We start from the raw sequence: 230,686 nt of genomic DNA on the forward strand, positions 1-230,686 counted from the left end.
GCGCTGGTGCGTGCGTACCGTGCGCGGAGTGGGGGCATGGCCGTGTCCTTTCTTCGCGGTGGGGAGTCAGGGCCGGGCGTCGTGGGGCACCCCGTCGGGGTGCGGTGGAGTGGGGAGCACGGGACTTCCGGGGTGGTGGGTGGCGGGGCGGGCGCGGTCCGCCACGGCCAGCAGCCGCCGTCCCGCGTACTCGGGCCGGACGTCGGGACCCTCGTCGGCGGCGGCGGGCGGGGGCACCGCGGCCGCCGCGACCGTCTTCTCGTCGACCTCGATGCCCAGGCCCGCCGAGTCGCCGAGAACGAAGGCGCCGCCCTCGACCCGCAGGTCGAAGGAGAGGCCGACGGGCTCCCGAAGGTTCTGCAGTTCGCTCGCGAGGTGGTTGGGCACGGCTGTCGCGGCGTGCAGCAGCGCGACCGGAGAGCCGCCGATCGGGCTGACCGGCAGGTCGTGGGCGTGCGCCAGGGCGGCCACCCGCAGGAAGTGGGTCACGCCCCAGACCGCGGCCGCCTGCACGATGTCGACCGCGCCCTGGGCCAGAAGCGAGCGGTACTGTTCGAGCCCGGTGAGGTTCTCCCCGCTCGCCACCGAGGCGCGGATCCCCCGCCCTACGGCGGCCAGGCCCTCCGCGTCCCAGCGCCGGACGGGCTCCTCCACCCAGCTGAGGTCCAGGGTCTGCTCCAGCTCACAGACGTGGCGGACCGCCTGCTTGCGGGTCCAGCACTCGTTCGCGTCGAGCATCAGGGCAGGCCGCATCCCGCGTCCGGCCCGGGTGAGCACCTCCCGCACGAGGGTCAGGCGGTCGCGGTCCCGCTCGATGTCGAGGCCGCCCTTCAGCTTCGCCGCCCGCAGGCCGCGCTCGGCGTAGACCTGGTAGACCGCGGCCAGGTCGTCGTCGCTGAGGGCGATGTCGAGTCCGGAGGCGTAGGCGGGGACTGTCCGGTCCCGTCCGCCCAGCAGGCGCCACAGCGGTTCGCCCGCGGCCTTCGCCTTGATGTCCCACAGTGCGGTGTCGAATGCGCCGATGGTTCCGAAGACGGCGCCGCCGTGCCCGGCCTTGAACGTCTGCCGGATCATGCGGTCGTAGAGCGCGGTCACGCAACGGGGGTCCTCGCCGTCCACGGCGGCGAAGACGGCTTCCGCCGCCGTGTGGGATCCCAGTCCCGCGCCGGTGATTCCGGCGTCGGTGTCCACCAGGACCACCGGAACCGGGGTGATCCCGTCGGTGAATACGCCGTTGGCGTCGCCGACGGGCCGGCCCCAGTCGTGGAAGGTCGTCAGCGTGCGATATCCGGTGACCCGCATGTCAGCCCTTCGTGGCGCCGGCGGTGATCCCGTCGGCGATCTGGCGCTGGAAGAAGAGGTAGATCACGAGGACCGGGAGTGCGGCGATCAGCACTCCCGCGGCGAAGGTGGGAATGTCGTCGGAGTACTGTCCGCGCAGCGAGGTGACGCCCACCATGAGCGTGCGGTGTTCGGCGGACGGCATCATCAGCAGGGAGATGAGTACGTCGTTCCAGCAGAACAGGGCGTTGAGGATGCCGACCGACAGCAGTGCGGGACGGCCGATCGGCAGCATGATCCGCCGGTAGACGCCGTACAGCGTGTTCCCGTCGACGCGGGCGGCGTCCACGATCTCCCGCGGGATCCCCGAGTAGTAGCTCGTCATCAGGAAGATCGAGAAGGGGAGGAACTGCGCGACGTAGGCGAGGACCAGCCCGGGGTAGGTGTCGATGAGGCCGGTGTCGGCCATGACCTGCGCGAGCGGGACCATGACCACCTGGAACGGCACGAACAGCGCCGCGAGGAAGCACAGGAAGAGCGCCCGTGACCCCCGGAACCGCAGGTGGCTCAGCGCGAAGCCGGCCATCGATCCGATCAGCAGGAGGAGCGCGACGGCTGACGCCACCACGATGACGGAGTTGACGAAGTACCGGCCGAGCCCGACGCTCGTCCACGCCGTGGCGATGTTGTCCCAGCGCAGGGAGTCCGCCGGGGAGAACCGGTCGAGGATGTAGTCGCGGCGGGACTTCATGGCGACGTTGGCGGTGAACACGAGGGGGTAGACCGTCGCGAGGGCGAGAGCCGCCATCGGGACGGCGACCGCCCAGCGCCTCCGGCGGGGGACGCGCATCAGTGCTCCCTCCCCGCGCGGCGGAGCAGCCCGATCTGCACCAGCCCCACGACGAGCATGATGAGGAAGAGAACCGTCGAGGCGGCCGAGGCGAGCGCCGGGCGGTTCAGCTGCCCCTGCTGGATCCAGATGTAGTACTCCGGCAGGTAGGTCGATCCCTCCGGTCCGCCGCTGGTCATCACGTAGAGCAGACCGAACATCGAGGTCAGCATCCCGATCATGGTGGTCACGAAGACGAACTGGATGGTGCGGGACAGGCCGGGGACGATCACGTGCCGGATGACCCGGGCGAGCGACGCGCCGTCCACCCGGGCGGCGTCGAGGAGGGTGGTGTCGAGCGTGGAGAAGCCGGCGAGGAAGACCACCAGCGCCATCCCGAACGTCGCCCAGATGTGGACGCCGACGACGGTGAACATGGTGACGTCCGGATCGCCGAGCCAGTCGACCGCGCCGATGCCGGCCTTTTCCAGAAGGGAGTTGAGCGGACCGTCGTAGGCGAGCAGGAGGTTGAAGATCGCGCCGACGATCACCGGCGAGAGCACGGCCGGGAAGAAGTACACGCTCCGGAAGAGCCGGTGCCCCGGCACCCGCAGGAAGAGGAAGGTCGCCAGCATGCCGGGGATCGCCACCGCGACGGGGAGCAGCAGCACCAGCAGGCCGACGTTCCCCAACGCGGTGCGGAAGAGCGGGTCGTCGACGAGTTCGGCGTAGTTGTCCAGGCCGACCGAGGTCCCGTCGCGCGCGCCGTCGCCGGTGAAGGAGTAGTTCACGCCCAGGAGCAGCGGCCACAGCCGCAGCGTCGCGACGACCAGGACGGCCGGGGCCACCAGGACGTAGGGCGCGAGGCGCTCCGCACGCTGTGCGCCGAAAGCACGCGGCGAGCCCGTCCCCGCGCTCGCACCCTGTGCGCGCCACGGGGTCTTCGTCCTCCCGGTCCGCTCGGCACCGGGCCGGCCGGCCGTCGGCTGCGCGCCCCCGACCAGCACGGGGTCAGCCCTTCCGGTCGGAGTCGGCCAGTTGCTCCAGCGCCTCGTCGACGCCGGTCGACCCGCTGAGTATCTGCTGCGAGAGCCTTCCCAGCAGATCCAGCGTCTCGGTGGAGAGCGCGACGTGCAGTGCCGGTTTGCCGGCACCGATCTCCGAGGTGATCGCGGACAGCGCCGCGCCGCCGTCCGACACGTCGACGGTGGTGTCGGAGACGACCGCGCCGGCGTCGGCGTAGAACGCCTGGAGCGCGTCCTTCGAGGTCAGGGAGCGCACCAGGTCCGCGGCCAGGGCCGGCTTCTTCGTCCACTTCGCGACCGCGTAGCCGATTCCGCCGTCGTACGGCAGGACTGGCTCGGCGCCGGCCTCGGCACGCGGGGCCGGCATGACCCCGATGTCGTCCGGGTCCAGAAACTCGCCGAAGTCCTTCCAGTGCCCGACGTCCGACATCAGCCCGACGATGTGGGCTGCCTCGCCGGACTGGAAGAGGGCGAAGGCGTCGTTGAACAGTGCGGTCGAGTTGGCCCCGTCGTTGTTCAGGCCGGCGTCACCCGTCTCCTTCCAGAGTTCGAAGAGCCGCCGCACGCGGGGGGAGTTCCAGTCCCGGTCACCGGCGATCCAGGCGTCGTACTCGCGCGGAGTGAGGACGCCAGGGCCCAGGCCGGAGAGGAAGAACTGGATGCCGAAGCCCTCCTTGTTCCCGAGGGCGAGGCAACTGGCGTCCGTCGCCTCGGTGATGGCTTCGCAGTCGTCGGTGAACTCCCTCCACGTGGTCGCCGGGCTGTCGGGGTCGAGCCCGGCCTCCTCGTAGAGCGCCTTGTTGTAGTAGAGGGGGTGGCCCTGCAGCGTCACCGGTGCGGCGTAGGTCTTGCCCTTTGCGGTGAAGGCTTCCCAGCCGGCGAGCCGCTGCCTGTCCCCGGTGACGTAGTCGTCGAGGGGAAGGAGGGCGTCCGCGCGGTCGCGTATCTGGCCGCCGCCGTTGAAGAGCATGACGTCGGGGCCCTTGCCGGCCTGAATGGCCGTGCCGAGCAGGGTGTAGTACTGGTCGAAGGGCTGGGCCACGAACTCGACCGTCACGTCGGGGTGCTCCGCGGCGAAGTCGGCTTTCGCCTGCTCGATGTAGGAGGCGGCCGTCTCTTCGCCGGACTTCCAGTCCCAGACCACGAGTGTGCCGTCCGCGGTGCCGGACGACGAGCCGGAGCCCGCGCTGCCGCAGCCGGACAGCAGCCCGGCGACCAGGACGACCGACCACAGTGCTGGCCGCTTCATGTCGATCACTCTCCGTTGCTGCCGGAAGACGGCGGGCCATCGCCGATGGCTCGGAAACGTAACTCGTATGACGTATTACGTCAATGCCTCGTCACGTATGATTGGCCGTCTAGTCATGGCGCCGCGTGGTCGCGGGGCCGCCGGAGGAACCATGACGACATCCGAGTCAGCAGCCCGGAGCAGCTCCCCGCCGCCCACCTGGGCACAACGACCGGCGAGCCTCGCCAGGGCGGTCACGGCCGAGCTGGTGGGACGCATCGTCCGCGGGGAGCACCCGCCGGGAACGCCGCTGCCCCCCGAGCCCGCTCTCTGCGAGGCATTCGCCGTGAGCCGGACCGTCGTCCGGGAAGCCGTGAAGGTGCTGCAGGAGAAGGGGCTCGTACAGGTCCGGCAGGGTTCCGGAACCATGGTGACCGCCCCTTCGGCGTGGAACATGCTCGACGAGCAGGTCCTGACCGCGAGCATCGCCCAGGACGAGAGCCTGGAGATCCTCGACGACCTCGTCGTCACGCGGCGCCTGCTGGAGTCCGACATGGCCAACGTCGCCGCCAGGCTGGCCACTCCGGAAGTCGTCGACCAGTTGCGCACGCTGGTGGACCGGATGGACGAGCTGGTCGACGACCACGTCACATATGCCGAACACGACCGCGCCTTCCACGACGTGATCATGCAGTCGTCGGGGAACCGCATCGCGCGTGGAGTGGTGCGCGCGCTGGAGAGTCAGGTCGTCAACACCGCGCGGTACATGGGGCATCCGGAGCGTGCCATGTGCGTCGCGTCCAACCGCGGCCACCGCCGCATCTACGAGCGCATCGCCGCACACGATCCGGGCGGCGCCGCCGAGGCGGTGTTCACCCACATCACCGAAGCCTGGCTCGTCCGCCGCCGCGCGCCGGGCGACCCGGTGCGACTGGAACGCTGAGAGCTGCCCCGTAAGGCACGGGCCGCTGCGGCGGCCCGCGTCCGCGAGCGGGCGAGCGGGCGTTCACGCCACGTCCCCGCGACGCCGCGATCCCAGGGCGTGCGCACGGTACGTGTGTCCGGACCGGGCGGCGAACTCGATCAGGTCCGGCTCGGGCTGCTCGGGCCGGACCGGCTCGCCACCGGTCAGATCGAGGACCTCGTAGCCGCCGAGGAACATCTGGCTGCGGACTCTCACCGCTCCTTCGCGGTCGGGTGTGAGGGAGAGCCGCGTGGCCCGGCCGCCGGTCCACGCGGCGCCGACCGTGTGACCGCCGCGTCCGCGCAGCCCCTCGACCGTCCCGTCGGGCCAGGCCGGCGGAAGTGCGGGCAGCAGGTGCAGTTCGCCGTGGTGGCTGTGCAGCAGCATCTCGGCGATGCCGGACGTCGCGCCGAAGTTGCCGTCGATCTGGAACGGCGGGTGCAGGTCGAACATGTTGGGCGCGAGCCTGTCCGGTGTCACGAGGTCGCGGATCAGGTCGTGGGCCCGGCCGCCCTCTTCCATGCGCGCCCAGAAATTGATCTTCCAGGCCAGTGACCAGCCCGTTCCGTCGTCGCCGCGCAGCTCCAGGGTCCGGCGGGCGGCCTCGAACAATTCGGGCGTGCCGCGCTTGCTGATCTGGTTGCCGGGGTGCAGGCCGTAGAGGTGGGAGACGTGCCGGTGGAACTGCTCGGTCTCCGTCCAGTCGTGGAGCCACTCCTGGATGTTGCCGCGGGCGCCGATCCTCATCGGCGCCAGCCGCTCCCGGGCCGCCAGGACCTGCCCGCGGAAGTCGGCGTCCACGCCCAGGATCTCGCCGGCCCGCGCGCAGCCGTCGAACAGGTCACGCAGGATCTGCATGTCCATGGTGGGCCCCGCGCAGACGGAGGCGTTCGGGTGGTGGGCGAGCTCCGGCGAGTTGGACGGGTTGGTGACCAGCCGTCCCAGGTCCGGTTCGGCCACCAGCGTGTCGAGGAAGAACTGCGCGGCACCCTTCACCGCGGGGTAGTTGGCGCGCAGGAAGTCGACGTCGCCGGTGTACTGATAGTGATCCCAGACCATGGTGGCAAGCCATGCCCCGCCGGTCTGCCACATGCCCCAGAACGCCCCGTCCACGACCGATGTCCCGCGCCACGCGTCGGTGTTGTGGTGCGTGACCCAGCCGCGGGCGCCGTACTGCGCCTGTGCCGTGCGGGCGCCGGTCACCGTGAGGTCGTCGATCATGTCGAACACCGGCTCGCAGCACTCGGAGAGGTTCGTCGGGCCGGCCGGCCAGTAGTTCATCGGCAGGTTGGCGTTGAGGGTGTACTTCGAGTCCCACGGCGGGGCCATCTGCTCGTTCCAGATGCCCTGGAGGTTGGCCGGCTGGGTGCCGGGCCGCGAGGAGGAGATCAGCAGGTACCGGCCGTACTGGAAGAGCAGCGCGGAGAACTGCGGGTCGTCGGCACCGCCGTGTTGCGCGATCCGGACGTCCGTGGGCTGATCGGCCGCCGCGGTGCGGCCGAGGTCGATCGTGGTCCGGCCGAACAGCGCCTGGTAGTCGGCCACATGCCGGCTGCGGAGGTCGTCGTACGAGCTGCCCTGTGCGGCGTCGAGGTGCCGGCGGGCGATGCCGCGGTAGTCGCCGCCCGCGTCCCGGTAGTCGACGTAGCTGGTGCCGACGGAGACCAGCAGCGTGACGCTGTCGGCGCCGGCCACCCGGAGCGTGCCGCCCGAGCCGGATACCGTGCCGCCCTGGGCAACGGCTCTGGCCAGTGCGAGGAACCGCACCGACCCGGCTATGCCCTCCATGCTGCCCGAGATCCCTTCCAGCGCGATCGTCGTTCCGTCGGGGCTGGATACCGAGGCGCTCTGCGGGCTGGCGAACGCGGCCGTGAACGAGATCGAACCGGGCGCATCGGCGGTCAGGCGCATGACAATCACCTGGTCCGGTGCGCTGGCGATCACCTCGCGTTGGAACCGCACGCCGTTGGCCACGTAGGTCACCGCGGTGGTCGCGGTGGTGAGGTCGAGCCACCGCCGGTACCCCGATGTCGTGCCGCTGCCGGGCAGGGCCAGGGTGAGGTCGCCGACAGGCTGGTAGGCCAGCTCTCCGGCCGGCCGCCCGAGCATCGTGCGGTCGATCAGCGACTGCGCCTGTTCCCACTGCCCGTCGAAGACCAGTTGCCGGATCTGCGGCAGCGCGTCGGCACCCCCCGGGTTGGCCGGGTCGTACGGTCCGCCCGCCCAGAGCGTGTCCTCGTTGAGCTGGAGCCGCTCGGTGCCGACGTTCCCGAAGACCATGGCGCCGAGGCGGCCGGCCCCGACCGGCAGCGCACGCAGCCAGTCCGAGCCCGCCGGTTCGTCGTACCACAGCGCCAGGTCGCCGACCGCCCGCACTTCGGGGGGTGCGGCCGAGTCGGCACGGGCGGCAGCCGTCCACGGGACGGGCATCATGACGGCTCCGGTGCCCGCGGTGCCGAGCCTGATCATCTCCCTGCGCGTCAGTCTCCGCATCGTGATCCTCCACTGAGTCCTGGCAGAGTCCCGGCGGTTCTCGTCACCCAGGCGACCGGGCGGGCGACGGCAACGCCGCACCGACGGCCCCTGCCGGCACGGTTCAGTACGCGAAAGGCACGGCCAACGCAGCCTCAGCGGGCATGCGACGCCGCGTACGCGACACGCACCCGCGGCCTCCGGTTCATCCGGGCCCGCATCCGGTCGGCCCGGGCCTGTCCGATGGCGCTCACCACCGGCCACCTCCGGTCCGCCGATGACCTCGTCGGGCGTGACACGCGGGAGACATTAAATGTCCGAGGACACCAACGCAACCCCTCCCACGCAGACTTCGACCACATAAAAGGGCTGTATCGCTCTTTACGCACCAGATAAGCCGGATCTCACCGCGTGGTGCCGCGCTCCATCGACGGCTCGACTGCCTGGACATCAGATGTATCGTGCCTCGCATTATCCGGAAGGCCGAGGCTGGAGGCCGAGCGATGTCACTGACCGACAAGGCGATCACGCGGATTCGGGAGCTGATCGCTTCGGGAGAGCTCCCGCCGGGCGCGAAGCTGCCGCCGGAGCAGCAGCTGGCCGCGGAACTGGGCCTGTCCCGGGGGCTGATGCGCGAGGCGGTCAAGGCACTGGTCGTCGCACGGGTGCTGGAGATCCGCAGGGGCGACGGCACGTACGTCACGACCCTGGAGCCGAGGGTGCTGCTCGAAGGCCTGGGCTCCGCGGTCGAACTCCTCCAGGGCGACACCCTGCTGGAGCTCACCGAGGTGCGCCGGCTCTTCGAGCCGGTCGCCACCGGTCTGGCCGCCACCCGCATCTCGGCCGGCGAACTCGCCGGAGTGGCAGGGCACCTGGCGGCCATGCGCGCGGCCAGGGACGACGTCGAGCTGCTCAACAAGCACGACGCGGCCTTCCACCAGGCCGTCGCCTCCGCCACGGGCAACCAGACGCTGGCGAGCCTGCTGGAGGGGATCTCCGGCCGGACCGTACGGGCCCGGGTCTGGCGCGGGATGGTCGACGGGGACGTCGCCGACCGGACACTCGCCCAGCACCAGGAGATCTACGACGCGCTGGCCGCCGGAGACGCCGCGCTCGCCGAGGCCGCTGCGCTCATCCACGTCAGCACCACCGAGGCGTGGCTCCGCAGACACCTCGCGCCCACCGCGAAGGACGCGTCGCGCCCGGAGCCCGCGCCCCGTTGACGCCCTGCGGCAGCACCCGTCCACAGCCACGGCACCCGAGTGCGACTCGAAAATTTCGACCGGGTAACCGAATCATTTCAGCGAAGGGGTTGACGCACCGCCTTCACCCCCTCACCATCCTTGTCTGAGAGTTCGACCATAGTTCGATATGTCGAACGCTCGGGGCCTCTTCGTCCTGCGTGATCCCGCAGGCCGCCGCGCACGACTGCACGCGCACAGCCAGTTCTTTCGTTCCGGTGAGGCTCTCCCCGCGCACGTCCGGGCTCTCGGACAGTTCGAGGGACACACGACGCCTGCGTGGCGGGCCCCCGGTGAACCGCCCCGGGACGCCCCGGCGTCCGCCTCGCAGTCCTTCCCCCCACAGGAGTGTCCTCGAATGTCCATGAAAAGGCGTACGGCTCTGAGTGCCCTGCTGGGCCTGGGTATGGCCGGAGCGACGGGCGCCGCCTCCCCGGTCGGCGCCGCACCGGCCGTCGGCCGTCCGACCCGCCGGCCCGCCCTCCTCCGGCAGGCACCGACCCAGGATTTCGCCCTCGGAGTCCGGCAGTTCGAGTGGAGCCGCGGCAACCGCCGGCTGTTCACCAAGGTCTTCTACCCGGCCACCGGCTCCCCCGGCGGCAATCCCGTGCCCGACGCCCCGCTCGCCGAGGGTGTGTTCCCCGTCGCCCACTGGAACCACGGCATGTACGGCAACTCCGACTCCTACGCCTCGCAGACGCACGCGATAGCGTCCGCCGGCTTCATCTGCCCCGCCCCCTCGATCAGCGACAACACCAACATCGGCTCCGTGTACGGAGGCGAATGGTCGAAGGACGTCTCCGAGGTCATCACCCGGACCCTGGCGCTGAACGACGCCTCGGACAGCCCCTTCGCCGGACACATCGACACCGCGGCCGGCGTCGGCGTCTCCGGCCACTCGATGGGCGGCATGACCGTCCACGGCCTGCTGACCCAGTGGCCGGACGACCGGATCAAAGCCGCCGTCCCGGTCGCCTGCGTGGACATGGGCGACCCGGCGGGACTGGACGCCAAGGTGCTGTTCATCCACGGCGACCAGGACCCCACCTGCCAGTACGGCCTGGCCCGCCAGGCATACGGGGAGCTGTCCGCCCCCAAGGCGTTCCTCACCCACGTCGGCGCGGACCACGCCGCGTACCTCAACCCGGGCTTCCCGACCTTCGACCAGACCCAGGACACCCTCGTGGACTGGTTCCGCTGGAGCCTGTACGGCGACGAGGCCGCCCGGGACCGCCTCCCGGCCGACGCCTCCGCCAACGGCACCCGCTGGGAATCCGTCCTCGCCTGAAGCACGCGGCCGGTGCGGCCCTCGTCCGCACCGCACGCACCGCCATCACCGCGGGCAGGCGTCCGACGGCGCCTGTCACCCTCCACCGGAGATCAAGGAGCAGTCGTGCCCCACACCTCACGCACCCGGCCTTCGCGTCGCCGCACCTGGTCGGCCGCCGCGGCCGCCACGTCCGCCGGTCTGGCGGCGACCGCCCTCCTGGCGTTCCCCGGCAGCGCCCACGCCGCCGACACACTCGGCGCCTCGGCAGCCGAGAGCGGTCGCTACTACGGCGCCGCCGTGGCGCCCAACCTCCTCGGCGAAGCGGACTACGCCGCCACGCTGAACCGTGAGTTCAACAGCATCGTCGCCGAGAACGTCATGAAGTGGGACGCCACCGAGCCCAGGCAGGGCCAGTTCACCTTCCAGGGCGGGGACCAGCTCGTCGCCCACGCCCAGAGCAACGGCATGTCCGTACGCGGCCACACCCTGGTCTGGCATGCGCAGCAGCCCTCCTGGGTCAGCGGTCTGACCGGCAGCAACCTGCGCCAGGCGATGCTCGACCACATCGACGGAGTCGCCGGTCACTACGCCGGGCAGATCGACTCCTGGGACGTGGTCAACGAGGCGTTCGAATGGGACGGCAGCCGCCGCCAGTCCAACCTCCAGCAGCAGATCGGCAACGGCTGGATCGAAGACGCCTTCCGCGCCGCGGACGCCGCAGACCCCGGTGCCACGCTCTGCTACAACGACTACGGCACCGACGGCGTCAACGCCAAGAGCGACGCCATCTACCGCATGGTCCAGGACTTCCTCGCCCGCGGCGTACCCATCGACTGCGTCGGCTTCCAGTCCCACCTCGACTCGAACTCCGACCTCGGCAGCTACCGGCAGAACCTGCAGCGCTTCGCCGACCTCGGCGTCGACGTGCAGATCACGGAGCTGGACATCGGCGGCTCCGGCACCGCCCAGGCCGACGCCTACCGCACGGTCACCGAGGCGTGCGTGGCGGTGTCCCGCTGCACCGGCATCACCACCTGGGGCATCACCGACAAGTACTCGTGGCGCGGCCAGGACACCCCGCTGCTGTTCGACGGCAACTACCAGAAGAAGCAGGCGTACAACGCCGTACTGGAAGCCCTGAACAGCGCTCCCTGACGTCCGGCGTACGCCGTCCCGCACGGGGGGCTGCCCTGGCGCGCGCAGGTCGCAGGGCAGCCCGCCCCCGGCACGGAGAACGCCGATCCGCCCGCTCCAAGACGAGCTCCACACACCCCGGCCGGGCCCACGACGGCACGGAACGGCGCCGCGGGCCGGCCTACGGAGGTTTCACATGCCCAGAGGCTTCAGAAGGTATCTCGCGGCGGCGGTCTGCCCGCTGCTCGTCAGCGCAGGCGCAGCTACGGCGCTGTCGCCGGCCGCGGCCGAACCTGCCGGGACGGGCGACACCCGGCAGGCGCAGTTCCAGCAGGTGACCCTCGCCAAAGGCGCGGCCGAGACGGGCGAGCCGATGTCGCTGGCCGTGCTGCCCGACCGCTCGGTGCTGCACACCTCGCGCGACGGCACCCTGCGGGTCACCGACCCGCAGGGCACGACCCAGGTCGCGGGCAGGCTGGACGTCTACACCCATGACGAGGACGGCCTGCAGGGCGTCGGCGTCGATCCCGGCTTCGCCGCCAACCGCTTCGTCTACCTGTACTACGCCCCCGCGCTCGACACGCCGCCGGGGGACGCACCGAGCACGGGTTCGGCCGCGGACTTCGAGCCGTTCGACGGCGTGAACCGGCTTTCCCGGTTCGTGCTGAAGGACGACGGCACCCTCGACACCTCCACCGAGGAGACGATCCTCGACGTGCCGGCCGACCGCGGCCAGTGCTGTCACACGGGGGGCGACATCGACTTCGACGCCGCGGGCAACCTCTACCTCTCGACCGGTGACGACACCAACCCCTTCGGCTCCGACGGCTACACCCCGATCGACGAACGCGGCAACCGCAATCCGGCATTCGACGCACAGCGGTCGGCGGGAAACTCCGACGACCTCCGCGGCAAGGTCCTGCGGATCAAGGTCGCCGACGACGGCTCGTACGACATCCCGGACGGCAACCTCTTCGCCCCGGGAACACCCGGGACGCGGCCCGAGATCTACGCCATGGGCTTCCGCAACCCGTACCGGATGAGCGTCGACAAGCAGACGGGTGTCGTCTACGTGGGCGACTACGGTCCGGACGCCGGGTCCGCCTCCCCGGGGCGGGGCCCGGCCGGCATGGTGGAGTTCGCCCGGGTGACCGGCGCGGGCAACTACGGCTGGCCGTACTGCGTCGGCGAGAACCGGCCCTACGTCGACTACGACTTCGCCACGGGCGCCTCCGGCCAGGCGTTCGACTGCTCCGCGCCCGTCAACGACTCGCCGAACAACACCGGGCTGACCACCCTTCCGCCCGCCCAGCCGGCGTGGATCCCCTACGACGGCGGTTCCGTACCGGAGTTCGGCAGCGGCACGGAGTCCCCCATGGCCGGACCCGTATACCGCTACGAGCCGGACCTGGACTCGGGGGTGAAGTTCCCGCAGGAATTCGACGGTGACTTCTTCGCCATGGAGTGGGGGCGCCGCTGGATCAAGGACATCGGTGTGAACGCCGACGGCAGCCGCGGCGGGATCGGCGGCATCCCGTGGTCCGGGACCCAGCCGATGGACGCGGCCTTCGGACCCGACGGCGCGCTGTACGTCCTGGACTACGGCACCGGCTGGTACGCCGGAGACGAGAACAGTGCCCTGTATCGCATCGAGAACGTCCCGGGGGCCGCAGGGTCGCCCCCGCCGGCGGGCTGACCGGGCCCGGCCCGAGACGTCCAGTGACCGCCCGTCGGAACGACCCGGCAGCTCGCGGACGAGCGGTGCACGGGCGGCGGGCGCCGTCGGATCCGGCATGTGGAGCGCGGCGGGCTCCCGGATACCCGGAGAAGGCCCGGACCGGGAGACGCCGGTATCCGGGTGCTCCCGGGACGGTGGGAAGGCTGCGGCGCGGGGGGTGGTGGGTCCCGCGCCGCGGCTGCTTCCGCATCAGCGGTGCGGGGTCATGCGCTGCAGGTGACGGTGGGCCAGTTCCAGTTGCCGTTGGCCTGGATGGTCACGCCCCAGTTGTTGCCGCTGCCGTTGGGGCTGGCGACGAGTGTCTGGCTGTCGGGATAGCTGGCGCTGATGTTCCAGGTCGCGATGATCTTCGCGGGCGACGGGACGTTCATCCTGACGGTCCAGTTGCTGGAGCCGGAGGTCGCGACGTTCAGGTTGTACCGGTCGCTCCACCTCTCCCCCGCGGACAGGGTCGAGGTGCAGGCGCCGGGTTCGCCGGGATCGCCTCCGCCGGTTCCGTCCAGTGTGATGTTCGAACTGCCGCTGCTCTGGTAGCCCTCGGTCGCCATGATCATGTAGTAGTTGAAGCTGCCGAGGTTCATCCCGGCCCGGGACCAGGCGTCGAAGTGGTTGCCCGTGGTGATGGTGCCGCCCGTGCGCCTGCCGCGGTTGACGCTCCAGAACTGCGGGAAGGTCTTGTTGTCGCCCTCGATGGACGGCGCGTTGTAGCGCATCGTGTGGTAGAGGTCGTACGTGACGCCGTCGCTGGTCACCGAGCCCCGGTTGTCCCCGGTGGGCCGGTACGAGCCGTAGTTGTCGACGATGTAGTACTCCACCATCGGGTTCGAGGTCCAGCCGTACAGGCACAGGTAGCCGTTGCCCGACGGGCTGAAGCTGCCGGAGTAGTTCACGCTGCGGCGGCTGCCGTTGCTCCAGCCCTTGCCGCAGACGAAGTTGCCGGTGTTGCGCCACGAGGTGCTGTAGTTGCCGCCGGATCCCATGGTCATGGAGACCGTGTTCTGCGCGTCGGTCCAGAACGAGTAGTAGTACCCGTTGTGGGTGCCGGTCTGGTTGGTCGTGACGGTCTGCGCGTGTGCCGTGCCCGGCAGCAGCAGCGGCGATGCGGCCACGGCGAGTGTGCCGGCCCCGCCGACGACGAATCGTCTTCGGCTGAGCGAACGGGCGGGTTCGTGGTGCGTGTCCATGCTTCCTCCTCGACAAGGGCTGGAGAGGGGCAGGCAGCGTGAAGGAACGCGACGAGCGCGTCGGCGGGATGCGGCTGGTCGTCGTACGGCCCCGGACCGGTGGACCGCGTCCCGCTGGTGAGCGAATCGGCAGTGACGAACGCCTGTCGATGCCATGAGAGTTCCTCAGGCCGCCCACGCTGTCAATAGTTTCAGTCTGAGCTACGCAAATTTCGAAACCAACTCCAACCGGTGCTGTAGCTACTCACTTCACACACACGCCCAGAGAGCCTGCCCAGCCTTGATGGGCTGGGCGGCGACGCCCCGGGGGCACACCTTCCGCATGGGCGAAAGTTTCGCCATGGCCGCCGCGCCAGCCCTTTTCAGCGACGCGAGCACGCGAGAGGACGACGTTGAGGTGGAGTCCCGTCGAAACTCAGACCCCCTACGTTCGGTATCTCGTACCTCGTTCGAAGAAGATGTGCGGCGCCAGCCGCACGCCCACGACGGCGCCGTCGATCCGGCCGGGAGCCATGAGGCCGACATGACCTGCGGTAGTTCACCTATGGCCAGCACGATTGTTTCGGCCCCAACAACGAATCATGCGGGGAGGGTTGACGCCGTTCCTCGGCTCCCTATCATCCACACTGCCCGATACTTCGATCCTCGTTCGATATCACGAACCGATCGATGTCGCCCGGTTGTGCATCCAGACCGCAACGGTGCCCACGGGCCGCTACGAACCGCACCACATGAACAGTCCGGGCAGCCTCTGACCGGGCCGGCCGGAACCGCTTGCTCAAAGATGAGGAGGTTCCCATGCGCAGACGAAGTTCCAGCCGCACACACCCGTTGGTGGTGCTCGCCACCGCGGTTGCGGTCCTGATCGCGTTGGCGCCGACGATCGGCGCCGGCAAGGCTCAGGCGGCAAGCAGCGGCACCTTGCGCAGCGTCGCATCCAGCAAGTGTCTCGACGTCGCGAACGCCAGCCAGACCGATGGCACGAACCTGCAGATCTGGGACTGCTCGGGCGGGACCAACCAGCAGTGGACACACACGGACAGCAACCAGTTGACCGTGTACGGAAACAAGTGCCTGGACGTTCCCGGCCATGCCACCACCCCCGGTACCCGGGTGCAGATCTGGTCCTGCAGCGGCGGTGCCAACCAGCAGTGGCGGGTGAACTCCGACGGCACGATCGTGGGCGTGGAGTCCGGGCTGTGCCTGGACGTCACCGGCGGGGCAACGGCCAACGGCACGGCAGTGGTGCTCTGGACGTGCAACGGCGGCAGCAACCAGAAGTGGACCGGCCTGTCCGGGACACCGGGCGACGCCTGTGCACTGCCTTCGACGTACCGGTGGTCGTCGTCGGGCGTGCTGGCGCAGCCGGCACACGGCTGGGCCTCGCTGAAGGACTTCACCGGCGTGATGCACAACGGCAAGTACCTGGTCTACGGGACGCAGTTCTCGGGATCGTCCTACGGCTCGATGAACTTCACCCCCTTCTCGAACTGGTCGGACATGGCGTCGACCGGCCAGAACGGGATGAACCAGGCCACGGTGGCACCCACGCTGTTCTACTTCGCACCCAAGAACATCTGGGTGCTGGCGTACCAGTGGGGTCAGTGGCCCTTCATCTACCGCACGTCGAGCGACCCCACCAACCCCAACGGCTGGTCCTCGCCGCAGGCGCTGTTCACCGGCAGCATCTCCGGCTCCGGCACCGGCCCGATCGACCAGACCCTGATCGCCGACGGCCAGAACATGTACCTGTTCTTCGCCGGTGACAACGGCAAGATCTACCGCGCGAGCATGCCGATCGGGAACTTCCCCGGCAACTTCGGCTCGTCGTACACGACGATCATGAGCGACTCGACGAACAACCTGTTCGAGGGAGTGCAGGTCTACAAGGTCAAGGACCAGAACCAGTACCTCATGATCGTCGAGGCGATAGGAGCGAACGGGCGCTACTTCCGCTCGTTCACCTCCTCCAGCCTGAACGGTTCATGGACCCCGCAGGCCGCGAGCGAGAGCAACCCCTTCGCGGGCAGGGCCAACAGCGGTGCCACCTGGACCAATGACATCAGCCACGGCGACCTGGTCCGCCACAACCCCGACCAGACCATGACCATCGACCCCTGCAACCTGCAGTTCCTCTACCAGGGCAAGGACCCCGCCGCCGGCGGCGACTACAACCGGCTTCCCTGGCGGCCGGGCGTGCTGACCCTGCAGCCCTGACCCGCCCGCTCCACGCTCCACGCGTGGTGGTGCCCCGGCCGCACGTCGGCCGGGGCACCTGCGGCCTCAGCTCACCCACGCCCACCGCCCCCTGACCGCGGGCCCGGCGGTGCGGTCGACGCTCGTGCCACCAGTTCCGTGGCGAGTTCGATGTGGTGGGACTCCACCTTCTCGCCGTTGGCCAGGCGGAGGGCGGTGCGCAGGGCGACACCGCCCATCTCCCGCAGCGGCTGGCGGACGGTCGTCAGGGGCGGCGACGCCGTCCGGGCGAGGAGCGTGTCGTCGAAGCCGACCACGCTCAGGTCCTCGGGGACGCGCAGGCCGCGGGTGCGGGCGGCCTCGATGACGCCGAGGGCGATCTCGTCGTTTCCCGCGAAGATCGCCGTGGGCGGTTCGTCGAGGCCCAGCAGTTCCGCGGCGCCGGCCAGGCCGGCCCCGTACGTGAATTCTCCGGACCGGACGTAGGCGGAGGGTACGGGTGCTCCCGCCGCCTCCATCGCGGCGCGGTAGCCGTGTGCGCGGGCCTGGTTGCAGGCGGCCGCGGCCGGTCCGCCGAGGTGGGCGACGCGGCGGTGGCCGAGGGAGAGCAGGTGCTGGGTCGCGGCCAGGCCGCCGGCGAAGTTGGTCGCTCCGACGCTGTTGACCCGGTTGTGCGGCAGGTGCAGCGGGTCGAGCACGACCGCGGGGAGGCCGGCTCGGGCCAGCGCCTTCAGATGCGCCTCGGTGTAGACGCTGGTGACCCCGATGAGGGCGCGGCGCCCGGCCGTGACCAGGTCCCGCGCCCAGTGCGGGGCGGGGGACGACGTTCCGATGACCACCGAGGCACCCAGCTCGGCGGCCGCGTCGACGATGCCTTCCACCGCCTCGGCCACGTACGGCCTGAGACCGCCCGCGAACTGCACTTCGATGGTGGGGCTCTGCGGACCCTCCGTGTGGCGGAACACGGGGGCGAAGTAGTCGTGCCTGTGCAGCAGTTCCAGGACCCGGGCGCGCGTCTGCGGCGCCACGTCGCTGCGGTCGTTGACCACCTTGGACACGGTCGCGACCGAGACCCCCGCCGCTCGGGCGATGGTCGCCAAGGTGGTGCGCCTAGCGTCCGTCGGCATCGGCTTCTTCCCCCTGCTGTCTTTCCACCGGCGTCGTGAGCCGCCGGTCGTGGCCGACCACACGGGTGGCGCCGGTCAACCGTACGGCAACCCGGCACGGGAGGTCCGCCGAGGAGGTGCCGACGAACACCTCCACCTCCCCGGGTTCGACGATCCGCCGCAGATCTCGGCCGGTGAACGCGGTCCGGTCGGCGTGCACGTGGAACCGGACCCGCGCGCTCGCACCCGGCTCCAGCGGGACCTGGGCGAAGCCGGCCAGCTGCCGGACCGGGCGCGTCACCTGGGCGACGGGGTCGCGCAGATACAGCTGGACGACTTCGCGACCCGCCCGGGCACCGGTGTTGCGCACCCGCACCGACACGGAGAACTCCCCGTCGGTGGGTATCTCGGTCGCGCTCGCGCGCGGGTCGTCCACCTCGAACGAGGTGTACGACGTGCCGTATCCGAAGGGGAACAGCGGCGTCGGGTCGATGTTGCTGATGCCCTGAGTGCTCCCGCCGAGCGGCGGCTGGAGGTACGTGCCGGGCTGGGCGCCCGGGCGTCGGGGGACCTGGACCGGCAGCTTGCCCGCGGGCTGGACCCGGCCGGACAGCACACCCGCGATCGCCGCCGCGCCTTCCTGGCCGGGCATGAACGCCTGGACCAGGCCCGCGGCACGCGGATGCACCTCGCCCAGGGCGTACGGGCGGCCGGAGACCACCACCACGACCACGGGCGTCCCGGTGGCGAAGAGCTCCGCGAGCAGATCGGCCTGCACGCCCGGCAGCCGCAGGTCCTCGGCGTCGCAGCCCTCACCGGACGTGCCGTTGCCGAACATGCCCGCGCGGTCACCCACCACCGCCACGCACAGATCCGCCTCGCGGGCCGCGGCCACCGCGGCGGCGAAGCCGGAGCGGTCCCCGCCGGACACGTCGCACCCCGGCTCGTGGACGATCTCGGTGTCCGGAAGTTCGCCGCGCAGCGCGTCCAGGACCGTCGGCGCCGCCACGCCGAGGCCCAGACCGGGATGGCGCGGCAGGACGTGGTTGGGGAAGGCGTAACAGCCCATGAGCGTACGCGGGTCGGCGGCGCACGGGCCGATCACGGCGAGCCGGCCCGGCGCGGTACGTCCGGCGCCGAGCAGCGGCAGCGCGCTGCCTTCGTCGAGCAGTACGACGGATCGCTCGGCCAACTCCCCGGCGAGTTCCCGGTTTTCCAGCGAGTCCAGATCGACCTCGGCGGCCGCGGCGACCGAGCCTTCGGGCGTCCAGCCGGGATCGAGCAGCCCGAGCTGGACCTTCTGGGTGAGCAGCCGGCGCACGGCCCGGTCCAGCAGGGACTCGGGCAGCTCGCCCCGGGCGACCCGCTCCACGAAGTGGCGGCCGAAGCCGACGGTGTCGGGCAGCTCCACGTCGATGCCGGCGCTGAGCGCCAGCACGCCTGCCTGCTCGGCGTCCGCGGCCACCCCGTGCATGCCGGCGAGGAACGCGACCGCCCCGTAGTCGGAGACGACCGTGCCGGTGAACCCCCAGTCACCGCGCAGCAGATCTGTCAACAGCCAGGAGTCGATACCCGCGGGCACCCCGTCCACCTCGGAGTACGCGTTCATCACGGAACGGGCCCCGCCCACCGCGATCGCGGTCTCGAACGGCGGCAGCATGACGTCCGTCAGCTCGCGGCGGCCGAGGGGTGCGGGCGCGTGGTTGCGGGCCGCGCGGGAGGCGGAGTACCCGGCGAAGTGCTTCAGGGTGGCGATGACGCCGGCGCCTTCGAGTCCGGCGACGTAGGCGGCGCCGAGCATCGAGACCAGGTACGGGTCCTCGCCCATGGTCTCCTCGACCCGGCCCCACCGGTAGTCGCGGACCACGTCGAGGACCGGAGCGAGGCCCTGGTGCACGCCGACCGCCCGCATGTCCCGCCCGATCGCGGCGCCCAGCCGCCGCACCAGGTCCGGGTCGAACGTCGCCGCCCACGCGAGGGCAGCGGGGTAGACCGTGGCGCCGTAGGTGGTGAACCCGGTGAGGCACTCCTCGTGGACCAGCGCGGGGATGCCGAACCGGGAACCCGCCATGACCGTGTGCTGCGACCTGACGAGCTCCGCGGCCCCCTCGACCGCGGTGACCGGCCGGCTGCCGTACACCCGGGTGAGATGGCCCAGGCCGTCCCGGCACGCGTCGGCCAGGGGAATGTTCCCGGACTCGAACACTTCCTGGATCGGCGCCACGCGCAGCCCGACGGCCCCCTCGTCACCGTCTCCGACCGCGCGCGCCGTGTCGTTGCCGATCCAGCGGCTGCCCAACTGCGCGGCCTTCTCCGCCACCGTCAGCTCGGCGAGGAGGGCTTCGACCCGGTCCGGTACGGGCAGCGCCGGGTCCCGCCAGCGGGGCGCGCCCCGGCCCGTCACCTGTGAGTCAGCCGTGGGCATCGCGCACTCCTCTGCACTCGTTCCGCACGTCTCGAAACCTTTTCGGTCCCTGGCGGGCTACGTCGAGGTCATCTCCACCCGAGGGTACGCGTACAGCCCTTGCCCTACAACGGACTTACGCATGCCTTGACAGCCACATACGCGGTACCTAACTTGCACCCACGAGGCGCAAAGAAGTCGGTTTTTTCGAAATGTTTTCAACCGTGGCCCGCCGGAAGCTGACGGCCCTTCGAGTGCGGAGAACACACATGGCGATCCATCTCTCTCGTCGTACCCTCCTCGGCCTGGCGGCCGGCATACCGGCCTCCGCGGCACTCGCCGCGTGCGGCTCCTCCGGACCCGGCAAGGACGGCGACGGCGGCGGCGCGGCCACGTACTGGCACCTGAGCGGCCAGCCCCAGGAAGGCGTCAGAACCGGCGCGGTGGAGCGGTTCAACGAAGCCGGCTCCAAGGGGCGGATCGAGGTCACCACCTTCGAGAACGACGCGTACAAAACGAAGATCAAGACCGCCATCGGGGCCGGGAAGGCGCCCACCATCATCTGGGGGTGGGGCGGCGGGACGCTGCGCAGCTACGTGCAGGCGGGCCAGGTCGACGACCTCACCCCGTGGTTCGACCGGAACCCCGAGGTCAAGAACCGGCTCTTCCCGTCCTCGTTCGGCGCGGCGACCGTCGACGGCAAGATCTACGCGATGCCGTTCGAGAGCGTGGAACCGATCGTCCTGTTCTACAACAAGAGGGTCTTCGACGACGTCGGGGTGGAGCCGCCCCAGTCCTGGGACGACATCATGGCCCTGGTGCCCCGGTTCAACGCGGAGGGCATAGCGCCGTTCTCCCTCGGCGGCCAGTCCCGGTGGACGAACATGATGTGGCTGGAGTTCCTGTTCGACCGCATCGGCGGCCCCGAGGTCTTCCAGGCCGTCTTCGACGGCGAAAAGGACGCCTGGTCCCACCCGGCCGCCATCGACGCGCTGACCAAGGTGCAGGATCTGATCAAGGCGGACGGATTCATCAAGGGCTTCTCCTCGATCACCGCGGACTCCAACGCCGACCAGGCGCTCCTGTACACCGGCAAGGCCGCGATGATGCTGCACGGCTCCTGGTCGTACGGCATCCAGCAGACCGAGGGCGGAGACTTCGTCTCCGGCGACGGCCTCGGGTTCATGAACTTCCCGCCCGTCGAGGGAGGCAAGGGCGATCCGGGCAACTCCGTCGGCAACCCCGCCCAGTACCTGTCCATCTCCTCGAAGGCCAGCGCCGAGCAGAAGGAGATCGCCAAGGACTTCTTCGCCACCGGCGTCCTCGGGGACCAGGAGGTGAAGGAGTGGATCGACACCGGTGCGGTGCCGATCGCGAAGGGCTCGGAGAAGCTGCTGGCCGAATCCGAGAGCGCCGAGTTCCTCCAGTTCGTCTACGGCATCGCCAGCAACGCGAAGACGTTCGGGCAGTCCTGGGACCAGGCGCTCAGCCCGACGGCCGCCGAGACGCTGCTGGACAACATCGCCAGGCTGTTCCAGTTGTCCGTCTCGCCACAGCAGTTCACCGACAACCTCAACGAGGTCATCGGCAAGTGAGCACCCCCACCGGCTCCACGGGGCGCAGGGACCGGCGCGGCATCCTGCCCTGGCTGGCCGTGCCGGCGCTGCTGTTCTTCGTCGGCTTCGCCGTCGTCCCGCTCGTCGGCGTCCTCCTGCTGAGCTTCACGACGTGGGACGGGATCGGCGGCATCCACCCGTCCGGGCTGACCAGTTGGCGTGCGGTGCTCACCGACCCCGGGCTGCCGCACGCCCTCTGGGTGACGTTCCTGGTGATGGCCGTGTCCTGGGCGGTCCAGACCCCGGCGAGCATTCTGCTCGGCACGTTCCTCGCCGGCCGCCAGCGCTACCGCGCGGTGCTGAGCCTGGTCTACTTCGTCCCGCTCCTGCTCAGCTCCGCGGCGATCGCGGTCGCGTACAAGGCGCTGCTGGACCCCAACTTCGGGCTGGGCGCCGGGCTGGGCACCGAGTGGCTCAGCAAGGACTGGCTGGGGCGCCCCTGGCTCGCGTTCGGCGTCGTCGTCTTCATCGTCTCCTGGCAGTTCATCCCGTTCCACTCGCTGATCTACCAGGGTGGCGTCCAGCAGATCCCCCGGTCGCTGTACGAGGCCGCGGCGCTCGACGGCGCGGGACGGATCCGTCAGTTCTTCAGCATCACGCTGCCCCAGCTGAAGTACACCATCATCACCTCGTCGACGCTGATGGTGATCGGGTCGCTCACCTTCTTCGACCTCATCTTCGTCCTGACCGAGGGCGGCCCGGGAGACGCCACCCGGGTCCTCGCGCTGGACATGTACAAGCGGGGCTTCCAGGCGAACCTGATGGGGCCGGCCAGCGCCATCGCGGTCGTCCTCGTCCTGATGGGCCTCGCCATCGCCCTGCTGCTGCGCCGGCTCGGCGGCCGGGACGCCGGCGAGAGCCAGCTCGAGGGAGCCTGACATGACCGCCACGCAGACCGAGCCGCAGCCTCGGAAGACCACCCCGCGCGAGCGGCGGCAACGCCCCGGTCCTTCCGCCCCCCGGCGCAACTGGCTCGGCGGTCTGGCCGGATGGCTCTGGCTCGCCGTCGTCGTCGTGCCCCTCTACTGGATCCTCATCACCAGCCTCAAGGCCCAGAGCAACTACTACGCGAGCAACCCGCTGGCGCCGCCGGGCGAGCCCACGCTGGACAACTACGAGCTGGTCCTGGAGTCGGACTTCGTCAGCTACTTCGTGAACAGCGTCGTGGTCACCGCCGGCGCCGTGGTGCCGGCGGTGACCGTCTCCTTCATGGCGGCCTACGCCATCGTGCGCGGCTGGCGCCTGCGGTTCCTGCGCGTGGTGAACGGGCTGTTCCTCATGGGCCTCGCCATCCCGCTGCAGGCGACGGCGATCCCGGTCTACCTGATCATCATCAAGCTGAACCTGTACGACAGCCTGCTGGCGCTGATCCTGCCGTCGATCGCCTTCGCCATCCCGCTGTCCGTGCTGATCCTCGCCAACTTCATCCGGGACGTGCCCAAGGAACTGTTCGACTCGATGCGCGTGGACGGGGCCACCGAGTGGGGGACGCTGTGGCGCCTGGCGGCGCCGCTCACCCGGCCGGCCATCCTCACCGTGACCATCTTCAACGCGCTGACCATCTGGAACGGCTTCCTGCTGCCGCTGATCCTCACGCAGAGCCCTTCTCAGCGGACCCTGCCGCTCGCGCTGTGGACCTTCCAGGGCGAGTACGGGGTCAACATCCCCGCGGTCCTGGCAGCCGTGGTCCTCACCACCCTGCCCCTGATCATCCTGTACGCCTTCGGCCGCCGCCAGTTGCTCAGCGGCCTGACCGCAGGATTCAGCCGGTGAGCGGGTCCGGCCGGCTCCGCCCCGCGGCGCCCGGCGGTTCGCGCGGAACACCCCCGGTGCGTACGTACGACAACCCGGTGATCAGCGGGTTCCATCCCGACCCGAGCGTGTGCCGGGTCGGCGGCGACTACTACCTGGTGTGCTCCAGCTTCGAGTACTTCCCCGGGCTGCCGCTCTTCCACAGCAGGGACCTCGTGCACTGGGAGCAGATCGGCAATGTGCTCGACCGGCCGGGGCAACTGCCGCTGCCCCTCCCCGGGGCCAAGGCGTCCGGCGGCCTCTACGCCCCCACCATCCGCCACCACCACGGCCGTTACTGGGTCATCAACACCAATACCGACGGCGGCGGCAACTTCGTCGTATCGGCCGAGCGGCCCGAAGGGCCGTGGAGCGATCCGGTGTGGATCGACCTGCCCGGGATCGACCCCGATCTGGCGTGGGAGGAGGACGGCACCTGCTGGAGCGCCTTCTCCGGGCCTGCAGGCGGCATCAACCTGGCCCGGATCGACCCCGCCCGGGGGGAGGTGCTGGAAGGGCCTCTCGCCACGTGGTCGGGCAGCGGCCTCAAGTTTCCCGAGGCGCCGCACCTCTACCGCATCGGCGAATGGTGGTACCTGCTGATCGCGGAGGGCGGCACCGAACGCGGCCACAGCGTGTCCATCGCCCGTAGCCGCTCGCCGCGCGGGCCCTGGGAAGGCGCACCCGGCAACCCGCTGCTGTCCCACGGCGGTACCGCCCGCTCCATCCAGAACACCGGCCACGCCGACCTCGTCGAGGCTGCCGACGGCAGCTGGTGGATGGTGCTGCTCGGCGTCCGGCCCCGCGGCTTCACCCCCGACGTGCACGTACTCGGCCGCGAGACGTTCCTGACCCCCGTGGAGTGGACCGAGGACGGCTGGCCCGTCGTCGCACCCGTTCCCGAGAGCCACGCGGCACCCGGCGGTGCCTGGCACCCCGTGCCGGCTCTGCCCGCCCGCGACGACTTCGACGCGCCCGCTCTCGCGCCGCACTGGGTCTCCCCGTTCGCCCGTCCGGATGGCTCCTGGTCGCTCACGTCGCGCCCCGGCTGGCTGGCGCTCGACGCCACCGGCGCCACCCTCGACCGCCCCGGCTACACGTTCGTCGGCCGCCGCCAGCAGCACCACGACTGCCGCGTCACCGCCGCGATCGACCCGGGTACGGGACGCGGCGGCCTCAGCGTGCGCCTGGACGAGGCCCACCACTACGAACTGGAGGTCGGGGACGGAGAGGCCGGCGTCGTCGCCCGCATCGGTCCGCTGCGCCGGACCGTGGCCCGCAGACCGGTCCCGCCCGGTCCGCTGACCCTCACCGTCGCGATCCGCACGTCCGGCCTCGTGCCCGCGTCGCCCGAACTCCCCCGTGCCGGGGCCACCGGCCCGGACACCATCGCCTTCTGGCTCGGCGACCCCGGCGCCCCGGGCGCCCGGCTCCTCGCCGAACTGGACGGGCGCTACCTGTCCACCGAGGTCGCCTGCGGCTTCACCGGCCGCGTCATCGGGATGTACGCCACCGAAGGCACGGTCGCCTTCGACTGGTTCGAGTACACCCCGGCTTCGCCCCCTCCAACGCTGAAAGGGACAGGACGTACACACGATCAGAACTGCCCGGAACCGGAGGAACCATGAAGAAGGTGCTTGTGCTCGTGGGCGACGCGGCCGAGGAACTGGACGCGATGTACCCGATCTTCCGCATGCGCGAGGCGGGCTATCAGGCGGACGTCGCGGCGTTGACGCGCCGGGACGTGCAGCTGGTGATCCACGATTTCGACCCGGACTCCGACGCCTACACGGAGAAGAACGGGCGCAGGCTCCCCGTCGACCTGGCCTTCTCGGAAGTCGATCCGACGGGGTACGCGGGCTTGGTCATACCCGGTGGTCGTGCTCCCGAGTACATCCGCCTCGACGCCGACGTCCGTCGCATCACGGAGTACTTCTTCGCCCGGAACCTGCCCGTGGGCACGGTGTGCCACGGCCCGCAGGTGCCGGCGGCCTACGGCCTCCTGAAGGGGCGCAGGACGGCTGCGTTCGGGCCCCTGGCCGCGGACATGGAGAACGCCGGCGCGACGGTCGTCGACGAGCCCGACGTCGTCGACGGGAACATGGTCTCCTGCCGGGGCTGGCCGGATCTGCCGGAGTGGTCACGGGCGTTCGTATCGGTTCTCGAACGCTCCGCCGGCCCTGCCTGACCGCGGGCGCATGAGCTTTCCCGTGGGTGGCACGCGACCGGACGGCACGGGGGCGACGCGCCCCGGCATCGAGGGGCGGACGGTGCGGACCGCCGGGTGGGAGACCTATGTGCGCGAGGCGGGTTCCGGCCCGGCCGTCGTCCTGCTGCACGGCTCCGGCCCGGGCACCACGGGTGCGGCCTGGGAGCCTCTCATGGCTGCCATGGCACCCGGATTCCACGTCATCGCACCCGACTTCGCCGGTTTCGGGCGGAGCAGGCTGCTCCCCGGTGGGGAGGCCCGCGGGGAGCGCTCCTACGGCCGCCGCGTGTGGACGGCACAGGTCCTGGAGCTCCTGGACGAGCTGGCGCTGGACCGCTGCGCCGTCGTCGGCAACTCCATGGGCGGCGCCATCGCCCTGTCCGTGGCCCACGCCCGGCCGCGGACGGTCGCCCGGCTGGTGGGGATCGGCACCCTCGGGACCGACATGCCGTTACCGCCGGGTCTGGACCGGCTCTGGGCGTACCGGCCCGGGCGCGCGGCGGCCCGCGAGCTCCTTGAGCTGCTGCACGCCGACGAGGCGTTCCGCACCGCCGAAGCCGTCGAGGCGCGGCTGGCCGCCACGCTCGAGCCGGGTCCGCGCAAGGAGTTCGCCGTCATGTTCCGGCCGCCGCGCGAGCGATGGGTTCGTGACCTCGCGCTGACCACCGACGAGCTGGCGCGGATCCGGGCGCCCGCGCTCCTCGTGCACGGCACGGAGGATCGTGTCGTGCCGCTGGAAGCCAGCACCCTGCGACTTCTCCGCCTCCTCCCCGATGTGCGAGCGCACCTGTTCGGGGCGTGCGGCCACGCCGCACCGGCCGAACGCCCGACGGAGCTGCACGGGCTCCTGACGACCTTCCTGGAAGAGCCGTGGACGACTCCGCGATCCCGCGCACACCCGCCGGGGTGACCTGACACGCCGGCTCCCAGGGCCGCCCACGCCGCCGGCATCCAGAACGGCACCGTCCACGTCGAGGACCCGGACCACCCCTCCACCCAGGATCTCCCCGCATCCTGGACCAGGCCTGAGGAGTGGTACGACTTCGACCCGAACCCGCGGCCGAACGTCCACGTGCTCGCCACCGTCGACGAGTCGACCTACGACCCGGGCGAGTTCGCGATGGGCGACGACCACCCCATCTCCTGGTGCAGCGTCGACTCCGGCGAGAAGGTCTGGGCCACCGCCATGGGACACGATGCCGCCGCCTACGCGGAGGAGGACTTCCGCACTACGTGATGGGCGGCGTGCAGTGGGCGACGGGCAACCAGCCGGGAGAGTGCGGGGATCGACCACCGAGGCGCCGCAAGCGCCGGATCCTAGGGCGTCGGCCTCACCGGCGCGTCGCTCCGACCGGCAGTCGGGCGGCCCGGCAGCTTTCGCCGGGCCGCCCCGGTGTGCGGTCGAGCCCCGTCCGCGGTCTACGCGGCGCGGCCGATCCCGCTGCGGGCGGCGGCACGCCTGATGTCACGGGCTTCCGGCCCCGTGATCACGCCGGCGTCCAGGAGCGCGTCGGCCACCTCCCTCACGTGGCTGAGGAACTCGCCGCGCCTGCTCCACTCCTGTTCGTCCAGGATGCGGTCGTTGATCGTGCACCCGCCGCCGGCCTCGTGGTTCTTCACCCCGCTGTCGACGTCGCCGACGACCACCGTCGCCCGGTCATCGGGAGTGGCACACTCCCCCGGCTCGGCTCCGCCCGCGCCGAACTCCATCCAGTTGACCCGCACCTGACCGTCCGGGAAGACGAGGTACAGCGGGAACGTACCCTCGGTCGACTTCAGGTCGACCGTCACGTTCTGCCAGGTCGCAGCGCCCTCCGCGAGTACGATGCGCGCGTCGTTGCCCTGCTCGGAGGAGTCCGCGACGTGCGCGCCGCCGTCCTCGTCGAACCGGTACCAGGCGATGTTTCCACCGCCCACGTCGCCGCCGGGGGCGGCGGTCAGCGACTTGATCTCTCCTGGCGCCAGCGCGCGGTCGAAGATGTTGAAGTCGTCGACCGCGCCGTTGAGCAGCGGGTCCGCCGACCACTGGGAGTCGCCGATCCAGTTCTGCGCCGTGGGGCCCAGATCCGACGGGTCCAACGTGATGTTGTCGTTGGTCCCGATCGGTTCTCCGTTGAGGTACAGCGTTCCCGTGGTGCCCGACAGCGTGACCGCGACGTGCTGCCAGCCGTCGGTGGGCAGCGGCTGCGATCCGTCGATCTGCTGCTCGCCGGAGCCGGTCGTGATCGCGAACCTGAGGTTGCCGGTACCGCCGGCGCTCGGCGTCAGGAACATGTTGTTGCCGGTGCCGGTGCCGAAGTCGAAGATCCGGGCCCAGCTCTGGCCGCCGGACCAGTTCACCCATGCCGAGGCGGTGAAGTCCTCGGCGCCCTCGACGATCCCTGTGGGCAGTTCCACCTTCTCCGACTCGCCGGACCCGCCGAGCCGGACGGCGTTGCCGAAGCCCTCCGGGCCGTCGGCCCGCGGCACCTCGACGTTGCCCTCGATCTGTGCGCTGCCGAGCAGTTCGCCGTCGGGCGCGTCGCGCCGTACCTCGACCGTGGCGTCCCCGGCCGCCGCCGCACGGAGCGTCACGTCGCCGATGCCGTCGAGGTTGTAGGGGTCGTACGACGCCCAGGCGCCGTCCCCGGCGGTGATCGCCTCACCACCCCCGGTCTCCTGGTCTTCCGCGTCGCCGACGCCCACCTTCGACGAGTCGCCGAAGTGCTCGACCTCCTTCCGCGTCTGCTGCAGGAAGTGCGTCACGCCGCCGGTGAGCGCCGGCGCGCCGGACTCGCCACCGAGGTCGGTGTAGCTGGCGGTCACGGTGAGCGCGATGTCCGCGGCTTCGCCGTGCTCAGCGTCGCTCTGGGTGGTGAGCACCCCTTCGCAGCCGTTCTCCACCTCACCCGGATGCACGTGGGCGTTGCCGCCCTCGTCGTGGTAGAGCCCTTGCTGGACGGTGACGCGCTCGCAGTCGATCGCGTCACCGGAGCCGTCCTCGGCGTCCGAGACCGAAACCCTGAAGGGGATCTCGTCACCCCACTCGAAGACCTGGCCGTTGTGCGGTAGCTCGACGGTCACTTCGGGACGGGTGTTCCCCGCGGTGATCGTGACGTTGGAACTGCTGGACCGTCCCGACGGGTCGGTGACGGTGAGTTGCGCGGTGTACTCGCCGGGCTCGGTGTAGGTGTGGGTCGGGTTGGGCTCGTCCGACGTCGTGCCGTCACCGAGGTCCCAGGCGTAGGTCAGCTCGTCGCCGTCCGGGTCGTTGCTGCCCTCGCTGGAGAAGGCGACGTCCAGCGGAGCGGGCCCGGAGTCCTTGTCGACGGCGGCCTTCGCGACCGGGGTGCGTGCACCCTTGGTGTAGTTGATCTTGTAGAGGCCGGAGTCCGGGTTGACGTTCGCCCCGCCGTAGTTGAAGTCCATGCCCCACTCGATCAGGTACATCGCCCCGTCCGGCCCGAACTCCATGTCGTGCGGGCTGCGGAAGAGGGTGTTCGGCATGAACCGCTCGAAGCTCTTGTAGTCGCCGTTCTCGTCCAGCCGGAGCGCGCCGATCCACTTGCGCGACCATTCCATGACGAAGACCGCGTCGTCGTAGTACTCCGGGAACTGCCCGTCCCCCAGCAACTCGGGGTCGTAGTGGTACACGTCGCCGGCGTACGCGGAGCGCCCGCCGCCCTGGGGGAGCTCCGGGAACTGCGGCGACTGACCGTACGGGTACCAGACGAACGCGTCCTTGGCCGGCGGGACGGTCTCCAGGCCGGTGTTGAACGGGGACGTGTTGGCCGGGCCGTTCTCGCAGTCGAAGGACTCCCCCGGCGTACTGGTGCCGAAGTCCCATTCACGGTACGCCTGGTTGTCGGCGATGCAGTACGGCCAGCCGTAGTTGCCGGCCTCGCGGATCTGGTTCCACTCGTCGTAGCCGCGCGGTCCGCGGTCGGCGTTGTCGCTGCCCGCGTCCGGGCCGACCTCTCCGGCGTAGACCCAGCCGGTCTCGTCGTCGACGGCGATCCGGAACGGGTTGCGGTGGCCCATCGTGTAGATCTCGGGCCGTGTCTTCTCGGTGTCCGGCGGGAACAGGTTGCCCTCCGGGACCGAATAGGTGCCGTCGTCCTCGGGGGTGATCCGGAGGATCTTGCCGCGCAGGTCGTTGGTGTTGCCCGAGGTGCGTCGCGCGTCGTAGGAGTGCTTGGCGTCCTCGCTGTTGTGGTCGTCGTGAACGCGCCCGTCGATCGGGGCGAAGCCGTCCGAGGCGAAGTGCGCGGTGTCGTCGCCGGTGGAGATGAAGAGGTTGCCGTCCGGGCCGAACCTCATCGAACCGGCGGAGTGGCAGCACACCTCCCGCTGGTGCGGGATCTCCAGCAGGACCTTCTCGGACTCCATGTCCAGGGAGTCGCCGTCGGCGGTGAATCTGGAGACGTGCTGCACCTCGGGCGACGGTGCGCTGTAGAAGAGATAGACCCACTGGTTGGTCTCGAAGTCGGGATCGAGGGCGATGCCCAGCAGCCCGTTCTCGTTGCCGCGGTGGACCGGGATCTGCGCGGCGGTCCGCACGGCCCCGCCCTCGGGGTCGTAGACCTTCACCGTGCCGCCCAGCTCGACGTAGAAGACCCGCCCGTCGGGGGCGACGGCCAGCTCCATCGGGTTGGCGGTGTTGTCGTCCAGCGCGACCTTCTCGAAGGAGGACTCCGTCGGGCTCCCCTGGCGGGGCTCGCCGCATTCGCCCTCGGCGGTGCCCGCCGCCCACTCGATGCCGCCGAGGATGTGCTGGCGCAACTGCGGCTCGTCGTAGTCGTCCGGGCTGTGGCCCAGCGCCGAGTACCAGGTCCGGCCGCCGTCGAAGGCGGAACACCAGGCGATGGGGTGGTCCTCGCCCATGGCGTCCGGGCCCGGGTTGTACGTCGACTCGTCGAGCGTCGCCAGGACGTGGACGTCCTCACGGGGATTGGCGGTGAAGTTGTACCACTCGTCCTCGCGGACCCATTCGGCCGGCAGCCCGGCCGTCGACGGGTGGTCGGGGTCCTCTATCCGTACGGTCGCCTCCTGGAACTGGTCGGCTCCGGAGGGGTGGCTCTTGAAGAACGCGCCGCCCATGAGCTCGGACCACCAGGGCCAGTCCGTCTTGTCCATGTTCGACGACGAGTGCAGCCCGACGAATCCCCCGCCGCGCTGGATGTAGCGCTCGAAGGCGTGCCGCTGCCCGGTGTCGAGGGTGTTCTCACCGTCGGTGTAGAAGGCGATGGCCTCGTACTGCGCGAGCCCCTCGTCGGTGAATACCGAGGCGTCCTGGGTCTCGGTCACCGAGAAACCGTGCTCCTGGCCGAGTTGCTCGACCGCCGCCAGGGCGGACGGGATCGAGTCGTGCCGGAAGCCGGTCGTCTTGTGGAAGAACAGCACGTCGTATTCCTGCTCGGGCTCGTGTGCCGCGCTGGTGGCCATTCCTGGAAGGAACGAGACCAGGAGCGCGATCACCACCGTGAGCAGGACATGTCTATGGCGTTGTCGCATAGTCCTCTCCGTCACTTCGTTGCGGGTGCAGACCGAAGAAATCAAGGGGTACGTGGGCGCCCGGCGAGGAAGGACAGCCCGTCGACGGCGATCGCGTCCTGGTTCGGTGCCAGTGGCCGCCAGATCGAGGCGGCCGTCGCGATCGTCTCGTTGTCGCCGGTGAACGACTCGATCACGAGCGGGCCCCGGTAGCCGGCCGCGTCGAGCGCGGTGAGGATGCCCGGCCAGTCGAGGTGGTCCGCGCCCGGGGCGCCCCGGTCGTTCGCGCACACCTGGACGTGGGCGATCCTCTCGCCCGCCCTGCGGATGGCCGCCGGGATGTCCTGCTCCTCGATGTTCATGTGGTAGATGTCCAGCGCGACGCCGCAGCCCTCGGCCGGCAGCCCGGCCAGTGCGGCCAGCGTCTGGTCGACGGTGTTGACCACGCTCGTCTCGTACCGGTTGAGCGGCTCCACCGCCACGGTGACGCCGGCTTCCCGCGCGTGCTCGACCACCGGGGCGAGGCCGTCCCGCAACTGCTCGTAACAGGCGCGCCGTTCCGCGTCGTCCATCCGCCAGGTGCGCCCCACCGAGGCGTAGAGAGGTCCCGCGACGACCGGCGAGGACACGGTGGCCGCAGCGTCGACCACGCGCCGCAGGAGATCTTGCGTGGCAGCGATGGTCTCCCCGTCGGCCGCGACCAGCTCGCGCCCCGGTCCCATCGCCACGACGAGGGTGGCCGACAGGCCGAGCGAATCGAGCAGCTTCGCCGCCCGGCCGGGATCCCAGTCGCCGATGTTCTCCACCGGCAGCTCGATCACGTCGAAGCCCCACCCCCGCACCCGGGGTGCCAGCTCGGCCAGCCGGCGGTCGGTCAGGGGCGAGGTCCACACCCAGGTGTTGACCCCGAACGTCCTTGCCGTCTTCATCGGTTCTCCCCTCGCGATTCCCTTGTCCACCGCACGGCCGGTCCCGGACGTCTCAGCGGAGCGCCCGGTCGTCGCCGCCGACACCGAGGTACCTGCTCTGCAGGTCCGGCCGGTCGAGCAGTTCGGCACCGGTGAACTCGGCCTCCAGCCGGCCCGAGACCATGACGAACTGGCGCCCGGCCATCCGGACCGCGGCGCGCAGGTTCTGCTCGACGACGAGCACGGCCACCCCTTCGCCGACGAGGCGGTGCACGACGTCGACGAGGACGTCGACGATGGTCGGGGCCAGCCCTTCGGACGGCTCGTCCATCACGATCAGATGCGCATTCAGCAGCAGCGCCCGGCCCACGGCGAGCATCTGCTGCTCGCCGCCGGAGAGAGCGGCGCCGCCGTGCTTCTTGCGTTCGGCCAGCCGCGGGAACAGCTCGTAGACCGCCTCGGGGGTCCACCGCTTGCCGCGTGCCCGCCCGGCCAGCATGGCCAGGTGCTCGTCGACGGTCAGCGACGGGAAGAGCCGCCGGCCCTGCGGGACGTACGCGATGCCGGCGCCCGCGATCTTCTCCGGCGTCCGGCCCTCGACCCGCTCACCCCGCAGCCGGACCTCCCCGCCCGTCGCCAGCAGGAAACCGACCAGGGTGTCGCAGAGCGTGGTCTTCCCCATGCCGTTGCGGCCGATGATCCCGACGGCCTCGACGCCCATGCTGAAGCCGATCTCCTCCAGGACCACCGAGGCGCCGTAGCCGGAACGCAGCCGGCGGACGTCCAGAAGGGGTGCCGTGCTCATGCCGGTGCCTCCGTGCCCAGATAGATCCGGTGAACGTGTGGATCGGCGCGGACCTGGGCGGGGGTGCCGGCCGTGATCTGCTCCCCGTCAGCCATCACCACCACCCGCTGGGCGATACGGAATGCCACGTCCATGTCATGCTCGACGAGCAGCAGGTTGAGCTCCTCGCCGAACGACTCCAGCAGCTCGACGAGGCGTTCGCGCTCGCCCCGCGACAGGCCGGACGCCGGCTCGTCGAGCAGCAGCACGTCCGGCCCCGTGGCGATCGCCATGCCGAGTTCCAGCTGGCGCTGCTGCCCGTGGGCCAGCTCCCCCGCCGTGGTGTCGAGCTGTTCCGCCAGCCACACCCGGCGCGCCACCTCGGCGGCCTCGTCGCTCATCCGCCGGTCGGCGGCCGAGCGCCACAGCGCCCGGTGCCGGCCCCGCAGACCGGCGAGCGCGAGGTAGATGTTCTCGCGGACCGTGAGCCCGGCCAGCGCCCGTGCCTTCTGGTACGTCCGGGCGACACCGAGCCGGGGGCGGTAGCGCGACGGCCGGTGGACGCACTCGACGCCCTTGATGACGACGGAACCGCTGGTCGGCGTGACATCGCCGGCGATCACGTTGAACAGCGTGCTCTTTCCGGCTCCGTTGGGTCCGATGACGGCCAGCCGCTCGCCCCGCGCGATGGCGAGGTCGATACCGCGCAGGGCGAGCAGGCCGCCGAACGCCACCGTGACCGCGCGGACCTGGACGACGGGCGCCCTGCCGCCCGGTTCGGACGGCGCCGTACTGGGGTGCGTCATGACCGGAACCTCCTACCTCTGCGGGACGCCGTCGACGACGGGGACGGCCTTGCCCTCCCAGGGCAGGTCCCGCTTCTCGCACTTCGGGAAGTCCCGCCCCGGCGACGGGGTGTCCGGGCTGAAGGTGCCGCCGAAGGTCTGGTCGACCCCGGGCACGATGGCCACGCTCTCCTGGACGACCTCGTCGGAGTCGTCGACGGCGAGGCGCGAGAGGCCGACGTCGACGACGCCGCTGCGGTTCTCGTCCAGGCTGATGCTGCCGTGCGGCAGGTCGAGGGTGAGCCCGGCGACGGCGGCCTGGAATGCCTTGGGGTCGGAGATGTCGCCGTCGACCGCCTTGAGCCCTTCGACCAGCGCCACGCCGGCCGTGTAGTACCCGTAGAAGAACCCGAAGGCCGCGGCGGTGGAGGGCGGGGCGGGCTCGTTGCCGCTCAGCGATCCTGGAATGGACTCCCACGTCTCGTCGGCGGCCGCCAGGTACTCCTGGATCTCCGGGGTCCGGATGTCGCCCGGCAGCGTGGCGAAGCCGCCGATGTGCGCCCCGGCGATGTCGGTGCCGAGCGCCTGGGCGAGGTCCGGGTTGAAGAAGAAGTTGCCCGCGTGCTCGTCACCGGTCAGATCGCCCTTGGCGTTGACGAACGCCTCCAGCGCGGCCTGGGTACCGGTGCCGCCCACGGCCCAGAAGTAGCCGTCCACCTCGTCCGGGTTCGGGAGCTGGGCGATGTAGGAGGAGTAGTCGGTGGTGCCCAGGGGCGGGAACACCCGGTGGGTGACCTCGCCGCCGACGCCGCAGAAGTCGGCGATGAAGCCGGCCGCCGAGGTGTGGCCGAAGCTGTAGTCGTCGGCGATGACCGCGACCTTGCGCCAGCCCTCCTCGTGGTAGAGCAGGTCGCCGAGGCCGGCGTTCCAGATCGCGCCGTCCCCGTAGAACCGGAAGTAGTTCGGCGCCTGGACCTGCAGCGTCTGCTCCTGCGAGCCGGAGATGCCCGCGAACACCGTCAGGTCGGGCTTGCTCTTCGCGTACTCGGCGACGGCGATGCCCTCGTCGCCGGAGAGCGGGCCGATGATGACGTTGGCCCCCTGCTGCTCCACCAGGCGGCGTACCTCCTGGAGGATGCGGTCGGCGGTGTCGTCGCCGCAGCCGATGCCGACGAGTTCGATCGGGGTGCCCGCCACCTCCGCGCCGCTGAAGCCCTTCAGCGCGCTGGTGGACGATTCCGGGCCGGCGCCGGCGAACCGGGCGAGGGCGAGGGTGGTGCCCGCGGCCACGTCCTCGTGGAACCCGCCGAACGGGCCCTCGCACTGGCCCAGGATCCCCAGCCGGACGCCGTCGCCGTCCTTGGGCGAGAACGCGGACGACTGCTCGTCGGCGGGCAGCCCGGAGGAGCTGTCGTCCCCGCTGCATCCGGCGGCCACCAGAGCCAGGCTCGCCACCATGGAGAGTGTGAGTGCCACGGGGCGTCTGAGTGCGCTCATGATCGTGTAACTCCCAGTTCCTTTTCGGTCGTACGCGTGGCCGGCGCTTGTCCGGCGGCCGGGTCCGGCCCGGTCCGGGTACGCGGCCGGAGGGCGGGGCGCAGTCGCCGGGCGATCCCGGTCAGCCCTTCGGGGGAGAGCATCATGATCAGCAGGACGATCACTCCGATCACGGTGTTGAACCGCGCCTCGGTGATGCCGATCCGGTCGATCAGCGGCAGATCGCGCAGGTAGGTGAAGACCAGTACGTAGACGAAGGCGCCCAGCCAGGCCCCCTCGAAGGACGAGATGCCGCCGATCACCGCGATGATCAGCAGGATCAGGGTGGGGCCGATCGCGATCGACGCGGGGTCGATCTGACCGTTCCACCACACGTTGAGCAGGCCGCCCGCCCCGGCCACGAACCCGGCGAGGGTGAAGGCCAGTGTCCGGTGCAGCGGCACGTTGTACCCCAGCGACGCCATCCGGACCGGATCGTCGCGGACGCCCTGCAGCGTCAGCCCGAACCCGGTCCGCCCCACCGCCCGGAAGCCGAGGTAGGCCAGGACGGAGAGTCCGAGGCCCGCGTAGTACAGCCGGACGGGCGGCCCTAGAAGGTCAGGCCGCTGGATGCTGGTGAGGCCGCCGGGCCCCGAGATCTCGACGATCTGCGCGAACACGTAGTAGCCGATGACGGCGTAGACCATCGTGAGCATCAGGAAGTAGAGCCCTGTGGTGCGGCTGGCGAGTGCGCCGAGGACGAACGCGGCCGCGGCGGTGACCACGAGGGCGAACGCGACCGCCGCCCAGGGGTGCCAGCCGAGGTTCAGGCCGCGGGCGCCGGTCTCCTGGGCCGCGTTGCCGAACATGAAGCCGGCGATGCCGAAGAGCAGGAACTGGGCGAGCGAGGTCATCCCCCCGTACCTGGCGAGGAAGACGACGGTTGCCGCCGCGAGGCCCAGGATGAGCGTCTGCGTCATGACGAAGTTGACGAAGTACGCCGTCGCCAGATTCGGCAGGAGCAGCAGGACGGCGACCAGGGCGGTCCCGAGGACGTTGTTCCGGGTCAGCAGGTCACGCGCGGTCATGCCGGTCTCCCGAAGAGTCCGTAGGGCCGTATCGCCAGGACCAGCGCCAGCAGGACGAAGGTCATGATGATCGCGTAGTAGGAGTACTCACTCGGCAGGTAGGCGGGCGAGAACGCCACGACCGTGCCGTACAGCAGCGAGCCGGCTGCGGCGCCCCGGAGCGAGCCGAGGCCGCCGATGATGACGACGACGAGCGAGTTCAGCAGCCAGTTGCCGTCGGTGCCGGGCGCGGCGCCGGCGAAGGAGGCACCGAGCACACCGCCCACCCCGGCCAGGAACGATCCGACGAAGAACGTGATCGCGAAGACCAGCTTGATGTTGATACCCAGTCCGCGCACCATCTGGCGGTCGTCCACGCCGGCCCGGATCACCATTCCCATGCCCGTCCTGGTGAGCCAGAGCCACAGCAGCGTGCCGATCAGCACGGCCACGCCGAGGATGAACAACCGGGTGACGGGGTAGCGCTCGCCCTGGACGGAGAAGAAGTGCGTGATCGCGCCGGGCCAGACCATCGTCTTGGCCAGCCCGCCGAACTCCCGCAGCATCTGGTCGGCCAGGACGACCGTGAGGGCCAGCGTCATCAGCGCCTGGCGCAGTTCCTGGCCCTCGTTCCACTGCAGGAAGAGCTGCTGGATCGCCAGGCCGGCCACGGCCGCGACGCCGGCGCCGGCCAGCATCGGCACCAGCCAGTCGAGCATGCCGACCTGGGCCGGGTCGATGTTGCGCGACTGGCCGACCATCGCCTCCTGCACGCGGATGGCGAGGTACGCGGCCAGCAGGAACAGCGAGCCGTGCGCCATGTTCACCGTACGCATCAGGCCGAAGATGAGGGTGAAGCCGGACGCCGCGACGAACAGCAGTCCGGCGAACGTGATCGCGTCGAGCACCGTGACGAGGAACTTGCCCGGGTCCTCCGCGGCGGGTCCGGCCGGGGTGCCGTCGGCGAGGAACACCACCCACGCGGCAACGGCGATGACGGCCAGGGCGACGGCCCAGACCGGCAGCCTGGCCAGGGCCCGGCGCAGGCGTGGTGCGGAGAGCCCCGGCGCGGGCCGCGAGCTCGCGTTCCGCGGGTTCGCGCCCGTACGGGTACGGGCGCTCCCGTCCTTGGTGTTGTGGTGTTCTGTCCGTGGTGGATCGATCCGGGCAGGCTTCATCCGTTCCTCCCGTCAGTCGGGCCCGTGAAGCGGCGCGTTTTCTGGTTCACTCGGGCGGGCACACCGCGCGTCGCCTCACGTGCCCGGTCGATGCATCCGCCGCCGGTCAGTTCGCGGCGGGGCCCTGCGCGCGGAGTTCCTCGTAGTCGGGGATCGCCACCCGCGCTCCCCCGTCCATCGCCGACACGTGCGCGCAGATGCCCACGGACGTCCAGTTCGCCGCGGTGACCTCGTCGATCGCGGAAGCCCGGTCCTCGGCGATGCAGCGGATGAACTCGTGTGCCAGGTGCGGATGCGAGCCGCCGTGGCCGCCGCCCTGGACGAAGGAGAGGTGCCCGTTGTCGTCGTCGTAGACGCCGTGCGTCGTGAACGGCGCGATCTGAGGCGGCAGCCGGTCCGCGAAGTCCGGGATGGTGACGCTCTTCGGAACCTCCCCGGTGTGCAGCACGTGTCCGGAGCCCTGCGTCTGCTCCCATTCAAAGGTCGCCCGGCTCCCGAACACCGTGAAACTCTCCACGTACTCACGCGCCGTCTCGAAAAGCGAACGCGCGATCTCGGCCCCGACGGGCGTATTGCGCAGGGTGATCAGGGCGCTTTCGACGGCGAACGGCGAGCCGTACTTCTCCGTGAGTTCCGGGGAGATACGACCGGAACCGATACACACGACACTCTCGGCCAGCGCACCGGCGAGACTCAGTACCGGACTCACCGCGTGCGTCGCGTAATGCATGGGCGGCAGACCCTCCCAGTAACCGGGCCAGCCCGCCATTTCCTGGTAGTGGGCGCCGCGCAGGAACTGGACCCGGCCTATCGTGCCGTTCACCACGAGATCGCGGACGTGCAGAAACTCACGGGAGTAGACGACCGTTTCCATCATCATGTACTTCTTGCCCGATTCCCGGACGGCGGCGACGATTTCCCGGCATTCATCGAGCGTCGTGGCCATCGGCACCGTGCACGCGACGTGCTTGCCGGCGCGGAGCGCCGCGACGGTGTGCTCGGCATGTTGCGGAATCGGGGTGTTGATGTGGACGGCGTCGATGCCGGGGTCCCGCAGCATCGCGTCGAAGTCGGTGAACCGGCCCGGCACCCCGAAGTGATCGGCGACCTGCGTCAGCGCCGTCTCGGTGCGCTGGCAGACCGCCGCCAACTCGGCATCGGGGTGGGCCTGGTAGATGGGGATGAACTCGGCACCGAATCCGAGGCCGGCAATCGCCACCCGTACCTTCTGCGTCATCGTTGACCTCCCATGAGCGTGTAGATTACGAACGCCGGTGGAGACCAAGCCATGCGTTATCCCGCAGTCTGGCTTAGAGTTTTTACATGCCCACCCGCCGGACACGTCACGTCGCGCTGCTGGTCGAAACCTCGAACGCCTACGCCCGCGGTGTGCTGGTGGGCGTGAAGAAGTACGTCGAGGCCCACCCGGGCTGGTCGATGTATCTCGCCGAGCACAGCCGTCACGAGACCGACTTCTCCTGGCTCGAAGACTGGCAAGGACACGGCGTGCTGGCCCGCATCGAAAGCGCCGAGACCGCTGCCTTCATCCGGCGGCTCGGTCTGCCCACCGTCGATCTCAGTGCCGCCCGGCTCGTGCCCGAACTACCCGGCGTCGAGACCGACGACGGGACGATCGCTCGGTGGGCCCTCCGGCACTTCGAGGAACGGGGGCTGCGGCACTTCGCCTTCTGCGGCGACGAGAGATTCGGCTGGTCCCTCAAGCGCGGCACCTGGTTCGCCGAGCACGTCCGCGACCGCGGCTCGGTTCCGCGGGAGTTCCGGATGAAGTCCACGGGCATGCGCGCCGCCGACCGCGAACTCCTCGCGGAATGGCTGCGCGGCCTTCCCAAACCAGTTGGTGTCTTCGCCTGCTATGACATTGCCGGTCAGGAAGTGCTGGAGGCCTGCAAGACCGCCGACCTGACGGTGCCCGACTCGGTCGCCGTCATCGGCGTCGACAACGACGAACTCATCGGCAACCTCACGACCCCGCCGCTGTCGAGCATCGAGCCGGACACGACGCGTACGGGATACCTCGCCGCCGAACTCCTGGATCTCATGATGCAGGGCCGTGCGCTCGAACCAGGCCTGCGCCTGATCGAACCGACCCGGCTCGTCACCCGGCAGTCCTCGGACATCCTGGCCGTGGACGACCCCCTCGTCGCCGACGCTCTGCGGTTCATCCGCGACCGCTCGGACCAGAATCTCGCGGTAACCGCCGTCCTCAGGCATATCGGGCTCTCCCGACGCGCACTCGACCACCGTTTCCTGCGGAGCCTGGGCCGGACCGTCCACGGCGAGATCGTGCGCGTCCGGGTGGCCCACGTCGCCGAACTTCTGTCCTCCACGGACTGGACCCTCCAGCAGATCGCCCAACGGCTCCGCTTCAGCCATTCCGAGTACATGAGCGTCGTGTTCAAAAAGCACACCGGCAAGTCACCGGGCCAGTACCGCCGGTCGGTGAACGGATCCGTCGCGCGTCAGGCTTTCTGGAGCGAGTAGGCGCGTAAGCCAGTGACGAGATATCGAACAGTATCCGGGATTTCGTGCGCGGAGTGCAGGCCCCAGCAGCGCGTTCAGGTGAGGCGGATGACGTTCCAGGACATGGGCTCCAGCACGGCCCGCAGGACCCCGCCCGACAGTGCCGTGCCCTGCGCCCCGTGCGGGGTGACACGGTCGGGTTCGGCCGCGGTGTTGCGGGCCTCGGGGTCGGTGTCGGACAGCACGCTGTGCTCGGCGACGCCGGTCACGCCCATTCCGTGCACGGCGATCTCCACCGGCAGTCCGGCCTGCTGCGCTCGGTTGACCGCGAAGACCGTGACGGCGCCGCTCCCTTCGTCCCGTACGGCCGTCGCGTGCAGCAGCGGGACCTCGCCGTACCGGGCGGTGTCGTACGTCGGCGACTCGGCCCGCACCTCGAGGACCGTGCCGCGACCGTGGCGTGCCGCCTGCGCGAAGGGGTGGAAGGTGGTCTGCCGCCAGGACGCGCCGCCCGGCTCCGTCATGATCGGTGCGATGACGTTGACGAGTTGCGCGAGGCAGGCCAGCTTCACCCGGTCCGCGTGCCGCAGCAGCGCGATCAGCAGCGAGCCCACGACGACGGCGTCGGTGACGGTGTACTGGTCCTCCAGCAGCCGCGGAGCCTCGGCCCAGCCGGGCGGGTTCCGGTCGAACTCGGCGTGGAAACGGCGCTGGTACCACACGTTCCACTCGTCGAAGGAGAGGTTGATCCGCTTCGTCGACTTCAGCCGGGCCCGTACGTGGTCGCAGGTGGCGACGACGCCCTCGATGAAGGACTCCATGTCCACGGCCGAGGCCAGGAAGGAGTCGCGGTCGCCGTCCACCTCCTCGTAGTAGGCGTGCAGGGAGATGTAGTCGACCAGGTCGTAGCACTCCGTGAGGACGGTCCTCTCCCACTCGGCGAAGGCCGGCATCGCCTGGTTCGAGCTGCCGCACGCGACCAGTTCCAGGCCCGGGTCGAGCCGGCGCATCGCCCGCGCGGTCTCGGCGGCCAGCCGCCCGTACTCCGCCGCGGTCTTGTGGCCCGTCTGCCACGGCCCGTCCATCTCGTTTCCCAGGCACCACAGCCGGATGCCGTAGGGCTCCTTGCTCCCGTGCGCGATGCGGAGGTCCGCCAACGCGGTGCCTTCTGGGTGGTTGGCGTACTCCTGGAGTTCGATGGCCTCGGCGACGCCCCTGGTGCCGAGGTTGAGGGCGAGCACCGGCTCGCAGCCCGTCTTGCGGAGGAAGTCGGCGTACTCGCGGAGCCCGAACCGGTTGCTCTCCGTGGTCTGCCAGGCCGGGTCGAGGCGGCGCGGCCGGTCCTGCCGGGGGCCGACGCCGTCCTCCCACTTGTAGCCGGAGACGAAGTTGCCGCCGGGGTAGCGGACGGCGGTCACCCCCAGCTCGCGGATGAGGTCCAGGACGTCGGTGCGCAGTCCGGCCGGGTCGGCGGCGGGGTGGCCGGGTTCGTAGACGCCCGTGTAGACGCACCGGCCGAGGTGTTCGACGAAGGACCCGAACAGCCGCGGGCCGGCCTCACCCACGGTGAAGGCGGGGTCGAGGGTGAAGCGTGCGGTGGCGCTCATGGGTTCCTCTCTGTGGCTGCCCGATTCGGTGCGCTGCACGGCCGGTGTCACTTCCCGGCGAGGCCGGTGTGCGCGACGCCGCGGACGATCTGGCGCTGGAAGACGGCGAAGACCACCAGCAGCGGCAGTCCGGCCATCACCAGGGAGGCCATCACCTGGGAGTAGCGGACGCCGTAACTGGACTGGATGTTGACCAGGCCCACCGGCAGCGTCATGCCGTTCGGGTCGGTGGTGACCAGGAAGGGCCAGAGGAAGTTGTTCCAGGTATGGATGAAGACGAAGATCGAGACCGCGGCGAGGACGGGCCGGGACAGCGGCAGCACGATCGTGAAGAACACCCGCCAGCGCCCGGCGCCGTCGCAGAAGGCCGCCTCCTCCAGCTCGCGCGGCACCCCTTCGAAGAACTTCACCAGGATGAACACCATCGCGGGCACGGCCACCTGGGGCAGGATCACGCCCCAGTAGGTGTCCACCAGGCCGAGTGCCGCCATCTCCGCGAAGAGCGGCGCCATCAGCACCTGCGGCGGCACCATGATGCCGGCGAGTACGACCGCGTAGAGGACCTTCCGGCCGCGGAACTCGGTGCGCGCGAACCCGTACGCCGCCATGGCGCACAGCAGGACGGTCAGCAGGGTGGTCATCACCGAGATGTAGAGGGTGTTGAGCATCCAGCGGGGGAGGTCGCCGGCCGCCCACACTTTGTCGTACGCGTCGAAGGTGACGCTGGAGCCGATCCAGGCGAGCGGGGTCTCGACCTCTTCGCCCATGGGCTTGAGCGAGGTGGCCAGGGCGTAGGCGAGCGGCAGCAGCCAGGTCGCGGCGAGGACGAGTGCGGCCAGCAGCATGGCGACGCGGCCGCGGGTCCAGCGCGGGCGCCGGCCGCCGCCGGTGCCGCCGGCCGAGGCGGGCGCGGCGGCGGAGACCGGGTCCGGGCGGGAGGTGTCGGCCGCTGCGCTCATGAGGTGCTCTCCTGCCGTGTCCTGCGGGCGAGGTGCAGGTGGATGAGGGAGACGATGACGATCAGGGCGAAGAAGATGTACGAGGCGGCGGAGGCGTAGCCGATCCGGTAGCCGGTGAAGCCCTCCTCGAAGACGTACAGCAGGGTGGTCTTCGTGGCGCCGTCCGGCCCGCCCTGGGTCATGATGTAGACCTGGTCGAAGATCTTGAGCGAGGCCAGAAGCTGGAGGATCACCACCACTCCCGTGGTGCGCCGCAGCATCGGCAGGGTGATGTGCCACAGGCGCTGCCAGGCGCTCGCACCGTCCAGCTCGGCCGCCTCGTAGAGGTGCTGCGGGATGGACTGCAGCGCCGCGAGGTAGAGCAGGAAGTTGAAGCCGACGGTCCACCAGATCGTGGCGATGACGATGGAGAGCATCGCGTACTGCGGGTCGGTGAGCCAGCCGATGCCCGGGTGCAGGCCGAACTCGGCGAGCACCTGGTCGGCGAGGCCGAAGTCGGCGGGATAGATGATCCACAGCCACAGGAGCCCGACGACACCGGAGGGCAGCAGATAGGGCGCGAACCAGCTCAGCCGCCACAGCCAGTCCACGAAGCGCAGGCCGTGCGCGAGCAGGGCCATCACCAGGCCGAGCAGCACCAGCGGCACCGTGGACAGGAGGGTGAACCAGACGGTCTGCCACAGCGCCTCCCACATGTCGGGGTCGGAGAGCGCCTCGGCGTAGTTGTCGAACCCGACGTACTCGCCGCCGCTGCCGGTGATGTTGTCGCTGGTCAGGCTCATCTTGATGCCGAGCACCACGGGCCAGACCAGGAAGAGGGCGTAGAGGACGAGGAAGGGCGCGACGAACATCAGCCCGTGCTCGAAGCGGCTGTGCCGGATGGCGGTGCCGCCGGGTACGGGTGCGGAGGCGCCGGGTACGTCGTGCGCGGCGGTGGCGTCCCGCTCGGTCCGCGTGGGCGCGGTCATGCCTGATCACCGCCCGGGGCCGGGACCTCGCCGAGCGGACTGGGCGTGTCGAGCAGCTTCTTCAGGCCCGCCGTCGCCTCGGCCAGGGCGCTTTCGGGCGTACGGGACCCCGTGAACACGCCGGAGAAGATGTGTCCCAGCTCCAGCCACATGAGGGAGGCGGAGCCGGCGAACCAGGCGGGCGGGTCGAGTGCGACGTAGTCGATCACGTGGCGGTACTCGGACTGCGGTTCCAGCTTGAGGTAGGCGGGCTTGCCGAGCGTGGGGGTGTACGCGGGTATGTGCCCGCCGCGGGCCCAGTCGGCCGAGTGCGTGAGCATCCAGGCGACGAACCGGTGGGCGGCGCGGTTGCGCTCGCCGCCGCGGTCCTCCTGGTGCGGCAGGACGAAGGAGTGGGAGTCGGCCTGGGCGGCCGGGCGGCCGAAGAGGTTCGGCACCGGGGCCATGGAGAACGGCAGCTCGGTCTCCAGATAGGTGCTGACCTCCCAGTCGCCGTTGAGGGCCAGGCCCGTCTCGCCCGCGTTGAAGATCCCGACGCTGCCCTGGTAGTCGGCGATGCGGACGGCGAGTCCCTCGTGGGTGAGCATGCGCATGAACTCCAGCACGCGCAGGGCCTTGTCCTCGTCGAGGGTGAGGCGGGTGCCGGTGTCGTCCAGCAGGGTGCCGCCGGTCTGCGCGTAGAAGGTGGCGAAGACGCGGGCCGGGCCTGCCGCGTCCGCGCCGGTGGTCTCCATGACCAGCGGCGGCCGGTCGGTCACCCGGCGGATCGCGCGCAGCGCGTCGACGAACTCGCCGGCGCCCTCGAGGGTCCTGATCCGTCCGTCCGCCCGCAGCAGCCCCGCCTGCTCGCAGATCTCGGTCTGGTAGTAGAGCACGAGGGGGTGGGTGTCGAGCGGCACGGCGTACTGCTTGCCGCCGATCGTGCCGCGGTCCCAGATCTCCGCCGGGAAGTCCCCGGGGCGCACGCCGTACTCGGCGAGGAGGCCGAGGTCGAACGCATCCAGCAGCTTTCCGGGACCGAAGCCCGGCAGTCGCGCCAGGTGCAGCACCGCCACCTCGGGTGCCCGTCCCCCGGCGCCGGCCATGCCGAGCTTGGTGTAGTACGGCGCGCCCCACTCCAGTTGGGCCGCGTCCAGTGCGATGCCGGAGTGCTCGGCTTCGAACGCGTCGAGCATCGCCTGCATGGTGACGCCGTCACCGCCGCCGAAGAGGTGCCAGTAGCGCAAGGGCGTCTTGCCGGACGCCACGGAGGAGGGCGCGGCGCAGCTCGCCGTGCCGGCCGCGCCCGCACCGGCGAGCGCGACGAGCCCCGCGAGACCCGCGGCCGAGCCGAGCACGCGCCGGCGGGTCGGTGGTGGACCGGATGGAGCGGGCGGGACAGGAGGCGGTGGGGACATGAACGGCTCCTCGCCGGAGGTGGGTTGGTTCGTAATATCGAACAACGACCGGCTTTCCGGACGGAAAATAGGCTCGAAGCGTGTCCACGTCAATGCCGGAGCACAGCCGATCCCGCTCGGCCCGCGCGGCAGGTCGACGCGGGCCGTCGTGCCGGACCGGCCCGCTCAGGGGCGGGGTCACCCGCCTCCACACGGCGGGCGCGGCCCGTCCGCCCCGAGCGCCGTCAGGTACCCAGCGCGCTGATGCTCTCGGCCATCTCGTCGAGGAAGTCCTGTAATTCCGGTCCCGAGCCCGTCGACGCCAGCAGGAAGCCGAAGAGCACTGCGACGGTCGCAGGTCCCGCCTTGACCGAGCCGCTGCGCATCAACACGATCAGGATGACCCCCATCATCAGCACCCCGGACAGTGAGATCGCCACGCCCTCATCACCCCTCGGTCGTCTTTTCGCCGTCCACTGTGGATGTGTGCCGTACCGGGGCCGTCGGACGGTGTCCTCGCGACCGGCGCCGCGGTGTATCGCCGGCACCGGTCTCAGGTGCCGCGCCTGTCGGTGAGGACCGGAGTGCGGTCATCGGCCGGGGGCGCGGCGTGGGTTCGTTCGCCGCCGGTCGGCGCACCGGCGGGTCCCTCGACGGAGACGTGCGGCAGGATTCGGTCGATCGCCCTGGGCAGATACCAGTTCCACTTCCCGAACAACTGCATGGCCGCAGGTACGAGGATCGTGCGCACCACCAGGGCGTCGAGCAGGATGGCCACGGCCACGCCGAGCCCGAACTCGGCGATCATGCGCATACCGACGAACAGGAAGGCCGTGAACACGCAGATCATGATGATCGCGACAGCCGTGATGATCTGCCCGGTGGCGGCCTGGCCGCGCCGGACGGCGAGATCGTTGTCGCCGGTGTGGAGCCATTCCTCATGGATGCGACTGACCAGGAACACCTCGTAGTCCATCGACAGCCCGAACAGGACGGCCAGCATCATCGGCGGCAGGAACGACTCCACCGGCCCGGCCGGGCCCGCACCCAGGGCGGACGAGCCCCAGCCCCACTGGAAGACCGCGACCACGATGCCGAACCCGGCGCCGGCGGAGAGCAGGTTCATCACCGCCGCGGTGAGCGGGATGAGCACACTGCGGAACGCGAGCATCAGCAGCAGGCATCCCAGGACGACGACGATGGTGACGAAGAGCGGCATCTTGCCGCTCAGTTCGGACGCGAAGTCCTTGTGCACGGCGGTCTGCCCGCCGACGTGGACGGTGAGCCCGTCCTCCTCGTGGGCGGGGATCACGCGGTCGCGCAACGTGTCGATGAGGTCCGATGTCTGTTCCGACTGCGGGGATTCCGCGGGGATGACCTGCATGGTTCGCACCGTCGCGGCGGGCGTGGCCGGAGGGGTCCGTACGGCCGACACCCCGGGGACGGTCTCGATCTCCTGTCCCAGCCGGGTGAAGTCGGTCGCGGCCTGCGGGGACGGGACCTTCGCGACGAGTTGCAGCGGGCCGTTGTGTCCCGGGCCGAAGCCGTCGGCGAGCAGGTCGTAGGCCTGACGCGTGGTGGTGTCGGGCGGGTTGTTGCCGGCGTCGGAGGACCCCAGCCGCAGCGAGAAGAACGGGATCATCAACACCACCATGACCACGGTCGCCATGATCGTCAGGGGCACCGGCCGCTTCTGCACGAATCCGGCCCATCGCGCCCACCTGCTGGAGATCTGAGCCCCGCTCGGCCCTTCCCGCTTGAGCCGGGCGCGTTGGCGGCGGCTGAGCACCCGGGTGCCGAACGCCCCGAACAGGGCGGGCAGCAGCGTCACGGCGACCGCGATGGCGAACGCCACCATGATCGCGGCCGACAGTCCGATCCCGGACAGGATGCTGAAGCCGAGGACGAGCAAGCCGAGCATCGCGACCGCGACCGTACCGCCGGCGAAGACGACCGCCCGGCCGGAGGTGTTCATGGCCGCCACGGTCGCTTCCTGGGGGCTGAGCCCGGCCCGGATGCCGTTGCGGTAGCGGGCGACGATGAACAGCGCGTAGTCGATGCCGACGCCGAGACCGATGAACGCGGCGATGATGGGGGCGGTGCTGGGGACGCTCATCACCTGGGTGAGGAGGTCGATCGCCAAGATCGCGCCGCCCAGCGCCAGGACTGCGGCGATGAGCGGGATGGCCATCGCCACCAAGGACCCGAACGCGAGCAGCATGACGATCGCCGCGGCCAGGATGCCGATCAGTTCGCTGCTCGATGTCGAGGGCTTGTCCAGCTCCCCGATCGCTTTCCCTCCGAACTCCACCTGCAGCGCGTCGCTGCGCAGCTTCGAGCCCAGGGCCACCACCTGCTCGATGTTTCCGGTGTCCAGGCTTTGGCTCCGCCCGGTGAAGGTGACCGTCGCGTAGGCGGTCCCGCCGTCGCGGCTGATCTGCGCCGAGCCCGTGGGACCGAACGGGCCGGTGACCGCGCCGACCTCGGGAACCTCCGCCACCTCGGCCAGCATCCTGCTGACGTCGGCCTTGACGGCCGGGTCGGTCACCTTGCCGCTGGTCGCGTGCAGCACGATGGTGCTCGTGTCGCCGGAGGTGCGTTCGAACTGTGTGGCCAGCAACTCTGCGGCCTTGGTCGATTCAGTGCCGGGCAGGGTGTACTCCTCCGAGAAGGAGGAGCCGCCCGCGGCGCGCACGCCACCCGCCAGGATCGCGAGGAGCAGCAGCCACCCGCCGATGACGATGAACCGGTGCCGGAAGCACCACCGCGCGACAGCACTCATCGGCTTCCGCCCCGGAGCCGGATCTGAAGGTTGTCGAAATGGAGCACAACTCTGCTTTCGTGACGTAGGTCGGGCTCGGCGCCTCGCCGCGCTGCACGGTCCGTGCACCTTGCCCTCACGGGCCTTCCCGCAGCTCAAAGGCTGCCTCCACGGAGGCCCCGGCGTCGTCAGGCTGCGGTCGGGTACGCGCGTCAGGCCAGCGGGGTACCGGCCGTCGGCATACATTCCTGGATGTAGACGCGGGTACGACCGTGACCCGAGGGCCGCCCGCGGTCGTACGGACGCCGCACGGGCCGGCGCGCACGGCCGGGCTCACGGCCTTGTACGGTGGCTGCCTGCGGTGCCGTTACCGACGTCCGCATTTCGGAGGCCGGCGATGACGATTCGGGTGGTGGTAGCCGACGACCACATCCTCGTACGGGCAGGCTTCAGCGTGCTCGTGAACGCCGCGGAGGGGATGGAGGTCGTCGCCGAGACCAGCACCGGCCGCGACACCGTGGCAGCCGGCCGCCGGCACCTGCCCGACATCATCCTGATGGATGTGCGGATGCCCGACATGGACGGCATCGAGGCCACCCGGCAGCTACTCGGCGACCCGGCTACCGCGGCCATCCGGATCGTCATCCTCACCACCTTCGACCTCGACGAGTACGTATTCGCCGCCCTCAAGGCCGGCGCCAGCGGCTTCCTCCTCAAGGACACCCCGCCCGAGCAGTTGCTCGCGGGAATCCGCACCGCCGCCGCCGGCGACGCCCTCCTCGCGCCGAGCGTGACCCGGCGTCTCATCCGCGACTTCGTCAACCGTCCCGCCCTCGACCCGGGCGTCTCGCCCACCCTGCTCGGTCCGCTCACGGAGCGGGAGAAAGAGGTCCTCGTCCACGTGGCCGCAGGGCACTCGAACGCCGACATCAGCGCGCAGCTCAACATCAGCGTCGCCACGGTCAAGACCCACGTCAGCCGCCTGTTCAGCAAGCTGCAGGCGCACGACCGCGCCCAGCTCGTCGTGATCGCCTACGAGACCGGCCTCGTCGAGCAGGCCCGGCGGCGCTAGACGGGGCCGGAGGCAGCGGTCGGGCCCTCTTGCGCGGCACCGGCCGGACCGCCGTGTTCACGATCCGGTCTCGCCCGTACGCAGCAATGCCCGGACCCGGAAACCGTCGCCGTGGGGACCGGCGCGCAGGTAGCCGTCGAACAGGGCTGCTCGCTCGCGCATGCCGATCAGCCCATGACCGGCCGTGGTGGCGGACTCGGCGGCGGAGCGGAGTACGGCGTCCTCCCGGCGGTGTGGCCCGGCGGGGCCGCTGTCGGTGACCTCGATGACCACCTCCTCGGTGCGGTACTCGATGCGGAGGGCGGCCCGGGTCGGCCCGGCGTGGCGTACGACGTTGGTGAGGGCCTCCTGAGCGATGCGGTACGCCGACAGGTCCACTGCGGCGGGGAGCCGGCGGGCCGTGCCGCGGATATCGAGGCGCAGGTCGACGCCGGCGCTGCGGATCTGGTCGGCGAGCGCGGCCGTGTCGGCGAGCCCGGGGGTGGGAGTGAGCGCGGGGTCGACGGCGTCCTCGTGGCGCAGCACCTCGACGAGCAGCCGCATCTCGTGGAGGGCCTGCCTGGTGGTGGTCTCGACGATTCCGAGGGTCTCCACCACCTGCCCCGGATCGCTGTCCATGACCATGCGCGCGACACCGGCGCGTACCGCGACGAGGCTCATCGAGTGCGCGACGATGTCGTGCAGTTCGCGGGCGATGACCAGACGTTCGTCGATGGCGGCCTGGCGGATGCGGGCGGCGTGCTGCCGTTCCCGTTCGGCCTCTTGCTCGGCAGCGGCGCTGATCCTTTTCCGGCGCTCCCGGGCGGCGAGGCCGGCGAACCAGCCGACGCAGACGATCGCGACATTGGCCACGAGCACGGCCGGCCAGCCCGAGGAGACACTCCCGATGCCGACCCCGGAGGCCATCAGCAGGCCGGCGACACCGGGAGGAACCCACCAGAACGCGTATTCCGCCGTCGACGCGAGGGTGTAGCCGGTGACGGCGACGCAGACCGACACCTGCGGCGCCCCGCCGAGCGCGGCGACCGCGAAGGCACAGAGCGACGCCACGGCGAACGACAGGCGCGGACGGAGCCGACGGGCGGCGACGGCGAGGGCGGCGAAGACGATGCCCGCGGTCCGCAGCGCGTGCGCGCCGTCAGCGGGGTGGTGGGCACCGCTGCGGGCGTCGGCCCAGAGCAGACCGACGCACAGCAGGACGGCGAACGCGAAGTCGAGGAGGACCAGCGGGCGCGGTCGCCTGGTGAGAAAACTCTGCACCTGCCGTGGCGGAGGGTTGCCGGACACGCCATCAGGCTACTCATGGGGAGGGGCCCGGCAGGGGTTTCCGTCGCCGGGCTGTCCGCGTGCTGCGTCGGCGGCGACACGAACGCCCTTCAGCACGCAGGCGGGGTGCGGGGCATGGACCGGTTGAGGGTGTGGGATGCGATGCGGTGGAAGCCGCGGATGTGCCGGTCGACTTCGTCGGCGGCCCGGTCGGCGTCACCTTGCGCGACGGCCTCGCAGAGCGAGCGGTGCTGGCGGCGCAGCGCGTTCAGCACGGCGTCCGCATCGGCCAACTGCTCGAAAGCGTGGAGGAGAGTGTGCCGGATCGCCCCGCGGATCGCGGTGGTGAGGGCGGTCAGGAGCCGGTTGTCCGCCGCCTCGGCCAGCGCCATGTGAAAGTCGGTGTCCAGGTCGTTGAACCGGTCCCGCGGCAGGGTCTCGTCATCCATGCGGTCGAGGAGTTCGCGCATGCGGGCGAGATCGCTCTCCGTTGCCTGCGAGGCGGCCAGGGAGGCGCTCGCCCGCTCCAGCGCGACGCGGGCCTCCGTGATCTCGTCCAGGTCGAAGTTCGACAGCGCGACATGGACGCGGAGCAGCCTGGAGAGGCCGGTCGTCGGAGTGCCGGCGATGACGCTGCCGGAGTCGCGACCGGTGCCGACCCGAGGCCGGTGCAGGACACCGTGTGCCTCCAGCACACGGAGCGCCTCGCGCACGGCCGCCCTGCTCACCCCGAGCATCGAGGCGAAGTCCCGCTCGGGCGGGAGGCGGTCGCCGATGCGCAGATCGCCGGAGAGGATCTTCTCCTCCACGCGGTCGACGACCTGCTCCCACGCGCGTGAACGGATCAGTGGCTGCCAGCCGGTGGCGTCGGGCACTGCCTCCCCCTCCCTCGGAAGGGACCAATGGCGGCCGTCACCCGCCCTATTGACACCTGATGAGGGCAATCCTACGGTCCCACCGATGCTTGGTCTGACCAAGGTCACCCACGAGCCGCGCGACCGAACCGGGACGTGAGCCGGGAACCGGTCGAACGGCTGTCGCCCCCGCAAGGGAGGTAGCCATGGAGAACAGTCCCCCGCCCCACAGTTCTGCCCGGTGGACGACCGGCACCTGGATCGCCACCGGCGGCGCCGGAAGGCGCACCCCGTGCTGACCGGCAACCTCGCCGTTCTGAGCCTCCTTGCCCTGGCCCCGATCCTGCTCGTGGGGGTACTGCTCGTCGGGCTGCGCTGGCCCGCCACCTATGCCATGCCCGCCGGCTACGCCCTCGTCGTCGTGATCGCCATGGTGGCCTGGGAGGTCGGGGCCACCGAGGTGGTCGCCTCCTCGGTCCAGGGGCTGATCATCGCCCTCACCCTGCTGTACATCGTCTTCGGTGCCCTGTTGCTCCTGGCGACGCTCGACGCCAGCGGGGCCCTGCGGACGATCCGTTCCGCGTTCACCCGGATCAGCCCCGACCGCCGGGTGCAGGCGATCATCGTGGGCTGGCTGTTCGGCAGTTTCATCGAGGGCGCTTCCGGGTTCGGCACCCCCGCGGCGGTGGTGGCCCCGTTGCTGCTTGCCCTGGGTTTCCCCGCGATGGCCGCCGTGATGGTGGGGCTCATCATCCAGAGCACGCCGGTGAGCTTCGGGGCCGTGGGCACGCCGATGCTCGTCGGTGTCAACGACGGGCTGAGCGGTTCCCCGGCCGTTGAGGCCCACCTGGAGCGTGAGGGCACTGTCCTGGCCGATTACGTGCCGGAGGTCGCCGTCCAGGTCGCGCTACTGCACGCGATCATCGGTACTCTTGTACCGCTGTTCGTCGTCTGCCTGCTGACCCGCTACTTCGGCACCCGCCGCAGCTTCGGGGAGGGCCTGGCGATCGCGCCTTTCGCGCTGTTCGCCGCGCTCGCCATGACCGTTCCCTATGTGGCGGTCGCGGTGCTGTTCGGTCCGGAGTTTCCCTCGCTCCTCGGCGGGCTCGTCGGCCTGTTCATCGTCATAATCGCGACCCGGCGCGGCTTCCTGCAACCGGCACGGCCCTGGGACTTCCCTCCGCGGGAGCGCTGGCTGCCCGAGTGGACGGGCACCGTGCAGCCCGACATGCGCGAGGCCACCGCAACGGACATGCCCCTGGCCAAGGCATGGCTGCCCTACCTGGTGGTGGCCTCGCTGCTCGTGCTCACCCGGCTTCCCCAATTGCCGCTCAAGGACTGGCTGTCGGGGATGTCGATCGAGTGGAACGGCATCCTCGGCACGGGGGTCTCCCAGGCGGTGGAGCCGCTCTTCCTGCCGGGGTTCATGTTCCTGGCGACCATCGGGTTCACCTACGTGGTGTTCCGCATGAAGCGGCGGGAGATCGCTGAGTCGTGGCGAGTGGCGGGTCGCCAGATCGTCGCCGCGGGAGTGGCGCTCCTGTTCGCCGTCCCTCTCGTCCGGGTGTTCATCAACTCCGGCCCCGACTTCAACACCACGGGGCTGGACAGCATGCCCCTGACCCTCGCCACCGGAGCGGCGGACCTCGCCGGCTCGGCCTGGCCGATGTTCGCGCCCTGGGTCGGCGCGCTCGGCGCATTCGTGGCGGGCAGCAACACGGTGAGCAACCTGATGTTCTCGCTCTTCCAGTTCTCGACGGCAGAGCAGATCGACGTCAGTCCGACGGTTGTTGTGGCCACGCAAGCGGTCGGCGGCGCGGCGGGGAACATGGTCACGGTCCACAATGTCGTCGCCGCGTGTGCCACCGTAGGACTCATCGGCAAAGAGGGCCATCTCATCCGCAAGACGGTCCTGCCGATGATCTACTACTGCGTCGCCGCGGGCATGCTCTCCTATGTCTTCATCCACGGCCTCGGCCTCAACGCGGGAACTCTCGGCCTCGCCCTGCTGCTCGCCGTTCTCACCGTGCTGGCCATGCGCGCCCGGCGACACGCGACTGCCGACGGACCCGCGGACAGCTGATGCCGATCCCGTCTGCCTGCAAATCGGTGATCGTGGGGCAATTATGTGTCCGAGGGGGGACTTGAACCCCCACGCCCTTAACGGGCACTAGCACCTCAAGCTAGCGCGTCTGCCATTCCGCCACCCGGACCGGGTTGCCGTGCCGCGGCAGAGGGCCGCGGGGCACGGCCAACGATACCAAGGATTCGGGGGCGGTTCGCACCGGTATTTGGTTACGGAACGTGGCCGTGGATCGCGGATGGTGACGGCCCCGGCCCGCCGGTGGGGCGGCGGGCCGGGGGGTTCCGGGCGAGCGGCGGCACAGGGAGGCGGTGGGGCGGGGTCAGGCGCGGAGGCGGTGGAGGTGGGCGGCGGAACGGCGGGCGGTGGCGAAGGAGCCGGCCGGGTTCGTGGCGGGGTCCACCGCGTCGTCGCGTTCGACGAGCCAGTTGTGGTACTTGCGGTAGCGGCCGCGGCTGACCGTGCCGATGAAGCGCCGGTAGTCGATGTCGCCGTCGCCCACGTCGGTCATGTGGTAGCCGTCCTGGGACGCCTCGTCGTGCTCGCCGTCCTTGACGTGGAACAGCGGGAAGCGCCGCGGGGCGGCGGTGACGTAGTCCAGGGGGTCGAACGGCGCCGGAGTGCCGTCCGGGCGGACGCTGAAGCGGTGGACGCCGGTGTAGGCCCAGTAGATGTCCATTTCCATGAACACCAGGTCCGGGTCGGTCTCGGCCAGCATCAGGTCGTAGATGCGCACGGTCGGGTCGTCGGTGCAGAAGCCGAACTCGTTGCCGTGGTTGTGCTGGTAGAAGCGCATGCCGCGGCGCCGGGCCGCCGCGCCGTAGGCGTTGAACTCGGCGGACGCGCGCTTGACCCCGTCGACGGTGCTGCCGTAGCGGAACGGGCCGTCCCAGGTGCCGACGTACGGCAGGTCCAGGGCCTGCGCGTCGTCGAGGACCTGCTCCAGGCTGGTCGCGAAGGAGTAGCCCGCCGGGTCGCCGACGTGGTACGCGACGTGGCTGCCGATTCCGCGCAGGCCGTGGTCCCTGGCCAGGCGGCGGAGCCGCGGCAGGGTGATGGGGCCGTTGCCCTGCGTGTAGCCGGCGTACTCGACCTGGTCGTAGCCGTAGCGCTCCAGCGCCTCGAAGACCTCGCCGAAGCCGACCGTGCCGACCTGGTCACGGAGGGTGTAGAGCTGGATGCCCAGGTTCCCCCGCGGGACCGCGGGGCGCCCGTGGCCGCCGCCGTGCGCCTCGGCGCTCGCGGTGCCGGCTATCGCCGCCGCCGTGGTGCCGGCGGCGACTCCCAGGAATCTGCGTCTGTTGACGGCGTGGTCGAGTTCTTCGCTCTTCTTGGTGGACATGGGCAGTGCTCCTTGACGGGGGGTGGATCGGCTAGTCGAGCCCGGCGAGCGAGAGCAGCAGGGACTTCACGTCGGTCGCCGGTACGGGGCCCGAGGTCGCCCCGGGCCGGGTGGTGATCAGCACGGGGCCGTCGCGCTCGTCGTCCGGGAGGCGGCCGTGGGTGCCGCGCACCGGGGCGGGGTCGAGCGGGACGACGGCCAGGCGGTAGCGCATCCCGGCCTTCTTGCGGGCGATGGCGGAGACGGCCCGCAGGCGTACGTACGGGTCGGTGGGGTCCATGAACAGCTCGGCGGGGTCGTAGCCCGGTTTGCGGTGGATGTCGACGAGCTGGGCGAAGTCCGGGGCACGGTCGTCGTCGAGCCAGTAGTAGTACGTGAACCAGGCGTCCTGCTCCGCCACCGCGACCAGTTCGCCGGCGCGCGGGTGGTCGAGGCCGTGGGCCTTCTTGCCGGAGTCGGAGAGGACGTCGGCGACGCCGGGCAGCTTGGTGAGGATCTCCCGGGTGGCCTCGACGTCTGCCGGGTCGCGGACGTAGACGTGCGCGATCTGGTGGTCCGAGACCGCGAAGGCGCGCGACGCCCACGGGTCCAGGTACTCCATCCCGTCCTGCGTGTAGACCTCCAGCAGCCCGGCCTTGCGCAGCGCGCGGTTGACGTCCACCGGCTGGGCCGCGTTGGTGATGCCGTACTCCGAGAGCACCACCGTCTCGGCGTCCGCCGCCCGCGCGTCCGCCAGCAGCGGCGCCAGCGCGTCGTCCAGCTCGCGCGCGGCGGCGTGCGAGCGCGGGTCGTCGGGGCCGTAGCGCTGGAGGTCGTAGTCGAGGTGCGGGAGGTAGACGAGGGTGAGGTCGGGGCTGTACGCATCGAGGATGTGCCGCGAGGCGTCGATGATCCACTGGGAGGAGGCGATGCTCGCCGTCGGGCCCCAGTAGTTGAAGAGGGGGAACGTGCCGAAGGCGGCGGTCAGTTCGTCGTGCAGCTCCGGCGGCCGGGTGTAGCAGTCCGGCTCCTTGCGGCCGTCGGCGTAGTAGACGGGGCGCGGGGTGACGACGTAGTCGGTGTCCATGCCCATCGCGTACCACCAGCAGACGTTGGCCACGGTGTAGCCGGGGTACGCGCGCCGGGCGGCCTCCCACAGCTTGTCGCCGCCGACGAGCGCGTTGTGCTGGCGCCACAGGAAGATCTCGCCCAGCTCGCGGAAGTACCAGCCGTTAGCGACGATCCCGTGCTCCGCCGGCGGTGCGCCGGTCAGGATCGTCGACTGCACGGTGCAGGTGACGGCCGGCAGCGGCGGCGTCAGCGCGCTGTTCGAGCCGGCGTCGGCCAGCGCGCGCAGGTGGGGCATGTGGTCGAGGAGACGCGGCGTGAGGCCGACGACGTCGACGACGACCAGCCGCTTCGGGGGCGTCATGGCAGCTCCTTCAGGCCGAGCGAGGTGAGCAGGTCGCGGGCGACGGACAGTTCGGCGGCGATGCCGTCGGCGAGCTGGGCGCGGCTGCGCGGCCGCAGGTGTGCGGGCAGCGCCTGCCAGGTGTACGTCTCCACCTCCAGGTGCCTGGTCAGCGGCGCGGGCCCTCCGACGAGGCGCGCCAGCGCCTCTTCGAGCACCGGCGTCGTCGCCGTCAGCGGCGGCTCCAGCGGCGCGTGCAGCGGTACGTGGAAATGGGCGCGCCAGGGGCCGTCGTCGGGGAGGCCGCCGGCCAGGGCCTCGTCGAGGTCGTCGGTGGCGCGTACGGAGCCGTCCGCGGCGCGGATCCGGGTCTGGTGCAGGAACCGCGGCTCCGCGAAGGCGGCCAGCGCGGTCCGCACCCCCGGCTCCGCCGGCCGGTCGGCCACCAGGGCCGCGGACAGCTGCGACTTGACGATGGGCAGGCCCGCGCCGGTGATGCCGTCGATGGCGGTGGCCGGGTCCTCGAAGGACGTGGCCAGGTGGCAGGTGTCGACGCAGACGCCGATGCGCTCCGGCGGCGGCGCGCCCTCCGCGGTGAGCGCGGCGACCGCGTCCGCCGTGGTCTCGACCGTGCAGCCGGGCTCCGGCTCCAGGCCGACGCGGATGGAGCGGCCGGTCAGCTCCTCGATGGCGTCGAGGCGCGCGGCCAGGGTGCCCAGTGCCGCCAGCGACGCCTTGCGGGCGGCGTCGTCGAAGCCGGTGCGCCAGGCGAGCGGGAGGGTGGAGATGGTGCCCTCGGTGACGTCGTCGGGCAGCAGCACGGCGAGCAGCCGGGCCAGCTCGACGGTGTGCTCCAGGCGCTCGGGCTCGGTCCAGTCGGGGCGGTAGACGCGGTACTTGACGACCTCGTCGCCGAACCCCTGGTAGGGGAAGCCGTTGAGGGTGACGGCCTCCAGGCCGCGCGCGTCGAGGGCCTTCTTGAGCCGGCGCAGCGCGGCGGGGTCGGAGCCGAGGGTGCGTACGGCGTCGCGCGCCAGCCACAGGCCGATGCCCAGCCGGTCGCGGCCGAGCCGGCGGCGCACCGGCTCGGCGTGGTCGCGCAGCTGCGCCATCACCCCGTCGAGATCCTCGGCGGGGTGCACGTTGGTGCAGTACGCGAGATGGACGAGGGAGCCGTCGGGGTGTCGGAAGCGCATGGCTCAGCTTCCCCCTCGCAGGATGGAGTTCCCTTCGTACGTGGCCCCGCCGGCCTCCGGCTTCTCCGGCTCCAGCTCCAGCCGGCCGCTCTGGCCGTAGAACTCCACCGGGTTCTGCCACAGCACCTTGTCGACGTCGGCGTCGGTGAAGCCGGCGGCGAGCATGGCGTCGGCGGTCCTGCGGGTCTTCAGCGGGTCGCTCCTGCCCCAGTCGGCGGCGGAGTTGACGAGCATCCGCTCGGTGCCGTACTCGCGCAGGATGCGGACCATGCGGTCCTCGTCCATCTTGGTGTCGGGGTAGATGGAGAAGGCCGCCCAGCAGCCGCTCTCCAGGGCCGCGGCCACCGTCGTCTCGTTGAGGTGGTCGAGGATGACGCGCCCGGGCGCCAGCCTGGACTCGCGTACGACGTCGAGCGTGCGGGCGAGGCCCGCGGCCTTGTCCCGGTGCGGCGTGTGCACCATGGCGGGCAGCCCGTGGTCGGCGGCCAGCTCCAGCTGCGCGGCCAGGGCATGGTCCTCCTCGGGGGTCATGGAGTCGTAGCCGATCTCGCCGACGGCCACGACGTGGTCCTTCAGCAGGTAGCGCGGCAGCTCCTGGAGCACCGGCAGGAGGCGCGGGTCGTTGGCCTCCTTGGGGTTGAGGGCGAGCGTGCAGTGGTGCGCGATGCCGTACTGGGCGGCGCGGAAGGGCTCCCAGCCGAGCAGCGAGTCGAAGTAGTCGTAGAAGCTCTCCGGGGAGGTGCGGGGCTGCCCCAGCCAGAAGGAGGGCTCGACGAGGGCACGCACGCCCGCGTCGTACATGGCGGCGTAGTCATCGGTCGTGCGGGACGTCATGTGGATGTGCGGGTCGAAGATGCGCATCACACCTCCTTGCGGGTCAGGGAGAGGATCCGGTCGAGGTCCGCCGGGACGGCGCGGCCGGCGGCCGTCCGCTCGCGGGCGTAGTCGGCGAGCATGCGGGCGAGTTCGCCGTCGCCGGCGGCCCGGTCGGCCAGGCCGGCGATCTCGTCGGCGGGCACGCCGGTGAACAGGCACTTGAGGACGGCCTGCCGCCAGGCGTGGTCGCCGAGGTGGGCGGCGGCGTACGGGCCGAGGGCGGCGGCGACCAGGCGGGTGTCGTTGGTCCGCAGCGCGTCCTCGACCAGGGGTACGGCGCCGGGGCCCAGGGCCAGGTACGGCAGCGCGCGCAGCACGGCCCGGCGCTCCGCGGCGTCGCCGCGGTCGTAGACGCGGGTGGCGACCTGCTCGTCGGCGCGGGCGGCGTGCAGGATCAGCACGCGTACGGCGTCGGCGGCGCCGGCACCGCAGCGGCGGCGCGCGGCGGCGAAGTGGGCCTCCCAGGCGAGGAGTCCGGCGCTCGGGCCGGGGGTGCCGGCGGCGGCGTCGGCGAGGGCGGCGGCGAGCCACTCGCCTGCCTCGGGGGCGAGGCCGGCGTCGACGGACGCGCGCAGGGCGGCTGCCGCCCCGGCGGGGTCGGCAGCGGGGCCGGCGGGTGCGGGGGCGGGGACGGGCGCGGCGGAGTCGGTGGCGGCGGGTGCGGGGGCGGCGGGTGCGGGGGCGGCGGGGTCGGGGGTCACCACTGCGCGGCTCCTCTCACTCTGGACAAGGGTGCGGCGGCGTCGGGGACGGGGACGTATGAGGTGCTCAGCACGGCACGGACCCCCTCGCCCGCGCCTCTTCCTCCGCCGCGCGCAGGAAGCGGATGGAGCTGCCCGCCAGCTCGGGCCCGGCGTGCGAGTGCCGGGGCAGCTCGACGCTGATCAGCCCCTGGTAGCCGGTGGTCTGCAGCGCTTCGAGCACCGAGGGGAACCCGATCTCGCCCTCGCCGAACGGCAGGTGCTCGTGCACGCCGCGGCACATGTCCTCGATCTGGACGTGCGCGAGCCAGGGCGCGGCGGCCCGTACGCAGTCGGCGGGCAGCGCGTCCTCCAGGCACTGGCAGTGCCCGATGTCCAGGGTCAGCGCCAGCGCCGGCACGTCGCCCAGCTCCTCGCGCAGCCGGTGGAACCCGGCGAGGTCGTACAGCAGGTGGCCGGGCTCCGGCTCGATGGCGAGCGGCACGCCGGCGGCGTCCGCTGCCGCCAGCACCGGGGTCAGCTCCGCGCCCAGCCGCTTCCAGGCGTCCGGCTCCGCCACCCCGTACGGGCGCGTGCCGCTGAAGCAGTGCACGGCGTTGGCGCCCAGCTCCGCCGCGACGTTCACGGCGGTGCGCAGCAGCCGGGAGCGCACGGCGCGCGCCTCCGGGTCGGGGTCGAGCAGGGTGGGGTGGTGCTTGCGGCGCGGGTCGAGGACGTAGCGGGCGCCGGTCTCGATGGTCACCGCGAGCCCGTGCCTGGCCAGCAGCCGCCGCACGGTGGCGGTGCGGGCGGGCAGGTCGGGCGCGAGCGGGTCGAGGTGCATGTGGTCGAGGGTGAGCGCGATGCCGTCGTAGCCGAGGTCGGCCAGGAGCGCGACGGCGTCGGTCAGCCGCAGGTCGGTGAGGCCGTTGGTGCCGTAGGCCAGGCGCAGCCGGGTCATGTCGGGCTCACCTTCCGCGCGAGCCGGCGCGCGATCGGCACGAGGGCCAGCAGGGCGGCGGCGCTGCCGGGCGCGCCGGCGCGGGCGGCGAGGGCGGACTGCAGCGGGATCATGGCGCGGATGCCGCCGCCGACGGCGCGCTGGGTGAGCTGCGGGCTGGGGTTGAGGGCGGCGTGCAGGTACGGGCGCACGGCGGTGGCGGCGTACGCGCCGGCGAGCAGGTCGCCGGGGGTGAGCGCCAGCCGGGGACCGCCGGGCGGCGGTGCGGCGGTGCCGGTCCCGGGGCGCGGCTCCGGCCCGGGATAGGGGTCGTTGCCGCGGCGCAGGGTGGCGGCGACGGCGGTGGTGACGGCGAGGCCGGCGAGCGGGACGGCCGTCGACCCGCCCTCCACTTCGCGGCGCGAGATCACGGTGACCGCGTAGGTGTGGACGCCGAGGAGGACGGCGGCGGCGAGCGGGCCGTCGGCGGCGGCCCGTCCGGTGCGGTCGCCGCCGGGCGGCGGGAGCGGGGTGGACGCCGCGGCGGGCGGGGGCGCGTCGCGTACGGCCGGTGCGGGTGCGCCGCGTACGAGCCCTGTGCGCCCGGTGCCCGCGGCCGGGGCGGCCTTGCGCGCCGCGCGGTCCTGCGTGGCCGCCGCGCCGAGGAGCAGGTCCAGGGTGCGGGCTGCGGCCATCGCGGCGGGGCCCGCGGGGGTGTTCTTCAGCTTCAGGTCGTACGCCCACACCGCCCCGGCGAGCGCGGTGGCCAGGGCGAGCGGGCGGCGGCCCGCGGCCGCGGCCAGTCCGAGGCTCGCCGCGGTCAGGGCGGCGGCAGCGGCCAGCGCGGCGCGGGGGGTGATGCGGCCGGAGGGCAGCGGGCGGTGCGGGCGCTCGACGGCGTCGACGTCGCGGTCGGCGTAGTCGTTGAGCGCCATGCCCGCCTCGTAGAGGCAGAGGGAGGAGCCGATGGCCAGCGCGGTGCCGCGGTTGGGGCGCAGCCCGGCGGCGGCGGCGCCGGCGAGGGCGTCGCCGGGGACGGTGAACAGTGCGGAGACGCGGAGGAGTTCGACCCAGGCGCGCGCCCGGGCGGCCGTCGACGCGGGCTGTTTGCGCCCCTGGGCGCTGCGCGCCTGCGGCTCGGTCGGCCCGGCGGTACGCGGCCGGCGCAGCACGGCGCCGGGGACGGCGGCGGCGAGCAGCCCCACTCCCCCGGCCGCGGCGGCGACGGCGACGGGCCCGCGGCGGGCCCCGACCGCGCCGCTGCCCCGCCGCACCTGCGCGACAGCCTCCGCGGCACCCGCGCCGGGCACGGCCGCGGGGACGGCGGCGGCCGGTGTGCCCCGCCTGCGGCGGACGGCGGCCCCGGCGCCCAGCGCGAGCGCCCCGGCCGCCCCGGCCAGCGCGGCGAGGGCCGACGGCCTGCGGGACGCCTGCGGCGTACGCCCGCGCCGGGCGGGCGCACCCGCGCCACTGCCCAACGCGCCCAGGGCGAGCAGCCCGGCGAAGCCGGCTGCCGCGGCGGCGGGCGCCGGCCCGCGGCCCCGCGCGGCGGCGACGGTGCCCAGCACCCCCGCACCGGCCACGCCCGCGCCCAGCGCGAACAGCCCGATGCCGCCGGGCCGCTTCGCGGCTGCCCGGCGGCGGGCTCCGGCGCTCGCCGGACTGCGGCCGCCGCCCGGCCGGGCGGCGTGCGTGCCCTTCTCCGCGCTCATCGCGGCACCCGCAGGCTCTCCGCGACCGCCAGCAACTCGCGCCACTGGTCGGCGAGTCCGGGCGGGCCGCCGTCCGGGTCCTTGAAGAAGAACCCGAGGCCCGGCACCGGACCCGACATCCCGGTCTCGTGGGCGCGGGCGACGATCCGGACGAGGTCGAGGACCAGCGGCGCGGCGAGCGCGGAGTCGCAGCCCTGCCAGATGGTCTGCAGCACCATGCGGGTGCCGAGGAAGCCGTCGAAGACGACGTGGTCCCAGGCGGTCTTCCAGTCGCCGAGGGCCGGGACGTCGTCGATGTGCACCTCGCCGTCGACGCCGGCGCCGAGGGAGTCGGCGAGCACCCGCTCCTTGCCGACGTTCTTGGCCGCCGCGGCGGCCGGGTCGCCGGCCAGGTTGGCGCCGTCGCCGCCGCCGAGGAGGTTGCTGCCCGACCAGGCGCGTACCTCCAGCGCGCGCTGGAGGAACATCGGCGCGAGCACCGAACGCAGCAGCGTCTGGCCGGTCTTGCCGTCGCGGCCCGCGTACGGCAGGCCGGAGGCGGCGGCGGCCTCGCGCAGCCGGGGGTGGTGCAGGCCGGTGGAGGGGGTGAAGTTGACGTAGGAGCAGCCGGCCCTGAGGGCGGCGGCGGCGTAGCAGGAGGAGGCGGGCAGCGCGTCGCCCGTGGCGACCGGCTCGGTGGAGGCGACGTTGACAACGACGGCGCGGGCGAGGTTGCGGCGGCGTACGAAGTCGGTGATGTCGGCCGCGTACGAGTCGATCAGCGCGTCCTCGTCGTACGGCTCGCCGGGCTCCGGGCCGCCGGTCCGTATCTCCTCGTCGGCGGCGGCCAGTTCGGCGCCGACGGCGGCGGGCAGGCCGTGCGGGAGCACGCCGCCGGCGGCGAGTTCGTCGGCGCGCTTGGGCAGCGGGGTGCAGGCCACGTCGTGGCCGCCGAACACCAGCCGGCCGGGGGCCGGCAGTCCGCAGTCGGCGAACGGCGGGGTCTCGGTGACCATGCCGGTCGCGGGGTGGAGTCCGGCGGCCAGGGCGGCGCAGCCGGTGATCACGGTCGTGGCGACGGAGCCGCGGGCGCCGATGAGCCAGACGCCGGTATCGGCCGTCGCCGGGGTCGCCGGTTGCGGAGCTGTGTGTTGTGGATGGACCGTCACGGCTGCTGCCTCCCACGTGTGTTCAGTTCAGATGCACGGTGCGCCCGCGGGCGGGAGGCGTCGTGACCTCCCGCCCGCGGCGTTCACGGGAGATCCTTGACCAGGATGTTGCGGAACGACACCTGGTCGTCGGCACCGTGGTTTTGGATCCCGATATGTCCGTCCGCGAGGCTGCGGGCGGGGTCGGTGTTGGTGAAGTCGTTGATCTTCACGTCGTTGAGCCAGATCTGCAGGTGCTCACCCTCGACGCGCAGCTCGAAGGTGTTCCACTCCCCCGGCGGGTTGAGCGCCTCGTCACGTGCGGCGATGTCGGCGGACTGGAAGCCGTAGACGGCTCCCGTGGTGCGGTCCGGGGAGTCGGTGGCGTCGATCTGGATCTCGTAGCCGTTGTTCACGGCGGACCAGGGGTCGTCGGACGGCGGGAACCCGATGAAGACGCCGGAGTTGTCGTCGCCCTCCATGCGCCAGTCGAGCTTGAGGGAGTACGAGGTGAACTCCCTGGCCTCGTACCACAGCATGCCCATGCCCCCTTCCGAGGTCAGGGTGCCGTCCTCCAGGCGGAACGAGCCGGGACCGGCCTGCTTCCAGCCTTCCGTGGAGGTGCCGTCGAAGATCGGAGTGTAGTCGCTCTCGGCCGAACTGCAGTCCGACTCGACGGCCCCGACGGCGTACTGGATGCCGCCGAGCAGATGGGTGCGGAACTCCGGCTCCGCGTACGACTCCTTGGTGTGGCCGAGGCCCGTGTAGAAGGACCGGCCGCTCTCGTAGGTCTGGCACCAGGAGATGGGGTGGTCGCCGCCCATGTTGCCGCCGCTGTACGAGCCCTCGTCGAGGGTCGCCAGGACGCGGGCCTGCTCGCGCGGGTTGGTGCGGTAGTTGTACCACTCGTCGGTGCGCACCCACTCGTCGCCCAGGTGCGCGGTGGCCGGGTGGTCGTGGTCCTCGACCTTGACCGTGGCCTGCTGGATCTGCGGGTGCGAGTCGAAGTACGCGCCGACGAGGCCGCCGTAGAACGGCCAGTCGTACTCGGTGTCGGCGGCGGCGTGCACGCCGACGTAGCCGCCGCCCGCGCGCACGTAGTCCTCGAAGGCCCGCTGCTGGCTGTCGTCGAGTACGTCGCCGGTGGTGGAGAGGAAGACGACGGCGTCGTACTGCTGGAGGTTGCCGGGGGTGAACGCCCCGGCGTCCTCGGTGGTGTCGACGGTGAAGCCGTTGTCGGCGCCGAGCTGCTGGATGGTGGCGATGCCGTCGGGGATGGAGTCGTGGCGGAAGCCGGCGGTCTTGGAGAAGACGAGCACGTGCTCGCCCTCCACCTTCTCCGTGGGCTTCTCGGCGACGGCGGAGGTGTTCATGGCCACGGTGGTGAGCAAGACGGCCGCCGCCGCGAGGGCGATGCGTCCGGGAGCTTTCATGGGGGCGCTCCTTCGAGGGTCTCGTCGGGTGGACGCCCCGCCGGCCGGAGCCGGCGGGGCGGTGGGGGGAGCTATCCGGTGGTGAGGGTGAAGTCGTCGACGTCGTACAGCGCGTCCGTGCCGCTGCCGGCGAAGACGAGGTAGAGCTTCGTGGTGCCGTCCGGGGCGCCCGACAGGGGTGCCGTGACGTCCTCGAACGTGTCCCATCCGCCGGTGACCGGCACCTCGGTGGAGCCGAGGAGCGTCCCGTCGGGGGCGCCCGCGCGCACTTCGAGGGTGCCGCCGGCGCCGGCGGAGGAGATCCGGGCGGTCAGCTGGGTGGCGTCGGACAGGACCCAGGGCTCGAAGGCGATCCAGTCGCCGGCGTTGATGTCGCCGACGGTCTTGCCGCCGTTGGCCGCGGGCTTGTTCTGCGGCGCGACGCCCTCGGAGCTGTCGTAGTGCTCGGCCTGGCGGTGCTTGGGCTGCAGCTTGGCCTGGTCGGTCCCGGTCAGGGCGCCCTGGCCGCCGCCTCCGCCGTCGGTGTACGTGGCGGTCAGGCCGCCGTAGAGGTTGGCGTTGGGGTCGTGCTCGCCGTCCGCGGCGGTCTTCAGCGTGCCGCTGCAGCCGTTGGCGCTGGTCATCTCGTGGCCGTGGGAGTCGTGGCCGAGGATGTACGCGACCCGGACCCTGGTGCAGTCGACGGTCTCGTCCTCCGGGTCGGTGACGGTGACCTCGAAGGGCACGTCGTCGCCGAAGGAGAAGGACTGGCCGTCCTGCGGCAGGCTCAGGGCCACGGTGGGCGCGGTGTTGCCGACGGTGATCTGCACGTTGGCGCTGCCGGTGAGGCCGTCGGGGTCGGTGGCGGTCAGGGTGACGTTGTACGTGCCGTTCTCGGCGTACGTGTGCGAGGGGTCGGCCTCGTCGGAGGTGGCGCCGTCGCCGAAGTCCCAGGCGTAGGTCAGGTCGGTGCTGTCGGGGTCGGTGGTGCCGGCCGAGGAGAACTTCACGGCCAGGGGCGCCTGTCCCGAGGTCTTGTCGGCGCCGGCCTCGGCGACGGGCGAGGCGCCGCCGGTCATGTTCTCGATGCGGTAGAGGGCGGAGTTCTCGTCGCCGCCGAAGTAGCCGGTGCCGTAGTCGAGGACGTAGAGGGCGCCGTCGGGGCCGAAGTCCATGTCCATGACCTGCGTGCCGGACCAGGGGAAGTCGTTGATGGCGGAGACGGTGCCGTCGTCGCCCTGCTCGATCCGCTTGATCCACTTGCGGCCGAACTCGCCGGCGAAGAAGTTCCCTTCGTATTCGGCGGGGAAGGCGACGGCGGAGCCGTCGTCGACCTCCTCCTGGCGGAAGACGGGGCCGCCCATCGGGGACTCGGAGCCGTTGCCGAACTCGGGGACGGAGTCGCCGTCGTAGGGGATCCACGCGGCCTGGGCCGGCGGCAGTTCGGTCAGGCCGGTGTTGTGCGGCGAGTTGTTGACGGGCGCGCCGCAGTCGAACGCGTCGCCGGAGGCGCCGGAGCCGAAGTCGTAGTCGCGGTAGGCGTCGTTGTCGCCGGTGCAGTACGGCCAGCCGAAGTTGCCGGCCTCGGTGATCCGGGCGAACTCGACCTGGCCCGCGGGGCCGCGGGTGTCGCTCGCGGTCCCGGCGTCGGGGCCGTAGTCGCCGACGTAGACGGTGCCGGTGGGCTTGTCGACGCTGAGCCGGAACGGGTTGCGGAAGCCCATGGCGTAGATCTCGGGACGCGTCTTGTCGGTGCCGGGCGCGAAGAGGTTGCCGGCGGGGATGTCGTACGAGCCGTCCGCGTTGACCTTGATCCGCAGCACCTTGCCGCGCAGGTCGTTGGTGTTCGCCGAGCTGCGCTGGGCGTCGAACGCGGGGTTGCGCGTGTCCCGTTCGTCGATGGGCGTGTAGCCGTCGGAGGCGAACGGGTTGGTGTCGTCGCCGGTGGACAGGTAGAGGTTGCCCTCGGCGTCGAAGTCGATGTCGCCGCCGACGTGGCAGCACAGGCCGCGGGAGGCGGGCACGTCCAGGACCGCCTTCTCGCTGCCGGTGTCGAGGGTGCCGTCGTCGTTGAGTACGAACCGGGAGAGCCGGTTGACGCCGTCGAACGGGGCGAAGTCGGCGGCGCTGCCGTCGGAGGGGGCGTCGCCGCCGGGGGTGTCGAGGGGCGGGGCGTAGTAGAGGTAGACGAACCGGTTCTGCTCGAAGCCCGGGTCGACCCCGACGCCCTGGAGGCCCTCCTCGTCGTGGTTGTAGACGGCCAGCTTGCCGGCGACCTTGGTCGTACCGGCGGCGTCCGTCAGCCGGACCGTGCCGTCGCGCGAGGTGTGCAGCACGGACCGGTCGGGCAGCACGGCCATGGTCATCGGCTCGCCCATCTCCGGCTCGCCCTTGGCCAGCGTCACCTGCTGGAACTCCGCCGCCGCCGGGGCCGGGTGGTCGTGGCCGGGATGCGCGGCACCGGTGGCGGACGTGCTCAGCACGAGGGCGGGCACGGCCAGCAGGGCCGCCGCCGTCCTCGTGATCGTTCTCCGGATCTTTCTGGTGTGCACCTGATCTCTCCTGCCGAGAGTGGGGGGTTTATGTCAGGGACATCACAGGAACGTAACCGCCTTTTGCAGGATAGAGAAGCCCTTTGACAGGACTTCAGTTGTCTTCATCCTTGATGCGGACAAAGTGTTCCCGGAACATGCCGGAGCGGCCCGGCGGCAGGTGCCACCGCCGGGCTGCGCTCCCCGCCGCGACGGCGTCAGTCGCCGCCGAAGGCGGCGTCGAACGACGCCTGCGGCGGCTCGAAGTCGAGCGCCTTGAGCGCCCGCAGCGCCTCGGGCGCTCCCTGCAGCCGGTCCATGCCGGCGTCCTCCCACTCCACCGAGATCGGCCCCTCGTACCCGATCGAGCGGAGCATCCGGAAGACGTCCTCCCAGGGCACGTCGCCGTGGCCGGCCGAGACGAAGTCCCAGCCGCGGCGCGGGTCGCCCCAGGGCAGGTGCGAGCCGAGCCGGCCGTTGCGGCCGTCGAGCCGCTTGCGGGCCTCCTTGCAGTCCACGTGGTAGATGCGGTCCTTGAAGTCCCACAGGAACCCGACCGGGTCGAGGTCCTGCCAGACGAAGTGGCTGGGGTCGAAGTTCAGCCCGAAGGCGGGCCGGTGGCCGACCGCCTCCATCGCCCGGTGCGTCGTCCAGTAGTCGTACGCGATCTCGGACGGGTGCACCTCGTGCGCGAAGCGCACGCCCTCGGCGTCGAACACGTCCAGGATCGGGTTCCAGCGGTCGGCGAAGTCCTGGTAGCCGCGCTCGATCATGTGCGGCGGCACCGGCGGGAACATCGCCACCAGATGCCAGATCGACGAGCCGGTGAAGCCGACGACGGTGTCGACGCCGAAGGCCGCCGCCGCCCGCGCGGTGTCGGCGATCTCGGCGGCGGCCCGCTGCCGGACGCCCTCGGGCTCGCCGTCGCCCCAGATCCGGGCCGGGAGGATGGCCTGGTGGCGCTCGTCGATGGGGTGGTCGCAGACCGCCTGGCCCACCAGGTGGTTGGAGATCGCCCAGCACTTCAGGCCGTACTTCTCCAGCAGCTGGTGGCGGCCGGCGAGGTAGCCGGGCTCGTTCAGGGCCTTGTCCACCTCGAAGTGGTCGCCCCAGCAGGCGAGTTCGAGGCCGTCGTAGCCGAAGTCGCGGGCCAGCCGGCAGACCTCCTCCAGGGGGAGGTCCGCCCACTGGCCGGTGAACAGGGTGAAGGACCGGGGCATCGTGCGCTGCCTCTTTCTCCGGAGGGCCTCCGGGGGTGGTCGGCTGATCCTGGTGGGGTCAGGGGGCTTGGTCGGGTTGCGTCACGGGCGTGTAGACGGCGTTCTTCGCCGCGCTCTCCTCGACGGCCGCCAGCACCCGCTGCACCTGCAGCCCGTCCGCGAAGGACGGCGCGGGCTGGGAGCCGGCGGCGATGGCGTGGACGAGGTCGCGGGCCTGGTGCACGAAGGTGTGCTCGTACCCGAGGCCGTGGCCCGGCGGCCACCACGCCTCCAGGTACGGGTGCTCCGGCTCGGTGACCAGGACCCGCCGGAAGCCGGCGGTCTCGGCCGGCTCCGCCTGGTCGTGCAGCTGGAGCTCGTTGAGCCGCTCCAGGTCGAAGGAGAGCGAGCCCGACTCGCCGTTCAGCTCCACCGACAGGGCGTTCTTGCGGCCCGCGGCCATCCGGCTGACCTCGAAGGACGCCAGCGCGCCCGACGCCATCCGGCCGGTGAACAGGGCGGCGTCGTCCACCGTGACCGGACCGCGCTCGCCGCCGCCGGCGGCCGCGCCGGAGAGCCCCGCCGCCGCGGACGGCAGCGGCCGCTCCTTGACGAACGTCTCGGTCTGCGCCGAGACGCCGACCAGCGGCTCGCCGGTCAGGAACTGCGCCAGGTCGACGATGTGCGCGCCGAGGTCGCCGAGCGCCCCGGAGCCCGCCTTCTCCCGCTGCATCCGCCAGGCGAGCGGAAACTCCGGGTCGACGAGCCAGTCCTGCAGGTACGTCACACGCACGTGCCGCAGCGCACCCAGCCGGCCGCGGGCGATCAGCTCGCGCGCGTACGCCAGTGCCGGCACCCGGCGGTAGTTGAAGCCGACCATGGCCAGCTGCCCGCGCTCCCGTGCCCGCGCCGCGGCACCGGCCATCTCCTCGGCCTCGGCGACGGTGTTGGCGAGCGGCTTCTCGCACAGCACGTGCTTGCCCGCCTCCAGCGCGGCGATGGCGATCTCCGCGTGGCTGTCGCCCGGCGTGCAGACGTCGACGAGCTGCACGTCGTCCCGGGTGATGAGCCGGCGCCAGTCGGTCTCCGCGGCGGCCCAGCCCATTCGCCGGGCCGCGGTGGCCACCTTGTCCTCGTCGCGGCCGCAGATCGCGGCCATGACGGGGGTCAGCGGAAGGTCGAAGACCCGGGCGGCGGTCCGCCAGCCCTGCGAATGGGCCGCCCCCATGAACGCGTAGCCGACCATGCCGACCCCGAGCGCGGGTGCGGTCGTGTCGTGGGACATAGAACTCCTTGTCAGTAGGCTGCTTCCGGCGCGCCGCAGCGGTCGTTCCGGGTTCCGGAAGGACGCTGCGGCTCCTGGCGCTGGATTCCCGTCAGTTGAAGCCGGTCGGCAGGTACTGGTTGATGTTGTCCTTGCTCACGACGGCGGAGTACAGCGTGATCGACGCCGGGATCTCGAACTCTGCCATGCCCGAGACGCCCTTCTGCTGGCCGAGGGCGCGCGCGAGGTCGATCGCGGACGCGGCCATCGACGGCGGGTACAGGACGGTGGCCTTGATCACGGAGTCGTCGGCCTTGATGGAGTCCATCACCGCCTTGGAGCCGGCGCCGCCGACCATGATGAACTCGTCGCGGCCCGACTGGTCGATGGCCCGCTTGACGCCCACGCCCTGGTCGTCGTCGTGGTTCCACATGGCGTCGAACTCCGGCACGGCCTGCAGCAGGTCGGACATCTTGCGCTGGCCCGACTCGACGGTGAACTCGGCGGCCTGCCGGGCCACCTTCTCGATGTTGGGGTAGTTCTTCAGCGCGTCGTCGAAGCCCTTCGTGCGCTGCTGGGTCAGCTCCAGGTTGTCGAGCCCGGCCAGCTCGACGACCTTCGCGTTCTGCTTGCCCTTCAGCTGCTCGCCGATGAACCGGCCGGCGTTCAGGCCCATGCCGTAGTTGTCGCCGCCTATCCAGCAGCGGTACGCCTGCGGGTTGGCGAAGATCCGGTCCAGGTTGACGACGGGGATGCCGGCCTCCATGGCCTTCAGCCCCGCCTGCGTCATCGCCTTGCCGTCGGCCGGCAGGATGACCAGGACGTCGACCTTCTTGTTGATCAGGGAGTCGACCTGGCCGATCTGGGTGGCCGTGTCGTTCGACCCCTCGGTGATGTCGAGGGTGACGTCCTCGTACTTCTCCGCGCGCGAACGCGCGTTGTCGTTGATGGCGTTGAGCCAGCCGTGGTCGGCCTCGGGGCCGGCGAAGCCGATGGTGACCGGCTTGCCGGGCTTGTCCTCCGAGACGTTCGCCTGCTGCTGCTGCGAGTCGCTGTCGTCGTCGCTGTCGTCATTGCTGGTGCAACTGGTGAGGAAGGCTGCCGCCGAGACACCGGCGGCGCCGAAGAGCATGTTTCTGCGGCTGAAAGGCGATTCGGGCATGTGGGTGCGACCCTTCATTGCGTCGAGGACTTGCGCGAGGTCTGGTGTTGGATGAGGACGGCGGCGACGATGATCGCCCCCTTGGCGATGTCCTGAACCGCGCTCTGTACGTTGTTGAGGGCGAACAGGTTCGTGATGGTGGTGAAGACGAGCACGCCCAGCACCGAGCCGGTGATGGTGCCCCGGCCGCCGCTGAGCAGGGTGCCGCCGATGATCGCGGCGGCGATGGCGTCCAGTTCGTACAGGTTGCCGTTGGTGTTCTGGCCGGAGCCGCTGAGCGCGATGAGCATGAACGCCGCGATGCCGCAGCACAGGCCGGACACGACGTACAGCAGCAGCCGCTGCCGCTTGATGTCGATGCCGGCGAGCCGGGCGGCCTCGGGGTTGCCGCCGACCGCCACGGTGCGGCGGCCGAAGGTGGTGCGGTTGAGCACCAGCCAGCCCAGGGCGGCGACGCCCAGGAAGATGAGCACCAGCGGCGGGACGCCGAGGATGCGGGAGTCCGCCGCCATGAGGTCGAGCACCGCGTCGACCTCGACGATCTGCGTCCCGCCGTCGCTCATCTGCTCGGCGAAGCCGCGCGCGGACGCGAGCATGGCGAGCGTGGCGATGAAGGGCACCAGGTTGCCGAACGCGATGAGCACGCCGTTGACGAGCCCGCAGCCGACTCCCACGGCGACAGAACAGAAGAGCATGCCTGCCAGGCCGTAGTCCTGGGTGGCCTGCGTCGTCGCCCAGACCGAGGCGAGGGCGACGATGGCGCCGACCGAGAGGTCGATGCCGCCGCCGATGATCACCAGCGTCATGCCGATGGTGACCACGCCGATCGCCGACGACTGGACGAGGATGAGCCGGACGTTGTCGACGTCCAGGAACTGGTCGGGCTTGGTGACGGCGCCGACGACGGCCAGCACGCCGAGGACGCCGAGCAGCGCCACCAGTCTCAGGTCCACATAACTCTGCCAGCGGGCGGCGGTGCCGTTCCCCTGCGGCTTCTCCGGCGCCGGGGCGGGAAGCGAGTCCGATTTGCTCAACACTTACGGGGTTCCTTCCATGACGAGGTCGAGCACCCGGTGCTCGTCGAGGTCCCGGGCCGGGGCGGTGTGCACGACTTGGCCCTCACGGAGCACGAGAACCCGGTCGGCGAGACCGAGGACCTCGGGGAGTTCGCTGGAGACGAGCAGGACCGCGACGCCTTCGTCGGCGAGCCTGCGGATGAGCGCGTACAACTCGGCGCGGGCGCCGACGTCCACACCCCGGGTCGGCTCGTCCAGCAGCAGCACCCGGCAGTCGCGCAGCAGCCAGCGCGCGAGCACCGCCTTCTGCTGGTTGCCGCCGGAGAGCGTGCGGACGAGGGCGTCGGGGTTGTCCGGGCGCAGCGACAGGTCGCGTACGGCGGCCCGGGCCGCGGACCGCTCCCCCGACCGGTCGAGCCAGCCGCCGGTGGAGAAACGGGGGAGCGAGGAGATCGACACGTTGCGGCTGACGGACTCCGTCATCAGCAGGGCCTGGGCCTTGCGCTCCTCGGGGGCCAGCCCGATGCCCGCCTTGACGGCGGCGGTGACGCTGCCGGGGCGCAGCGGGCGGCCGCCGACGAGCACCCGTCCTGCGGTCGGCTTGCGCGCGCCGAAGACGGTCTCCAGGATCTCCGAGCGGCCGGAGCCGACCAGGCCCGCCAGGCCGACGATCTCGCCGGGGGCGACCTGGAGGTCCACCGGCGCGAACTCGCCCTGCCTGGCCAGTCCTTCGAGGGTGAGTACGGGCTCCTTGCCCGCGCCGGGGGCCTCCGGCCGCTCGGGGAAGACGTGCGCGACGTTCCGGCCCGTCATCAGCGTGACGATCTCGTTGGTCGACGTGCTCTGCGCGGGCAGCCCGCGGGCGACGGCGCGGCCGTCCTTCAGGACGGTGACGCGGTCGCCGATGCGGCGGATCTCCTCCAGCCGGTGGGAGATGTAGACGACGGCGACGCCCTGCGCGGTGAGGTCGGCGACGATGCGGAAGAGGTTGTCGACCTCGTCGGGGTCGAGGGCGGCGGACGGCTCGTCCATGACGATGAGCTTCACGTCGTGGGAGAGCGCCCGGGCCATGGAGACGACCTGCTGGCCGGCGGCGGAGAGGTCACCGACGATGGTGGCGGCGGATATCTCCGGGTGGCCGAGCCGGCCCAGCAGGTCCTGGGCGGCGGTGTGCGCCTCGCGGGCCTTGATGAACCCGCCGGAGGAGCGTTCGTGGCCCAGGAAGACGTTCTCCGCCACCGACACGTGCCGCACCAGGTCGAGTTCCTGGTAGATGGTGGAGATGCCCAGGCGCATGGCGGCCACGGGCGACTTCAGCGCGGTCTCCTGGCCCTGCCAGACGATGGTGCCCTCGTCGGGCTGGTGGGCGCCGGCCAGGACCTTGATGAGGGTGGACTTGCCGGCGCCGTTCTGGCCGAGCAGGCAGTGCACCTCGCCGGCCACGACGTCGAGGTCGACGCCGTCGAGCGCGCGGACGCCGGGGAAGGACTTGGTGATCCCCGTCATGGTGAGCAGGGGTGTGGCGGGGGTGGGCGGCGTATCGGAAGTGGGCGCCATGTACGGATCTCCTCGGCGGTGCTCCGACTGCGCCTGCGCAGGGGCAGGTTGGGCAGGGTGGAGCGCAAACGGGCGGGTTCACCGGGCGGTGCGGGTGAGGCGGGTGCGGTGGTCGGGGCAGCGGGGTGGGTGGTGCGGGGGCGTGCGCGGGCGGTGCCGCGGTCGGCCGGGGTTGCTGCGGTGGTGCTGCGGTGATGCGGGCTGTGCGGGAGTACGCGGTGGTACGGGTGGTGCCGCTGGTGCTGAAGTGGTGCGTGGGTCATACGGGGTGAGGCACGGGTGCTGCGTGGGTCGAACCTGGGTGGTACGGGCCGTACAGGTGCTGCGCGGGTGTCCCCGCCCGGCGTCAGGCGGGCGAGAACAGGTGGTCGCTGGTGAGCCGGGCGGCGCCGATCACGCCCGCGGTGGGGCCCAGCTCGCCGAGCACGATGGGGAGGTTGCCGGTCGCCAGCGGCAGTGACTGGCGGTAGACCTGGGTGCGGATGGCGGCGAGCAGCGTGTGGCCGAGGCCGGTGACGCCGCCGCCGATGACCACGAGCCCCGGGTTGAAGAAGCTGACCAGGCCGGCGATGACCTGGCCGGTACGGGTGCCGCCCTCGCGGATGAGGTCCAGCGCGACCGCGTCGCCGGCGGTCGCCGCCACGGCGACGTCCTTGGCCTCCAGCTCGCCGGTCTCCTCCAGCCGGGCGGCCAACTGCGCGGAACGGCCCTCGCGGGCGGCGTTCTCGGCGTCCCGGGCGAGGGCAGAACCGCCGAAGTACGCCTCCAGGCAGCCGCGGTTGCCGCAGGCGCACGGGCGCCCGTCCACCTCCACCTGGATGTGGCCGATGTCGCCGGCGCTGCCGTTCGTACCCCGGTAGACCTCGCCGCCGACCAGGATGCCGCAGCCGATGCCGGTGCCGATCTTGACGTAGAGGAAGTCCCGTACGGCGCGGGCGACGCCGGCGTGCTGCTCGCCCTGGGCCATGATGTTCACGTCGTTGTCGACCATGACCGGGCAGCCCAGCTCCTGGCTGAGGGCCTCGCGGACCGGGAAGCCGTCCCAGCCGGGCATGATCGGCGGCGCGACCGGCACGCCCTCGGGGAACCGGACGGGACCCGGGACGCCGATGCCGGCGCCGTCGAAGCCCTCCGCCACCCCGGAGGCGCGGAGCTTGGCCGCCATCGCCAGCGCCTGCTCGAAGACCGCGACCGGGCCCTCGCGCACGTCCATGGGCTGGGTCAGATGACCGAGCACCTCCAGCTCCGCGTTGGTGACCGCCACGTCGATGGAGGTGGCGCCGATGTCGACGCCGAGGAAGCGCAGCGAGGGCGCGAGGCGGATGTTGTGCGACCTGCGTCCGCCCCGGGAGGCGGCGAGGCCGTCGGCGACCACGAGTCCGGTCTGCAGCAGCCGGTCGATCTCGACCGCCAGCTTGGACCGGGACAGTTCCACCTGGTCGCCGAGCTGCGCCCGGGAGTTCGGACCGCCGTCACGCAGCAGGCGGAGCAGTCGCGCCTGGTGCGCGTTCGCGGGCCGAGCTGTCATGCGCCTCACGCCACTCCTCCCCGGCCGCGCGTACGCCGATGTCGTACGCCGTCGTCGGCTTGCAACTTTCAACGGGGAACGTAGCAGTGCTTGGCCACTGAGGGAAGAAGTTCTGCAGGAATCGGTATCTACTTTCTCCTCCTCCAGGACAAAGGTGGAGTCCCGGTCGGCGGCGTACGCTGGCCCGCATGGGTCGGGTGACGGTGCGGCGTCCGGTGGTGCGGGTGCGCGGGGGCCGGGTGGACCGGCGGGCGGACACGCTGGTGGCGGAGGAGCCGCTGGAGATCCGGCTGGGCGGCCGGGCGCTGGCGATCACGATGCGGACGCCGGGGGACGACTTCGCGCTCGCAGCGGGGTTCCTGGTCAGCGAGGGCGTGCTGGCACGGGGCGAGGACCTGGCGTCGGTGACCTACTGCGCGGGGGCGGTGGACGGCACCGAGGGCGGCAACACGTACAACGTGGTGGACGTCCGGCCCGCCGCCGGAGTGGAGCTGCCGCAGCTCACGCTGGAGCGGAACTTCTATACGACGTCGTCGTGCGGGCTGTGCGGGAAGGCGAGCCTGGACGCGGTCCGCACCACCACCCGCTGGCCGGTCGACGGTGACGACGGGATGCGGCTCACGCCGGAGGTGCTGGCGGCGCTGCCGGACCGGCTGCGGGCCGGGCAGCGGGTCTTCGACCGCACCGGCGGCCTGCACGCCGCCGCCCTGTTCACGCCCGACGGCGAGCTGATCGACCTGCGCGAGGACGTCGGCCGCCACAACGCCGTCGACAAACTCGTCGGCCGCGCCCTCCAACAGGACAGGCTCCCCCTGCACGACACCGTCCTGATGGTCTCCGGCCGCGCCTCCTTCGAACTCGCCCAGAAGGCCGCGATGGCCGCAATCCCCGTCCTGGCCGCGGTCTCCGCCCCCTCCTCCCTGGCCGTGGACCTCGCCGCCGAAACCGGCATGACACTGATCGGCTTCCTGCGCGGCGACACCATGAACGTGTACGCGGGCGAACACCGCATCGCGCTGTAGCCGCCGGAGGCGGTGGGTGGACAGTGTCCACCTCGGTGGTAGACACTGTCCACCATGACCGCGGACACCCGCGCGCGCCTGCTCCGGGCCGCGCTCGAACTCCTCGACGAGCGAGGCGTCGACGCCCTCACCCTGCGCGCCATCGCGCGGCGCTGCGGCGTCTCGCACGGCGCACCGCTCAAGCACTTCCCGCACCGCGCGGCCCTGCTGTCGGCCGTCGCCACCCAGGGGTTCCACGAGTTGCAGGACTGGGTCGGCGAGGCGCTGGCGCAGCTGCCGGCGGACGCGAGCCCGGCGCGGCGGCTGCGCACGGGCACGCGCGCGTACGTGGAGTACGCCGTGGCCCGCCCCGGGATGTTCGCGCTGATGTTCCGCCGCGACCTCCTCGACCCGCAGGACCGCGAACTGGGCCGCGCCTCGCTCGGCGGCTTCGAGAACCTCGTCCGCCTCGTCGAGGCCCGGCAGGCAGAGGGCTGGCGGGCGGACGCCGACCCGCGGCTGCTCACCGGCGCCCTGTGGTCCGCCATGCACGGCACCGCCGAGCTGTGGTCCTGGGGCTCCCTGCCGCTGGCCACCGGCGCGGCGACCATCGACGACGTACTCGACGGCCTCTGCGAGGCGTTCGAGATCGGCCCACCCACCGCACGACGAAAGCGAACCACGCCATGACCAGCACCCCTCCCCCGGACTTCGACCGCGAGACCGCCGTCCACCCGCGGCCGGCCGAGCCCAGCGCGTACGACGCCGACCTGCCCGGCGCGTGGAAGGTCGGCCAGGGCATCAACGGCGGTGTGCTGCTGTCGATGACGGCCCGCGCCCTGTCCGCCGAACTCGGCGCCCCCCGCGACGGCCGCCCCGGCCACCCGGACCCGCTGTCGGTCTCCGCGTACTACCTGTCCACCGCCACCGCCGGCCCGGCGGTCGTCCGCACCGAGACCATCCGCCGCGGCAACTCCGTCTCCCACGGCGGCGCCGAACTCCTCCAGCAGGACCCGGAGACCGGGCTGCCGGCCCCCCGGCTGCGCGTCCTGGCGGCGTACGGCGCCCTCGCCGACCAGCCCGACGACGTCCGTACGTCCGCGAAGCCGCCCGCGCTGGCCCCGGTCGAGCAGTGCATAGGCAGCGACGCGGCCCCGCCGGAGTTCCGCGCGGAGTCCCCGATGCTGACCCGCGCCGACCTCCGGCTGGACCCGTCGTGCGTGGGCTGGGCGGTCGGCGCCCCGTCCGGCCGCGGCGAGATGAAGGGCTGGTTCCGCCTCCCCGAGACCCGCGACCCGGACCCCCTGCTCCTCCTGATGGTGCTCGATGTCCTCCCCCCGGTCAGCTTCGACCTGGGCGTGATCGGCTGGGCCCCGACACTGGAACTGACGGCCCACGTACGCGCGGACCCCGCGCCGGGCTGGCTCCGGGTGATCCACACGACGCGCAACGTGGCCGGCGGCCTCATGGAGGAGGACGCCGAGATCTGGGACTCGGCCGACCGCCTGGTGGCCCAGTCCCGCCAACTCGCGCGCCTCCCCCGGCAGTCCTGAGGCGGGCCTGCCTGCGGGGACCGGCTCCCGCCCGCGGGCCGGGGCGGGGTTGACACCGTGGGTCATGTCCATGACTGTCGAGGCCGGTCGGTGACGCGCGGTCCGGTTCCGGGCGCGCACCGCCGACGACACGCCGCCGACACGGAGGTACGTGGATGGGGGAGCCGACGTTCGGACTCCTTGGGCCGCTGCGCGTGTGGGCGGCAGGCGTCCCGGTCCGCATCGGCGGGCCGAAGCCGCGGGCGGCGCTCGCGACGCTGCTGCTGCAGCCCGGCCGCTTCGTCTCCGTGGACGTGCTGACGGAGGTGCTGTGGCCGGGCGGGGCACCCCCGTCGGCCGTGGCCAACGTCCGCACGTACGTGCGCAACCTGCGCCGCGCGCTGGCCGCCGCCGGGATCCCCGCCGCGGGGCTGCGGACGGAGCCGTCCGGCTACGCGATCGACGTCGCGCCGGACGACGTCGACATGCTGCTCTTCGAGCGGCACCTGGACCGGGCCCGCGCGGCCCGCGACCGCGGCGACGACGTCGCAGCGCTGCACGGGTACGAGACGGCGCTCGGCCTCTGGCGCGGCGGCGTGCTGCAGGACGTGCCGGCGAGCGTGGTGTGGGATCCCGGCGTCACCAGGCTGGAGGAGCTGCGCGCGACCGCGGTCGACGAGTGCCTCGGGGTCCGGCTGCGGCTGCGGGACTACGCGCTCCTCCTCGCCGAGCTGCGCTCCCGGCTCTCCGAGGATCCGCTGCGCGAGGACCTGTGGCGGATGCTCGTACGCGCGCTGCACGACTCGGGCCGTACGACCGAGGCGCGCTCCGCCTACGCCGAGGCCGAGCGCGTCCTGGCCGCCGAACTCGGCACCGAGCCGAGCAGGCCGCTGCGGGCCGTCGGCGAGGAGGTCAACGGCTACGCCGCGCGGCGTCCCGCGGTGGTCTCCGCGCCCGTCTGCCAGTTACCCATGGACGTACCGGACTTCACCGGCCGGACGGCGGAGATCGCCGCGCTGGAGGAGCTGCTGTCGGCGGCCGACCGGCGGCCGGTGGTGGCGGCGGTGTCGGGACCGCCGGGGTCGGGGAAGTCCGCGCTGGCGGTGCACGTGGCGCACCGGGCCCGGGCTGCGTTCCCCGACGGCCAGCTCTTCGTCGACCTCGGCGGGCTGAGCGACCGGCCGCGCGACCCCGCCGACGTCCTGGCCGAGATGCTGCGCGGCCTCGGAGTCGTGGACAGCACGGTCCCCGCGGAGCGGAGCGAACGGGCCGCGCTGCTCCGCTCACGCCTGGCGCAGCGGCGCTTCCTCATCGTGCTCGACGACGCGGTCGACGGCACGCAGGTACGTCCCCTGCTGCCCGGCACCGGAGGCTCGGCCGTCCTCGTCAGCTCCCGCCGGCGGATGCCCGACCTGCCGGCGCACCACCTCGCGCTGGGCGAGCTGCGGCAGGACGAGGCCCGCGCCCTGCTCGGCAGCGTCGCCGGACCGGACCGGCTGGCCGGCGACGCGGCCGGGGCGGACCGGGTGCTGGCCGGCTGCGGCTCGCTCCCGCTCGCCGTGCGGATCGCGGGGTCGCGGCTGGCGAGCCGGCGGGCCTGGACCGCGGCCACACTGGCCGACCTCCTGCAGGACGAGCGCGGGCGCCTCGACCAGTTGCAGGCGGGCGAGCTGGAGGTGCGGGCGAGCGCGGAGCTGAGCTACCGGCACCTGCCGGAGGCCGCGGCCGCCGCCTTCCGCGCCTTCGGCCGGCTGCCGGCGGAGCCGGTGGGCGGCTGGCTCGTCGCCGTCGCCGTGGGCGGGGCCGCCGGCGACGCCGCCGAGGCGCTGGCCACCCTGGCCGACAGGCACCTCATCGAGGCCGTGGGGACCGACGCGCTCGGCCTGCCGCGCTACCGCATGCACGACCTGCTGCGCTGCTACGCCCGCGAGCTGGCCGACGCGGACACGTTCACGGTGCGCCGGCGGCAGCAACTCCGGATCGTCGACGCCCTGACCGCACTGGCGCGCACCGCGAACGCGGCGATGCCCACCCGGTTCCTCGGCGTGTTCACCGCGGCGGCGCATCCGGCCGGGCCGGCGGGTCCGGGCGCGGAGATCACGCGCGCCGTGCGGGCCCGGCCCGTCGAGTGGTTCGAGGCCGAGCGCCGGATCCTGGTCGCCACGGTGGAGTCCGCGCTCCGGCTCGGCCGCGTCACGCAGGCCGCGGACCTCGCGCTGGAGCTGGCGAGCTTCTTCGACCTGCGCGGCTACTACGGCGACTGGCTGCGCACGCACCAACTGGTGCTCGACGCGATACCGGCCCCGTCTGACGCGCGGGCCGCGGCGCTGCTGCGCAACATCGGGCAACTGCACCTCTACCGCGACCGCTACGCCGACGCACGCGACTCCTTCGTCTGGGCCCGCGCGATCTTCGGGGCGGTCGGCCACCCCGCGGGCGAGGCGGTGGCGGCGGCCGGGGAGGGGTCGGTGCACCGGATCCTGGGCGACCTCGACGCCGCGCTGGCGACGTTCACCGACGCGCTGGGCGGCTTCGGGGCGGTGGGCGACCGGCACGGCGAGGCGGTCGCGCGCAACGCGATCGCCTCCGTCTGGCTGGAGCGCGGGAACCCGCGGGCCGCGGCGTCGTGGCTGGACGGGGCGCTGGCGCTGGCCCGTGACCTCGGCGACCGCCACCGCGAGGCGCAGGTACGCCGCCGCATCGCCGTGCTGCACGACCTGCGCGGCGAACCGGACCTGGCACAGGCAGAGTTGACGCGGGCCCTGGACATCTTCTGCGACCTCGCGGACACGCACTGCGCCGCGTACGTGCAGGAGAGCATCGGCGAGCTGTGCCTGCGCCGGGGCAACGCGGGCGAGGCGTCGGCGCTGCTGGCCGACGCGCTCGCCGTACAGCGGCAGCTGGGCGACCGGCGCGCGGAGGCGAGTCTCGCCTGCCTGCTGGGTGAGCTGCACCGCGCGACGGGCAGGGTGCAGACCGCGCGGGACTACTTCCACCGCTCCCTGTCCACCTGGCGCCGGCTGGAGGCGCACGACCGGGCGGACGTGGTGCACGAGAAGCTGCGGTCGCTGCGGTCCGGCCCGGGGTGACGCGCGTAGAGCGAATGCGGCACGAATCGGCCGCATTCGCTCCGCGCCGCGCGTCAGCAGCCGTTCGTGCTCTTCAGCCGCCGGTCGAGGTAGTCGTACCACGTGACGCCCTGGACGACCGCGACGACGACGGAGCCGTTGTGGATCTGCTCGTAGTGCAGGTGCGGAGATATGTTGTGGGTCGCCGACGTGGCACCGACCTTCCCGATCACCTGACCGCGGTTCACGTGCGCGCCGACCCCGACGTTGCGTTCCTTCAGGTGCGAGTACCGGGTCCGCCAGCCGTCGCCGTGGGCGATGACGATGGTGTTGCCGTAGCCGTTGGTGGTGGAGTAGTACGACGAGACGACATCGCCGCCCGCGCTGGCGAGCACCCGGCGGCCGAGGTCGTCGGGATTGCCGTTCGCGTCGTAGTGGTTCCAGTCGATGGAGTGCGCCGGGCTGTGCCCGCTCCAGTTGTTTCCGCGCCACGTCTGGCCGCAGATGAACGGCATCCTGAACCCGGGCCGGGCCAGGGGCGTCGCCGTCTCGGACGACGTGCCGGCCTGGGGCGCCGCGACGGCGACCGGAGTCGCGACAGCCACGGCGGCGGCCACGCTCAACGCGGCGATCACTCGGTGGATACGTCTGCGCATGGTTCTCCCCTTGTCGTCGGGTGACCCGGCGATTGAAGGGGGCGCGGATACAAATCGGATACACGAGGGGCGGGCGGTTCGCGTACGGTCATCGCCATGGGCATGGCGATGACGCGCACCCGGACGCCGATCGTGCCGACGGCGCTGCTCGCGGTGGTGCTGACCGCGTGCGGCGGCGGCCCGGACGAGCCGGCCGGGCGCGGCGGAGCGCCGGCCCCGCCGTCCCCGAGCGCCGCCTCGCCCGAGGCCGTCTGCGTACGGCTGATCACGTACTGGGCCCACGACCAGCTCAAGGCCGGCGGCGGCAGCCAGTCGGACTACCAGCAGAAGGGCCTGTCCGACGGGCAGAACACCATCCTGCTCGACGTCGTGGCACGGGCCCGGAAGGAGGCGCACGCGAGCGGCGCCGCCGCGGCCCGCAAGCTGGTCGGGAGCGAGGTACGGAAGCGCTGTGCCGAGCGGTACGACGAGGGGAACACCGGCGCCCCGTCCGCGGGCTGGCCGCGCTAGCGGACGCGGCGGCGGGGATGCTGCCGGTGCCGCCGGGTGTCGCCGGGTGCCGCTCCCGCGGATCCGGCGCGGCGGGGTGTGAGGGGCGGCGCACCGGTGGTACGGATGGCGTCGTGGCGTGGTTCTCCTCCGACGGGTACTGGCTGAGCCGGCTCGTGTTCCAGCGCGGGCTGGCGGTTCTGTACGCCGTCGCCTTCGTCGCCGCGGCGCGGCAGTTCCGGCCGCTCATCGGCGCGCGCGGCATGCTGCCCGTGCCGCGGTTCACCGCGCGGGTGCCGTTCCGGCGGGCGCCGAGCCTGTTCCAGGTGCGCTACTCCGACCGCCTGTTCGCCGGCGTCGCCTGGGGCGGTGCCCTCCTGGCCGCCGCGGTCGCCGGCGGGGCGGCGGACGCGGTGCCGCTGTGGGCGGCGATGCTGATGTGGGCGGTGCTGTGGGCGCTCTACCTGTCGATCGTCAACGTCGGCCAGGCGTGGTACTCGTTCGGCTGGGAGTCCCTGCTGCTGGAGGCCGGGTTCCTCGCGGTCTTCCTCGGGAACGACACCGTAGGGCCGCCGGTGCTGGTGCTCTTCCTGCTGCGCTGGCTGCTCTTCCGGGTCGAGTTCGGCGCCGGGCTCATCAAGATGCGCGGCGACCGGTGCTGGCGGAAGCTGACCTGCCTCTACTACCACCACGAGACGCAGCCGATGCCCGGGCCGCTGAGCTGGTTCTTCCACCACCTGCCCCGCCCCCTGCACCGCGTCGAGGCCGCCGCCAACCACGTCGCCCAACTGGGCCTGCCCGTGCTGCTGTTCACGCCGCAGCCGGTCGCCACCTGGGCGGCCGCCGCCATCGTCGTCACCCAGCTCTGGCTGGTCCTCTCCGGCAACTTCGCCTGGCTCAACTGGATCACCGTCCTCATCGCCCTCACCGCCGTCGACGGACGGCTCGTCGCCGACCACACCCCCCTGCCGGACCCGCCCGGGTTCGGCGGCACGCCGGTCTGGTTCACGGTCGCCGTCTTCGCCGCGACCGCCGCCGTACTCGCGCTGAGCTGGTGGCCCGCCCGCAACCTGCTCTCCCGGCGGCAGCGCATGAACGCCTCGTTCAACTCCCTCCACCTCGTCAACACCTACGGCGCCTTCGGCAGCATCACCCGCGTCCGGCACGAGATCGTCGTCGAGGGGACCGAGGACACCCGGCCCACCGGCGCGAGCGAGTGGCGCGAGTACGGGTTCAAGGGCAAGCCCGGCGATCCGCGGCGGCTGCCGCGGCAGTTCGCGCCGTACCATCTGCGGCTCGACTGGCTGATGTGGTTCGCGGCGCTGTCCCCCGCGTACGCGGAGCGGTGGTTCGGCCCCTTCCTGCTCCGGCTCCTCGACGGCGACCGCGACACGCTCCGGCTGCTGCGCCACAACCCCTTCCCCGACGGCCCGCCCGGCAGCGTGCGCGCCCGGCTGTTCCGCTACGAGTACACCGACTGGGCGGAGCTGCGCCGCAGCCGGGCGTGGTGGCGGCGGGAGTTCGTCCGCGAGTACGCGCCGCCCGTGACCGCCGGCGAGCGCGGCGGCGTCAGCCCGTGAGCCGCTGCAGCCCCACCACCCGCAGCAGCTCCAGCCGTTCGTGCGACTCGCTGCCCGGCCGCGCCGTGTAGACCACCAGCCGCTGGTCGTGCTCCGGGTTCAGCAGCACCTCGCAGTCCAGCTCCAGCAGTCCGACCACCGGGTGCACGAACCGCTTGACCTCCCGGCGCCGCACCGCCACGTCGTGCTCCTCCCACAGCGCCGCGAACTCCGCGCTGCGCGCGCGCAGCCGCCGTACCAGCCCGGCCACCCGGGCGTCGTCCGGCCGCCGGGCGAGGGTGGCGCGCAGGTCGGCGACGGAGCGGCGGGCGACGTGCGCGCGGTCCTCGGGCGGGATGAGCGCGCGGCCGTCCGGCTCGGCGAAGAACCGCCAGACGATGTTGCGCCCGTCCCCCGCGCGGGCGGCGGCGTCGCCGGACAGCGCGCGGGACAGGGCGTTCTGCGCCAGCACGTCGCCGCAGTCGGCGAGCACCTGCGCCGGGGTGTCGGTGAGCCGGTCGAGGATCAGCAGCAGCCCCGGCCGCACGTGCGCCCCCGCGCCGCGACCGGCGCGCGGCGGCTCCTCGCCGGCCAGGTGGAACAGGTGGTCGCGCTCGTCGTCGCCGAGGCGCAGCCCGCGGGCGACGGCGGCGAGCATCTGGCGCGACGGGCGGGAGCCGCGGGCCTGTTCGAGCCGGGTGTAGTGGTCGGTGGACATCCCGGCGAGCTGCGCGACCTCCTCGCGGCGCAGGCCCGGCGTGCGGCGCCGCGCACCCGGCGGCAGCCCGACGTCCGCGGGCGTCAGCCGCGCGCGGCTGCGGCGCAGGAAGTCGGCCAGCTGCGCCCTGTCCACGGCCGCCGCCCGCCCCGTACCGTCCACGCCCACCACCGGTCCCGTTCCGTCCACGCCGCCCCCGGTTCCGTCCGTGCCCGTCAAGGGTGCCTGAGCGGCGCGTCCGCAGCCAGGGACCGCCCGTCCCCGGATGAAGCCGTCTCTCCCGCCGCGGGCGGCCCGGCCGCAGGGTGGCGGGGACGGCCCGCGGAGAACGGAGAGATCATGAGCGTGCTGGTGACGGGAGCGACGGGTGCGGTGGGCCGGCGGTTCGTACCGCGGCTGCTGCAGTGGGCGGCGGGCGAGGAGGTACGGCTGCTGGTGCGCGACGCCGGGCGGGCGGCGCCGCTCGCCCGGCTCGGCGCCCGCCTCGTCGTCGGGGACCTGCGCGAGCCCGGCGACCGGCGGCGGGCGCTGGCCGGGGTGACGGAGGTGGTGCACGTCGCGGCGGCCTTCCGCGACGTGCCGGACGAGGAGGCGTACGCGGTGAACCGCGACGCGACGCTCGCCCTCGGGGCCGAGGCAGCCGACGGGGGCGTGCGCCGCTTCGTCTTCGCCAGCACGAACCTCGTCTACGGCGCCGGCCGCGGCCGGCCGGCCGTGGAGACCGACGAACCGCGCGCGGACGGCCCGCTGGCCGGCGCGTACCCGCGCTCGAAGACCGCCGCGGAGCAGGGGCTGCTCGCGCTCCACCGCGAACGCGGCCTCGACGTGCGCGTCGCGCGGCTGGCGTTCGTCTACGGGGAGGGCGACGGGCACCTGGAGGCGTCGCTGCGCTGGACCCCGCACATGGCCGCGCACCAGCGGGTGCAGATGGTGCACCAGGCGGACGTCGCGCAGGCCCTGTGGCGGGTGCTGCGCACCGACGGCCGCGCCGGGCGGGTGTACAACGTCGCCGACGACGCGCCGGTCAGCGCGCTGGAGCTGCTGCACCTGGTCGGCGCGGAGGTCCCGGAGGGGATGGCGGAGCGCGCGGCGGACGACCCGTGGCACGGGGTGGTGTCGAACGCGCGGATCCGCGCGGAGCTGGGCTTCCGGCCGCTGTACCCGTCGCTGTGGACGGCCAGGGACGCGGGGGCGCTGTAGCCGGGGAGCGGCAGCGGCAGGAGCAGCAGGGCCCGGTTCGTACGGCACCGCCACCGGCGGGGCGTACGGACCGGGCCCGCGCACTTTCCGCGTCCGAGCCCCGCGCCCCCGCCCGCCGCGCCATGCTGGACCCGCCACCCTTTCCCACCGGCCCGCCGACGTGCGCCCCTCGCAGAGGTTCCGTGCAGAGGTGATGGAGGACCGCAGATCAGCGGCCTCCTCGGGTACGGTCGCCGCGCCGGGCGCCCCACCGTCCAAGGAGAGAAAAGCGTTGCGCGAGTTCACCGTGCCTCCCCTGGCAGACGCACCGAAGTCGGGGGGGCTGGCGGACGCGGTCTTCCAGCGGGCCGCGCAGGACCCCGGGCAGATCGCCTTCGCCCGCAAGGTCGACGGCCGCTGGCGGGACGTGACGATCGGGACGTTCCGCGACGAGGTGCTCGCCCTCGCCAAGGGGCTGCTGGCCGCGGGGCTGCGGTTCGGCGACCGCGTGGGGATCATGTGCAGGACCCGCTACGAGTGGACCCAACTGGACTTCGCGCTCTGGTCGATCGGCGCCCAGGCCGTGCCCGTCTACCCGACTTCCGCGCCCGACCAGGCGTACTGGATGCTGCACGACGCCGGCGCGGTGGCCTGCGTGGTCGAGCACGCGGACCACGCGATGACCGTCGGCTCGGTCATCGACAAGCTGCCCCTGCTCACGATGCTCTGGCAGATCGACGAGGGCGCCATCGGCGAGCTGACGGCCGCCGGCGCGCACCTCGACGACGACGTGGTCGAGCGGCACCGCCTCGCCGTCACCCCGGACTCCCCGGCCACCGTGATCTACACCTCCGGCACCACAGGACGCCCCCGCGGCTGCGAGCTGACCCACGCCAACTTCATGGCCGAGGCCGACAACATCCTGCTGCGCTACGAGGCCCTCTTCCGCCCGCACCAGGGCGAGCCCGCCGCCACCCTGCTCTTCCTCCCCCTCGCGCACGTCTTCGGCCGGATGATCCAGGTCACCGCGGTGCGCGGCGGGGTCAAGCTCGGCCACCAGCCGGACCCGTCGGCGCCCGTGCTCCTCGCCGACCTCGCGGAGTTCCGGCCCAGCCTCATCCTGGCCGTGCCGCACATCTTCGAGAAGATCTACGCCGCCGCCCGCCGCAAGGCCGAGACCGAGGGCCGGCTCGCCGTCTTCGACAAGGCCGCGGACGTCGCCGTCCGGCACGCCCGGGCGCGCGAGGAGGCGTCCTTCGACGCCGGCCGCGGGCCGGGTCCGGCGCTGCGGCTGGAGCACCAGGTGTTCGACAGGCTGGTCTACGCCAAGATGCGCGCGGCGCTCGGCGGCCGGACGCGCTTCGTGTTCTCCGGCGGGTCGGCGATGCAGCGGCGGCTCGGGCTGTTCTTCGCCGGCGCGGGCATCACGGTCATCGAGGGCTACGGCCTGACGGAGACCACCGCCGCCGCGGTCGCCAACCCGCCCGAGCGCCCCCGCTACGGCACCGTCGGCATCCCCATCCCCGGCATCACCGTCTACATCGCCCCCGACGACGAGGTCTGGCTGCACGGCCCGCAGGTCTTCAGCGGCTACGTCGGCGACCGCGCCGGCGCCGCGCACGCGCTGCGCGACGGCTGGCTGGCCACCGGCGACCTGGGCAGCCTCGACGAGGACGGCTATCTGACGATCACCGGCAGGAAGAAGGAGCTGCTGGTGACGTCGAACGGCAAGAGCGTCTCGCCGGTGCCGCTGGAGGAGCGGGTGCGGGCGCACCCGCTGGTCGCGCAGTGCCTGGCGGTCGGCAACGACCGGCCGTACGTCGCGGCGCTGGTCACCCTGGACCCGGACGGCGTCGCGCACTGGCAGGTGATGCGCGGCCGGCCGTCGATGACGCCGTCCGAGCTGGTCCGGGACCGGGAGCTGGAGGCCGAGATCCGGCGGGCGGTGGTGGCGGCGAACACCCAGGTGTCGCCGCCGGAGTCGATCCGGACGTTCCGGATACTGGCCGTGCAGTTCACCGAGGAGCACGGACTGCTGACGCCGTCGCTGAAGCTGAAGCGGAAGGCGATCGAGAAGGCGTACGCCAACGAGGTCGACGCTCTGTACCAGACATAGGCCCGGTCCGGATGGTGTTCGAGGGAATGCCATGGCGGGCGATCGCGGTTAGCGTCGGGAGGGCGAACCGCCTGTACGAACTTTTCGACGAAGAGGGATGCATCCCACGTGAGCAACGTTCCGACCATCACCCTCAACAACGGCGTCGCGATGCCGCAGCTCGGCTTCGGCGTGTGGCAGGTGCCCGACACGGAGGCCGAGACCGCCGTGCGCACCGCGCTCGACGCCGGCTACCGGAGCATCGACACCGCCGCCGTCTACGGGAACGAGGAGGGCACCGGCAAGGCCCTGACCGGGTCCGGCGTCCCGCGCGAGGAGCTGTTCGTCACCACCAAGCTGTGGAACTCCGACCACGGCTACGACGCCGCGCTGCGCGCGTTCGACGAGTCGCTGCGCCGGCTGGGCCTGGACCACGTCGACCTGTACCTGATCCACTGGCCGGCGCCGGCCAAGGACAAGTACCCGGAGACCTGGCGGGCCCTGGAGAAGATCTACGCGGACGGGCGCGCCCGCGCCATCGGCGTCTCCAACTTCCAGCCGGCCCATCTGCAGCGCGTCCTGGACGAGGGCAGCGTCGCGCCCGTGCTGAACCAGGTCGAGCTGCACCCGGACTTCGCCCAGGCCGACGTGCGCGCCTTCCACGCCGCGCACAACATCGCCACCGAGGCGTGGTCGCCGCTGGGCCAGGGCAAGGGGCTGCTGGACGACCCCGTGCTGCGGCAGCTGGGCGAGAAGCACGGCCGCACCCCGGCACAGGTCGCGCTGCGCTGGCATCTGCAACTTGGCAACGTGGTCATCCCCAAGTCCGTCACGCCGTCGCGGATCCGGGAGAACATCGACGTCTTCGGCTTCGAGCTGGACGACGCCGACATGGCCGCGGTCGCGGGCCTGGATGCGGGCAACCGCATCGGCGACAACCCCGACGACGTGAACTGACGCCACCTCGCCCGCGGGCCGCCGGTCGTCCCGTCAGACACGCCCAGGAACCGTTGCACCCGCAACCGCGTCTGAGGGGGCGACCGGAAGTCGATCATCGAGGGGGGAGCCCGATGGCTGCACGGGCGGCACGTGAGCTCGACTGGGACGGCTGCTTCAACGTACGCGACCTCGGCGGGCTGGCCGCGGCCGGCGGCCGCCGCACCCGGCGCGGCGCGCTGGTGCGCGCCGACAACCTGGACGGGCTGACCGGGGCGGGCTGGGCCGCAGTCGCCGACCACGGCATCCGCACGGTGGTCGACCTGCGCAACGAGACCGACCACCGGCCGCGGCTGCCGCGCCCGGAGACGATCGGCCTGGTCCGGGTGCCCGTGGACGAGCTGGCGGGCAACGTGCGCTGGTGGCGCGAGTGGGGCCACCTGGAGGGGACCCCGCTGACCTGGGCCGCGTATCTGGAGTACGTCCCGAAGGTGGCGGCGGCCGTCGTCCGCGAGATCGCCGCGGCGCCGCCGGGCGGCGTCGTGGTGCACTGCACGGCGGGCCGTGACCGCACCGGCTTCGCCTCGTTCGTCCTGCTGGCGCTCGCCGGGGTGGGCGCGGCGGACATCGCCGCCGACTACCTGCTCAGCGGGCCCAACCACCGGCGGGCCGCGGCCGCCCTCGGCCACCCGGACCAGACGCTGGAGATCGCCGCGATCCAGGCCCGCTCGGGGCGTACGGCGACACAGGTCATCACCGACACGCACGCGACCTTCGACGCGGCGGCGTACCTGGTCGGGGCCGGGCTGCCGGAGACGGCGGTCGCGTCGGTCCGGGAGCGGCTGCTGGCCGCGGACTAGGTCCGCCGGCCGGACCGTCGCCGGGCTCGGGCCGCCCGGCGGTCAGCTCGCGCCGTGCTCCGGGGCGACGGCCTCGACCCGGTGCGCGAGGTCGAAGTCCAGCTCGGTGACCCGGCCGCCCACGCTGTGGGTGTTGACGGCGACATCGAGGGTGTTGTAGCCGAGCGTGAGCGTCGCGTGGTGTCCCAGCTCCTCCTGGATCCGGGAGACGTCCGCGACCATCGCCGCGGCGGGCGGATGCGATGGGAAGCGGTACGTGCGCGACAGCAGCTCGCCCTCGGCCACCGACCAGCCGGGCAGCCCGGCGAGCCGGTCCTCGGTGTCCTCGGGGGAAAGCGGTTCGACGGCCATGCGCGGGGCTCCCTTCGCGGCGGGGCGGTTCCCGGCCGACAGTACCCCGCGGCGCTCGGTTACCGTCGATGACATGACGACCCCCGGCCTCCCCGTCACCCCAGGCACGCCGCCCGCCGGCGGCCCGCCCCGTACGGGCGGCGCCGACGACGGCGCCGCCACCGCCACCGCGGGCGCCCTGCTGCGCGGCTGGCGGGAGCGCCGCGGGCTGAGCCAGCTGGAGCTGGCGCTGCGCGCCGACTCCTCGGCGCGCCACATCAGCTTCGTGGAGACCGGCCGGTCGCAGCCGAGCCGGGCGATGGTGCTCAAGCTCGCCGAGCACCTGGACATGCCCGTACGCGAACGCAACGCGCTGCTGCTCGCCGCCGGCTACGCGCCCCACTACCCCGAGACGCCGCTCGACGACCCGGCGATGGCCGAGCTGCGCCAGGGCGTCGAGCAGCTCGTCGCCGCGCACGAGCCGTTCCCCGCGGTGGTGGTCGACGGGGCGTACAACGTGGTGGCCGCCAACCGCGGCATCCTGCTGGTCCTCGACGGGGTGCCGGAGGAGTTGCTGCGGCCGCCGCTGAACGCGATGCGGCTGACCCTGCACCCGGACGGGCTGGCGAAGAAGATCCGCAACCTGCCGCAGTGGCGCGCTCATCTGCTGCACCAGATGGACCGGCAGCTCTCGCTGGTGCGCTCCCCCGCGCTCAAGGAGCTGTACGACGAGGTGGCGGCCTATCCGCTCGCGCCGGAGGCGGGCGACGAGGAGGTCGGCGAGGTCGGCGGGCGGGCCCCGTTCGCGCTGCCGCTCAGGGTCGAGCACGACGGGCACCTGCTGTCGTTCGTCTCGACCATCTCGACCTTCAACACGCCCATGGACGTGACGGTTTCGGAGCTGGCCCTGGAGACGCTGCTGCCCGCGGACCCGGAGACGACGAAGTACCTGCGCCAGCAGCTCGGTTCCTGACTCGCCCGCGGGGCGCAAAGGAGTTCCCACCCACAAGCTTTCATAAACCTTTAGTAGGTCTTTATTTGACGGAAGGTCGGTCGTGGCGCAAGATCGGCGCAACGACTGCCGGTCCCTTCCAGCGCGCCGGCGCCTGAAGGGAGCACGTCTTGGCCAGCCGTCGCGAAGTCCTTGCCACCTCCGCCGTCGCGGTCGGGGCGACCGCCTTACCGCTGTCGGCCGGCGCCCCCAACGCCCGTGCGGCGGTCGCCGATCCGGACCCGACCCGGCCGCCGGGGCGCGGTCCGAACATCGTCCTGATCGTCCTGGACGACCTGGGCTACGGCGACCTCGGCTGCTACGGCTCGGAGTTGATCGACACCCCGCACCTGGACCGGCTGGCCCGCCAGGGCACCCGGTTCACCCAGGGCTACTCCGGCGCCCCCGTGTGCAGCCCGTCGCGCGCCGCGCTGCTCACCGGCCGCGTACCGCCGCGCACCGGCGTGCGCAACGTGCTCAGCCGGGACGACAGCCAGGGGCTGCGGGCCGCGGAGAAGACGCTCCCCGGCTATCTGCGGGAGGCGGGCTACCACACGGCCGCCATCGGCAAGTGGCACCTCGGCCGGCTGGACGAGAACCACCCGGCGCGGCACGGCTTCGACTCGTACTTCGGCGTCGACGCGATGTTCTCCGAGCACTCGTACCCCACCGAGATCTGGCGCAACGGCGCCCCGGAGGGGACGCTGCGCGACGACGCCGACCTGGCGACGATGACGCGCCGCTTCACCGACGAGGCGATCGACGTCATGGACCGCGCCGGGAACCGGCCGTTCTTCATCTACCTCGCCGAGACCATGCCGCACCTCCCGCTCGCCGTCGAGCCGGAGTTCGCGGGCCGCTCCCGCGGCGGCCTCTACGGCGACGCCATCGAATCCGTCGACCACCACCTCGGCCGCCTCTTCCGCGCGCTGGCGGACCGCGGGCTGGACCGGGACACCCTGGTCATCGTCGCCAGCGACAACGGCCCCTGGTTCGAGGGCTCCACCGGCGGGCTGCGCGGCCGCAAGTCCGGCTTCTACGAGGGCGGGGTGCGGGTGCCGTTCCTCATGCGCTGGACGGGCACCGTCCCGCGTGGCCGGGAGTCGCACGAGGTGGTGTCGTTCCTCGACCTGCTGCCGACGCTCTGCGGCCTCGCCGGGGTGGCGCCGGAGCCCGGGGTGAAGCTCGACGGCACCGACCTGCGCGCGGTGCTGCGCGGCCAGCGGCTGCGCGAGCGCCCGCCGGTGCCGTTCTTCCTCGGCAAGCGCGCGGCGGCGGTACGCGACGGCCGCTGGAAGCTGCACGTCCGGCGGGCCGGCCGGAACCAGCGCTTCCTGCCCGAGCTGTTCGACCTGGAGGCCGACCCGCGCGAGGTGGCGAACGTGGCCGCGCGCCGGCCGGAGGTCACCGAGCGGCTGCGGAAGTTCCTGGCCGAGCTGGAGGAGGACGTCGCCGCGGAGCGGCGCCCGCCGGTGGCGCTCACCGCGGAGCCACCGCTGTTCGCCGGCCGGGCCAACACCCTGCGCGTACAGCTGTCGCGCGCGCTGCGGCCGGAGGGCCGCGCCAGGGCCGAGGTCGCCGTGACCGTCGCGGTGCCGGCGGGCTGGACGGCGACGACCGTGCGCAGGACCGTCGACCTCGCCGCCGCCCCGGTGCTGGAGGTCGACGTCACCCCGCCGCCCTCCGCCGGCGCCCCCGCCGGCCGGCTGCGCGGCCACCGGCTCACGCCCCGGGTCGTCCTCGACGGGCGGACCGTGACCGGCGCCGATGTGCAGGTGCACGCCGTACCGCACGGCCGCGACGCGGCGCTCGCGCTCGACGCCGGCCCCGACGGCCGTCCGGCGCTGCCCTCGTACCGCCATCTGACCCCGGCCACCGCCTGGGGCCGGGCCGCCGGCTTCGGCTGGGTCTCCGCCCCGCCGCAGTCCCGCGCCCACGAGGGCCCCGACCCGCTGCGGCGCGGCATGGTCCGGGACCGGTCCGCGGCGGTGCTGCGGCTGCGGCTGCCCGCCGGCCGGCGGCGGATCTCGCTGCTGCGCGGCGACGACAAGCGGCCCACGCACGGGTTCGCGGTGGCGGCGGACGGCGAGAGGGTGATCGAGCCGGGACCGCGGCTGCCTGCGGGCGCGTACCGGTGGGAGGAGTTCATCCTCGACGGCGGGCCCGAGGGCCGGACGATCGAGCTGGGGCTGAGCGGCACCGGGGGCAACAGGTGGACGCTCGTGGCGCTGGTGGTGCACTGACCCCGGCGAGTGCGCTGCCCCCGGTGCTGCGCTGAGCCCCGGCATCGCCGACGCGGCTCCTGGCGGCCACCCGCCTCCACTGCCGCGACCCGGTCAACGCGGCCTCCCGGCACGCCACTTGCCCGAATGGCGCGATTACGTCCCCTCCCGCACGCCTTCATAAACCTGTAATACGCTCTTATTTGACGCAGGGACCGCCGAAGTCCGAGGATCAGCGGCACCTGCCGGTCTCCCGACGTGCCGGCGACGAAGGGAGTCCGTCTTGGCCAGCCGCCGCCACGTCCTCGCAGGATCGGCACTCACGCTCGGTGCGACCGGGTTATCCGTCTCGGTCGGCGGGCCCCACATGCACAAGGCGAGCGCCCGGCCAGCCAAGCCCCCGCGCGGCGGCCCGAACGTCATCATGGTCCTGCTGGACGACCTGGGCTACGGCGACCTCGGCTGCTACGGCCATCCGCTGATCCGCACCCCGCGGCTGGACCGGCTCGCCCGCCAGGGCACCCGCTTCACCCAGGGCTACTGCGCCGCCCCGGTGTGCAGCCCCTCGCGCGCTGCGCTGCTCACCGGCCGCGTACCGCCCCGCACCGGCATACCGGACGTGCTGAGCCGCGACGACCCGCACGGGCTGGGCACGGCCGAGCGCACCCTCCCCGAGTACCTGCGCACCGCGGGCTACGTCACCGCGGCGATCGGCAAGTGGCACCTCGGCCGCCTCGACGCCCACCACCCGGCGCGGCACGGCTTCGACTCCTTCTTCGGCGTCGACGCGATGTACACGGCGGACACGTACCCCACCGAGGTCTGGCGGGACGAGGAACCCGTGGAGGTCCTGCGCAGCGACGCCGACCTGGCGACGCTCACCCGGCGGTTCACCGACGAGGCGATCGACGTCGTCGACCGCGCCGACGGCCGGCCGTTCTTCATCTACCTCGCCGAGACCATGCCCCACCTCCCGCTCGCCGTCGAGCCGGAGTTCGACGGCGTCTCCCGCGGCGGCCTGTACGGCGACGCCATCGAATCCGTCGACCACCACCTCGGCCGCCTCTTCGACGCGATAGCCGACCGCGGTCTGGACCGCGAGACCCTCATCGTCGTCGCCGGGGACAACGGGCCCTGGTTCGAGGGCTCGTCGGGCGGGCTGCGGTCCCGGAAGTTCGAGGTCTTCGAGGGCGGGGTGCGGGTGCCGTTCATCGCCCGCTGGACGGGCACCGTGCCGCGCGGCCGGGAGTCGGACGACGTGGTCTCCTTCCTCGACCTGCTGCCGACGGTGTGCTCGCTGGCCGGCGTCGAGCCGGAGCCGGGCGTGGCGCTGGACGGCACCGACCTCACGGCGGCGCTGCGCGGCGCCCGGCTGCGCGAGCGCGCGCCGGTGCCGTTCTTCCTCAGCTCGCGGGCGGCGGCCGTACGCGACGGCCGGTGGAAGCTGCACGTCCGGCGGCGCGGCTCGGACCAGAGATATCTGCCCGAGCTGTACGACCTGGAGGCGGACCCGCGGGAGTCGGTGAACCTGACGGCGCGGCAGCCGGAGGTGACCGCGCGGCTGCAGGAGTTCCTGACGGCGCTGGAGGAGGACATCGCGCGCGAGCAGCGCCCGGCGGTGGAACTCACCGCCGACCTGCCGCTGTTCGCGGACCGCCCCAACACGGTACGGGTCCGGCTGACCCGTGCGCTGCGCCCCGGCGGCGAGCCCGTCGCCGAGGTCGCGGTGTCGCTGGCGGCGCCCGAGGGGTGGGCCACGACGACCGTGCGGCAGGTCGTGGACCTCGACACCGACCCCGTACTCGACGTCGAGGTCACCCCGCCCGCCGCGGTCGCCGCCCCCGCGGGGCGGCTGGCCGCGTACGAACTGACGCCCCGCGCCGAGGTCGACGGGCGGACCGTGCCGGGCGAACCCGTGCACGTGTACGCGGTGCCGCACGGCGACGACGTCGCCCTCGCGCTCGACGCCGGCCCGGTCGGCTCCCCGCTCACGCCGTCGTACCTCGCCCTCACCCCGGACTCGTCCTGGTCGGAGGCCGCCGGCTACGGCTGGACGGGCGGGGCCCCGGCGCCGATGTCGCGCGACCGCGGCGCCCCGGACGTACTGCGCCGCGACATGGTCAACAACCAGCCCGCGGCGCTGCTGCGGCTGCACCTGCCCGCCGGCCGGCGGACGGTCTCCGTGCTGCGCGGCGACGACGGGTACGCCACGCCGGGAATCAGCGTCGAGGCCGACGGGACGGAGGTGATCCCGCCCGGGCCGCAGGTGCCGGCGGGCGCGTACCAGTGGGAGGAGTGCGTCCTCGACGGCGGGACTTCGGGCCGGGTCACCGAACTGCGCATCGGCGCGCCGGACGGCGCGAACTGGCGGATCGTGGCGCTGCTGGTGCGCTGACGGGCGCATACGGCCGCCGCCCCCGGCGAGTGCCGGGGGCGGCGGCCCGTAGGGCCCGGCCGGTCAGCGGCCGGCGGCGGCCCGGATGCCGCGCAGCAGCCCGTACTGGACGACGGCGAAGCCCAGCACCACCGCCGCCTGCAGCGGGATCCACACGTACCCCGCGGTCGTCGGGTCGACGACCCCGGTGACGAGGACGACGAGGCTCGCGACCACCCACGCGACGTTGATGTCGACCACCAGCGCCACCAACCGCGCGGGCGGCACGGGCTTGCGGGCGATCCAGGCGACGTCGAGGGCGTAGACGACGAGCACCGCGCCGAGCACGAGCAGCAGCCCGCGGTCGAGTCCCAGCAGGTCGGACAGGGGGCCGGAGAGGGCCAGGTACGCCAGCCCGTTGGCGCCGGTGACGGCGGCGTCCAGGCCCAGCCAGCGGCGGAGCGTGATCTGCGGGGCGGTGGCGGCGGTCGGGGAGACGGCTGCGGACATGACGGATCACCCTCCGGACGGCATCGGTAGTGGTCGGAGCCGGAACCCGGGCCGGAGTGCGCCGGTCCGGGCCCCGATGCCCCCACGGTGCCCGCCCCCGTCCCGCACGTCGATTACCCGCCGGGTAATGTCCGGCACCCACGGTCCGGACCACGGCCGGGCGACCTGCCGGTTTCTGCGCTATTGCGGTGCCGCGTCCGTGGCTCTACGTTTCCGGAAGCGGCCCGTGCCCGGCCTGAGATGAGACGGCGATGGAACTGGAACTGCGGCATCTCAAGCTCGTGCGCGCCATCGCGGAGACGGGGAGTCTCACGCGGGCCGCCGGCCGGCTCGGTCTCGCCCAGTCGGCGATCAGCGCGCAGCTCAAGCGGATCGAACGGGCCCTGGGCGGCCCGCTGTTCGTACGCGACCGGGCGGGTGCCCGGCCCACGGCGCTCGGCGAGCTGGTGCTCGACCGGGCGCAGGTGCTGCTGCCCGCGGTGCGGGAGCTGCAGGAGGAGGCGGTGCGGTTCGCCAACGCCTGGGAGGACGTGCACCGGTTCCGGCTCGGCGGCACCCACGGGCCGCTGCTGGGGGCGCTGGTGGACCGGCTGGCGGCGCTGTACCCGGACGAGCCGGTGAGCACGTACACCTCCTGGTCGGTGCAGGAGATCAGCGAGATGGCGTCCTCGGGGCGGCTGGACTTCGCGCTGATCGGGGTCTGCGGCGAGAGCCCGCCGCCGGCCGAGGAGTTGGAGTGGCGGCTCGTGGGCACGGACCCGGTGTACTTCATGCTGGCCGAGGACCACCCGGCGGCGGACGAACCGGAGCTGGAGCTGAGCCGGTTCCGCGAGGACCGGTGGACGACGGTGCCCGGCGAGGGGTGCTTCGGCGACTGCTTCTCGGCGGCCTGCGCGCGGGACGGGTTCACGCCGGCCCCGATCCTGGAGACCGACACCGTCTCGTGCGCGCACCTGGTGCAGGTCGGCCGCGCGGTGGGGCTGTGCCGGGCGACCATGCCGCCGACGCCGGGGATCACCACCGTGCCGATCACGGGGACGCCGCTGAGCTGGCGGCACCTCATCGGCTGGCACCGGGAGTCGCCGGCGGCGGGCACGGCGCCCGCGGTGCTGATGTACGCGCGGGCGGCGCACGCGGAGGCGGCGCGGCGCAACCCGGTCTACGCGAAGTGGCTGGCCACCCACCCCGAGTACGGCACCGCCGGCTGACGGGCCGCACGGCCGCGGTCAGCCCGCCCGCCGGTCCTCCGCCACGCTCTCCGCCGGCACCCCGGCGGCCGCCGCCCGGCGCACGACCGGCCCGCCGCACTCGCCTATCCACCGGCGCAGCACGTGGTGCACCGACTCGGCGCCGGCCAGCGTCTGCCCCGGCGCCGCCGGCGGCGTCAGCCCCTCGGGCCAGAACAGGAACGCCCGGCTCTGCTCGCCGCCGAGGCCGCCGTGCGAGCCGATCTGGTCCTCGAAGGCGTGCACGGTGCCCGTCCGCGGTTCGTACGAGGAGTTGACCATGAGGTCCGCGGCGTGCGGGAAGCGCGCGGTGCGCAGCACCGCCTCCGCGGCGCCGGGCCCGAACGGCAGCAGCGGGTCGATGCCGACGACCTTGCCGGTCTCCAGGTGGTGCTCCGCGCCGTCGGCGCCGAGGACCATCGGCCCGTGCTCCTCGGAGCGCACCAGCACGAAGCCGATCCCGGGATGCTCCGTCAGCGCCGGCAGCAGCGCCGGGTGGCGGCGCTCGATCGTCTCCCGGCTGGCCACGCCGGGCAGTTCGGGGAAGGACACCAGGCCCAGGTTTCCGGAGCCCAGCACGACGGGCTCCAGGCCGCGCCGCCCCTCGCCGTCGTACACGTCCTCGGGGCGCTCCGGCCGGCGCAGCGCGGCGCGCGCGGCGGTGCGCGCCTCGGCGCCGCTCCTGGACTTCCCGGCCCGGCGCGAGACGGGCAGCCCGCAGCCGGCACGTACCAGGTCCTGCAGCGTGAGGCCGTACGTGGCGGCGAACGTCGGGCCGTGGCTCTGGCCGTGGTCCGACAGCAGCACGATGCGGTACGGGCGCGGGGCGTGCTCGGCGGCCTTGGCGACGAGCGCGATCGAGCGGTCGATGCGGCGCAGCACCTGCTGGCTGTCGCGGTGCTGCGGCCCCGCGTAGTGGGCGACCTCGTCGTATCCGACGAGGTCGGCGTAGACCGCCGTGCGCCCCGCGAGCATGTCCCCTATGACGGCGGCCACGACGACGTCCCGGGAGACGACGGTGGCGAAGGCGCGGACGAACGGGTACAGCCCACCGCGGCCGACGCGGGGCGTCTCCCGGCGCAGCCGGGAGCGCAGCGACTGGAAGACCTCGCGGCCGGCCTCGGCGAAGAAGGAGGCGAAGGTGCGGGAGGCGTTGGCGGGGTCGGAGAAGTAGGCGAAGTACCCGGCGCGCGAGCGGGTCTTCTTCTGCCGCCGGACGGCGACGGACAGCACCAGGGCGAGCTGGGTGGCGCCGCCGGTGAACAGGTTGCCGCGGCTGGCGGTGTCGCCGGGCTCGCCGGTGGCCAGCAGCCCGCCGGGCGCGGGCGGGTCCGCGGCGGCGCGGGCGGCGGCGCGGCGCTCCAGCTCCAGCGCGGTGGAGGGGTGGCTGCAGACCATCACCTCGCCGGTCTCCTTCTCGTACCAGCGGAAGGCGGGCACGTCCTCGTTGGTGCCGTGCAGGATGCCGAGCTGGCTGGCGCCGGTCTGGCTGGACCAGTCGGTGCGCCAGGGGACGAGCCGGTGGCTGGTGCCGTGCCAGGAGGCGACGGTCTCCATCACCGGCGGCAGCCGGTGCGCGAGCAGCCGCTGCCCGCCGAGGCTGCGCCCGCCGGCCCGCTCGCGCTCCTGCAGCGCGGCGTGCAGCACGTCGTGGCCGACGCCGTCGAGCTGGAGGAAGACGATGCCGGGGGCGGCGTCCGGGGACACGGCGGGGGCGCCGCGGCGGTACGCGAGCCGGGCGAGCCGGCGGCGGTAGGCGCCGTCGTCGCGGACGGTGAGCGCGGTGCTGGTGGCGGACGACGCGGCGGACATCACGGCGGCGACGACGACGGCGGTCTCCGGGTTGGCCTCGCCGCGTCCTGTGGGGTTGAGGCTGAGCGCGATCAGCAGCAGGGAGCCGTTGAGGAAGAACACGAGCAGGCCGAGCACGAAGGCGGGCACCAGCAGCAGGGCCCGGACGAGCACCGGCCACACCAGCGCGGAGAGCACGCCGAAGACGCCGGCGCCGACGGCGGCGGTGACGGCGATGTGCGTGGCGCTGTCGCCGTCGGGCGACTGGAGCCGGAAGTCGGGCAGGGCGCCGGCGAGGATGAGCATCGTCACCGTGCCGACGGCCCACACGACGACGATCCGGCCGAGGGCGCGGGCGGCGGCGCGCCTGCCCTTGCGCGTGGTCGCGGCCCGCAGGGCGGCCATGCCGGCGCCGGGGTCCGGATCGGGGCCGCGGTCCGGGCCGGAGTCCGGGTCGGGGTCCGCGGGGGTCTCGGGGTCCGGCCCGGTACGGGACGGGTCTGCCGCGTCCCTGCGGGTCGGCTGACCGGTCTCCGTGCGGGACCGGGCGTCCGTGCCCGTACGGGACCCGGTCCGCGGCCCGGACCCGTCGTCCGGGCCGGGTCTCGCGCCCTCCCCCGCGCCCTCCCCGGACCCGGGCTCCCCGCCCGGCCCGGTGTCCTCGCCGGGCGCCTTCCGCGGCTCTGCCATGCGCTGTCTCACCTCCGCTCCTGTCGTACCAGCCTTCCACAGCCGGGCGGCAACCGATTCCGCCCGGCCCCGCGACGCCGCACCCGGCGGGCGGGACGCCGTACCCTCGGTGGGGCCGGGGCAGGTGGTGGCGGCGGAGGGAGCGGGCGTTGCCGGTCGAGATCACGTGGTGGGGACATGCCACCGCGACCGTGCGGGACTCGGGGGTGCGGGTGCTGACCGACCCGCTGTTCGTGGCGCGGCTGATGCACCTGCGGCGGCGCCGCGGCGCGCTGCCGCCGCCGGCGGCCGCGATAGCCGACGTCGTGGTCGTCTCCCACCTGCACTCCGACCACCTCCACCTGCCGTCGCTGGCCCGGCTCACCCCCGGCACCCGGCTCGTCGTGCCGTACGGGGCCCGCGGCGCCGTGCCCGGTCTGGGGCGGCTCGCCGCCTCGCGGGGCCTGCCGGTGACCGAGGTGCGCCCCGGGGACGAGGTCGCCGCCGGGCCGCTGACGATCCGCGCCGTGCCCGCCGCGCACGACGGCCGCCGCTGGCCGTACGGGACGCGCACCGCGCCCGCGCTGGGCTACGTCATCGAGGGCGAGGCCCGCACCTACTTCGCCGGCGACACCGGCCTCTTCGACGGCATGGCCCGCGCCGTGGGCCCCTGCGACGTGGCGATGCTGCCCGTCGGCGGCTGGGGTCCGTTCCTCGGGCACGGGCACCTCGACCCGGGCCGCGCCGCCGAGGCGCTGGCGGAACTGGCGCCCCGTGCGGCGGTGCCGGTGCACTACGGCACGTACTGGCCGATCGGCATGGACGCCGTCCGCCCGCACGAGTTCCACGCCCCCGGCCACGACTTCGTCCGCCGGGCGGCCGCGCTGGCGCCCGGGGTGTCGGTGCACCGGCTGGGGCACGGCGAGAGCATGCGGCTGGAGGCGGCTCGTTGAGGGTGCCGAACGCGCCGCCCGGACTGCTCGCCGCCGCCCGGGACGTGGCCCCCGCGCAGCAGGCGGTGGGCTACCCCTCGCTCTTCCTGCTCGTGCTCGTGGGCGCGATGGTGCCCGTGGTGCCGACGGGCGCCGTGGTCAGCTCCGCCGCCGTCGTCGCCTTCCACCACGAGGCCGCGTACGCGCTGCTGCTCGTCTTCGCCACCGCCTCCGTCGCCGCTTTCCTCGGCGACGTCGCCCTGTACTGGCTGGGCAGCCGCGGCGTGCGCTCGCGGGGCGGCTCGCGCTGGCTCGACCGGCTGCGCGACCGCGTCGCGCCCGAGCAACTGGCCGGCGCGCAGCAGAAGCTGGAGCGGCACCGGATCTCCGTGCTGGTGCTGTCGCGGCTGATGCCCGCCGGGCGGATCCCGGTGATGCTGGCGTGCCTGCTTGCGCGGATGCCGCTGCGCACGTTCGTCCGCGGCAACTTCCCCGCCTGCCTGGCGTGGGCGGCCACGTACCAGCTGATCGGCATCCTCGGCGGCTCGCTCTTCCCCGAGCCCTGGCAGGGGGTGGCCGCCGCGGTGGCGCTGACGGTGCTGATCAGCGTGGCGCCGCCGGTGTGGCGCCGGCTGCGGGGCGACGGCCGGGGGCAGGACGCGTAGCCGGTACGCGCCCACGCGGCCATGCGCCCCGCGTACGCACCGCACGCCCCCCGCTCTCACAGCACGCGCGACGCCCCCACGGGCAGGTCCCACAGCTCCGCCCGCGGCCGGCCGGTGCGCTCCCACGCCGCGCGCACCCGCCGCAGCGGCTCCAGCGGCGGCTCCGCCGACAGCAGGAACGTGCCGAAGTGCATCGGCGCCATCCGCCGCGCACCGACGTCGGCGCAGGCGCGCACGGCCTGCTCGGGGTCCATGTGCACCGGGCCCAGCATCCAGCGCGGCGAGTACGCGCCGATGGGCAGCAGCGCGAGGGCGATGCCCGGCAGGCGGCGGCCGATCTCCTCGAAGAAGTGGCCGTAGCCGGTGTCGCCGGCGAAGTAGACCCGCCGGCCGGCGCCGTCGGTGAGCACCCAGCCGCCCCACAGCGAGCGGCAGGTGTCGGTCAGCGTGCGCTTGCTCCAGTGGTGCGCCGGTACGAAGTCGAAGCGCACCGGCCCGCCGGGCGCGGGCAGTTCCGCGGCCTCCCACCAGTCCAGTTCGGTGACGCGGGTGAAGCCGCGGCGGCGGCACCAGCGGGCGAGCCCGGCGGGCACGAACAGCGGGGTGGTGCGCGGCAGCCGCTTCAGGGTGGGGCGGTCGAGGTGGTCGTAGTGGTTGTGGGAGACGACGACGGCGTCGATGGGCGGCAGGTCCTCCCAGCGCACGCCGACGGGGGTGACGCGGGCGGGGGTGCCGAGGATCCGGCGGGACCACAGCGGGTCGGTGAGCACGGTCAGGCCGCCGATGCGCAGCACCCAACTGGCGTGCCCGGCCCAGGTGACGGCGACGGTGCCGGGGCCCGCGGCGGGCAGCGGGCCGGGCTCGTAGGGCAGTTCGGGGATCTCGTCGAGGGTGCGCTGCGCCGGGCGGAACTGGCCGGTGCGGGCCAGCCGGGCGAGCATGGCGATGCCGGGGAGGGGGGCGTTGAGGCGGTCGGTGAAGGACCGCGGCCAGCGGCGGATCTCGCCGAGGGGGCGCGGCTTCGTGGCGGCGCGCTCGGCCGGTGCGGCGCGGCCGGCGGCTCCCGTCCGCTGTGACTGGCTGGTCAACGGCCGGCTCCCGTCAGCTCGGTGAGGGCCGATCCGAGGGCTCTCAACGCCTCCGCCACCTGCGGCCATTCCGCGGGATCCGCCGGCTCGGCCCCCGGGACCCGGGAGGCTGCCGGGGCTTCGGAGGCGGGCGCGGCGGCGGGGGTCAGGGTGGTCGCGGCGGCGGCGGGCGGCCGGGCCTGGGCGGAGGCGAGGACGGCGGCGTGCGCGCCGCCCGCGTCGCCGAGCAGCGGCGCCGTGGCCACCCGTAGCCGCAGCGCGGTCAGGTCGTCGCCGAAGCGCTGCGCGCCGGCGACGGCGCGGGCGCGGGCGCCGGGGCCGAGCGCCCGGACGACGGCGGACTCCAGGTCCACGGCGTCCACGACGCCGCCGCGGGCCAGGTCCTCCCGCAGGGCTTCGAGGTCCGCGTACACGTGGTAGCCGGCCTGCGGCGGCCGGACCAGCGCGCCGGCGGCGGTCAGCACGTCCCGTACGGCCGCGGTGAGCCCCGCGTGCAGCCGGATGCCGGCGGCCAGCCGGCCGGTGACGGCGGGCGGCTCGGCGAGCGCCGCCGCGGCGGCGGCCGCGACGGGCGGCGGCAGCGGCGGCACGGCGGTGCCGAGCACGGCCAGCGCGGTGGCGTGCAGCGCGGCGCCCGCGCGGGTGGCGGGGAAGCGGGCCACGGCGGCGGGCCAGCCGGGCGGGGTGAGCGTGCCGCCGAGGTCGGCGAGGACGACGACGTCGTCGGGCAGCATCTCGGCGGGGCTGACGAGCACGGTGGCGTGCGGGTCGTGCAGGGTGTCGCGGTACGTCTCGTCGCTGACGACGACGAGCCCCTCCCGGGCCGCCGCCTCGCAGACCTCGTGCACCAGCTCCGGCGGCGGCACGGTGCCGGTGGGGTCGTCGGCGACGGAGAGGACCAGCAGTCGCGGGTCGCCGCCCTCGGCCCGTACCCGGCGCACGGTCTCCAGCAGCGCGACCGGGTCGGGGGCGCCGCCGGACTCCGCGGTGGTGGGCACGCGGTGCACGGCGCGGCCGAGGATCCCCGGCTGCGCCGCGTACCAGGACGCCGAGGGGCGGGGCAGCAGCACCTCGCCGCCGACCGCGGCGACCAGGGCGAGGAGCAGCGCGGGGCCGCCGGGTGCGGCGGCGGTCTGCGCGGGGTCGGTGGCCAGCCCCCGGCGGTGCCAGTAGCCCGCGGCGGCGGCGCGCAGCCCGGTGCCGCCGCCGGGCGGCCCGGGGGCGGCGGTGGCGGCGCGGGCGAAGCCGTCGACGAGTTCGGCGGGGGGTGGCAGACCGGCGTCGGGGACGGCCTGCTGCATGCGCCACCTCCTGCCGTCACGCGCCCGTCGGGCGCTCACAAGGGTGCGGATCTCTCTCACTGTCCCAGATCGGGCGGCCGCCGGGGCGGTGGGCTGCGCGCCTGGTCAGGTGAGGTGGGGACCGGTCGGTACGGGAGGGGCGCAGGGTGCGGCCGCGGCCGCGGGTCCGGCCCGTGCGTCCCCGGTCGCGCGCGTCCCCTCCGTACGGGTCCTCAGCCGCGCTCGCGCGCGCCCTCTCGGGTGCGGCCGAGGGCGACGGAGCGCTCGGGGTGCCGGCTCAGGTACTCGCCTTCGAGCTGCGCCATGCGGGTGTTGTGCATCGCGAGCGCCGCCGCCGAGCCGTGCAGCAGCGTGTCGTGACGGGTGCGGTGGATGGTCTCCAGCTCCTTGATCAGCTGCTGGTCGGTCAGCCGCGCGGGGGCGATACCGCCCCGGCGCCGGTCGCTCTCGCCCATCTGCGGCTCTCCTTCACGCCGGCTGTCTGCGTCTCCCAGGATCGGGCAATCCGTGCCCCGCTGCTACCCGGGCGGCGTACCCGTCCTCGCCGAGCACACCCCTCATTCCCGCATTGCAAGACGATGCTTCTCGTCATACGAGACGACGGATAGGCTGCCGCACATGACGGTCTACACCCACGGACACCACGACTCGGTGCTGCGCTCGCACCGCTGGCGCACGGCCGCCAACTCGGCGGCGTACCTGATCGGCGAGCTGCGCCCGGAGATGCACGTCCTCGACCTCGGCTGCGGCCCCGGCACGATCACCGCCGACCTCGCCGCCCTCGTGCCGCAGGGCCGGGTCACCGCCGTCGACGCGCAGGAGGCGATCCTCACCACGGCGCGCGCGGCTGCGGCGGAACGGGGCGTGGCGAACGTGGAGTTCGGCGTCGCCGACGCCGAGGCACTGGACTTCCCGGACGACTCCTTCGACGTTGTCCACGCCCACCAGGTGCTCCAGCACCTCGGCGACCCGGTGCGGGCGCTGGCCGAGATGCGCCGGGTGTGCCGCCCCGGCGGCCTCGTCGCCGCGCGGGACGCCGACTACGAGGCGATGACCTGGTACCCCGGTGTGCCCGCCCTGGACGACTGGCTGGCCACCTACCGCCGGGTGGCCCGCGCCTCGGGCGGCGAGCCGGACGCGGGGCGGCGGCTGGCGGCGTGGGCCCGCGAGGCGGGGTTCGAGGACGTGACGGCCTCGGCGAGCGCGTGGTGCTTCGCGGCGCCGGAGGAGCGCGCCTGGTGGAGCGAGTCGTGGGCGGACCGCACGACGGCGTCGTCGTACGCCCGCCTCGCGGTCGACGGCGGGCACGCGGACGCGGCGGCGCTGGCGCGGATCGCGGCCGGCTGGCGGGAGTGGGGCGCGGCGGACGGCGCGTGGTTCGCGGTGCTGCACGGCGAGGTGCTCTGCCGGGTGCCGTGACGGCCCCGCGACCCCGGCCCGTACCCGCTCCAACGGCCCGGCGCCGCAACGGGCTTCGCCGCCCCTAGACTCTCCCCATGGAGATCCTCGGCACCTCACTGCGCATCTGCGTGGACGACCTGGAGTCCGCCGTCGACACGTACGAGAGGCTGACCGGCGAACAGGCGCAGCACTTCTCGCAGGCGGGCGTCTCCGTCGCCGCGGTCGGCTGCTTCCTGCTGATGTCCGGTCCGCCGCAGACCCTCGACGTGCTGCGCAGAATCACCGCGACGCTGGCGGTCAAGGACGTCACCGAGGCCTACGCGACGCTCCGCTCGGTCGGCGCCGAGATCGTCGCGGGCCCGTCGGAGACGCCGATCGGGCGCAACATGGTCGCGCGCCACCCCGACGGCAGCATCTTCGAGTACGTCGACCGCCGCCGCTGACCGCTGCCGCTGCCGCTGCCGGCTAGCGTGCGGCGCCGGGGAGGTCGGTCATCTCGGCGGTCAGCGCCCAGCGTTCGTGGTCGCGCCAGGCGCCGTCGATGAACAGGTAGTCCGGCGAGAAGCCCTCCAGGCGGAAACCCGCTCGCTTGGCCAGCGCGATGGACGCGGCGTTGCCCGGCTGGACGTTGATCTCCAGGCGGTGCAGGCCGAGGTGCGTGAAGGCGTGCCGGACGACCAGGCCGATGCCCTCGGACATGTGGCCGCGGCCGGCGTACGGCACGAAGGCCGCGTACCCGAGGGCGCCGGAGAGGAAGGCGCGGCGCACGATGGCGTTGATGTTGACGAAGCCGGCGATGGCGCCGGACTCCCGCTCGCAGACGAGGAATCCCTCGGTCTGCGGCTCGGTGAGCCGCTCCAGGTAGGCGCGGTAGTCGGCGGGGGTGGCGGGCGGGGACAGCCACGGGCGGTGGAGTCCTGTGCTGGCTCGCGCGCGGGCGAGGAACTCCTCCTCGTCCGCGGGGCGCGGGATGCGGATCGCGGTCCGGCCGCCGGCCGCGAGGACGTCGTTCTCTGGCACCGGGCGAGTGTACGCCCCGCCTGCCGGTCAGGGGTTCGGCTGGACGAACCGCAGCCGGTTGCCGAAGGGGTCGGTCAGCTCCAGGATCGTGCCGATGCCGGCGTCCTCCTCGAGCCCGGGCTTCAGGTACGGATAGTCCTTGGCCTTCAGCTCCGCGTGCAGCTCGCCCGCGCCGTCGACCTCGATATAGGCGGTGGCGCCGGGGCTGGCGTCGCCGTAGTGCTCGCTGAGGTGGAGGGTGAGGTCGCCGCGGGAGACCTGCATGTAGAGCGGGAGCCCGTCGGAGAACCTGTGCTCCCAGTCGACTGTGAACCCCAGGTAGTCGAGGTAGAACTCGCGCGCCTTGGCGATGTCGAAGATGCGGAAGATCGGGACGGTACGCCGGAACAGGACAGTCATGCCTCCACTATGCCTCCGCCGCCAGCCGCTCGGCGAGACGGCGCATTCCGTCTCCCACCAGGTAGTGGCCGGGCAGTCCGGGGATCTCGACCGGGCGGCCCGCGGGGCGCCGGGGCGGGTGGCGTATGAGGTGCCCGAGGACGCGGGCGGCGAGCGCGGGGTCGTCGGGAGGGTCGCCGAGGACGTAGTGGTAGGCGTTCGGGCGCCAGTGGGGGTAGCGCTCGGTGAGGCCGACGATCAGCGCGGGCGGGCGGCGGCGGTACGAGGCGTAGGGCTCGGCATAGTACGACGTGCGGCGGCCCTCGGCGACGTTGCACGACGCGCAGAGCAGGCCGCGGACCAGGCCGGAGACATGGTGGTGGTCGATGACGAGCCGGTCCGGGCGCAGCCCGCAGACCGCGCACCGGCCGTCCTGCCAGCGCCGTATCACCGCGAGCGCCCCGCCCGGGCCGGCCGGTGCGAGGGCCGCGCCGGGCGGCGTCCAGTCGTGGCAGGCGGGGACCTCGCGGCCCGGCGGCGGCGTGCTGCTCATGCCGCCGACGCTACGGCCCTGCACTGACATCGGCCGCCGCCCGCGGCCCCTCCGCCCGCAGCAGCGCGACGAGTTCGTCCACATGCTCCCGGCGGGTGAGGAACCCGTTGACGTTGATCCGCAGCGCCCGCCGCCCGTCGAGTACCGTGGTCGCCACCCACGCCCGCCCGCCGCGCTCGACGCGCTGCTGGAGCGCGCGCTGCACCGCGTCCCGCGTGCCGGCCGGCGCCCCGCGCACCGCCTCGGGGAGATAGCGCACGCAGCACACCGCGGTCTGCACGTCGCCGACCGCCTCGAAGCCGTCCGCCGCGGCCAGCTCCGCGGCGAGGTACCGGGTGAGGTCCAACTGCCGCTCGACGATGCGGCGGTAGCCGTCGCGGCCGAGGCCGGCGAGGGCTGCCCACAGCTTGAGCGCGTTGGCACGCCGGGTGCCGAGCTGGCCCAGCCGGAAGAAGTCGAGCGGGCTGTCGTCAGGGGCGCCGTCCGCGCCGTCGCCGGCGGCGCCGTCCGGGGCGCCCTCCGCCGCCCGCCGCTCCGCGCCGCGCCGGTCGTCGAGGTACGCCGGATCGGTGTCGAACGCGTCGCGCAGCACCCGCGCGCCGCCGCGGGTCAGCAGCGCGCCGCAGGAGAACGGCACGAACATCCACTTGTGCGGATCCAGCGTCGCCGAGTCCGCCCGCGCCACGCCCCCCAGCAGGCCGCGGTGCGCGGGGGAGAACGCAAGCGCCCCGCCGTACGCCGCGTCGACGTGGTACCACAGCCCGTACTCCGCGGCCACGTCCGCGAGTTCGGCCAGCGGGTCGACGGCGCCGGTGGACGTGGTGCCCGCCACGCCGACGACGCAGGCGGGCCGCAGCCCGGCGGCGAGGTCCCGCTCGACGGCGGCGCGCAACTCGCCGACGCGGACGCGAAAGCGCGCGTCGGTGCCGATACGGCGCAGGTTCGCCCGTCCGACCCCGAGCACGTCCACGGCCTTGACGAGCGAGAAGTGGGCCTGTTCCGAGGCGTACACGCGCAGCCGCGCCCCGCCGGGCCCGGCGGTGGCGGCCGAGGCGTCCGCGGCGTCCCTGGCGCACTTCAGCCCGATGAGGTTCGCCTCGGACCCGCCGCTGGTGAGCGTGCCGAACGCACCGTCGCCGTAGCCGAGCAGCTCGCACAGCCAGCCGAGGACGCGCTCCTCCAGCGCGGTCGCGGTGGGCGACTGCCGCCAGGCGGCGGCATTCTGGTTGAGCGCGGAGCACAGCGCGTCGGTCCAGACGGCGACGGGCAGCGGCGCGGGGTTGAACAGGCCGAAGTAGCGCGGGCCGGAGATCTGGGTGGCGTCGGCGACGACGTCGCGGGCGAGCACGCCGAGCAGTTCCAGCGGGTCCGTGCCCTGCTCGGGCAGCGGCCCGGCGAACCGCTCGCGCAGCGCGGCCGGGGTGGCGTCGGAGCAGACGGGGAGGTCGTCGAGCGCGGCGGCGTAGTCGGCGACCAGCCGGGTCGCCGCGGCGCCCAGGCGCCGGTGCTCGGCGGCGAGCGCCGCCGCGGTGAGGTCGTCGTCGTGCATGGGTACGTGCATGGGGCCGATCTTCACAACCGGCCCGGCGACAGGGAAGGGGCGTCTTTCCGATGACAGGACATAGGGTTTTCCTATGGCCTTGTCGTTGGAGGATCTGCGGGTGTTCCGCTCGGTGGCCGCGGCCGGCAGCTTCGGCCGGGGCGCGGCGCGGCTGCGGCTGAGCCAGCCGGCGGTCAGCGAGCGGATGTCCCGGCTCGAACGCGACCTGGGGCGCCCGCTGTTCCTCCGCGGCGGCCGGGGCGTACGGCTCACCGCGGCCGGTGAGCGGCTGCTGCCCTACGCCGAGCGGTGCCTGGCGCTCGCCGAGGAGGCGGTCGCGGCAGTACGGGCAGAACGCGACCGCCCGCGCGTCCGCATCGCCCTGCATGCCACGTTCGCACCGACCGTGGTGCCGCGGGTGCTCGACGCCCTCGCGCCGCTCGACGTCGACGTCACCTGCACCGACGTGCACAGCGAAGAGGTGGTGCGCGGCCTGGACGACCACACCGTCGACATCGGGTTCGTGGTGCCCGGCCCGTATCCGCACACGTTGACCGTAGAGCCGTTCCTGACCGACCCGGTCGTCTGCGTCGCCCGCCCGGCGCATCCACTGGCCGCCGGCGGCCCGCTGCGGATCCGGGACCTGGCGGCGTATCCGGTGGCCTGTACGACGTGGGGCGACGGCGCGGCGCGATTCCTGGACCTGCTGCGCGCCGCCCCCGTACCGGCCGGCAGGATCCACCCGGTCTCCCCCGCCGAGACCGTCGCGGGACTCGCCCGCCGCGGCAGCCACACCGGGGTGCTGACCCGTTCCACCGTCGGCCCCGACCTGGCCGCCGGCGAGCTGGTCGAACTGCCCGTCACCGACCTGCCGCGCTGGGAGCTGACCCTCGCCCTCGCCCACCGCACGCGGGACGCCCGCACCGCGCCCGTACGGGCGGTGCGCGCGGCGCTGCTCGCAACCGGCTGAGTCAGCCCTGCTCCGGCGTCATCTGCGGCGCTGGAGCATCCACCCCACGATCATGCCGATGACCGCCACCGCGAGCAGCGCCAGCCACAGCGGCGTGGTGACCTCCCAGAAGAGCAGCTGGATGCGGGTGCGCCGGGTGTTCTGGAAGATGAAGGCCAGGCCGAGGGCGGCCAGCACGATCGCGACCACCCTGCGTGGGGTGAGCGCCTGCCCGGTGCCGCGCGCGCCGTCCGTCCGTGCCGTGGTACGAGCCATGGGCCCAGCATCATCCCGCGGCCGGCGCGGCGCCCGGCGGGCCGGGCCGTTCGGGCGAACGTCATCCGCCGGTGACGCCGTCGGCCAGCTCCCGCACGATGTCGAGGTGGCCGGCGTGGCGCGCGTACTCCTGCAGCACGTGGAAGAGGATCAGCGCCAGCGACGGCGCCTCGGCCGCGCTCCCGAAGCGCCCGCCGACGGCGGCCGCGCGGTCCAGCGGCACGCCCGCGACGATCTCCCGGGAGCGGGCGCACGCCGCCCGGAAGTCGTCCTTCAGCTCCTCGGTGCCGGTGTCGGCCGGGACCGTCCAGCGGTCGTCGGGGCCGCGGTCGCCCCACGGGTCGGGCAGCGGCCGGGCGGCGAAGCCCCACTCGAACCAGCGGCGCTCCACCCACGTCAGGTGGACCAGCAGTTCCAGCGGCGTCCAGCCGGAGGCCACCCGGCTGGAGCGCAGCTCCTCCTCGGCGAGGCCGTCGAGCTTGCGCAGCACCTCGGCCCGGTAGTGGTCGAGGTAGGTGTCCAGCAGCTCGCGCGGGTCCGTGCGGGAGCCGGGTGCGGGCTCGTCGATCGGCATCCGCGACCGGTCCGGCGGCGGGCCCTTCGCGCGGGCGGGGCGCCTCATGCGAGCCCCGGGGTGTCGAGGGTGAGGGTGCCGGCGTCCGCGTCGAGCACGGCGGGCACGCCGAGGGGGACGGTGAGGGCGGGGACGCCGTGGCCGAAGTCCAGGCCCTCCAGCACCGGCACGCCCAAGTCGCCGAGCCGGTCGGCGAGGACCGCGCGCACGTCCTCGTACGGGCCGCAGTCCGCCCAGGTGCCGCAGGCGACGCCGGCGACGCCGGTCAGCCAGCCGCTGCGGCGGAGCTGGGTGAGGATGCGGTCGAGGCGGTAGTCCTCCTCCTCGACGTCCTCGATGAGCAGGATGCCGCCGGCCGCGCCGGCGTGGGCGCCGGGGGTGCCGACGCCGGCGGCCAGCAGGCTGACGCAGCCGCCGAGGGTGACGCCGCGGGCCCGGCCGGGGACGAGGGCGCGGGCGCCGGGGTTGGTCAGGCGCTGCACCGCGGCGGGCTCGAAGAGGGTGCGGCGCAGGTGGTCGCGGGTGGCGTCGTCCTCGACGAACGGGCTCCAGGCGGGCATCGGCCCGTACAGCGTGGCCACGCCGAGGTGGGTGGCAACGGCCTCGTGCAGGGCGGTGGCGTCACTGAAGCCGGCGTAGAGCTTGGGTCCCGCGGCACGCAGGGCGGCCCAGTCGACGTGGTCGACCATGCGCTGCGCGCCGTAGCCCCCGCTGCCGGAGAAGACGGCCGCGACCTCGGGGTCGCACCAGGCGCGCTCGAAGTCGCGGGCGCGGGCGGCGTCGTCGGCGGCCAGGTAGGACAGCACGCCGTGCTTGCCGTACGCGGTGGGGTGGACGACGACGTCCAGACCCCAGCCGCGCAGCACCTCGACGCCGGCGTCCAGCTTCTTGCGCGGGAACCCGCCGCTGGGCGCGACGACCGCGACGCGGTCGCCGGGGCGCAGGCGGCGGGGGCGGACGAGCGCAGTGGCGGACCCGGTGGCGGACCCGCTGGCGGACCCGGTGCCCGGCGCGGAGGCCGTGCCCGGGGCGGACGACGGGCCCGGGGCGGCGGCGCGCGGGGGCGCGGCGGCCGGGGGCACGGGCGCGCCCAGGTCCACGGCCGGCACGTCCGGCGCCGCGAAGCCGAACGTCTGCGCGTACAGCGACAGCTCGGCCTCCAGCGCCCGGGTCAGGGTGTCGGCGCGCCGGAAGCCGTGGCCCTCGCCCTCGAAGGTGACGTACGCGTGCGGCACGCCCCGGCCCGCGAGCGCCGCCAGGAACCGCTCGCACTGCACCGGCGGGCAGATCACGTCGTCCAGGCCCTGGAGCAGCAGGAACGGCGCGGCGATCCGGTCGGCGTGGTGGACCGGGGAGCGCTCGCGGTACCGCTCGGGCACCTCGGCGAGCGGGCCGACCAGCGACTCCAGATAGCGGGACTCGAAGTCGTGGGTCTCGTCGGTGGCCCAGCCGGCGAGGTCGAGGATGGGATAGATGATCGTGCCGCACGCGTACAGCCCTTCGGCCAGCGGCGAGGTGAGGGACGCGGCGGTCGTCCAGCCGCCCGCGCTGCCGCCGCGGATCGCCAGCCGGGCCGGGTCCGCGGTGCCCTCGGCGGCCAGCGCGCGGGCGACGGCGGCGCAGTCCTCGACGTCCACGACGCCCCACTGCTCGCGCAGCCGCTCCCGGTAGGCGCGGCCGTAGCCGGTGGAGCCGCCGTAGTTGACCTCGGCGACGCCGATGCCGCGCGAGGTGAAGTAGGCGATCTCCAGGTCGAGCACGAGCGGTACGTGCCCGGTGGGGCCGCCGTGCGCCCAGATCACGTACGGCGGCAGTTCGCCCGCGGGGCCGGTGGACTCCGGGTGCCGCGGCGGGTAGACGTGGGCGTGCACCTCGCGGCCGTCCGGGCCCGCGAAGGTGCGGGACTCCGGGCGCGGCAGGTAGGCCGGGTCGACGGCGTCGCGGTGGGCGTTGCCGGCGACGCGGGCGTAGCCGGTGGCGGTGTCCAGCTCGACGACCTCGTACCCGGTGACGGGGCTCGCGGCCAGGCCGAAGACCCGCTCGCCGGTGACGGCGAGGGCCCCCGCCCAGTTCGACCAGGGGCCCGGCACGTCGGCCAGCTCGCCGGTGGCGGGGTCGAGGACGCCGAGGCGGGTGCCGCCGGTGCCGTGCAGGGTGGCGACCAGGCCGTTGCCGAGGACGGCGAACCAGCGCAGCCCGACCTTCCACAGCGCGTCGGCGAACTCCTCCGGCAGCGGGCAGAGTTCGCCGGCCACGGCGGTGGCGGGGTCGACCCGGTGCAGGTTCCACCAGCCGCTGCGGTCGGTGGCGGCCACCAGCGTGCCGTCCGGCAGCCACTCGGCCTGCGCGACGGACTCGGCCTCGGGGCCCGTCTGGGCGCCGAGCACCGTCGTGACCCCGGCCAGCCGGCCGTCGCCGGTGACGTCGGCGACGCGCAGCTCCGTGCCGTCCCAGGGCATCCGCGGGTGGTCCCAGGCGATCCAGGCGGCCTGCCGGCCGTCCGGGGAGAGGCGGGGGCCCGTGACGAAGCGGTGCCGGTCGTCGGTCAGCTCGCGCACGGCGGCGCGGTCGGCCGCCGCCGAGCCGTCCAGCGGCACGGCGGCCAGCACGCGGCGCACGTCGGTGGGCGACGGGCCGGTGAACTCCTCCAGCACGCACCACACCTCGCCCCGCTCCGGCAGCACGACAGCGTCGCACCAGCGCAGCCCGCCGCCGACGGCGGAGACCGGCGTGAGCGGGCGGGGCTCGCCGCCGGCGTCCGGCTCGTATGCGTACAGCCGCTGGTCGGCGAAGTGGGTGAAGACGATCAGCGGGCCGCCGTCGGGCCGCGGCACGCCGGCCCAGGGCCGGCCGCCGTACTCGATGACCCTGTTGCGCACGTTCCACGGCGGGGGCAGCACCGACTCCTCGGTGCCGTCCGGGCGCAGCCGCACCAGCGCCCGGCGTCCGCCCTCGCGCGGGCGGGGAGCGGTCCACCACACCTCGTCGCCGACGGCGTCCAGGTACTCCGGGCGGCCGTCGTGGGTGGCGGCGAGGGCGGCGGTCAGGGGGGAGGGCCAGGTGCCGTACGGGGCGGTGGTCACGGGCGGCGTCGTCTCTTTCCGCTGGTGGTCGAGGCGCCGGCGGACTCGGCGGCGCGCTCGCTGGTCGTTGCGTGCGTCCCACGCGCTGATCGGGGGCGGTGTGGTGCCGTCAGGCCGATCTGAGGAAGTCGTCCAGCACCCGCACGCCGAAGTGCAGCGCCTCGACCGGCACCCGCTCGTCCACGCCGTGGAACAACTCCTGGTAGTCGAAGCCGGCGGGGAGCTTGAGCGGCGAGAAGCCGTAGCCGGTGATGCCGAGGCGGGAGAACTGCTTGGCGTCGGTGCCGCCGGACATGCAGTACGGCACGACGCGCGCGCCGGGGTCGAAGCGCTCCAGGGAGGCGCGCATCGCGGCGTAGACGGGGGCGTCGACGGGGGCGGTGAGCGGCACCTCGCGGTGGCTGAACTCCCAGTCGACGTACGGGCCGGTCAGCTCGTCGAGCGTACGGGCGAACTCCTCCTCGCCGCCGGCCACCATCCGGCCGTCGACCTGGGCGGTGGCGCTGCCGGGGATGACGTTCACCTTGTAGCCCGCTTCGAGGACCGTGGGGTTGGAGCTGTTGCGCACGGTGGGGGCGACGAGGGCGGCGGCCGGGCCGAGCTTGCCGAGCAGCGCGTCCACGTCGAAGCCGGGGTCGTCCAGCTCCTCGGGGGCGACCTCGACGCCGTACGCGGCGGCCGTCCCGACGAGCGCGGCGCGGACGGTGGGCGTGAGCCGCACCGGCCAGCGGTGCTCGCCGATACGGCCGACGGCGGCGGCGAGGCGGGAGACCGCGTTGTCGGAGTTGACCTTCGAGCCGTGTCCGGCGCGGCCGCGGGCGGTCAGCCGCAGCCAGGCCGTGCCGCGCTCGCCGGCGGCGACCGGGTAGAGGCGCAGGCCGTCGCCGGCGTGGAAGGTGAAGGCGCCGGACTCGCTGATGCCCTCGGTGCAGCCGTCGAAGAGCGGGGCGTGCTCCTCGGCGAGGTAGCCGGAGCCGTACTCGGCGCTGGCCTCCTCGTCGGCGGTGAAGGCGAGCACGATGTCGCGGCGGGGGCGGACGCCGGCGCGCGCCCAGGCCCGTACGACCGCGAGGACCATCGCGTCCATGTTCTTCATGTCGATGGCGCCGCGGCCCCAGACGACGCCGTCGCGCACCTCGCCGGAGAACGGGTGGACGCTCCAGTCGGCGGGCTCGGCGGGCACCACGTCGAGGTGGCCGTGGACGAGCAGGGCGGGCGCGGCGGGGTCGGTGCCCTCGATGCGGGCCACGACGTTCGTCCGGTCGGGGGCCTTCTCCAGCAGGGCGGGCTCGATGCCGGCGCCGGCGAGCCGCTCCGCGACGTACTCCGCGGCCTGGCGCTCGACGCCGTCGCCGCCGCCGTGGTTGGTGGTGTCGATGCGGATCAGGTCGGAGGTGAAGCGCACCACCTCGTCCAGCGCGGCGTCGTCCGGGCCCGGGCCCTGCACGGCCGGGCCGGGTGCGGTCGCGTCAGCCATACTGCTCCTCCACGGCGGCCGAGACGAGCGTGGTGACCGCCTTGAAGCAGCGGATGCCCTCGTACATGGTCTCCGTCGTATACGCCACGCGCCGCTCACCGGCCGGCGCCACGCCCGGCACCACCGTGGCCGCGCCGGCCAGGTGCTCTGCGTCGAACTCCAGCTCCACCGTGAACGGCCCGCCGCGCACCGGTTCCGTGCGCACGGCGAGCGCCGCGGCCTCGGTGGCCGCCGCGCGGATGTCCGCCGCCGTACGGGCCGGGGTGCGGCACACCGCCGCGTACCGCGAGACGTAGTCCTTGACGGCGACGCCGGGGGCCGCGGGCGCGTACCCCTTGGCGTCCTCGACGGTCTTGTCGTCGCCCGTGACGAGGACCACCGGGACCCCGAACTCGGCGACCACGTGCGCGTTCAGCAGGCCCTCGCTGGCCCGCACGCCGTTGAGCCAGACGCCCGTGATGGAGTTGGCGAGGTAGGTGTGCGCGAGGACGCCCTCGGCGCCCGCACCCGTGTGGTAGCCCACGAAGGCGATGCCGTCGACGTCGCCGTGCTGGACGCCCTCGACCATGGACAGCGACTTGTGCCGTCCGGTGAGCATCTCGGCGCGGTCGTCGAGCCGCTCCAGCAGCAGATTGCGCATCGTCCAATGCGCCTCGTTGACCAGCACCTCGTCGGCGCCGCCGGCGAAGAAGCCCTCGATGGCCGCGTTGACGTCGGATGTGAACATCGGCCGGCAGCGCTCCCACTGCGGGCCGCCGGGAAGCACGTCGGCGGGCCACGTGACGCCGGTGGCCCCCTCCATGTCTGCGCTGATCAAGACCTTCATGCCGAGCCACGGTACGCGGTCGGACGAAGCGGTGAAACCCCTGTGGATACGTACAGAGGTCTAGACCTCACCAACTCCCCCGGAACGCCCCGCGACCAGCCATTTCAACGGCATCCCCGCCTCTGCGCCAGCCGGAGCAAGCACGACCGCGGCGACCTGCCCGGAACCCCGGCGTCCGCCCCGGTGTCCGCCCGGTGCCTAGTCGCCGTGCCCGAGTTGGAGGTCCCGCTCCGTGCGGCCGCCGCCCTCCACCCGCAGCACCGTGGCCACCGGCGGGTACCCCGCCGCGATGACGGTGTACTCGCCCGCCGACAGGTCGACGAAGCGGAACGCGCCGTCCGGGCCCGTGGTGCCGGTGTCCACGACATTGCCGGCGGCGTCCAGCAGGGTGACCCGGGCGTCCTCCACCGGCCTGCCGCCGTACGCCCGCACCGTGCCGCGCAGCACCGCGCCGCCCGCCAGCTCGACGTCCTGCCGGGTCTCCCGCGCCGCCTGCACCGAGACCGGCAGCGCCGCGGGCCGGAAGCCCGGCGCGGTGGCCGCGAGGGTGTACTCGCCCGCGACCAGCTCCCCGATGGCGTACGAGCCGTCGTGGCTGCTGCGCGCGGAGGCGACGACCTCCCCGCGCGCGTCGGTGAGCGTGACGACGACGTTGCCCAGCGGCGTGCCGTCGGCCGCCGCGACGGTCCCGCAGATGCGTCCCGCGCCGCCGAGCACGAGGTCCAGCTCCACCGGCCGGTCCCCCACGGTGACCGTCACCGCCTGCGGCTGGTGCCCGCCGGCCGCGGCCACCAGGACGTACGAGCCGGCGCCCGGCGTGGGCAGCACGTACCGGCCGTCGTCGCGGCTGGCGTCGCGGCCGACCTGGCGGCCGGCGCCGTCGATGAGCGTGAGCGCAGCGCGCGGCACGGTGGTGCCGTCCTGGTGCTGCACGCTGCCGCAGACCGGCACGCCGGCACCCGCCGGGGCGGCGGCGCGGGCCGTGGGCACGGTGGTGTCGACCGCCGGGTACTCGTCCGTGGCGGGGCCAGGCCCCGGGAGGTTCTGGGACACCAGTGGTCTCTCCTTCAGCAAGAACGCGAACACCACACCGAGAACGAGCACGGGCACCAGGTACAGGAAGATGCCCGGCATGGCCTCGGCGTAGGCGCGGATGTAACCGTCGCGCAGCTCGGCGTCGAGCGCGTGGACGGCCTCGGGGGTGATCGACTCGGCCTCCGGCAGCGTGGCGCCGGGGGGCGGCGGGGGCAGGGTGCCGGCCAGTTCGTCGGCGAGGCGGTCGAAGAAGACGGTGCCGAAGACGGCGGTGCCGACCGAGCCGCCGATCTGCCGGAAGTAGTTGTGCGCGCTGGTCGCGACGCCCAGGTCGGCGGGGCGTACCGCGTTCTGCACGGCGAGGACGAGGACGGGCAGGACGAGGCCGAGGCCGACGCCGAGGACGCCCATCCAGATGCTGTACGAGAGCTGCGAGGTGTTCTCGTCCAGGCGGGAGAGCAGCCACATGCCGACCGCGGCGACGGCGCAGCCGACCACCGGGTAGGGGCGGTAGCGGCCGGTGCGGGTGATGAGCTGGCCGGAGGCGATGGAGGCGACGACGGTGCCGATCATCATCGGCAGCATCAGCAGTCCGGACTCGGTGGCGCTGGCGCCGTCGACCATCTGCAGGAAGGTCGGCAGGTAGCTGGCCGCACCGAACATCGCCACCCCCGTCACCACCCCGACCAGGGAGGTGACGTTGAAGATGCTGTCGCGGAAGAGGCGCAGGGGCATGACGGGTTCGACGGCGAAGTGCTCGATGACGAGCAGCAGGACGACGGCGCCGACGGCGCCCGCGCCGAGGCCCAGGATGACGTCGGAGGTCCAGGCGTACTCCAGGCCGCCCCAACTCGTCAGCAGCACCAGGCAGGTGGAGGCGGCGGCGAGGAACAGCCCGCCGAGGACGTCGAGCCGGGGCCGGGCGGCCGGCTTGGGCAGCTTCAGCACCACGCCGGTCACCAGCAGGGTGAGCAGCCCGAAGGGCACGTTGAAGTAGAAGCACCAGCGCCACGACAGCTCGTCGGTGAAGAACCCGCCGAGCAGCGGTCCCGCGACCGACGCGAGCCCGAAGGCCGCACCGATCAGCCCCATGTACCGGCCGCGTTCGCGGGACGGGACGATGTCCGCGATGATCGCCTGCACGCCGATCATGAGGCCGCCCGCGCCCAGCCCCTGGATGGCGCGGAAGGCGATCAGCTGGTCCATGCTGCCCGCGGCCCCGGCGAGCGCGGAGCCGATGACGAACACCACGATGGAGAACTGGAAGACGCCCTTGCGGCCGAAGAGGTCGCCGAGCTTGCCATAGATCGGCAGGCTGATGGTGGACGTGAGCAGATAGGCGGTGATCGCCCAGGACATCCGGTCCAGGCCGTGCAGTTCACCGACGATCTTCGGCAGCGCGGTGGCGACGATCATCTGCTCCAGCGCGGCTAGGAGCAGCGCGAGCATCAGCGCCGGGAACACCAGCCGGACGCGCCGCGGGCTCAGCTCCCCGCCGTCGCCGGTGCCGCCCGCCGCGCCGCGCCCGGACGGCGGTCCGCCCTTCCCGGTACGTCCCGGCCGTCGCGCCGGCTTCGCCGGTCCCGCCGCCGGGCCGGCCGCGGGCACGGTGACCGGCTCGTCGTTCACCAGGGTCGTCCCCACGTGCCAGCTCCCCATCGTCCGCCTGCGCCGGACCATTCTTCGCACCGCCCAAGATCCCGGGGCAAACGCGATTCACTCCCCCGCGGGGCGGTGCGGGAGGGCGCCAACTCTGTTGCCCGGGGCGTCGATCGGGCGCTCATCAGCGGCTTTCGCGTCGCCCCCGCCGAGCAGGCGGGCGTACGGGCGCGCGGGAGGAATCCACCCGAACCGGCGAGCCGCGCGGCGGCCCGTACGGCGCGGCGTTGACCGGGGTCACCCGATAGGGGACTCGACGGGAAGGGAACGTGTGTTCTATTCTCGGCGGCAGATCAACGGGAGGTGCCGATGCGCTGGGAGAATCTGACCGACGAGGCCGCCGACGGCGGCGCGGGCACGGGGGCCGCACCACCGGCCCTCTTCGGCACGGCCGCCGTCGTCACCCGCACGTTCGACACCCCGGAGTTCCGCGGGATCACGTTCCACGAGGTGCGGGCGCGCTCGATCGTCAACAGGGTGCCGGGAGCGTCCCGGATGGCCTTCGACTGGACCGTGAACCCGTACCGGGGGTGCAGCCACGCCTGCGTCTACTGCTTCGCGCGCAAGACGCACGGCTATCTGGACCTCGACACCGGCCGCGGCTTCGACTCGCAGATCGTGGTGAAGGTCAACGCCCCGGAGCTGCTGCGGCGCGAGCTGGCGAGCCGCCGGTGGCGCGGGGAGCACATCGCCATGGGCACGAACGTCGACTGCTACCAGCGGGCCGAGGGGCGGTACCGCCTGATGCCCGGCATCCTGGCGGCGCTGCGGGACTTCGCCAACCCGTACTCGATCCTCACCAAGGGCACGCTGATCCTCCGCGACCTGCCGCTGCTCAAGCAGTCGGCCGAGGTCACGCAGGTCGGGGTGGCGGTCTCGGTGGGCTTCCTGGACGAGGAGCTGTGGCGCACGGTCGAGCCGGGCACGCCCGCGCCGCAGCGCCGGCTCGACGTGGTGCGCACGCTCGCGGAGCACGGCATCGGCTGCGGGGTGCTGATGGCTCCGGTGATCCCGTTCCTCAGCGACTCACCCGGGCAACTGCGCGCCACGGTGCGGGCGGTGGCGGAGGCGGGCGCCACGTCGGTGACGCCGCTGGTGCTCCATCTGCGGCCGGGCGCGCGGGAGTGGTTCATGGCCTGGCTGGAGCGCCACCACCCGCATCTGGTCCGCCGGTACCGCACGATGTACGCGGGCGGGTCGTACGCGCCGAAGTGGTACCAGCGCCAGATCACCCGCCAGGTGCACGAGTACGCGACGGAGCTGGGCATAGGCCCGTCGGCCCCCGGCATCGCGCGCCGCGTCGAGCCCGAGGAAGGTCCCGCGGCGCCGCCGGAGGGCCCGGGGAACACGCAGTTGACGCTCCTGTGACGCCGTGGCGCCTCATGGCGACGGGGTGCGGGGGCCGATGCGGGTGATCGCCGCCGTGGCCGCCCGCCACAGCTGCGGGAAGCCGAGCGCCTCGGAGAGCGCCGGGATCGCCCGCTGGTCGCCCAGCTCGCCCAGCCCCTCGACGCACGCGGTGGCGATCGGCCAGTGGTGCTGCGGCTCGCGCACCAGCCGCTGCAGCGTGCTGATCAGCGCCGGCGCCGACTCCGGTGCGCGGAGCCGCACCAGCAGCCGGATGGCGTGCAGCGCGTACGCGGTGCGCAGCGGGTTCGTCGCCAGGGCCGCCGCGGCCCGCGCCGTGCGCGGGTCGCCGAGCCGGGCGAGTGCGCACGCGGCGCTCTCCGCCCGTACCGGATCGCGGTAGTTGAGCAGCAGCACCAGCGTCTCGAACGCCCGCCGGTCCCCCGCCGTGCCCAGCGCGAAGGCCGCCAGCTCCCGGGCCCACAGCGGCTCGCCCGGCAGTTCCAGCACGCGCGCCAGCTCCTCGTGGGCGGTGGTCGTGCGCTGCCGCGCGAGCGCGGTCATGTGCTCGAACCGCGCCCGCGCGGGCGGGTCCTCCAGCCTGCCGCGGATCCGTTCGGTGAGCGCCAGATACTCCTGGTCCATGCCTCGGCCCCCTGCCTCGCCGGCACTCAGGGTACGTATCCCGCCACCGGTCGGTGACGGGGTCGTCGATCGGGGTTCACTCCAGGTGTGCCCTGCTGCTGGGTACATTCCCTGTACATTCCCTGATTCGCCCCCTGGCGCCCATGGTTACCGACGAGTTAAGCTCGGAGGACGAGCAGCACCCCTGCTCGGGCGGTCTGGTGACGCAGCCGCCGAGAGCTGAAGTCGGTTCGGCAACTGACAGCACGCGCGACGGGCGCTCCGGTGCCCGTGGCGGAACGCCCGGCCCCGGGACAGGGCCGGCCGCGACTCCCGCCGCCGCGCGCCCCGCCGCCCCGCGCGGTTCCCCGCCGTGGGCCCCCGTGCCCCGGCCCGGCCGCCGCGCGCCGCGGCCCCGGCCCTCATCTCCCGCGTCACGACTGGAGTCCCGCGATGGACCGCAGCCCTGTCCCACTCTCCCCCGGGGTTCCCGCGCCCCCCTCGGTTCCCTTCCCCACCGTCGCCGTCGTCGGCCTCGGCACCATGGGCACCGGCCTGTGCGAGGTGCTGGCCCGCGCCGGCCGCGAGGTCGTCGGCATCGACGTCAGCGACGCCGCCGCCCGCGCCTGCGCCGCCGCGCTGGAGCGCGCCACGGACCGTGCCGTCGCCCGCGGCCGGCTCACCGAGGGCGCCCGCGCCGGGGTGCTGGCCCGGCTGCGTACGTTCCCCGACCTGCGCGCCGCCGCAGACGCGGACCTGGTCATCGAGGTCGTGCCGGAGTCGTACGAGCTGAAGGAGCGGGTCATCGCGGAGCTGGACGGGATCGTGCGCCCGGGCGCGGTGCTCGCGACCGGCACCAACGCCCTGTCCGTCACCCGCCTCGCCGCGTCCTCCGCCCGCCCGGAGCGCGTCCTCGGCCTGCACTTCTTCACCCCGGTCCAGGCGATGCGGCTGGTGGAGGTGGTCTCCTCCGTGCTCACCGAGCCGGCGGCGGTCGCGCAGGTCACCGCGCTGGTGCGGGAGCTGGGCAAGGAGCCCGTCGCGGTGGGCGACCGGCCCGGGTTCATCGCCGACGGGCTGCTCTTCGGCTACCTCAACCAGGCCGCGGCGATGTACGAGTCGCGGTACGCCACCCGCGAGGACATCGACGCGGCGATGAAGCTCGGCTGCGGCCTGCCGATGGGCCCGCTGGAGCTGCTCGACCTGATCGGCATCGACACCGCGCGCACGGTGCTGGAGGCCATGTACGCCGCCTCGCAGGACCGGCTGCACGCGCCGGCGCCCGTCCTCGGCCAGCTGGCGGCCGCGGGCCTGACCGGCCGCAAGGCGGGCCGCGGCTTCTACGCGTACGAGGCCCCCGGCAGCGGCACCGCCGTGCCGGACGCCGCGCCCGCCGCCGCCCCGCGCGGCGTGCCGCCGCGGCCGGTCGGGGAGATCGGCGTGGCCGGTTCCGGCACGATGGCCAGTGGCATCGCGGAGGTCTGCGCCAGGGCGGGGTACGCGGTCACGCTCGCCGCCCGCGGCACGGCGAAGGCGGCGGCGGCCAAGGCCCGTATCGCCGCGTCGCTGGACCGCTCCGTCGCCAGGGGCCGGCTCGGTGCCGCGGACCGCGACGCCGCGCTGGCCAGGATCTCCGCCGCCGGCGCGCTGGACGCGCTCGGCGGCGCCGGCCTGGTCGTGGAGGCCGTCGCCGAGGACCTCGCGGTCAAGCGGCAGTTGTTCGCCGCCCTGGACGCGGTCGCGCGGCCCGGCGCCGTGCTGGCCACCACCACGTCCTCGCTGCCCGTCATCGCCTGCGCCACCGCCACCTCCCGCCCCGAGGACGTGGTCGGCATGCACTTCTTCAACCCGGCGCAGGTGATGAAGCTCGTCGAGGTGGTGCGCACGGTCCGTACGGCGGACGACGCGCACGCCACGGTCCGCGAGGTCTGCGGCCGGCTGGGCAAGCACGCCGTGGACTGCGGCGACCGGGCCGGCTTCATCGTCAACGCGCTGCTGTTCCCCTATCTGAACAACGCGGTGAAGATGGTCCAGGAGCACTACGCCTCGCCGGACGACATCGACGCCGCGATGAAGCTCGGCGGCGGCTACCCCATGGGCCCCTTCGAGCTGCTGGACGTCGTCGGGCTGGACGTCTCGCTGGCCATCGAGCGGGTCCTGCACCGCGAGTTCCGCGACCCCGGCCTCGCGCCCGCGCCGCTGCTGGAGCACCTGGTCGCCGCCGGCTGCCTCGGCCGCAAGACGGGCCGCGGCTTCCGCGAGTACGCGACCGCCGCGCGCTGAGAACCGCCCGCCCGTCCGCGGCTCGACCGACCCTCCAGTAGGCGGCGATCCGGGGGCCACGCATGGAGTACGTTCCTTACATGTCCCAGCCTGCGAAGCCCAGCCGTGCCAACTCCAGCACCCAGCGCCTGAAGATGCGCCGCGACATCGCGGCGGCCGCGATGGAGCTGTTCGCGACCAAGGGCTACGAGGCGACGACGGTGGACGAGATCGCCGCCGCGGCGGGCGTCGCGCGCCGCACCTTCTTCCGGCACTTCCGCTCCAAAGAGGAGGCGATCTTCCCGGACCACGACGACACGCTGGAGCGGGTGAAGGCCGTCCTGGACGCCGCGCCGCCGCACGAGTACCCGCTGGACACCATCTGCCGCGGCATCCGCGAGGTCATGCGGATGTACGCGGCCCAGCCCGCCGTCTCCGTCGAGCGCTACCGGCTGACCCGGGAGGTGCCGACGCTGCGCGAGCGCGAGATCGCCTCGGTCTCCCGCTACGAGCGGCTCTTCACCCGCTATCTGCTGGGCCACTTCGACGAGGGCGCCCACCAGGACGGCGACGACGGCCCGCTGCTCGCCGAGGTCGCCGCCTCGGCCGTGGTCACCGCACACAACCACGTGCTGCGCCGCTGGCTGCGCGCGGGCGCGGAGGGCGACGTGGAGGGGCAGCTCGACCGGGCCTTCGCGGTGGTACGGGCCCGGTTCACCGGCGTCGGCCAGCCGCAGGGCCGGGGCGGCGCGGCGGGCGCGCCGGCGGTCGTCTCGGGCGGTGGCGAGGGCTCGGACGTGCTGGTCGCGGTGGCCCGTACGGACGCGCCGCTGAGCGAGGTCATGCGCACCATCGAGAAGGCGCTGAACAAGGGCTGACCTGCTGTTCCATCCCGCCACGGGCTCCCCGGCCGCCTCCGGCCGGGGAGCCTTCGCATGCTCATCCGTGCGTCCGCCCCGACATTTGAGAGAAGTTTTTGACACCGAGTGCCTTGCGAGCTGGCACAGCGTGCCATACGGTACGGGATACCCGGGTGACCGGCGCACGCCCCCGAGCGCGCTCCGGCTGTCCCCGCAAGCCCCCGGCTCGCGCACCCGGCAGGCGCCCCGTCACAGGCGCCGGGCGCCACCGCGCCCGTAGCGCGCACACCGGCCGCACCGCCGGAGCCGAACCGCCGCACGCACGCCGCACGGCTCTCACCCCCGACGTCCCTCAAGCGTTCCCCGACACGCTTCGCCGGAGGCAGCACCATGAACGAGATACTCGCCGCGATCCAGGCAACCGACAGCACCGCCGCCGACTTCGCCTCCCTGCCCCTGCCCGAGTCCTACCGGGCCGTGACGGTGCACAAGGACGAGGCGGACATGTTCGAAGGGCTCACCACCCGGCAGAAGGACCCGCGCAGGTCGCTGCACCTGGACGAGGTGCCGGTGCCGGAACTCGGCCCCGGCGAGGCCCTGGTGGCCGTCATGGCCAGCTCCGTGAACTACAACTCGGTGTGGACCTCGATCTTCGAGCCGCTGTCCACCTTCGCCTTCCTGGAGCGCTACGGCCGCCTCTCCCCGCTCGCCAAACGCCACGACCTGCCGTACCACGTGATCGGCTCCGACCTCGCCGGCGTCGTGCTGCGCACCGGACCCGGCGTCGTCGCCTGGCGGCCGGGCGACGAGGTGGTGGCGCACTGCCTGTCGGTGGAGCTGGAGAGCGCCGACGGCCACGACGACACGATGCTCGACCCCGAGCAGCGCATCTGGGGCTTCGAGACCAACTTCGGCGGCCTGGCGGAGATCGCCCTGGTGAAGTCCAACCAGCTGATGCCGAAGCCCGGCCACCTGTCCTGGGAGGAGGCCGCCGCACCCGGGCTGGTCAACTCCACCGCGTACCGCCAGCTCGTCTCCCGCAACGGCGCCGCCATGAAGCAGGGCGACAACGTGCTCATCTGGGGCGCGAGCGGCGGACTCGGCTCGTACGCGACGCAGTTCGCGCTCGCCGGCGGCGCCACACCCATCTGCGTGGTCTCCAGCCCCGAGAAGGCCGAGATCTGCCGCCGGATGGGCGCCGAGGCGATCATCGACCGCCGCGGCGAGGACTACCGCTTCTGGCGCGACGAGCACGAGCAGGACCCGCGCGAGTGGAAGCGCTTCGGCGCGCGCATCCGCGAGCTGACCGGCGGCGAGGACGTCGACATCGTCTTCGAGCACCCCGGCCGGGAGACCTTCGGCGCCTCCGTCTACGTCACCCGCCGCGGCGGCACCATCGTCACGTGCGCCTCCACCTCCGGCTTCGTGCACGAGTACGACAACCGCTACCTGTGGATGTCGCTGAAGCGCATCATCGGCTCGCACTTCGCCAACTACCGCGAGGCGTGGGAGGCCAACCGGCTGATCGACAAGGGCCGGATCCACCCCACCCTGTCGAAGACCTACCCGCTGGCCGAGACCGGCCAGGCGGCGTACGACGTCCACCGCAACCTGCACCAGGGCAAGGTCGGTGTGCTGTGCCTGGCCCCCGCCGAGGGCCTGGGCGTCCGCGACGAGGAGAAGCGCGCCGAGCACATCGACGCGATCCAGCTCTTCCGCAGCGACCCCCCGCCCGGCCCGCAGCCGCCCGGCCACCCCGGCCGCCGGCGCGCCCGGCGGCGGGCCGTCGAGCACGCCGGGAACGCGTGATGCCGGCCAAGGACCGGCCCTGGCTGATGCGGACCTACGCGGGCCACTCCACCGCCGAGGCGTCGAACGAGCTGTACCGGCGCAACCTCGCCAAGGGCCAGACCGGCCTGTCGGTCGCCTTCGACCTGCCCACCCAGACCGGCTACGACCCCGACCACGTGCTCGCGCGCGGCGAGGTCGGCCGCGTCGGCGTGCCCGTCTCGCACCTGGGCGACATGCGCCGCCTCTTCGCCGGCATCCCGCTGGACCGGACCAACACGTCCATGACCATCAACGCCACCGCGATGTGGCTGCTGGCGCTCTACCAGGTGGTCGCCGAGGAGCAGGGCCTGGACGAGGCCGGCGTCGCGAAGCTCGCCGGCACCACGCAGAACGACATCGTCAAGGAGTACCTCTCCCGCGGCACGTACGTCTTCCCGCCCGGGCCCTCGCTGCGGCTGACCACCGACACCATCGCGTACACCGTCGGGAAGATGCCGAAGTGGAACCCCATCAACATCTGCAGCTACCACCTGCAGGAGGCGGGCGCGACGCCGGTGCAGGAGATCGCGTACGCGATGGCCACCGCGACCGCCGTCCTGGACGCGGTCCGCGACTCCGGCCAGGTGCCGGCGGAGAAGATGGGCGACGTCGTCGGCCGGGTCTCCTTCTTCGTCAACGCCGGCGTCCGGTTCGTCGAGGAGATGTGCAAGATGCGGGCGTTCACCCGCATCTGGGACACCCTCACCCGCGAGCGCTACGGCATCGAGGACCCCCGGCAGCGCCGCTTCCGCTACGGCGTGCAGGTCAACTCCCTCGGCCTGACCGAGGCGCAGCCGGAGAACAACGTGCAGCGCATCGTGCTGGAGATGCTGGCGGTGACGCTGTCGAAGGACGCCCGCGCCCGCGCCGTGCAGCTGCCCGCCTGGAACGAGGCGCTGGGCCTGCCGCGCCCGTGGGACCAGCAGTGGAGCCTGCGCATCCAGCAGGTGCTGGCGCACGAGAGCGACCTGCTGGAGTACCCCGACCTCTTCGACGGCAGCCGCGTGGTGGAGGCGCGGGTGGCCGGGCTGGTCGAGGGGGCGACCGCCGAGATGGCGCACATCGAGGAGCTCGGCGGCGCCGTCGCGGCGGTGGAGTCCGGCTACCTCAAGGCCCGGCTCGTGGCCTCGCACGCGGAGCGGCGGGCCCGGATCGAGTCGGGCGAGGAGAAGATCGTCGGGGTCAACTGCCATACCGAGACGGAGCCCAGCCCGCTCACCGCGGACCTGGACACCGCGGTCATGACGGTCGACGCGGACGTGGAGGCGCGCGTCGTCGGCGCGATGCACGAGTGGCGGCTGTCCCGGGACGAGCCGCGCGCGCAGCGGGCGCTGACGGCGCTGAAGGCCGCCGCGGCGGGTACGGCCAACCTCATGCCCCCGTCGCTGGAGTGCGCCCGCGCCGGCGTCACCACCGGCGAGTGGGCCTGGGCGCTGCGCGACGTCTTCGGCGAGTTCCGCGCCCCCACGGGCGTCGGCGGCGCGCCGGTCGCCGTCCCGGCGGCGGACACCGGCGGCGAGGCCGCGCTCACCGCCGTACGGGCCAGGGCCGCCCGCACCGCCGCGGAGCTGGACACCGGCCGGCTGCGGCTGCTCGTCGGCAAGCCGGGCCTCGACGGGCACAGCAACGGCGCCGAGCAGATCGCGGTGCGCGCCCGGGACGCCGGCTTCGAGGTCGTCTACCAGGGCATCCGGCTGACGCCGGACCAGATCGCCGCCGCCGCGGTCGCCGAGGACGTGCACTGCGTCGGCCTGTCCATCCTCTCCGGCTCGCACGCCCGGCTGGTCCCCGACGTCCTCGACCTGCTGCGCCGCGCCGGCGCCGGCGACGTCCCGGTGATCGTGGGCGGCATCATCCCGGCAGCGGACGCGGACGCGCTGCGCGCCGCCGGGGTGGCCGCGGTGTTCACCCCGAAGGACTTCGGAATCACCCGGATCATCGGCCGTATCGTCGACGAGATCAGGCTCGCGAACAAGCTCGACCCCCAGGAGGTCCCCGCATGAGCCCCGCCCCCAGCCGACCCGACCGCCTGCGGCCGCGGCGGTCCTGCCTCGCCGTGCCGGGATCCAACCCCCGGTTCCTGGAGAAGGCGCAGGGGCTGCCGGCCGACCAGGTGTTCCTGGACCTGGAGGACGCCTGCGCGCCGCTGGCGAAGCCGGACGCGCGGCACACCATCGTGAAGTTCCTCAACGAGGGCGACTGGAGCGGCAAGACGCGGGTGGTGCGGGTCAACGACTGGACGACGCACTGGACGTACCGCGACGTCGTCACGGTCGTCGAGGGCGCGGGGCCGAACCTGGACTGCCTCATGCTGCCGAAGGTCCAGGACGCCGGGCAGATCACCGCCCTGGACATGCTGCTCACCCAGATCGAGAAGACGATGGGCTTCGAGGTGGGCCGCATCGGCATCGAGGCGCAGATCGAGAACGCGAAGGGCCTGGTGAACGTCGACGACATCGCCGCCGCCTCGCCCCGGCTGGAGACCATCGTCTTCGGGCCCGCCGACTTCATGGCGTCGATCAACATGAAGACGCTGGTCGTCGGCGAGCAGCCGCCCGGCTACCCGGCGGACGCGTACCACTACATCCTCATGCGGATCCTCATGGCCGCCCGCAGCCACGACCTCCAGGCCATCGACGGCCCGTACCTCCAGATCCGCGACGTCGACGGCTTCCGCGAGGTCGCCGGCCGCGCCGCCGCCCTCGGCTTCGACGGCAAGTGGGTGCTGCACCCGGGCCAGGTGGCGGCGGCCAACGAGGTCTTCTCGCCGTCCCAGGAGGACTACGACCACGCCGAGCTGATCCTCGACGCCTACGAGTACTTCACCTCCGAGGAGGGCGGCAGGAAGGGCTCGGCGATGCTCGGCGACGAGATGATCGACGAGGCGAGCCGCAAGATGGCGCTCGTGGTCTCGGGCAAGGGCCGCGCCGCCGGCATGGCCCGCACCACCGCCTTCACCCCGCCGGAGGGCTGACATGCAGTTCGGACGCACCTACGAGGAGTTCGAGCCGGGCGCGGTGTACAAGCACTGGCCGGGCAAGACCGTCACCGAGTACGACGACCACCTCTTCTGCCTGCTGACCATGAACCACCACCCGCTGCACCTCGACGCGCACTACGCGGGCGAGGCCACCGACTTCGGCCGCAACGTCGTCGTCGGCAACTACGTGTACTCCCTGCTGCTCGGCATGTCCGTGCCGGACGTCTCGGGCAAGGCGATCGCCAACCTGGAGGTCGAGTCGCTGAAGCACGTGGCGCCCACCTTCCACGGCGACACGGTCTACGGCGAGACGACGGTCCTGGACAAGTGGCCGTCGAAGTCGAAGGGCGACCGCGGCATCGTGCACGTCGAGACCCGCGGCCACAAGCAGGACGGCACCCTGGTCTGCGTCTTCCGGCGCAAGGTGATGGTGCCCACGCAGGCGTACGTCCGGGAGCGCGGCGGCGAACAGCCGGGCCGTCCGGAGCCGGCCGGGCACGGCGGGGGGCAGTGATGGGGCGGCTGGCGCAGACGGAGGGCCTGACGGAGATCCAGCGCGAGATCGTCGCCACCGTGCGCGGCTTCGTCGACAAGGAGATCCTGCCGGTGGCCACCGAGCTGGAGCACCGGGACGAGTATCCCGCGCAGATCGTCGAGGGCCTGAAGGACCTGGGGATTTTCGGCCTCATGATCCCCGAGGAGTACGGCGGGCTCGGCGAGTCACTGCTCACGTACGCCCTGTGCGTGGAGGAGATCGCCCGCGGCTGGATGAGCGTCTCGGGGATCATCAACACGCACTTCATCGTGGCGTACATGATCAAGCAGCACGGCACGGCGGAGCAGCGGGAGCACTTCCTGCCGCTGATGGCCGCCGGGGAGGTGCGCGGCGCGTTCTCGATGTCCGAGCCGGGGCTCGGCTCGGACGTGGCGGCGATCACGTCCAAGGGCGTACGGGACGGGGACGGCGGCGACTACCTGCTCACCGGCCAGAAGATGTGGCTGACCAACGGCGGCACGTCGTCCCTGGTCGCGGTGCTCTGCCGGACGGACGAGGGCCACGGCCCCGACGCGCCCGCGCACCGGTCGATGACGACGTTCCTGGTGGAGAAGGAGCCCGGGTTCGGCACGGTGAAGCCGGGGCTGACCGTCCCCGGCAAGATCGACAAGATGGGCTACAAGGGCGTCGACACCACCGAGCTGATCATGGAAGGGCTGCGCGTCCCGGCCGACCGGGTGCTCGGCGGCCCCGAGGGCGCCGGCCGGGGCTTCTACCAGATGATGGACGGGGTCGAGGTAGGCCGCGTGAACGTCGCCGCGCGCGGCTGCGGCGTCGCCCAGCGCGCCTTCGAGCTCGGTGTCGGCTACGCACAGCAGCGGCACGCCTTCGGCCGGCAGATCGCCCGGCACCAGGCGATCCAGTTCAAACTGGCCGAGATGGCTACCAAGGTCGAGGCGGCCCATGCGATGATGGTCAGAGCGGCACGCAAAAAGGACACCGGAGAACGTAACGACCTAGAGGCGGGAATGGCCAAATATCTCGCTTCGGAGTACTGCAAGGAAGTCGTGGAAGACGCGTTCCGCATCCACGGCGGCTACGGCTTCTCCAAGGAGTACGAGATCGAGCGCCTCTACCGGGAGGCGCCGATGCTTCTCATTGGCGAAGGCACCGCCGAGATCCAGAAAATGATCATTGGGCGGCGACTGCTGGAGGAGTACGGGTCCCAGGGCTGACGGACTGCTTCAGGGGCAGGCGGCAGGGGTGGCGTGGCAGCCGGTCACGAGGTCCCGGCGGGCGAAAGCTCGCTTCGGCTTGCCGAGTTGCCGGTGCCAACCGATAGCATCCCCGACAAGCCGCCGTCCCCCATCACCGCGGCCCCCTCCCGCTACGAAGGTCAAACATGCCCCACAGCCCAGATAACGTTCCGCGCCGCCGGGTCCGCCTGGCGCGCGGTGCATCGCCGTGGCTCCTGCCGACCTTGGCCACCGCCGCCGTCACCGCTGTCCGCGCCGGCCGCACCGGGCGCTGGCCCGACCGGCTGGCCGCCGTGCCCCCCGCCGCGCTGGCGGCGGGCATGCTGTGGTTCTTCCGCGACCCCGACCGCGAGATCACCGACGGCCGGGTCATCTCCCCCGCCGACGGCGTGGTGCAGAGCATCATGCCGTGGCCCGACGGCCGCACCCGGGTCGCGATCTTCATGAGCCCGCTGAACGTGCACGTGAACCGCGCGCCGCTGGCCGGCACCGTCACCTCCGTGGAGCACGTCCCCGGCGGCTACGTCCCGGCGTTCAACAAGGAGAGCGAGAACAACGAGCGCGTCGTGTGGCACCTGGACACCGAACTCGGCGACGTCGAGATGGTCCAGATCGCCGGCGCGGTCGCGCGCCGCATCGTGCCGTACGTGACGAGCGGCACCAAGGTCGAGCAGGGCGAGCGCGTCGGGCTGATCCGCTTCGGCTCCCGCGTCGACGTGTACCTGCCGCAGGGCATCGAGGCCGGCGTGGACGTCGGCCAGGCCACCACCGCTGGGGTGACGCGCCTTGACCGTGATTGATCCGGAGACGAAGGCCGGCTGGGTCCCCGAGGTCGACGAGGACGACGACGACATGCCGCTGTCGACGCGGCTGTCGATCGCCGACACCCTCACCCTCGCGAACGCGACCTGCGGCTTCCTCGCCGTCTACTTCACCACCACCGGCGTGCTCGTCCCGCACCTGATGGGCGAGGACGCCGGGGGTATCGCGCGGCACAGCGCCGCCACCGCCGTGATCCTCATGCTGCTCGCCTCGGTCTTCGACCTCTTCGACGGCCTGGTGGCGCGCAAGCTGCGCAGCTCGGCGATGGGCGCGGAGCTGGACAACCTCTCCGACCTGATCAGCTTCGGGCTGGCGCCCGCGTACTTCGTGCTGGTCTACGGCATGGTCGCCGACGACGCGCACCAGCGGGTCTCCACGGTGGCCGCGGTCGCCGTGGTGCTGGCGGTGGTGCTGCGGCTTGCCCGGTTCTCCTGCGTGACCGTGCGGGACGGCGTCTTCCAGGGCATGCCGAGCCCCTTCGGGGCGCTGACGGTGATCTCGGTGGTGCTGCTGGAGCTGCCGTTCGTGCCGACGCTGCTGGCGATCGTCGGGGTGGCCTGGCTGATGGTGAGCCGGGTGGAGTACCCCAAGCCGCGCGGCCGGCTCGCGGTGGCCACGCTCGTCTGGATCTTCGTGAGCATGACCTGCCTGGGCGCGTGGGCCTTCGACGCGCCGAACGGGCAGCTTCTGCTCCAGACCGGCTGCGCGCTGCAGATCGTGACGGCCGCGACGATCCCGCTGTTCGCCACCGCCCGCCGGGTGAACACCTTCCGCGTCGGCCGCCGCGAGGCGCGCGCCGCGGCGCAGGGCTGAGCCGGGCGCACGCGGGCCGCGCGGCCCGCGGCGTACGGAAAACCGCCGCGGTGGCCGACGGCGGCACACGGCCGCGGCAGCGGACCGCGGCGAACGACCGCGGCCGGCGAGCCGCGGACACGGACCGCACCGTCGCGTCCGGGGGCCGGATCGATCCCCCGGACGCGACGGCTTTTCCGGCCTGCCCGCCCTGGATCGGGGTCAGACGGGCTGCCAGAGCGCGGGGACGTTCGGCGGCTCCCAGCCCGGCAGGGCCGTGTGGGCCTGCAGGCAGCGGTAGCTCCGGCCGCCGTACGTGACGGTGTCACCGGCCCGGTAGGACGTGCCGGCCGACCAGGTGCCGGGGCCCGGGTCGGAGCCGACGGTCAGGGTGTACGTCACCGTGTGCGTGGCGCTGCCGGTGCCGGTCACCGTGATCGGGTACGTGCCGTCGGCGGTCCCGGCGGCGACGTCGAGCGTCAGGGTCGCCGAGCCGCCGGACGTCACCGTCGCCGGGGAGACGGACGCCGTGACGCCGTCGGGGGCGCCGGAGGCGGTGAGCGCGACGCTCTGCGGGTCGCCGCCGGTCGTCGTGGTGCTCACGGTGGCCGTGGCGGAGCCGCCGGCCTCGACGCCGCCGGAGCCGGGCGACAGCGCGAGGGAGAAGTCCGGCGTCTGGCTGCCGCCGCAGTCGGCCTCGCCGGCCGCCGCGGGCACGCCGATGGCGCTCCAGGCCGCCTTGACCGCGTTGCACTCGGTGGCGCCGTAGGCGGCCTTCGCGGAGGTGACGGTCGCGGCGCGCGCGGCGCGGTGGTTCCAGCCGGAGGTCTTGAGCAGCAGCCCGCCCATGAAGATCTTCGCGGCCTTCTGGACGCCGACGCCGGTGACGGAGGAGGGGCCCCCGGCGCAGATCGGGCTGTCCGGCTTGCCGCCGCCGGGGCTGGAGCCCTCGGCGAGCAGGTAGAACCAGTGGTTCTGCGGGCCCGCGGCGGCGTGCACCTCGGTGCCGGGGCCGAGTTGCGGGTAGCAGTTGGGGTCGCCGTTGACCAGCGACGGGTTGTACATGTTGCGGATGGGGCGGGTGTCGCCGTAGAAGCGGGCCTTCTCGCCGACGGTGTAGTCGGGCGGGTCGGCGGGGCTGTTGACGTACGCCTCGGTGATGGCGCCGAAGATGTCGCCGGTGGACTCGTTCATGCCGCCGTTCTCGCTGCCCGGGCCCGCACTGCCGGGGGTGCGGTCGAAGATCTCGTGCCCGTACTCGTGCGCGACGACGTCGATGGAGGTGAGCTGGTTGGTGCCGGTCTGATTGCGGCCGTAGGTGGTCTTGGAGCCGTCGTAGTAGGCGTTGACGACGGTGAGGCCGGCGCGGGCGGGGACGAGGCCGCCGCGGCCGTTCTGGCCGTTGTAGCCGGTCCACTCCTTGAGCATGTCGAACTCTTGCTGGGCCGCGTACATGATGTCGACGCAGGCGGTCTCCAGGTCGTTCGCGCCGCCGTTGCCCCAGGGCGGGGTGGTGTACGGGGCGCCGTTCTGGCCGCCGCACTGGAAGCCGGTGCGGACCGGGTCGGTCATGGAGTTGGCGGCGGTGTCGATCTCGACGGTGCCGTAGTGGTAGCCCTGCCCGGAGGCGTCGCGGACCTGTTCGCGGGTCTCGGCGACCTTGCCGGTACGGGCGTCGACGTACACCTCGCGCACGCTGGGGGCGCCGGCGGCGGTGGTGCCGGTGACGGTGGACTTCCAGATCAGCACGCCCTTGCCGGCCTCGCCGCCCTTGAGCAGTACGCCGAGTTCGGGCGCGGTGGCCTTCTCCGGGTGGGCGACCCGCGCGGTGGCCGTGCGTTCGGCGGCCGCGGCGGAGATCCGGGCGCGCGGGGAGAGCGACAGCTCGGGCGCGGGCGCGGCGGCCACGTCGAGGACGCGGCCGCGGCTGTCGGCGAGCACGACGGCGTCGCCCCCGGTGACCGGCAGCCCGAGGTAGGTGCGTTCGTACGCGGCGTAGTAGAGCCCGTCGTCCCAGGGCGTCACCCCGGTGCGGACGAGTTCCTCGCCAGGGCTGTGGCGCAGCCCGTCGAGACCGCTGACCGCGGCGCGGTCGGCGGCGGCGAGGGCGAGTGCCTTGCCGCCCGGCCGCTCCGGTGGCGGCGGAGCGGCGCTGGTGGTGCCGGTGAAGGCACCGGTCAGGCCGGCGGTCAGGGCGAGTGCCGCCACGACCGCGCCAAGTCTTGTGGACTTCACGTCTGTTGCTCCCCTCTAGGGAAACCGGTGAGGTGAGTATCGACATGGACATGGCCGTTGGGGGATATCCCACCTGCCCCCAATTCCCGGGTTATACGCTGCCGGAATGGAGCTGGAGCTACGGCACCTGCAGGCTGTCTGCCGGATCGCCGAGGCCGGCAGCCTCGCGGGCGCCGCCCGTGTCCTCGGCGTCTCCCAGCCGGCGCTGTCGGCCCAGCTCCGCCGCATCGAGCGGGTGGCCGGCGGCATGCTGTTCACGCGTACCCCGCGGGGCGTACTGCCCACGCCGCTCGGCGAGTTCGTCCTGTCGAAGGCGCACCGCGTGCTCGGCGAGATGGAGGCGCTCGCGGCCGGCGCCCGGGCCACGACGGCGACGGGGCCGCTGCGGCTGGGGAGCATCGTGCTCGTGATGCTCGGCGCGCTGGTGCAGGAGTTGGACGAGCTGCTGCCGGGCCGGCACGCGACGGTCGACAGCGAGGACTCGGTCACGGCGCTGACGCGGCTGCTGGGCTCAGGCCACTACGACGCGATCCTCTACGGCGAGGTCAACGACCACCGCACCCCGCTCCCGGCCGGCGTCACGGCCCGCACGCTGGTCGCGGGCGAGCCGTTCTGGATCGCGCTGTCGGCCCGGCACCGCCTCGCGGACCAAGAGCGGGTGGAGCTGGGCGAGCTGGCGGACGAGCAGTGGATGGCGATGACAAGCCAGGACGACGGCGGCCCGGAGGCCCTGCACACGGCGTGCGCGGGTGCGGGCTTCGCCCCGTCGCTGCGCTACCGCATCGGCGACACGGCCCTGAACCGCCGCCTGATAGCGGCGGGCCGCGCGGTGGCGGTCTTCCAGCCCACGGCCCCGGCGACGGCGGGGGTGGTCCTGCGCCCCCTGGCGGGAGACCCGATCAGGGGGCGCCTGACCCTGGCGTGGCAACGCCGCGCGGTCCCGGCGGAACAGGCGGGTGCGCTGTACCGGGCGGCGGCACGGGCGTACGTCGCGGGGCTGGAGAACAACCCGCGGTACGGGGTGTGGTGGAAGGAGCACCCGGAGGTACATCCGGAGCGGACGTGAGGGGCGGCCGGGGCGACCCGCTCGGGGCTCCTCAGCCGATTCCGGTGGCGGCGCCGCCGGGCTCCGTCATCGCCTGGGTGCCGATGACCGCGAGCAGGCTCAGCTTGTCCGCGGCGTCGGTTCCCGGGGCGGCGGTGTGGACGACCACGTGCAGGTCGCTGCCGGGCGCGTTGAGGACGTCGCAGTCGAGGACGAGCGGGCCGACGTCGGGGTGGTGGACGGTCTTGGTGTCCATGGTGTGGGCGCCCACCGCCTGGGAGTCCCAGAGCCGGGCGAAGTGGTCGCTGGCGCGGCGGAGGTCGGCGATGAGGGTGCGCAGGGGCCGGTCGGCGGGGTAACGGGCGGTCGCGGAGCGCAGGTCGGCGACGGTGGCGGTCTCGAAGCGGGCTCGTTGTTCGGGGGTGTGGGTCACGCGGTCGCGGCGTCCGGTGAAGTGGCGCCAGAGGACGTTGCGCTCGCGCTCCGTGTGGCCGGAGGGGTCGCCGTGCAGCGCGGCGTACATCCGGTTCCAGGCGGTCAGGGTCCACGCGGCGTCGAACACCCCGACCGGGGTGGCCCGCATCTGGTCGAGCATGCGCTGGACGCCGGGGGTGACGTGGGACGGGATGCGGTCGGTGGTGGGCGCGGGCCGGCCCGCGAGAAGGAACAGGTGGCGGCGTTCCGGTTCCGACAGCCGCAGGGCCCGGGCGAGGGCGGTGAGGATCTGGGGTGACGGGGACCTGGCGCGGCCCTGCTCGAGGCGGATGACGTAGTCGACGGACATCCCGGCGAGCTGGGCCAGTTCCTGGCGCCGCAGCCCCGGCGCGCGCCGCGCGCGTCCGGCCGGCAGTCCGGCCGTCGCCGGGTCCAGCCGGTCGCGCCAGCTCCGCAGCGCGCCGGCGAGGTCGACGCCCGCGCCGTCACCGCCGGGGGATCCGCTGTTCCCGTCCCCGTTCCCCGTATCGCGCATGGGTCCAGTATCCGGCCGTGGCGGCGGGACCCGCGCGCCCAGCCTGGTACCGCTTTTGCCAGGAAGAACCCGGTACTCCCTGTCCCCGCGTGCGGCTCCGACACTGGCGGCATGCGAACCGCACTCATCACCGGTGCCACCAGAGGGCTCGGTCTGGAGACCGCCCGGCGACTGGCCGGGGCCGGGCACACCGTCTATCTCGGGGCGCGGGACGCCCGGCGCGGCGAGGAGGCCGCGCGGCGGATCGGGGCCCGCCCCCTGGAACTCGACGTGACCAGTGAGCATTCGGTACGAACCGCCGCGAAGCTCGTCCGGGAGGAGGCGGGCCGCCTCGACGTGCTGGTCAACAACGCCGGGATCAGCGGCCCCGCCGCCTCCGCCGCGGAGGCCACCGCCGACGACCTGCTGACCGTCTACGACACCAACGTCTTCGGCGCCGTACGGGTCACCCACGCCTTCTTGCCGCTGCTCGAAGCGGGCGAGGCGCCCGTCGTCGTGAACGTCAGCAGCGGCCTTGGGTCACTGACCGTAGCCGCCGACCCGCCCGCCCACGCCTCGTCCGTGCCCGTGTGGCTCCCGGCGCTGTCGTACGGCTCCTCCAAGGCCGCGCTGAACATGGTCACCGTCCAGTACGCCCACGCCCTCCCGCACTTCAGGATCAACGCCGTCGACCCCGGCCTGACCGCGACCGACTTCAACGGCCACGCCGGAGACCGGACGGTCGCCGAGGGCGCCGAGATCATCGTGCGCATGGCCACCGCCGGACCCGGCGGCCCCACCGGCGGCTACTTCTCCGCCGCCGGCCCGCTCCCCTGGTGACCACCCCCGAAAGGACCGACCATGACCAGCCACGTTCGCCGTGCCGAGATCGCCCTGGACCTCGCCTGCGTCCGCTGCTACCTCGGCTTCACCCGCCTCACCCGGGCCGTCCGCCACCATCGCGCCGACGGCGGCGGCGCGGTCGCCGTGGCCGTTCGCCCCTTCCAGGCCGAGCCGGAGGCGCCGTCCGCCGGTGAGCCGCTGTTCGAGGTGTGGCGGCGGACCCGGGGCGAGGCGTTCGTACGGCAGGTCGCGTCGGACACCTCGTTCGGCACGGCGGACGGCCTGGAGCTCCGCTTTGAACGTGCCTTGTTCACCAACACCTTCGAGGCTCACCGGCTGGTTGCGCGCGCGGCCCGGCAGGGGCTCGGCGAGCGGATGGCGGAGCGGCTGTTCCGGGCGTACTTCACCGACGGGCTGCTGATCTCCGACCGCACCACCTTGGCCCGGCTGTCCGCCGAGGCCGGTGTGGCGGCAGCCGCCGACGCCCACGGCACCGCCGACGCCGCCGCGTTGCGCGCAGAACTCGGCCGTGTCCGCGCGCTCGGCGTCCACGTCGGCTCCGTGCCGTACGTCCGCTTCGGCGACGGGACGGTCCTCGAAGGCGAGCAGCCCGAGACTGCCTACCGCGCGGCGCTGACCCCGCTCACGCGGGCCGGATGACCGCCCCGGGCCGGGGGGCGCGAGCCCGCCGGCCCCCGCCGGTCATACGTAGTCGCGGGCCAGAGCCTCCGCCACCGACTCCAGCAGCGGCCCCGCGTCGCGCATCGAGCGCGCGACGTCCGGTTCCACCGCGGACAGCGCGTACGCCCGCTCGATCCCCGCGGACCGCAGCGCCGCCTCGTCGATCGACAGGCCCCCGCACACCGCCACGACCCGCTTGCCCGCCGCCCGGGCCGCCGCCGCCACCCCCGCCGGGGCCTTGCCGTGCAGCGTCTGGCGGTCGAGCGACCCCTCCCCGGTGATCACCAGGTCCGCCCGCGCGAGCGCCGCCTCGAAGCCGAGGACGTCGAGCAGCACCTCGATCCCGGGCCGGAAGACCGCGCCGAGGCCGACGAGCGCCCCGTACCCGATGCCTCCCGCCGCCCCCGCGCCCGGCTGGAGCGCCAGCGATGCCGCCCGGGGCCCCGCGGCCTGCTCCAGCACCCGCACGTAGTGCGCGAGCGCGGCGTCCAGCGCCTCGACATCGGCCGCGCTTGCGCCCTTCTGCGGCCCGTAGACCGCCGGCGCCCCGGTCGGCCCCGTCAGCGGGTTGTCGACGTCGCTGGCGAGGACCAGTTCCACGTCGGCGAACCGCGGGTCGATGCCGCTGAGGTCCGCCCGCGCCAGCCCGGCCAGCGGTCCGCCGCCGGGGCCGACCGCGGCCCCGTCCGCGTCGAGGAAGACCCCGCCCAGCGCCGCGAGCATGCCCGCGCCGCCGTCGGTGGTCGCGCTGCCGCCGACGCCGAAGACGATGGTCCGCGCCCCGGCGTCGAGCGCCGCGCGCAGGAGTTCGCCGCTGCCGTACGTGGTGGCGGTGCGCGGCGCGAACCGGCCGGGGGGCAGCAGTTGCAGCCCGGACGCCTCGGCCATCTCGACGACGGCGGTGCCGTCGCGCAGCGCGTACGCGGCGGTGACGGGTTCGCCGAGCGGCCCGGTGACCCGTGCCTCGCGGCGTTCGAAGCCGGCGGCCAGCGCGGCGGCAACCGTGCCGTCGCCGCCGTCGGCGACGGGCAGGGACTCGACGGCGAGGTCCGGCGCGACCTTGCGCAGGCCGGCGGTCACCCGCTCGGCGACCTGCGCCGCGGTCAGGGAGCCCTTGAACTTGTCGGCCGCGATCAGCACCCGGGTCACTGCTGGCTGCGTCACTTTCCGCCCCTTGCTCTGGTCCTGGTCACGCCGCTGCGACCCTATCCGGACCGCCGCCGCCTTGCCCATTGCGTACGTCACCACGGCGACGGGCCCGGGGCCGGCGCAGCCGCCGTCCCCGGGCCCGTACCGGAACCTCTCAGCCCTCCCGCCGCTCCAGCGCGAGCAGCTGCTTCTTGCGGTCGATCCCGCCCCCGTACCCGGTGAGGCTGCCGTTGGCGCCGACGACGCGGTGGCAGGGGACGATGATCCCGACGGGGTTGCGGCCGTTGGCCATGCCGACGGCGCGGGAGGCGGCGGGGTTGCCGACGCGCTCGGCGAGTTCGCCGTAGGAGATCGTCTCGCCGTACGGGATCTGCCGCAGCTGCTCCCACACCCGCTGCTGGAACGGCGTGCCGGCCAGGTGCAGCGGCAGGTCGAAGTCGGTGCGCTCCCCGGCGAAGTACGCGGTGAGCTGCGCGGCGGCCGCCGCGAACGGCGGGTCGGCGGGGTCGGCGGGGGTGCCGAAGGTCTCGTCCGCGGGGCGGTGGCGCTGGTCGGTCATGTAGAGCCCGGTGAGGCTGTCGTCCTCGGCGACGAGGGTGAGGGGTCCTACGGGGCTGTCGACGGTGGTGTGGGTTCGCATGTCCTTCACTCCGTGGGCATCAGGTTGATCGGGTGGTCGCCGGCGGGCGGCGCCGCCCAGAGGTACTGCACGGCGTACGCCCGCCAGGGCCGCCAGGCGGCGGAGTGGCGGACGAGCGCCGCGGGGCTGCCGGGCAGGCCGAGGCCTGCGGCGGCCTTGCGGACGCCGAGGTCGGTGGCCGGGAAGGCGTCGGGGTCGCCGAGGGCGCGCATGGCGACGACCTCGACGGTCCAGGGGCCGATGCCGGGCAGCTCGGCGAGCTGCCGGCGGGCCTGCTCCCAGTCGCTGCCGCCGCCGAGGTCGAGGTCGCCGGCGGCGAGGGCGGCGACGAGCGCGGTGAGGGTGGTGCGCCGGGTCTGCGGCATGGCGAGCCGGCCGGGGTCGAGCCGGGCGAGCGCGCCGGGCTCGGGGAAGAGGTGGGTGAGGCCGCCTTCGGTGTCCTCGATCTCCGTTCCGTACGCGGTCACCAGCCGGCCCGCGTGGGTGCGGGCGGCGGCGGTGGAGACCTGCTGGCCGAGCACGGCCCGTACGGCGAACTCGGCGCCGTCCGTGGTGCGCGGCACCCGCCGTCCGGGCGCCTTGGCGATCAGCTCGGCGAGCTGGGGGTCGCGGGCGAGCTGCTCGTCGACGGCGACGGGGTCGGCGTCGAGGTCGAGCAGCCGGCGGCAGCGGCTGATGGCGATGGCGAGGTCGCGCTGGTCGGTGAGGGCGAGGCGGGCCGAGATGTAGGGGTGGGGGCCGGGCCGCGGCGTGAGCGCGGCGATGCCGTGCCCGTACGGGAGGCGCAGCGTGCGCCGGTACGCGCCGCCGCGCCACTCCTCGACGCCGGGGACGGCGGTGGCGACGAGGTGGCCGAAGAGGTTGTCGGGGGTGAGCGGCTGGCGGAAGGGCAGCCGGAGGCTGATGGCGCCGGGGGCGGTGCCGGTAACGCCGGTGCCGCCCGTGCCGGCGCGGGTGCGGGTGGCGCGGCGGCGCAGTTCCGTGGGGGCGAGGGCGAAGACCTCCTGGACGGTGTCGTTGAAGGTGCGGATGGAGGAGAAGCCGGCGGCGAAGGCGACGTCGGCCATGGGCAGCGGGGAGGTCTCGATGAGGACGCGCGCGGTCTGGGCGCGCTGGGCGCGGGCGAGTGCGAGCGGGCCCGCGCCGAGCTCGGCCCGGAGCTGGCGTTCGACCTGGCGGGTGCTGTAGCCGAGCCGGGCGGCCAGGCCCGCGACGCCGTCGCGGTCGACGACGCCGTCGGCGATGAGCCGCATGGCGCGGGCGGTGAGGTCGGCCCGGTGGTTCCACTCCGGGGAGCCGGGGCTGGTGTCGGGGCGGCACCGCTTGCAGGCGCGGAAGCCGGCCTGCTGGGCGGCGGCGGCGCTGGGGTAGAACCGCATGTTCTGCGGCTTGGGCGGGACGACGGGGCAGCTGGGCCGGCAGTAGATGCCGGTGGTCAGCACCCCGGTGAAGAACCAGCCGTCGAAGCGGGCGTCCTTGGACTGGACGGCCCGTACGCAGCGCTCCGTGTCGGTGAACATGTCTCCAGACTCGTCCACCGCGGGGGCGAAAGCTAGCGAGAATCCGACATCATGCCCTGCGGCCGCGGCGGGCTCCCGGAGCGCTTCCGTCAGCGGGACCGCGTGAGCGTGCGGAACACCGCGCGGGCCGCGTTGTGGCCGCCCATCCCGTGCACGCCGGGGCCGGGGTACGTGGACGAGGAGCACAGGAAGACACGGGGGTGCACCGTGGCCCACGGCACCCGGGCGAGCCGGGGGCGCATCAGGGTCTGCATGCCGGAGAACGCGCCGGCGGCGATGTCGCCGCCGACGTAGTTGGCGTTGCGCGCGGCCAGTTGGGGCGGTCCGGCGGTGGCGCGGGCCAGCACGAGGTCGCGGAATCCGGGGGCGAAGCGCTCCAGCTGCCGTTCGATGACGTCGGTGGCGTCGCCTTCCCAGCTGTTGGGCACGTGCCCGTAGACCCAGAAGGTGTGCTTGCCCTCGGGCGCGCGGGTGCGGTCGGCGATGGTGGGCTGGCAGGTGATGAGGAACGGCACGGAGGGCTCGACGCCGTGCACGGCGGCGTCGAGGGCCGCGCCGATCTCGCCCTCGGTGGGCCCGACGTGCACGGTCGTGGCGCGCCGCGCCTCCTCGGAGGTCCACGGCATCGGCCCGTCCAGGGCGTAGTCGATCTTGAACACCGACGGCCCGTAGCGGAAGCCGTCGTACGCGCCGCCGAGCCCGGCGATGCGCGCCAGCGCGGTCGGGGTGGTGTCGAAGACGTACGCGCGCGCCGGGGGCAGCTCGTCCAGCCGCTTGACCTCGATCCCGGTGTGGATCTCCCCGCCCAGCTCGCGCAGGTACGCGGCGAGGGCGTCGGAGATGGCCTGCGAGCCGCCGCGGGCCACCGGCCAGCCGACGGCGTGCCCGGCGAGCGCGAAGGTCAGGGCCATGGCCGCGGTGATCGGCGTGTGCAGCGGGGCGATGGCGTGCGCGGCGAGGCCGGCGATCATGCCGCGGGCGTGCGCGCCGTCGAAGCGGCGGTTGAGCAGCGACGCGGGCATCGCGAGCTGGCCGAGCCGCAGGAGGGTGACGGGGTCGCGGGGCACGGAGCGCAGCGAGGCGGTGAAGAAGTCCCAGGACAGCGTCTCCCACTTGCCGAGGAACGGCTCGACCAGCCGCCGGTAGACGCCCGCGTCGCGGGGGCCGAGCGACGTCGCCGTCTCGCCCACGGAGCGGGAGAGGACGGCCGCGGAGCCGTCGGGGAACGGGTGCGCCATGGCCAGTTCGCTGTGCACCCACTCCAGCCCGTGGTCGGCCAGCGGGAGTTCGCGGAAGACCGGGGAGCCGATGCCGAACGGGTGGGCGGCCGAGCACGGGTCGTGCCGGAAGCCCGGCAGGGTCAGCTCGGCGGTGCTCGCCCCGCCGCCGATGGAGTCGCGGGCCTCGAAAACCTCGACCGTGAAGCCGCGCCGGGCGAGCTCGACGGCGGCGGTCAGCCCGTTGGGCCCCGCACCTACGACCACCACGTCGACCAGTGTCGTCATCCGCCTCGCCACTCCCGTCGTCGCTGACTGGGCTCAGGGCTCTTCCGGTGGAACATCCCGGGCCGGGCCCGCCCGATCCGGCAGATCCACCACCCTAGAGGGCCGTCCCCGGTACGCCGCGGCCCGGTCCGGCCAGCAGGGCAAGGATATGCCGCGCCGTCTCCGCGTCCCGCGCCGCGGTGAACGGCAGGGCGTTGCCGCCGGCCACCCGGAACGGCTCCCCCGCGACGGTGCCGCTGGCGCCGCCCGCCTCGGCGACGAGCAGCAGACCGGCGGCGTGGTCCCAGGGCTTCTCCCAGGAGAACGCGACGGCGTCGATCTCGCCGCGGGCCACGGACAGGTAGTCGTGCCCGGCGGAGCCGCAGGGCCGGGCCCGTACCCCGGGGACGTCGAGACGGGCGAGGGCGCGCTTCTCGGCGTCGGTGGTGAAGTCGTGGTGGGAGACCGCGACGTCCAGCTCGTGCCCGGGCTCGGGCACGCCGGCGTGCAGCTCCTCGCCGCCGACGAGGTGCGCGCCGCCGCCGCGGCGGGCGACGGCCATGAGGTCCTTGGCCGGCAGGTACGTCCAGGAGACCAGCACCTCGCCGCGGTGCGCGAGGGCGACGAGCATGCAGAAGCCGGGTTCGCCGCGGACGAACTGCCGGGTGCCGTCGACGGGGTCCACGATCCACACCGGCGCGTCCCCGCGCAGCGCGGCGAGCCGGCCGGGGTCGGCGTGCGTGCCCTCCTCGCCGACGAGCACGGAGCCGGGCAGCAGCGCGGTGAGGTTGCGCTCCAGGTGCAGCTCGGCCCGCTGGTCGGCGACCGTGACCAGGTCGTGCGGGCCGTCCTTCTGCGTGATCTCGTCCGCGCCGAGCTGCCGGAAGCGGGGCATGACCTCCTCGGCCGCCGCCTTGCGCAGGGCGTCCTCGACCCGGTCGAGGGCGTCGGCGGACGCCACGAAGTCGTCGATCATATGTCCATCGAACCATGCGGGAGCGCCGGACGCGGAATGCGGTCGAGGGCTGGGACCGGCACCGGGCAGGGCCCCGCGCCCCGCGCCCCGCGCCTCGCGGACGGACGCGCCGGCCGGGCGTCCGCGAAAAAAGCCGGGCGCGGCCGGGAGGGCGCGGGCCCTACCCTGTGCGCATGTCCGAGGCGACGGAGGGTGCGGGGCGGCGGCCGCTGGTGGCGATCCTCAGCGGCGCCGGGATCTCCACGGACTCCGGCATCCCCGACTACCGCGGCCCGAACGGGCTCTGGCGGCGGGACCCGGAGGCGCAGAGGCTCGTCACGTACGCCGACTACATGGCCGACCCCGAGGTCAGGCGCCGCTCCTGGCTGATGCGCCGCGACGCCGCCGCCCGCGACCCCCGCCCCAACGCCGCGCACACGGCCGTCGCCGAGCTGGCCCGCGCGGGGACGCCGGTGCGGGTGGTCACGCAGAACGTCGACGGGCTGCACCAGCTCGCGGGGCTGCCCGACCGCAAGGTGCTGGAGCTGCACGGCTCGTCCCGTACCGCGGTGTGCACGGCCTGCCCGTGGCGCGGGCCGATGTCGGAGGCGCTGCGGCGGGTGGCGGCCGGTGAGCCGGACCCGCCGTGCCGGGAGTGCGGCGGGATCCTGAAGTCGGCGACGGTGATGTTCGGCCAGGCGCTGGACCCGGAGGTCCTGGCCACGGCGGTGGCGGTGGCCGAGGCGGCGGACGTCTTCCTGGCGGTGGGCAGCAGCCTCCAGGTCCAGCCGGCGGCCTCCCTCGCGGGCCGCGCGGCGGCCGCGGGAGCCCGGCTGGTCGTCGTCAACGCCGAGCCCACCCCGTACGACCACCTCGCGGCCGAGGTGGTCCGCAGGCCCATCGGCGAAGCCCTGCCGCCCCTGCTGGCGCGCCTGTCCCCGTCTCCCGGAAAGAGCGATTGAAGACCGAGCCCGGCGGGAGGCTTCCGGCAGCCGCCCTCCCGCGCCGACGCGCCGGACGAGGACTGGGCGTCGCGTGCGCCCCCGGCCGCTCACGGCGTCGGGGCGTGCTTCCTCCGTGCTCCGGACATCAGTGCCGTGTACAGGATCAGCGACGTGCCCAGGCCCACCGCCCAGCCGTAGTCCGCCAGCGGCTTCAGGAACGGGATCAGGCCGTCCTCGGGGTACGGTCCTGAGGCGCCCGCGTCGGTGTGGGAGCCGCCGACGGCCAGCAGGCCGCCGACCGCGAAGGCCAGCACGCCGCGCCAGTTCCAGCCGCCCGTGTACCAGTACGCGCCGTCGCGGCGGTACAGGTCGGGCAGGGCCAGCGCGGTGCGGCGGACGAGCCAGTAGTCGGCGATCAGCACGCCGGCGACCGCGCCCAGCAGGCCGCCGTAGGTGCCGAGCCAGACGAAGATGTAGATGTCCGGGTTGGCGATCAGCTCCCACGGGAACATCAGCATGCCCGCGGTGCAGGCGATCAGCGATCCGGTGCGGAAGCTGATGGCCTTCGGCGCCAGGTTGGACAGGTCGTACGCCGGACTGACCAGGTTGGCGGCGACGTTCGTGGTCAGGGTGGCGAGCAGGATGACGAACAGGGCGAAGGCGATGCCCAGTTTGGTGTCCATGCGCGCGGCCAGCTCCGCCGGTTCCCAGATCGGCTTGCCGTAGACCGCCTGCGAGCCGGAGGTGACCAGCACGGACAGCAGCGCGAACGCGGCCATCGTGGTGGGCAGTCCGAGGGACTGGCCCCATATCTGCGCGCGCTGGCCGGCGCCGAAGCGGGTGAAGTCCGGGATGTTCAGCGACAGCGTCGACCAGAAGCCGATCATGCCCATGAGGGCGGGGAAGAACACCTTCCAGAACTCGGCCCCCCAGCCCAGCTCGGACGGCTCGTCCAGCAGCGGGCCGAAGCCGCCGGCCTGGTCGGCGATCCATATGAGCAGCGCCACCGCGCCCGCGAGCATCAGCGGCGCGGCCCAGTTCTCCAGCTTCTTCACCCCCTCCATGCCGAAGAGGATGATGCCGACCTCGACCAGCCAGAACAGCACGAAGCACAGCCACTGCGGCCACGGGTAGCCGCCCCACGAGCCGGCCTCGACCCACCAGCTCCCGGCCCCGATGATCTTCCCGGCCAGGAAGTAGATCGCCTGGCCGCCGATCCACGTCTGGATGCCGAACCAGGCACAGGCGACGACGCCGCGCAGCAGCGCCGGCAGGTTGGCGCCGACCACGCCGAACGACGAGCGGGCCAGGACGGGGAAGGGGATCCCGTACTTCGGTCCCGCGTGGCCGGTCAGCAGCATCGGCAGCAGCACGATGACGTTCGCCAGGGCGATGGTGAGGACGGCCTGCTTCCAGTCCATGCCCAGCGCGATGAGGCCCGCGGCCAGCGTCCAGGTCGGCACGTTGACCGCCATGCCGACCCACAGCGCCGCGAAGTTGTAGGTGGTCCAGGTCCGCTGCGCGGCCGGAACGGGGAGCAGGTCGCCGTTGGCGTAGCGGCTGCCGGCGAGGTCGTCGGCGGGGGCGAGTTCCACCCTGCCGTCGGCCGGGGGCTGCGGGTAGGGCGGTGGTGCGGCGTCGGCAGCCATGGCTCCCCCTTCAGGCCAGCGCCGGGATGACGTATTTCCCGTACGCGTCGACGGTGGACTCCTTCGCGTCGTGCATCGCGTAGATCGCGAACTGGTGCACGCCCAGCTCCCGCAGCCGGCCCAGCTTCTCCAGGTGCGCCTCGACGGGGCCCAGGATGCAGAAGCGGTCGACGATGTCGTCGGGCACGAAGTCGGTGGAGGGGTTCCCGGCGCGGCCGTGGTGGGAGTAGTCGTAGCCCTTGCGCTGCTTGACGTACGCCGTCAGCGCCTCGGGGACGACGTCGGAGTGCTCGCCGTAGCGGTCGACGAGGTCGGCCACGTGGTTGCCGACCATGCCGCCGAACCAGCGGCACTGCTCACGCGCGTGCGCCAGCCCCTCGGGGGTGCCGTCCGTGACGTACGCGGGGGCGGCGACGCAGATCGTCAGGTCGTCCGGGTCGCGGCCGGCCTGGGCGGCGGCGGTGCGGACGGCCTTGACCATGAACTCCGTGAGGTAGACGTCGGACAGTTGCAGGATGAAGCCGTCCGCGACCTGACCGGCGAGCGCCAGCGCCTTCGGCCCGTACGCGGCCATCCACACCGGCAGCCGGCCGTTCTCGACCCACGGCAGGCTGAGCGTCGTGCCGGACTCGCGGTCGACGAGGGCCTCGCGGCCCTCGGCGAGGTCGCGGATGGCGCGGATGGCGTCGCCGAGGCGGGCCAGGGTGTTCGGCGGGCGGCCGGCGACGCGCATGGCGGAGTCGCCGCGGCCGATGCCGCAGACGGTGCGGTTGCCGTACATCTCGTTGAGGGTGGCGAACGCGGAGGCGGTGACCTCCCAGGCGCGGGTGCCGGGGTTGGTGACCATGGGGCCGACGGTGAGCCGGTCGGTGTGCTCCAGGATGCGGCTGTAGATGACGTACGGCTCCTGCCACAGGACGGTGGAGTCGAACGTCCAGCCGTAGCGGAAGCCGTTCTGCTCGGCGCGGCGCATGAGGCCGACGACGGCGGATGCGGGCGGGTCGGTCTGCAGCACGAGTCCGAAATCCACTTCGGCCCCCTTTGTGAACGATGCCGGAGGTGTGGGTCTGGTGGCTGGTTTCTACAGGAACTGGCAGGTGCCGCGCGGGATGTACTGGCCGTGTCCCGCGTGGCCGGTGAACTCGCGCGCCTCGAGGACCGTTTCGCCGCGGGAGAGCACGGTCTCGACGCGGCCGGTGATCTCCTTGCCCTCGTACGCCGAGTAGTCGACGTTCATGTGGTGCGTGGCCGCGGAGAGCGTCTGGCGGGCCTCGGGGTCGTAGATGACGATGTCGGCGTCGGAACCGGGGGCGATGGTGCCCTTGCGCGGGTACAGGCCGAACATCCGCGCGGGGGTGGCGCAGGCGATGTCGATCCAGCGGCGCCGGGTGAGGTGCCCGTCGAGCACCGCCTGGTGGAGGAGGTCCATCCGGTTCTCCACGCCCGGCAGGCCGTTGGGGATCTTGGAGAAGTCGCCGCGGCCCAGTTCCTTCTGGTCGGCGAAGCAGAAGGGGCAGTGGTCGGTGGAGACGACCTGGAGGTCGTCCGTGCGCAGCCCGCGCCACAGGGCCGCCTGGTGCTCGCGGGGGCGCAGGGGCGTGGAGCAGACGTACTTGGAGCCCTCGAAGTCCGGCTCGGCGAGGTTGTCGGTGGACAGGAAGAGGTACTGCGGGCAGGTCTCGCCGAAGACCGGCAGGCCGGCGTCGCGGGCCTGGGCCAGCTCGGCGACCGCCTCCTCGGCGGAGACGTGCACGACGTACAGCGGGCTGCCGGCGACCCGGGCGAGCTGGATGGCGCGGTGCGTGGCCTCGGCCTCCAGCAGGACCTTGCGCACCTCGCCGTGGTAGCGCGGGTCGGTCTTGCCGGCCTTGAGTGCCTGTTCGACGAGGACGTCGATGGCGATGCCGTTCTCCGCGTGCATCATGATCAGCCCGCCGTTGCCGGCGGCGCGCTGCATGGCGCGCAGGATCTGCCCGTCGTCGCTGTAGAAGACGCCGGGGTAGGCCATGAACAGCTTGAAGGAGGTCACGCCCTCCTCGACCAGGCCGTCCATCTCCTTGAGCGTGTGCTCGTTGACGTCGGAGAGGATCATGTGGAAGGCGTAGTCGATGCTGCACTGGGCGTCCGCCTTGGCGTGCCAGGCGTCCAGGCCCTCGCGCAGCGCGCTGCCCTGCTTCTGGACGGCGAAGTCCACGATGGTCGTCGTGCCGCCCCAGGCGGCGGCGCGGGTGCCGGTCTCGAACGTGTCCGAGGCGAACGTGCCGCCGAACGGCAGCTCCATATGGGTGTGGGCGTCGACGCCGCCCGGGATGACGTACTTGCCGGCGGCGTCGAGCACGGCGGCACCGGCGCGCCAGCCGGCGGCGGCGTCGCTGCCGTGCGCGGCGAGGGCGATGACCCGGCCGTCCTCGACGAGCACGTCGGCGTGGATCTCGTCGGCGGCGGTGATGACAAGACCGCCGGTGATGACTGTACGGCTCACGGCCTCTGCTCCCTTCCGGTGACGCGACGTCACCAGGGGTCTACACCCGTAGAGTCGAGCTGCGTGCGAAGACCGTAGAAGCATGGCACCGCGCTCGGCAATACCGCGGCAGCCGCGCTTCGCCACCGCGTGGCGCGGTCCGCACCCGCGGCTGCGGCCCCGCGGCGCGCCGTACCCGTGCGTTCTGCACACCTTGTTCATGACAGCGGTGACTACTGCCGGTGCCCGTCCGGCTGAAATCCTTCCTGGGCGCAGTCACCAAGACGGCCTTGGGGGGAAATGGACAAGCGATACGAGGCGTTCTGCCTGGCCGACGAGTATTTCTACGAAACTCCGGACCGGCTGACCGGTGCCGCCGGCGCGGCTTCCGCGCTCTTCCCCGTCGCCCGCCGGGAAACTCCCGCGGAATGGGTCGACGCATGGTCCGGGGACTGGCGCCAGCTCCAGCCCCTGGCCGATCGCCGCTGGCCGGAGCAGGGCTGGAAGATCCATGTCTCGGCCCGCCTCGACAACGCCGACCGGGTCGGCACGTACATCTGGGACTACTGCGTGCCGCGCGGCATTCCGTTCAAATTCGTGCCCGGAAAGCAGCTTCTCTACCTCCGGAACTCCAAGTACGCCAGCCGCACGATCAGCGGCAAATTCGCCACGCTCTATCCGCGCGACGACGCAATGCTGCACACGGTCCTGCGCGAGCTGGGCGGACAACTGGCGGCGGAGGAGGGCCCGTACATCCTCACCGATCTGCGCTGGCGGGGCGGCCCGCTGCACGTGCGCTACGGGGGCTTCGCCCCGCGCTACTGCGTCGGCGCCGACGGGGCGCTGGTCCCGGCGGTGGCGGGACCGGACGGCACGCTCATCCCCGACCGCAAGGACCCGGCGTTCAGCGTGCCCGACTGGGTGGAGCTGCCCGCCTTCCTGGCACCCGAGTTGGCCGCGCGCAACGCCACGACCACCTCCGACCTGCCGTACCGCATCGAGCGCGCCCTGCACTTCTCGAACGGCGGCGGGGTCTACCAGGGCACCGACAGGCGCGACGGCGCGCAGGTCGTCCTCAAGGAGGCCCGGCCGCACGCCGGCCTCGCCGCGGACGGTGCCGACGCGGTGGCCCGGCTGGAGCGGGAGAAGGCCGCGCTGGAGCGGCTGGCGGGGCTGGGCGTCGCGCCCGGCGTCCGCGACTGGTTCGAACTGGGCGGGCACCGCTTCCTGGTCATGGACCACCTCCCCGGGCGCACCCTCAACTCCTTCTTCGCCGAGCGCCACCCGCTGCTGGCCGCCAGACCCGACCCGGCGGAGGTCGCGTCGTACACCCGCTGGGCGGTGGGGATCCACGGGGCGGTCGAGCGGGCCGTCGCGGCGGTGCACGGGCGCGGGCTGGTCTTCAACGACCTGCACATGTTCAACATCATGGTCGCGCCGGAGGCCGGCGAGACCGGCGGGGCGGCGGGCGACGGGGTGGACGGGACCGACGTTTCTGTGGCCCTGGTCGACTTCGAGGCGGCGGCGCCGGTGGCGGACGGCCCGCGGCAGATCGTCGCGCACCCCGGGTACGTGGCGCCGGCGGACCGCGAGGGCTTCGCCATCGACCGCTACGCGCTGGCCTGCCTGCGGATCGCGCTGTTCCTGCCGATGACGACGCTGCTGGCCGTCGACCGGCGCAAGGCGGCGCATCTCGCGCGGGTGGCGGCGGAGCAGTTCCCGGAGCTGCCCGCGGAGTTCCTGCGGGAGGCGGTCGAGGAGATCACCGGCGAACCGGCGGCGCGTACGGCAGCGCGTTCGTCGGGCGCGGGGGCCCCGGCGGCGGCCCGTACGACGGCGGCACCCGCGAGAACCGGCGCGGGGGCGGGCGACGGCTTGCTGCCGGCCGAGCCCGACGACTGGCCGCGCAGCCGCACCGCCATGGTCCGGGCGCTGGCCGCCTCCGCGACCCCCGGGCGCGACGACCGCGTCTTCCCCGGTGACGTCGCCCAGTTCAACGACGGCGGCGGCCTCGGGATCGCGTTCGGTGCCGCGGGCGTGCTGTACGCGCTGGCCGAAGCCGGCGCACCGCGCAGCGAGGCCGGCGAGGAGTGGCTGCTGAAGCGGACCGCCGCCCCGCCCCGCGGCACGCCGTTCGGGCTGTACGACGGGCTGCTCGGCGTGGCGTACGTGCTGGAGCGGCTCGGTCACGGCAAGCGGGCGCTCGACCTCGTCGAGCAGGTGCTCGCCGAGAACTGGCAGGCGCTCGCCTCCAGTCTGCACGGCGGGCTCGCCGGGGCCGGGCTGGTGCTCGGCCATCTCGCGACCGCCTGCGGCGAGCCGTCCCTCCACGACCACGCCCTGCGCGCGGCCGCGCTGCTGACCGAACGGCTCGCCGCGGCGGACGCGGCGCACGCCGGCGGCACCTCCCGTACGCCGGCGGGCCCGGGCGGCGAGCGCGCCGGGCTGCTGCGCGGCTGGACCGGGCCCGCGCTGTTCTTCGTCCGCCTGTACGAGCGCACCCGCGACCCCGCGCTGCTGGACGCCGCCGCCGCGGCGCTGCGCCGGGACCTCGCCCGCTGCCGCACCGACCGCACCGGCGGCCTCGTCGTCGACGAGGGCCGGCGCACGATGCCGTACCTCGGCGACGGCAGCGCGGGCATCGCGACCGTGCTCGACGACTACCTCCGGCACCGCGACGACGAGGACTTCGCCGCGGCGCGCACGGCGGTGCTGCCCGCCGCCCGGATGCGCTACTACGCCCAGCCCGGCCTGTTCCAGGGGCGGGCCGGGATGCTGCTGCACCTCGGCCGCACCGCGACCCCCGGCGTACGCGCCGCGGACCTCGGCGCCCAGGCCGCCGCGCTCTCCTGGTACGCCCTGCCGTACGGCGGCGGGCTCGCCTTCCCCGGCGACCAGATGATGCGGCTGTCCATGGACCTGGCCACCGGCACCGCCGGCTGCCTGCTCGCGCTCGCCGCGGCGCAGCCCGGCAGCGGCGCCGGCCTGCCCTTCCTGCCGCGCGCGCACGTGCGCCGACGGCAGGCGGACCGGCCCCGCGACGGGGCCGGTGTACCAGCACCACCAGGCAAGTCCCGGCAGTAACCGAGCGAACCAAGGAGACATCATGGCGCTTCTCGACCTTCAGGCCCTCGAGGCATCCGAGCAGACCGGCGGCGGCGACAGCAGCCTGAGCCTGCTGTGCGGCAAGCACAGCTCGCACAGCGTGCTGCTCTGCCTCTGACCTTCCCGCACCGATGAGGCCCCGGGCGCACACGACGGCGCCCGGGGCCGTGCGGTCACCTCGCCGGGGTGGCGGACGGCGAAACGGAGAGCGGTATGGAGCAGAACGGGGAAGTGCGGGGCGGAGGAGGCCGGGACGGGGCACCGGGCGCCGGGAGCACCGGCGGGCAGGACACCCGGACGGCCGACGGCACGGCGCACGAGGGCCCGCCGGGGGACGGCGACGGCGAGACGGTCGCGGGCAGCTCCACAGAGGGCGGGACGCGGCGGTTGCTCGTACGGGCCGGGCGGCACAGCGGCGCGTACGCCGCCGCGCTCTGCCTGGTCACCGTCGCCGCCGCCGGCGCGGCGCTCGCACTGCCCGCGGTGCTCGGCGTCGCCCTGGACCGGGTGCTCGCCGACTCGCCCGGCGCCCCGCGCGCCCTGGCCCTGTGCGCCGCGCTGACCGCGGCGATCGTCCTCCTCGACGCCACCGAGACCGTGCTCAGCGGCGTCACCACCGCCCGTACCACCGCCTGGCTGCGCCGCCGCCTGCTCGGCGCCGCCCTGGCCACCGAGCCGCGCCGCGCCGCCCGGCTGGCCACCGGCGACCTCGTCACCCGCGCCACCGGCAACGCCGCCCACGCCGGCGCCGCCCCCACCGCCGCCGCGTCCGCCCTCGGCGCGCTGCTGACCCCGGTCGGCGCGCTCGTCGCGCTGGCCGTCATCGACCCCTGGCTCGCCGTCGTCCTGGGCGTCGGCACGCCCGTGCTCGCCCTCCTGCTGCGCGCGTTCGTCCGCAGCGCGGGCGACTGCGTGACCCGGTACCAGGAGGCGCAGGCCGCCATCGCGGCCCGGCTGGCCGAGGCCCTCGCCGGGGCGCGCACCATCGCCGCCGCCGGCACCGTCGGCCGCGAACGGCGCCGGGCGCTGGGCCCGTTGCCGGAGCTGAGCCGGCACGGCCACCGGATGTGGCACGTGCAGGGCCGCGCCACCGCGCAGGCGGCCGTCGTCGTGCCGCTGCTCCAGCTCGCCGTCGTCGCCGTCGCCGGGCTGCGGCTCGGCGCCGGCCGGCTGAGCGTGGGCGAGCTGCTGGCGGCCGGCCGGTACGCGATGCTCGCCGGCGGCATCGGCGTCCTCGTCGGCCACGTCAACACCCTCGTACGCAGCCGGGCGGCGGCGCGCCGGCTCATGCCGGTGCTGCGGCTGCCCCCGGTCCCGTACGGCGGGGACGACGCACCGGCGGACGGCGGCGGACGGCTGGAGCTGCGCGGGGTCACCGTGCGGCGCGGCGGTCGGACCGTGCTGCGCGGGCTGGACCTGACGGTGCCCGCGGGGGCGACGGTCGCGGTGGTCGGGCGCTCGGGCGCCGGCAAGTCGCTGCTCGCCGCGGTGGCGGGGCGGCTCACCGACCCGGACGCGGGCGAGGTGCGGCTGGACGGCGTGCCGCTGGCCGCGCTGGCCCGCACGGAGCTGCGGGCGGCGGTGGCGTACGCGTTCGCGCGGCCCGTGCTGCTCGGCGGCACGGTCGCGGAGGCCGTCGCGTACGCGGACGCGGCCACCCCGATCGGGGCCGGCCGCGTGACCGCGGCGGCACGGGCCGCCGACGCGGACGCCTTCGTACGCGCCCTGCCCGCCGGGTACGCCACCCCCGCGGCGGACGCCCCGCTGTCCGGGGGCGAGCTGCAACGCCTGGGGCTGGCACGTGCGTTCGCCCGGGACGCGCGGCTCTTGATCATGGATGACGCGCTCTCCGGGCTCGACGCGGCCACCGAACTCCGCATCGAGCGGGCGCTGCTGGCGCCCGCCGGACCGGGGCCGGGTGCCGGGCCCGGTCCGGCGGGAGGGGCGGGCGACCGGCGCGGCGGGGGCGGCGCAGCGGACGGTCCGGGGGGCGGTACTGATCTCCGTACCGGCGCGGGCCGCAGCCGGCTGGTCGTGGCGCACCGGGCGGCCACCGCGGCGCGCGCCGACCTCGTCGCGTGGCTGGACGGCGGCCGGGTCCGGGCACTGCGCCCGCACGCGGAGCTGTGCGCCGACCCGGCGTACCGCGCCCTGTGGTCGCAGGAGCCGCCCGATGCCTGACCGCGATGCCGGGTCACGTTCCGCCGGAGCCCCCGGCCCCGCTCCCGGGCTGCGGGTGCTCGTGCCCGCCGGGCTGCGGTTCCTGCGCCGCAGGCGGCGGACCGTCGCCGCGGTGGCCGGCTGGTCCGCCGTCGAGGCGCTCCAGACCTTCCTGCTCGGGCACGCCCTCGCGCGGGCCGTCGACCGGGGGTTCCTGGCCGACCGCCCCGGGGTGGGGCTCGCCTGGCTCGCGGTCGCGGCGGTGGGCGTCGCGGTCGGCGCCTTCGGGACGCTGCGGGTGTACGGGGCCGTCGCCCGGCTGACCGAGGATCTGCGGGACACGCTCGTACGGCGGGTCGTCACCGGGGCGTTGGAGCACGCGGCGGCCCGGGCGCGGGCGGAGGGACCGGCGGCGGTGTCGCGGCTGACCCACCAGGTGGAGATCGCCCGCGACGGCTTCGCGGGACTGGTGATGGTGACCCGGTCCTTCGTCGTCACCGCCGCCGCCGCGCTGCTGGGCCTGCTGACGCTGGCGCCGCCGCTGCTGCTCGTGGTGCTCCCGCCGCTGGCGGCGGGCCTGGCGGTCTTCGGCTGGTCGCTGCGTCCGCTGTCCCGCTGCCAGCGCGACTTCCTCGCCGCCGACGAGGCGTTGGCCGCCGGGCTGGGTGCGGTCGTGGACGGCCTGCGCGACGTGGTCGCCTGCGGCGGCGAACGGCGTGCGGGCGACGCCGTACGGGCCCGTGTCGACGCCGAGGCGGCCGCCGCGGCGGCACTGGCGCGGTGGGGCACGACGCGGGACGTCGCCGTGGGCATCGGTGGCCGGCTGCCGGTGCCGGCCCTGCTGCTGGCCGCGCCGTGGCTGCTGGCGCACGGGGTGACGGCGGGCGCCCTGGTGGGCGCGCTGGCGTATCTGACGCAGGCGCTGCTCCCGGCGCTCCAGTCGCTGGTCTTCGGCCTCGGCGGCACGGGCGCGCGGCTGACGGTGGTGGCGGGCAGGCTGTACGCCGCGGGTCCCCCGCGCGCTTCGGACGGGCGGGACGAGGACGGCGACGGCGCGGCGCGGGCAGCGGCCGGCGACGCGGCCGGCCCGGCCCGGCCGGCAGGTGCCGCCACGGCACCGGGCGCCCCGGCCGGCGACCGCCGCCGCCCCGCCGCCGGTGTCGTGCTGGAGCTGCGGCGGGTGTCGTTCCGGTACGGGCCCCGGTCCGACGCCGTCATCCGCGGGCTCGACCTCGTCGTACGGGACGGGGAGCACCTGGCCGTCGTCGGGCCCAGCGGCATCGGGAAGTCGACGCTGGCGAGTCTGGCGGCCGGGCTCGTGGCGCCCGGGGGCGGCGAGGTGCGCAGGGCCGGGCGGCCGGTGCTGCTGCCGCAGGAGGCGTACGTGTTCGGCGGCAGCCTCCGCGACAACCTCGCCTACCTGTGCCCCTCCCCCGTCCGCGACGCGGAACTCCACTACTCGGTGCACGCCGTCGGCGCGACGGCGCTCGTGGCCGGGCTCGGCGGGCTGGACGCGCTGCTGCGGCCCGCGGACCTCTCGGCCGGCGAGCGGCAGCTCCTCGCGCTCGCCCGTGCGCATCTGGCGCCGCCGCGGCTCGCGCTGCTCGACGAGGCGACGTGCCACCTCGATCCGGCCGCGGAGGCGGTCGCGGAGCAGGCGTTCGCGCGCCGGCCGGGCGGCACGCTCGTGGTCGTCGCGCACCGCGTCGCGTCGGCCGCGCGGGCGGACCGGGTGCTGGTCCTGGACGGCCGGTCCGCGCTGGAGGGCACGCACGACGAGCTGCTGGAGCGTTCGGCGTTCTACCGCGAGCTGACGGGCGCCGGCGACGCGGCCGCCGCCCTCCGGCCCGTACCCACGCGCCCCGCGACCTGACCCGTCCGGCACCGGCGGCCTGCGCGCCGCCCGAACCCGCCCCGGCCCGCGCGGGGCCGCTTCGCCGCGCGGCGGGCAACAGCCGCGGCGCGCTCCCGGTCGGCGCGGGCCTCCCCGCCCGCCCCGGGGCCGTGTCCGCCCGCCGCGCACGCGCCCCGTCCGCCCCGGCGGTGGGCCGGGGCGGCCGGGGCGGCCGGGGGGCGCGGTCAGAGCCAGCCCGCGCTGTCCGCGATGCGGATCGCGTCGACCCGGTTGCGCGCGCCCGTCTTGCGGATCACGGCGGCGAGGTAGTTGCGGACCGTGCCGCCGGCCAGGTGCAGGGCCGCCGCGATCTCGGCGACCGGGGCGCCCTCGGCCGCCGCCGCCAGCACGGCCAGCTCCCTGCGGGTCAGCGGCATGTCCGCCGCCCTCAGGAAGTCGCTCGCCAGGGCCTCGTCGACGTACCGCTCGCCCGTCGCCACCCGCCTTATCCCGGCGATCAGCCGCTCCGGCGCCGAGTCCTTGCTGACGAAGCCGCGCACGTCGGCCTGCGAGGCCCGCCGCAGCAGCCCGGGACGCCCCGCCTCGGTGAGGATCACCACCCTTTCCGCGGCGGTGCCCGGAAGCCCGGACCACTCGCCGTCGCCGTCCACCACGCACACCTGCGCCTGCCAGTCGTCCGCAGGTCTTCGCTCCTGACGCCATGACGTCGTGAGTACGTCGAGATCCTGTTCTCCCCCCAGCAAGACGGCCAGCGCCGATCTGATGAGCATCGTGTCGTGTATCAGAAGCACGCGGATCACTGAGCGCCCCCTCGTCACCCGGAACCGAGCCCGACGGGGTCACGGTCGGTCCGCTTATGAATACACGGAGACACCGCCGGTTTGTGCGCGTAGTTCCGGACATCGTGGTGCGAGCAGGGCGCACAACCCGGCGGGTAAACCGACCGCACGCCCCCGTCCGGGCCCTTGACAGAGCGTCGGCGCGGTGAACGCCGAGGGCCGGCCGCGCGCTCCCCGCGCGGCCGGCCCTCGTACGTGCGAACTCCGCGTCAGCCGCCGGCGGACTCCGCGTCGGCGGCGTGCAGGGCGCGTTCGAGAACGGCCGCGCCCTCCTCCGCCTCGGCGACGGTCAACGACAGCGGCGGCGCGATGCGCAGCGTCTCGCCGGCCTTGCCGCGACCGACGAGCAACCCGCCGGCGCGGGCGTGCTCCAGCACCGCCGCGGCGTGCCCCGGCGTGGCCAGCTCGATGCCGATCATCAGGCCCCGGCCGCGTACCTCGCGGACCGACCCGAGGCCCGCGGTGGCGGCCCGCAGCCGTTCGAGGAGCAGCCCGCCGACGCGGCGGGCGTTGCCCTGCAGGTCGTGCTCCAGGACGTAGCCGAGGTTCGCCAGGCCGGCGGCCATGGTGACCGGGCTGCCGCCGAACGTCGACAGGGAGTTGGCGTCCAGGCAGTTCATGATCTCGGCGCGGGCGACGACGCCGCCGATGGAGGCGCCGTTGCCGATCCCCTTGGCGAACGTGAGCATGTCCGGCGGGCCGTTGCCCGCGTGCGCCTGCCAGCCCCAGAAGTGGTCGCCGGTACGGCCCCAGCCGGACTGCACCTCGTCGGTGATCCACAGGATGCCCTCCTCGGCGAGCACCTCGCGGAACGCCGCGTACAGGCCGTCGGGCGGGGAGGTGAAGCCGCCGACGCCCTGGACGGGTTCGGCGATGAGGGCGGCGACGCCGCGGGTCTGGGACAGCATGTCGCGCAGGTCGGCGACGCAGGCGTCGATGAACGCGGCGTCGTCGAGGTGCGCGAAGGGGCCGCTGCCGCGGATGCCGCCGTGGACGTAGAGGGTCTGCAGCGGGGAGAGGCTGGTGGGCGACCAGGAGCGGTTGCCGGTGATGCCGACCGCGGTGAAGGAGCGGCCGTGGTAGCTGTTGCGCATGGCCAGTACCTGGTTGGAGCCGCGGTACGTGCTCGCCAGCAGCAGCGCCGTGTCGTTGGCCTCGGTGCCGGAGGTGGTGAAGAACACCCGCGCGTCGGGGATGCCGGACAGCTGCGCGATGCGCTCGGCCAACTCCACCATGGGGCGGTTGAGGTAGAGCGTGGAGGTGTGCAGGATCCGGCCGGCCTGCTCGGCGACCGCCTTGGTGACCTCGGGGAGGGCGTGGGCGGTCATGGTGGTGAGGATGCCGCCGAAGAAGTCGAGGTAGCGGTTGCCCTCGGCGTCCCAGACGTGCCGGCCCTCGCCGTGGGTGATCTCGATGGGCTCGCGGTAGTAGAGCGCCATCCAGTCGGGCAGGACGGCCCGGTGCCGGGCGAGCAGGTCGCGGTGTACGCCGCCGGTGCCCGCGCTCACGGCTGCACCAGGTCCTCGTACGCGTCCGGGCGCCGGTCCCGGTAGAAGGCCCACTGCTGGCGGACCTCCTCGATCATGCCGAAGTCGAGGTCGCGGACCACGAGTTCCTCCTCCTTGTCGCTCGCGACGTCGCCGACGAACTGGCCGCGCGGGTCGACGAAGTAGCTCGTGCCGTAGAAGTCGTTGTCGCCGTACTCCTCGACGCCGACGCGGTTGATGGCGGCGATGAAGTACTCGTTGGCGACGGCCGCCGCGGGCTGCTCAAGCTGCCACAGGTACGCCGACAGGCCGCGGGAGGTCGCCGAGGGGTTGTAGACGAGCTGGGCGCCGCCGAGGCCGAGCGCGCGCCAGCCCTCGGGGAAGTGCCGGTCGTAGCAGATGTAGACGCCGACCTTGCCGACCGCGGTGTCGAAGACCGGCCAGCCGGCGTTGCCCGGTTTGAAGTAGTACTTCTCCCAGAAGCCCTTCACCTGCGGAATGTGGTGCTTGCGGTACTTGCCGAGCACCGTGCCGTCGGCGTCGATGACCACGGCGGTGTTGTAGTAGAAGCCCTCCTGCTCGACCTCGAACACGGGGACGACCACGACCATGCCGGTCTCGCGCGCGAGCGCCTGCATGCGCACGACGGTGGGCCCGTCCGGCACGGGCTCGGCCCAGCGGTAGTGCTCTGGCTCCTGCACCTGGCAGAAGTAGGGGGCGTTGAAGACCTCCTGGAAGCCGATGATGCGGGCGCCGCGGGCGGCGGCGGCTCTCGCGTGTTCCTCGTGCTTCGCGATCATCGACTCGGTATCGCCGGTCCACGTCGCCTGGACGAGTGCGGCGCGTACAACGTTGGCCATGGCTGCTCCTCGGACGGGACGCCGGAGGCTCTACGCACGTAGAAGCCGGGGCAGAAGTCTGAACGTAGGTCGCCGCGGAGGCGCTGGCAAGAGCGGCGCACCGAACGGCTGCCGGTCCGAACGCCCCGGGTCAGGCGGAGTCGGGCGCACCGGGCAGGCCCGCGGAGCGCAGCGCGTGGGCGAGCCGGCGGTGCCGCTGCGCGGGTCCGCGGCGGGCGGCGCGCAGCAGCTGCGGCACGAGGCGGCCGGGATCGGTCCCGGCCAGCTCGACGGCCTCGTCGGTGCTGCGGGCGCCGGCGAAGGCGTCGAGCAGTTCCTCCGATTCCCGGTCGCGGCCCGCGCGGTGGAGGGCGGCGAGGATCGCGGCCAGCTCGGGTACGGGCCTGGCGGCGGCGTGCCGGACGAGCTGCAGCGCCTCTCGGGTACGGCCGGCGGCGGCGAACGCGTCCGCGGCCCCGGTCAGCCGCTCGGGGGGCAGCGCGGCGGCCTCCCACAGCAGGGTCGCCACCTCGGCGCCGCCGGCGGTGCGCTCCAGCTCGGCGGCGAGGTCGGGCAGCGCTTCCGGCGGGCCGGCCGCGGCGGCGCTGAGCCGCGCGTACGCCTCGCCGGTACGGCCCGCGTCGCGCAGGGCGGCCACGGTGGCGGCGGTCTCGCCGGCGACCCGCAGCGCCGCGGCCCGCCGGGCGGCGGCGTGGGCGGCTTCCGCGGCCTGCTTCCGTCGCCGCCCGCGGCCCCCGGACCCGGGCCCCGCTCCGGCGAACCGGGCGCCGCGCGGCAACGGTGCGGAGGGCACGGCGGCGTCGTCGGCCGGCTCCGGGGCACCGGTCCCGGGCGGGCCGTCTCCCTCCCCGGTACCCGGGCCCGGGAAGCGGGCGCCCCGGGGCGGGAGCGGCACGGCCGGGGCGGCTTCGGCGGCGGGCCGGCCGGGGCCGCCGGAGCCGGGCGCGGGACCGGCACCGGCCGCATCCGCGGCAGCCCCGGTACCGCTCCCGGCGGCGCCCGGCGGCAGGCCCTCGTACGCGCCGCCCACGGCCGGCAGCACCGGCGGCGGCGCCGGCGCGGCCCCCGCGAACCGGGCGCCCCCGAGCGCCGCCGGAGGCGGCCGTACGGGCTCGCGTTCCGCCGCCTGCCGGGCCAGCGCGGCGATCCGGCCCCGCAGTTCCGTGCAGCGGGCGGACGCGCGGTCGGCCTCGTCGCGCACCCAGGCCAGCTCGTACTCCAGTCGCTGCGCCGTCCAGGGGTCCCGCTCGACCGCCAGCCGGCCGCGCAGCAGTTCGGCGCCGGCTGCCGCCGTGCGGTGCTCCGCGAGCCGGGCGCGGAGCACCGCGGTCAGGGCGGCGCGATCGGGGCGGGACGCGTCGTGGGCGGCGACGGCGGCGCGGTGCAGGTCGCGGGCGCGCGGCAGCGCCGCGTCCGCCGCGCGCCGGCCGCCGTGCTCGGCCAGGTCGTGCAGCAGCGACTCGACGAGATCCCACGGGGGCAGAGCGGAGCCGTCCAGGCAGGCGCGCAGACCGTCGGGATCGCCGCGGCGGAAGACGCCGTACCAGCCGGACTCTTCATCCAGCCATCCCGTGATCTGCCGTAAGAATCGCGCGAATTCCGCCATTTCCGGCGGCAGCGATTGTTTCGCCACGGCGGGCATTCGACACCCGCTTTATTTCGTCCGCGCTACGGGGGCTTTGCGGTCGCGGTAAACGGAATCCTGTGGACGGCGGCCTCGAACAACGATACGGACGACCGCTAGCATGCCCCGTCATGAGCGAACCGATCCTCGTCCTCGTCTCGGCCGCCGCCGGCCTCGTGGCCGGCGCCGCGCTCGGGTGGTACGCGCGCGGCTCCCTCGGCGGGCGCCGCCACCGGCGCCGGGAGCGCTTCTTCGGGCTGCCGCGCAACTCGGAGGCCCTCGTGGTGGTGAACCGGGACGCCGGCGGCGGGGACTGGAGCGTGGCCAAGCACGACGCGCTCGCCCTGCTGGAGCTGTCCGCCGTGATCAAGTCCTGCGGGGCGCACGCGCAGGTCGTCGCGCAGGACACCGCGCAGCAGGCGTTCGGCGACCGCACCGAGTTCTGCGTCGGCACCCCGATATCCAACCGCCGCATGGCCGCGCACATGCAGTCGCTGCTGCCGGGCGTACGGATCAACACGGACCCCGAGCCGGGCCCCGACCGTGGCGCGTTCGCCGTGGGCACGGAGCGCTACCGGGTGGAGAACGGGGTCAGCGAGCACGTGCTCCTCGCCCGGCTGGCCGCCGGCCAGGAGGCCAGGCCGGTGTTCCTCTCCTGCGGCCAGCGCTCCATCACCAACCAGGCGGCGATGCGCTACCTGGTGAAGAACGAGAGCCGGCTCAACCGGAAGTACGGCACCAGTTCCTTCGTACTGCTGCTGAAGGTGGTCAACTCGCAGTCGTACGGACCCGATGTGGTGGAACTCGTCGGGGACGTGACCAAGCAGGCGCAGACTCCGCTCGCCCAGCCGGCGGGGAAGCACGGTAAGTCCTGACCCCGCCGCGCCGCGCCCGCGCGACCCGGGTGCGCGCCCGGCGGGCGCCCGGGCGATGATGCCGGGACCTAGGTACGCATTCGCTCCCTGAGTACCTAGCCTGTCGGGCGAGTTGCGGGAGAGGAGCCTCCGGAATGGGCGACGCCAGGCCGGTGTACCAGCGCATCGCCGACGATCTGCGCGAGCGGATCGACGGCGGCGACCTGTCCGTGGGGGCGCAGATCCCGTCGCGCTCCCAGCTCAAGCGCGCGTACGCGGCGAGCGACCAGACCGTGGACCGGGCCGTGCGGGTGCTGAAGGCCGCCGGCTACGCCCAGGGGCAGTTCGGCCGCGGCGTGTTCGTCGCCGACCGCACCCCCGTGGGCAGCCTGCTGCGCAGCACGGGCGCGGTCGACTCCCCCTTCGCCGCCCGGCTGGTGCCCGGCGGCGTCGCGCTGACGTGGGAGGCGGTCTCCACCCCCGCCCCCGCGCCGCGGGAGGCCGCCCGGCGGCTCGGGATCCCGGCGGGCGACCGGGTGATGTGCACGCAGTACGAGTACCTGGCCGACCGCAAGCCGGTGCAGCTGGCCGTGAGCTGGGAGCCGCTGGCGCTCACCGACGGCACCGACGTCGTCTTCCCCGAGCGCGGCCCGTACGCCCGGCGCGGCGTGCGCGGCCGGTTCGCGGCGATCGGGATCCGGGTGGTACGGGCCGCGGAGCTGGTCGGCTCGCGGTCGGCGACGACGGCGGAGGCGGAGGCGCTGGGCTGCGCACCGGGGCAGTGCGTGACGACGCTGGAGCGCACGCACTACGACGAGCGGGGCCGGGCGGTGGAGACCTCCGAGGCGGTGGTGCGGGCGGACCGCTGGCGGCTGGAGTACGACATCGCGTTCACCGGCTGACGGAGGCGGCGCGGGCGGCGGCCGGGCGCCGCGCCGCGGCGGCGTCAGCCCTCCGCGACCTCCGCGTACATCTGGGACAGCTCCGGCGCCCCGTTCGCCGCCCACTCCGCGCCGATCTCCAGCACGTCCATCTCGCGCCCCGACGACAGCCGCACCACCGGCGCGCCGTCCTCCGGGTCGAGCACCCACTGCGCGTCCGCGATCGTCCGTACGATCACCGTGCCCAGATACAGCCCCGCGTCGCTGCCCAGCCAGGGCGTGACCTCGGGGTCGTCCCGCCAGCGCGGCAGCAGTTGGTCCAGCTCCTCCAGCGACCGCGGGGTGTCGTCCAGCTCGACGCCGGCGGACTCGGCCTGGACGCGCAACAGTTCGCACTCGCTGAGCAGTTCGGTGACGCCCTCCTGGTCGACCGGCGTGTCCACGTGCGACGCCCGCTGCTCACTCCCGGAGCCGTGCCGTCTACGCCAGTTGTCGAGGAAGGAGATGTTCATGCCCCCACCCTCGCATCCGGGCAGGCGGCAGCACCACAGGCGCGCGGATCCGATTCGCTCACCAGGTGTTTCCCGGAAGGCCGTCTTGACCGTTCACTCCTGTCTCTTTAGCGTCATTGCGCCCCCCTGAGATAACTGGTCATGTCGAGACGCCGAACCGGGACCCGGAGGGCCACCTTGCGGATTCGCCTCGTCACCACCGCCACCCTGCTCACACTCGCCGCCACCGCCGTACCGGTGGCGGCCCAAGCAGCCGAACGGCCCAGCGGGCCGCAGCCGTTGGCCAAACTCTTCGACAACACCGCCGTCAGCGACGACGCCGACCCGGGCGCCGCGGACTTCGACGGCGCCGGCAGTTCCCTCTCCGCCGGGGACCTGGCCGCCGCCGGCTGGACGCCCGGCCGCAAGCTGGACATCGACGCGGCCGAGCTGCGGCTGCCGCGCTACGGCCGCGGCGCACCCGACAACGTCGTCGCCGACGGCCAGTCCGTCGCGCTGCGCGGCACGGGCAACGCCGTCTCCCTGCTCGTCGCCGGCTCCTCCGCCGCCGGTCCCGGCACCGGGGTCTCCGGCACCGGCACGGTGCGGTACTCGGACGGCAGCTCCAGCCCGTACAGCCTGACCGCGCCGGACTGGCGCTCCGGGCCGCTCACCACCAAGGCGCTGGCGCTGCCCGGGTTCAACACCCCCGACGGGCCGCGGGCCGAGGCCACCCGGCTGTACGCGGTGACCGTGCCCGTCACCCGGGGCAAGCGGATCACCTCGCTGACCCTCCCCGGGGACCCGGGCCCCGATTCCGACCTGCACGTCTTCGCGGCCTCCGTACGGCCGGAGGCCACCGGCTGGACCGGGAGCTGGGCCGCCAGCACCTCCGGCTACACCGCCGTGGGGCCGTGGACGGACCGGACGCTGCGGCTCGTGGTGCACGCCGGCGCGGGCGGCGACAGCACCCGGGTGCGGCTCGCCAACACCTTCGCCGCGTCGCCGGTGCGGTTCGGGCAGGCCACCGTCGCCGTGCAGGGCGAGGGCGCCGCCACCGCCGGCAGCCCGGTGCCGCTGACGTTCGGCGGCAGGACCGGCACCACCGTCGCCGCGGGCGCCGAAGTGGTCAGCGACCCGGCCCGCTTCACCGTGCCGCCCGGATCGAACCTGCTGGTCAGCATCCACCTGCCGGAGACCGTGAGCGCCGCGCCGGTGCACGCCCTGGCCATGCAGAACTCGTACATCAGCGCCGACGGCAGCGGCAACCGCGCCGCCGACCCCGGCGCCGACGCCTTCACCGGCACCGTCGGCACCTGGCCGTTCCTCACCGGCATCGACGTGCGCGGCGGCCCCGGCTCCGTCGTCACCCTCGGCGACTCCATCACCGACGGGCACAGCTCCGGCACGGGGATGAACCAGCGCTGGCCCGACGTGCTCTCCGACCGGCTGCGCGCCCAGGACGAGGTGCCCCGCTACGGCGTGCTCAACCAGGGCATCTCCGCGAACCGCATCGTCACCGACCGGTACAAGGGCGACGGCGTGAGCAGCGACGTCGGCGGCGTCAGCGCCCAGCACCGGTTGGAGCGCGACGTGCTGGCGCAGACCTCGGCCCGTACCGTCGTGGTCTTCGAGGGCATCAACGACGTCCGCGCGGGCACCGGCGCCGACGAGGTGATCGCCGGGCTGCGCAGCATCTCCGAGCGGGCGCAGGCCCGGGGGCTGCGGGTGGTGGCCGCGACCATCGCGCCCTGTGAGGGCTACGGCGACTGCAGCCCCGCGGTCGACGCGCGGCGCACCGCGGTCAACGACTACATCCGCGCCAACGCGGGCGGGGCGGACGCCGAGTTCGACGCGCTGCTCGACTTCGACGCCGTGCTGCGCGACCCGGAGCGGCCGCAGCGGCTGCTGCCCGCGTACGACAGCGGCGACCACCTCCACCCCGGCCCGGTGGGCCTGAAGGCGGCGGCGGACTCGATCGACCTGGGGCTGCTCGTGCCGCGCCCGTAGTGCCGCCCTAGAGATCGAGATCGACGACGACGGGGGCGTGGTCGGACGGGTTCTTGTCCTTGCCCGGCCGCCGCGCCTCCCGGTCGACGTACGAGTCGGTGACGGCTGCGGTGAACGCGGCGTTGCCGTAGACGTGGTCGATGCGCATCCCCTTGTTCTTCTGGAAGCCGAGCTGGCGGTAGTCCCAGAAGGTGAAGGGGATGTCGTACTTCAGCGCGCGGGGGTAGACCTCGCTGAGCCCGGCGGACTTCTGCAGCTCGACGAGCGCAGCACGCTCCGCCTCGCTGACGTGGGTGTGCCCGTCGAAGAGGGAGATGTCCCAGACGTCCTCGTCCTTGGGCGCCACGTTGTAGTCCCCGAGGAGGGCGTAGGGGCGCTCGCCCGGGGCCTCTTCCGCGGCCGTCGCGCGCAGCGCCTCCAGCCAGCGCAGCTTGTACGCGTAGTGGGCGTGCCCGACGTCGCGGCCGTTCGGCACGTACAGCGACCAGACGCGCACCGGACCGCACGTCGCGCCGAGCGCGCGGGGCTCGGTCGCGCCGTCGTACTGCGGCTGGTCCGGCAGGTCCTCGGTGACGTCGGCCAGACCCGCCTTGGAGATGACCGCCACCCCGTTCCACCGGCCGTCGGCGCGGATCGCCGCCTCGTACCCCAGGGCGGCGAGCGCCTCGCCCGGGAACGCCTCCGCCGTGCACTTCAGCTCCTGGAAACACACCACGTCGGGCGCGGTCTCCTCGAGCCACTGCAGGATGCGGGGCAGCCGGGGATTGATCCCGTTGACGTTCCACGTAGCGATGCGCACAGCCATGCCGACAACCTACCCCGCCCCTCTGACAACGGGCCGCGGGGATCCGCGGAGGCCTACACCGCCAGGCTGGCGCCCCGTTCGAGCCGGACGTGCTCCGCGCCGCCGATGCCCGGGCCGTTCGGGCCCAGCATGCGGCCGTAGAGCGGCGGGGCGAGGTCGGAGAGCAGCGCGTCGTGGACGTCGACCGCGCGCCGGGGGGCGACCGCGCGGACGTAGTCGACGACCTCGGCGAGCTTGTTCCACGGCGCCATCACCGGCATCAGCAGGGTCTCGACGGCGCGGTCCGGCACGGTCAGCGCGTCGCCCGGGTGGAAGACGGCGCCGTCCACGACATAGCCGACGTTGGTGACGCGCGGGATGTCCGGGTGGATCACGGCGTGCAGTTGGCCGTGCACCTCGACCTCGAAGCCGGCGGCGGTGATCACGTCGCCCTCGCCGACGGTGTGCACCCGGCCGGGGAACGCCGCGGCGACCTGATCCGCGACGCTGCGCAGCGTCCACAGCTGCGCGGCGGGGTTGGCGTCGAGGGCGGCGCGCAGCCGGCCCTCGTCGAAGTGGTCGGGGTGCTCGTGCGTGACGAGCAGGGCGTCCGCGCCCACCGCGGCGTCCGCCTCGCTGAACCCGCCGGGGTCGATGACCAGCACCGCCCCGTCCTTGGCCAGCCGGACGCAGGAGTGGCCCTTCTTCGTCAATTCCATGATGCCGGTGACAACTCCTCGTCAGTACTCCGTCGTGGACACCGTACGCACCACGAGGTTCTCGGGGTCCTCGGTGTTGACGACAATGGACACGTCCGGGCGCTCGCCGGGCTGCTTGAGCTTCAGCCCCGACCAGTCCCCCTCGGTGAAGTCCCAGCCGACCTCGTCCGCCTGGGCGGGCGTGATGGGGTTCAGGCCGTCCTTCAGCCGGGGCAGGGGCCGGACGTCCGTGCGCGAGAACGTCGTCTCCAGGTACTCGTCCACCGACTCCTGCGGGGCGGTGAAGTCGACGTACAGGGCGCTGTCGTGCAGCGAGTTCTGCTCGTAGTAGCGGATGTACTCGGCGCCGCCGGGGACGGGCACCTGGTAGATGCGGCGCAGCAGGCGCGGCGGCCAGCCGGCCTCCATGTCCGTGTAGGCGGCGCGCTCGGCCTTGTCGCGGCCGCTCTCGCGGCTCTGCTGGGTGGAGATCCAGCCGTAGACCAGCGGGATGCCGACGAGCAGGGCGATGGCGAGGTACGCCTTCCAGGAGCGGACGACGCGGCGCGGCGGGCGGTGGGGCATGTGTCCATTGTGTGCGGGATCGGGCTCCTGCCCGTGCGCGGGCCGCTCGCCGGAGTCTTGGAGGGTCACTTGCCGACCACCTGCGCGAACCGCTCGTAGCGCTCGACGCGCCGCCGGTTGGTGCGGCGGAACCTGCGGGCCACCAGGCGGGCCAGGTCGGCGGCCCCGACGAGCCCGGCGTCGTTGCCGAGGCGGGCGCGTACTATCCGGGCCTCGGGCCGGTAGCCGCGGCCGGTGAGGCTGCGGCCGAAGGCGTCCTGGGCCGGCTTGATGAGCAGGTCGTCGGCGGCGCTGACGCCGCCGCCGATGACGAAGCAGGAGGGATCGAGGGCGGCGGCGAGGTTGGCGATGCCGACGCCGAGCCACTGGCCGATGTCCTGCAGCAGCTCTATGCACATCGCGTCGCCCTCACGGGCCAGCTCGGTGATGAGCGGGCCGGTGATGTCGCCGACGTTGCCCTTGACGCGGTCGATGATCCCGTACGCGACCGGGGACTCGGCGGCGGCCAGCTCACGGGCCTCGCGGACCAGCGCGTTGCCGGAGCTGTACTGCTCCCAGCAGCCGCGGTTGCCGCACGGGCAGCGGTGCCCGCCGGGCACCACCTGCATGTGGCCGAACTCCCCGGCCACCCCGTACTTGCCGCGCTTGACCTGGCCGTCCTCCAGGATGGCGCCGCCGATGCCGGTGCCCAGGGTGATCATGACGAGGTAGTCCTCGCCGCGGCCGGCGCCGAAGCGCCACTCCGCCCAGGCGGCGGCGTTGGCGTCGTTGTCGACCATCACGGGGACCCGCAGCCGCTCGGAGAGCGCGTCGCGCAGCGGCTCGTTCCGCCAGGACAGGTGCGGGGCGAAGAGCACCCGGCTGCGGTCGGCGTCGATCCAGCCGGCGGCACCGATGCCGACGGCGTGCACGTCGTGGCGCTCGGAGAGGTCGAGGACCAGCTCGACGATCACGTCCTCGACGACCTTGGGGCTCTTGGACTTGTCGGGTGTCTCGGTGGTCGCGCGCTCCAGGATGTGCCCGTCGGCGTCGACGACGCCAGCGGCGACCTTGGTGCCGCCGATGTCGATGCCGACGGTGGGCACCCGGGGCGCGGTCAGGTGCGAGCGCCGCTCGCGGTGGCTCACGCTGCGCAGCACGGTGGCGCGCGCGGCACCGCGGTGCGGCGTCCTCTCGGCGGACGTCACGGGCGCTCCCCTCGCCCGGGCCCAGGACGCGGCTCGGTGGGTGCGGGTGATCGCAAGGGGTGGCCCCTTCCCCTGTCGGGAGTCGCTGACGTGTGCCGATTCTGCCTCACAGGCCCCCTCCACCGCACGGCGGTGTGGACAGCGGGCGGCCGGGCGGGCGCGGGCCGCCGCCGTACGTTCCGGCGGCGGCCGCGACGCATGGCGTCGCACCCGGTCAGGCGCCCTTTCCCGCCCTTCCCGGCGCGCTCGGGCCTGCCGCCGCGCGCAGGGTTCCCCGGCGCGCGGCGGGTGCGCTCGCGCCGGTGCTAGGGCCTGTCGTTCGGATCTTCGCCGGGCTCGCGACGCCTGGCACCGCTCCCCCACAGCGCGCAGAGCGCGCGTGGGCGGTACCCCCAGCCGCGTTGTCGTCGGTCAACGACGCTCCGCGTCGCCTCCCTCCTCCGCCTTGCGATGCACGGCACCAGCCGCCGCTCCCTGATCCGACAAGACCCAAACGACAGACCCTAGCCCTTCGCCCGCTGCAGCTCGTGGCTGAGCTGCTCCAGCTCGCTGCCGCCGGCCATCTGCCGGGTCAGCTCGTCCAGCGTGATCTCCGGGCGGGCGTGGCTGCCGGCCATGACCCCGCGCTTGAGCAGGATGAACCGGTCGCCGACCAGGTAGGCGTGGTGCGGGTTGTGGGTGATCAGGACGACGCCGAGGCCGTGGTCGCGGGCTGCGGCCACGTACTTCAGCACCACGCCGGACTGCTTGACGCCCAGCGCCGCGGTCGGCTCGTCCAGGACCAGCACCTTGGCGCCGAAGTAGATCGCCCGAGCGATGGCGACCGACTGCCGCTCGCCGCCCGAAAGGGTGCCGATGGGCTGGTCGACGTCCCGCAGGTCGATGCCCATGCGCAGCAGCTCGGCGCGGGTGGTGGCGCGCATCTTCGGCACGTCGAGCCGGCGCAGCGGGCCGCGGCCCACCGTCGGCTCCGAGCCGAGGAAGAAATTGCGCCACACGGGCATCAGCGGCACCACCGCGAGGTCCTGGTAGACGGTCGCGATGCCCCGGTCCAGCGCCTCGCGCGGGTTCCCCAGCCGGGAGTCCCGGCCCTCGATGCGGAAGCTGCCGGAGTCGTGCTGGTGCAGCCCGGAGATGATCTTGATGAGGGTGGACTTGCCCGCGCCGTTGTCGCCGAGCACGCAGGTGATCTCGCCGGCGTGCACCTGGAGGGAGACACCTTCGAGCGCGCGGATGTTGCCGTAGTACTTGCTGACGTCCGCCAGCTCCACCAGCGGCCCGCCCCCGGCGGGTCCGCCGGGGGCCGCCGCGCCGTCCGCGGCCGTGCCGTCGTCAGCCGTGCCGTCGCCGGCCGTGCCGTCGCCGGCCGTGCCGTCCGTGGCCTTCGTCATCTGGCCGCCTCCGCGCGCGTGCGTACCCAGGAGTTGAGGATCGTGGCCAGCAGCAGCATCGCGCCGAGGAAGAACCAGAACCAGTCCGAGTCCCACTGGGCGTAGACGATGCCCTGCTTGGCCATGCCGAAGATCAGCGCGCCGATCGCGGCGCCGATCGCCGAGCCGTAGCCGCCGGTCAGCAGGCAGCCGCCGATCACGGCGGCGGCGATGTAGTGCAGCTCCAGGCCGCGGCCCTCCGCGGACTGCACCACGCCGGAGAACGAGAACAGCAGGTGCTGCCCCGAGATCCAGGCCGCCACCGCGACGCCGAGATAGAGCCCGATCTTGGTGCGGTGCACCGGGACGCCGACCGCGCGGGCGGCGTCCTTGTTGCCGCCGACCGCGAAGATCCAGTTCCCCCAGCGGGTGCGCAGCAGGATCCAGGTGGCCAGCACGACCAGCCCGATCCACCACAGGATCGTCACGCGCAGCTTGAACGAGCCGACGTCGACCGACGAGGCGAAGAGCACCCGCGCCGACTCGAAGCCCTGCATGTCGTCGATGCCGTTCGTGGAGACCGTGCCCTGGATCCTCTTGGTGAGGCCGATGTTGGCGCCCCAGAGCATCAGGTACGTGCCCAGCGTGATGATGAAGCTGGGCAGCCCGGTGCGGATCAGCATGAAGCCGTTGAAGAAGCCGATGGCGAGGGTGACCAGCAGGGAGACGAAGACGCCCACCCAGACGTTGGCGGTCATCTCGTACGCGAACATCGTCGACGTCAGCGCCGCGGAGGTGACCAGCACGCCCGCCGACAGGTCGAACTCGCCGCCGATCATCAGCAGCGCCACGGGCACCGCCATGATGCCGATGGTGGAGGCGGCGTACAGCACGGTGTCGAGGCTGGACAGGAAGCTGTCCGCGATGACGGCGAAGAAGAGGAAGACCGCGACCGCGCCGATCACCGAGCCCAGCTCCGGCCGGCCCAGGAGCCGGTGCAGCGGGGAGGCGTGCAGCAGGCGTTCGTCCGGCGCCTTGGCGTCCGCCGGGAGGGTGGCGGTCATCGGGTGCCGCGCTCCGTGAACTTCTTCAGGTCGGGAGCGTCCTCCTCGGTGACGATGGCGGGACCGGTCAGCACGGTCTGGCCGCCGCCGATGACGTTGCCGTTCGTCTCGTACAGCCACAGCTCGTCGACCGCCAGGTAGCCCTGCAGGTAGGGCTGCTGGTCGACGGCGAAGCTGAGCTGCTTGCCCTCCAGCGACTCCGCCACGGACTTGTTCAGGTCGAAGGTCGCGACCTCCGCCTCGCTGCCGGTGGCGTCCTTGGCCTCCACGGCCGAGGCGGCGACGTCCGCGTTGAGCGTGACGACCGAGTCGACGCCGCCGTCCGCCTCCAGCTTCGCCTGGATCCCGGAGAGCACCCCGGGCTTGCTCGCGCCGTCGACGGTCAGGTTCTCCACCGAGCCGGAGAAGGTCTTCTTCACACCGGCGCAGCGCTGCTCCAGGCCGACGTTGCCCTGCTCGTGGATGACGCAGACGGCCTTCTTGCGGCCGCGCTCGTTCAGCTCCTCGCCGACCGCCTCGCCGGCGACGGACTCCTCCTGGCCGATGTGGCTCAGGGCGCCGTACTCCTTGGAGAACTCCGCGCCGGAGTTGATCGTCACCACCGGGATGCCGGCGTCCACGGCGGCCTGCACCGCGCTCTTCATCGCCTCCGGCTTGGCGAGCGTGACGATGATCCCGTCGACCTTCTTGTCGACGAACGTCTGGACCAGCCGCGCCTGCTCGTCGTCCTTCTCGCTGTTGGCGTAGAGGAACTCGACGTTGTCCTTGGCGGCTGCCTGCTTGGAGCCGCTCTGGACGATGTCCCAGAAGGTGTCGCCCGGCGCCGAGTGGGTCACCATGGCTATCTCCATGCGCGGCGTGTTCACGCCCCCGCCGCCGCCACCGCCGCCGTCGTTCTCCTCGGCGTCCTTGCCGCCGGAGTCACTGCAGCCCGCTGCGGCGACCGCCAGCAGGGTGGTGATCGCCGCCGCCGCGAAAACGCGCGTGCTACGGGCCATACGGCTGCGCGCCATCTGGGTACCCGCCTTTCTTCCCTGGTCGTCCCCGGCCGCCCGCGTGGCGGCTGGAGGTGTTCTAGCCGGGGGCGGGGACCGAGTCAATGCCTTGCCGGATCATTCTGACCCGCGGCTACCCGTGAGTCACCCCGTGGGTCCCCGCCAGGTCAGCCGCGGTCGAGCAACTGGAACTCGAAGCTGTAGCGCGAGGCCCGGTACAGGTGCGAGCCGAACTCCACCCCGCGCCCCGTGTCGTCGTAGGTGAACCGCTCCATCGTCAGCACCGCCGCACCCTCCTCCTCGCCCAGCCGCTCCGCCTCCGCCGCGGTCGCGGGCCGGGCGCCGACCCGCTGGCGGGCGCTGTGCAGCGCGATGCCGGCGCCGCGCAGCACCCGGTAGAGGCCCGTCGACTCCAGCTCGTCGGCGCGCAGCCGGACCAGCTCGGCGGGCAGGTGGTTGCAGAGCACGGCGACCGGCTCGCCGTGGGTCAGCCGCAGCCGGTCCACCCGGACGACGTCCGTGCCCTCGGCGACGCCGAGCGCCGCCGCGACGTCCGCGGTGGCCTGCACCTCGGTCACGCTCAGCACCCGGGTGGCCGGGCGCTGCCCGGCGGCCTCCAGGTCGTCGTAGAGGCTGGTCAGGCCGAGCGGGCGGCGCACCTGGCTGTGCACGACCTGGGTGCCGATGCCCCGGCGGCGGACCAGCAGTCCCTTGTCGACCAGCGACTGGATGGCCTGCCGCACGGTGGGCCGGGACAGGCCGAGCCGGGCCGCCAGCTCGATCTCGTTGCCGAGCAGGCTGCCGGGGGTCAGCGCCCCCTGCTCGATCGCCGCCTCCAGTTGCTGGGACAGCTGGAAGTACAGCGGGACCGGGCTGCTGCGGTCCACGCCGAGCCGGAGGGCGGGGACGGGACCTGTGCCGCGCTTCGTCACGCTCCGGAGCGTAACGGTCGGGCCGTGCCACCGGAAGGCTTCACGTCAGGTTGTCCTGACAATTGACAATCCCGCTGGCCACGGGAGATTTTGAGGCCATGCGCATCGGACTCCTCGGCACCGGCAGAATCGGCGCCTTCCACGCGGCCGCGCTGCGGCGGCACCCGGACGTCAGCTCGCTCGTCGTGACCGACGCGGACCCGCAGCGGGCCGCCGAGGTCGCGGCACGTACGGGCGCGGAGGCGGTCGGCACGCCCGCCGACGCGCTGGCCGCCGGAGTGGACGCCGTGGTGATCGCCGCCGCCACCGCCGCGCACGCGGAGCTGCTGGGCGCGGCGGCGCAGGCGGGTCTTCCGGTGTTCTGCGAGAAGCCGATCGCCGTCGACCTGGCGGGCACCCGGGCCGCGCTGGCGGAGGTGGCCGCGGCCGGGATCGTGCTCCAGATGGGCTTCATGCGCCGCTTCGACGCGGGCTACGCCGCGGCCCGCGAGGCCGTACGCGGCGGGCGCCTGGGGCGGCTGCACACCGTACGGACCGCCACCTCCGACCCGGCGCCGCCGCCGGCCGCGTACCTGCCGCTCTCCGGCGGGCTCTACCGCGACTGCGTCATCCACGACGTCGACGCGCTGCGGTGGGTGACCGGCCGGGAGGTCACCGAGGTGTACGCGGCCGGCTCCGACGCGGGCCCTGCGATGTTCCGCGAGGCGGGCGACGTCGACACGGCGGCGGCGCTGCTCACCCTGGACGACGGCACGCTGGCCGCCGCGACGGCGACCCGCGTCAACGGGGCGGGCTACGACGTGCGGATGGAGCTGGCCGGCGAGCGCGACCAGATCGCGGTGGGCCTGGACGAGCGGACGCCGCTGACCTCCGTGGAGCCGGGCGCACCGGCGCGGGGCGGCAAGCCGTGGCAGGGCTTCCTGGAGCGTTTCGCGCCGGCGTACGAGGCGGAGCTGGCGGCGTTCGTCAAGGTGGTCCGCGGCGAGCTGGCCAACCCGTGCGACGGCGCCGAGGCGCTGGCGGCGCTGCACGTGGTGGAGGCGTGCGAGCTGTCGCGCCGGGAGCGCCGCCCGGTGCGGGTGGCGGAGATCGCGGAGACGCCGTAGGGCGTCGTACGCCGGTGACGCCGCGCGCCGCCGGCCGGACCGGCGGCCGGGGTCACTCCGCGGCCAGGGCCGCCAGGACCGCGCGCAGCCGGGCGCGTTCCTCCGGGAGCGGGGACGTGGGGGTGTGTTCCCGGGTCCACGGGGAGACCTCCAGGGTCCCCGTGGCGTCCTCCGCGGCCAGCCGCTCCGTCAACCGGCTGAAGTCGGCGACCGGGTCCTGCTCCCCGTACTGCTCCAGCCGCTCGGCCAGCAGGGCGGTGCCGGGGCCGAGGTCGGGGCGATCGAAGCGCAGGGCGCCGGCGGCGGCCCGTTCCTGCTCCTCGTAGCGGTCCGCCCAGAACGTCCACTCCCAGCCCGGCCACCGGGGCAGCACGGTCGCCCGGGCCGCGCCCGCGACATGCTGCAGGGTCCAGCCGCAGACCCGGCGGTGCACGGTGTCGAGGTGCACGCCGCCCTCCGGGATCGTGGGGATCCGGTCCGTCAGCGCGGCGGGCGAGAGCTGTCCGGCCAGCTCGGGGCCGCGGTCGAGCAGGTCCTCCAGGTCGTCGGCGAAGACCGCGTACGCGCGGACGCCGCCCCCGCTCCCGCCGTCACCGCCGCCGTCCGCGACCGTGACGGCCAGCGCGATCTCCTCGGAACCGGGCTCGATGGGCGCCAGCTCCGACGTCTCCGGCGGCTCCGGCTCCGCCGTCGCCCGGTCGCTGCGTACCAGCGCGGCATCCACCCCCACGTACGCCGCGAAGTCCTCCAGACCGCCGTACGCCCATCGGACCCGCCACCCGGGCCACGTCCGGGCCAGCACCGCGAACAGCGCCCGCCGGTGGACGTAGTCCTCCAGGTGCCAGGTGAAGAAGAGCAGTTCACGCGCGTCGTGGTCGGCGAGTGCGGCGCCCTCGCACCACCTCTCGTCCAGCCAGTCGTCCCGCGGGACCTCCCGCTGGGCGGCGATGAAGCGGGAGGCGCTGCGCGGGCCGTCGAGGAGCTGTGCGTCGATGCCGCTCGCGCCCCAGTGGGAGTAGTGCAGCCGCCAGTCGCCGTCCCGTACGAGCACGTAGTTCGCGCGGGCACCCACCGCCGGTCAGACCGCCGCCAGCCGGGCCAGGAGGTCGGCGGCGCGCTTGGCGACCTCCTCGCGGTCGCCGCCGGACAGCGCCGAACCCATGCCGACGCCCACCGCGCCCGCGGCGATCCAGTCGGGCGCGTCCGCGATCGAGATCCCGCCCGTGGGCAGCACCGCGGCCTGCGGCAGCGCGGCCCGTACGTCCTTGACCCAGCCCGGCTCGTGCGCGGAGGCCGGGAAGAGCTTCAGGACGTCCACGCCCAGCTCCAGCGCGCGCACCGCCTCGGTGGGCGTGGCGACGCCGGCGAAGACGGGGACGCCGTAGCGGTGCGCGGTGGCGACCACGCCGGCGTCGAGGTTCGGCGCGACGAGGTAGCGGGCCCCCGCGTCGACGGCCAGCCGGGCGGAGGCGGCGTCCAGCACCGTACCGGCGCCGATGACGGCCTCCGCACCGACCTCGCGGCGCAGCGAGCTGACCAGCTCCAGCGCGAAGGGCGTGGTCAGCGAGATCTCCAGGCTGCTGATCCCGGCCGACAGCAGCGAGTCGGCGGTGGCGGCGGCACCGTCGTAGGTGTCGCTGCGGACGATGGCGACGACCCGCTGTTCCAGCGCGGCCCGGGTGATCTCCCAGCGGTACACGGTGCTTCCTCCGGTGGTTCTCTCTGGGCGGTGCGCGGTTCTGCCGTGGTGCGCGGCGTTGCGTCCCTTGCGTGCCGTACGGGCCGTGCGCTCAGCGGTGGACGGAGTCGCCGCCCGCGGTGAAGGCGGCGAGCGCGCGGTCGCGCGCGGCGGCGGTCGGCAGCCCGTCGGTGTCGGTGACCGCCTGGATGACGAGCGCGGCGACGCAGGCGCCCTCGGCGAGGGCGCGCTCCAGCGGCAGGTCCCGCAGCCGGGCGGACAGGAACCCGGTGGCGAAGGCGTCGCCGGCGCCGACGGGGTCGGCGAGCAGCACGTCGTACGGCGGCTGGTCGACGCGGGCGCCTGCGGCGGTGAGCGCGGTGGCGGTGTGGTCGGCGCGCTTGATCACGACGGTGTCCGTACGGCCGCGCAGCAGCCGGGCGGCGGCGTCGTCGGCGCTCTCGCCGGTGAGCATCTCCAGCTCGTCGTCCCCGGCGAGCAGCAGGTCGGCCTCGGCGAGCAGCGGGCCGACGACCTCGGCCCAGCGCTCCGGTCCGGCGAGCTTGCGGCGGACGTTGGGGTCGAAGGAGACCAGCGCGCCGGCCGCGTGGGCGAGTTCGATCAGCTTGGCCGTCGCCTCGGCGGCGGACGGCGACAGGATCGGCGTGATGCCGGAGATGTGCAGCACCCGGACGCCCTCGACCACCTCGGGGCTGATGTGCTCGGGGGCGAGGCGGGAGGCGGCGGAGCCGGCCCGGTAGTACTGCACGTCGATGGCGCGCTGCGGGTGGCTGTCGCGGAGCAGCATGCCGGTGGGTGCGTCGGGGTCGACGTCCGCGTACGAGACGTCGACGCCGTCCGCGCGGAGTTGGGCGAGGACGGCCTCCCCCGCCGGGTCCGCGCCGACGCGGCCGAACCAGCGCGCCCGGTGGCCGAGCCGGGAGAGGCCGGCGGCCACGTTCGACTCCGCGCCGCCGATGGCCCGGCGGAAGTTCACGGCGCGCGCCAGCGGCATCCCGGGCTCGGCCAGCATCAGCAGCATGGCCTCGCCGCAGGTCAGCACCTCCGGTGCGGATTGCGCCATCGGTTCCTCCACGGTGGTGGGGCAACGTTCGTGCTCCGAACGTTATCCCGATCGGCGCCCGCGCCGGTATGGCGGGGTGCCCGGCGGGGACCGGCCCGCGGGGCCGGTCGGGGCGGACACGAGTCCATGGCGGAGCGCGGGTAAGTCCATTGCCCCCGGGGCGGGTCGGGGGTGAGGCTCGACGCTGCGTGACGTGTGCACTACACCCCCGAGATCCCGGAGGTTCCGGATGCCCGTCCCCCGCCCGGCCGTCGTCGGCGCCGTACTCCTCGCCCTGGGCCTGAGCCCGCTGGCCGTCCCGCCGGCCGCCGGCGCGCCACCGAAGCCGGCCGCGGCCGGCGACATCAGCCCGACCCCGCGCTCCGTCGAGGCGCGCGGCGACAGCGTCACCGTGACCAGCACCGTCACCCTCGTCACGGGGTCCGAGCCCGACGGGCCCGCGCTCGCCGTCGCCGAGAAGGCGCTACGCGACGCGGGGGCCGAGGACGTACGGCGTACCGGGACCGCCCCGGCGGAGAGCCGCGGGCTCACCGTCTACCTCGGCGGCCCCGACGCCAACCCCGCCTCCGCCGCCGCCCTCGGCGCCCTCGGCGTCGAGGGGCCCGCGGGGCTGCCCGCCGACGGCTACGTCCTGGCGGCCGGCACCGCCGAGCCGGCCGGCGGCACCCCCGGCGGCGACGGCATCGTGCTGGCCGGCACCGACGCCACCGGCACCTACTACGCCGCCCAGAGCCTGCGCCAGCTCCTCCCCCACCGCGACTCCCCCGGCACCCGCGTCGCCGGCACCGCCGTCCGCGACTGGCCGGGCACCGGCTGGCGCGGCGCCATCGAGGGCTTCTACGGCGTCCCCTGGTCCCACGAATCGCGCCTGGACCAGCTCTCGTTCTACGGCGAGCACAAGATGAACATCTACGTCTACTCGCCCAAGGACGACCCGTACCTGCGCGAGCGCTGGCGCGAGCCGTACCCGCCGGACGAACTCGCCCGCATCGCCGAGCTGGTCGAGCGCGCCCGCGCCAACCACGTCGAGTTCACCTACGCCCTCTCCCCCGGCCTGTCCGTCTGCTACAGCTCGGACGCGGACGTGCAGGCGCTGAACGACAAGTTCCAGACGCTGTGGGACATCGGCGTGCGCACCTTCGCCGTGCCGCTCGACGACATCAGCTACACCGACTGGAACTGCGCCGCCGACGAGGAGCGCTTCGGCACCGGCGGCGGCGCCGCGGGCGCGGCCCAGGCGCACCTGCTCAACCGCGTCAACCGCGAGTTCGTCCGCACCCACGACGGCGCGGAGCCGCTGCAGATGGTGCCGACGGAGTACTACAACACCACCCCGTCCCCGTACAAGAAGGCGCTCGCCGAGCAGTTGGACGAGGACGTGCTGGTGGAGTGGACCGGCATCGGCGTCGTCGCGCCCGTGATGACCGTCGCACAGGCACGCGACGCCCGCGAGGTCTTCGGCCACCCGATCCTGACCTGGGACAACTACCCGGTCAACGACTACGCGCAGGACCGGCTGCTGCTCGGCCCGTTCAACGGCCGGGAGAAGGGCCTGCCGGGCGAGCTGGCCGGGATCACGGCCAACCCGATGAACCAGGCCGCCGCGTCGAAGATCGCGCTGTACACGGTCGCCGACTTCGCCTGGAACGACGCCGCGTACGACCCGCAGGCCTCCTGGGCCGGGGCGCTCGCCGAACTGGCGGGCGGCGACCGGCGGGCCACCGCCGCGCTCCGGGCCTTCGCGGACGCCTCGTACGGCTCGGCGCTCAACCCCGGGCAGGCGCCGGCGCTGTCGGCGGCCATCGACGCGTACTGGGACGGCGGCGACGAGGACGCCCTGGACGACGCGCTGGCGGCCCTGGAGGCCGCGCCCGGCGTGCTGCGCGACCGGCTGCCGGACCGGGCGTTCGTCGAGGAGTCGGGGCCGTGGCTGGACTCCACCCGCGACTGGGGCACCGCCACCCGCACCGCCCTGAAGATGGTCGAGGCCGCGCGCGACGGCGACGGCGACCGCGCCTGGCAGCTGCGGCAGCGGCTGCCGGAGCTGGTGGAGCAGGCGAGGTCGCACATCTACACGGGGCTCGGCGGGCGCGAGGTGAAGGTCGTCGTCGGCGACGGCGTGCTGGACGCCTTCGTCGCGGACGCCGCGGCGGCGCACGACCGCTCGCTCGGGCTGCCCCCGCGGCCGAAGGGCGCGACGGACCTCGGCACGTACCAGGGCAACACCGTGGACCGGATGACGGACGGCGACGACTCGACGTTCTTCTGGAGCGACGGGGCGCCGCGCACCGGCTCGTGGGTGAGCGTGGACCTGGGCGGCGAGCGGGAGATCGGCGCGGTGACGCTGGCGATGGCCAAGTCGGGCAGCCAGAACGACTACCTCCAGCAGGGCGTGCTGGAGTACTCGGCGGACGGCGGGACGTGGACGGAACTGGCGGCGTTCTCCGGTACTCCGGACGTCGAGGCGGCGGCGCCGGAGGGCACCAAGGCGCGGTACGTGCGCGCCAGGTCGACGGCGGCGCAGAGCAACTGGCTGGTGGTACGGGAGTTCACCGTCGCCGGCGGCGCCTCGACGACGGTGTCCGGCGGCCCGCCCGCGGCCGAGGGCAGCACGCTTGCCGCGGCAGCGGACGGCAACACCGCGTCCGGCTACCGCGCCGCCCGCGCACCGCAGGCCGGTGAGGCGCTGGACATCGGCTTCGCGGAGCCGCGCGCGGCGGAGTCGCTGATCGTGCTCCGCCCGCAGGCCGCACCGAACGCGCAGGCGACGGTGCGGGTACGCAACGAGCCGGACGGCCCGTGGCGCACGGCGGGCCGGCTCGCCGGCGCGTACACCGAACTCCGCGTCCCGGGCGGGGCGGTGGCCGGGGTCCGGCTGCAGTGGTCGGGCGGCGGCGCGGTGCCGGAGATCACGGACGTGGGGGTGGTCGGCGGCTGACCACGACGGCGACCCCGGTGCCGGGTTCGGCACCGGGGTCGCCGCGACCGCAGGTCCGCGACCGCAGGCGCCGGCGGAGCCGGGCTGCCTGCGGTCGCGGGCGCTACGGCTCAGTCCCCCGCTCCCGCCGGCCGCAGGCTCCCGTGCAGGCGCAGGCGCGAGATCCCCCCGTCCGGGTGGATGTCGATGCGCGCGTGCGTGCCCACCGCCGGGGCCGGCAGCACGAAGCGGTGGTTGGTGTCCGGCTGGAGCCGGGTGCGGGGCAGGATCTCGGTCCACCCGCCCGCCGCCCCGTCCCGTACCGACACCGCCGCCCAGCCCGCCGCGTTGCCCTTCAGATACGCCGTGTCCACCTCCACCGCCCGGATCTCGCCGCGCCCCGCGAGCGCGTAGCGGATCCAGTCGTGGCCGTGGTCCCGGCGGCGCCGCGTCTCCCAGCCGTCGTCCATCTTCCGCGAGCGGCCCGGCCTGATGGTGTTGACCGGCGGGGAGTAGAAGCGGTCCGAGGCGTCCTCGACGCGGCCGCCGTGCTCCAGCGCGACGAGGTCGAAGGTGCCGAGCGCCGCCAGCCACTCCGGGTCCGGGACGACCTCGCCGTGGACGCGCAGGCGCGCGATGCCCCCGTCGGGGTGCTGCCGCAGCCGCAGGTGCGTGACGCGGCGGTCGCCCGCGACGGCGAAGCCGTTCGCGGCGTGGCCGCCGACCGCCGTGCGGGGCACCAGTCCGGTCCACCGCACGCCCGCCGCGAGCAGCGCCTCCGGGGAGGGCGTCCCGGGGACCTCCGCGCCCTCGACGCTCACGGACTGCGGGTGGTTGCCGCGGAAGTGGGCGGTGTCGACGACGATGCCGCGTACGACGCCGGGGGCGCCGAGGCGGACCAGCGCCCAGTCGTGGTCGCCGGCGGCCGGGTGCGGGGCCTCGGCGGAGGCGCCGCGGCGGCGCCTGGTCTCCCAGCCGTCCATGACCTTGCCCTTGTGGCCGAACGCCGCCGGGTCGAACTCGGCCCGCTCCGGCAGCAGCAGGTTCTCCCGCGGGGCGAAGAACTCGTCGTTCGCGGCGATCACCGCGCCGCCCAGGCGCCGGTCGGCGAGGTCCGGCAGGGCGGTGAAGGCGAGGTCGGCGGCGCGGTAGTCGGCGTAGGGGTCGCCGCCGCCGTACGGGGCGGCGGCGCCGGTGAAGCGGGGGATCTCGGCGGTCATGCCTGCTGCTGCCTTTCGTCCCGGTCGGTGCGTTCGTCGGGGTCGGTCGCGTCGGTACGGCCCAGGAGCCGGCCGCGGGGTCCGGTGTGGACGCCGCCGTGGTGGATGCGGTGCCCGCGCAGCCAGGTGGCGCGTACGACGCCGTGCAGGCGCCGGCCCGCGTAGGCGGTGACGCGGTTCCTGTGCTCCAGGTCAGCCGGGTCGACGGTGAACGCCGCGTCGGGGTCGAGCACGGCGAAGTCCGCGTCGCGGCCGGGCTCGATGGCGCCCTTGGCGGCGAGCCCGGCGAGCCGGGCGGGGCCCGCGGCCATCCAGCGGACGACGTCGGCGAGCCCGTGGCCGCGGCGGCGCGCCTCGGTCCACACGGCGGGCAGGCCGAGTTGGAGCGAGGAGATGCCGCCCCAGGCGGTGGCGAAGTCGCCGGTCTTCAGCTCGGCGGTGGCCGGGGAGTGGTCCGAGACGACGCAGTCGAGGGTGCCGTCGGCGAGGCCGGCCCACAGCAGGTCCCGGTTGCCGGCCTCGCGGATGGGCGGGCAGCACTTGAACTCGGTGGCGCCGTCGGGGATCTCCTCCGCGGTGAGGGTGAGGAAGTGCGGGCACGTCTCGGCGGTGACGGGCAGGCCGGCTCGGCGGGCGGCGGCCAGGACGGGCAACGCGTCGGCGGAGGAGAGGTGGAGGACGTGGACGCGGGTGCCGTGCCGCCGCGCGAGCGCCACGACGCGTTCGACGGCCCGGGTCTCGGCGGCCCGGGGGCGGGAGGCGAGGAAGCCGGCGTAGTCGGGGCCGGGGACCGGCGGGGCGCCGTCGAGCACGCCGGGGTCCTCGGCGTGGACGACGAGCAGGGCGCCGAGGCGGGCGGCCTCGGCGGCGGCGCGCTCCAGGTCCGTACCGTCGAGCCGGGGGAACTCCTCGACGCCGGACGGGGAGAGGAAGCACTTGAAGCCGAACACCCCGGCGGCGTACAGCGGCGCGAGGTCGGCGGCGTTGCCGGGGACCGCGCCGCCCCAGAAGCCGACGTCGACGTGCGCCCGGGGCCCGGCCACGGCCTGTTTGACGGCGAGCGCCCGGGCGGTGGTGGTGGGCGGGAGGCTGTTGAGCGGCATGTCGACCAGGGTGGTGATGCCGCCGGCCGCCGCGGCCCTGGTGGCGGTGGCGAAGCCCTCCCACTCGGCGCGGCCGGGGTCGTTGACGTGCACGTGGGTGTCGACGAGGCCGGGCAGCAGCGCGTCGCCGCCGCAGTCCTCGGCGCGGGCGCCGGGCGGCGGGGCCGTGTCGTACGGCAGCACGGCGGCGATCCGGCCGCCGGCGACCGCGACGGCGGCGGGCCGCTCGCCCTCGGGGGTGACCACGCGGCGTGAGCGCAGCACCAGTTCGACGTCGGTCACCCGGTCCCCTCTCGGCACGGCCTGCTTCAACGTTCTGTTGAAATGCACTGTCGCGGCGGGTGCCCGCCCCCGTCAAGGGGCCGCCCGCCGGACGGTTCGGCGGATTCCACATGATGAAAGCCGGATTCCGGGCGGATAAGCTGCGGTCGCACCCGTACGGAAGGAACGCGAACGTGCCCCGCAGCACCGACGAGTCCAGGCCGCCCGCCGGCGGCGGCGTCCAGTCCCTGGAGCGCGCCTTCGACCTGCTGGAGCGGATGGCCGACGCGGGCGGCGAGGTGGGGCTGAGCGAGCTGGCCGGCAGCAGCGGGCTGCCGCTGCCGACCATCCACCGCCTCATGCGCACCCTGGTCGCCGCCGGCTACGTACGCCAGCAGCCCAACCGCCGCTACGCGCTGGGCCCGCGGCTGATCCGGCTCGGCGAGAGCGCGTCGCGGCTGCTGGGCACCTGGGCCCGGCCGCAGCTCGCGCGGCTGGTGGAGGAGACCGGCGAGACCGCGAACATGGCGCTGCTCGACGGCGACGAGGCCGTGTACGTGGCGCAGGTGCCGTCGCGCCACTCGATGCGGATGTTCACGGAGGTCGGGCGGCGGGTGCTGCCCCACTCGACCGGGGTGGGCAAGGCGCTGCTGGCGCACCTGCCGGACGAGGAGGTACGGGCCCTGCTGGCCCGTACCGGGATGCCGGCGGCGACGGAGCGGACCATCACCTCGCCGGACGCCTTCCTCAAGGCGCTGGCCGCCGTCCGCGCGGACGGCTACGCGGTGGACGACAACGAGCAGGAGATGGGCGTGCGCTGCCTGGCCGTCGCGGTGCCGGACGCACCCACGGCGGCGGCGGTCTCGATCTCCGGGCCCGCGGGCCGGGTGACGGAGGCCGCGACGGAGCGGATCGTGCCGGTGCTGCAGGAGGTCGCGCGGGAGCTGTCGGCGGCGCTGGCGGACACCGGCGCGGGAGCGGACTGACCCCGCATCCGGGCAGCCCTGCCGCATCTCGGAGCCGCCCGGCCGCAACGCGACACACGACTCGGAACGGGCACTTCACATGAACGCGACCGCCGGACCCCCTCGCCCGGCCCCCGCCGTCGCCGGGCTCCTGCTCGCCGCGGGCGGGGGGCGGCGGCTCGGCGGGCGGGCCAAGGCGCTGCTGCCGGCCGGCCCCGGCGGGCGGCCGCTGGTGGAGCGGGCGGCGGGCGTGCTGCGGGCGGCGGGCTGTGCGCCGGTGCACGTGGTGCTGGGGGCGGCGGAGGCGGAGGTACGGGCCGGGGCGCGGCTGCCCGGCTGCGTACCGGTGTCGAACCCGGACTGGGCGTCGGGCATGGGCTCGTCGCTGCGCGCCGGCCTGGCGTCGCTGGAGCCGACGGCCGCCGCTGCGGTGGTGGTCCTGCTGGTCGACCAGCCGCGTATCGGGCCCGCGGCCGTGGCCCGCGTCGCCGCCGCATACACCGCCGGGGGTGCCGGGCTGGCGGCGGCCGCGTACGACGGGGTGCGCGGCCACCCCGTACTGCTGGGGCGCCGGCACTGGGCGGAGGTCGCGGCGGGCGCGACCGGCGACCGGGGGGCGCGCGACGTGCTGGCCCGCGCCGCGAGCCGCGGCGAACTGGCGCTCGTGGAGTGCGGCGACGTGGCGGCGCCCGACGACGTCGACACACCCGCGGATCTGGCGCTGCTCGACGAGCCCCGGGCAGGCTGGCACTGAGCGCCACCGGTCCCGTACCGAAAGCCTCTCGATATCAACAGACCGTTGAACTTCCGGGATAAGGAAACTATTCTCCACAGGCCAGAAGGGTTCGGAATCCGCTTCCGGCCGCCCACGCCACGTTCCGCTGCGCCCGGCACCCCGTGCCGCCAAGGAGTGACAGCCATGTCCGCAGTCGTCGCCGCCGCCGAGCCCGCGCCCCGCCAGGACGACGTCCTCACCGACGCCGCCCTCGCCTTCCTCGCCGAGCTCCACCGCCGGTTCACCCCCCGCCGCGACGAACTCCTCGCCCGCCGCGCCGAACGCCGCGCCGCCGTCGCGCGCACCGCCACCCTCGACTTCCTCCCCGAGACCGCGGACGTCCGCGCCGACGACACCTGGCGCGTCGCCCCCGCCCCGCCCGCGCTGGCGGACCGCCGGGTGGAGATCACCGGCCCCACCGACCGCAAGATGACGATCAACGCCCTCAACTCCGGCGCCCGGATCTGGCTCGCCGACTTCGAGGACGCCTCCGCGCCCACCTGGGAGAACGTCATCGGCGGCCAGGCCAACCTCATCGACGCCTACGAGCGCCGCATCGACTTCACCGACCCCGCCTCGGGCAAGTCCTACGCCCTTCGGCCCGCCGCCGAACTCGCGACCGTCGTCACCCGGCCGCGCGGCTGGCACCTGGACGAGCGCCACCTCACCGTCGACGGCCGCCCCGTACCGGGCGCGCTCGTCGACTTCGGGCTCTACTTCTTCCACAACGCGCAGCGGCTGCTCGACCTCGGCAAGGGCCCGTACTTCTACCTGCCGAAGACCGAGTCGCACCTCGAAGCCCGGCTGTGGAACGACGTGTTCGTCTTCGCCCAGGACTACTGCGGCATCCCGCAGGGCACCGTGCGGGCCACCGTCCTGATCGAGACCATCACCGCCGCGTACGAGATGGAGGAGATCCTCTACGAGTTGCGCGACCACGCCTCCGGCCTCAACGCCGGCCGCTGGGACTACCTCTTCTCGATCGTGAAGAACTTCCGCGACGGCGGCCCGAAGTTCGTGCTGCCCGACCGCAACGCGGTGACGATGACGGCCCCGTTCATGCGCGCGTACACCGAACTCCTCGTCCGCACCTGCCACAGGCGCGGCGCCCACGCCATCGGCGGCATGGCCGCCTTCATCCCCTCCCGGCGCGATCCGGAGGTCAACGAGGTCGCGTTCGAGAAGGTCAAGGCGGACAAGGACCGCGAGGCCCGCGACGGCTTCGACGGCTCCTGGGTCGCCCACCCGGACCTGGTGCCGATCGCCATGGAGTCCTTCGACGCCGTGCTCGGCGACCGGCCCCACCAGAAGGACCGGCTGCGCGAGGACGTGTCGGTGGCCGCCGCCGACCTGATCGCCGTCGACTCGCTGGACGCGAAGCCGACGTACCCGGGGCTGGTCAACGCCGTGCAGGTGGGCATCCGCTACATCGAGGCGTGGCTGCGGGGGCTGGGTGCGGTGGCCATCTTCAACCTCATGGAGGACGCCGCCACGGCGGAGATCTCGCGGTCGCAGATCTGGCAGTGGATCAACGCGGGCGTCGTCTTCGACGACGGCCGGCGGGTGACGGAGGAACTGGTCCGGGAGATCGCGGCGGAGGACCTGACGGCCCTCCGGGCGGAGCTGGGGACGGAGGCGTTCGCGGCAGGCCGGTGGCAGCAGGCGCACGACCTGCTGCTCCAGGTCTCGCTGGACGCGGACTACGCGGACTTCCTCACGCTGCCGGCGTACGAACTCCTCGACTGACGCGCTCGCCCCGGCTGCCGGGACCCTCTGGCGGAGCGGGGGCCGAACATGGTCGCATGCTGCCATGACCGACGAGACACAGGACTCCCCCGACTCCGCAGCCCCCGCCGTCGCGGCCGGCGGCGCGGGTGCCGCCGGTGCTTCCGGAGCCGCCCGTGCCGCTGTTGCCGGCCGCTTTCGCGGGTTGCTCGACGACCTCGACCGGACCTCCGGGACCGCGGTCGCCGACGCGGCCGCGCTCATCCTGGACGCCGTCGCCGCGGGCGGCCTGGTGTACGCGGCCGGGGCCGGGCACTCGCTGGCGATGGTCTGCGAGACGTTCTACCGAGCGGGCGGACTGGCGTGCGTACGGCCCGTGTGGGAACCGGAGATCCTGCCGCTGAACGGCGCGACGGCCAGCACCGCCGCGGAGCGGCGGCCGGGTTCCGGGCGGGCCGTGGTGGAGCGGGTGAAGCCGGGCACCCAGGACGTGGTGGTGGTCTTCTCCACCAGTGGCCGCAACCCGTACCCGGTGGAGATCGCGCAGGAGTGCATGGAGCGCGGGGTGCCGGTGGTGGCGGTGACGTCGATGCCGGCGTCGGCGAGCGCGACGGCGCGGTCCAGCACGCGGCTGGCGGACCACGCGACGGTGGTGCTCGACACGTGCGTACCGCCGGGCGACGTGGTGTACCCGCCGGAGTCGCCGCACACGGCGGCGGTGTCGACGGTGCTGGGGGCGTACACATGGGCGCTGCTGCTGGCGGAGCTGGACGAGCAGGCGGGGGCGCGGGGGGTGGACCTGCCGCGGTGGGTGAGTGCGAACGTCCCGGGCGGGGACGAGGCGAACCGCCGCAACTTCACCCGGTACGGGGGCCGCATCCCGGAGCTGTGAGGCGGGCGGCGGGCGACCCGGCCGGTGGCCGGGCCCGGCCGGGGCCGTCCCCCCGGCCGGGAGTTCCGTTCCGTCAGGCCTCCGACGCCAGCCGGGCCAGCCGCCTCGCCTGCCGCCCGGTCTCCCCGGCCACCGACTCCTCGTCGACGGTGACCAGGCGGCCCTCCTCCACCACCGGCTTTCCGTCGACCAGCGACAGCGTCACCGGTGCCGGCGCCCCCAGGACCAGCGCCGCCACCGGGTCCGCGATCGACGCGTGCGCCAGGCCGTCGAGCTTCCACAGGACCAGGTCCGCAAGCTTGCCCGGCTCCAGCGAGCCGATCGCGTCCGCGCGGCCCAGGACCTGCGCGCCGCCGTACGTGCCCAGGCGCAGCGCCTGGCGGGCCGTCAGGGCCTTCTCGCGGTGTTCGCCCAGCCGGTTGATGAGCACCGCGTTGCGCAGCTCCGTGTGGAGTTCGCCGGACTCGTTCGACGCGCTGCCGTCCACGCCCAGCCCGACCGGGATGCCCGCCGCCAGCATGTCCGGGACCCGCGCGATGCCCGCGGCCAGGCGGGCGTTGGACGACGGGCAGTGCGCGACGCCCGTGCGCGTACGGGCGAAGGCGGCGATGTCCGCGTCGGTCATGTGGACGCAGTGGGCCATCCACACGTCCTCGCCGAGCCAGCCGGTGGACTCGAAGTAGCGCGTGGGGCCCATGCCGAACCGCTCGTGGCAGAACTTCTCCTCCTCCACCGTCTCGCTGCCGTGCGTGTGCAGCCGGACCCCCTTGCGGCGGCCCAGCTCCGCGCCCTCGCGCAGCAGTTCCGTGGAGATGGAGAACGGCGAGCACGGCGCCGCCGCGACCTGCACCATCGCGTCGTACGACGCGTCGTGGTGCGCGTCGACGACCGCTTCCGTGCCCGCCAGCGCGCCGTCCAGCGTCTCGACGGCGAAGTCCGGCGGCAGGCCCCCCGACGACTCGCCCAGGTCCATCGAGCCGCGGGCGAAGGTGAAGCGGACGCCCGTCTCGCGGGCGGCGCCGATGATGGCGCCGGCGAGATCGCCCGCGCCGCGCGGGTAGACGTAGTGGTGGTCCGTCGCGGTGGTCACGCCGCCGCGGGCGAGCATCGCCAGCGAGCCCTGGGCCGCGGCGCGGCACATCGGCTCGTCGATGCGCGCCCAGGTGGGATAGAGGGCGACGAGCCAGTCGAAGAGGTTGGCGTCCTGGGCGAGGCCGCGGGTGAGCCACTGGTAGAAGTGGTGGTGGGTGTTGACGAGTCCTGGCGTGGCCAGATGCCCGGTCGCGTCGATCCGGCGCGCCACGCCCGCCAGTCCGGCCGGTGCCGGGCCCGCGCCCACCGACTCGATCCGGTTGTCCGCGACGACGACGTGCCCGGAGGCGTGCTCCGTGCCCGCGGCGTCCACGGTGGCGATCGCGCAGTTCTCGACGACGGTGCGCCGTGCTGCCATGGGTTCCTCGGCTTCCTGGACCGGCCGGCCGCGGCCGGCGGTCAGAGGTTGGTCATGTCGTCGGGGATCCGGGCGTCCGCGCCGTCGCGCAGGACGGTCGCCTCGATGAGGCCGTACGGGCGGTCGGCGGCGAAGTAGACGGCGCCGTCGGCGGCGTCGTTCTTCAGCCCGAAGGGCTCCAGGTCGACGCGGAAGTGGTGCTTGTTGGGGAGGGAGAAGCGGATCTCCTCGATCTCCGGGCGGTGTTCGACGACCCGTGCGCCCATCGCGTACAGGCTCTGCTGGAGCGAGAGCGAGTAGGTGCCGGCGAAGGCGGTCAGCAGGTGGTGAACGGTCTGCTCGTACGAGTCGTCCCAGGCCGGCGGCGGCTCACCGGCCGCGCCGGTCCAGCCGTGCCGCCACCACGCGGAGACCTCGGTGGCGAGTATGCGGTCGTAGTCCTCCTGGAGCGTGGTGTACGCGTCCTTCGCGTAGCCCCAGAACTCCGAGGCGGTGGTGTTCATGACGACCAGGTCCTTCAGTCCGCCCATCACCTCGAAGTCCTCGCCGTCCCAGGTGACCTGGGCGACCCGGGTCTCCCGGCCGCGGCGTACGAAGGAGTGGCCGGCCGGGGCGTCGATCCGCTCCCAGGCGTACTCCTCCACGCGGATGCGCGCCCGGTGGATCGGCTCCTGGGTGTCGGTGAAGTGCCGGGCGAGGTGCACCGCGAACGCCTCGGGGGACTCGATGCCGTGGCGCTTGGCGAAGGCGTACACCGTGTTCTTGGTGGTGTCGGTGGGCAGCACGTGGGTGTTGGTGCCGGAGTAGTGGACCTCGTCCATGTCGCCGGACAGCGCGACGGAGACGCTGAGGTCCCGGACGTGGTGCGTGCCGCCGTCGCGGGTGACCTTGACGACGCGGGTCTCGGCCTTGCCGTACTGGTTGCGGCCGAGCACCGCGGGGCGGGTGGCGCGGGCGGGCTGGGGGCGTTCTGCCATCTGCTAGCTCCCTCGGTATACGGAGTAGCCGAACGGGGTGAGCAGCAGCGGCACGTGGTAGTGCTCCCCGGGGCCGACGGCGAAGACGACCGCGACCTCCGGGAAGAACGCGCCGCTGTCCCGGTGCGCGGGGGCGTCCTGCCGGTCCTCGGCTCCTTGTTCGCTGAGGTACGGGCCGGTGGCGAAGACCAGCCGTACGTGGGTGGTGCCCGCCGGCAGCGCCGGGAGGTCCCGGACGCGGCCGTCGGCGTCGGTGGCGGAGGCGGCGTGGGCGGTCCAGCCGCCGTCGTCCCGGTCGTCCGCGGCGCCGGTCCTGACGGAGAGTCCGACCGCGACCCCGGCCGCGGGGCGGCCGACGCTGGTGTCCAGGATGTGGGTGGAGACGGACGTGGCGCCGACGCTCATGGTCAGGCTCCTTCTGCTTCGACGAGGCGGGTCAGCCGGATACGGTTGATCTTGCCCAGCTCGCCGCGCGCGATCTCCCGCTCCCGCTCCGGCGCGTTGCCGAGGCGCGCGCGCAGCGCGTCGCGCATCCGGCCCGCGCCGAGGCCCGTCGCGCAGATCAGGAAGACGTGCCCGAAGCGCTCCTCGTACGCGAGGTTCAGCTCCCGCACCTCCGCCCGCAGCGCCTCCGGCGCCCCGGCCATGCCCCGCTGCTCGCGCGCCGAGGCGGGGTCGCCCGGCCGCGGGCGGCCGATGGGCGGGTGGCCGGCCATCGCCTCGGCGAGGCCGGCGTCGTCGAGCGCGGCGAGGGCGGCGTCGGCGGCGGCGTAGAGGCGGGCGGGGTCGGCGTAGGGCCGGCCGGCGGCGACGGCCGCGACCCAGGGGCCGGCCGCGCACACCTCGTGCAGCTGTGCGGCAACGGCCTGCCCGGAGGCGGAGTTGAGCCGGGCGAGGCCCGGCGGAACGCGCGAAGTCACAGCCGCAAGCTATGAGCCCCGGCGGATCGCGTCAACAGTTTGTTGAATTTTTGGGTCAGCCGTCCGCCGGCGCCGGACCCTGCCGGGCTTCCCGGTTCAGGTAGTTGTAGATGGTGAACCTGCTGACGCCCAGCGCGCCGGCCACCGTCTCCACCCCGTGCCGTACGGAGAACGCGCCGCGGGTCTCCAGGACCCGTACGACCTGCTGCTTCGTCCGGCGGTCGAGCTGCGCGAGCGGCACGCCGTGCCGGCGCTCCAGCTCCGCGAGCATGTGGTCGAGGGAGTCCGCCAGATGCGGCAGCCGCACCGCCACCACCTCCCGGCCCTCCCAGGACAGCACCACGTCGTCGCCCGCCGCCGCCTCCGGCGGGACCAGCTCCCCGCCCAGCGCGTCGACCAGCGGCTTGACCGCGGCGACGAACGGGTGGTCCGCGGGCCCGGTCATGCGCCGCCGCCCTTCCCCGGTTCCTCCGGCGCGTCCTGGGCGTTCCCGACGACGCTCACCTGCAGCGAGATGCGGGTGGCACCGGACGCCAGCGACCTGCGCAGCAGTTCGTCGACCGCGTCGAGCACGACCTCCGCGCCGCCCTCCGCGCTGTTGCCGAACGGGCCGACGTCCACGGCGTCCAGCTCCGCCGACTCCACCAGATCCCGGGCCGCCACCGCGTGCGGCGGGGGCTCCTCCAGGTCGAACGGCTCGGTCGTGAACTCCACCCTGAGTCGCATCCGAGCAGCATACGTGCCCGGTCACGGCACCGGCGCGGGCCGGGCGGCGGCGGGGCGCCGCTCCCAGGTGCCCGGGACAGCGGGTTGCCTAGCGTAGCCGCGTGATTCCGGGAGGTAACCCATGACAAGGACCCCGCGGGTGGCCGTGGCCGGCGCCGGGCTCGGCGGGCTCGCCGCCGCGGCGGCGCTCGCCCGGCAGGGGCTGGAGGTCGCCGTCTACGAACAGCGGCCCCGGCTGCCGGAGGACGAGACGGCGCTGCACCTGGCGCCCAACGGCAGCCGCATCCTGCAGCGCTGGGGCCTGGGCGCGCAGTTGCTGGCCCTGGCCGTGCAGCCGGTCGCGCTGGAGTTCCGCGAGTGGAGCGACGGCTCGCTCACCTGGCGGCAGCCGCTCGCCGGACCGGGCCCCGGCGCCGTCGCGGCGCCGTACTGCACGCTGCTCACCGACGAGTTGTACGACCTGCTCCTCGCCCGGCTGCCGCAGGAGCGCATCCGGCTGGGCCGCCGGCTCTCCGGCTTCCGCGAGTCGGCGGACGGCGTGGAGCTGGAGTTCGCGGACGGCGGCAGCGCGACGGCCGACGTGCTGGTGGGCGCCGACGGGGTGCGCTCGATGGTGCGCTCCCGGCTGGTCGGCACGCCCCGCCGCGTCTACCACGGCACCACCGCCTACAGCGGCGCGCTGCAGGCCGACGAGGTGCCGGGGCTGGCCCGCGACCGGGTCACGGTGTGGCTCGGCCCGGAGGCCCGGATGGTGGGCGCGCCGGTGGCGCAGGGCGAGCAGCTCGGCTTCGTCGCCGTGGTGCCGTCCCGCGGCGGTACGGCCCGGCAGCGGCCGCTGCGCGACCAGTCGGCCGCGCTGGCGGCGGACTTCGGCGGCTGGGCCCCGGACGTCAAGGCGATCACCGCCGCCGCGGGCGGCATCCGGTCGTGGACTCCGTACGACCACGCCCCGCTCAGGCGCTGGGGCAGCGGGCGCGTCACGCTCCTCGGCGACGCGGCGCACCCGATGCTGCCGTACCACGGGCAGGGCGTCAGCCAGTGCCTGGAGGACGCCGTCGCCCTCGCGCACCACCTGGCCACGGCCCCCACACCGGCGCAGGCGCTGCGCCGGTACGAGGCGCTGCGGCTGCCGCACACCGCCCGGGTGCAGCTCGGCTCGCGCGCGAACGCCTTCCGGCCGGCCGCCGTACCGGACGTCACCTGGGCGCAGGTCTACGACATCGAGGAGCACCTGCCGGGCTGACGGCAGGCACGACTCCGGCGCCCCGGCTTGGGGGCGGGGCGCCGGGAAGGGCGGCCCGGAGGTCGGCACCGGGCCGCACGGCCGCGAGCGGCCGGCAGGCGGCGGCACGGCGAGCGGTGCGACTGGGCCTCGCGCCGGCTCCCCGCCCGCCCCGGCCCTCCGCGCGGCCCGCACGCCGGTCCGAGACGGCGTGCGGCCCCGCGGGACCCGCGGGCCGTAAGGGCCCCTTCCCCCGTTTCGCGTGGCGGGGGAAGGGGCCCACCTCTGGCCGGAGTTGCACCCCCCGTGACGAGTCGGTGACGCACCGCCGGTATCGTCACGCCCGCAGGGGGCCGGGGACGGGGCGTGTACACATGTCGATCCGAGTCGTGGTCGCCGACGACCAGGCGCTGCTGCGCGGGAGCTTCCGGGTGCTGGTCGAGACCGCGCCCGGGCTCAGCGTGGTGGGCGAGGCGGCGACCGGGGCGGAGGCGGTCGGGCTGGCGGCGGCGGAACTGCCGGACGTCGTGCTGATGGACGTGCGGATGCCGGAGGTCGACGGCATCGAGGCGACGCGGCAGATCTGCGGCTCCCCCGCGACGGCCGGGGTGCGGGTGCTGATCCTGACGATGTTCGACCTCGACGAGTACGTGTACGGGGCGCTGCGCGCCGGCGCGAGCGGCTTCCTGCTCAAGGACACCCCGCCGGCGGAACTGCTGCGCGCCATCCGCGTCGTGGCCCGCGGGCAGGCGCTGCTGGCGCCGTCGGTGACGCAGCGCCTGATCCGCCACTTCAGCCGGCTGCCGGAGCCACTGCCGGACCTGCCGCAGGATCTGACGCGGGTGACGGTGCGGGAGCAGGAGGTGCTGGTGCTGGTGGCGCGCGGGCTGGCGAACGGGGAGATCGCGGACCGGCTGGGGCTGAGCCTGCCGACGGTGAAGTCGCACGTGAGCCATCTGCTGACGAAGCTGGACGCCCGGGACCGCATCCAACTGGTCATCACCGCCTACGAAACGGGCCTGGTCACCCCGTCCCGTCGCTGACCCTGCCGGGGGGCCGGGTACCCGCCGCCGGCCGCAGGTCACTCCCCCAACCCCGCCTCCCGCGCCCGCAGCATCGCCGCGATCCGGTCCTGCACCCCCGCGGAACCCCTCCCACCCCGCCGCCGACCGCAGGTCACTCCCCCAACCCCGCCTCCCGCGCCCGCAGCATCGCCGCGATCCGGTCCTGCACCCCCAACTTCGTGAAGATGTTCGAGATATGGTTCCGCACCGTCTTCTCCGACAGCACCAGCTCCCGCGCGATCCGCCGGTTGTTGTAGCTCCGCGCGATCAGGTCCAGCACCTCCCGCTCCCGCTGCGTCAGCTGCGGGAACGCCCGCCCCGCCGGCACCGTGTGCAGCGCCGAGAAGTACCGGCTCAGCCGCTCCGCCACCGCCGGGCTGAAGACCGCGCCGCCCGCCGCCACGCACCGCACCGCGCCCAGCAGCTCCGCCCGCGACGCCCCCTTGTCCAGGTACCCGTACGCGCCCGCGCGCAGCGCCGCGACCACCGCGTCGTCCTCCACCGACGCCGACATCACCAGCACCCGCGGCGAGCACCCGCCCCGGCCCGGGGAGTTGAGCTGCCGCGTCGCCTCCACCCCCGAACAGCCCGGCAGGTGCAGGTCCATCAGCACCACGTCGACCTCCGCGTCCGGCTCCGCCAGCGCCCTCAGCGCGTCCTCGCCCGCCCCCGACTCGCCCGCCACCTCCAGGTCCGGCACGTTCTCCAGCGCCACCCGCACCCCGTCCCGGAACACCGGGTGGTCGTCGACGACGTACACCCGCACCGCGCTCATGCCGGCCCTCCCGGCAGCAGCGCCCGCACCAGCGTGCCGTGCGGCAGGTCCGTCCGCGGCAGTATCCGCAGCGTGCCGCCCACCTCCTCGGCGCGCCGGGCCATCGACGCGATGCCCAGGCCCAGGGGGCGCCGCGGCGGGCGTCCAGGGCCGTCGTCGGCGATGTCCAGGCGCAGCGCCGTGGCCGAGGTCCACACCCCGAGCTGGACGGTACGGGCCGCGGCGTGCCGCAGCGCGTTGGTCAGCCCCTCGGCGGCGATGCGGTACGCGGCGACCTCCACCGCCGGGTGCAGGGCGCGCAGCCGCCGCGGCACCCGGGCCCGTACCTCCGTGCCGGGGCCGTCGTGGCGGGCGGCGAGCCGGACGAGCGCGCCGGCGAGCCCGGCCTCGGCCAGGTCGGGGGGCCGCAGGTCGTCGATGACCGAGCGGATCTCGGCGGTGATGCCGGCGGCGGTGCGGGCGGCGTCGGCGACGAGGCGGCGGCCCCGGGGCTCGTGCGCGAGCAGGTCGGCGGCCGTCTCCAGGCGCAGCCGGATGCTGGCGAGGTTGCCGCCGAGGCCGTCGTGCAGGTCGCGGCGGAGCCGGTGCCGCTCGGCCTCGCGGGCGGCGACGACCTGGTCGCCGCTGCGGCGCAGCTCCTCGCGCAGCACCAGCGCGGCGACCATCGGGGAGAGCTGGTCCACGTACGTGTCGAGGCCGCAGCCGCGCGGCGGCGCGTAGCAGCTGAACACCCCGTAGACCTCGCCCTGGTGGACCAGCGGCCGGCGCACCGCCGGGGCCGTGGCCTCGCCGGCCCGGGCCCGGCAGCCGTCCGCGGCGCCGCGCCGCAGCGTGCGCAGGGCGGCGCCGGCCGCGCCGAGGTGGGCGACCGCCAGCTCGCAGGCCAGCGTGGCCGCCTCCGCCGGCCGCACGTCGTCGCGTATCCGCGCGGCGAGTAATCGCAACGCGGCCTGGGCGCCCGGCTCGGGGCGCTCCTTCACCACGGCATGGGTCTCCACCCTGTCACCATCGCTTCCCCCCCGTTGCCTGTGCGTGTCGCCGTTCCCCGGGCTCAGGGTCCCGGCACGCCCAACCGGACTCCGCTGCCGGGCGCCGCCTCGTACGGCAGCCGGGCCATGACCCGGTAGCCGCCGCCGGCCGCGGGGCCGGCGTCGAGCACGCCGCCGTACATGGCGGCCCGTTCGCGCATGCCGACGAGCCCGTGGCCGCCGCCGGGCGGCGTGTCCCGGCCCGGTGCGGCGCGGCCGTCGTCGGTCACCTCGATCCGTACGTCCTTGCCGTCCGCCTCGACGTCCACGCGGCAGGACGCCACCCCGGCGTGCTTGATCACGTTGGTCAGCGACTCCTGCGCGATGCGGTAGACCGACAGGCCCACGCCGGCGGGCACGTCGTCGAGACCGCTGGTCGTCAGCTCCACCGCGACGCCCGCCTCGCGCACCCGGTCCGCGAGCGCGCCGAGGCCGGCGACGCCCGGCGCCGGGTCCAGGTTCCGCGGGCCCGGGCAGGGGTCGGCGGGGGTGCCGGTGTCGACGCGCAGCAGCCGCAGCATGCTGCGGAGTTCGGCCAGTGCCTCGCGGCTGATGGACTCGATGGCCCGCAGCGAGTCGGCGACCTCGGCGGGCCGTTCCGCGGCCACGTGGTTGGCCACCGACGCCTTGACGGCGATGAGGCCGATGCTGTGCGTCACGACGTCGTGCAATTCGCGGGCCACGCGCAGCCGTTCGCCGGCGACGGCGCGCAGCGCCAGGTCCTCCGCGGCCCGGGCGGCGGCCAGCCGCCGGTCCCGTACCACGCGCCCGGCGAGCGTGTGCACGACGGCCGCGAACCCGGCGGCGGCGAGCAGGGCCGGCGGCCCCGCCCGGCCGCGCCACCGCGGTCGGTGGTGCCGCGGGCGGTGGTGCCGTGCTGTGCCTCCGTCGCTTCCGTCGCTGTCCACGGGAGGACCATAGGGGGCACCGGGTGCCGTGCGCTTCCTCCCCGGGTAGGTCATCCTCACGCACGATAGGCGCGCCGGCACGTTCGGTGACGCCTCCGGCGCGGGAGCCTCCGGGTCCGTCAGGCGCCGGTGCGGGGGGCCGTCGGCGGCAGTACGACGGTGACGCGGAGCCCGCCCGCGGGGCGCGGGGTGAGGGTGAGGGTCCCGTCGTGCGCGTGGGTGAGGGTCTCGACGATGGCCAGGCCGAGGCCGACGCCCGCGCGGTCGGTGTGGACGCGTTCGGTGCCGCGCCGGAACGGCTCGGTGAGTGTCGGGGCCAGCTCCGGGGAGATCGGCTCGCCGGTGTTCTCGACGGTGAGCACCGCACCGGTGTGGTGGACGCGGGTGGTCACCCAGACACTTCCGCCTGCGGGCACGTTGTGGACGATGGCGTTGTGCACGAGGTTCGTCGTCAACTGCAGCAGGAGCGGCGGCGACCCGAAGGCCGGGGCGATGTCACCGGAGGTCTCGATGGTGACGCCGCGCTTCTCGGCGAGCGGGAGCAGCACCTCGGTGGCCTCTTCCGCGAGGAGGGAGAGGTCGACGTACTCGCGCGTGAACGACCTCTGTTCGGCGCGGCTGAGCACGAGCAGCGCCTCGGTGAGGTCGATCGCGCGGGTGTTGACGGTGCGGAGCCGGTCGATGAGCTTGCCGGGCTCGTGCGCCGGGTCGTTGCGGGCCACGTCGAGGAGCGACTTCGAGATCGCGAGCGGGGTGCGCAGCTCGTGGGAGGCGTTGGCCGCGAACCTCCGCTGCTCGGCGACGTGGGCTTCGAGCCGGGCGAGCATGGTGTCGAAGGCGTCGGCGAGTTCGCGGAACTCGTCGCTGCGGCCCGGCAGCCGGATCCGGTGGGAGAGCGATCCGTCCGTGGCCATGCGGGTGGCGTCGGTGATGCGCGTGAGGGGGGCGAGCATGCGGCCGGCGAGGATCCACCCGCCCAGCAGGCCGAACCCCAGGAGGAAGAGCATGACCGCGGCGGCGGTGGGGGCGAAGCCGCGTACGAAGGTGGTGCCCGGGGTCGCTCTCCAGGCCCCCTCCGCGTTGGTCTGCAACCATCCCTCCCGCACGAGGAACAGTCCGATGGCGGCGAGCAGCAGGGCGCCCGCGAGCATGAGGAAGCCGGCGTAGCTGAGGGTGAGTTTGACGCGCACGCTCAGGCCGGGCCGCCTATGCACGGTCGCGCCCCGCGCCTCCGGTGACCGGTGCAGCGGGGACTGCCACCGGACCGGGCCGGTCCTCGACGTTCAGAACACGCATGCCACTCATGCTAGGAGTCGGTACATATCGTCCGGGTATGGAAAACCGCCCGTCCGTCCTACCTGCCGGTAGCTTGTCGTCGGCGTATCGAAAACGCCATACGCGCCGGCAACACCGCGCTGCCTTGACTGGACCCATGTCCTCCAGCGAGCCGGGCCGAACCGCACATCGACAGGGGCCGTGGGCCGCGGGCGCGAGCCTGGCCGTCCGGCCGATCACCTCCGCCGAGCACCTGGCGTTCGTACGGCGGCAGCGGTCGGTCAGCTTCCTGCAGACCCCGGCGTGGGGCCGGGTCAAGACCGAGTGGCGCAGCGAGTCCCTCGGCTGGTACGACGGCCGCGAGCTGGTCGGCGCCGGGCTCGTCCTGCACCGCCCGGTACCGCGGCTCGACCGCTACACGCTGGCCTACGTACCCGAGGGCCCCGCCGTCGACTGGACCGGCGACGTCGGCGCGTGGCTCGACCCGCTGGCCGCCCGCCTCAGGGCGCACGGTGCGTTCGCGATCCGGCTCGGCCCCCCGGTGCGTACGAGCACCTGGAGCGCCGGCCAGGTCAAGGAGGGCCTCGCCGACCCGCGCATCAGCCGGTTCACCGAGATGCCGGGGCACTGGGCCGACCCGGTGGGCGCCCACGTGACGGACCGGCTCCGGGACGCCGGCTGGCTGCCGCAGAGCCCCGAGGACGGCTTCGGGACCGGGCACCCGCAGTTCAAGTTCGAGATACCGCTGACCGGCAGGACCGAGGACGACGTGCTCACAGGCATGAACCAGCAGTGGCGCCGCAACATCAAGAAGGCGGCCAAGGCGGGCGTCGAGGTCACGGCCGGCGAAGGCCCCGGGGACCTCGCGGCGTTCCACGCCCTGTACGCCCACACCGCCGAGCGCGACCGCTTCACACCGCGGCCGCTGCGCTACTTCGAGACCATGTTCGCGGCGCTGGGCGCCGAGGACCCCGGGCGGATCAGGCTCTACCTGGCCCGGCACGAGGGCGACCTGGTCGCCGCCGCCGTCCTGGTCCGCGTGGGAGCCCACGCGGTGTACGCCTACGGCGCCTCGTCCACCGGCAAACGCGAGGTGCGCGGCTCCAACGCCTGCCAGTGGGCGATGATCCGCGACTCCCTGGCGGCCGGCTGCGACGTCTACGACCTGCGCGGCATCACCCCCACCCTGGACGCGGACGACCCGCACGCCGGGCTGATCAAGTTCAAGGCCGGCACCGGCGGCCAGGCCGTGCGGTACGTCGGCGAGTGGGATCTGCCGCTGCGGCCGGTGGTCTACCGGGCCTTCGGCCTCTACCTGAAGCGGCGCGAGTCCGCCAGGCGGCGGGGGCGGGCATGAGCCGGGTCCGGATCCCCGGCCCGGGCCCGGCTGCGGCTCGCCCCCTGGCATGACGCGGCCGTCCGGAGGGCGGCGGCGGGACGGCGCGCATGCCCCGGCCCGCCCCGCCCGGCTACGCGAGCGCGGCGGCGACCTCGTCGAGGCCCGCGGCCCGGGAGCCCTTGACGAGCACCACGTCGCCGGCGGCGAGGTTGCCGCGCAGCCAGTCAACCGCGGCGCCGTTGCCGGCCAGCGCCACCGCCCCGGTGCCCGCGCCGTCGGCGATCGGCCGGGCGGCCTCGCCGACCGCGAGCACCAGGTCGGCCCGGGAGGCGGCGTACGCGCCGACGGCGCGGTGCTCGGCGTCGCTCTCCTCGCCCAGCTCCAGCATCTCGCCGAGGACCGCGATGCGGCGCCGGCCCTCGATCGCCGACAGCGCGTCCAGGGCCGCGCGGGTGGAGTCGGGGTTGGCGTTGTACGAGTCGTTGAGCAGCGTCGCGCCGCCGGCGAGGTCGCGCGGCTCCATGCGCCACTTCGACAGCGACGTCGCGGCCAGTCCCTGCGCCGCGACGTCGAGGGGCAGCCCGGCCGCCAGTCCCGCGGCCGCGGCGGCGGAGGCGTTCAGCGCCTGGTGGGCGCCCACGAGCGGCAGCGCGACGCGGGCTGAGGCGGTGGCGGTGCGCAGCGTGAACGACGGCCGGCCGCGCTCGTCGAGCGCCAGGTCGAGCACCCGCACGTCGGCGTGCTCCGCCCGGCCGAAGGTCAGCACCGGGCCGTCGGTGAGCGCGCGCATCGCGGCGACCCTTGGGTCGTCGGCGTTGAGGACGGCCGTGCCGCCGGGCGCCAGCCCTCGTACCAGCTCGCCCTTGGCCTCGGCGATGGCCGCGCGCGAGCCGAACTCGCCGAGGTGGGCCTGGCCGACGTTGAGGACGACGGCGATGTCGGGCGCCACCAGGGCGGTCAGCGCGGCGATGTCGCCGACGCGGCGGGCTCCCATCTCGAGGACGAGGAACCGGGTGCCCAGGTCGGCGCGGAGCATGGTCAGCGGCACGCCGAGTTCGTTGTTGAGCGAGCCGGCGGTGGCGGTCGTCAGCGCCTCGCCCGACAGCACGGCCGCCAGCAGGTCCTTGGTGCTGGTCTTGCCCTGGGAGCCGGTCACCCCGGCCACGGTCAGCCCGCGGCGCAGCCGGGCGACGACGTGGACGGCGAGTGCCTGCAGGGCCGCCTGGACGTCCTCGACGACGACGGTGGGCAGCGGGGTGGGCCGGGAGCCGAGCACGGCGACCACCCCGGCCCGGCCGGCCTGCCCCGCGTAGTCGTGGCCGTCGACGTGCTCCCCGGCGAAGGCGACGAAGAGGCCGCCCGGTTCGGCCTGCCGGCCGTCGAGCACGGCGGGGGCGGTCACCGTCACGGCGCCGTCGCCCTCGACCGTGCCGCCGACGACCGCGGCGATCTCGCGGATGCCGAGCGGAACGACGCCCGCGCGGCGCGGGAGCCGGGGAGCGGGGGCGAGGCCGGAGAGGTAGAGGTAGGAGGAGGCTGGTTCGCTGTTGGTCACGAATCCAGCCAAGGCAGTGCGGTGTTGCGTGCGCGTATGCGGATTTCGATATGCCGGCGATATGCCGCCGGCCCCGACCCGGCGGTAACATATCGCCGGGGTATGGGAATCAGCATACGCTCCGGCAACACCGCGCCCCGTTGGCTGTAGGCATGACCTACAGCGAACCGGCAGGAGCGGCTTCTCCCTCGGCAGTCGCCACTGCGGGTATCACCTTCTACGGCTGCGGGCGCGACGAGGAATTGCTGGTCCGGGAAATGGCGCCCCGCCTGGGCGTGGTGCCGACCCTCACCGAGGCGGCGGTATCCGAGGACAACGCGGAACTGGCCCGCGGAAACCGGTGCATCAGCGTCGGCCACAAGACCCGGATCACCGAATCCGCTCTTCTCGCGCTCAGCAGGGCCGGCGTCGCGTACATCTCGACGAGGAGCATCGGATGCAACCACATCGATGTCGCGTACGCGGAGCGCGTCGGGATCTCCGTGGGAAACGTCGCCTATTCGCCCGACAGCGTGGCCGACTACACCCTGATGCTCATGCTGATGGCGGTGCGGCACGCGAAATCCACCCTCCGTCGCGCAGATGTCCACGACTACAGGCTCCATGACGTACGCGGGAGGGAACTCCGCGATCTGACGGTCGGGGTCGTGGGCACAGGACGCATCGGCGCGGCGGTCATGGACCGGCTGCGGGGCTTCGGCTGCCGGATCCTGGCCCACGACACCCGTCCCGGCACCGCCGCGGACTACGTTCCCCTCGACGAACTGCTGCGGCTGAGCGACATCGTGACGCTCCATACACCGCTCACCCCGGACACCCACCACCTCCTCGACCGCCGGCGCATCGGGCAGATGAAGCGCGGCGCCGTCGTCGTCAACACCGGACGCGGTGCCCTCCTCGACACCGGGGCCCTGCTGCCGGCGCTGGAGGACGGCAGGCTGGGCGGCGCCGCCCTGGACGTCCTCGAAGGCGAGGAAGGCGTCTTCTACGCCGACCGCCGGAACAACCCCCCGGACAGCGGGCCGTTGCCGCGGCTGAAGGAGCTGCCGAACGTATTCGTCAGCCCGCACACCGCGTACTACACGGACCATGCCCTGAGCGACACGGTCGAGAACTCCCTCATCAACTGCCTTGAATTCGAAAGCAGGAACCAGCGTGGCTAGGCTCAAGGTCGGCATCCTCTTCGGGGGCTGCTCGGAAGAACACCCCGTCTCCGTGAAGTCCGCGCAGGAGGTCGCCCGGAATCTCGACCCCGGGAAGTACCAGCCCTTCTACGTGGGGATCACGCGGAACGGCGCCTGGAAGCTCTGCGACGGCCCCGGCCCGGACTGGGAGGACAGCAGCTGCCGTCCGGCGCTGCTGTCACCGGACCGCGGCGTGGGCGGGCTGCTCGTACTGGAGCAGGGACGGTACGGAACGGTCGGCCTGGACGTCGTCCTGCCCGTGCTGCACGGCAAGCTCGGCGAGGACGGCGCGATACAGGGGCTGCTGGAGCTGTCCGGCATCCCCTACGCGGGCTGTGACATCCAGAGTTCCGCTCTGTGCATGGACAAATCGCTTGCCTACGGGGTCGCCAGGAGCGCGGGAATCGCCACGCCGAACTTCTGGACCGTCACGGCCGACGATGTCGTCGACCCCGACCTGCTGCCGTATCCCGTCTTCGTCAAGCCGGCCCGTTCCGGCTCGTCCTTCGGCGTCAGCAAGGTCTCCCGGCCGGAGGAACTGCCGGGTGCGGTGAAGACCGCCCGGCAGTACGACTCGAAGGTGCTGATCGAGGAGGCGGTGGCGGGCAGCGAGGTGGGGTGCGCCATTCTGGGCGACGATCCGGATCTGTTCGCGGGAGAGGTGGACCGGATCGCGCTGTCGCACGGCTTCTTCAAGATCCATCAGGAGGAGGATCCGGAGAGCGGTTCGGAGAACTCCACGCCCATCGTTCCCGCCGACATTCCGGCGGAGTCGCGCTCGCTCGTCCGGGAAACCGCGAAGGCCGTGTACCGCGCCCTGGGATGCAGGGGACTCGCGCGGGTCGACCTGTTCCTCACGGACGACGGGAAAGCGGTACTCAACGAGGTCAACACCCTTCCCGGTATGACCTCCTACAGCCGGTATCCGAGGATGATGGCGGCCGCGGGTGTGCCGCTCTCCGAGGTGATCGACCGGACGATAGCGCTCGCGCTGGCGGGGAACACCCGGTGAACGCCGACTTCGCCTTCCTGGACGAGCTCGTTCCCGGGCTGCGCTGGGACGCCAAGTACGCCACCTGGGACAACTTCACCGGGAAACCGGTGGACGGGTACCTGGTCAATCGCATCGCCGGCACCAGGGCCCTGTGCGCGGCGCTGGGCAGGGTGCGCGAGAAGGCCGAGTCCCGCGGGTTCGGTCTGCTCCTCTGGGACGGCTACCGCCCGCAGCGGGCCGTGGACTGCTTTCTGCGCTGGTCGGAACAGCCGGAGGACGGACGCACCAAGCAGCGGCACTACCCCCGTATCGGCAGGGCCGAGATGTTCGAGCGGGGTTACGTCGCCGCCAGGTCGGGCCACAGCCGGGGCAGCACCGTCGACCTCACGCTCTACCGCCTGGACACCGGTGAACTCGCCCGCATGGGCGGCGGCCACGACCTGATGGATCCCCTTTCGCACCATGGCGCGGCCGGGATCGCGCAGGACGAGGCGGGAAACCGCGCGCACCTCCGCTCCCTGATGGAGACGTGCGGCTTCAGCTCCTACGCGTGCGAGTGGTGGCACTACACGCTGACCGACGAGCCCTACCCGGACACCTACTTCGACTTCCCCGTGGGGTAGGGCCGCCGCCTTGACAGTGCCCGCTCCGAACCGGCAGAGTTTCCGTTATTCAGAAGGAGACTTCCGAGATACGGAAGGAGCGTGGAACCTCTCATGGGCTTCGGCGACCAGCGCTTCACAGTGAACCTCTCGATCCTGTTCACCGAGCTTCCGCTGCTCGAACGGCCGGCCGCGGCTGCCGCGGCCGGCTTCGACGCCGTCGAGCTGTGGTGGCCGTGGCCCGACGCGCCCGTCCCCGAGCGGGCGGAGCTGGACGCCCTGCGGACCGCGCTGGACGAGGCCGGCACCCGGCTGACCGGGCTCAACTTCTACGCCGGCCGGCTGCCGGGCCCGGACCGCGGGGCGCTCTCCGTACCCGGCGCCGAGTCCGAGCGGTTCCGCGCCAACCTCGACGTCGCCGCCGGCTTCGCCGCCGCCACCGGCTGCACCGCGCTCAACGCCCTCTACGGCAACCGCGTCGAGGGCGTCACCGCCGCCGAGCAGGACCTGCTGGCGCTGGAGAACCTGGTGCTCGCCGCCCGCGCGGCCGACCGGGCCGGCGCCGTCCTGCTGATCGAGGCGCTCAACGAACCCGAGTCCCCGCACTACCCGCTGCTCGACGCGGCGGCGGCGGTCGCGGTGGCCGACAGGGTCGACGCCGCGTCCGGGCTGGGCAACGCCCGCTTCCTGATGGACCTCTACCACCTGTCGATGAACGGCGCCGACCTGGAGGGGGCCATCGACGCCCACGCGGGACGCACCGGCCACGTCCAGATCGCCGACAACCCCGGCCGCGGCGCGCCCGGCACCGGCTCGCTGCCGCTGGCCGCGCTGCTGGACCGGCTGGCCGCGGCGGGGTACGACGGTCACGTGGGCCTGGAGTACAAGCCGGGCGACCGGCCGAGCGCCGACTCCTTCGGCTGGCTCCCCCGCTGACCGGCGCCCCCTTCCGTACGCCCGCGCCCGCCCCGGCACCCCCGGCCAGAGCAGAAAGGCACCACCTCCATGACCACCGACTCCCCGGCCCCCGGGGCCGACCGCGCCGACCGGGCCGACCGGCCGTCGATCGCCTGGATCGGCCTCGGCATCATGGGCTCGCCCATGTCCGAGAACCTGCTCGCGGCGGGCTACCCGGTCACCGGCTACACCCTGGAGCAGGACAAGCTCGACCGGCTGGCCAAGGCCGGCGGCACGGCCGCCGGCTCGATCGCCGAGGCCGTCGCGGACGCGGACGTGATCATCACGATGGTCCCCGCGTCGCCGCAGGTCGAGGCCGTCGCGTACGGGCCCGAGGGCATCCTGGCGCACGCCCGGCAAGGGGCGCTGCTCGTCGACATGTCGTCGATCACCCCGCAGACCTCCGTGGACCTGGCGGCGAACGCCGCCGAGCGCGGGATCCGGGTGCTCGACGCCCCGGTCTCGGGCGGCGAGGCCGGGGCGGTCGAGGCGGTGCTCTCCATCATGGTCGGCGGCGAGCAGGCCGACTTCGAGCGGGCCCGGCCTGTCTTCGAGGCGCTGGGCAGGACGATCGTGCACTGCGGCCCGCACGGCGCCGGCCAGACGGTCAAGGCGGCCAACCAGCTGATCGTCGCGGTCAACATCCAGGCGTGCGCCGAGGCCGTGGTCTTCCTGGAGAAGTCCGGCGTGGACCTGCGGGCGGCGCTCGACGTCCTCGGCGGCGGCCTGGCCGGCTCCACCGTGCTGGCCCGCAAGAAGGACAACTTCCTGGACCGCGACTTCCGGCCCGGCTTCCGCATCGACCTGCACCACAAGGACATGGGCATCGTCACGGACGCCGCCCGCAACGTCGGCGCGGCGCTCCCGGTCGGCGCACTGGTCGCCCAACTCGTCGCCGCCCTGCGCGAACAGGGCGACGGCGGCCTGGACCACTCGGCCCTGCTCCGCGGCGTGGACCGCCTCTCCGGCGGCGAGGTCTGACGCGTACGGGACGAAGGCAGCCGGGGTACGGCCCCCGCGCCGGAGGGAGGACGGCCCCCGTCCCCCGTCCGGGGCGGGGGCCGTCCGTTCGGGGGGGCGGGGGTCAGCTCTTCAGGGGCAGGATCGACGTGGGGGCGTGCCACGGCTCGGTGGCCTGCTCCTCCCACTCGCGTACGTCGCTGATGTCCGCCGTGGTGCTCATGGAGATGTTGGTGATCCGCTCCAGGATCGCCTCCACCACCACCGGCACCCGGTGCTCCGCCGCGAGCCGCCGCGCCCGCGCGAACGCCGCGCCCAGCTCGCCCGGCTCCGTCACCCGGATCGCCTTGCAGCCCAGCCCCTCGGCGACCTTGACGTGGTCGACGCCGTAGCCGCCCAGCTCGGGCGAGTTGACGTTCTCGAACTCCAGGTTGACCTGGAAGTCCATGTCCAGGCCCAGCTGCGCCTGCCGGATGAGGCCGAGATAGGAGTTGTTGACGAGCACCTGCACGTACGGGATGCGGTGCTGTGCGCCGACCGCCAGCTCCTCCACGAGGAACTGGAAGTCGTAGTCCCCGGAGAGCCCGACGACCAGCGCGTCGGGCTCGGCGGTGGCGACGCCGAGTGCGGCGGGCACGGTCCAGCCGAGGGGTCCGGCCTGGCCGCAGTTGATCCAGTGCCGGGGCCGGTAGACGTGGAGCATCTGGGCGCCGGCGATCTGGGAGAGGCCGATGGCGGTGACGTAGCGGGTGCCGGGGCCGAAGGCCTTGTTCATCTCCTCGTAGACCCGCTGCGGCTTCATCGGTACGTCGTCGAAGTGCGTGCGGCGCTGGAGCCGCGCCTTGCGCTCCTGGGTGGCGGCGGCCCACGCGGCGCGGTCCGGCAGCCGGCCGGCGGCGCGCCGGTCGCGGGCGGCCTCGGTGAACAGCCGCAGCGCGGCGCCGGCGTCGGAGGCGATGCCGTAGTCGGGGGCGAAGATCCGGCCGATCTGGGTGGGTTCGACGTCGACGTGGACGAAGGTGCGGCCCTCGGTGTAGACGTCGAGCCGGTAGCCGGTGTGGCGGTTGGCCCAGCGGTTGCCGATGCCGAGGACGAAGTCGGCGGCGAGGAAGTTCTCGTTGCCGTAGCGGTGGGAGGTCTGGAGGCCGACCATGCCGGCGTTGAGCGGGTGGTCGTCGGGGAGGGCGCCCCAGCCCATCAGGGTCGGCACGACGGGCGTGCCGGTCAGCTCCGCGAACTCCACCAGCTCCGCGCAGGCGTCGGCGCCGATGACCCCGCCGCCGGCGACGATCAGCGGCCGCTCGGCGGCGCACAGCATCGCGACGGCCTTCTCGGCCTGCGCGCGGGTGGCGGCGGGCCGGTGCACGGGCAGCGGCTCGTACGTGTCCGGGTCGAACTCGATCTCGGTGAGCTGGACATCGGTGGGCAGGTCCACGAGGACGGGCCCGGGGCGGCCCGAGCGCATCAGGTGGAACGCCTGCTGGAAGACCCCGGGCACCTGGGCGGCCTGGAGCACCGTGGTGGCCTTCTTGGTGACGGGGGTGGCGATGGCGGCGATGTCGACGGCCTGGAAGTCCTCCTTGTGCAGCACGGGCGTGGGCGCCTGCCCCGTGATGCACAGGATCGGGATCGAGTCGCCCGTCGCCGAGTACAGCCCGGTGATCATGTCGGTGCCCGCGGGGCCCGACGTGCCGATGCACACGCCGATGTTGCCGGGCGCGGCGCGGGTGTAGCCCTCGGCCATGTGCGAGGCGCCCTCGACGTGCCGCGCGAGTACGTGGCCGATGCCGCCGGCGGCTCTGAGGGCCGCGTAGAACGGGTTGATCGCCGCTCCCGGGACGCCGAACGCGACCCGGACGCCTTCCTTCTTGAGTATCTCCACCGCCGCGCGCGCGGCTGTCATACGAGGCATCGCGTGCACCTGCTCTTCTCAGTCTTTTCCGTATGATGGAAGTTGAGTTTTGCTATATGGAAGCAATCTAGAAGCGGGGCAAGTCGGCGTCAAGAGCCGTATTCGTGAGGGATGCTGGAGTGCGGAATCCACCACGCGGCCCCGAACCAGGAGCACTTCCCATGCCAGAGAGCGTGCCGGTGCGCTGCCCGGCCTGCCGGCGCGAGCACGCGTACACCCCGAGCACGTTCCCCTGCGCCTGCGGCGCCCCGCTGACGCTGCCGCTGCTGCGCGGCGGGGTGCCGGTGGAGCTGAAGCACCGTACGTGGCGGGACTCGTGGGTGTCGGTGCGCTGTCCCGTGTGCGACCGGCGCGACGAGTGGCCCCGGCCGGAGCTGTCGTGCGACTGCGGCGCGGTGGTACGGCTGCCGGTGGCCCCCGCGCAGTCCCGCCGCCCGCGCCCGGCCCCGCCGGCCCCGTCCGCCTCACCGGCCCCACCCGCCCCGCCGGCCGCCGGGGTCCCGCCGGCGCCGCCGGTCCCGCCCGCACCTGCCGCCGCGCCGCCCGCCCCGGGCCCGCCGGGTCCTCAGGGACCTCAGGGTCCTGTGGGCCCGCCGCCCCGCCCCGCGGAAGCGCCCCGGCGGCCGGCGTTCCGGCCGGTGACGATCCGCAACACCGGCGACGCGGTCACCGCCGCCGCGCAGTACCTGCGCTGGCTGGGCTTCACGGACCTGGTGAAGAACGAGGACCGGCCCGCCTCCGGCGTCGACGTGCGCGGCGCGGGCGTGGTCGCCCACGTCGACCCGACCACGACGCCCACGGCGCTGCGGGACGTCGAGTGCGTGTGGCTCAGCGGCCTGAACGCCTCGGCGGTCGCCGTCTTCTTCTCCCTCGCCGGCTACACCCGCGAGGCCAGGACCCGGGCCGACGAGCTGCGCCTCCCGCTGTACGTGATGGACCTCACGGGCACCCCGCAGCCGGTCAACGACCCGGGGGACGAGCTGATCCGCACGGGCGCCGCACGGGCGGGCTGAGCGCGCCGAGGACGGCCACGCGGCGCTTACGGGCCGGGCCCCGCCCGGCGGGCGGGCGGCGGGCAACCGGCGGGCGAGGGGCCGGGCGACCAAAGTATGCGGTCGGGCCGCCGCGGTCGTACGAAGGTCTCGGCCCCCGCCGCGAGGGGCACCGCATCCACCGGGCGGCCGTAGATTGGCCGGTATGCCCCGCACCGTCCCGAAGACCGCTGCCGCCCCCGGGCCCCGCGCCGGCCGGACCCGGCGGGACCGGTTCGCCGACGCCGGCCTGGTCCTCTTCGCCGGGGCCTTCTCGTTCATGTCCGCCGACTCGGCGCTGCCGGAGGGCGGCGCCGGCGCCTCGGAGAACGTGCTCTTCGCCGAGGCCGTGGCCGCCGCCGTGGCCTGCCTGGCGCTGCTGCTGCGCCGCCGGTGGCCCGTGCCGCTCGCGGTGGCGCTGCTCGTCGCCGACTCCTTCGGCCACTTCTTCATCGGCCCGACGCTGGTGGCCCTCTTCACCGTCGCCGCGCACCGCCCGCTGCGTACCACCGGCTGGGTCGCGGCCCTCGTCTTCGCCCGGTTCGCCGGGTTCCTCGCCACCACCCCGGACCCGCAGGACCCGCGGACCGGGGCGGGGGTGGCGTACTTCTCGCTGGTCGCGGCGGCCATGGTCTGGGGCCTGTTCCTCCGCTCCCGCCGCCAGCTCGTCGCCTCGCTGCGGGAGCGCGCCGAGCAGGCGGAGGCGGACGCGGCGATGCGCGCGGAGCAGGCGCAGCGGCGGGCGCGGGAGGAGATCGCGCGGGAGATGCACGACGTGCTGGCGCACCGGCTCTCGCTGCTGAGCGTGCACGCGGGCGCGCTGGAGTTCAACCCGGGTGCCCCGCCGGCGGAGGTCTCCCGCGCGGCGGGCGTGATCCGGGACAGCGCGCACGAGGCGCTGCAGGACCTGCGGGACGTGATCGGCGTGCTGCGCGCCCCCGCGGACCCCGGCGGGGACGGGGGCGGGGCCGCCGGCGCCGGTCGGCCGCAGCCGACGCTGCGCGACGTGGACCGGCTGGTGGCCGAGGCCGGCGACGCGGGCATGCGGATCGCGTACGCACCGGACGTCGCCGCACCGGAGTCGGTCCCGGCGGCGACGGGGCGCACCGCGTACCGGATCGTGCAGGAGGGGCTGACGAACGCCCGCAAGCACGCGGCGGGCACGAAGGTGACGGTGACGGTGGCGGGCGGCCCGGAGACGGGCCTGAGGGTGGAGGTCAGCAACCCGCTGCCGAACGGCGGGCACGGGTCGGGCGGTCACCGCGCGGACGCCGCCGGAAACGGCCGGCCCGCGACCGGCGGGCAGCGGACCGGAAGGCGCGGTGCGGATGCCGTCGGGGGCAGCCGGACGGCCGGGAGCGGACGCCCGGTGACCGGTGCGGACGCCGGCACCGACCGGACCGCGGAGATCCGGCACCCCGCGGCCGGGCCGGACGCCGCCGGTACCGGCCGGGTCGCGGCGCCCGCTCTCGCGGTGGAGCCGCGGGGCGGCGGGGGCGGGCTCGCCGCGGCCGCCGGCACCCGGGAGGCCCGCGCCATCCCCGGTGCCGGGCAGGGGCTCATCGGGCTCGGCGAGCGCGCCGCGCTGGCCGGGGGGCGGCTGGCGCACGCCGCCGACGGCGACGGCTTCCACCTGCGCGCCTGGCTCCCCTGGGGCCGCCCGTCCCGTACGGAGTGAGCCCCGGGCCGCCCCGTTAGGGTGGGCCCGTGCCCGACCCGACCGACCCCGCCGACGCCCCCGGCCAAGCCGACCCCACCGGCCCGGCCGACCCGACCGGCCCCGCCGACCGCACCGGTCCGGCCGCCCGCGTCACCGTCCTCCTCGTCGACGACGACCCCCTCGTACGCGCCGGGCTGCGCCTGATGCTCGGAGGTGCCGACGACATCGCCGTCGTGGCCGAGGCCGCGGACGGCAGCGAGGTGGCGGCGCTCGTGGCCGCGCACGCGCCCGACGTCGTGCTCATGGACATCCGCATGCCGCGGCTCGACGGCCTCGCCGCCACGGAGGCGCTGCGGCGGCGCGCGGAGCCGCCGGAGGTGCTGGTGCTGACGACGTTCCACACCGACGAGCACGTGCTGCGCGCCCTGCGCGCGGGCGCCGCGGGGTTCGTACTCAAGGACACCCCGCCCCGCGAGATCGTCGCCGCCGTACGCAAGGTCGCCGCCGGCGAGCCCGCGCTGTCGCCCGCGGTGCTCCAGCAGCTCATCGCGCAGGTCTCCGCCGCCGGCCCGAAGGGCCCCGGGCAGGCCGCGGACCGCGCCCGCGGCCGCCTCGCCGTGCTCGGCGAGCGCGAGCGGGAGGTCGCCCTGGCGGTCGGCCGCGGCCGGTCGAACGCGGAGATCGCCGCCGAGCTGTACATGAGCGTGCCCACCGTGAAGACCCACGTCTCGCGCATCCTCACCAAGCTCGGCCTCAACAACCGCGTCCAGATCGCCCTCCTCGTGCACGACGCCGGGGAGTCCCCCCGGGAATCCTGAGCCCGCCGCGGTGTTGTACGGATCATGGACATACCTCTCTCCGTGCTCGACCGGTCACTGCGGCGCAAGGGCCAGGACCCGGCGGACGCGCTGCGCAGCACCGTCCGCTTCGCACGGCACGCGGAGGGGTACGGCTTCCGCCGCTTCTGGGTCTCGGAGCACCACAGCGTCCCCGGCGTCGCGGGCTCCGCGCCGACGGTGCTGGCCGCCGCCGTCGCCGCCGCGACGTCCACCATCCGGGTCGGCACCGGCGGCGTGATGCTGCCCAACCACCGGCCGCTGGTCGTCGCCGAGCAGTTCGGGGTGCTGGGCTCGCTCTTCCCGGACCGGATCGACATGGGCCTGGGCCGCTCGCTGGGGTTCACCGACGGCATCCGGCGGGCGCTGGGCCACGGCATGGCGGACGCGGGGGACTTCGGGGCGGCGCTGGCGGAGCTGCTGCGGTGGTTCGAGGGCGCGCAGCCGGCGTATCCGGGGGTGCACGCCGTACCGGCGGAGGGGCTGCGGGTGCCGGCGTACGTGCTGGCGATCGACGGCGGCGCCGACATCGCCGCCGCGCACGGGCTGCCGCTGGTGATCGGCGCGGGCCGGCGCCCGGAGAAGATGCTGCGGGCCGTCGAGCGCTACCGCGAGGCGTTCACGCCCTCCGCGCAGGAGTCCCGCCCGTACGTGGTCGTGGCGCTCGCCGCCGCGGTCGCCGACTCCGCGGAAGAGGCCGCCGACCTGCTGCTGCCGGAGGCGTGGGCGACGGTCCGGTCGCGCACCCGCGGGGAGTTCCCGCCGCTGGAGCAGGCGGCGGAGATACGGGCCAGGACGCTCACCGAGCGCGAGGCCCGCTATCTCGACGAGGCCCGCCAGTCGCAGGTCTCCGGTACGGACGATCAGGTGGCCGGCGCCCTCGGCGACCTGGTCGCGCGCAGCGGCGCCGACGAGCTGCTGGTCTCCCTGCACACCCCCGACGAGGACGCCAGGCTGGAGTCCTTCCGGCGGCTGGCGGAGCTGAAGATCCCGGCGCCCGCGGCGGGTTGACGCCTCAGAGTTCCACCGCCTCCCCCGGCCGCGGCAGCCGCAGCCGGTGGCCGAGGCCCGCCGCCTCGAAGGCGGCGACCAGCGAGTCGGCGCCCTGCGTGAAGTGCCCCCAGTGCTCGAAGTGCAGCGGCACCACGTCGTGGGCCCCGAGCACCGCCGCCGCGGCGGCGGCGTGCTCGCTGGTGAGCGTGAGGTGCGCGGCGCCGAGCAGCGGGGTCTGCGCGGCGCCGGCGAAGAGCACGGCGATGTCGACGGGGCCGAGCCGCGCGGCGATCGAACGGACCACGTCGAGCGAGGCGTTGTCGCCGCTGACGTAGACCGTGGGCAGCCCCTCGCCATTGAGCACGAAGCCGGTGACCTCGCCGGTCAGGTGCTCGGTGCCGGGCGGGCCGTGCTGCGCGGGCACGGCGGTGACGCGGACCGGCCCGATCTCGTACGACTCCCACGCCGGCAGCGCCCGCACCGGTCCGCGCAGCCGCCGTGCCGCGGACGCCGTGGAGAGCACCAGCGGCGCCGCGGCGGTGCACTCGCGCCCGGCCCGGTCGAGGTTGTCGGGGTGCTGGTCGTGCGAGAGCAGCACCGCGTCGACCGGGCCGAGTTCGGCCGGCGCCAGCGCCGGGCCCGCCGTCTTCACCAGCCGCCGGTCCCCCAGGGGGTACTCGCCGGGCGGGTCGAACGTCGGGTCCGTCAGCAGCCGGACCCCGCCGAGCCGGAGGAGCGCGGTGGGGCCGCCGACGTAGTGCAAGATCGTCATGGCAGTGCCAAGGACCCGCGGGCCGCCGCTATTCCGCAGCACTGAACTGCTCCCGCAGCTCGACCTTCCGCACCTTTCCGCTGACCGTCATCGGGAACTCCTCCATGATCCGCACATGCCGCGGGATCTTGTAGTGCGCGAGCCTGTTCTCGCAGTAGTGGGCCAACTCGCGCCGGGAGAGGGCGTGCTGCGGATCGCTGAGGATCACGCAGGCGAGGATCTCCTCGCCGTACTTCTCGTCCGGCACGCCCACCACCTGCACGTCGGCGATCTTGGGATGGGTGTGCAGGAACTCCTCGATCTCGCGCGGGTAGACGTTCTCGCCGCCCCTTATGATCATGTCCTTGATCCGGCCGACGATCTCCACGCAGCCGTCGTCGCGCATCCGCGCGAGGTCCCCGGTGTGCATCCAGCGGCCGGCGTCGATGGCCTCGGCGGTGCGCTCCGGCTGTTCCCAGTAGCCCTGCATGACGCTGTAGCCGCGGGTGCACAGCTCGCCCGCGGTGCCGCGGGGCATGGTGACGCCGGTGACCGGGTCGACGACCTTGACCTCGATGTGCGGCAGGACGCGGCCGACGGTGGCGGTGCGGCGCTCCAGGTCGTCCTCGCGCCGGGTCTGCAGGGAGACCGGGGAGGTCTCGGTCATGCCGTAGCAGATGGTCACCTCCGCCATGTGCATCTCGTTGACCACCCGCTTCATCACCTCGACCGGGCACGGCGAACCGGCCATGATCCCGGTGCGCAGCGACGTCAGGTCGTAGAGGGCGAAGTCGGGCAGGGCCAGCTCGGCGACGAACATGGTCGGCACCCCGTACAGCGAGGTGCAGCGCTCCTGTTCGACGGCCGCGAGGGTGGCGGCGGGCTCGAAGGAGGGGCCGGGGATGACCATGCAGGCGCCGTGGCTGGTGGCCGCGAGGTTGCCCATCACCATGCCGAAGCAGTGGTAGTACGGGACGGGGATGCAGACCCGGTCCTCCTCGGTGTAGCCCAGCGTCTCGCCCACGAAGAAGCCGTTGTTGAGGATGCTGTGGTGCGAGAGGGTCGCGCCCTTGGCGAAGCCGGTGGTGCCGGAGGTGTACTGGATGTTGACCGGGTCGTCGCAGGACAGCAGCGCCTCGCGCTCGCGGACCCGCTCCGGGGGCACGCCGCGGCCGGCCTCGATCAGCCGACCCCAGCCGGCGTGGCCGATGTAGAAGACGTTGCGCAGGGCCGGGCAGCTGCCGCGTACCTGCTCGACCATCCGCCGGTAGTCGCTGGACTTGTGCGCCAGCGAGGCGACCAGCAGGGAGATGCCGGACTGGTTGAGGACGTACTCCAGCTCGTGCACCCGGTAGGCGGGGTTGATGGTGACCATCACCGCGCCGATCCGGGCCGAGGCGTACTGCACGAGCACCCACTCCGGGCAGTTGACCGCCCAGATGCCGATGCGCTCGCCCTTGGCGACGCCGCGGGCGAGCAGCCCGCGCGCCACCTCGTCGACGGCGGCGCCGAACTCCGCGTAGGTCCAGCGGCGTCCCGAGGGCACGTCGACGAGGGCCTCGCGGTCGGGGTGGGCGGCGATGGCGCGATCCAGGTTGGCACCGATGGTGTCGCCCAGCAGCGCTGTGGTGCCCGTACCGCCGGTGTAGGACGGCTCTGGGGTCATGGGTGGTCCTCCTCGCGGTACTCGTCGGCGGAGCCGGCGGCGGTCGCCTCGCGCAGTTGCACGCGGCGGATCTTGCCGGAGACGGTCTTGGGCAGGTCGGCGAACTCCAGCCGCCGGACGCGCTTGTACGGGGCGAGCACGGCGCGGGAGTGCGCGAAGATCGCGGACGCGGCGGCGGGGCCCGGCTCCCAGCCCGCGGCGAGCACGACGTACGCCTTGGGCACGGCGAGCCGCAGCGGGTCGGGCGCGGGCACGACGGCGGCCTCGGCGACCGCCTCGTGCTCCAGCAGCGCGCTCTCCAGCTCGAAGGGGCTGATCTTGTAGTCGCTGGCCTTGAAGAGGTCGTCGCTGCGCCCGATGTACGTGATGTAGCCCTCGGCGTCGCGGGCGCCGATGTCGCCTGTGCGGTAGTAGCCGTCGGCCATGGCCTCGGCGGTGCGGGCGGGGTCGCCCTCGTAGCCGGTCATCAGGCCCACGGGGCGCGCGGTCAGGTCGAGGCAGATCTCGCCCTCGTCGGCGGGCTTGCCGCTGACGGGGTCCAGGAGCACGACGTCGTATCCGGGAGTGGGACGGCCCATGGATCCCAGCTTGACGGGCTGCCCGGGGGAGTTGGCGATCTGCACCGCGGTCTCGGTCTGGCCGAAGCCGTCGCGGATGGTCAGCTTCCAGGCCCGCCGGACGGCCTCGATGACCTCCGGGTTGAGGGGTTCACCTGCGGCGACGGCCTCGCGCGGCGGGGTGGCGAGGCCGCTGAGGTCGGACTGGACGAGCATCCGCCAGACGGTGGGCGGGGCGCAGAAAGTTGTCACGCCGCCGCGGGCCATGGCGCCGAGCAGCGCCCCGGCGTCGAAGCGCGTGTAGTTGTACAGGAAGACGGTCGCCTCGGCGTTCCAGGGCGCGAAGAGGTTGGACCAGGCGTGCTTGGCCCAGCCGGGCGAGGAGATGTTCAGGTGGACGTCGCCGGGGCGGATGCCGATCCAGTACATCGTCGCCAGGTGGCCGACGGGGTACGAGACATGGGTGTGCTCGACGAGCTTGGGGAGCGCGGTGGTCCCGGAGGTGAAGTAGAGCATCAGGGTGTCGTCGGCGGCCGTCGGGCCGTCGGGCGCGAAGTCGGCGGGGGCCTCGTAGGCGTCCTCGTACGGGAGCCAGCCGGCGCTGCTGCCGCCGACCGAGATGCGGGTGTAGTCACCCGGCACCTCGGCGAACTTCGCCTCGTCGGCGGCCCGTACGAGCACGTGACGGGCGCCGCCGCGCTCGATGCGGTCGGCGAGGTCGGCCGGGCCGAGGAGCGGCGTGGCGGGGATGACGACGGCGCGGAGCTTCATCGCGGCGAGCGCGGTCTCCCACAACTCGGCCTGGTTGCCGAGCATGACGACGATCCGGTCCCCGGCCCGCACGCCCTGGGCGCGCAGCCAGTTCGCCACCCGGTTCGAGCGCTCACTCATCCGGGTGAAACTCAACTTCGTCTCGCGGCCGTCCTCCTCCACGATGTGGAGGGCCGTGCGCTCGTTGCCCCCGGCGATGGCGTCGAACCAGTCGAGTGCCCAGTTGAAGCGCTCCGGCCTGGGCCAGGAGAAGCCGGCGCGGGCGGCGGCGTAGTCCTCCCTCCGCCGCAGCAGAAAGTCCCGCGCGGACCGGAAGTCCGCGGTCGGATTCGATGCCGTCACATGTCCTCCTCGTACGGCGGCGGCTCGCTAGCATCGTGCTGCGAGTGACGTACGCCTCACTACCCCCATACGGGGGTGCCCTGCCGTCGGCCACGCCGGCGATACCCCCGTCAGCACCAGGGAGCGAGCGAGATGCCGGAGACCGTGGACGCAGCGGAGGTGCGCGGCGCGCTGGCGCGGCTGCGCCGGGGCGGCGGTGTGCCCGTCGCGTTCGGCGGGCTGCTCACGGACGGCGGCCGCAAGCTGCGGATCAGCGAGCTGAGCGGGACGGTGACGCTGTCCCTGCAGGGACTCGGGGTGGCCACGGGCAACGGGCTCGGCGGCAAGGCCATCGCCTTCTCCCGCCCCTGCGCCGTCACCGACTACACCTCGTCCCGCGCCATCAGCCACGAGTACGACGGCCCGGTGGGCGCCGAGGGACTGCGCTCGGTGCTGGCGGTGCCCGTCGTCGTACGCGGCCGGGTGCGGGCCGTGCTCTACGGGGCGCTGCGGGACTCGCTGCCGCTGGGCGACCGGTCGCTGACCGCGGCGGTGGAGACCGCGCGCCACCTGGAGCAGACCCTCGCCGTACGCGACGAGGCCCGCCGGCTGCTCGCCGTCGCCACGCCCACCGCGCAGCGCGCCGCGGACCCCGCGGCCTGGGAGAACGTCCGCACCGCGCACCGCGACCTGCGCACGCTGGCACCGCGTATAGCCGACGAGGTGCTGCGCGCGGAGCTGCTGGCGCTGTGCGACCGGCTGGCCTCCGCGGCCGTCACGGTCGTCCCGCCGGCCGCGGCGGGTCCTGACCGGACGGTGCTGGCGCCGCGGGAGCTGGACGTGCTGGCGTGCGTGGCGACGGGCGCGACGAACGCCGCGGCGGGCGAGCGGCTGGGGCTGCGGCCGGAGACGGTCAAGAGCTACCTGCGCTCGGCGATGCGCAAGCTCGGCGCGCACACCCGGCTGGAGGCGGTCACCGCCGCCCGCCGGGCGGGGCTGCTGCCGTAGCCGACGGGCGGCTCAGCCCCGGTGCGCGACGACGTTGACCACCTGCCCGTTGGGGTCGCGGACGAAGAACCGCCGCACGCCCCACTCCTCGTCGGTCAGCGGGTGCACGATCTCCGCGCCCGCCGCGCGCATCGCCTCGTGGGCCGCGTCGACGTCCTCGACCTCGATGCTCATGTCGGGCTCGACGGGCGCCGAGGCGTCCCGGTCCATGAAGATCAACTGCGCGGTGGGGTTGCCGGGCGCGGCCAGCGCCATCACCCACCCCAGGTTCATCACCTCCTCGAAGCCCAACCGCTCGTAGAACACGCGGCTGGCCTCGAACGACTCCGTCTTGATGTCGGGGACGACCCGTCTGATAGCCATGCCGCGGAGGCTACCGGCCGGCGGTGACAACCGCGGGGCCGCGCACCCTCGGGGCGGCGCGCGGGACGCCGCGAGCCGGGGCCGGCCGGAGGGGGCGTCCGGAGGGCGGTCTGGGGCGTCGTACGGGCGTCGGGGGCGCACGCCGTCCGGCATGCCGCGCACCGCCGTGCGGGGGGCGGCGGTGCGCGTGCGTCGGGGGCGCATGGCAGCACGCGCCTCCCCGAGGGCGACGGCTCGGCGGCGACGCGGGAAAATGGCAGTGTGGCCGATCACCCCAACCTGAGCTGGATCGCGGACGGGCGCGCGCAGACCGCCCGCTGGTACTCCGCGGGCGGCACCCCGCCGCCGCGGCGAGTGGTGCCCGCGGACGACCGCATGTGCGCCGACATCGCCTACCGCCTGGTGTGCGAGGGCACGGCGGTTCTGTGGCAGGGCGACTACCACGGCGGGCGCCAGCTCCTCGCCGCGCTCGGCCGCCGCATCGACCGCCGCTCGGCCCGCCGGGGCCGGCGGCCGGCCGCGCCGGCGGGCGGCCGGGCGACCGGCCCGGCGGACGCTTTCCACCGGCACCGGCAGGCTCAGGGCCATCGGGCGCGTGTCCTCGGCATGCTGCTCGTCCCCCTCGAACCCGGCCCGCAGGGCCCGGTCGTACCGCTGCGCCGGGCGCCCGACGTGGCCGGGGCGGTGGCCGGGGCGTACGGCCCGGTGACCGAGCCGGGCGCGGTGGCGCTGCGCGAGCTGCTCGGCGCGGTGGGAGCGCACGAGTGGCGCCGCAAGGGCGTGGACATACCGGCGCTGGGCGCCCGCGTGCACCCGCACTACGGGGTGTTCTCGCCGGTGCGCGGCGAGTACGTCGACCTCGTGGCCGAGGCCCCGCTGCCGTCGAAGTCGCTCGCGTTCGACGTGGGCACCGGGACCGGGGTGCTCGCGGCCGTGCTGGCGCGCCGCGGGATGGAGCATGTCGTCGCCACGGACACGGAACCGCGCGCGCTGGAGTGCGCCCGCGACAACGTCGCCCGGCTGGGCCTGACGGAGCAGGTCGAGGTGGTGGAGGGGGACCTCTTCCCGCCGGGGCGCGCACCGCTGGTCGTCTGCAACCCGCCGTGGCTGCCGGCCAAGCCGACCTCCGCGCTGGAGCATGCCGTCTACGACCCCGGCGGCGGCATGCTCCGCGGCTTCCTCACCGGGCTCGCGGAGCATCTGGAGCCGGGCGGCGAGGGCTGGCTCGTGCTGTCCGACCTGGCCGAGCACCTGGGGCTGCGCAGCCGCGCGGAGCTGCTGGCGGCGATCGAGTCCGCGGGCCTGCGGGTGGCGGCCCGCCACGACACACGGCCCCGGCACCGCCGGGCGGCGGACACGTCGGACCCGCTGCACGCGGCGCGGGCGGCGGAGGTGACGTCGCTGTGGCGGCTGACGGCGGCGGAGTGAGCGGGACGAGCGGAGCGACCCGGACGAGCGGAGCGACCGGGACGGTCGGGGTGAGCGGGGTGCGGGAGGGGCACGGCGGCGGGGGCGGCAGGTCGCGAACGGGCCGCCGTGCGCGGGCTGTCGGGGCGGACGGCAGGCGGGCTGATGTCCGGCATGTGGACATCGTGCGCCCCCTTGCGCCGTCGCCCCGACAGCCCTGACCAGCGGGTGTTCCGGGTGGTTCGCGTGGTGTCGTCTCGTATGACGGAATGCAGGTGCCCGCCGGGGCAGGGCCCCGTACCGTCATAGGGTGGACACCTCCGGACACGCCCTCACACCGCAGCGCCGACCCCAGTTGTACGTTCCCGTACTCGACGGGAGGAGCGGCATCCGGCTGCGGATGTTCCGTACGCCGCTGGGCACGCGCACGGCGGTCGCCTTCACCAGCAAGGCCGCGCTGGTCCGCGCGCTCGGGCCGGAGCAGCGGTGGGTACGCCTCGGGGAGTCGGCGCTGCGCGCGCTGACCGCACCGCTGGGCGCCGACCGCATCACCGTCGACCCCCTGCTCACCGCCCGGCGGCCCTACGCCCACCACGCCGCGGAGCCGCAGGCCGAGGGCGAACCCCAGCCGAAGCAGCGGCCGGCGCCGCCGGCCGCCCCGGCTCCGCCGCAGCCCGCGGCCCACTGACGGGACCCGGCGCTAGGGCCTGTGCCGAAAGTCCCGCCTGCGACGGGACTTTCGACACAGGCCCTAGCCGCGCGCTTCCGCGGTCCGCAGCTCCTGGCGGCTGCCCGGCGCCAGCATCTCCAGCACCCCCGCCGCCTCCGCCTCGGCCTCGGGCCGCTCGCCGCGCGTCAGCGGCGCGAACGTCTCCAGGTGCATGGTGGCCGTGCCGTCGTCCTGCGTCACCCGCCACAGCCCGCGGACGAAGCCGTCGACGAGGAAGCTGCCGAAGGCGCGGTCCCGCCGGTAGCCGCGGCGGCGGAACTCGTCCGACACGACGCGGGTGCGGTCGGCGTGCCCGAGGGTGAGGTTGTCGAACTCCCCGAGGAACCGCGCGGGCGCCGGGGTGTCCGCCGCCGGGCGCGGCGCGTCGGGCAGGTCGAACAGTTCGGTCCCGCCCTCGTCGCGGAACGTGCGCAGCCGGGGCCGCAGGTCCTCGAAGTACGGCCGCAGCCGCGTCACGCCGCACCACGCCTGCATGTCCCGTACGGACGCGGGCCCGAAGGCGGCGAGGTAGCGCAGCACGAGCCGGCCGGCGTCGGGGTCCGCGCCGGCCCGCTCCGCCGCCTCTTCGCCCAGCCAGGAGCCGACGGTGGCGTGCATGACCTGCCCGCCCCTCCCCCACAGCCCGCGCGGCGGCACCTGGACGAGCGGGACCCGGATGCGCGCGGCGACCTTCAGCGCGAGCAGGTCGTGCGCCGGCCACTCGCGCCCCAGCTCCTCGCCGATCTCGCGCAGCGAGACCGGCCCGGGCTCCGCCAGCTCCCGGGTCAGCGCCACGAGCCGGTCGAGGTCGACCCCGGCGAGCCGCGCGCGGAAAATCTTCAGCTCGCGCTCCAGGGCGGGGGCGCTGAAGGGGCGGAGCGTCAGCGCGTCGGCGGGCGTGTGCAGGTGGACGGTGGAGCGCAGGGTGACGAGCCGCACGACCTCGCGGCTCTCCAGCAGCGCGGACAGCGCGGCCGGGTCGAACCCGCGCAGCCGGGCGGCGAGCGCGTGGTACGGCGGCCGGGGCGCCTGCGCCTGGAGCCCGAGCAGGTGCACCACGGCGTCGGTGAGGGGCATGTCGACGCGCTCGAGCAGCAGCTGCCTGGCGAGGAGGGCGCGGTTGAGCTGGCGGGTGGAGAGGGTGGCGGGCCCGCTGGTCTTCGTCATGCCGCCCACGCTAACGGCCCTTGCGGACAGTTCCTGTCCGCAAGGCGGGGGCGCGGGGCGGGCTGAGAGGATCGGGCGGGTACGGCGACGACGACAGGGGAGACGGTGGGGACGCTCGACGGACGGCGCGGGAGCACCGGGGGCGGGGACGGGGACGCGCAGGTGCCGGCGGAGCGCGGCGGGGGCGCGGGGCCTTCGCGTACGGACACGGCCGCCGGCGCGGGTGCGGCGGATACCGACAGGGCCGGCCGGGCGTCCGGCGTCACGCGGGCCGCCGGGAACGCACCCGGGCCGGCGGCGGCCGAAGACCCGCGCGTCGCCGTGGAGGCCGCCGGGAACGCTCGACCGCAGGACACCCCCGCCCCCGCGGAGCGCGGCCGCGTCCTTGCGCGGCGGCCGGGGCGCCGCCTGCGCGTCGTGCTCGGGGTCGCCGGCGGGCTGCCCCTGCTCGTCGTCTCCTGCGTGCTCGCGTTCCGGGTCGGCGGCGGTGACGGCCTGACCCCCCTGCCGCAGCTCGCCGCCTTCCTGCCCTGGCTCCTCGTGCCCGGCGGCGCCGGTCTGCTCCTCATGATCGCCGCCCGCAGCCGCACCGGCACCGTGTGGGCGCTCGTCGCGGTCGCCGCCACCGGCTGGTTCGTACGGCCCTACGAGTCCGCCGCCGATCCGCCCTCCTCCCCGCCCGAGGCCGAGTTCAGCCTCCTCACCGCCAACCTCAAGTTCGGCGACGCCACCCCCGCCCTGCGCGACGCGCTGCGGGAGTACGAGCCGGACATCGCCCTGGTGCAGGAGTGCGACACCCGCTGCGTCGCCGCCCTGCGCACCCCGGAGCTGCGGGCCGCGTACCCGTACCGCGTCGTCGACGCCGGCGATCCCGCCGAGGGCTCCGCCGTCCTCAGCACGTACCCGCTGACCGAGGAGCCCGGGGTGCGCGGCACGCTGTCGATGCCCGCGGCCACCGCGCGGATCGCCGGCGAGCGGGTGCGGCTGCAGGTCGTGCACCCGATGCCGCCGACGCCCGGGTCCATGGACGCCTGGCGTACGGAGCTGGGGTACCTGCGCGACGCCGCCGCCGAACGCGGCACCGCGCCCACCGTCTTCGGCGGCGACTTCAACTCCTCGCAGGACCACGAGGCGTTCCGCGACATCCTCGACACCGGCCTGCGCGACAGCGCCATGCTGCTCGGCCGCTCCCGCACCCCCACCTGGCCGGCGTCGACGACGCCGCTCTTCGGCACCCAGATCGACCACGTCCTGGTGAGCGACCGGCTGAGCCCGGCGGGCATCGAGTTCCCGGAGCTGGCCGGCACCGACCACCGCGCGGTGCTCGTGGAGCTGCAGCTGCGCTGAGCCGTGGCCATACTGGCGCGCATGGACCGTCACGAGTGGGCCGCGCGGACGCTGTCCGTACGGCCCGGCGACAGGGTGCTGGAGATCGGCTGCGGGCACGGGGTGACCGCGTCGCACGTCTGTGCGGAGCTGGCCGCGGGACCGCGGGAGGCGCCGCCGCGGTTCGTCGGCCTGGACCGGTCCGCGAAGATGACCGCCGCCGCCGGGCGCCGCAACGCCGCCCATGTCGCCGCCGGGCTGGCGGAGTTCAGGACCGGCCCGTTCCCCACCCCGGACCTCGGTGCCGAACCGCCCTTCGACGTCGCGTACGCGTTCAACGTGCGGCTGCTGTGGACCGACCCCGCCGCCGCCCGCGCGGTCGCCGGGCTGCTGCGCCCCGGCGGGCGGCTGGCGGTGTTCTTCCAGCTGCCCGCCTGGAGCGCCGCGGTCCACCGCGAGGTGGCCGCGCGGGCGGCGCGGACGCTGACCGCGGGCGGGCTCGCGGTCGCCGCCGACGGGCAGGACGTGGCCGTCGAGAGCGGCTACGTCACCGCCGTGGTCCCGCCCGGCTGACCGTCTTCAGGCCACGTCCCCGATCCGGCCGGGCGTCCGGCCCTCCCGGTGGATCGGCGTGTGCGCCCCGGTCAGCGGCACGCCCGTGCCGCCGCGGCGGGCCGCGACGATCTCGCCGGCGATGGAGACCGCGACCTCCTCGGGCGAGCGGGCGCCGAGGTCGAGGCCGATCGGCGAGTGCAGGCGGGCGAGTTCGAGGTCGCTCACGCCCGCCTCGCGCAGCCGCCGGTTGCGGTCCAGGTGCGTACGGCGCGAGCCCATCGCGCCGACGTACGCCACGGGCAGCCGCAGCGCCGCCGTCAGCAGCGGCACGTCGAACTTGGGGTCGTGCGTGAGCACGCACAGCACGGTGCGGCCGTCCAGCTCCCCCGCGGCCACCGCGTCGGCCAGGTACTCGTGCGGCCAGCGCACGGCCACCTCGTCCGCCTCGGGGAACCGGCGGGCGGTGGCGAAGACGGGGCGGGCGTCGCAGAGGGTGACGCGGTAGCCGAGGAACTTGCCGATGCGTACCAGCGCGTGCGCGAAGTCGATCGCGCCGAAGACCACCATCCGCGGCGGCGGCACGCTCACCTCCACCAGCAGCGCCACCGGCTCCCCGCAGCGCGCGCCCGCCGCCCCGACCTCCACCGTGCCCGTGCGCCCCGCGTCGAGCAGGGCGGCGGCCTCGGCGGCGGCGGTGCGCTCCAGCGCGGCGCCGTCCCAGTCGGGCAGGTCCGGCAGCGGGCCCGCGAGGCGGCCCTCGTACGTGCCGTCGGGGCGTACCAGCAGCGCCTGGCCGACCAGCGCGGCCGGGCCCGCGACCACCCGGGCGAGCGCCGCGGCCCCGCCGCCGGCGGCGGCGGTGAGCGCCGCGGCGAGCACGCCGCCGGCCGGGACCGGCGTGACGAGGATGTCGATCTCGCCGCCGCAGGTGAGCCCCACGGCGAAGGCGTCCTCGTCGGAGTAGCCGAACGTCTCCAGGACCACCTCCCCGGTCTCGACGACCTGGCGGCACAGCTCGTACACCGCGCCCTCGACGCACCCGCCGGACACGCTGCCGACCGCCGTGCCCTCGGCGTCCACGGCCAGCGCGGCGCCCGGGTCGCGCGGCGCGGAGCCGCTGGTGCCCACGACGGTGGCGACGGCGAAGGGGCGGCCCTCCGCGCACCACCGGGCGAGGTCGGCGGCGATGTCCAGCATGCTGATCAGCTCCTCACGAGGCTGCTGGTCCTATTTGACACCCATCCACTGCTCGATCGGATGGAGCGCGAAGAAGACGACGAAGACGGCGGTCAGCACCCACATGAAGGCGCCGGGCTCGCGCCACTTCCCCTGCGCGGCCCTGATCGCCGTGTACGAGATGACCCCGGCGGCGACGCCCGCCGTGATGGAGTACGTGAACGGCATCAGCACGACCGTCAGGAACACCGGGACGGCCACGCCCCGGTCCGCCCAGTCCACGTGCCGCGCGTTCGCCATCATCATGGCTCCGATGACGACCAGCGCCGCGGCGGCCACGTTGCCCGGCACGATCTGCGCCAGCGGCGTGAACAGCAGCCCCAGCGCGAACAGCAGGCCGACGACGACGCTCGAGAGCCCGGTGCGGGCGCCCTCGCCGACGCCGGTCGCGGACTCCACGAACACCGTCTGCCCGGAAGCGCCCGCGGCGCCGCCGACCGCGCCGCCCGCGCCGTCGATGAACAGGGCCCGCGACAGGCCCGGCATCCGGCCCTGCTCGTCGGTGAGCTTCGCCTCGGTGCCGACGCCGATGATGGTGGCCATCGCGTCGAAGAACCCGGCCAGCACGAGGGTGAAGACGATCATGCCGACGGTCATCACGCCGACGTCGCCCCAGCCGCGGAACGACACCTCGCCGAGGAGGCCGAAGTCCGGTGTCGAGGTGACGCCGCCGGACGGCAGTTCGGGGGCCCGGCCGTTGGCCCACGCCTCGGCCTCGATGTCGGCGACGGCGTTGACGACGACGGCGGCGACCGTGCCGGCGACGATGCCGATGAGGATGGCGCCGGGCACGTGGCGCGCCTGGAGCATGAAGATCAGCAGCAGCGTGAGGCAGAAGACGAGGACGGGCCAGCCGCGGAGCTGGTCGTCCGCGCCGAGGGTGACGATCTTCGCCTCGCCGGCCTGCACGAAGCCGGCGTTCACCAGGCCGATCAGCGCGATGAACATGCCGATGCCCATGGTGATGGCGTGCTTGAGGGCCAGCGGGATCGCGTTCATGATCATCTCGCGCAGCCCGGTGACGACCAGCAGCATGATCACGACGCCGTACGCGACGCACATGCCCATCGCCTGCGGCCACGTCATCTGCGGCGCGACCTGGCTGGCGAGCACGCCGGAGACGCTGAGCCCGGCGGCCGCGGCCAGCGGCACCTTGCCGAAGAAGCCCAGCAGCAGCGTGGTGACCGCGGCGGCCAGCGCCGTGGCGGTGATCAGGCCGGAGGGGGCGAGCACGTTGCCGGCCGCGTCCTCGCCGCCCAGTATCAGCGGGTTGAGCAGCAGGATGTAGGCCATCGCCATGAAGGTGGTGAGCCCGCCGCGCACCTCGCGCGCGACCGTGGAGCCGCGCTTCGATATCTCGAAGTAGCGGTCGAGCCAGGAGGTGCGGCCGGGTGCTGCGGTGCCGGAGCGGCCAGCCGGCGCGGCGTCGCGCCGGTCGACGGAGGACTGGGTCATGCGGTCTCCCAAGGTTCACAGGGGCACCCGCGATCGCGGGATTTGGGATGAGGTGGTGCTGCACGACCCGGGGGACGGCCCGAGGCGAAGAGATGGTGCTCGGTGGTGCTCGGTGGTGCGGGGTGGTGCGGGGTGGTGCCGTTTCAGGTGCCGGTCAGGTGCTCCGGCCGTACGGGGGTCCTGGTCAGCGCCAGGCCGGTGGCCTGGCGGATCGCGGCGAGCACCGCGGGGGTCGCCGAGAGCGTCGACGCCTCGCCCACGCCCCGCAGGCCGTACGGCGCGTGCGGGTCGGCCAGTTCGAGCACGTCGACGGGGATCGCCGGGGTGTCGAGGATCGTCGGGATCAGGTAGTCGGTGAACGAGGGGTTCCGCACCCGCGCCGTCGCCGGGTCGACCACGATCTCCTCCATCACCGCCACGCCGAGGCCCTGGGTCGTGCCGCCCTGGATCTGCCCGACGACCGACAGCGGGTTGAGCGCCTTGCCGACGTCCTGGGCGCAGGCCAGCTCGACGACCTTGACCAGGCCGAGCGCGGTGTCGACCTCGACGACCGCCCGGTGTGCGGCGAAGGAGTACTGCACGTGCCCGAAGCCCTGGCCGGTCTCGATGTCGAACGGCTCGGTGGGCCGGTGCCGGAACGGCAGTTCGACGTCCACGGGCGGCTCGCCGTCGAGCACGTCGGCCAGGTCGGCGAGGACCTCGCCGCGGTCCGTGACGACCTTGCCGCCCTCCAGCAGCAGTTCGGCCGTCGCCCACGCCGGGTGGTACGTGCCGAGCTTGCGGCGGCCCAGGGCGAGGACCTGCTCCCGTACGGCCGCGCAGGCGTTCCGTACCGCGCCGCCCGTCATGTACGTCTGCCGGGACGCGGAGGTGGAGCCGGCCGAGCCGACCCGGGTGTCGGCCGGGGCGATGACCACCTGCGCCACGCCCAGTTCGGTGCGGGCGATCTGCGCCTGCACGGTGACGCCGCCCTGCCCGACCTCGGCCGCCGCGGTGTGCACGGTCGCCACCGGCTCCCCGCCGGCGGCCTCCAGCCGCACGCGCGCGGTGGAGAAGTCGTCGAAGCCCTCCGAGAACCCGACGTTCTTGATGCCGACCGCGTAGCCGACGCCCCGTACGACGTCCTCGCCGTGCGTGGTGTTGGACAGCCCGCCGGGCAGCGCCCGCACGTCCGCCGCCCCGCCGGCGCTCTCCCACTGCCGCTCCGGCGGCAGCGGCCTGGCCTGCACGCGGCGCAGGATCTCCGCCACCGGCGCCGGGGAGTCGACCTGCTGCCCGGTGGGCAGCCGCGAGCCCTGCGACATGGCGTTCAACTGCCGGAACGCCACCGGGTCCATGCCGACGGCCGCCGCGAGCCGGTCCATCTGCGCCTCGTACGCGAAGCACGCCTGGACCGCGCCGAAGCCGCGCATCGCGCCGCACGGCGGGTTGTTGGTGTAGAGCCCCACCGCCTCGATCTCGACGTCCTCGACGACGTACGGGCCCATGGACAGCGACGCCGCGTTCCCGACCACGGCCGGGGTGGAGGACGCGTACGCGCCGCCGTCGAGGACGATGCGGCAGCGGGCGTGGGTGATCCGGCCGTCCGCGGTGACACCGTGCTCGTAGCGGATCCTGGCCGGGTGCCGGTGGACGTGGCCGAAGAAGGACTCGAACCGGTCGTAGACCATCTTGACCGGCTTGCCGGTGCGCAGCGCCAGGAGGCAGGCGTGGATCTGCATCGACAGGTCCTCGCGGCCGCCGAAGGCGCCGCCGACGCCGGAGAGCGTCATACGCACCTTGTCCTCCGGCAGCCCGAGCACGGGCGCGATCTGCCGCCGGTCGGCGTGCAGCCACTGGGTGGCGACGTACAGGTCGACGCCGCCGTCCTCCGCGGGCACCGCGAGACCGGACTCCGGGCCCAGGAACGCCTGGTCCTGCATGCCGAACTCGTACTCGCCGGTGACGATGTGGTCGGCCCGCAGGGCCGCCGCGGCGGCGTCGCCGCGGACGATGGGCTGGCGGTGGACGACGTTCGGATGGGGCACGTGCCGCGCGTGGCCGTCGGTGCGCCCGGGGTGCAGCACCGGCGCGTCCGGGGCGAGCGCCGACTCCTCGTCGGTGACCAGCGGCAGCTCCCGCCACTCCACGCGGATCTTCGCCGCGGCCCGGCGGGCGGTCTCGGGGTGGTCGGCGGCGACCAGCGCCACCGGCTCGCCGTGGTGGCGCACCCGGCCGGCGGCGAGCGCGGGGGTGTCGGCGATCTCCAGGCCGTAGTTCTTCTGCTCCGCCGGCAGGTCGTCGTACGTGAGAACGGCGTACACCCCGGCCTGGGCGAGGGCCGCGGAGGTGTCGACCGAGACGATCTCGGCGTGCGCGTGCGGCGAGCGCAGCGTGTGGCCCCAGATCATGTCCTCGTGCCACAGGTCGGAGGAGTACGCGAACTCCCCCGTGACCTTCAGCGTGCCGTCCGGGCGCAGCTTGGACTCGCCGATGCCGCCGGCGGTCTGCGAACCCTGCCTGAGGTCGGTCGGGATGCGGGTGACTTCGGACATCAGGCCCCCTCCCCCCGGCGCGCGGCGGCGAGCCGGACCGCGTCGAGGATCTTCTCGTAGCCCGTGCAGCGGCACAGGTTGCCCGACAGGCCCTCGCGGATGTCGGCGTCCGACGGCGACGGGTTCTGCTCCAGCAGGTCGTCCGCGGCGACCAGCAGACCCGGGGTGCAGAAGCCGCACTGCACGGCGCCGGCGTCGACGAACGCCTGCTGGACCGCGGAGAGGCCGTCCCCGGCCAGCCCCTCGACCGTGACGACGTCACGGCCCTCGGCCTGCCCGGCGGCGACCAGGCAGGCGCACACCGGCACCCCGTCCAGACGTACCGTGCACGAGCCGCACTCCCCCTGCTCGCAGGCGTTCTTCGAGCCCGGCAGGCCCATCCGCTCGCGCAGCACGTACAGCAGGCTCTCGCCCTCCCAGACGTCGTCGGCCTGCTGTTCGCGGCCGTTGACGGTGAACGTCACCCGCATCACGCGGCTCCTTCTCCTCGTGTGGGTCCTGCCGTGCCCCGGCGGTACGACTCCCAGGTCCAGCCGAGCGTGCGGCGCGCCATGACGCCGACCGCGTGGCGGCGGTAGCGCGCGCTGCCGCGGACGTCGTCGATGGGGTTGCACGCCCCCGCCGCCAGCTCAGCGAACTGCGCGGCGAGCGCCGGGGGCAGGGTCCGGCCGCTGTCCCAGAAGTTCCCCTCGGCCAGCGCCGCGGTCAGGAACTCCTCGGCGGCGGCGGCGCGCACCGGCGTGGGCGCGGCCGAGCCGATGCCGGTGCGGACGGTGCGGGTGTCGGGGTGCAGCGCGATGCCGAACGCGCACACCGCGATCACCATCGCGTTGCGCGTGCCGACCTTGGAGAACTCCTGCGGCCCGGTGGCCTTCTTGACGTGCACCCACTTGATCAGCTCGTCGGGCGCGAGCGCGTTGCGCTTGACGCCGGTGAAGAACTCGTCGATCGGGATCCGCCTGCTGCCCCGTACGGACTCCACCTCCACCTCCGCGCCCGCCGCCAGCAGCGCCGGGTGCGCGTCGCCGGCCGGGGAGGCGGTGCCGAGGTTGCCGCCGACGCCGCCGCGGTTGCGGATCTGCGGGGACGCCACGGTGTGCGCCGCCCGCGCCAGCCCGGGCAGCGCCCCGCGCAGCTCCGCCACGATGCGGGCGTACGGCACGGAGGCCCCCAGCCGCACGCTCCCGCCGTCCGTCCCCCACTCCTGCAACTCGGCGACGCGGTTGAGGTCGAGCAGGTACTCCGGGCGGCGGTGGTCGAAGTTGATCTCGACCATGAGGTCCGTGCCGCCCGCGATCGGTACGGCCGCGGGGTGCTCGGCCTTGGCGGCGAGCGCTTCCGCCCAGCCGGCGGGGCGCAGGAAGTCCATGGAGTCCTCTCGGCTTTCCCTCGAAAGTGCGGACGCGTGCTTGAGCTGTTGACGGAACGTGGCCCAAGTACACAGAAACGCCGCCGTCCGGGTGCAGTCACGGAAAACATGAAGCAAGGGGCAGGCCAGAACCCGCTTCTTGTAGATTCGAACGAAGTCCGGGGCATCCTTCCCCTGCGGGACACCCCGCGACGACCGCCCGGCGGCACCACCGCACGGGCGGGCAGACGCACGACCGACGGCAAGGGAACGCGGATGAGGCTGCGGGCACTGCTGGACTCCGAGGCGCTGGGCCTGAAGCTGCTCGGCGGCGAGGACGAGCTGGACCGGACGGTGCGGGGCGTGATGACCACCGACCTGACGGACCCGAGCCGCTACCTGTCCGGCGGCGAACTGGTGCTCACCGGGCTCGCCTGGCGGCACGGCCCGCAGGACTCGGAGCCGTTCGTACGGATCCTGGCCGCGGCCGGCGTCGCCGGGCTCGCGGCGGGCGAGGCGGAGCTGTCCGGGACGGGGGTGCCGGAGGACCTGGTGCGCGCCTGCGCGCGGCACCGGCTCCCGCTGTTCGCGGTGGACGAGGACGTCGCGTTCGCCACCATCACCGAGCACGTCGTACGGCAGGTCTCCGGCGAGCGCGCCGGCGACCTGGCCGCCGTGGTGGAGCGGCACCGCCGGCTGATGTCGTCCGGGCCCGCGGGCGGCGGCCCCGACGTCGTGCTCGACCTCCTCGGCTCCGACCTGGACCTGCGCGCCTGGGTCCTCTCCCCCACCGGCCGGCAGATCGCCGGCACCGCGTCGGGGGCGGCCGGAGGCCGGCTGCCGGCGCCGCTGCGCGCGCAGCTCGCCGGCGAGCACCTCGCGGCGCTGCGCGCCGGCCGGCCGGGACCGCACCGGGTGGCGCTGCCGGCGGCGGGCGGGTCCGCCACGTACTCCCTGTTCCCCGTCGGCGGCGGCCGGGACCTGCGCGAGACCGTGCTGTCCGACTGGCTGCTGGCCGTGGAGGCGGACGCCGGGGAGTGGCCGCCGGAACGGCTGGACCTGGTGCACGGCGTCACGCAGTTGATCGCCGTGGAGCGGGAGCGGCGGGACGCGGCGCGGTCGGTGCGGCGGCGGCTGGCGCAGGAGGTGCTGGAGCTGGTGCAGGCCGGGGCGCAGCCCGCGGAGATCGCCGCCCGGCTGCGGGCGGCGGTGCCGGTGCTGCTGCCGGGGGCCGGGACGGCGCCGCAGTGGCAGGTGGTGGTGGCGCGGGTGGAGTGGGAGGTCCCGCACGGGCGGCCGGGGATCGCGGGCGGGCCGGTGGCGCAGGCGATGCTGGAGGAGCTGCTCGCGGGCGCGGACCCGGACCCGGCGGGCCGGATCGCGGTCGCGCACACCGGCGACGAGGCGGTGGCGCTGGTGCCGCTGGCGGAGGCCACCCCGCACACCGGCACCGCGGACCCCGGGCCCGCGGGCCCGCGGGCCCGGGGAGCCGCGGGGAGCACCGGGCCCGGCCGCGGACGCACCGGCGGATCGGGGGCGGCGGCCGGCGGCACGGCGGGCGGCGGGCGGACCGGCGACGGCCTGCGCGCCGCGGAACTGCTCGCCGCCGTACAGGAGCCGCTGGCCCGCGGGCTGGCCGACGACGGCCGCCTCACCCTCGGCGTCAGCGCCGCCGTGCACTCCGCAGAGGGCCTGCGCGGCGCCCTGGAGGAGGCCCGCCACGCACGCCGCGTCGCCGCCGCCCGGCCGGGCAGCGTGTGCGCCGCGGGCCATGAGGAACTGGCCTCGCACGTGCTGCTGCTGCCCTTCGTCCCCGACGACGTACGCCGCGCGTTCACCGCCCGGCTGCTGGACCCGCTGCGCGCGTACGACCAGCGCCACCGGGCCGGACTGGTGGAGACCCTGGAGGCGTTCCTCGACTGCGACGGCTCCTGGACCCGCTGCGCGGCCCGCCTCCACCTGCACGTCAACACGCTGCGCTACCGGGTCGGCCGGATCGAGCAGCTCACCGGCCGGGACCTGGCCCGGCTGGAGGACAAGCTCGACTTCTTCCTCGCCCTCCGCATGCGCTGAACCCCACCCCGCTCCCCCACACCGCCGCCCTTCCCCGGGCAATCCGTTGGCCAAGATCTTGTCAACTTCTCCGTCCCGGAGCCGGGCGCGTGGCACCGGCGGAGGGATGTCGATGGCAAGTGGAGCGCGACCGGCTGCCGCGTGGTCCCCTGCGTCCGGAATCAGCGTCTGCTGGTTCTGGGGCGGTTGACTGCGCCCCGCTGCCACGCGGCATCGGCCCGGTGGGCGATGTTGCGGGAGCCGTTGTGGTCCGCGTGCAGCACGATCCCGCAGGACCGGCAGGCGAACCGTGCTTGGGACACCCGGTTGGCCGGGTGGGTGTGGCGGCACTCGGAGCACTGGCGGGAGGTGTTGCGCGGGTCCACGAAGACCACGGGCACACCTGCCCGGCGGGCCTTGTACTCGACGAAGGCGCCGAGCTGGGCGAAAGCCCACGAGTGCAGTGCCGACCGCTGGTCTCTCCTGGCCGTAACCCTCTGCCGGATGCCGGACAGGTCTTCCAGTCCGATACCCCGGGAGGTGCGTTCAGCGGTGGTCACGAGCTTCTTGGCGATGATGTGGTTGCGCTGGGCGGTGCAGCGGGATTCCCGGCGCCGGATGCGCTTCCACACGCGCTTCGCGCTCTTGGTGCGCTTGGCCTGCAACTTCCGCCGCAGGTCGCGATGGCGCCTGCGGTAGCGGTCGACCCGGCGTCCGGACATGACCTCGCCGTCCGAAGTGGTGGCGATGTTGACGATGCCGAGGTCCACGCCGAGCCATCCGCCGGGTTCGTACGGGCCGGGCTCAGGAATGTCGACGGTGGCGACGAGGAAGAACATGCCGTCCCGCATCATCAGGTCCGATTCGCCCTTGCGGTGCGAGAGGAGCTTCATGGCTCGCTCGGAGCACGCGAAGGGGATGCCCTTGAGCCGCCCGGCCACCGTCCAGACGGACACGGTACGGGCGTCGAGGTTCCAGGTCAGGATGCGGTCGTCGTACGGTTGCGCGGCGTCCTCACGGAAGACGACGGGTTTGGATTCCGCCCTTGCGCGGCGGCTGCAGCCCGGCGGACCGCAGTTGCCGGCCATGATGTTGCCCCTGAGGGTGGCGTAGGCATCCACCACCTTCTTGATCACCCGCACGGTGGGTTGCGCTGCGAGGCCGAAGGCGGCCCGGGTGTCGTGGTACACCTCCTCCTGCAATTCGTTCCGCCGCTTGAGGCCCTTGGCGTGCGCCACCTCGGACACCCAGGTCGCGGCGCGGTTGCAGGCACGCAGGGTGGCCGCCAGTGCGTCCGCGTCGTCGGCGGACGCGGGCAGCAGCTTCACCTGCGCCGCGAGTTTCACACCGGAACCCTAGTGATGCTGATCATGGGAGATCAACTTCCCGGCCATCATCGTGAAGTCGTTCACATAAGCCCTTGGCCCAGGGCAGACTTCGTGTTGAGATTCGACTCACATTGGGCTGCGTTGTTCCTTGGCTCGACGGCGCGTTGGGGAGGCAAAAGTGGCGGATACCGCCATGGCACGGTCGGAATCGGTGATGTCGGAGGATCCGCTGGAGCGGGCGATCTGGCGGCTGCGTTCGCGCGGTTGCTGGGACGACGCCGCGGCGCTCCTCGAGGACACCGCCGGGACCGACGCCGAGGCGGCGTGGCGGCGTGCGGCGCTGCTCGTCGAGCAGTGCATGTTCACGGCTGCCGGCTGGGAGCGCGCCGAGGACGCGGTACGTACCGCGGAGGCGGTGTCGACGGACGGGGAGAACCGCGGCGTCACGGCGTGCGAGCGGGGTTATCTCGCGTACGCCTCCACCCTGTTCCAGGAGCGTGACCGCTCCGACGAGGCGCGTGCGGCGCTCGGCCGCGCCGCCGCGCTGCTGGCGCCGACGTCGCCGCACCGGCCGATGCTGGACTTCCGGCGCGGCCTCGTCGCCCAGCACCTGACGAAGAACGCGACGGCCGCGCTGGCGGCGTTCCGGCGTGCGCACGCGGGTGCGGTCGAGCAGGACGACCTGCTGCTGATGTCGTTCACCTGGCGCCATCTGGCCTCGCTCGCGGACGAGGCCGGGGACCTCGCGGAGGCGCGGCACGGCTTCCGCGAGTCGCTGCGGCTGCGCGAGGAGGTGGGCTACCTGATCGGTACGGCGCCGGCGCTGATGGCGCTGGCCGATGTCGAGCCGGAGCCCGAGGCGGGCCGGCTGCGGGCGGAGGCGACGCGGCTGGTGCGGCTGCTGGACGGGGTGCCGGCGTGGCTGGCGGAGCAGTTGGGCGAGGAGCCGCGGCGGGTTCCCCCGGTGGAGGGCTGAGGGGGCGCGGGGCCGGCGTGGCGCGGCGGGTGGGGGCAGGCCCGCAGGGCCGTCGTTTCCGGCCGTCTGCCGTCTTCTGTCGCCGTCTTCCGCGCCTTCCGCCGTCTTCCCCGTCTTCCGCGTCTTCCCCATCTTCCGCCCGTACGCACCGCTACGCCCCCGCCGCCGCGTCCCGTTCGCGGTGCAGCGCGACGCCCGCGACGACCAGTGCGATGCCCGCCGCCTCCGCCGCCCCCGGCACCTGGCCGAGGACGGCCACGCCCATCAGCGCGGCCGTCGCCGGCAGCAGCGACAGCATCAGCGCGAACGTCGCCCGCGGCACCCGCGCCATGGCGAGCTGGTCGCAGACGTACGGAATCACCGACGAGCAGACCCCCACCCCGAAGGCCGCCGCAAGCAGCGCCGGTGACGTCGCCACCGCCGCCGCGTCCACGACGCCCGCCGGTGCCGCGACCACCGCCGCCACCAGCATCGCAGCCCCGAGCCGGCCGACGCCCGCCGCGCCTCCGTCCGCCGCGAGCCGGTGGCCGAGGACGACGTAGAGCACGAAGAGCGCGCAGTTGCCGAAGGCGAGCGCGAGGCCGAGCGGTTCGGCGACCAGGTGCACGTCGGTCAGCAGCGCGACCCCGCCGAGCACCAGCACGAGCGCGGCGGCGTTGCGCCGGGTCCGTGCGCCCGCGGCGGCCAGCACCACGGGGCCGAGGAACTCCACCGCACCGACCGTCCCCAGCGGCAGCCGCTCCAGGGCGAGGTAGAACGTGCAGTTCATGGTGGCGA

General features: G+C 73.8%; 192 protein-coding genes, 1 tRNA gene and 1 pseudogene (2 of these 194 cut by a window edge). 81 read left to right on the top strand and 113 right to left on the bottom strand.

Annotated features, from left to right (window positions below):
• The 5 genes from LG396_RS07485 to LG396_RS07505 all read right to left on the bottom strand — a co-directional run.
• Positions 1-38 carry the 5' portion of a right-handed parallel beta-helix repeat-containing protein gene (locus LG396_RS07485; protein WP_225794140.1) on the bottom strand. The gene continues 1,975 nt to the left of window position 1, outside the view, so only the first 38 of its 2,013 coding nucleotides appear in the window; its start codon is at positions 36-38; its stop codon lies beyond the left edge, outside the window.
• Between the two features lie 28 nt (positions 39-66).
• Positions 67-1,302, bottom strand: coding sequence for a mandelate racemase/muconate lactonizing enzyme family protein (locus LG396_RS07490; protein WP_225794141.1), 1,236 nt, complete (start codon positions 1,300-1,302; stop codon positions 67-69).
• Position 1,303: 1 nt separating this feature from the next.
• Positions 1,304-2,131, bottom strand: coding sequence for a carbohydrate ABC transporter permease (locus tag LG396_RS07495; RefSeq protein WP_225794142.1), 828 nt, complete (start codon positions 2,129-2,131; stop codon positions 1,304-1,306).
• Positions 2,131-2,961: a carbohydrate ABC transporter permease gene (locus LG396_RS07500; protein ID WP_225794270.1), complete on the bottom strand. Its 831-nt coding sequence runs from the start codon at positions 2,959-2,961 to the stop codon at positions 2,131-2,133. The genes LG396_RS07495 and LG396_RS07500 overlap by 1 nt, the downstream gene beginning before the upstream one ends.
• 160 nt (positions 2,962-3,121) lie before the next feature.
• Positions 3,122-4,384, bottom strand: a complete 1,263-nt coding sequence (locus LG396_RS07505) for an ABC transporter substrate-binding protein (protein ID WP_225794143.1) — start codon at positions 4,382-4,384, stop codon at positions 3,122-3,124.
• Between the two features lie 151 nt (positions 4,385-4,535).
• Here LG396_RS07505 and LG396_RS07510 point away from each other — a divergent pair, with 151 nt between their 5' ends.
• Complete coding sequence (locus LG396_RS07510; protein ID WP_225794144.1) at positions 4,536-5,306, top strand: FadR/GntR family transcriptional regulator; 771 nt, start codon at positions 4,536-4,538, stop codon at positions 5,304-5,306.
• Positions 5,307-5,369: 63 nt separating this feature from the next.
• Here LG396_RS07510 and LG396_RS07515 read toward each other — a convergent pair whose 3' ends face one another.
• Positions 5,370-7,820: a glycoside hydrolase family 95 protein gene (locus tag LG396_RS07515; protein ID WP_225794145.1), complete on the bottom strand. Its 2,451-nt coding sequence runs from the start codon at positions 7,818-7,820 to the stop codon at positions 5,370-5,372.
• Between the two features lie 482 nt (positions 7,821-8,302).
• On the opposite strand from LG396_RS07515, the gene LG396_RS07520 reads away from it, so the two are divergent.
• The 4 genes and pseudogenes from LG396_RS07520 to LG396_RS07535 all read left to right on the top strand — a co-directional run.
• Positions 8,303-9,022, top strand: coding sequence for a FadR/GntR family transcriptional regulator (locus tag LG396_RS07520; RefSeq protein ID WP_225794146.1), 720 nt, complete (start codon positions 8,303-8,305; stop codon positions 9,020-9,022).
• A 376-nt stretch (positions 9,023-9,398) separates the two neighbouring features.
• Positions 9,399-10,328 (top strand): poly(ethylene terephthalate) hydrolase family protein, encoded by a 930-nt coding sequence (locus tag LG396_RS07525; RefSeq protein ID WP_225794147.1) that lies wholly within the window; start codon positions 9,399-9,401, stop codon positions 10,326-10,328.
• Positions 10,329-10,433: 105 nt separating this feature from the next.
• Positions 10,434-11,465: an endo-1,4-beta-xylanase gene (locus LG396_RS07530; RefSeq protein ID WP_308190070.1), complete on the top strand. Its 1,032-nt coding sequence runs from the start codon at positions 10,434-10,436 to the stop codon at positions 11,463-11,465.
• Positions 11,466-11,640: 175 nt separating this feature from the next.
• Positions 11,641-13,104, top strand: a pseudogene (locus LG396_RS07535) (PQQ-dependent sugar dehydrogenase); the annotation flags it as partial.
• Between the two features lie 281 nt (positions 13,105-13,385).
• Here LG396_RS07535 and xynA read toward each other — a convergent pair.
• A complete protein-coding gene (gene xynA / locus LG396_RS07540; RefSeq protein WP_018840431.1) occupies positions 13,386-14,366 on the bottom strand; it encodes an endo-1,4-beta-xylanase XynA in 981 nt (326 codons plus the stop codon).
• A 798-nt stretch (positions 14,367-15,164) separates the two neighbouring features.
• Here xynA and LG396_RS07545 point away from each other — a divergent pair.
• Positions 15,165-16,583, top strand: a complete 1,419-nt coding sequence (locus LG396_RS07545; RefSeq protein WP_225794148.1) for a non-reducing end alpha-L-arabinofuranosidase family hydrolase — start codon at positions 15,165-15,167, stop codon at positions 16,581-16,583.
• Between the two features lie 71 nt (positions 16,584-16,654).
• Here the strand turns inward: LG396_RS07545 and LG396_RS07550 are convergent, their stop codons facing one another.
• Together LG396_RS07550 and LG396_RS07555 are read right to left on the bottom strand one after the other, a co-directional pair.
• Positions 16,655-17,689: a LacI family DNA-binding transcriptional regulator gene (locus tag LG396_RS07550; RefSeq protein WP_027745829.1), complete on the bottom strand. Its 1,035-nt coding sequence runs from the start codon at positions 17,687-17,689 to the stop codon at positions 16,655-16,657.
• A complete protein-coding gene (locus LG396_RS07555) occupies positions 17,673-20,072 on the bottom strand; it encodes a glycoside hydrolase family 3 N-terminal domain-containing protein (RefSeq protein ID WP_225794271.1) in 2,400 nt (799 codons plus the stop codon). Before LG396_RS07555 ends, LG396_RS07550 begins: the two co-directional genes overlap by 17 nt.
• A gap of 269 nt (positions 20,073-20,341) precedes the next feature.
• On the opposite strand from LG396_RS07555, the gene LG396_RS07560 reads away from it, so the two are divergent.
• The 7 genes from LG396_RS07560 to LG396_RS07590 are packed head-to-tail and all read left to right on the top strand — an operon-like array spanning position 20,342 to position 26,925.
• A complete protein-coding gene (locus LG396_RS07560) occupies positions 20,342-21,667 on the top strand; it encodes an extracellular solute-binding protein (protein ID WP_078572775.1) in 1,326 nt (441 codons plus the stop codon).
• Entirely contained in the window at positions 21,664-22,566 is a 903-nt protein-coding gene (locus tag LG396_RS07565) for a carbohydrate ABC transporter permease (RefSeq protein ID WP_027769095.1), read from the top strand. The genes LG396_RS07560 and LG396_RS07565 overlap by 4 nt, the downstream gene beginning before the upstream one ends.
• 1 nt (position 22,567) lies before the next feature.
• Entirely contained in the window at positions 22,568-23,461 is an 894-nt protein-coding gene (locus LG396_RS07570; protein WP_225794149.1) for a carbohydrate ABC transporter permease, read from the top strand.
• A 56-nt stretch (positions 23,462-23,517) separates the two neighbouring features.
• On the top strand, positions 23,518-25,107 hold the full coding sequence (locus LG396_RS07575) for a glycoside hydrolase family 43 protein (protein WP_225794272.1): 1,590 nt from the start codon (positions 23,518-23,520) through the stop codon (positions 25,105-25,107).
• Entirely contained in the window at positions 25,104-25,667 is a 564-nt protein-coding gene (locus LG396_RS07580) for a DJ-1/PfpI family protein (RefSeq protein ID WP_018851368.1), read from the top strand. The genes LG396_RS07575 and LG396_RS07580 overlap by 4 nt, the downstream gene beginning before the upstream one ends.
• Positions 25,668-25,689: 22 nt before the next feature.
• Positions 25,690-26,598 (top strand): alpha/beta fold hydrolase, encoded by a 909-nt coding sequence (locus LG396_RS07585; RefSeq protein ID WP_225794150.1) that lies wholly within the window; start codon positions 25,690-25,692, stop codon positions 26,596-26,598.
• 39 nt (positions 26,599-26,637) lie between these two features.
• A complete protein-coding gene (locus tag LG396_RS07590; protein WP_225794273.1) occupies positions 26,638-26,925 on the top strand; it encodes a ThuA domain-containing protein in 288 nt (95 codons plus the stop codon).
• Between the two features lie 182 nt (positions 26,926-27,107).
• Here LG396_RS07590 and LG396_RS07595 read toward each other — a convergent pair whose 3' ends face one another.
• From LG396_RS07595 to LG396_RS07630, 8 genes are all read right to left on the bottom strand, one after another.
• Positions 27,108-31,181 carry a ThuA domain-containing protein gene (locus LG396_RS07595; RefSeq protein ID WP_225794151.1) on the bottom strand — a complete coding sequence of 1,358 codons (4,074 nt, stop codon included), beginning with the start codon at positions 31,179-31,181 and terminating at the stop codon, positions 27,108-27,110.
• A gap of 41 nt (positions 31,182-31,222) precedes the next feature.
• Positions 31,223-32,089, bottom strand: a complete 867-nt coding sequence (locus LG396_RS07600) for a sugar phosphate isomerase/epimerase family protein (protein WP_225794152.1) — start codon at positions 32,087-32,089, stop codon at positions 31,223-31,225.
• A 52-nt stretch (positions 32,090-32,141) separates the two neighbouring features.
• On the bottom strand, positions 32,142-32,873 hold the full coding sequence (locus tag LG396_RS07605) for an ABC transporter ATP-binding protein (RefSeq protein WP_225794153.1): 732 nt from the start codon (positions 32,871-32,873) through the stop codon (positions 32,142-32,144).
• On the bottom strand, positions 32,870-33,658 hold the full coding sequence (locus LG396_RS07610) for an ABC transporter ATP-binding protein (protein ID WP_225794154.1): 789 nt from the start codon (positions 33,656-33,658) through the stop codon (positions 32,870-32,872). Before LG396_RS07610 ends, LG396_RS07605 begins: the two co-directional genes overlap by 4 nt.
• A gap of 12 nt (positions 33,659-33,670) precedes the next feature.
• A complete protein-coding gene (locus LG396_RS07615; protein ID WP_225794155.1) occupies positions 33,671-35,134 on the bottom strand; it encodes an ABC transporter substrate-binding protein in 1,464 nt (487 codons plus the stop codon).
• On the bottom strand, positions 35,131-36,201 hold the full coding sequence (locus LG396_RS07620) for a branched-chain amino acid ABC transporter permease (RefSeq protein ID WP_225794156.1): 1,071 nt from the start codon (positions 36,199-36,201) through the stop codon (positions 35,131-35,133). Before LG396_RS07620 ends, LG396_RS07615 begins: the two co-directional genes overlap by 4 nt.
• Complete coding sequence (locus tag LG396_RS07625; protein ID WP_225794157.1) at positions 36,198-37,358, bottom strand: branched-chain amino acid ABC transporter permease; 1,161 nt, start codon at positions 37,356-37,358, stop codon at positions 36,198-36,200. Before LG396_RS07625 ends, LG396_RS07620 begins: the two co-directional genes overlap by 4 nt.
• Positions 37,359-37,464: 106 nt before the next feature.
• Positions 37,465-38,595: a Gfo/Idh/MocA family protein gene (locus LG396_RS07630; RefSeq protein ID WP_225794158.1), complete on the bottom strand. Its 1,131-nt coding sequence runs from the start codon at positions 38,593-38,595 to the stop codon at positions 37,465-37,467.
• Between the two features lie 86 nt (positions 38,596-38,681).
• On the opposite strand from LG396_RS07630, the gene LG396_RS07635 reads away from it, so the two are divergent.
• A complete protein-coding gene (locus tag LG396_RS07635; RefSeq protein ID WP_225794159.1) occupies positions 38,682-39,860 on the top strand; it encodes a XylR family transcriptional regulator in 1,179 nt (392 codons plus the stop codon).
• 74 nt (positions 39,861-39,934) lie between these two features.
• Here LG396_RS07635 and arfA read toward each other — a convergent pair whose 3' ends face one another.
• The 6 genes from arfA to LG396_RS07665 form a co-directional block, all read right to left on the bottom strand.
• Complete coding sequence (arfA, locus tag LG396_RS07640) at positions 39,935-41,446, bottom strand: arabinosylfuranosidase ArfA (protein ID WP_225794160.1); 1,512 nt, start codon at positions 41,444-41,446, stop codon at positions 39,935-39,937.
• A gap of 47 nt (positions 41,447-41,493) precedes the next feature.
• The gene (locus LG396_RS07645) at positions 41,494-42,405 is read right to left on the bottom strand and encodes a carbohydrate ABC transporter permease (protein ID WP_037747031.1); all 912 of its coding nucleotides are present in this window, start codon (positions 42,403-42,405) and stop codon (positions 41,494-41,496) included.
• Positions 42,402-43,373, bottom strand: a complete 972-nt coding sequence (locus tag LG396_RS07650; protein WP_130457583.1) for a carbohydrate ABC transporter permease — start codon at positions 43,371-43,373, stop codon at positions 42,402-42,404. The genes LG396_RS07645 and LG396_RS07650 overlap by 4 nt, the downstream gene beginning before the upstream one ends.
• Complete coding sequence (locus LG396_RS07655) at positions 43,370-44,710, bottom strand: extracellular solute-binding protein (RefSeq protein ID WP_225794161.1); 1,341 nt, start codon at positions 44,708-44,710, stop codon at positions 43,370-43,372. Before LG396_RS07655 ends, LG396_RS07650 begins: the two co-directional genes overlap by 4 nt.
• Positions 44,711-44,994: 284 nt before the next feature.
• Positions 44,995-45,189: a hypothetical protein gene (locus tag LG396_RS07660; RefSeq protein WP_130457584.1), complete on the bottom strand. Its 195-nt coding sequence runs from the start codon at positions 45,187-45,189 to the stop codon at positions 44,995-44,997.
• Between the two features lie 113 nt (positions 45,190-45,302).
• Positions 45,303-47,531: an MMPL family transporter gene (locus tag LG396_RS07665; protein ID WP_225794162.1), complete on the bottom strand. Its 2,229-nt coding sequence runs from the start codon at positions 47,529-47,531 to the stop codon at positions 45,303-45,305.
• Positions 47,532-47,907: 376 nt separating this feature from the next.
• On the opposite strand from LG396_RS07665, the gene LG396_RS07670 reads away from it, so the two are divergent.
• Complete coding sequence (locus LG396_RS07670) at positions 47,908-48,582, top strand: response regulator (protein ID WP_225794163.1); 675 nt, start codon at positions 47,908-47,910, stop codon at positions 48,580-48,582.
• A 57-nt stretch (positions 48,583-48,639) separates the two neighbouring features.
• Here LG396_RS07670 and LG396_RS07675 read toward each other — a convergent pair whose 3' ends face one another.
• The gene (locus LG396_RS07675; protein WP_225794164.1) at positions 48,640-49,869 is read right to left on the bottom strand and encodes a sensor histidine kinase; all 1,230 of its coding nucleotides are present in this window, start codon (positions 49,867-49,869) and stop codon (positions 48,640-48,642) included.
• Between the two features lie 89 nt (positions 49,870-49,958).
• Positions 49,959-50,723, bottom strand: coding sequence for a FadR/GntR family transcriptional regulator (locus tag LG396_RS07680; protein WP_225794165.1), 765 nt, complete (start codon positions 50,721-50,723; stop codon positions 49,959-49,961).
• A gap of 220 nt (positions 50,724-50,943) precedes the next feature.
• On the opposite strand from LG396_RS07680, the gene LG396_RS07685 reads away from it, so the two are divergent.
• A complete protein-coding gene (locus LG396_RS07685) occupies positions 50,944-52,785 on the top strand; it encodes an L-lactate permease (protein ID WP_225794166.1) in 1,842 nt (613 codons plus the stop codon).
• A 46-nt stretch (positions 52,786-52,831) separates the two neighbouring features.
• Here the strand turns inward: LG396_RS07685 and LG396_RS07690 are convergent.
• The 17 genes from LG396_RS07690 to LG396_RS07770 form a co-directional block, all read right to left on the bottom strand.
• Positions 52,832-52,915 (bottom strand) — tRNA-Leu (locus tag LG396_RS07690).
• A gap of 192 nt (positions 52,916-53,107) precedes the next feature.
• A complete protein-coding gene (locus LG396_RS07695) occupies positions 53,108-54,127 on the bottom strand; it encodes a sugar phosphate isomerase/epimerase family protein (RefSeq protein WP_018840417.1) in 1,020 nt (339 codons plus the stop codon).
• A 31-nt stretch (positions 54,128-54,158) separates the two neighbouring features.
• On the bottom strand, positions 54,159-55,538 hold the full coding sequence (locus tag LG396_RS07700; RefSeq protein ID WP_037747009.1) for an alkaline phosphatase family protein: 1,380 nt from the start codon (positions 55,536-55,538) through the stop codon (positions 54,159-54,161).
• Complete coding sequence (gene eboE, locus LG396_RS07705) at positions 55,535-56,713, bottom strand: metabolite traffic protein EboE (RefSeq protein ID WP_027769089.1); 1,179 nt, start codon at positions 56,711-56,713, stop codon at positions 55,535-55,537. The genes LG396_RS07700 and eboE overlap by 4 nt, the downstream gene beginning before the upstream one ends.
• Before the next feature lie 3 nt (positions 56,714-56,716).
• Positions 56,717-57,574, bottom strand: a complete 858-nt coding sequence (locus tag LG396_RS07710; protein WP_225794167.1) for a TatD family hydrolase — start codon at positions 57,572-57,574, stop codon at positions 56,717-56,719.
• Positions 57,574-58,293: an EboA domain-containing protein gene (locus LG396_RS07715; protein ID WP_308190071.1), complete on the bottom strand. Its 720-nt coding sequence runs from the start codon at positions 58,291-58,293 to the stop codon at positions 57,574-57,576. Before LG396_RS07715 ends, LG396_RS07710 begins: the two co-directional genes overlap by 1 nt.
• Positions 58,294-58,357: 64 nt before the next feature.
• Complete coding sequence (locus LG396_RS07720) at positions 58,358-59,230, bottom strand: sugar phosphate isomerase/epimerase family protein (RefSeq protein WP_100301406.1); 873 nt, start codon at positions 59,228-59,230, stop codon at positions 58,358-58,360.
• Positions 59,227-60,921 (bottom strand): SCO3242 family prenyltransferase, encoded by a 1,695-nt coding sequence (locus LG396_RS39625; RefSeq protein ID WP_308190072.1) that lies wholly within the window; start codon positions 60,919-60,921, stop codon positions 59,227-59,229. Before LG396_RS39625 ends, LG396_RS07720 begins: the two co-directional genes overlap by 4 nt.
• Positions 60,918-62,069: an inositol-3-phosphate synthase gene (locus LG396_RS07730; RefSeq protein ID WP_225794168.1), complete on the bottom strand. Its 1,152-nt coding sequence runs from the start codon at positions 62,067-62,069 to the stop codon at positions 60,918-60,920. Before LG396_RS07730 ends, LG396_RS39625 begins: the two co-directional genes overlap by 4 nt.
• An 83-nt stretch (positions 62,070-62,152) precedes the next feature.
• Positions 62,153-63,481 carry a ThuA domain-containing protein gene (locus LG396_RS07735; protein ID WP_018840409.1) on the bottom strand — a complete coding sequence of 443 codons (1,329 nt, stop codon included), beginning with the start codon at positions 63,479-63,481 and terminating at the stop codon, positions 62,153-62,155.
• Between the two features lie 71 nt (positions 63,482-63,552).
• Complete coding sequence (locus LG396_RS07740) at positions 63,553-66,012, bottom strand: PQQ-dependent sugar dehydrogenase (protein ID WP_225794169.1); 2,460 nt, start codon at positions 66,010-66,012, stop codon at positions 63,553-63,555.
• Positions 66,013-66,209: 197 nt separating this feature from the next.
• Positions 66,210-67,211 carry a sugar phosphate isomerase/epimerase family protein gene (locus LG396_RS07745; RefSeq protein ID WP_018840407.1) on the bottom strand — a complete coding sequence of 334 codons (1,002 nt, stop codon included), beginning with the start codon at positions 67,209-67,211 and terminating at the stop codon, positions 66,210-66,212.
• Positions 67,212-67,269: 58 nt separating this feature from the next.
• Positions 67,270-68,475 (bottom strand): Gfo/Idh/MocA family protein, encoded by a 1,206-nt coding sequence (locus tag LG396_RS07750; RefSeq protein WP_225794170.1) that lies wholly within the window; start codon positions 68,473-68,475, stop codon positions 67,270-67,272.
• Positions 68,476-68,566: 91 nt separating this feature from the next.
• On the bottom strand, positions 68,567-69,616 hold the full coding sequence (locus LG396_RS07755) for a substrate-binding domain-containing protein (protein ID WP_225794171.1): 1,050 nt from the start codon (positions 69,614-69,616) through the stop codon (positions 68,567-68,569).
• Positions 69,617-69,630: 14 nt separating this feature from the next.
• Complete coding sequence (locus tag LG396_RS07760; protein WP_037746993.1) at positions 69,631-70,653, bottom strand: ABC transporter permease; 1,023 nt, start codon at positions 70,651-70,653, stop codon at positions 69,631-69,633.
• Positions 70,654-72,189, bottom strand: coding sequence for a sugar ABC transporter ATP-binding protein (locus LG396_RS07765; RefSeq protein WP_225794172.1), 1,536 nt, complete (start codon positions 72,187-72,189; stop codon positions 70,654-70,656).
• Positions 72,190-72,535: 346 nt separating this feature from the next.
• A complete protein-coding gene (locus tag LG396_RS07770; RefSeq protein WP_018840402.1) occupies positions 72,536-73,717 on the bottom strand; it encodes an ROK family transcriptional regulator in 1,182 nt (393 codons plus the stop codon).
• Between the two features lie 188 nt (positions 73,718-73,905).
• Here LG396_RS07770 and fdhD point away from each other — a divergent pair, with 188 nt between their 5' ends.
• From fdhD to LG396_RS07790, 4 genes are all read left to right on the top strand, one after another.
• Entirely contained in the window at positions 73,906-74,739 is an 834-nt protein-coding gene (fdhD, locus tag LG396_RS07775; RefSeq protein ID WP_225794173.1) for a formate dehydrogenase accessory sulfurtransferase FdhD, read from the top strand.
• A gap of 54 nt (positions 74,740-74,793) precedes the next feature.
• Positions 74,794-75,408 carry a TetR/AcrR family transcriptional regulator gene (locus LG396_RS07780; protein ID WP_018837117.1) on the top strand — a complete coding sequence of 205 codons (615 nt, stop codon included), beginning with the start codon at positions 74,794-74,796 and terminating at the stop codon, positions 75,406-75,408.
• Complete coding sequence (locus tag LG396_RS07785; RefSeq protein ID WP_225794174.1) at positions 75,405-76,271, top strand: thioesterase family protein; 867 nt, start codon at positions 75,405-75,407, stop codon at positions 76,269-76,271. Before LG396_RS07780 ends, LG396_RS07785 begins: the two co-directional genes overlap by 4 nt.
• Positions 76,272-76,426: 155 nt before the next feature.
• Positions 76,427-79,339, top strand: a complete 2,913-nt coding sequence (locus LG396_RS07790; protein WP_225794175.1) for an AfsR/SARP family transcriptional regulator — start codon at positions 76,427-76,429, stop codon at positions 79,337-79,339.
• Between the two features lie 53 nt (positions 79,340-79,392).
• Here LG396_RS07790 and LG396_RS07795 read toward each other — a convergent pair whose 3' ends face one another.
• Positions 79,393-79,974: a M23 family metallopeptidase gene (locus tag LG396_RS07795; RefSeq protein WP_225794176.1), complete on the bottom strand. Its 582-nt coding sequence runs from the start codon at positions 79,972-79,974 to the stop codon at positions 79,393-79,395.
• Between the two features lie 96 nt (positions 79,975-80,070).
• Here LG396_RS07795 and LG396_RS07800 point away from each other — a divergent pair, with 96 nt between their 5' ends.
• Together LG396_RS07800 and LG396_RS07805 are read left to right on the top strand one after the other, a co-directional pair.
• Positions 80,071-80,484, top strand: a complete 414-nt coding sequence (locus tag LG396_RS07800; protein ID WP_225794177.1) for a hypothetical protein — start codon at positions 80,071-80,073, stop codon at positions 80,482-80,484.
• 113 nt (positions 80,485-80,597) lie between these two features.
• Positions 80,598-82,043, top strand: a complete 1,446-nt coding sequence (locus tag LG396_RS07805; RefSeq protein WP_225794178.1) for a lipase maturation factor family protein — start codon at positions 80,598-80,600, stop codon at positions 82,041-82,043.
• Here the strand turns inward: LG396_RS07805 and LG396_RS07810 are convergent.
• Positions 82,033-82,875 carry a helix-turn-helix transcriptional regulator gene (locus LG396_RS07810; protein WP_443729174.1) on the bottom strand — a complete coding sequence of 281 codons (843 nt, stop codon included), beginning with the start codon at positions 82,873-82,875 and terminating at the stop codon, positions 82,033-82,035. The two genes, LG396_RS07805 and LG396_RS07810, sit on opposite strands and share 11 nt — an antisense overlap.
• A gap of 204 nt (positions 82,876-83,079) precedes the next feature.
• On the opposite strand from LG396_RS07810, the gene LG396_RS07815 reads away from it, so the two are divergent.
• The 4 genes from LG396_RS07815 to LG396_RS07830 all read left to right on the top strand — a co-directional run bounded on the left by LG396_RS07815 (position 83,080) and on the right by LG396_RS07830 (position 87,810).
• Positions 83,080-83,940, top strand: a complete 861-nt coding sequence (locus tag LG396_RS07815; RefSeq protein ID WP_037746978.1) for an NAD-dependent epimerase/dehydratase family protein — start codon at positions 83,080-83,082, stop codon at positions 83,938-83,940.
• 271 nt (positions 83,941-84,211) lie between these two features.
• Positions 84,212-86,035, top strand: a complete 1,824-nt coding sequence (locus LG396_RS07820) for an AMP-dependent synthetase/ligase (RefSeq protein ID WP_018837109.1) — start codon at positions 84,212-84,214, stop codon at positions 86,033-86,035.
• A 108-nt stretch (positions 86,036-86,143) separates the two neighbouring features.
• On the top strand, positions 86,144-86,971 hold the full coding sequence (locus tag LG396_RS07825; protein ID WP_100301392.1) for an aldo/keto reductase: 828 nt from the start codon (positions 86,144-86,146) through the stop codon (positions 86,969-86,971).
• A 113-nt stretch (positions 86,972-87,084) separates the two neighbouring features.
• Positions 87,085-87,810 (top strand): tyrosine-protein phosphatase, encoded by a 726-nt coding sequence (locus LG396_RS07830; RefSeq protein WP_100301391.1) that lies wholly within the window; start codon positions 87,085-87,087, stop codon positions 87,808-87,810.
• Between the two features lie 42 nt (positions 87,811-87,852).
• Here the strand turns inward: LG396_RS07830 and LG396_RS07835 are convergent, their stop codons facing one another.
• Positions 87,853-88,161 (bottom strand): 4a-hydroxytetrahydrobiopterin dehydratase, encoded by a 309-nt coding sequence (locus tag LG396_RS07835; protein WP_225794180.1) that lies wholly within the window; start codon positions 88,159-88,161, stop codon positions 87,853-87,855.
• Positions 88,162-88,234: 73 nt separating this feature from the next.
• On the opposite strand from LG396_RS07835, the gene LG396_RS07840 reads away from it, so the two are divergent.
• From LG396_RS07840 to LG396_RS07850, 3 genes are all read left to right on the top strand, one after another.
• Positions 88,235-89,113 (top strand): helix-turn-helix domain-containing protein, encoded by an 879-nt coding sequence (locus tag LG396_RS07840; protein WP_018837105.1) that lies wholly within the window; start codon positions 88,235-88,237, stop codon positions 89,111-89,113.
• 149 nt (positions 89,114-89,262) lie between these two features.
• The gene (locus LG396_RS07845; RefSeq protein ID WP_225794181.1) at positions 89,263-91,374 is read left to right on the top strand and encodes a sulfatase-like hydrolase/transferase; all 2,112 of its coding nucleotides are present in this window, start codon (positions 89,263-89,265) and stop codon (positions 91,372-91,374) included.
• A 262-nt stretch (positions 91,375-91,636) separates the two neighbouring features.
• Positions 91,637-93,748: a sulfatase family protein gene (locus LG396_RS07850; protein WP_225794182.1), complete on the top strand. Its 2,112-nt coding sequence runs from the start codon at positions 91,637-91,639 to the stop codon at positions 93,746-93,748.
• Between the two features lie 63 nt (positions 93,749-93,811).
• Here LG396_RS07850 and LG396_RS07855 read toward each other — a convergent pair whose 3' ends face one another.
• Positions 93,812-94,237 (bottom strand): hypothetical protein, encoded by a 426-nt coding sequence (locus LG396_RS07855; protein ID WP_145900262.1) that lies wholly within the window; start codon positions 94,235-94,237, stop codon positions 93,812-93,814.
• Positions 94,238-94,488: 251 nt separating this feature from the next.
• On the opposite strand from LG396_RS07855, the gene LG396_RS07860 reads away from it, so the two are divergent.
• Positions 94,489-95,445, top strand: coding sequence for a LysR family transcriptional regulator (locus tag LG396_RS07860; RefSeq protein WP_018837101.1), 957 nt, complete (start codon positions 94,489-94,491; stop codon positions 95,443-95,445).
• Positions 95,446-95,463: 18 nt separating this feature from the next.
• Here LG396_RS07860 and LG396_RS07865 read toward each other — a convergent pair whose 3' ends face one another.
• Positions 95,464-97,944 carry a phage holin family protein gene (locus LG396_RS07865; RefSeq protein ID WP_225794183.1) on the bottom strand — a complete coding sequence of 827 codons (2,481 nt, stop codon included), beginning with the start codon at positions 97,942-97,944 and terminating at the stop codon, positions 95,464-95,466.
• A 149-nt stretch (positions 97,945-98,093) separates the two neighbouring features.
• On the opposite strand from LG396_RS07865, the gene LG396_RS07870 reads away from it, so the two are divergent.
• Together LG396_RS07870 and LG396_RS07875 are read left to right on the top strand one after the other, a co-directional pair.
• The gene (locus LG396_RS07870; RefSeq protein WP_037746950.1) at positions 98,094-98,876 is read left to right on the top strand and encodes an MBL fold metallo-hydrolase; all 783 of its coding nucleotides are present in this window, start codon (positions 98,094-98,096) and stop codon (positions 98,874-98,876) included.
• A gap of 2 nt (positions 98,877-98,878) precedes the next feature.
• On the top strand, positions 98,879-99,520 hold the full coding sequence (locus tag LG396_RS07875; protein WP_018837098.1) for a DedA family protein: 642 nt from the start codon (positions 98,879-98,881) through the stop codon (positions 99,518-99,520).
• 56 nt (positions 99,521-99,576) lie between these two features.
• Here the strand turns inward: LG396_RS07875 and LG396_RS07880 are convergent, their stop codons facing one another.
• From LG396_RS07880 to LG396_RS07890, 3 genes are all read right to left on the bottom strand, one after another.
• The gene (locus tag LG396_RS07880; RefSeq protein WP_225794184.1) at positions 99,577-100,608 is read right to left on the bottom strand and encodes an MBL fold metallo-hydrolase; all 1,032 of its coding nucleotides are present in this window, start codon (positions 100,606-100,608) and stop codon (positions 99,577-99,579) included.
• Positions 100,605-101,909, bottom strand: coding sequence for an aminotransferase class I/II-fold pyridoxal phosphate-dependent enzyme (locus tag LG396_RS07885; RefSeq protein ID WP_225794185.1), 1,305 nt, complete (start codon positions 101,907-101,909; stop codon positions 100,605-100,607). The genes LG396_RS07880 and LG396_RS07885 overlap by 4 nt, the downstream gene beginning before the upstream one ends.
• Before the next feature lie 212 nt (positions 101,910-102,121).
• Positions 102,122-102,364 carry a DUF6158 family protein gene (locus LG396_RS07890; RefSeq protein WP_018837095.1) on the bottom strand — a complete coding sequence of 81 codons (243 nt, stop codon included), beginning with the start codon at positions 102,362-102,364 and terminating at the stop codon, positions 102,122-102,124.
• 163 nt (positions 102,365-102,527) lie between these two features.
• On the opposite strand from LG396_RS07890, the gene LG396_RS07895 reads away from it, so the two are divergent.
• Positions 102,528-103,328: a methyltransferase domain-containing protein gene (locus LG396_RS07895; protein ID WP_225794186.1), complete on the top strand. Its 801-nt coding sequence runs from the start codon at positions 102,528-102,530 to the stop codon at positions 103,326-103,328.
• A gap of 77 nt (positions 103,329-103,405) precedes the next feature.
• Positions 103,406-103,753 carry a VOC family protein gene (locus LG396_RS07900; protein ID WP_018837093.1) on the top strand — a complete coding sequence of 116 codons (348 nt, stop codon included), beginning with the start codon at positions 103,406-103,408 and terminating at the stop codon, positions 103,751-103,753.
• 22 nt (positions 103,754-103,775) lie between these two features.
• Here the strand turns inward: LG396_RS07900 and LG396_RS07905 are convergent, their stop codons facing one another.
• From LG396_RS07905 to LG396_RS07920, 4 genes are read right to left on the bottom strand one after another with little or no spacing between them, the layout of a single operon-like run.
• Positions 103,776-104,330: a GNAT family N-acetyltransferase gene (locus tag LG396_RS07905; protein ID WP_100301381.1), complete on the bottom strand. Its 555-nt coding sequence runs from the start codon at positions 104,328-104,330 to the stop codon at positions 103,776-103,778.
• Positions 104,331-104,357: 27 nt separating this feature from the next.
• Positions 104,358-104,729, bottom strand: coding sequence for a glyoxalase superfamily protein (locus tag LG396_RS07910; RefSeq protein ID WP_018837091.1), 372 nt, complete (start codon positions 104,727-104,729; stop codon positions 104,358-104,360).
• Positions 104,730-104,736: 7 nt separating this feature from the next.
• Positions 104,737-105,261, bottom strand: coding sequence for an endonuclease domain-containing protein (locus tag LG396_RS07915; protein WP_225794187.1), 525 nt, complete (start codon positions 105,259-105,261; stop codon positions 104,737-104,739).
• Between the two features lie 10 nt (positions 105,262-105,271).
• Entirely contained in the window at positions 105,272-106,822 is a 1,551-nt protein-coding gene (locus LG396_RS07920) for a pyridoxal phosphate-dependent decarboxylase family protein (RefSeq protein WP_225794188.1), read from the bottom strand.
• A gap of 73 nt (positions 106,823-106,895) precedes the next feature.
• On the opposite strand from LG396_RS07920, the gene LG396_RS07925 reads away from it, so the two are divergent.
• Positions 106,896-107,771: a LysR family transcriptional regulator gene (locus LG396_RS07925; RefSeq protein WP_225794189.1), complete on the top strand. Its 876-nt coding sequence runs from the start codon at positions 106,896-106,898 to the stop codon at positions 107,769-107,771.
• Positions 107,772-107,789: 18 nt separating this feature from the next.
• Here LG396_RS07925 and LG396_RS07930 read toward each other — a convergent pair whose 3' ends face one another.
• The 6 genes from LG396_RS07930 to LG396_RS07960 all read right to left on the bottom strand — a co-directional run bounded on the left by LG396_RS07930 (position 107,790) and on the right by LG396_RS07960 (position 116,680).
• A complete protein-coding gene (locus LG396_RS07930) occupies positions 107,790-108,026 on the bottom strand; it encodes a lipopolysaccharide assembly protein LapA domain-containing protein (RefSeq protein ID WP_018837089.1) in 237 nt (78 codons plus the stop codon).
• A gap of 61 nt (positions 108,027-108,087) precedes the next feature.
• A complete protein-coding gene (locus tag LG396_RS07935; RefSeq protein ID WP_225794276.1) occupies positions 108,088-108,600 on the bottom strand; it encodes a DinB family protein in 513 nt (170 codons plus the stop codon).
• Positions 108,601-108,644: 44 nt separating this feature from the next.
• Positions 108,645-111,683: a prolyl oligopeptidase family serine peptidase gene (locus LG396_RS39630; protein ID WP_308190073.1), complete on the bottom strand. Its 3,039-nt coding sequence runs from the start codon at positions 111,681-111,683 to the stop codon at positions 108,645-108,647.
• Between the two features lie 109 nt (positions 111,684-111,792).
• Complete coding sequence (locus LG396_RS07950) at positions 111,793-113,160, bottom strand: M20/M25/M40 family metallo-hydrolase (RefSeq protein WP_225794190.1); 1,368 nt, start codon at positions 113,158-113,160, stop codon at positions 111,793-111,795.
• The gene (locus tag LG396_RS07955) at positions 113,153-113,986 is read right to left on the bottom strand and encodes a M55 family metallopeptidase (protein ID WP_018837085.1); all 834 of its coding nucleotides are present in this window, start codon (positions 113,984-113,986) and stop codon (positions 113,153-113,155) included. The genes LG396_RS07950 and LG396_RS07955 overlap by 8 nt, the downstream gene beginning before the upstream one ends.
• Before the next feature lie 198 nt (positions 113,987-114,184).
• Complete coding sequence (locus LG396_RS07960; RefSeq protein ID WP_225794191.1) at positions 114,185-116,680, bottom strand: MFS transporter; 2,496 nt, start codon at positions 116,678-116,680, stop codon at positions 114,185-114,187.
• Positions 116,681-116,989: 309 nt separating this feature from the next.
• Between LG396_RS07960 and LG396_RS07965 the strand changes: the two genes are divergently transcribed.
• Positions 116,990-118,048, top strand: a complete 1,059-nt coding sequence (locus LG396_RS07965) for an Rv2578c family radical SAM protein (RefSeq protein ID WP_225794192.1) — start codon at positions 116,990-116,992, stop codon at positions 118,046-118,048.
• A gap of 12 nt (positions 118,049-118,060) precedes the next feature.
• Here the strand turns inward: LG396_RS07965 and LG396_RS07970 are convergent, their stop codons facing one another.
• Positions 118,061-118,672 carry a HEAT repeat domain-containing protein gene (locus LG396_RS07970; RefSeq protein WP_018837082.1) on the bottom strand — a complete coding sequence of 204 codons (612 nt, stop codon included), beginning with the start codon at positions 118,670-118,672 and terminating at the stop codon, positions 118,061-118,063.
• Between the two features lie 432 nt (positions 118,673-119,104).
• Here LG396_RS07970 and LG396_RS07975 point away from each other — a divergent pair, with 432 nt between their 5' ends.
• The 9 genes from LG396_RS07975 to pssA all read left to right on the top strand — a co-directional run bounded on the left by LG396_RS07975 (position 119,105) and on the right by pssA (position 129,970).
• Positions 119,105-120,934, top strand: coding sequence for a 3-hydroxyacyl-CoA dehydrogenase family protein (locus LG396_RS07975; protein WP_225794193.1), 1,830 nt, complete (start codon positions 119,105-119,107; stop codon positions 120,932-120,934).
• An 80-nt stretch (positions 120,935-121,014) separates the two neighbouring features.
• Positions 121,015-121,791, top strand: coding sequence for a TetR family transcriptional regulator (locus LG396_RS07980; RefSeq protein ID WP_018837080.1), 777 nt, complete (start codon positions 121,015-121,017; stop codon positions 121,789-121,791).
• A gap of 372 nt (positions 121,792-122,163) precedes the next feature.
• Positions 122,164-123,582, top strand: a complete 1,419-nt coding sequence (gene ccrA, locus LG396_RS07985; RefSeq protein WP_018837079.1) for a crotonyl-CoA carboxylase/reductase — start codon at positions 122,164-122,166, stop codon at positions 123,580-123,582.
• The gene (locus LG396_RS07990; RefSeq protein WP_225794194.1) at positions 123,582-125,606 is read left to right on the top strand and encodes an ethylmalonyl-CoA mutase; all 2,025 of its coding nucleotides are present in this window, start codon (positions 123,582-123,584) and stop codon (positions 125,604-125,606) included. Before ccrA ends, LG396_RS07990 begins: the two co-directional genes overlap by 1 nt.
• Entirely contained in the window at positions 125,603-126,577 is a 975-nt protein-coding gene (locus LG396_RS07995) for an HpcH/HpaI aldolase/citrate lyase family protein (RefSeq protein ID WP_037746911.1), read from the top strand. The genes LG396_RS07990 and LG396_RS07995 overlap by 4 nt, the downstream gene beginning before the upstream one ends.
• Before the next feature lies 1 nt (position 126,578).
• Positions 126,579-127,097, top strand: coding sequence for a MaoC family dehydratase (locus LG396_RS08000; RefSeq protein ID WP_018837076.1), 519 nt, complete (start codon positions 126,579-126,581; stop codon positions 127,095-127,097).
• Complete coding sequence (locus LG396_RS08005; protein WP_225794195.1) at positions 127,097-128,314, top strand: acyl-CoA dehydrogenase family protein; 1,218 nt, start codon at positions 127,097-127,099, stop codon at positions 128,312-128,314. Before LG396_RS08000 ends, LG396_RS08005 begins: the two co-directional genes overlap by 1 nt.
• A gap of 167 nt (positions 128,315-128,481) precedes the next feature.
• A complete protein-coding gene (locus LG396_RS08010) occupies positions 128,482-129,135 on the top strand; it encodes a phosphatidylserine decarboxylase (RefSeq protein ID WP_026276331.1) in 654 nt (217 codons plus the stop codon).
• On the top strand, positions 129,122-129,970 hold the full coding sequence (gene pssA / locus LG396_RS08015) for a CDP-diacylglycerol--serine O-phosphatidyltransferase (RefSeq protein WP_018837073.1): 849 nt from the start codon (positions 129,122-129,124) through the stop codon (positions 129,968-129,970). Before LG396_RS08010 ends, pssA begins: the two co-directional genes overlap by 14 nt.
• A 201-nt stretch (positions 129,971-130,171) precedes the next feature.
• On the opposite strand, the gene LG396_RS08020 is transcribed toward pssA, so the two are convergent.
• Positions 130,172-132,184: a M4 family metallopeptidase gene (locus LG396_RS08020; protein WP_225794196.1), complete on the bottom strand. Its 2,013-nt coding sequence runs from the start codon at positions 132,182-132,184 to the stop codon at positions 130,172-130,174.
• Between the two features lie 106 nt (positions 132,185-132,290).
• Between LG396_RS08020 and LG396_RS08025 the strand changes: the two genes are divergently transcribed.
• Positions 132,291-133,250, top strand: a complete 960-nt coding sequence (locus tag LG396_RS08025) for a LysR family transcriptional regulator (RefSeq protein ID WP_225794197.1) — start codon at positions 132,291-132,293, stop codon at positions 133,248-133,250.
• A 31-nt stretch (positions 133,251-133,281) separates the two neighbouring features.
• Here the strand turns inward: LG396_RS08025 and LG396_RS08030 are convergent, their stop codons facing one another.
• A complete protein-coding gene (locus LG396_RS08030) occupies positions 133,282-134,199 on the bottom strand; it encodes a helix-turn-helix transcriptional regulator (protein WP_225794198.1) in 918 nt (305 codons plus the stop codon).
• 111 nt (positions 134,200-134,310) lie between these two features.
• Between LG396_RS08030 and LG396_RS08035 the strand changes: the two genes are divergently transcribed.
• A complete protein-coding gene (locus LG396_RS08035; RefSeq protein WP_225794199.1) occupies positions 134,311-135,018 on the top strand; it encodes an SDR family NAD(P)-dependent oxidoreductase in 708 nt (235 codons plus the stop codon).
• Between the two features lie 21 nt (positions 135,019-135,039).
• A complete protein-coding gene (locus LG396_RS08040) occupies positions 135,040-135,681 on the top strand; it encodes a DsbA family oxidoreductase (RefSeq protein WP_225794200.1) in 642 nt (213 codons plus the stop codon).
• A 42-nt stretch (positions 135,682-135,723) separates the two neighbouring features.
• Here LG396_RS08040 and LG396_RS08045 read toward each other — a convergent pair whose 3' ends face one another.
• The 5 genes from LG396_RS08045 to LG396_RS08065 form a co-directional block, all read right to left on the bottom strand.
• On the bottom strand, positions 135,724-136,851 hold the full coding sequence (locus LG396_RS08045) for a glycerate kinase (protein WP_225794278.1): 1,128 nt from the start codon (positions 136,849-136,851) through the stop codon (positions 135,724-135,726).
• Between the two features lie 154 nt (positions 136,852-137,005).
• Positions 137,006-137,491, bottom strand: a complete 486-nt coding sequence (locus LG396_RS08050; RefSeq protein WP_018837067.1) for a methylated-DNA--[protein]-cysteine S-methyltransferase — start codon at positions 137,489-137,491, stop codon at positions 137,006-137,008.
• Between the two features lie 5 nt (positions 137,492-137,496).
• Positions 137,497-139,011: an AlkA N-terminal domain-containing protein gene (locus LG396_RS08055; protein ID WP_225794201.1), complete on the bottom strand. Its 1,515-nt coding sequence runs from the start codon at positions 139,009-139,011 to the stop codon at positions 137,497-137,499.
• Between the two features lie 89 nt (positions 139,012-139,100).
• Positions 139,101-140,516, bottom strand: coding sequence for a phytoene desaturase family protein (locus LG396_RS08060; protein WP_100301368.1), 1,416 nt, complete (start codon positions 140,514-140,516; stop codon positions 139,101-139,103).
• A gap of 94 nt (positions 140,517-140,610) precedes the next feature.
• A complete protein-coding gene (locus tag LG396_RS08065) occupies positions 140,611-141,471 on the bottom strand; it encodes an inositol monophosphatase family protein (protein ID WP_037746892.1) in 861 nt (286 codons plus the stop codon).
• A 173-nt stretch (positions 141,472-141,644) separates the two neighbouring features.
• On the opposite strand from LG396_RS08065, the gene LG396_RS08070 reads away from it, so the two are divergent.
• On the top strand, positions 141,645-142,412 hold the full coding sequence (locus LG396_RS08070) for an SIR2 family NAD-dependent protein deacylase (RefSeq protein ID WP_225794202.1): 768 nt from the start codon (positions 141,645-141,647) through the stop codon (positions 142,410-142,412).
• 89 nt (positions 142,413-142,501) lie between these two features.
• Here LG396_RS08070 and LG396_RS08075 read toward each other — a convergent pair whose 3' ends face one another.
• The 3 genes from LG396_RS08075 to hydA are packed head-to-tail and all read right to left on the bottom strand — an operon-like array spanning position 142,502 to position 146,525.
• Positions 142,502-144,043, bottom strand: coding sequence for an NCS1 family nucleobase:cation symporter-1 (locus LG396_RS08075; RefSeq protein ID WP_225794203.1), 1,542 nt, complete (start codon positions 144,041-144,043; stop codon positions 142,502-142,504).
• Positions 144,044-144,053: 10 nt separating this feature from the next.
• Positions 144,054-145,073 carry a TIGR03842 family LLM class F420-dependent oxidoreductase gene (locus tag LG396_RS08080; protein WP_027766323.1) on the bottom strand — a complete coding sequence of 340 codons (1,020 nt, stop codon included), beginning with the start codon at positions 145,071-145,073 and terminating at the stop codon, positions 144,054-144,056.
• Between the two features lie 51 nt (positions 145,074-145,124).
• Positions 145,125-146,525: a dihydropyrimidinase gene (gene hydA / locus LG396_RS08085; protein ID WP_130457620.1), complete on the bottom strand. Its 1,401-nt coding sequence runs from the start codon at positions 146,523-146,525 to the stop codon at positions 145,125-145,127.
• A gap of 279 nt (positions 146,526-146,804) precedes the next feature.
• On the opposite strand from hydA, the gene lanKC reads away from it, so the two are divergent.
• From lanKC to LG396_RS08105, 4 genes are all read left to right on the top strand, one after another.
• Positions 146,805-149,588 carry a class III lanthionine synthetase LanKC gene (gene lanKC, locus LG396_RS08090; RefSeq protein WP_225794204.1) on the top strand — a complete coding sequence of 928 codons (2,784 nt, stop codon included), beginning with the start codon at positions 146,805-146,807 and terminating at the stop codon, positions 149,586-149,588.
• A gap of 22 nt (positions 149,589-149,610) precedes the next feature.
• The gene (locus LG396_RS08095; protein WP_018837057.1) at positions 149,611-149,727 is read left to right on the top strand and encodes a SapB/AmfS family lanthipeptide; all 117 of its coding nucleotides are present in this window, start codon (positions 149,611-149,613) and stop codon (positions 149,725-149,727) included.
• A 95-nt stretch (positions 149,728-149,822) separates the two neighbouring features.
• A complete protein-coding gene (locus LG396_RS08100; RefSeq protein ID WP_225794205.1) occupies positions 149,823-151,790 on the top strand; it encodes an ATP-binding cassette domain-containing protein in 1,968 nt (655 codons plus the stop codon).
• A gap of 55 nt (positions 151,791-151,845) precedes the next feature.
• Positions 151,846-153,642: an ATP-binding cassette domain-containing protein gene (locus LG396_RS08105; RefSeq protein WP_225794279.1), complete on the top strand. Its 1,797-nt coding sequence runs from the start codon at positions 151,846-151,848 to the stop codon at positions 153,640-153,642.
• A gap of 206 nt (positions 153,643-153,848) precedes the next feature.
• On the opposite strand, the gene LG396_RS08110 is transcribed toward LG396_RS08105, so the two are convergent.
• The 4 genes from LG396_RS08110 to LG396_RS08125 form a co-directional block, all read right to left on the bottom strand.
• Positions 153,849-154,424, bottom strand: a complete 576-nt coding sequence (locus tag LG396_RS08110) for a response regulator transcription factor (protein ID WP_026276329.1) — start codon at positions 154,422-154,424, stop codon at positions 153,849-153,851.
• Positions 154,425-154,672: 248 nt separating this feature from the next.
• Entirely contained in the window at positions 154,673-155,902 is a 1,230-nt protein-coding gene (locus LG396_RS08115; protein WP_225794280.1) for an aspartate aminotransferase family protein, read from the bottom strand.
• A 65-nt stretch (positions 155,903-155,967) separates the two neighbouring features.
• Positions 155,968-156,810: a nitrilase-related carbon-nitrogen hydrolase gene (locus tag LG396_RS08120; RefSeq protein WP_018837052.1), complete on the bottom strand. Its 843-nt coding sequence runs from the start codon at positions 156,808-156,810 to the stop codon at positions 155,968-155,970.
• Between the two features lie 130 nt (positions 156,811-156,940).
• Positions 156,941-158,416: a hypothetical protein gene (locus LG396_RS08125; protein ID WP_225794206.1), complete on the bottom strand. Its 1,476-nt coding sequence runs from the start codon at positions 158,414-158,416 to the stop codon at positions 156,941-156,943.
• Between the two features lie 149 nt (positions 158,417-158,565).
• On the opposite strand from LG396_RS08125, the gene LG396_RS08130 reads away from it, so the two are divergent.
• Positions 158,566-159,309, top strand: coding sequence for a hypothetical protein (locus LG396_RS08130; protein ID WP_100301360.1), 744 nt, complete (start codon positions 158,566-158,568; stop codon positions 159,307-159,309).
• Positions 159,310-159,443: 134 nt separating this feature from the next.
• Entirely contained in the window at positions 159,444-160,190 is a 747-nt protein-coding gene (locus LG396_RS08135) for a GntR family transcriptional regulator (RefSeq protein WP_018837049.1), read from the top strand.
• Positions 160,191-160,234: 44 nt separating this feature from the next.
• On the opposite strand, the gene LG396_RS08140 is transcribed toward LG396_RS08135, so the two are convergent.
• On the bottom strand, positions 160,235-160,681 hold the full coding sequence (locus LG396_RS08140) for a DUF6278 family protein (protein ID WP_018837048.1): 447 nt from the start codon (positions 160,679-160,681) through the stop codon (positions 160,235-160,237).
• 177 nt (positions 160,682-160,858) lie between these two features.
• Between LG396_RS08140 and LG396_RS08145 the strand changes: the two genes are divergently transcribed.
• Entirely contained in the window at positions 160,859-162,670 is a 1,812-nt protein-coding gene (locus LG396_RS08145; RefSeq protein WP_225794207.1) for an SGNH/GDSL hydrolase family protein, read from the top strand.
• A gap of 7 nt (positions 162,671-162,677) precedes the next feature.
• Here the strand turns inward: LG396_RS08145 and LG396_RS08150 are convergent, their stop codons facing one another.
• The 8 genes from LG396_RS08150 to LG396_RS08185 all read right to left on the bottom strand — a co-directional run bounded on the left by LG396_RS08150 (position 162,678) and on the right by LG396_RS08185 (position 170,285).
• Positions 162,678-163,469, bottom strand: coding sequence for an exodeoxyribonuclease III (locus LG396_RS08150; RefSeq protein WP_199850299.1), 792 nt, complete (start codon positions 163,467-163,469; stop codon positions 162,678-162,680).
• Positions 163,470-163,528: 59 nt separating this feature from the next.
• Positions 163,529-164,173: an MBL fold metallo-hydrolase gene (locus LG396_RS08155; protein WP_018852159.1), complete on the bottom strand. Its 645-nt coding sequence runs from the start codon at positions 164,171-164,173 to the stop codon at positions 163,529-163,531.
• Positions 164,174-164,194: 21 nt separating this feature from the next.
• Complete coding sequence (locus LG396_RS08160; RefSeq protein WP_037746865.1) at positions 164,195-164,737, bottom strand: hypothetical protein; 543 nt, start codon at positions 164,735-164,737, stop codon at positions 164,195-164,197.
• 65 nt (positions 164,738-164,802) lie between these two features.
• The gene (locus tag LG396_RS08165; RefSeq protein ID WP_018837043.1) at positions 164,803-165,924 is read right to left on the bottom strand and encodes an ROK family glucokinase; all 1,122 of its coding nucleotides are present in this window, start codon (positions 165,922-165,924) and stop codon (positions 164,803-164,805) included.
• A 503-nt stretch (positions 165,925-166,427) separates the two neighbouring features.
• Positions 166,428-167,315, bottom strand: coding sequence for an ATP-binding cassette domain-containing protein (locus LG396_RS08170; RefSeq protein WP_225794208.1), 888 nt, complete (start codon positions 167,313-167,315; stop codon positions 166,428-166,430).
• Positions 167,312-168,358: an ABC transporter permease gene (locus LG396_RS08175; RefSeq protein ID WP_018837041.1), complete on the bottom strand. Its 1,047-nt coding sequence runs from the start codon at positions 168,356-168,358 to the stop codon at positions 167,312-167,314. Before LG396_RS08175 ends, LG396_RS08170 begins: the two co-directional genes overlap by 4 nt.
• Positions 168,355-169,356 (bottom strand): sugar ABC transporter substrate-binding protein, encoded by a 1,002-nt coding sequence (locus LG396_RS08180; RefSeq protein WP_037746858.1) that lies wholly within the window; start codon positions 169,354-169,356, stop codon positions 168,355-168,357. Before LG396_RS08180 ends, LG396_RS08175 begins: the two co-directional genes overlap by 4 nt.
• A gap of 164 nt (positions 169,357-169,520) precedes the next feature.
• Entirely contained in the window at positions 169,521-170,285 is a 765-nt protein-coding gene (locus LG396_RS08185) for a GntR family transcriptional regulator (protein ID WP_018837039.1), read from the bottom strand.
• A 98-nt stretch (positions 170,286-170,383) separates the two neighbouring features.
• Here LG396_RS08185 and LG396_RS08190 point away from each other — a divergent pair, with 98 nt between their 5' ends.
• Entirely contained in the window at positions 170,384-171,391 is a 1,008-nt protein-coding gene (locus LG396_RS08190) for a Gfo/Idh/MocA family protein (protein WP_225794209.1), read from the top strand.
• Positions 171,392-171,443: 52 nt separating this feature from the next.
• Here the strand turns inward: LG396_RS08190 and LG396_RS08195 are convergent, their stop codons facing one another.
• From LG396_RS08195 to LG396_RS08205, 3 genes are all read right to left on the bottom strand, one after another.
• Entirely contained in the window at positions 171,444-172,463 is a 1,020-nt protein-coding gene (locus LG396_RS08195) for a hypothetical protein (RefSeq protein WP_225794210.1), read from the bottom strand.
• Between the two features lie 6 nt (positions 172,464-172,469).
• Entirely contained in the window at positions 172,470-173,090 is a 621-nt protein-coding gene (locus tag LG396_RS08200; protein WP_037746849.1) for a bifunctional 4-hydroxy-2-oxoglutarate aldolase/2-dehydro-3-deoxy-phosphogluconate aldolase, read from the bottom strand.
• Positions 173,091-173,181: 91 nt separating this feature from the next.
• Positions 173,182-174,153 (bottom strand): sugar kinase, encoded by a 972-nt coding sequence (locus LG396_RS08205; RefSeq protein ID WP_037746846.1) that lies wholly within the window; start codon positions 174,151-174,153, stop codon positions 173,182-173,184.
• A 229-nt stretch (positions 174,154-174,382) separates the two neighbouring features.
• Here LG396_RS08205 and LG396_RS08210 point away from each other — a divergent pair, with 229 nt between their 5' ends.
• Entirely contained in the window at positions 174,383-177,091 is a 2,709-nt protein-coding gene (locus LG396_RS08210) for a glycoside hydrolase family 84 protein (protein WP_225794211.1), read from the top strand.
• Positions 177,092-177,201: 110 nt separating this feature from the next.
• On the opposite strand, the gene alc is transcribed toward LG396_RS08210, so the two are convergent.
• Entirely contained in the window at positions 177,202-178,290 is a 1,089-nt protein-coding gene (gene alc, locus LG396_RS08215; protein WP_225794212.1) for an allantoicase, read from the bottom strand.
• Positions 178,287-179,675 carry an allantoinase AllB gene (gene allB / locus LG396_RS08220; RefSeq protein WP_018843583.1) on the bottom strand — a complete coding sequence of 463 codons (1,389 nt, stop codon included), beginning with the start codon at positions 179,673-179,675 and terminating at the stop codon, positions 178,287-178,289. Before allB ends, alc begins: the two co-directional genes overlap by 4 nt.
• Positions 179,676-179,848: 173 nt before the next feature.
• Between allB and LG396_RS08225 the strand changes: the two genes are divergently transcribed.
• The 4 genes from LG396_RS08225 (at position 179,849) to LG396_RS08240 (ending at position 184,011) form a co-directional block, all read left to right on the top strand.
• The gene (locus LG396_RS08225; protein WP_018837031.1) at positions 179,849-180,640 is read left to right on the top strand and encodes an IclR family transcriptional regulator; all 792 of its coding nucleotides are present in this window, start codon (positions 179,849-179,851) and stop codon (positions 180,638-180,640) included.
• Positions 180,641-180,719: 79 nt separating this feature from the next.
• Complete coding sequence (locus LG396_RS08230) at positions 180,720-181,373, top strand: nucleotidyltransferase family protein (RefSeq protein WP_225794213.1); 654 nt, start codon at positions 180,720-180,722, stop codon at positions 181,371-181,373.
• 165 nt (positions 181,374-181,538) lie between these two features.
• The gene (gene aceB / locus LG396_RS08235; RefSeq protein ID WP_225794214.1) at positions 181,539-183,140 is read left to right on the top strand and encodes a malate synthase A; all 1,602 of its coding nucleotides are present in this window, start codon (positions 181,539-181,541) and stop codon (positions 183,138-183,140) included.
• Positions 183,141-183,204: 64 nt separating this feature from the next.
• Positions 183,205-184,011, top strand: a complete 807-nt coding sequence (locus LG396_RS08240; RefSeq protein WP_225794215.1) for a sugar isomerase domain-containing protein — start codon at positions 183,205-183,207, stop codon at positions 184,009-184,011.
• Positions 184,012-184,084: 73 nt separating this feature from the next.
• Here LG396_RS08240 and LG396_RS08245 read toward each other — a convergent pair whose 3' ends face one another.
• The 6 genes from LG396_RS08245 to LG396_RS08270 are packed head-to-tail and all read right to left on the bottom strand — an operon-like array spanning position 184,085 to position 188,084.
• A complete protein-coding gene (locus LG396_RS08245) occupies positions 184,085-185,461 on the bottom strand; it encodes an 8-oxoguanine deaminase (RefSeq protein WP_130457625.1) in 1,377 nt (458 codons plus the stop codon).
• A 41-nt stretch (positions 185,462-185,502) separates the two neighbouring features.
• Complete coding sequence (pucL, locus tag LG396_RS08250) at positions 185,503-186,438, bottom strand: factor-independent urate hydroxylase (RefSeq protein WP_225794216.1); 936 nt, start codon at positions 186,436-186,438, stop codon at positions 185,503-185,505.
• Positions 186,439-186,441: 3 nt separating this feature from the next.
• Positions 186,442-186,843, bottom strand: coding sequence for a hydroxyisourate hydrolase (uraH, locus tag LG396_RS08255; RefSeq protein WP_018837025.1), 402 nt, complete (start codon positions 186,841-186,843; stop codon positions 186,442-186,444).
• A gap of 2 nt (positions 186,844-186,845) precedes the next feature.
• Positions 186,846-187,358 carry a 2-oxo-4-hydroxy-4-carboxy-5-ureidoimidazoline decarboxylase gene (gene uraD, locus LG396_RS08260; protein WP_225794217.1) on the bottom strand — a complete coding sequence of 171 codons (513 nt, stop codon included), beginning with the start codon at positions 187,356-187,358 and terminating at the stop codon, positions 186,846-186,848.
• Positions 187,359-187,413: 55 nt separating this feature from the next.
• Entirely contained in the window at positions 187,414-187,803 is a 390-nt protein-coding gene (locus LG396_RS08265; protein ID WP_018837023.1) for a helix-turn-helix domain-containing protein, read from the bottom strand.
• Positions 187,800-188,084, bottom strand: a complete 285-nt coding sequence (locus tag LG396_RS08270) for a hypothetical protein (RefSeq protein WP_199787569.1) — start codon at positions 188,082-188,084, stop codon at positions 187,800-187,802. The genes LG396_RS08265 and LG396_RS08270 overlap by 4 nt, the downstream gene beginning before the upstream one ends.
• Positions 188,085-188,205: 121 nt before the next feature.
• Between LG396_RS08270 and LG396_RS08275 the strand changes: the two genes are divergently transcribed.
• Positions 188,206-189,327: an FAD-dependent monooxygenase gene (locus LG396_RS08275; protein WP_225794218.1), complete on the top strand. Its 1,122-nt coding sequence runs from the start codon at positions 188,206-188,208 to the stop codon at positions 189,325-189,327.
• Positions 189,328-189,680: 353 nt separating this feature from the next.
• The gene (locus tag LG396_RS08280) at positions 189,681-190,349 is read left to right on the top strand and encodes a response regulator (RefSeq protein ID WP_018837021.1); all 669 of its coding nucleotides are present in this window, start codon (positions 189,681-189,683) and stop codon (positions 190,347-190,349) included.
• A gap of 133 nt (positions 190,350-190,482) precedes the next feature.
• On the opposite strand, the gene LG396_RS08285 is transcribed toward LG396_RS08280, so the two are convergent.
• From LG396_RS08285 to LG396_RS08300, 4 genes are all read right to left on the bottom strand, one after another.
• Positions 190,483-191,145, bottom strand: coding sequence for a response regulator (locus tag LG396_RS08285; RefSeq protein ID WP_225794219.1), 663 nt, complete (start codon positions 191,143-191,145; stop codon positions 190,483-190,485).
• Positions 191,142-192,143, bottom strand: coding sequence for a sensor histidine kinase (locus tag LG396_RS08290; RefSeq protein ID WP_225794220.1), 1,002 nt, complete (start codon positions 192,141-192,143; stop codon positions 191,142-191,144). Before LG396_RS08290 ends, LG396_RS08285 begins: the two co-directional genes overlap by 4 nt.
• A gap of 53 nt (positions 192,144-192,196) precedes the next feature.
• Positions 192,197-193,081 carry a sensor histidine kinase gene (locus LG396_RS08295; RefSeq protein ID WP_225794221.1) on the bottom strand — a complete coding sequence of 295 codons (885 nt, stop codon included), beginning with the start codon at positions 193,079-193,081 and terminating at the stop codon, positions 192,197-192,199.
• A gap of 119 nt (positions 193,082-193,200) precedes the next feature.
• Positions 193,201-194,271: a sensor histidine kinase gene (locus LG396_RS08300; protein WP_308190074.1), complete on the bottom strand. Its 1,071-nt coding sequence runs from the start codon at positions 194,269-194,271 to the stop codon at positions 193,201-193,203.
• A 242-nt stretch (positions 194,272-194,513) separates the two neighbouring features.
• Here LG396_RS08300 and LG396_RS08305 point away from each other — a divergent pair, with 242 nt between their 5' ends.
• The gene (locus LG396_RS08305) at positions 194,514-195,713 is read left to right on the top strand and encodes a lipid II:glycine glycyltransferase FemX (RefSeq protein ID WP_225794223.1); all 1,200 of its coding nucleotides are present in this window, start codon (positions 194,514-194,516) and stop codon (positions 195,711-195,713) included.
• A 112-nt stretch (positions 195,714-195,825) separates the two neighbouring features.
• Here LG396_RS08305 and LG396_RS08310 read toward each other — a convergent pair whose 3' ends face one another.
• Positions 195,826-197,154: a UDP-N-acetylmuramoyl-tripeptide--D-alanyl-D-alanine ligase gene (locus tag LG396_RS08310; protein WP_308190079.1), complete on the bottom strand. Its 1,329-nt coding sequence runs from the start codon at positions 197,152-197,154 to the stop codon at positions 195,826-195,828.
• Positions 197,155-197,402: 248 nt separating this feature from the next.
• Between LG396_RS08310 and LG396_RS08315 the strand changes: the two genes are divergently transcribed.
• The 5 genes from LG396_RS08315 to LG396_RS08335 all read left to right on the top strand — a co-directional run bounded on the left by LG396_RS08315 (position 197,403) and on the right by LG396_RS08335 (position 201,968).
• Complete coding sequence (locus tag LG396_RS08315; protein WP_225794225.1) at positions 197,403-198,413, top strand: D-isomer specific 2-hydroxyacid dehydrogenase family protein; 1,011 nt, start codon at positions 197,403-197,405, stop codon at positions 198,411-198,413.
• Positions 198,406-199,446: a D-alanine--(R)-lactate ligase VanA-Sc gene (vanA-Sc, locus tag LG396_RS08320; protein ID WP_225794226.1), complete on the top strand. Its 1,041-nt coding sequence runs from the start codon at positions 198,406-198,408 to the stop codon at positions 199,444-199,446. The genes LG396_RS08315 and vanA-Sc overlap by 8 nt, the downstream gene beginning before the upstream one ends.
• The gene (vanX, locus tag LG396_RS08325) at positions 199,443-200,051 is read left to right on the top strand and encodes a D-Ala-D-Ala dipeptidase VanX (protein ID WP_225794227.1); all 609 of its coding nucleotides are present in this window, start codon (positions 199,443-199,445) and stop codon (positions 200,049-200,051) included. Before vanA-Sc ends, vanX begins: the two co-directional genes overlap by 4 nt.
• Positions 200,052-200,144: 93 nt before the next feature.
• On the top strand, positions 200,145-200,966 hold the full coding sequence (locus tag LG396_RS08330; RefSeq protein WP_225794281.1) for a TIM barrel protein: 822 nt from the start codon (positions 200,145-200,147) through the stop codon (positions 200,964-200,966).
• A 69-nt stretch (positions 200,967-201,035) separates the two neighbouring features.
• Positions 201,036-201,968, top strand: a complete 933-nt coding sequence (locus tag LG396_RS08335; RefSeq protein WP_225794228.1) for a 2-hydroxy-3-oxopropionate reductase — start codon at positions 201,036-201,038, stop codon at positions 201,966-201,968.
• A gap of 103 nt (positions 201,969-202,071) precedes the next feature.
• On the opposite strand, the gene gcl is transcribed toward LG396_RS08335, so the two are convergent.
• The gene (gcl, locus tag LG396_RS08340; RefSeq protein WP_225794282.1) at positions 202,072-203,850 is read right to left on the bottom strand and encodes a glyoxylate carboligase; all 1,779 of its coding nucleotides are present in this window, start codon (positions 203,848-203,850) and stop codon (positions 202,072-202,074) included.
• 170 nt (positions 203,851-204,020) lie between these two features.
• Here gcl and LG396_RS08345 point away from each other — a divergent pair, with 170 nt between their 5' ends.
• From LG396_RS08345 to LG396_RS08360, 4 genes are all read left to right on the top strand, one after another.
• A complete protein-coding gene (locus LG396_RS08345; RefSeq protein WP_225794229.1) occupies positions 204,021-204,872 on the top strand; it encodes a hypothetical protein in 852 nt (283 codons plus the stop codon).
• 184 nt (positions 204,873-205,056) lie between these two features.
• The gene (locus tag LG396_RS08350; RefSeq protein ID WP_225794230.1) at positions 205,057-206,568 is read left to right on the top strand and encodes a sensor histidine kinase; all 1,512 of its coding nucleotides are present in this window, start codon (positions 205,057-205,059) and stop codon (positions 206,566-206,568) included.
• A 29-nt stretch (positions 206,569-206,597) separates the two neighbouring features.
• The gene (locus LG396_RS08355) at positions 206,598-207,368 is read left to right on the top strand and encodes a response regulator transcription factor (protein WP_225794231.1); all 771 of its coding nucleotides are present in this window, start codon (positions 206,598-206,600) and stop codon (positions 207,366-207,368) included.
• Between the two features lie 24 nt (positions 207,369-207,392).
• Entirely contained in the window at positions 207,393-208,397 is a 1,005-nt protein-coding gene (locus tag LG396_RS08360; protein ID WP_225794232.1) for an MsnO8 family LLM class oxidoreductase, read from the top strand.
• Between the two features lie 4 nt (positions 208,398-208,401).
• On the opposite strand, the gene LG396_RS08365 is transcribed toward LG396_RS08360, so the two are convergent.
• From LG396_RS08365 to LG396_RS08375, 3 genes are read right to left on the bottom strand one after another with little or no spacing between them, the layout of a single operon-like run.
• Positions 208,402-209,151: an MBL fold metallo-hydrolase gene (locus LG396_RS08365; RefSeq protein WP_225794233.1), complete on the bottom strand. Its 750-nt coding sequence runs from the start codon at positions 209,149-209,151 to the stop codon at positions 208,402-208,404.
• Positions 209,152-209,179: 28 nt separating this feature from the next.
• Positions 209,180-210,796, bottom strand: coding sequence for an AMP-binding protein (locus tag LG396_RS08370; RefSeq protein WP_018837003.1), 1,617 nt, complete (start codon positions 210,794-210,796; stop codon positions 209,180-209,182).
• Entirely contained in the window at positions 210,793-212,466 is a 1,674-nt protein-coding gene (locus LG396_RS08375; RefSeq protein WP_225794234.1) for an AMP-binding protein, read from the bottom strand. The genes LG396_RS08370 and LG396_RS08375 overlap by 4 nt, the downstream gene beginning before the upstream one ends.
• A 132-nt stretch (positions 212,467-212,598) precedes the next feature.
• On the opposite strand from LG396_RS08375, the gene LG396_RS08380 reads away from it, so the two are divergent.
• Positions 212,599-213,453, top strand: coding sequence for a helix-turn-helix transcriptional regulator (locus LG396_RS08380; RefSeq protein WP_018837001.1), 855 nt, complete (start codon positions 212,599-212,601; stop codon positions 213,451-213,453).
• A gap of 12 nt (positions 213,454-213,465) precedes the next feature.
• On the opposite strand, the gene LG396_RS08385 is transcribed toward LG396_RS08380, so the two are convergent.
• Positions 213,466-213,816: a VOC family protein gene (locus LG396_RS08385; protein WP_018837000.1), complete on the bottom strand. Its 351-nt coding sequence runs from the start codon at positions 213,814-213,816 to the stop codon at positions 213,466-213,468.
• A gap of 261 nt (positions 213,817-214,077) precedes the next feature.
• On the opposite strand from LG396_RS08385, the gene LG396_RS08390 reads away from it, so the two are divergent.
• A complete protein-coding gene (locus LG396_RS08390) occupies positions 214,078-215,244 on the top strand; it encodes a methyltransferase (protein WP_225794235.1) in 1,167 nt (388 codons plus the stop codon).
• Between the two features lie 289 nt (positions 215,245-215,533).
• Positions 215,534-215,911, top strand: a complete 378-nt coding sequence (locus LG396_RS08395) for an SAV_915 family protein (protein WP_225794236.1) — start codon at positions 215,534-215,536, stop codon at positions 215,909-215,911.
• Positions 215,912-215,974: 63 nt separating this feature from the next.
• Here LG396_RS08395 and LG396_RS08400 read toward each other — a convergent pair whose 3' ends face one another.
• Positions 215,975-217,099 carry a winged helix DNA-binding domain-containing protein gene (locus LG396_RS08400; RefSeq protein WP_225794237.1) on the bottom strand — a complete coding sequence of 375 codons (1,125 nt, stop codon included), beginning with the start codon at positions 217,097-217,099 and terminating at the stop codon, positions 215,975-215,977.
• Between the two features lie 105 nt (positions 217,100-217,204).
• Here LG396_RS08400 and LG396_RS39635 point away from each other — a divergent pair, with 105 nt between their 5' ends.
• Positions 217,205-218,446, top strand: a complete 1,242-nt coding sequence (locus LG396_RS39635) for an endonuclease/exonuclease/phosphatase family protein (RefSeq protein ID WP_225794238.1) — start codon at positions 217,205-217,207, stop codon at positions 218,444-218,446.
• A gap of 21 nt (positions 218,447-218,467) precedes the next feature.
• Positions 218,468-218,998 (top strand): SAM-dependent methyltransferase, encoded by a 531-nt coding sequence (locus LG396_RS08410; RefSeq protein WP_225794239.1) that lies wholly within the window; start codon positions 218,468-218,470, stop codon positions 218,996-218,998.
• Between the two features lie 6 nt (positions 218,999-219,004).
• Here the strand turns inward: LG396_RS08410 and LG396_RS08415 are convergent, their stop codons facing one another.
• The 5 genes from LG396_RS08415 to LG396_RS08435 form a co-directional block, all read right to left on the bottom strand.
• Positions 219,005-220,177, bottom strand: a complete 1,173-nt coding sequence (locus tag LG396_RS08415) for an XdhC family protein (protein ID WP_145900197.1) — start codon at positions 220,175-220,177, stop codon at positions 219,005-219,007.
• 30 nt (positions 220,178-220,207) lie between these two features.
• Positions 220,208-221,671 carry an NCS2 family permease gene (locus LG396_RS08420; protein ID WP_225794240.1) on the bottom strand — a complete coding sequence of 488 codons (1,464 nt, stop codon included), beginning with the start codon at positions 221,669-221,671 and terminating at the stop codon, positions 220,208-220,210.
• 143 nt (positions 221,672-221,814) lie between these two features.
• Entirely contained in the window at positions 221,815-224,205 is a 2,391-nt protein-coding gene (gene pucD, locus LG396_RS08425) for a xanthine dehydrogenase subunit D (RefSeq protein WP_225794241.1), read from the bottom strand.
• Positions 224,205-224,675 (bottom strand): (2Fe-2S)-binding protein, encoded by a 471-nt coding sequence (locus LG396_RS08430; protein WP_018836991.1) that lies wholly within the window; start codon positions 224,673-224,675, stop codon positions 224,205-224,207. The genes pucD and LG396_RS08430 overlap by 1 nt, the downstream gene beginning before the upstream one ends.
• The gene (locus LG396_RS08435) at positions 224,675-225,574 is read right to left on the bottom strand and encodes an FAD binding domain-containing protein (protein ID WP_018836990.1); all 900 of its coding nucleotides are present in this window, start codon (positions 225,572-225,574) and stop codon (positions 224,675-224,677) included. Before LG396_RS08435 ends, LG396_RS08430 begins: the two co-directional genes overlap by 1 nt.
• 255 nt (positions 225,575-225,829) lie before the next feature.
• On the opposite strand from LG396_RS08435, the gene LG396_RS08440 reads away from it, so the two are divergent.
• The gene (locus LG396_RS08440; RefSeq protein WP_225794242.1) at positions 225,830-227,626 is read left to right on the top strand and encodes a PucR family transcriptional regulator; all 1,797 of its coding nucleotides are present in this window, start codon (positions 225,830-225,832) and stop codon (positions 227,624-227,626) included.
• A 161-nt stretch (positions 227,627-227,787) separates the two neighbouring features.
• Here the strand turns inward: LG396_RS08440 and LG396_RS08445 are convergent, their stop codons facing one another.
• Positions 227,788-228,951, bottom strand: a complete 1,164-nt coding sequence (locus LG396_RS08445; RefSeq protein ID WP_225794243.1) for an RNA-guided endonuclease InsQ/TnpB family protein — start codon at positions 228,949-228,951, stop codon at positions 227,788-227,790.
• A 175-nt stretch (positions 228,952-229,126) separates the two neighbouring features.
• Here LG396_RS08445 and LG396_RS08450 point away from each other — a divergent pair, with 175 nt between their 5' ends.
• Positions 229,127-229,909 (top strand): hypothetical protein, encoded by a 783-nt coding sequence (locus tag LG396_RS08450; RefSeq protein ID WP_020679037.1) that lies wholly within the window; start codon positions 229,127-229,129, stop codon positions 229,907-229,909.
• 151 nt (positions 229,910-230,060) lie between these two features.
• Here the strand turns inward: LG396_RS08450 and LG396_RS08455 are convergent, their stop codons facing one another.
• Positions 230,061-230,686: the 3' portion of an EamA family transporter gene (locus LG396_RS08455; protein ID WP_225794244.1), read on the bottom strand. 286 nt of this gene lie beyond the right edge of the window; 626 of the gene's 912 nt are visible here — the last part of the coding sequence; its start codon lies beyond the right edge, outside the window; its stop codon occupies positions 230,061-230,063.

Origin of the sequence: Streptomyces aculeolatus (genome assembly GCF_020400605.1) — a bacterium.
Classification (GTDB): domain Bacteria; phylum Actinomycetota; class Actinomycetes; order Streptomycetales; family Streptomycetaceae; genus Streptomyces; species Streptomyces aculeolatus.

Bases quoted from the DNA above. Each gene is read 5' to 3' on its own strand.
- LG396_RS07890 (WP_018837095.1), bottom strand. From the start codon at position 102,364: ATGGGCGAGAGCGACCGGCGCCGGGGCGGTATCGCCCCCGCGCGGCTG.
- LG396_RS08030 (WP_225794198.1), bottom strand. From the start codon at position 134,199: ATGCGCGATACGGGGAACGGGGACGGGAACAGCGGATCCCCCGGCGGT.
- LG396_RS08240 (WP_225794215.1), top strand. From the start codon at position 183,205: ATGACCGACGAGACACAGGACTCCCCCGACTCCGCAGCCCCCGCCGTC.
- LG396_RS08115 (WP_225794280.1), bottom strand. From the start codon at position 155,902: ATGGCGCTCTACTACCGCGAGCCCATCGAGATCACCCACGGCGAGGGC.
- LG396_RS07595 (WP_225794151.1), bottom strand. From the start codon at position 31,181: ATGCGACAACGCCATAGACATGTCCTGCTCACGGTGGTGATCGCGCTC.
- LG396_RS07735 (WP_018840409.1), bottom strand. From the start codon at position 63,481: ATGAAAGCTCCCGGACGCATCGCCCTCGCGGCGGCGGCCGTCTTGCTC.
- LG396_RS07525 (WP_225794147.1), top strand. From the start codon at position 9,399: ATGTCCATGAAAAGGCGTACGGCTCTGAGTGCCCTGCTGGGCCTGGGT.
- LG396_RS07855 (WP_145900262.1), bottom strand. From the start codon at position 94,237: ATGTCCGCAGCCGTCTCCCCGACCGCCGCCACCGCCCCGCAGATCACG.
- LG396_RS07570 (WP_225794149.1), top strand. From the start codon at position 22,568: ATGACCGCCACGCAGACCGAGCCGCAGCCTCGGAAGACCACCCCGCGC.
- LG396_RS08230 (WP_225794213.1), top strand. From the start codon at position 180,720: ATGAACGCGACCGCCGGACCCCCTCGCCCGGCCCCCGCCGTCGCCGGG.
- LG396_RS07560 (WP_078572775.1), top strand. From the start codon at position 20,342: ATGGCGATCCATCTCTCTCGTCGTACCCTCCTCGGCCTGGCGGCCGGC.
- LG396_RS08245 (WP_130457625.1), bottom strand. From the start codon at position 185,461: ATGGCAGCACGGCGCACCGTCGTCGAGAACTGCGCGATCGCCACCGTG.
- LG396_RS08100 (WP_225794205.1), top strand. From the start codon at position 149,823: ATGGAGCAGAACGGGGAAGTGCGGGGCGGAGGAGGCCGGGACGGGGCA.
- LG396_RS07925 (WP_225794189.1), top strand. From the start codon at position 106,896: ATGGCCTTGTCGTTGGAGGATCTGCGGGTGTTCCGCTCGGTGGCCGCG.
- LG396_RS08210 (WP_225794211.1), top strand. From the start codon at position 174,383: ATGCCCGTCCCCCGCCCGGCCGTCGTCGGCGCCGTACTCCTCGCCCTG.
- pucD (WP_225794241.1), bottom strand. From the start codon at position 224,205: ATGTCCGAAGTCACCCGCATCCCGACCGACCTCAGGCAGGGTTCGCAG.
- LG396_RS07630 (WP_225794158.1), bottom strand. From the start codon at position 38,595: ATGACGCAGAAGGTACGGGTGGCGATTGCCGGCCTCGGATTCGGTGCC.
- LG396_RS07790 (WP_225794175.1), top strand. From the start codon at position 76,427: ATGGGGGAGCCGACGTTCGGACTCCTTGGGCCGCTGCGCGTGTGGGCG.
- LG396_RS08070 (WP_225794202.1), top strand. From the start codon at position 141,645: ATGTCCGAGGCGACGGAGGGTGCGGGGCGGCGGCCGCTGGTGGCGATC.
- LG396_RS07780 (WP_018837117.1), top strand. From the start codon at position 74,794: ATGACCGCGGACACCCGCGCGCGCCTGCTCCGGGCCGCGCTCGAACTC.
- LG396_RS07765 (WP_225794172.1), bottom strand. From the start codon at position 72,189: ATGGCGCCCACTTCCGATACGCCGCCCACCCCCGCCACACCCCTGCTC.
- LG396_RS07920 (WP_225794188.1), bottom strand. From the start codon at position 106,822: ATGCACGTACCCATGCACGACGACGACCTCACCGCGGCGGCGCTCGCC.
- LG396_RS07600 (WP_225794152.1), bottom strand. From the start codon at position 32,089: ATGAAGACGGCAAGGACGTTCGGGGTCAACACCTGGGTGTGGACCTCG.
- LG396_RS08350 (WP_225794230.1), top strand. From the start codon at position 205,057: ATGCCCCGCACCGTCCCGAAGACCGCTGCCGCCCCCGGGCCCCGCGCC.
- pucL (WP_225794216.1), bottom strand. From the start codon at position 186,438: ATGGCAGAACGCCCCCAGCCCGCCCGCGCCACCCGCCCCGCGGTGCTC.
- uraH (WP_018837025.1), bottom strand. From the start codon at position 186,843: ATGAGCGTCGGCGCCACGTCCGTCTCCACCCACATCCTGGACACCAGC.
- LG396_RS07800 (WP_225794177.1), top strand. From the start codon at position 80,071: ATGGGCATGGCGATGACGCGCACCCGGACGCCGATCGTGCCGACGGCG.
- LG396_RS39625 (WP_308190072.1), bottom strand. From the start codon at position 60,921: ATGAGCGCGGAGAAGGGCACGCACGCCGCCCGGCCGGGCGGCGGCCGC.
- LG396_RS07950 (WP_225794190.1), bottom strand. From the start codon at position 113,160: ATGGCTGACGCGACCGCACCCGGCCCGGCCGTGCAGGGCCCGGGCCCG.
- LG396_RS07670 (WP_225794163.1), top strand. From the start codon at position 47,908: ATGACGATTCGGGTGGTGGTAGCCGACGACCACATCCTCGTACGGGCA.
- LG396_RS08380 (WP_018837001.1), top strand. From the start codon at position 212,599: ATGCCGGAGACCGTGGACGCAGCGGAGGTGCGCGGCGCGCTGGCGCGG.
- LG396_RS07745 (WP_018840407.1), bottom strand. From the start codon at position 67,211: ATGCCCCGGTCCTTCACCCTGTTCACCGGCCAGTGGGCGGACCTCCCC.
- LG396_RS07930 (WP_018837089.1), bottom strand. From the start codon at position 108,026: ATGGCTCGTACCACGGCACGGACGGACGGCGCGCGCGGCACCGGGCAG.
- LG396_RS08055 (WP_225794201.1), bottom strand. From the start codon at position 139,011: ATGTTCACCGACACGGAGCGCTGCGTACGGGCCGTCCAGTCCAAGGAC.
- LG396_RS07510 (WP_225794144.1), top strand. From the start codon at position 4,536: ATGACGACATCCGAGTCAGCAGCCCGGAGCAGCTCCCCGCCGCCCACC.
- LG396_RS08335 (WP_225794228.1), top strand. From the start codon at position 201,036: ATGACCACCGACTCCCCGGCCCCCGGGGCCGACCGCGCCGACCGGGCC.
- gcl (WP_225794282.1), bottom strand. From the start codon at position 203,850: ATGACAGCCGCGCGCGCGGCGGTGGAGATACTCAAGAAGGAAGGCGTC.
- LG396_RS07935 (WP_225794276.1), bottom strand. From the start codon at position 108,600: ATGCCGATCGACGAGCCCGCACCCGGCTCCCGCACGGACCCGCGCGAG.
- LG396_RS07915 (WP_225794187.1), bottom strand. From the start codon at position 105,261: ATGAGCAGCACGCCGCCGCCGGGCCGCGAGGTCCCCGCCTGCCACGAC.
- LG396_RS08365 (WP_225794233.1), bottom strand. From the start codon at position 209,151: ATGACGATCTTGCACTACGTCGGCGGCCCCACCGCGCTCCTCCGGCTC.
- arfA (WP_225794160.1), bottom strand. From the start codon at position 41,446: ATGAGCGCCACCGCACGCTTCACCCTCGACCCCGCCTTCACCGTGGGT.
- LG396_RS08035 (WP_225794199.1), top strand. From the start codon at position 134,311: ATGCGAACCGCACTCATCACCGGTGCCACCAGAGGGCTCGGTCTGGAG.
- LG396_RS07990 (WP_225794194.1), top strand. From the start codon at position 123,582: ATGCCGGCCAAGGACCGGCCCTGGCTGATGCGGACCTACGCGGGCCAC.
- LG396_RS08010 (WP_026276331.1), top strand. From the start codon at position 128,482: ATGCCCCACAGCCCAGATAACGTTCCGCGCCGCCGGGTCCGCCTGGCG.
- LG396_RS08360 (WP_225794232.1), top strand. From the start codon at position 207,393: ATGGACATACCTCTCTCCGTGCTCGACCGGTCACTGCGGCGCAAGGGC.
- LG396_RS07895 (WP_225794186.1), top strand. From the start codon at position 102,528: ATGACGGTCTACACCCACGGACACCACGACTCGGTGCTGCGCTCGCAC.
- LG396_RS07840 (WP_018837105.1), top strand. From the start codon at position 88,235: ATGACGACCCCCGGCCTCCCCGTCACCCCAGGCACGCCGCCCGCCGGC.
- LG396_RS08270 (WP_199787569.1), bottom strand. From the start codon at position 188,084: ATGCGACTCAGGGTGGAGTTCACGACCGAGCCGTTCGACCTGGAGGAG.
- LG396_RS07520 (WP_225794146.1), top strand. From the start codon at position 8,303: ATGTCACTGACCGACAAGGCGATCACGCGGATTCGGGAGCTGATCGCT.
- LG396_RS08095 (WP_018837057.1), top strand. From the start codon at position 149,611: ATGGCGCTTCTCGACCTTCAGGCCCTCGAGGCATCCGAGCAGACCGGC.
- LG396_RS07695 (WP_018840417.1), bottom strand. From the start codon at position 54,127: ATGTCCACCAAGAAGAGCGAAGAACTCGACCACGCCGTCAACAGACGC.
- LG396_RS08205 (WP_037746846.1), bottom strand. From the start codon at position 174,153: ATGGCGCAATCCGCACCGGAGGTGCTGACCTGCGGCGAGGCCATGCTG.
- LG396_RS07960 (WP_225794191.1), bottom strand. From the start codon at position 116,680: ATGGGGAGCTGGCACGTGGGGACGACCCTGGTGAACGACGAGCCGGTC.
- LG396_RS08160 (WP_037746865.1), bottom strand. From the start codon at position 164,737: ATGCCCCACCGCCCGCCGCGCCGCGTCGTCCGCTCCTGGAAGGCGTAC.
- LG396_RS07550 (WP_027745829.1), bottom strand. From the start codon at position 17,689: ATGCCGACGGACGCTAGGCGCACCACCTTGGCGACCATCGCCCGAGCG.
- LG396_RS08430 (WP_018836991.1), bottom strand. From the start codon at position 224,675: ATGCGGGTGACGTTCACCGTCAACGGCCGCGAACAGCAGGCCGACGAC.
- LG396_RS07490 (WP_225794141.1), bottom strand. From the start codon at position 1,302: ATGCGGGTCACCGGATATCGCACGCTGACGACCTTCCACGACTGGGGC.
- LG396_RS07830 (WP_100301391.1), top strand. From the start codon at position 87,085: ATGGCTGCACGGGCGGCACGTGAGCTCGACTGGGACGGCTGCTTCAAC.
- LG396_RS08175 (WP_018837041.1), bottom strand. From the start codon at position 168,358: ATGACCGCCACCCTCCCGGCGGACGCCAAGGCGCCGGACGAACGCCTG.
- LG396_RS07615 (WP_225794155.1), bottom strand. From the start codon at position 35,134: ATGAGCGCACTCAGACGCCCCGTGGCACTCACACTCTCCATGGTGGCG.
- alc (WP_225794212.1), bottom strand. From the start codon at position 178,290: ATGACCGCCGAGATCCCCCGCTTCACCGGCGCCGCCGCCCCGTACGGC.
- LG396_RS08125 (WP_225794206.1), bottom strand. From the start codon at position 158,416: ATGGCGGAATTCGCGCGATTCTTACGGCAGATCACGGGATGGCTGGAT.
- LG396_RS08415 (WP_145900197.1), bottom strand. From the start codon at position 220,177: ATGCTGGACATCGCCGCCGACCTCGCCCGGTGGTGCGCGGAGGGCCGC.
- LG396_RS07755 (WP_225794171.1), bottom strand. From the start codon at position 69,616: ATGCCCGAATCGCCTTTCAGCCGCAGAAACATGCTCTTCGGCGCCGCC.
- LG396_RS07650 (WP_130457583.1), bottom strand. From the start codon at position 43,373: ATGACCGCGCCCACGCGGACCGAGCGGGACGCCACCGCCGCGCACGAC.
- LG396_RS07505 (WP_225794143.1), bottom strand. From the start codon at position 4,384: ATGAAGCGGCCAGCACTGTGGTCGGTCGTCCTGGTCGCCGGGCTGCTG.
- LG396_RS08420 (WP_225794240.1), bottom strand. From the start codon at position 221,671: ATGACCCAGTCCTCCGTCGACCGGCGCGACGCCGCGCCGGCTGGCCGC.
- LG396_RS07970 (WP_018837082.1), bottom strand. From the start codon at position 118,672: ATGGACCAGGAGTATCTGGCGCTCACCGAACGGATCCGCGGCAGGCTG.
- LG396_RS08440 (WP_225794242.1), top strand. From the start codon at position 225,830: ATGAGGCTGCGGGCACTGCTGGACTCCGAGGCGCTGGGCCTGAAGCTG.
- LG396_RS08410 (WP_225794239.1), top strand. From the start codon at position 218,468: ATGGACCGTCACGAGTGGGCCGCGCGGACGCTGTCCGTACGGCCCGGC.
- LG396_RS08040 (WP_225794200.1), top strand. From the start codon at position 135,040: ATGACCAGCCACGTTCGCCGTGCCGAGATCGCCCTGGACCTCGCCTGC.
- LG396_RS08005 (WP_225794195.1), top strand. From the start codon at position 127,097: ATGGGGCGGCTGGCGCAGACGGAGGGCCTGACGGAGATCCAGCGCGAG.
- LG396_RS08280 (WP_018837021.1), top strand. From the start codon at position 189,681: ATGTCGATCCGAGTCGTGGTCGCCGACGACCAGGCGCTGCTGCGCGGG.
- LG396_RS08435 (WP_018836990.1), bottom strand. From the start codon at position 225,574: ATGGACTTCCTGCGCCCCGCCGGCTGGGCGGAAGCGCTCGCCGCCAAG.
- LG396_RS08050 (WP_018837067.1), bottom strand. From the start codon at position 137,491: ATGCGAACCCACACCACCGTCGACAGCCCCGTAGGACCCCTCACCCTC.
- LG396_RS07770 (WP_018840402.1), bottom strand. From the start codon at position 73,717: ATGACAGCTCGGCCCGCGAACGCGCACCAGGCGCGACTGCTCCGCCTG.
- LG396_RS08370 (WP_018837003.1), bottom strand. From the start codon at position 210,796: ATGACCCCAGAGCCGTCCTACACCGGCGGTACGGGCACCACAGCGCTG.
- LG396_RS07955 (WP_018837085.1), bottom strand. From the start codon at position 113,986: ATGAAGGTCTTGATCAGCGCAGACATGGAGGGGGCCACCGGCGTCACG.
- LG396_RS07795 (WP_225794176.1), bottom strand. From the start codon at position 79,974: ATGCGCAGACGTATCCACCGAGTGATCGCCGCGTTGAGCGTGGCCGCC.
- LG396_RS07835 (WP_225794180.1), bottom strand. From the start codon at position 88,161: ATGGCCGTCGAACCGCTTTCCCCCGAGGACACCGAGGACCGGCTCGCC.
- LG396_RS07515 (WP_225794145.1), bottom strand. From the start codon at position 7,820: ATGCGGAGACTGACGCGCAGGGAGATGATCAGGCTCGGCACCGCGGGC.
- LG396_RS08025 (WP_225794197.1), top strand. From the start codon at position 132,291: ATGGAGCTGGAGCTACGGCACCTGCAGGCTGTCTGCCGGATCGCCGAG.
- LG396_RS07645 (WP_037747031.1), bottom strand. From the start codon at position 42,405: ATGAGCGCAGCGGCCGACACCTCCCGCCCGGACCCGGTCTCCGCCGCC.
- LG396_RS07625 (WP_225794157.1), bottom strand. From the start codon at position 37,358: ATGAAGCCTGCCCGGATCGATCCACCACGGACAGAACACCACAACACC.
- LG396_RS08140 (WP_018837048.1), bottom strand. From the start codon at position 160,681: ATGAACATCTCCTTCCTCGACAACTGGCGTAGACGGCACGGCTCCGGG.
- lanKC (WP_225794204.1), top strand. From the start codon at position 146,805: ATGGACAAGCGATACGAGGCGTTCTGCCTGGCCGACGAGTATTTCTAC.
- LG396_RS08155 (WP_018852159.1), bottom strand. From the start codon at position 164,173: ATGGAATTGACGAAGAAGGGCCACTCCTGCGTCCGGCTGGCCAAGGAC.
- LG396_RS07815 (WP_037746978.1), top strand. From the start codon at position 83,080: ATGAGCGTGCTGGTGACGGGAGCGACGGGTGCGGTGGGCCGGCGGTTC.
- LG396_RS07975 (WP_225794193.1), top strand. From the start codon at position 119,105: ATGGACCGCAGCCCTGTCCCACTCTCCCCCGGGGTTCCCGCGCCCCCC.
- LG396_RS07965 (WP_225794192.1), top strand. From the start codon at position 116,990: ATGCGCTGGGAGAATCTGACCGACGAGGCCGCCGACGGCGGCGCGGGC.
- LG396_RS07865 (WP_225794183.1), bottom strand. From the start codon at position 97,944: ATGGCAGAGCCGCGGAAGGCGCCCGGCGAGGACACCGGGCCGGGCGGG.
- LG396_RS08305 (WP_225794223.1), top strand. From the start codon at position 194,514: ATGTCCTCCAGCGAGCCGGGCCGAACCGCACATCGACAGGGGCCGTGG.
- ccrA (WP_018837079.1), top strand. From the start codon at position 122,164: ATGAACGAGATACTCGCCGCGATCCAGGCAACCGACAGCACCGCCGCC.
- LG396_RS07620 (WP_225794156.1), bottom strand. From the start codon at position 36,201: ATGACCGCGCGTGACCTGCTGACCCGGAACAACGTCCTCGGGACCGCC.
- LG396_RS07900 (WP_018837093.1), top strand. From the start codon at position 103,406: ATGGAGATCCTCGGCACCTCACTGCGCATCTGCGTGGACGACCTGGAG.
- LG396_RS07710 (WP_225794167.1), bottom strand. From the start codon at position 57,574: ATGCGCATCTTCGACCCGCACATCCACATGACGTCCCGCACGACCGAT.
- LG396_RS07860 (WP_018837101.1), top strand. From the start codon at position 94,489: ATGGAACTGGAACTGCGGCATCTCAAGCTCGTGCGCGCCATCGCGGAG.
- LG396_RS07910 (WP_018837091.1), bottom strand. From the start codon at position 104,729: ATGACTGTCCTGTTCCGGCGTACCGTCCCGATCTTCCGCATCTTCGAC.
- LG396_RS08130 (WP_100301360.1), top strand. From the start codon at position 158,566: ATGAGCGAACCGATCCTCGTCCTCGTCTCGGCCGCCGCCGGCCTCGTG.
- LG396_RS08400 (WP_225794237.1), bottom strand. From the start codon at position 217,099: ATGACGAAGACCAGCGGGCCCGCCACCCTCTCCACCCGCCAGCTCAAC.
- LG396_RS07785 (WP_225794174.1), top strand. From the start codon at position 75,405: ATGACCAGCACCCCTCCCCCGGACTTCGACCGCGAGACCGCCGTCCAC.
- LG396_RS07545 (WP_225794148.1), top strand. From the start codon at position 15,165: ATGCGCAGACGAAGTTCCAGCCGCACACACCCGTTGGTGGTGCTCGCC.
- LG396_RS08135 (WP_018837049.1), top strand. From the start codon at position 159,444: ATGGGCGACGCCAGGCCGGTGTACCAGCGCATCGCCGACGATCTGCGC.
- LG396_RS07605 (WP_225794153.1), bottom strand. From the start codon at position 32,873: ATGAGCACGGCACCCCTTCTGGACGTCCGCCGGCTGCGTTCCGGCTAC.
- LG396_RS07610 (WP_225794154.1), bottom strand. From the start codon at position 33,658: ATGACGCACCCCAGTACGGCGCCGTCCGAACCGGGCGGCAGGGCGCCC.
- LG396_RS08345 (WP_225794229.1), top strand. From the start codon at position 204,021: ATGCCAGAGAGCGTGCCGGTGCGCTGCCCGGCCTGCCGGCGCGAGCAC.
- LG396_RS08285 (WP_225794219.1), bottom strand. From the start codon at position 191,145: ATGAGCGCGGTGCGGGTGTACGTCGTCGACGACCACCCGGTGTTCCGG.
- LG396_RS07495 (WP_225794142.1), bottom strand. From the start codon at position 2,131: ATGCGCGTCCCCCGCCGGAGGCGCTGGGCGGTCGCCGTCCCGATGGCG.
- LG396_RS08065 (WP_037746892.1), bottom strand. From the start codon at position 141,471: ATGATCGACGACTTCGTGGCGTCCGCCGACGCCCTCGACCGGGTCGAG.
- xynA (WP_018840431.1), bottom strand. From the start codon at position 14,366: ATGGACACGCACCACGAACCCGCCCGTTCGCTCAGCCGAAGACGATTC.
- LG396_RS08330 (WP_225794281.1), top strand. From the start codon at position 200,145: ATGGGCTTCGGCGACCAGCGCTTCACAGTGAACCTCTCGATCCTGTTC.
- aceB (WP_225794214.1), top strand. From the start codon at position 181,539: ATGTCCGCAGTCGTCGCCGCCGCCGAGCCCGCGCCCCGCCAGGACGAC.
- LG396_RS08060 (WP_100301368.1), bottom strand. From the start codon at position 140,516: ATGACGACACTGGTCGACGTGGTGGTCGTAGGTGCGGGGCCCAACGGG.
- eboE (WP_027769089.1), bottom strand. From the start codon at position 56,713: ATGCGCTTCCGACACCCCGACGGCTCCCTCGTCCATCTCGCGTACTGC.
- LG396_RS08075 (WP_225794203.1), bottom strand. From the start codon at position 144,043: ATGGCTGCCGACGCCGCACCACCGCCCTACCCGCAGCCCCCGGCCGAC.
- LG396_RS07665 (WP_225794162.1), bottom strand. From the start codon at position 47,531: ATGAGTGCTGTCGCGCGGTGGTGCTTCCGGCACCGGTTCATCGTCATC.
- fdhD (WP_225794173.1), top strand. From the start codon at position 73,906: ATGGGTCGGGTGACGGTGCGGCGTCCGGTGGTGCGGGTGCGCGGGGGC.
- LG396_RS07980 (WP_018837080.1), top strand. From the start codon at position 121,015: ATGTCCCAGCCTGCGAAGCCCAGCCGTGCCAACTCCAGCACCCAGCGC.
- LG396_RS08180 (WP_037746858.1), bottom strand. From the start codon at position 169,356: ATGGCCCGTAGCACGCGCGTTTTCGCGGCGGCGGCGATCACCACCCTG.
- LG396_RS08000 (WP_018837076.1), top strand. From the start codon at position 126,579: ATGCAGTTCGGACGCACCTACGAGGAGTTCGAGCCGGGCGCGGTGTAC.
- LG396_RS08275 (WP_225794218.1), top strand. From the start codon at position 188,206: ATGACAAGGACCCCGCGGGTGGCCGTGGCCGGCGCCGGGCTCGGCGGG.
- LG396_RS08190 (WP_225794209.1), top strand. From the start codon at position 170,384: ATGCGCATCGGACTCCTCGGCACCGGCAGAATCGGCGCCTTCCACGCG.
- LG396_RS08315 (WP_225794225.1), top strand. From the start codon at position 197,403: ATGACCTACAGCGAACCGGCAGGAGCGGCTTCTCCCTCGGCAGTCGCC.
- LG396_RS07700 (WP_037747009.1), bottom strand. From the start codon at position 55,538: ATGACGCCCCCGAAGCGGCTGGTCGTCGTCGACGTCGTCGGCCTCACG.
- LG396_RS08120 (WP_018837052.1), bottom strand. From the start codon at position 156,810: ATGGCCAACGTTGTACGCGCCGCACTCGTCCAGGCGACGTGGACCGGC.
- LG396_RS08265 (WP_018837023.1), bottom strand. From the start codon at position 187,803: ATGACCGGGCCCGCGGACCACCCGTTCGTCGCCGCGGTCAAGCCGCTG.
- LG396_RS08450 (WP_020679037.1), top strand. From the start codon at position 229,127: ATGGCACGGTCGGAATCGGTGATGTCGGAGGATCCGCTGGAGCGGGCG.
- LG396_RS08170 (WP_225794208.1), bottom strand. From the start codon at position 167,315: ATGACGAAGGCCACGGACGGCACGGCCGGCGACGGCACGGCCGGCGAC.
- LG396_RS07580 (WP_018851368.1), top strand. From the start codon at position 25,104: ATGAAGAAGGTGCTTGTGCTCGTGGGCGACGCGGCCGAGGAACTGGAC.
- LG396_RS07720 (WP_100301406.1), bottom strand. From the start codon at position 59,230: ATGACCCGGCTGCGCCTGGCCTACGGCACCAACGGCCTCACCGACCTG.
- LG396_RS07885 (WP_225794185.1), bottom strand. From the start codon at position 101,909: ATGCAGCAGGCCGTCCCCGACGCCGGTCTGCCACCCCCCGCCGAACTC.
- LG396_RS07635 (WP_225794159.1), top strand. From the start codon at position 38,682: ATGCCCACCCGCCGGACACGTCACGTCGCGCTGCTGGTCGAAACCTCG.
- LG396_RS08385 (WP_018837000.1), bottom strand. From the start codon at position 213,816: ATGGCTATCAGACGGGTCGTCCCCGACATCAAGACGGAGTCGTTCGAG.
- LG396_RS07995 (WP_037746911.1), top strand. From the start codon at position 125,603: ATGAGCCCCGCCCCCAGCCGACCCGACCGCCTGCGGCCGCGGCGGTCC.
- LG396_RS07750 (WP_225794170.1), bottom strand. From the start codon at position 68,475: ATGTCCCACGACACGACCGCACCCGCGCTCGGGGTCGGCATGGTCGGC.